Origin of the sequence: Flavobacterium sp. GSA192 (genome assembly GCF_006386525.1) — a bacterium.
GTDB classification, from domain to species: domain Bacteria; phylum Bacteroidota; class Bacteroidia; order Flavobacteriales; family Flavobacteriaceae; genus Flavobacterium; species Flavobacterium commune.
On the sequence record NZ_VAHC01000004.1, the window covers coordinates 1 to 230,686 of the forward strand.

Consider the following 230,686-nt stretch of genomic DNA (forward strand, 5'->3'; position numbering starts at 1 on the left):
TAGATTTAATGTTTGTCAGTATTTTAAAGAACGTCTGCGCTGTTGCGGGTGCAAAAGTAGAACCTTTATTCGTTTTGACAATAACTTTTCGAAACTATTTTGAAAGTATTTTTTAATCAACTGAAAACGTGGTTTTTATTTTTTAGCGTTTTTAGCGTTTGTAAGATTTTGGAATCTATCAAAAGTTGTTTCGCAGAGATACTCAAAGAAAACACAGAGATTCGCTAAGAGCTTTATCTAACAATTATAGCAACCAATATCATTTTAACCGCACAACCCTAGCCCTGATAGTAGCAGCATCCTCTTGTGGTAGCGACAGCGGACACAAGAGATATAGCGGATAGCAGGAAATAGCTACTAATAAAAAAGACTAAAACAGCAATGCAATACCATTTTAGTCTCTTTATATAATGAGTCGACATTTTACTAATCGAATCGAATTGCCTTTACCGGAGTAATTTTAGTAATAATATAAGACGGAACTAGCAAGACCAGGAAGCAAACCCCAACCGTTAATACATTTAATAGTATAATATAAACAACATTTATATAAACAGGCGCTTGATTTACATAGTAATTCTCTGGATTAAGCTCAACGATTCCGAAATACTTTTGGATTAAGAGAATCGCAATACCTATTAGATTCCCCCAAAACAATCCTTGGAATATTAAATAGGAAGCGTTATACAAAAACATTTTTCGGATTGTCCAGTTGCTAGCACCTATTGCTTTTAAAATCCCTATCATTTGTGTTCGCTCCAAAATCAAAACCAACAATGCTACAACCATATTGATGGTCGCAACTAATATCATTACAATAAGTATAACTACAATATTGAAATCAAACAATTGAAGCCATTCAAAAATATAACTGTATTTCTCAACTATAGTCTGTGAATCCAAAGTTGAACCAGTATGCTCGTAAACCTGTTCTCCGACAGCCTCTATATTATCAAAATCATTTACAAAAACCTCAAAAGCACCAACCTGACCTGCTTTCCATTTATTAATTCGCTGGATATGTCGAATATCACCCAATACGTAAGTTGCATCAAATTCCTGAAAACCTGAATTAAAAATCCCAACGATTTTAAACCTCCTTATATTGGGTAATTTATTTTGCCCTTCTTTCATAAAGAAGGTATTGAATTCATCATCTACTTTAAGCTTTAACCTATTAGCCAAAAATTGAGAAATCAATACTTCCGAATTCAGACTTGCCGATAAATTAGGCAATCTACCCGAAACCAGGTATTCCTTTATATTATCCCATTTGTAATCTGTACCAACACCTTTAAACACAATTCCTTCAAAAGCTTCGGCAGTTCTTATAATTCCCGCCTTGCTAGCTACAGCCTGAACATGACTTACTTCGGGCACTGAACTAAATTTAGGATAAAACTTTTGGTTTTTAGAAACCGGAACCAAAGTAGCATCAGATTGATTATTATCAAAATTAGCAATAATAATATGTCCGTTGAATGCGGAAATTTTTTCGCGAATCTTTTGCTGGAGTCCAATCCCTGTTGCCACCGACACAATCATCATAATCATTCCGATAGCAATAGCCGAAATTGCAATTTTTATAATAGGCGCAGATATGCTACTTTTATTATCTTTAGCAGTAATAAGTCTTTTGGCAATGAAATATTCTAAATTCAAGTGATTTGTTTTCAAAATTGATGTTCAAAAATACAGCTTTATTCTTAGCCATTCGCTAATCTAACCATATTATATACCGAATCCATACGTTAACAACACAAATATTAAAGAGGCATTTTCTTTTTCATTTCCTCTACAATATTATAAGCCGCCGGACAAATTGGTATGTTCTTTAAAGTAATATCGGTTATCTGCTGAAACTTCTTTCTATCGGTATGCGGAAATTCACGACAAGCTTTAGGGCGCACATCATAAATAAAACAAGTATTATCCGAATCCAGAAAAGCACAAGGAACAGTTTGCAGAACATAATCTTTATCTTCATCTATGCGAAGGTATTGATCAATAAACTGCTGTGGTTTTTGCCTTAGATGTTTTGAAATTCGTTCAATATCGGCAGAAGTAAATAATGGTCCAGTCGTTTTACAACAATTAGCACACTCTAAACAATCCGTTTTCTTAAATTCAGCATCGTGTAAATCCTGCATCACATAATCTAAATTCTTAGGCGTTTTCTTTTTAAGCTTATCAAAATACTTTTTGTTTTCAAGTTGCTTATCTTTGGCTAGTTTTCCGAGATCGTTTAAAGAGGGTTTGAGCATTTGCAAATTTGATTTTTCGTTTATTTAAAAACAACGCTCCAAAATTACTCAAATCGACAAACAATTTATCACATTACCCAATAAAACTATTATGAAAGACCTATTTGGAAAAGCCATTCTTGACCACCAAACGAATAATTCTCCAGAAGATTTAATTACTGAAACCACTATTTCGGAAGAAGATGAAATGAGTGTTACTTATTTATTTCGAAATTTCAACGAAATGCCTTCCATCGAACAAAAAGCATTGCAATTAGCCAAAGGAAAAACACTTGATGTTGGTGCCGGCGCCGGAAGCCATAGTTTGTATTTACAAAACGAAAGGAATTTAGACATAACTGCAATTGACATTTCAGCAAATGCTATTAAAACTTGCCAACTTCGCGGTCTCAAAAAAGCTTTGGTTCAAGACATTTTGACTTTAGAAAATGAAAAATACGATACTATTTTGCTACTTATGAATGGCACAGGTATTTTTGGCACTTTAAAAAATACTCCTAAGTTTCTTCAAAAATTAAAATCCTTATTAAATCCCGGAGGACAAATTTTGATTGACAGTTCGGACATCATTTATATGTTTGACGAAGATGAAGACGGCGCATACGAAGTTCCAGCGAATACTTATTATGGTGAATTAGAATTTACCGTTAGCTATAAAGGCGAAAAAGAAGATTCTTTTCCTTGGCTTTATCTTGACTACAATACTTTGCAAAATGCAGCAAATGATAACGGACTGCAATGTGAACTAATTATAGAAGGCGAACATTATGACTATCTGGCCAGACTTTCAATATAAAGACAAAGCCGACAGCTAATAACTGTCGACTTTGTCTTTATTTAAGGAATATTCAAATATTTATGTGTTTGCAACGAAACCCTCCATTTTGGATTATTCATTACATACTCTACAATTAGCGGCGTCATTTCTTCTTTTTTACTCCATTCAGGCTGTAAAAACAAAATAGCCTTATCATTTACTAATTCCGCTTGCTCTTCTGCAAAAATAAAATCATGCTTATTGTGAATTATCACCTTCAATTCGTGAGCCGCATTGTAAACAGTTTCTGTTGGTAATTTATTTTTCTTTGGCGAAAGACAAATCCAATCCCAAGTTCCCGAAAGCGGATAAGCTCCAGAAGTTTCAATGTGTACTTTCAAATTTTTATCTTTCAACCTTGAAGTCAATAAAGACATATCCCAAGTTAAAGGTTCTCCCCCTGTTATAACAACGGTATCAGCATATTTACTGGCATTATCAACTATGTGATCAATACTTGTAGGAGGATGCAATTCGGCATTCCAACTTTCTTTAACATCACACCAATGACAGCCAACATCACACCCACCGATTCTAATAAAATAAGCTGCTGTTCCAGTATGAAATCCTTCTCCCTGAATGGTATAAAATTCCTCCATCAAAGGCAACATAGCACCTTTGTTCACTTCTAATTGAATTTCTTTTGATAGCATTTTGACAATTTAGGGTGCAAAGATAACGAATTTGTAAAGAGATTACTTAATTTATCAATAGGTTAACAAATGTGCATAAAAAAAGCCAGTATTTCTACCGGCTTTCCTATTTTAAAATAAAATTATTGAAGTGTTTTCAATGATTGAGTAGCATATTTATTAGCTGGATCCAAAGCAAGCGTTTTATTAAAATGCTCAATTGCTTTTGGCTTGTCAAAGTTTGCATATCCTGCAGCCATAGTATTATAAGCCTCAATTAATTTAGTTTTTACAGATTGTTTAGCTAATTCCTCAGCTCCTTTAGCAGTAACACGATCTACATACTCTTGGTAATATTTAATCATTGCCTGATCATCTTCTAACAAACTATTTGTTCTTGCACGAGAAATATAAGCATCAACAGTATCAGGAGAAGCTTCTAATACATTTGCGTAAGCTGTATCAGCTTTCTTTAATGCCTCCATGTTTCTTTCAGCTACCGGTTTCCCTGCATTAGCAAAATAAATAGCGTTTCCTAAGTAAAAATTATCAATCAAGAATGACTTGCTTTCTTTGTAAGAAGTTGCAATTTCTAAAATGGTAGCTGCCTCAGCAAACATTTTTTTCTCATAATATTTTTTTCCTAAATCTCCTAAACCATCAGCTACCGAAGGCTCAAGTTCAACTCCTTTTTTAATAAGAGCAATACCATCAGCATACAAAACAGGATCTACAGCAGTTTCATCAGCATTAGTTCCTTTTTTGATTTTAGCCTGACCTAAATATAAATAGTCTAATGAAATAACCTTATTAGCCGGATTATTAATATACTGCTCTAAAGAAGAAATAGCTTCGTCAATATGACCATTTTCATAAGCTGCATATCCTAAGTATCTGAAGATTCTTGGATTTACATTATCCAATTCTTTCATTTTGTTAGCTTCAATCTCTAAAGCTTTGTAATCTTTTGCCAAAATCAAGAAATCTGCATGACGCATACGGGAAGCCAATGAATAATCAGTAAGCGTCATATACTTTTCATAAAAAGTCAAAGCCTGCTTGATGTATTGGTCATAACGACCAGGAACATTAAGTGCCCAATAGTAATAAGTTTGTGCTAACTCTCTGTAAACCGGACCATAATTAGGACTTAAAGCAATTACTTCATTGTAAGCAGCTACAGCTTCCTGATATGCTTTCGCTCCTTTTAACAAAACCCCTAATTGCATTTTAGCTCTAATCAAAGTGTTATCAGCCTGGAAAGCACTACGGTATGATGTAAATGCCTCATTTTGATTTTTATCTCCGTAAAAAGCATCTCCTAAAGCCAATAAAATTTGTGGTTCAGTTGGATTTTTCTCTTTTGCCTGAGCTAAAACAGCTAATGCTGCCTTATAATCAGGATAAGAATTATCCATATATGCCTTAGCGATATAAATATATTCTTCGAAATCTTTTTTACGCATTCCTGCTTTTGCTGCATCAAATTTTGCTTTTGCAGCTGCTAAATCTTTCTTTTCTAAATCAATCTGACCTAATCCAATAGAATTAAAATGAGCATTATCTTTGGCTTTCAAACCTTCATCATAAGTAATCTTTGCAGAATCTATTACACTTTGATTCAAATAAATATTTCCCAAAAGAAAAAAAGCTTTACCCTCAGAAGGATTTGATTTTATAATCGATTTTAAAGATGTTTTTGCTTTTTGAAATTGTTCTGCATCAATCTGTTTTTTCACTTCATTAATATCCTGCGCATGTAACACAGAAGCCGAAGCAAAAAGTGCAACACTTAAAATTGTAAACTTGTTCATTGTGATTATATTTAATTTATTCATTTTCTAATTCTCTCCCTCAATTATTTTATTCTGCTTTTTATCAAAATCTTTCTACCGGGCATTTTCGTTGGTAACATCCCTGATTTCAACACTATTCTTTGTCCAATCTCACCGGCTAAAAATGAGGCAAATCCCATTCCTAAACCTGAATATCCCTGACAATTGATAATAAACAAATCACGTGCCAAAGGATAAGTTCCTTCTGCCAGATTATTTTGGGTTGGTGCAAAATAAGAATTTTTATTTAATCCCTGTACGCTTAAAACGTTAATATTAGTTAAATAATCTTTAATATTTACCGTAGGCTGCAATAACCAGTTCACACCAATTACACCAATCATACCATCATTTTCAGAAACAAACTTAACCACTTCTTCATTAGACTTAAAAGAATAAACTCCTTTATGAGGAACCTCCTTTACTCCTGCAAGAGTGGTCATAAACCTTACCGTACTTGAATTTGGATTATCAAACACCAAACCTTTGATCTTAGTTCCTGCGCTACCTTTCAAAAAAGCAACGACATCTTTCATAGCAATCAAAGTATCCGCATCTTTTTTATTCGAAATCAAAGCAATAGCATCCGTTGCTATTTTTGTTACTCTGGGCTTGATGTTTAGTTGTTCAAAAAACTTAGCTTCATCAACACTTAATTGTCTGGACAAAACTACTATTCGAGATGTATCTTTAAGAAAAGCCTGCATCAATTCTTTTTCTGATTTCGCTTCAAGAATAATTTTTGCCTCATAAGTATTTTCAAAAACCGCTATTTGATCCTCAATTAATGGTTTTATAGTCTCATCAACTAACAAAACTGTTTTCCCTTTAATAATAGTTTCTTTGCTTTTTTTAGCTTCAGATTGCTTGCAAGAAACAAACAAAACAGCTACAAAAAAGAAAAAAGGATACAATAAAAATTTTATTTTCTTCATAGACATTTTTTATTATTGACTAAACACACTAACAATCTTGCTAATATTAACTTACTCTTCCTTATTATCATTAATAATTCTCACACAACGAATAATTGCATAAACAATCAAAAGAAGCCCAAAAGCTATTCTGTAATTCGTTGGCAGACTCAACGGCAGACTCGTCATAAACAAAACCATTAAACCTAAAATCAAATAAATCAGGAAAAACAAAATGGCTATAACGAGAAGAAATCGCTCTTTAAGCGATTTCTTCTTAATATTGGTTATAATATTTCTCAACATTATTCTTGTTGTACAAGTGAAATTGGTAACGAATATTGAACCCTTACCGGTTTTCCGTTTTGAATACCAGGATTCCATTTAGGTGATTTTTGTAAAACTCTTATCGCTTCTTTTCCTGTTCCATAACCAATATCTCTCAATACTTTAATATCAGTTAACGAACCATCTTTTTCAACTACAAAAGAAACATAAACCTTTCCTTTCAAACCATCTTCTTCAGGCATACGATAATTTTTACTAACAAAGCCATAAAATTTCTCCATACCTCCAGGAAAATCTGGTTTTACTTCAATACCAGCTGTACTATAAACCTGATCATCTGATTCTTCAACAACCTGGCTGGTTTTAGGACCAGTACCTGCTGGCGCTACAGTTAATACTGCATCAGGATCTCCTTTGATTGTTTCAGTACCTGTTTTTTTCTCCTTGATTTCTTCAATCTTAGGTGGTTCCTCAACAACTTCATCCGCTTTAGCCACAACAGGTTTAACAAATTTTACCTGATCTACTGCCGGTGGCGGTGGTGGCGGTGGTGGAGCGTTTAATTTTGGCGGTTCCACTTTTTTTGGAGGCAACTTAACATTTGTAAGTTTAATATCCTTGATTGAATTATCTTCTTCATCTGTCGCTTTAGGAATCAAACTAATGATAAGAGGCGCACTAACAGCCAGACTAAAGAAGAAAGCACCTATAAGCAGCGCTTTAGTAGTAGTCTTGCGGTTAGATTTTCTCAAATCATAAGCTCCATAAAGCTTATTACGACCTTCGAAAACAATTTCAACCCATTGGTTTTTTAATATATCTAATTTCATTTTTCTTAATTATTAGGTTATTAAGAAAATAAGATGTCTCTTATTTCCCTTCTAACAATTTTTGTTCCTCAGGTAAAAAATCATTAACGATTGTATAGGTAGGAATCGAAGAAATAGCCATTTCATCTAAAATATCAACTACATTTTTATAGGTTGATTTTTTACCCGGTTTGATAATAACAATCATCCCTTGTTCAGGCTTTCCTTTTGCAGCTGTATAAGCAGCCACTTCTTTTTTCCTTTTCAATAATTCTTTTCGAATTCCATCTTTACCATAAGCAATATCCTTAGGAGCCATAGGAGTGTTGATGATCCCCATGTAATAATACATCTTATCATTATCTCCCAACAACACAGTCATTGTTCGATTCTCATCAACTTTCATATCCTCAACTTTATTCTTCGGATCTTTATCTGGCAAGCCCAAACTCATTGCTTGAGGTTTTGACAACGAAGTAGTAAGCATAAAGAATGTAATAAGTAAGAACGCCAAATCCACCATGGCAGTTAAATCTACCTTCGAGTTTTGCTTTTTACTTCTTACCTTGCCGCCTTTATCACCACCACTGTCGGTATTTAATTCAGCCATTTTAGTATATTTTTTTTAATTAAAAATCTTTTCCTCTCAATCCTGTTACTAAACTAAAAGAATTGATATGCTGATCTTGCAAAATATCCATTACTTTTTTAATAACCGGATACTCCTCTTTAGCATCTCCTTTAATGGCAATTTGTAATTCTTGCTTGCTTCCAATAGAATTATTGTATTCATTATTTGCAATACGAGCATTATAAATCCACTCTTTTAATTGATTATCCAATGAATCCATTGGGATTCCAGGTTGATTCGCTTTTACACGATCAGAAGCCTTCATATCAATTATCTGCTTAAGACTTGTAATTGGCACACCAAAATCAGTCATCAAAGCAAATTTTTCTTTGTCTTCATCAGAAAAAGTCACTCCGAATTTATCTGACATCAACTCTAATGTTCTCTTACGAATATCTTTTCCTTTCAAATCAAAGAACACTTTATCCTTACCGTCAACATTACCAACTGTAATAGTAGCCAAATCAGAATCCGGCAATTTTACTTGTACAGTTGATGCAGGCGTATCAACAGGCATTGCCTCTGGCACTTTAGCTGTAGCTGTCAAAATAAAGAAGGTAAGCAAAAGGAACGCAACATCACACATGGCAGTCATATCTGTCGATGTTGACTTCTTTTTCATTTTTATTTTAGCCATTCTTTTTGTTTTTTATTTTGATATTATAAAATATATCAAAAATGATTATTGTTTCAAACTTCCTCTGAACTTTCTGTAAGTATTTACAATTGTTGTTCCTGCTTCGTCAATTGAATAAGTTAAATCATCAATTTTTGAAGTAAAGAAGTTGTAAGCAACAATAGCCAAGATAGATGTAGAGATACCTGTTGCAGTATTAATAAGTGCCTCAGAGATACCTGTTGCAAGTGCAGCCTGATCCGGAGTACCAGCAGAAGCTAACGCACCAAACGCTTTAATCATCCCCGATACAGTTCCTAATAAACCTCCAAGAGTCCCTAAAGATACTAAAGAAGAAATGATAGTCATGTTTTTCTCTAACATTGGCATTTCAAGAGAAGTAACCTCTTCGATTTCTTTATGGATAGTTTCAGAAGCTTCTTCACTGTTGAATCCTTCTTTCTTAACATCCTGATATTTTACTAATGCTGATTTAATTGCATTTGCAACTGAACCTTGTTGTTTATCACAAGCAGCAATAGCTTCTTCAATATGACCACCTTTGATACTAGATTGTACTTTTGTCATGAAAACATCTAAGTTTCCTTTTCCAGCAGCTTTAGTAATTACAAAGAATCTCTCAATAGAGAATACAATAACCATTAATAACATACCTAACAAAATAGGTACAATAAATCCTCCTTTATAAACTTGTCCTAAAGTATTAATTGGGTGACCTGTTTCTGGATTTCCACCCTCGAAGTTAGCAGGAGACCCCATGATGAATTTCCAAATTACAGCTCCTACCGCCACACATAATAAAATAATGATTCCTGAAATCATTCCTCCTCCTTTTGAACTGCTTTCTTTTTTAACGTTTGCCATTTTTTTTAAATTTTAATAGTTTTAAATAATTTTATTTGAGTTATAATTAACTTGTAGTCCCGCAAATTTATACGTTTCGTTCAAATAAAAAAATTTTTTTTCGTTATATTCAAATTAATCATTTGTAAATTGAACTTTAAAAAATATAATTATTGTTTTATTATCAATTTCGCCATTAAAATTCAAAGATTTTGATAAAATAATTTATTAATTTGCTACTTTACAAGGTAATATTTCAACATCTAATTCTAAAACAGAAAAAACATATTTTTTAAATATTTAACAAAAAAAAAGGCTTAAAATTACAGTAACCACTAAATAAACACAACTTAAAAACATTTACAACATAATTAGAAAATCTAAAAAACAATTCTATTTTCATGGATAAGAGCAAACTATTTAGCGAACAAATCAACCTTGGATACCAATCCAAAGGGCAAAGTATCATACTGGGCGGAGCAATTTTAGAAGGAGAAACCTTAGAAAATGCTCATGTAAAAATCCCTTTAAAAACATTAAACAGACACGGACTCATTGCCGGAGCAACCGGAACCGGTAAAACAAAGACGATTCAAGTTCTGTCTGAGCAATTATCATCTTTTGGAATTCCTGTGTTAATGATGGATATCAAGGGAGATTTTAGCGGTATTGCCAAAGAAGGAGAAGAGAAATCTTTCATCACCGAAAGACATACTAAAATCAATATCCCTTATCAAACCAGCAGTTTCCCCGTAGAACTATTAAGTTTATCCGAACAAAGTGGCGTTCGATTAAGAGCAACTGTATCTGAATTTGGTCCGGTCTTATTTTCGCGAATATTAGATTTAAACGACACTCAAGCCGGAGTAGTTGCCATTATATTCAAATATTGTGATGACAACAAAATGCCATTACTCGATTTAAAAGACTTTAAAAAAGTAATCAATTACATTACCGAAGAAGGCAAAGATGAAATTACCGAAAACTATGGCAAGATATCAACTTCGACCACAGGAATTATTCTGAGAAAAATTATTGAATTAGAACAACAGGGAGGCGAACTGTTTTTTGGAGAAATGTCTTTTGATATTGATGATTTAATGCGCATTGATGAAAACGGCAAAGGATACGTCAACATTCTTCGTTTAACCGACATTCAGGACAAACCGAAACTATTCTCGACTTTCATGTTGAGTTTATTAGCCGAAATCTACCAGCAAATGCCTGAAAAAGGAGATGCCGACCAACCGGAATTAATCATTTTTATTGATGAAGCGCATTTAATTTTCAAAGAAGCCAGCAAAGCACTTTTGGAACAAATTGAAACCATTGTAAAACTAATCCGTTCTAAAGGAATTGGAATTTATTTCATTACCCAAAACCCGATGGATGTTCCTAGCGGAATATTGGCACAATTGGGTTTAAAAATTCAACATGCCTTGAGAGCTTTTACCGCTAATGACAGACAAGCCATAAAACAAACCGCAGATAATTACCCAAGCTCTGAATTCTATAACACCAGCGAACTGTTAACAAGTCTTGGAATTGGAGAAGCTCTGGTAACGGCATTGAGCGAAAAAGGAACTCCTACTCCATTAGCTGCTACGATGCTTCGGGCACCAATGAGCAGAATGGATATCCTGACCGAAAGTGAAATTCAGGAAATCAACAATAAATCGAAGTTGGTAAAAAAATACAGCGAAAACATTGATCGTGAAAGTGCCTACGAAATGCTGAACAAAAAAATTACCGCTATCGAAGACGAAAACACTAAAAAAGAAGAAGTGCAAAACGAAACCAAACAAACCCAAACTTCTAACCAACCAAGCACTTCAGAAGTAGTTGGGAAATCGGTTTTAAAAGTACTTACCAGTGCTACTTTTATTCGTGGTGCTTTTGGAATTCTTTCTAAATTCTTAAAAAAATAAAACAATAGCAATAGCAATGGCAATATCAAAAAATCAATCTCAAATTTGAAATTGCCATTGATATTAATTTTTAAAATTGTTATTGACACAACAATAATTCTAAAATTTTATTTTCGACTTCGGGAAAATTCCAAATATTCTCGATATTATCCATTTTCAAAACTTCTTCCATAATTGCATTTTGAAAATCACCAATTGCCAAAGCTTCCACATAAGGACGATCACTAAAAGTTACTCTACTATATAAAGGTATCCATTTATCAGGGTGCTTTCCTGAAAACCATTTCTCAATTTTCTTTTGCAACAAAAATTTATCATCTGCGGTTTTAGAACTCATTTCCATAAAATTCCGATACGAAAGTTCTGCAATGGCATCGGCATTCGGTTTACGTGATTTTTGATATTCTGAAAAAATAGTTTCCCAATCTTCACCATATTTCAAAATCATCTCATAAAGCACGGTTATATCTTCAAAACCGGCATTCATTCCCTGTCCATAAAAAGGCACAATCGCATGACAAGCATCGCCAATCAAAGCTACCTTATCACTATAAGTCCATGGAAAACATTTCATAGTTACCAAAGTACTAGTAGGATTTTTAAAATAATCTTCTGCCAAATCAGGAATTACCTCAACAGAATCAGGAAAATTCTTTTCAAAAAAAGCTTCCACTTCTTTTCTATCCTTTAATGAACCAAACGAATTTTCACCTTCAAAAGGCATAAATAAAGTACAGGTAAAACTACCATCAAGATTAGGCAAAGCAATTAACATATATTCGCCTCTTGGCCAAATATGGAATGAATTCTTATCTAATTTATGAGAATCATCCTTATTTGCCGGAATATTCAATTCTTTATATCCAATATTTAAAAACTCCTGCGAATAATTAAACATACTCTGACGTTGCATACGATGGCGAATTCTTGAAAAAGCACCATCGGCCCCAAAAACCATATCGTATTTCCTTTCTTTCCACTCGCCTCTTTCGGTTTCACCGATATGTATGGTAGCTTCAGCCAAAGTCACGTCCCAAACTTTATGCTCAAAGAAAAATTCGGCACCAGCTTCTTCGGCAAGATCAATCATTTTCCGATTCAAAGCCCCTCTGGAAATCGAATATATAGATTCTCCTTCCTGACCGTAATTTTGAAATTTAAGAGCATCTACCAAATGAATAGCGCGTTTATCCATTGGAATTGCAATTTGCCGCACAGCTTCGCCCACACCTACTCCATCTAAGGCCTTCCAACCACGAGTTGACATTGCTAAATTAATCGATCGCCCTGAAAATTGTATTTTTCTAATATCCGGGCTCCTATCATAAATATGAACAGTATGTCCTGCTTTTTTTAAATAAATAGCTAATAGTGAACCCACTAAACCAGAACCTACAATCGCTATTTTTTTAGGAGTTTGCATAATTATCCTATAAAGATTTAAACAAAATTACTGATTTATTGTTTGAACCGGATTCAAAATTGCTGATTTGTTGCTTATCAAAATTATGTAAATCACTGATTTTCAAAAACAACATTTTATTTATTTCAACAAAATAGTAGCTAACATCAAAGTACACATGATATTTATCAGTTTTTAAGCCAATGTATTTCACAAACTTTGCACAAATTATAATGAATGTATCAACATGACAGAAAATCCAAAACCATTACATAGCTTCCATATCCCGGTTATGGGATTAGCTTACACTATAGACAGTCCTATTCGTGTGGCTCAATATGGAATTTCTTCGGTGATTTCAATTGCCGATGACGAACTGATTGAGAAAATGAATGCTTTTTATCATCAAAAATTCAATCTTCCCTATCAGGAAATATCACAAAAAGTAGCTGATTACAGAGCTAAAAGAATCACTTCGTACTTAAATTTAGTTGACAAAATTGTTAAAGAAAAATTCGAGAATTTTAAAAACGAATTAGCCGAAAGCAAAGAAGCTTTAGAAAACTACATTGACCTTTTACCAAACAAATCTGAAATTAAAAAAGGTCTACAAAACTTAGTTGAAGAAGGATTTCATTGGAAAGAAAACATCAAAAATTATGTTGAAAAACATTTATCAGCCGGTGCAATTGATGTTAATATCATGACCAAATTAGACAAAGATAATTTTGACAAAAATGAACAGTTGCCTATTATCTATAATGACGCACACGCCGCATTAAGAGGTTTTGCAAATAGTACTGTGAACTCTTCGATTGTTCTTTCGGCTGGAATGAATCCGAGATTATACAGTTATTTTGAAAACTTCGCCGACTTTTATCCTGACGAAAACAACCAGCTAAAAAAGAAAATCACTTTAAAAGTAAGCGACTTCCGATCGGCAATGATTCAGGGAAATTTTTTAGCTAAAAAAGGACTTTGGGTTTCTGAATATAGAATTGAATCAGGACTAAATTGTGGAGGACATGCCTTTGCAACCGACGGTCTTTTATTAGGACCTATCATGGAGGAATTCAAACAAAAGAAAGAACAACTTGTCCAATCGGCTCATGATTTAATGATAAAAGCATTAGAGCAAAAAGGAATGGCAATTCCTCAAACTCCTTTGGATTTAAAAATCACAGTTCAGGGTGGCGTTGGAACTTCGGAAGAGCATGAATTTTTATTGGATTATTACAATGTAGATTCTGTGGGCTGGGGTTCACCTTTTTTATTAGTTCCCGAAGCTACTTCGGTAGATCAGGCAACCCGAAATTTATTGATCAATGCCAAGGAAGAAGATTTGTATTTAAGTCATATTTCGCCATTGGGAGTTCCTTTCAACACTTTAAGAGGAACTACTAACGAAAAATTAAAACAAAAACGAATTCAGGAAAACAAAGCTGGAAGTTCCTGCCCGAAAAAATTCCTGGCACTTAATAAAGATGCTGAAGGCAAAGGAATTTGTACCGCATCCAAAAAATATCAGGATGGAAAACTCGAGGAATTAGAAGAGAAAAGAAATACGATTTCTACTGAAAATTACGAAAAAGTAAAGCAACAAATTACCGAGAAATCTTGTCTTTGCGTAGGATTAGCCAATGCTTCTTATTTAGAAAACAACATTAAAATAAAAGGACAAGACCAAGGCGTAGTGATTTGTCCCGGACCTAATATTGCGTATTTTGATCAGGAAGTTTCTCTAGCAAAAATGATTCAGCATATTTATGGAAATACAACGGTTCTCAGAGATACAACCCGACCGAATTTATTTGTAAAAGAACTAAAAATGTATATTGATTATTTAAAAAATGATATCCAGTCCATTACTGAAGAAATCAATACTGCTAAAACCAAAAAATTAGAATCGTTTAAAAGCAATCTTTTGGAAGGAATTGAATATTATCAAAATTTATTTTCGACCATTCCTAATTTTGAAACTATAAAAAATGAAGTTTTAAATCAGCTTAATAGTTACAAAAACGAATTATTTAGCATTGAAATTCCAAGATTAGAAGTAGCTTAAACTAAAAAATAGCCACGAATTTCACAAATGAACACTAATTTCACCTTCTTAACAATTACACAAATGCATAAACAACAATGAATTTGTGTAATATTTTATTTCATTATCATTTGTGATTATTTGTGAAATTCGTGGCTAAAAAATTATTTCCCTAAAATTCCTCTTTTTAAAATTTGTCCAAAATTGTACATATCTTCAAAAGAGCAATACAACGGAACCGGTGCCAGTCTGATAACATTGGGTTCTCTCCAATCCACAATCACGCCATTTTTCATTAGATAATCAAACAAGCTGCGACCTTCTCCATGCAAAAAAACAGATAACTGACAAGCTCTTTCCGAAGGATTGGAAGGCGTAATAATTTCGAAACTACTACTTACTTCTTTGTCAATTTCACAAAGAATAAATTCTAAATAAGCCGTAATTCTATCTCTTTTTTCTATCAATGCATCCATTCCTATTTCGTCAAACATTTCTACCGAAGCCAGATAAGGAGCTAAAGACAAAACGGGTAAATTACTAATTTGCCAACCATCAGCACCTTGAATAGGATCAAAAGCCGGTTCCATTTTAAATCGGCGTTCTTTGTTATGTCCCCACCATCCTGCAAATCTTGGTAACTCCGGATTATTATGATGTTTTTCGTGCACAAAACAACCAGAAGCATTTCCCGGCCCGGAATTCATGTATTTATAACTGCACCAGGCAGCAAAATCCACATTCCAATCGTGCAGTTCCAATTTTATATTTCCTGCTGCATGAGCCAAATCCCAACCCACATAAGCTCCTGCTTTGTGTCCCGCAGCAGTAATAGTTTTCATATCAAAAACCTGACCTGTGTAATAATTCACTCCGCCTATTAAGACCAAAGCCAACTCATTGCCTACTTCTTTGATTTTTGCCAAAATATCTTCTGTTCGAATATTATGTTCGCCTTCACGTCTTTTGACCTCAACAATTACTTCTTCGGGTTTTAGACCGTGAAAATTGACCTGGCTTTGAAACATATATTGATCTGAAGGAAAGGCTTTTTCTTCGCAAATAATTTTGAACCTTGTTTTTGTAGGCCGGTAAAAAGAAACCATCAATAAATGAAGATTCACCGTAAGCGTATTCATGACAGTAACTTCAAGCGGTTTTGCCCCAACAATCTTACTCAATGGTTTTGCAAAACGCTCTTGGTAATCCCACCAAGGTTTTTCGGCATAAAAATGACCTTCGACAGCCAGATTAGCCCAGTCATTCATGATTTCATCAACATAAGCCTTAGCCCTCTTAGGCTGTAAGCCTAATGAATTTCCGGTAAAATAAATCACCTCTTTACCGTTCACTTTTGGAAAATGAAATTCGTCACGGTATTGATTTAAACTATCCTGAGAATCGAGCTGTTTGGCAAATTCTTTAGTGTTTTCGAAAATCATAAGCTAAATTTTGTTTAGTAAAAATAACTAAAAACCTCAATGTAGTTCTTTACCACTTAGATTTTCTTTTTACCTTATGTCATTCAAAAAAACTACTGACAATCATTTTTATTTAAAAAAGGCTTCGACTAAACATCGTTTCTAACTGCTATTTCTAAACAAAGCATAAAAAAACTCGCCATTGCTGACGAGTTTTCTTAAGTGAATTAACCTTTGATGGTGATTAAAGAATTAACATTGCATCACCGTAAGAATAGAATTTATATTTTTCTTTGATAGCTTCATCATAAGCCTTCTTCATTAAATCGTGTCCACAAAAAGCTGAAATCATCATTAATAAAGTCGATTTTGGTGTATGGAAATTTGTAATCATACAGTTAGCCACACTAAAATCATGTGGAGGAAAGATAAACTTATTAGTCCATCCTTCGTAAGGATTCAATGTATTTGCAGAAGAAACCGAACTTTCAATAGCACGCATAGAAGTAGTTCCTACAGCACAAACACGTTTTCTTTTTCCTTTAGCTTCATTAACAATATCGCAGGCTTCCTGAGTAATTTTTAATTCCTCAGAATCCATTTTATGTTTAGACAAATCTTCTACCTCAACAGGGTTAAAAGTCCCTAAACCTACGTGAAGTGTTACTTCGGCAAAATTTACTCCTTTAATTTCCAGTCTTTTCAATAAATGTTTAGAGAAGTGTAATCCTGCAGTTGGTGCTGCAACAGCTCCTTCTTCTTTAGCATAAATAGTCTGGTAACGCTCGGCATCCTCCGGAGTAACCTCTCTGCTTATGTATTTAGGAATTGGAGTTTCTCCAAGTTCAGTTAATTTATTTCTGAATTCTTCGTAAGAACCATCGTAAAGAAAACGCAAAGTTCTACCACGAGAAGTGGTGTTATCAATTACCTCAGCAACTAACGAATCGTCATCACCGAAATATAATTTATTTCCAATTCTGATTTTACGAGCCGGATCAACAAGTACGTCCCAAAGGCGTTGCTCAGCATTTAATTCTCTAAGCAAAAACACTTCGATTCTGGCTCCTGTTTTTTCCTTGTTACCGTATAAACGAGCAGGAAAAACTTTGGTATTATTCAAAATCATTACATCTCCATCGTCAAAATAATCGATAACATCTTTGAACATTTTATGTTCGATTGTTTGTTTTTTACGATCAATAACCATTAAGCGAGCTTCGTCTCTGTTTTCGGCTGGAAATTCAGCTAAAAGTTCTTTTGGTAAGTCAAAATTAAAATGTGATAATTTCATTCAAAAAAGTTATAAGTTTATGAGTTATAAGTCTTAAGTTTTGATTCTTAATATTATAATCGGTTGCAAATATACGATTGTGAGATAGGCGTTGTCAAGTGTTTTGCCGTTTAATTTAGAATTAAAACAACAAAACCTCAAAGAGTCAATGTTTTAAGGATGTGACTAAAACTTTTAACCTACTAAATCGGAGACTTTATAACCTAATTTTCCCATATCATCCCAAAAATCAGGATAAGATTTAGAAACTACATCGGCATTTTCGATAATAATTGGCACTTTTAATGCTAATGGAGCAAAAGCCATCGCCATTCGGTGGTCATTATACGTTCCGATTTTTACATTCGAATTAATTTCTGAAGTAGCCACAAGAGTCAGGCTATCATTCGTTACAGAAATATTCGCCCCCAGTTTACTTAGTTCAATTCTTAAGGCTTCTAATCTGTCCGTTTCTTTAATTTTTAAAGTATGTAAACCTGTAAGATGACAACCAATTCCTAAACCAAGGCAAGTAACTACGATAGTTTGAGCAATATCAGGTGTGTTATTCAAATCGAAAGTTACATCCTGATAGTTGAATTTCTTAGTTTTAGTTAAGGTAATCGTATCTCCATTAAATTGGGTTTCAACACCCATTTCTTTATAGATAGAAACCAAAGCTGAATCTCCTTGTAAGCTGGATTGTTTGTAACTGGTCAATGAGATATTGGCTTCATCAGACAAAGCTGCCAAACTAAAAAAGTAAGAAGCAGAACTCCAATCAGACTCTACAGTCATTACTTTAGATTCAACATCTTGCTTTGGAAGTACTTTAATTACATTTCCTTCAAAACTGGTTTGGATATCCAAGTCATTCAACAAAGCCAAAGTCATTTTGATATAAGGAATCGAAGTGATTTCTCCTTCCAATGTCAATTCGATACCGTTTTCTAATTTTGGTGCAACCAATAATAAAGCCGAAATATACTGGCTACTTACGTTAGCAGCCATAGTAACTTTAGAATTGGTGATTTTTTGTCCTTTAATTTTAATTGGCGGATATCCTTCTTCTTTCAAGAAAGAAATATCAGCTCCTAACTGACGTAATGCTTCTACTAAAATTTTAACAGGACGCTCTTGCATACGGCTAGAACCGGTTAACACCACTTCGCGACCTTCTTTTACAGCAAAATAAGCAGTAAGAAAACGCATTGCTGTTCCTGCATGATGAATATCTACTACCTCTTCATTTCCGCTCAATGCCATTTGCATTACTTCGCTATCATCAGAATTAGAAGTATTAGCCAAAGTAATATTAGGAAATAACGCTTTTAGCAGCAACAATCTATTCGTTTCACTTTTAGATCCTGTAACTGCTATTTTGGCATTTAAGTTAGAATGTGTTGTTTGTAGTAGTAAATTCATTTTTTTAATTATTAGTTGTGAATTATTAGTTATTGCCTATGAGCTTTAACTTAAATAATTTGAGGGCGCAATTTACCACTCACAATTCACAATTCATAATTCACAACTGATAATTATTTTAATTTTTCGTTGTTTTTATGACGGTCTTTATCACGAACTGATTTTAAATCCATTTTTTTATCAAAAGCGGCTTGTAAATCGATTCCGGTTTGATTAGCCAAACATAAAACCACAAAAACCACATCGGCTAGTTCTTCACCTAAATCTTTGTTTTTATCACTCTCTTTCTCTGATTGCTCTCCATAACGACGTGCAATAATACGAGCCACTTCACCTACTTCTTCAGTAAGCTGAGCCATATTAGTCAATTCATTAAAATAACGAACACCGTGTTCTTTTATCCAGGTATCTACGTCTAATTGAGCGTTTTTTAGATTCATTCTTATATTTTTTTAAGTACAATTTTTTCGTGCTGCTTTTCAATCATTTTTTGATAGAATTCTTTTAAACCATCATAAATATCTGCTGAAGCCATTCCTGTATTTATTTCTTTTGCAACTGAAATTTGGATATTATTACCACTTAGTAAACTATTCACAGAAAACACCAGCATTTTATCATCTGTTGCAATTCTCATCGCTTTAGGAATCGACTCTACCTGATAACCTTCGGGAATTTCAAAATTAAAATTATATTTCTCTTGTCTTGGGTATCCAAAATAAACAGGCATTTTCCTTTTTTCCTGAACAAAAGGATTCTTCTCCATTGTAAAAAACAATAGTGGATTTATAAACATCTTACCACCTATCATCTCGCAATGATTGTTGCTTGCAAAAGTAAATTTTTCAATAACAGCTTTTGATAAATCAGCACTCTTATTTTCAACCGTGTAGTCACTAATTTCAATTCCATTAAATTCATTTTCTTTTTTCTCCAAATAGTTTTCTTTTTTTACATCAGCTTCTCTTTCTCTAAAAATCAGTGCTTCATAATCCGTTTTTTGAACTAAATACTTACCCGAAATATTTCCATTATTAGCAACAACAACACTTAAATTATAAAGCTGTTTAGATGGTTTATTAGGCACTAAATTAATTTCCTCAGATGTTCCATCTTGCCTAACAAGCCTCCCATTCCAATTTAACACATTTAAAGGCAATATATTAGGAGCAGTATGTTTATTAACGGCATCTAACAAAATTCTTTCTCCATTAATTTCGACAGCAACAATAGTATAATTAAAAACGGTTCTATTGGGAAAAACAGGAATTCCATGTTCTCTGGTACTAACTAATACCGGATAAGCCGAAATCCCTGCCAAATTCAACATATTAATCAAGTTAAAATTGACTTCGGCAACATTTCCTGTTTGGTCAAGATAAGCTTGTTTCACTCCTTTTTCGGTATAATAACCATATTCCCCATTCCAATTCATTTTACTTTGGATAAACTTAAAAATAACGTTCAATTTGTCTGAATCTGTTACCGTTTCTCCAAGATTGCTTATGATTTTTTTGAGGTCATCTAAAAGATACAACCGTTCCTGAAGCTCCTTACCAAAATTCTTATCATCATAAATAGTTTTGGCAACTCCATTCCAGGTTTGAGAATAATCTTTTACAGGCTGATTAGGATATCTTGTTGTTTCTAATTCATATTGCAATGAAGACTTATAATTATTGATATTATCAACATAACTTTCTTTAACCAGCTGGGGCACATTATCTGCCACAAACGTAGATTTTATTTGCTGATAAATGATAGAATTTGTTTGTCTGTATTCATTATCATAGTTTTTTGAAGTTTGTTCTAACTTCGAATCTGATTTCACATCAACATACCCGGTAAGCAGCTGTTTATAAATAAAATACTCCGGGATTTCACTACAATACTCCACATGATTTACCGGAACGGAATATTGAATTTGGAATACCGGAAATTTGGTTAAATTCTCTGATTTGATTGTGTATTTTAATTCAATAACCGAACCTACTTTTACGGCAGGCATTGTTACAGTAGCTTTTTTCCAATTTTCATTTACATTTTCTTTAAATGTTCCTTCGCTATTTAATTTCGTTTTTACAATACTTCCATTCTCAATATTATAGGTAATTCCGTCAGAGAAACTAACGGTCTCATCGCTTATATTTTGATAACCTATATAATAAGGAACTTCAAAATTAGCCCAATCCAAACCTTCTTTTTTATAGATTTTAATTCTAATTTGGATTTCATGATTGGCTACAAAACCTTTCTTAAAATCATAATCAAAGTAAGTTCTCCCTTTTTTATACAAAATTGCCGCAGCAACCGATGAATCTTTAGGATGTACTTTTTCTTTTAATTCTTCGATTGACACTTTTCCCAATCGAAATTCCTGTGCATGAGAATTAAAAGCAATCAAAAACAGCATCAATATTGTTATTAAAAACCTATTTTTCATTTGGCTTTTATATTTTAGTTAGAATAATCTTCTCGTTCTGTTTTTCAATCATCTTTTGATAATATGATTTTAAAGCTACATAATCCTCCGAAAGAACTATAGATGAGTTAATTTGATTAGAAATTGAAATCTGAATTGAATTACCATTGGAACTAGTTAAATATCTAAAAACACCTAAATTCCCATTCATTGTTAATGTAATAGATTGAGGTAAATTCTCCACCTTGTATCCTTCGGGAATTTGAATATTTATTGCGTATTTATCCTGAAAAGGAAATCCATAATCTACTGGATACTCTCTATTTTCCTGCTTGAACGGATTTTGCTTTTTAGTGAAAAACAACATAGGATTGACATAAATTTTCCCACCTATCAATTCGCTCAAATTATTCCCTACGAAAGAATAAGTTTCTATTACTGGTAAACTAAAATCTTTCTCATTTTGTAATGAATATTCATTTATTTCAATCTTATTGTTTGCATTTTCCAATTTCTCAAGATAAGTATCTTCTTTAACTCCTTTTATTTCTTCTCTAAAAAGCATAGCATTATGTGCTGTTTTCTGACATCTTAACTTTCCTAAAACTTCGCCTTTATCATTAATAGAATAATTCAAAGCATTTAGTTCTACTGAAGCTTTTTTAGGCATTAAATCTACTGAAGCAGAAGTCCCATCTTTACGCACTAACCTCCCTAACCAATTTAAAGCTCTAAAAGGCAAAACATTAGGCACTGAAAAAGGATCTGAGCCATCTAACAAAATCATATCATCTCCATTTTCAACTGCTGCAATAACGTAATTAAAAGCAGTTCTATTGGGAAAAAATGAAATTCCATTTGACCTTGTACTCACCAAAACCGGATTTGCATTTAAACCTGCGTAACGTAGCATTGCAGTAAGCATCAAATTGATTTCGGCAATATTTCCTGTTTTATCTTTATAGGCTTTTCTTACTCCATCATTACAGGAATAACCGTAGTAATCATTCCATTTTACAGCTGATTTTACAAATTTCAATATGGCATTAATTTTTTCATCCTGGGTATTTAATCCTGCAAGTACAACTTTCAAATCATCTTCAAAATATCCTGTTTTGTTTAATTCAGAACCAAAATCATCATACTCATATATTGTTTTTACTACAGCCTCCCAATTAGTTGAAAACATTTTAGGCATAGCATTAGGATACTTAGTCATCGATAATTCCTGTTCCAAACTTGTTGTATAATTTCTAACATTATTAACAAATGCCTCTTCTTTAATGGCTGGCATATTTTCGGCTAAATAAGTCGTTCTTGTTTCTACATAATTTATATTGTCACTATTAAAATTAGTTGTTGCAACTCCCATTCTTCCAACAACTCGTTCTTTAGAATCTATTACTATCACCTTATTTGCTTTTTCAACCGTTATTTTAGGTCTTATAAATCCTTTTACATTTGTATTAAAAACAAAATATTCCGGAACACAACTAATGTATTCTGAATAATTTACCGGAATATCAGACTGAAAATACCAATCCCTGGGATTTCCTATACTAGGCGAATACAAAGTATATTGATATTCAATAACAGCACCTTCTTTTACATTAGGCATTACTATTTTTTTTTGCCCCCAATACTTATTTACTTCTTCATCAAATTCTCCATCACTCTTTAATTTTGTTTTTTCTATCTTTCCATCAACTAAATTGTAAGTTGCCACTTCGGCAAACGAAACCCTTTCTCTTAAATTACTATCTAAGTAATAACGAACTTTTTTATTAGCCCATTCATAACCTTCTTTCTTATATATTTTAATTCTGGCTCTAACTACTAATTCTGTCTCAAAACCATTGCTCTGACTAAACACCATTTTATTTTCTGCTTTTTCAAAAAGCACTGCCGCAACAGCCGATGAGTCTTTAGGATGCACTTTTTGTTTTAATTCTTCAATCGAAACTTTTCCTAATCTAAAATCTTGCGCGTTAGAATTAAAAACTGTCAAAAACAGTATAGCAGATGTTAATAAAAATTTGGTTTTCATTTGGTTTAAATTTTGGTTAAGATAATTTTAGCATTGTCATTTCTGGAAACCTGCTCCATGAAAAGACGGTATTGATCGTATTCGGTATTAGGATAAAACCCTTTATGGATAAATAAAGTTCTTTTATAAACTAAGTGAGTAGCATCTTTTTTTATAATTTCAGTCTTATATTCTCCAAACTTTGAACTCAATTCAAAATTAGACGGAAGAAATTCAATAGCATAATTCAAAGGCATTGCAACTTCAACCTCATCAACATCTACATACCCACGCTGAATTTCGAATGGATTTTTACGGTTTCTAATTCGCTTCACGGAACCCGTAAATTGATTGTAAGCATTGAGCGTAAAAATCATTTTTGCTCCCGAAACAGCAGCATAATTAACCGCATCTACAACCACATCCTCTACAAATACTATCTTTTCTTTATTATTAGAAAAATTAATTTTATTTAATTTAAGATTATTAATATTACTCCAATATTCCTTATAGTGCGTTTCCTTATCGTTTGGCTGACTATGTTCTAAACTTGCTTTGTTACTGTATTGAGAACCTTCTGAAGCAATAATTATGTTTCCTGATAAATTTCCTTTTTCATCAATGGTATAAGTTCCTTTGCTATTTTGCAGATTAGCTTTATCCTCATAAATTTTAGTATGGACAATTTCTCCCCCAGTTGGTTTTATTACCAATACAGTTCTGTCATCAGTAAATTTACCCTGGTATCCAAAAGGATCATCCTGACTGGTACACTCTAACCACACATAATCATTCTCAACAGGAATTGCTAATATCATGTGATTCCCCTGTATAGAAACAAAATCCGAAACAATATCCTTTTTTTGAGTATCGCCATATAAAATTGTGTTGTAAGACGGTACTCCAACAATATCCAAAAGTGCTCTGGTGTAATTAGTCAATGCTTTACAATCACCATAACCTAATCGATCAACATCATCAGCTAACATTGGTTTCCATCCTCCTATACCTACTTGAATACTAACATATCTTGATTTTTTTTGAACATAATCATAAATCAACTTAGCTTTCTTAACAGGTTCTGTTTCATTTCCAACAAGAGTTTTTATTTTATTGACAGTTTCAGGAGATAATTGAGTGGTCCCTGTCAAAATTTCGTCATAATACCATTTACCAAATTCCTCCCAAGAGGTTGCCGTTCCATCTTCTCCTTCCAGATTAAAGTACTCTAACCCCATCATTAATCTTGGAAAAATAACAGCAGTAGCACAATAAGGTTCTTGTTTTTGAGCTAAAATTCCGGTGGCTTTATAACTCAGCTGTGTATTAGTATCAGTAGTTTTTTGAATATTAAAACCCGAGAAATTAAATTCTTTCTTTTTAAAACCAAGAATACTGGGATAAGTAACATTTAAAACACTCTCTTCCACTCCTACAAGATAATCCTGAACCGGAAACCAACTAGGTATAAAAGCCGTATTTGAGGTCTCTATTTCACTTTCGTAAATTACTGTAAAAGGATATTGTGTAGGCGTATAATCCAGGTAAATATACCTGTTGTCTGAAAAAAGAGTACTGCCACTTATGGCACTTACATCTTTAAATTCCTTTCTCCTTATTTTCTTGATTTCATTACCAAAGACATCAACAACTTTTACTTCAATAGCTTTTACTGAGCTTTTTTTGTCATAATTTTCATAAGCATCTATTGAAGACAAACCACTTTCATTAAAAACAGTGATTACTCTTTTAGTTTTAATATTCATACTTCTTTGCGAAGAAATAACAACATCTATTTGATTTAGTCGAATAACAGCATTCGCATTTTCTTTTAAACTATCAGCAATAAGTAATAGAGGATACTCGCTTTTTTGTGCCTGAAGTTGAAATGCAAAAAACATTGAGATTATTGCAAATTGTATTTTCTTGATTTTCATATAAATTTTGAGAATATAAATAATGATTAAATCGAGGGAAAGACACCTAAATAAAATGCTTTTATTTTTTCTTTCCCAACTATCGATTATCACCAAAAATAAAACAAATCATACAAAATACAATCAATTATTTTTATTTTATTTAACAAGAAATAACCACAGCAGAATTCCTCTCTAAAATACACTAAAAAAATTGTTGTTTATGCTAATTTTCAAAACAAACATTTAAAAATAAACAAATTAGCTTTAAAAACAACTTTGAAATAAATCTATGGAGTAGTAAAAAATATTTTGCAAAAAACTATACGCAGTTACGAAAAGTAAAAATAAATTGCAAATCAACCCAATTACTCATTCCCAATAAGCGCTACAATAACAGCATGCAATTCAGCCGAATCAAAAGGCTTGGAAATATATTGGTTAATCCCTACTGCTTTACAGGCATTAGTAACCGTACTGGTAACTACGGCAGAAAGGGCAACAATTGGGATGTTTTTTTTAGTATGGTTTTTTAAATTTCGGATTGCCGAAGCCGCTTCGTAACCATTCATAACCGGCATCATCAAATCCATTATGATGACATCAAAATCTTCTGCAATAACAGCATCAACGGCTAATTGCCCATTAGCAACTACTACACATTCCATGTTAAATTTTGACAACAGTTTTTGCACTAAAACCTGATTAATGCGATTGTCTTCGGCCAAAAGTACTCTGGTAGTCCGGTCTTTAATATTTGTTTTTTTATCAGACGGTTTTTTGTCTATAAAAGATTTAGACACTGAGAAATAATAATCATTTTTTGAAAAAGGAAGTGTTATAATAAATTTAGTTCCGTTAGCCGGCTGACTCTTTACCTGAATATCGCCTTTCATTAAATAAACAATCTTTCTGACAATGGTTAAACCAAGACCAGAATCAGCATCATCACTCAACTGAACAAAAGGATTAAAAACTTCGGCTAATTTATCCTCGGCTATTCCCTTTCCGGAATCACTAATAACAAACTGAACCACATAAAAATCATCCTCCTCATCCTTAAACTTAATTTTTAATCTGATTTTCCCTTTTTCAGGCGTAAGCTTGATGGAATTATTGATTAAATTAAATAAAATTTGAGTAATTCTAACCGAATCGCCATTTAAAACCGTTGGTAACTCTTCATCGATGGATATTTTAAAATCTATTTGCTTTTGCTGGAACTTTGTCAAAAAAGTTTCCTGCACTACTCTGGTTAATTGACTTATTTGAAATGGTTTATTTGAAAAAACAGTCTGTTTTGCCTCCATTTTAGCTAAATCCAGAATATCATTGATAATTACTAACAAAATATCTCCCGACATCCTGATGTATTCTAATTGACTCTTCTCCTCTGAACCTAATACCGGACTATTTAATAATAAATCGGTAAATCCTAAAATCCCGTTAAGCGGAGTACGTATTTCGTGACTCACATTAGACAAAAATTGATCTCTTGACAATGTTAATTTTTCGATACGCTCTTTTTCTTCAACCAATTTTTCATTTATAGTTTCTACTAATTTTTTAGAAACCATAGCTGCTTTTAGCTCTTCAATATAAGTATTGAACCCCATGCAAAATACATCCAGCTCATCATGCGCATCTGAAATGGGCAAATAATTGAAAAAATCTCCTGCAAAACAATTGGATATTTGCTCAACAATAACAGCAGTTCTTTTCTTTTTGGAATCAATTTTCTCAGCCAAAAACAACAATTCCTCATAAACATCATCTAAACTATCTCCATGAGTTAGTTGCTCCTGAAACTCATCTTGGTTTATGGAGCGCACCAGGGCTAATATTTTTTCCAGTTTAGACATCTAATTCTTTTACATTCAATATTGAATAGGATAACATTTTTTACATTAACGAAAAAGTAAAACTATTATTACGTATTAAAAAATAAATATAAGAAATATCTTTTAAAAAACACAACCAACATTGTTAAATTAAAAAAAATATTACATTATATTATTTAACTCTGTTCTTTAACTTCTAATAACCAAGCTAATGCCTTCTCTTTATTTGTAAAAACTAAAAAGGGCATAATAGGTTTTTTTAATTTGATATAAGTGTTATAAATAAACTTTGTTATATGAGAATTCACTAATACCGCCACAGCATGTAAATAATTTTGACCATACTGATCAGCATAATCTCGAGCTTCTTTAGTAATGTTTTTCACATTGCTTAAATCATATAACCAATATTGATTTTTCCCTTCTGAAATTTCTTCTCTAAGCCTGACAACACCTTTCATCCTCTCAAGATCAACTTCTACTCCTTCACGGAATCTTGAAAACATTATCCCATTCTCTAACCAAAACGCTATATAATCATTTTTAACTGAACTATCTTTCATGATTTTCTACTTATTGAAACCAACTTATGTATTATTATTTATCTATAAAACGCTAAATATATAGTAATTTACACTTTATCCACTATTAGTGTTTCTCTTTCTTTTTTAATTCTTTCAACCAATTGACTGCATCATCTTTTTTAGTAAAACCCTTTAAAGGAACTGTACTATTCTTTAAGAGCATAAAAGTATTAAGAATATATTTGGCAACATGGGAATTCAACACTACTGCACAGGCATAAAGATGATCTTGTCCATATTGATCAGCATAATCACGAGCCTCTTTATTATAGGATTTAATTCCGTTAAAATCATAACACCAATATTGACTCTTTCCATCTGATATTTGATGACGTAAATCAATTATAGCTTTTATCTTTTCAATAGTAACCTCAGTTGGTTTTTTAAATTGAGAATAAAGAATATCTTTTTCTATCCAAAATTTAATAAAATCATTTTCGGCTTCTTTAGTATTCATTATTTACATATTTGAGTAAGAATTAATAATATCAAAATTGTAAGTATCCTGAATTCTAATATAAGCAAAAGTTGGTATACTAACTGCAGCATACTTTTGTTTTTCATAATCAGATGTTATTCCTAAATATGTTTTTGATTTCCCTAAATCATTACCTCTTTTCACCATATAATACATCACTTGTTTGTACAAATGATGAGACTTAACATAATCATAATTCAAACCAACAACAAGAGGACAGGAATGATTTTTACCTACAAAATGCCATATACAACCAATCAATTCTTCAGAATCTTTAATACGGAATTCTATAAATTCCCAGTCTTCATATTGAGATAAAATTTTGGCTATTTTGTTAGGATATGAAAAGAAATTAAACGCATAATTTGCTTTTTTAATATTGGTAAACAATTGATAATGTTTTTCAGCTTCAGCATCTGTCAATGTTTTTTTAATCGAAATATCATATTGATCTTCATATTTAAAAACATAACGTTTTATATTGTTTATACTATTTTTAGAACTCAAAAATGACAACAACTCATCTTTTGTATTCCATTTTGGAAGCGAAACAATATTAGTATTAGGCATACTCACTCTTACATAACCTTCATTTTCAAATACTTTTTGAAATTTAAAATCGGATTGAAAATCTCTCAAAATAACTACTTTAGAATTAGTTTCATTTTTTATTTTTTCAACTTCAACAAAAAAACTGTTTAATGCCTGATTTACCAAAACGTGTTCTGCATCTATATACAAATGTGTCCCTTCGGTAAATAAACATCCCATTGCTAATGTTTGCGAACAAAGATAATAAGGATTATGTTTACGTTCTTCCTCTATCTGTCTGGACACATTAGTATGAGACAACATATCATCCTTATAAATAGCTCCTGTAAAAAAAGTAGCTAATACAACATTTCCATCTTTATCTTTAATGATTACATAATGAAAACTCCAGTTCTCTTCTACTTTATCATTATTTGAAAAAATTTCTTCAATACACTTCAAACCGTTATAAGAATAATTTCCTTTATCACTAAAAAAACGATCCCATAAACAAGGCTCTATTTCACTGATACTTTTATATTTCTCAACAAAAACATTCTTCTCCTCAATAATCTTTTCTATTAGTTTTCCTTTAAAAGGAATATTGAACACTTTATAAATTTTCTCTAAATCCTCATTTTCCTCTTCAACAGCTAAATGAAAATTTTTATTTATTGAAGAAACTAATTGATCAATATCTTTTTTAGTATTATGCCTAGTTAATGTAAAACGCAATCCTGTTTTATCATTGGGTACAACTGGATATGTTGCCGTATTTACATAAAAACCATCAGCCAGAACTTTCTGAATTAAATTATGTGTCACTTTTGCCGAACCTGTACCAATAAAATAAATAGGAGTTTCCTCTGAAGAAGTATTAGTCAAATTAAACTCCGCCAATTTAATATTTAAATACTTAATTAACTCTTTCAACTCATTTTGATACTCATCTATTTCATCCGAAAGTAAGATTTCTGCCGAACCAATAGCAGCCCCAACATTGGCAGGAGATAAAGGATGCGTATATGCCAAAACTCCTCCATATATGTTTATTTTCCGATACATTTCTTTATCATTAAAAATAGCAATACCACCTATACTCCCAAAACCTTTTGCTAAAGTACTAATCAAAACTACTCTTTCATTATACTTAAAACTCCCGAATACTGTACCACATCCTTTATTCCCAGTCCAGCCTACCCCGTGTGCGTCATCAAAATACAAATGTAATTTTGGATATTTTTCTAATAAATAAAGTAATTCTTTCTTATGCGGCAAATCCCCATACATTGAATAAACCCCATCAGCCATATACCAAATTTTATTGTATTGATTATAACCTCGTTTAATGAAATCCTCCAACATTTCCATATTATTATGCCGAATCATCTTTACCATAGTTCCTTGCAATTTTGCAAATTGAGAAGGATATTGAACACTATAATGCACTTGTTGATCCAGAATAATCAAATCATTTGATTCAACTATAGTCCCAATAATAGATTGATGAGCAACAGAAGTTGACGTATAAATAATAACAGGGCGATTATCAAAGATTCTACTAACTAAATTCTCTAATTCTTCAAGATAAGGTGCTTTTATAAAAGTTCTGGAAATTGAAAAATGCGACCCGTATTTATCCAATAATTCATGACTTTTAGCTAATATTTTGGGGTGTTTTTCTAATCCTAAATAACCACAGGTACCAAAATTCACTAATTCACGTCCTTTAATAGTAAATTTTTCACCATTAAAACTTTGCTCTTCAGAATTAATATGCATAATTCCTTTTTCCTTAGCTGCAGTAAAAATATAATCGACTACATCATAAGTGTTAGTGTGTTTAATTTTTGCCAAATCATCAAATATTAAAATAATTAACAAATAATTTCGTATAAATATTTTTTTTCAGGTTACCAAATAGGCATACTGAAAAATTAACACAAAACTATTCGGGGCAAAATAGCATTGATTTACCGTGATTTACACATAAGGTGTACATAATCAAATATAACAAAAAAAGGATAACTCATGAAGGAGTTGAGCTTTAAACCAAGTTTATTCCCTGTTTTTACTATCGATCCATATAGTTACAGGACCATCATTAAGTAGGGCTACTTTCATATCAGCACCAAATTCACCGGTTTGAACTTTTTTACCAATTTCTGATTCTAATTTTCGAACAAAATTTTCATAAAGCGGAATCGCAATTTCAGGTTTGGAAGCTTTTATATAAGAAGGTCTGTTTCCTTTTTTAGTGCCAGCATGAAGTGTAAACTGACTTACCACAATAATATCGCCATCAACATCTTGGACTGATAAATTCATCACATTGTTTTCATCACCAAAAATGCGAATTTTAGCAATTTTAGCAACTAACCAATCAATATCTTCTTGTGTATCGGCATCTTCAATACCAACAAGAACCAATAAACCTTTATTTATTTCAGCAACAATTTTATTATCTATAGTAACCGATGCCGACGAAACTCTTTGAATTACAACTCTCATTAACCTCTGGATTTATCACTATTCTTTCTGTCCTCGTCATAAATATCGGTACGGTAATGTTCGTCATCTCCTTCTAACAATTTAAGATAGCTATTGTAACGCGACCACGAAATTTCTTCTCTTTCTAAGGCTTCTTTTATAGCACATTTAGGTTCTTCCTTGTGAAGGCAATTATTAAACTTACATTTATCTTTCAACTTAAAGAACTCTGGAAAATAACCACTAATTTCTTCTTTTTCCATATCTACCACACCAAAACCACGAATTCCGGGAGTATCAATAATTTTAGCTCCAAAAGAAAGATCAAACATTTCGGCAAAAGTAGTGGTATGCTGTCCTTGCGAATGAGATTCAGATATTTGTTTAGTCTTTAAATTCAAAGTAGGTTCTATAGCATTCACCAAAGTTGATTTTCCAACTCCCGAATGCCCCGAAAACATACTTACCTTATCTTTCATCAAATCAATCAGCTTATCCAGACCTTTACGCTCTTGTGCGGAAACACGCAAACATTGGTAACCGATATTTTCATAAGTATATTGCAGGAACAACTGCTCATCCAAGGCTGCTTCATCAAAAGTATCAATCTTATTAAACACTAAAATAGCTTCGATGCCATAAGCCTCAGCAGTCACCAAAAAACGATCAATAAAACTGGTGGTAGTTGGCGGATTATTAATCGTTACCAACAAGAAAACAATATCAATATTAGAAGCAATGATATGGGTTTGTTTGGAAAGATTAACCGATTTTCTGACAATATAATTTTTCCTGTCCTGAATAGTATTAATCACACCTGTTATCTGGGCATTTGATTCTTCTAATTCAAAATCAACACGGTCGCCTACAGCGATAGGATTAGTACTTTTAATACCTTTCATCCTAAACTTTCCTTTTATTCTACACTCTACAAAATTCCCTTCATCGGATTTTACCGTGTACCAGCTTCCTGTTGATTTATAAACGATTCCTGTCATTTTCAGATTTTAGATATCAGATTCCAGATTTTAAATTAATCTAAAACCTTTGCAAAGATAAATGATTGTTTTTGGTATACTATTGAAAAAAGAGAGGTTTTTATATGCTAAAAAAAATCCCTTCAGCTTTTGTAAAGCCAAAGGGATTTTCATTTTATATTTCAAGTCAATTATCCGTTGATAATTTTCTCTTGGTGCTCAATACTCTCTTGGTGAATTGATTTGAATAATTTAGTGATAAATTCAGCAGACAATCCTTTCTTAGCTCCTTCTGCCACCATTTTCTCCTGAATTTCATTCCAACGAGTATTTTGCAGAACAGCTACATTGTTTTCTTTTTTCACCTGACCAATTTCGTCAGCAACTTTCATTCTTTTTCCTAAAAGCTCTAATAAATTAGCATCTAAAACATCGATATTAGCTCTTAATTTCGTCATTTTTTGTTCGAAATCAGCAGTATCACCGCTCACTTTTCTCACTTTTAAGTCTTTCAGGATTTGTTTTAACGCATCTGGAGTAACTTGTTGAGCAGCATCAGACCAAGCATTATCCGGGTCAATATGTGTTTCGATAATCATACCATCATAGTTCAAATCTAAAGCTTCCTGAGTTACTTCAAGAATCATATTACGGTTTCCTGTAATGTGAGATGGATCGATGATTAATGGTAAATCAGGGAATTTATTTTGCAATTCGATAGCAATTTGCCATTCTGGAATATTTCTGTATTTAGTTTTCTCATAAGTAGAGAAACCTCTGTGGATTACTCCTAAATTCTTGATACCAGCCATGTGTAAACGCTCAACACCACCAAGCCATAAAGCCATATCAGGGTTTACCGGGTTTTTAACCAATACAATTTTATCAGTTCCAGCTAATGTATCAGCAATTTCCTGAACTGCAAATGGATTAGCCGTTGTACGAGCTCCAACCCATAATACATCGATATCATATTCTAAAGCTAATTTACAGTGAGCCGCTGTAGCAACCTCAGTTCCCATCAACAATCCTGTTTCTTCTTTAGCTTTTTTCAACCATTTTAATCCTATTTCTCCAATTCCTTCAAATCCTCCCGGACGAGTTCTTGGTTTCCAAATTCCTGCTCTAAATACGCTTACATCAGAATTTTTCAATTCGTGAGCAATTTTTAATACTTGCTCTTCAGTTTCAGCACTACAAGGTCCTGCTATCACAAATGGATGATTCAATTTGAAAGCATCCAACCAATTTCTCATTTCTTTTGTGTTTTCCATCTTTTTAGTTATTTATTCTTTTAATTATGTGTTGTTATTATTCTTCTATTTTTTACTCTATTTTTTAACGCTTATTCCGTTTAGTATTTCTCTGATTTTATTTACGCTTGCCATTTCTTCATAAATTGCATTGTAATCATCCTGTACTAATAAATCTCTAAACTGAGTCAGATTCGAAATATATTCTTCTAATGATTCTAAAACCTGTGCTTTATTCTGTTCGAAAATTGGCGTCCACATCGCTGGTGAACTTTTAGCTAAACGCACCGTACTTTCAAAACCGGAACCCGCCATATCAAAAATATCCTGCTCGTGTTTTTCTTTATTAATCACTGTTTTTCCTAACATAAAGGAACTAATGTGCGATAAATGCGAAACATAAGCAATGTGTTTATCATGCGATTTTGGATCCATATAACGAATACGCATTCCCATAGCTTTAAACACTTCTAATGCTTTTTCCTGTAATTTGAAAGCCGTTTTTTCTACTTCGCAAATGATATTTGTTTTATCTCTAAACAAATTTCTCAAAGCTGCCGAAGGCCCCGAAAATTCCGTTCCGGCAATAGGATGAGTGGCAATAAAATTTCTTCTTTTAGGATGATTCGCTACCGCTTTACAAATTGGATTCTTAGTCGAACCTACTTCTAAAACAATGGCATTTTCTCCAACTAAATCCAATACTTTAGGCAATAAACTAATGGCAACATTTACAGGAACCGACACAATTACAAAATCTGCTTCCTGCAAATCTTCCATTGTAGCCGCAACATCAATAACTCCTAACTCTAATGCTTGCTGCAAATGTTTTTCGTTATTGTCTATTCCGTAAATAGTAGCTTCCGGATAAAGTGCTTTGATGTCTAAAACCATCGAACCACCTATTAATCCTACACCTATTACAAATACTTTCATTTTGTTAAAATCTATCTATTGCTTCCTGAACTTTCTCTTCTTTCACACATAATGCAAATCGAATATACCCTTCTCCATTAGAACCGAAAATAGTTCCCGGCGCAATAAAAATATATTTTTCATGCAAAATCTGATCGATGAATTTTTCTGCTGATGCTATTCCTTCAGGCAATTTTGCCCAAACAAATAATCCTACTCCTGCTGCATAAACGGTACAACCTAACTTTTCAGCTAATTGCTCTGTTAAAACACGGCGTCTTTTATATATTTCATTCATGGAATCAAACCATGATTGATCACTTTTTAATGCTTCGATAGCTCCTTTTTGGATTCCAAAAAACATTCCGCTATCCATATTACTTTTTACTCTTAAAACAGCATCGATAAGCTCCGCATTTCCTGAAACCATTCCTACTCGCCATCCCGCCATGTTAAAAGTCTTACTCAATGAGTTCAGCTCTAAAGCCACATCTTTAGCTCCTTCTACCTGTAACAAACTCATCGGATTGTCATTCAAAACAAAACTGTATGGATTGTCATTCACTAACAGTATATTATTTTTTTTAGCAAAAGCCACCAATTTTTCAAATAACTCTATACTTCCTCTGGCTCCTGTTGGCATGTGCGGATAACCTATCCACATTAGCTTCACTTTCGATAGATCTAATTTTTCTAAAGCTTCAAAATCAGGTTCCCAATTATTAGCTTCTGCCAAATCATAATAAACCGCTTCTGCTCCTACTAAATTCGTAACCGAAGTATAAGTTGGATATCCCGGATTAGGAATTAAAACCTGATCTCCTTCGTTCAAAAATGCCAACGAAATGTGCATGATTCCTTCTTTCGAACCCATCAATGGCAAAATCTCCGTATTTGGATTTAATTCTACCTGAAAATTATTCTTATAGAAAGCCGCCATACTACTTCTCAATTCCGGCAATCCCTGATAACTTTGATATCCATGTGCATTTTCATCTTGAATAGCCAATGCAACAGCATCAATAACAGCTTTCGACGGTGCCAAATCAGGGCTTCCAATTCCCATATTAATGATAGGTTTTCCCTCTGATGCCAATTGTCTCACTTCTCTCAATTTTGATGAAAAGTAGTATTCTTCAACTGTGTTTAATCTATTTGCTGTTGTAATCATTTTATTCTTTGCTTTTGAACTATTCTCGACTTTGCTCGAATTGACAATCTGCTTATATTTTTTACTCTTTTTTAATCTTCATTTATTAAAGGCTTGGTATTTCTATATTCTCCCAATACTTTAAAATATTCTGCCATAATTGACACTAACGATTTTGCTTTGGCGTAATCTTCATATTTTTCGAAAGTAACATCCACGAAAAAAGAATATTTCCAAGGTGTTTCAATTTTTGGCAATGATTGAATTTTAGTCAAATTCATTTTACAATCGCTCATCACATTCAAAACCGCTGCTAAGCTTCCACGTTTATGATCCAATTCAAATTTTAAAGAAGCTCTGTTTATTTCATTTTCAGGAACAAATGAATTCTCTTTATTAATAATAACAAAACGGGTCATGTTATTTTTAATCGTTTGAATTTTGGGAGCCAAAATCTCTAAACCATACATTTCAGCAGCTACTTTACTGGCAATTGCCGCAACTCCTGTAAGTTGATTTTCCTGAATTCTACGAGCCGTTTCAGCCGTATCCTTATCTTCAACCAATTTGATGTGCGGATATTGCTTCAAGAAATCCATACATTGCAACAATGCCATTGGATGCGAATAAACTTCTTTTATATCGGCAATACTTTGTCCTTTTAATGCCATCAAATTTTGATGAATCCTCAAATAATGCTCCCCGATAATATGTAAATCATTCTTATCAATTAACGCATAGTTTGGAATAATAGGACCTGCAATAGAATTCTCGATAGCCATTACTGCCTGACTTGATTTTCCTGACAAAAGACTATCTACCAATTCATCAAAAGACAAACACTCATCTACAACCACATCTTGATCATAATATTCCTGAGCCACCTGATGATGAAAAGAACCAACTATACCTTGTATCGCAATTTTTGTTTCCATTTATTCAAAAAAAAATCCTGATTTTCATCAGGATTGTATATTAGTTTTATTTGTTTATCTTATATTTTCAAATTACCATAGCACAATCCTTATCTCTCGCTAAAGAAATAAAAAGAAGTACTAAAATAGAAACGGTTATTTGACATTTTGATATAATTTGCTGTAAATATTTTTTTTTACTTTGCAAATGTAGAATTTATTTTTAATTCAGCAAAAAATATTTTGCATTTTGTACAAAAAAAATAAAGCAATACTTTTTCTGTTTATTTTTGCTTCAAATATCAAAGAAACATGTCAATAGAAGTAAAAAATATATCCAAAAGTTATGGTGACCAAAAGGCATTGGACAACATTTCGTTTTCTATACAAAAAGGAGAAATCGTTGGTTTCCTGGGACCAAATGGAGCAGGAAAATCGACCTTAATGAAAATATTGACAACTTACCTTGCTGCCGACGAGGGTACAGCCTTAGTAAACGGACAAGACATCAGCACTAATCCAAAAGCAGTTCAACTTTCTATTGGTTATTTACCGGAACACAATCCATTGTATTTAGATTTGTACGTGAGAGAATATCTCGCTTTTAACGCCGATGTTTACAAAATATCCAAATCAAGAATTGAAGAAGTAATCGAACTCACCGGATTAAACACCGAAAGTCACAAAAAAATAAGCCAACTTTCTAAAGGTTACCGTCAACGTGTAGGACTGGCTAATGCTTTACTTCATAATCCAGACGTATTGATTCTGGACGAACCAACTACAGGGTTAGACCCAAACCAACTTTTAGAAATACGCAACGTAATTAAAAACGCAGGAAAAGACAAAACCGTTTTTCTTTCTACTCACATCATGCAGGAAGTAGAAGCTATTTGCGACCGTGTCATCATTATCAACCAGGGAAAAATTGTCACCGATAAAAAACTAAACAATTTAATCTCTGCAGATAAAGAACAAATTATCGAAGTGGAATTTGATTACCAAATCGAAGAACAAGCTATTGCCAGAATTCCACATTTAAAATCATACAAAAACACTCATGATTTCTCCTGGGAACTCACATTTATAGCCGACAAGGATATGCGTCCTGCGGTTTTTGACTTTGCTCATGACAACGGTCTAAAGACTTTACAACTTAATCAGAAAAATAAAAATCTGGAAGCCGTATTCAGAGAGATTACCAAATAATTAAAAAAAAATCTATACAAAAAGGACACCAACCGCAATATCTCAGCACTGTCCTTTTTTCATAAGGAGGATTTACTCCCCTCCGGTAGTTTTCGCTTCTTCAAGAGTTTTCGTTCCTGCAGCTTTTGTAGACAACAAAGCAGGAACAGGATGCTGAACATTAGTATTTGGTGTAGACTGAACATCTGAAACAGCAGCATTTACAGCCGGCTTAGAATTTAATGGTGTACCTACAGCTATATCACAACGATGCCCTTTTTCCCCATGTGGCGGATTCATTCCTTCAGCAGTTACTACTTTAGGTGTGGACATTTTAGAGGTTATTGTCTGAGTAGCCTGAGGCTGAACATTCGTTTGACTAACAGCAGCAGCACTTTTATTTGAAGGACTATTTAAAGGAGCACCAACAGGGATATCACAACGGTGATTAGGCTGACCATGTGCAGGATTAACAGCTCCTACAACAGATGCAGAGGAAGCCGTAACAACATTATTTTCACGAAACAAATTATGCTGTTCAACTACCGGAGTTTGCGGACTATTAGCTGTAACCGTTTGTTGTGTAAAAGGCACTACAGCCCCATCCATAACTTGGGCTTTTTTACTATCATCATTTTTACAAGATGTAAAAGTTACAACAGTAGCTAAAAAAATATAATAAAAATGTTTCATCTTGAAAAAACTATTACAGTGAACTCAAATATAGCATTTTAACAGCTAAAAATCAAAATATTATCATTTCAATCTATATTACAGTATTAATATTGCCCCCTAATGACTTAGCCAAGTTATTATAAATAAAGAAACACAAAAAAAGCATCGCCTTATTAAAACGATGCTTTTTAAGTTTATGATTAAAAAATTAGAATTTAAAAGCCAGACTAACTAAAAAATTTATAGTTTTTTGCGGCATTCCAGTTGCATTCCAATATTTTTCATTTAAAAGATTATTTCCTTTTAATGCTATTCTATATTTTGGCTGATCATAAAATAATGCTGTATTCAACAAAGTGTATGACGGAAGAACAAATGTATTAGTTGTTTCAAACCAAGAATCACTAACATAATTCCCACCTACTCCAATTCCTAAACCTTTAATTTCCCCCTCTGGAACAGCATAACTTGCCCAAATATTAGCTACATTTTTAGGGCTAGCCGCAAGTGACTTCCCTAATAATGCGGTACTCGCTCTTGTATATTTATTTTCATTATAAGCATATCCGGCTACTATATTCAAACCTGGAATTGGATTAGCTATAAGTTCAACATCAACTCCTTTACTACTTTGGGTTCCGTCCTGAATAGTATAATTTGTTACTGCATCTTTATAATTAGAATTAGTGACTTTTATATCATAGTAACTAATCGATCCGCTGAGTTTATTATCTAAAATATCTACTTTAATACCCGTTTCCCATTGTGTACCATATTGAGAATCTAATTTCAATACACTATTATCGGGCTGAACAACCGGAGCTAAATTTGTAAAACCATTCATATAGTTTGCAAATACAGAAATCTTTCCTTCAACAGGTTGATAGACCAATCCAAATTTTGGCGCTAGAGAAGTTTGTTGATATGCGGTATTAGGTGCGTAAATCCCTGTTGAAACATTATAAGTCCCTTTGGTAGAAAATCTATCTACACGCAAACTTAACATTGCCATTAAAGATGGGGTCAAATTAACAACATCCGAAATATAAAATCCATAAGTCTCAGCTTTTGTATTACTGGCACTAAAACCTTTGGCATATGACAAATCTCTTATTTTTTCTGCATTAAAATCATTTAAAGGCTGATTCACATTGATCACATCATAATTTATACCAACAACTCGATTTAATTCATTATAAGCATTATTATAATCCAACCCAATTAACATTCTATTTCTAAGAGACCCTATTTTAAAATCTCCTATGAAATTCTGTTGTAAATGAATATTCCCAAATGTTTCTGGAGTTTGATTTCTAATAACCCTGGTTGCTGTAGAATCAGTCAAAACATTCAAATTTGTCCAAAGCAAGTGTTTGTAGTATCCCACTGAACTTAAAAATTTTGTTTCGGATTTCCATTGATCTGATATTTTATAATCTATTTGTGCTCCTAAATTATTTACTCCTATTTCTGCATCTACATCATTATTTATATAAGAACGATTATAATCAAATTCCAAATCCTCAAAACTTCTTGCTAAAACATTAGTTAAAGAACCTATTGAAATGGTAGTCATAGTATAAGCGCTTTTTGTAATATCTAAATCAACAGAGAACTTTAATCGATCAGTTACCTGATATGAAAAAGAGGGAGCAAAAACATAGTTTTTAGCATAGCCCTGATCTTGAAAAGAACCTTCAGATTGCCCTGCAACATTTAATCTTAATAAAGCCGTTCTTTCTTTATTTAACGGAGTATTTACATCTGCAGCAACTCTAGTGAAATTAAAACTTCCTGCAACAAAACTAACTTCTCCTCCAAAAACCCCAAAAGGTTTTTTAGTCACATAATTATAAACCCCGCCAAAAGAAGTATTCCTAGTCCCTCCAAACAGAGTACCTGAAGGTCCCTTAATAAACTCAATACTTTCCAAAATTGCTGGATTTAATGGATAAACCGGACTAGTATTCATACCATTGAGCATTCCACTTGTATTCGAAAACCCTCGCATCGTTAATCCCTGAGAACCACCTGCCGAATAATTAGGAACAGCACCCGGAACATTTCTATAAATATCAGTACGTTCTAAAACAATTTGTTCTTTCATCAAATCTTTACCCACTACATTATAAACTTGTGGGTTTTCGAGGTTTTTAAGCGGTAAACGAGCTATAGATTTAGTTTCTTTTTTTGCAAATTTATTTTTATTGCCATAAATACTTACCTCATTCAATTGAGTCAAATCTTCCATCAAAACAATATCATCTATAACGGTAATTCCTTCTGTTTTAACTTGAACATTTTTTTCTATTGTTAAATAACCTAATCTCCTAATCACAAAAACAGTTTGCCCGATTGATACGTTACTCAACTTAAAAACACCATTCTCATCGGTTTGTACTCTTTTATTCGTTTTTTTAAGCACAACTATTACAGCTTCTATTGGTTTACCTGTAACATCTTTTACAACACCAGAAACTACACCATTATTAGTTTGCGAATATCCAATTGACATGAAAAAAATTAGCAAAAAACTAAACCAAATATTATTTTTTCTCGACTTATATACACAAATACAATTCATTCTAATTATTTTTTAATTAATAAGCCGCAAAACTATAAAATAAAAAGAAAGCTACAAAATTATTTTTATTTATTCTAAATTAAAACAAATTAAAAGGGCGTAAAAAAACTCGTGTAATTTTATTCACACGAGTTTTATATTTATTTAAAACAGCTGACTTGCTATTTGATGAATATTATCTGATTTACCCATCGAATAATAATGTACACAAGGCACTCCAAATTCAATCAACTCTTTAGACTGTTGAACCGCAAACTCTACTCCAATCTGACGAACTGCTGCATTGTCTTTAGCGTTTTCAATAGCACTAATCAAACTTTCAGGCATATCCAACCAAAAAACCTGTGGCAATAATTGCAAATGGCGCTTTACAGCTACCGGTTTGATTCCCGGAATAATTGGCACCGTAATACCTATAGCACGGGCAGCTTCAACGAATTTAAAATAACGTTGGTTGTCAAAAAACATTTGCGTCACAATATAATCAGCTCCGGCATCTACTTTTTCTTTCAGTCTTTTCAAATCAGCCTCTAAGCTTGGTGCTTCGATATGTTTTTCGGGATAACCAGCTACACCTACACAAAAATCAGGTGCGTTTTGAATAGGCAATTCACCGTGCAAAAACTTCCCTGCATTCATCGCTTTAATTTGTTTAACCAAATCCACTGCATAATGATTCCCTCCAATAGTTGGTTCGAAATATTTCTCCCCTTTCATAGGATCACCACGAAGTGCAACCAAATTATCAATTCCTAAATATTGGCAATCTACCAATAAATATTCGGTTTCTTCTTTGGTAAAACCACCACACAAAACATGAGGAATAGCGTCAACACCATACTTATGTTGAATAGAAGCACAAATTCCCACCGTTCCCGGACGCATACGCGTAATTCTTCGATCAAAAAGGCCGTCTTTCTCGATATAAACATACTCTTCTCTGGAAGTAGTAACGTCTATAAAAGGCGGATTAAACTCCATCAATGGATCGATGTTTACATACAATTCGTTGATATTACTCCCTTTTTGTGGCGGGACAATTTCAAATGAGAATAAAGGTTTCCCTTTTGCTTTCTCTAAGTGCTCTGTTACTTTCATGTGTATTGTTTGTTGTTTATTGTTTGTTGTTTTCGTTCTGGTCTAAAACCATAAACGACAAACCAACAAACAAAAACGATCTTTTTAATCTGCTATATTAGGACTCAACCATTTCATGGCTTTGTCTGTTGAAATACTTCTTCGTTTAGCGTAATCAATTACCTGATCTTCTTTTATTTTTCCAAGTCCGAAATACCTGCTTTCCGGATTTGCAAAATAATATCCTGAAACCGATGCCGCCGGCCACATAGCCATACTTTCGGTCAAAGTTACTCCAATTTCCTCTTCTACTTTTAACAATTTCCAAATCGTTGGTTTTTCCAAATGGTCAGGACAGGCCGGATATCCTGGAGCGGGACGAATTCCTTTGTAATTTTCTTTGATTAATTCTTCGTTCGACAAAGATTCATCGGCATCATAACCCCAAAATTCTTTACGTACTTTTTCATGTAAATATTCGGCAAAAGCTTCAGCCAAACGATCCCCTAAGGCCTTAACCATAATCGAGTTATAATCGTCTAAATTATCACGATATTCATCAGCCCATTCATCAACACCAAAACCGGTTGTCACACAAAAAGCTCCCATGTAATCAATCACTTCATTGTCTTTTGGCGCAATAAAATCGGCTAATGCAATATTAGGTGCACCTTTAGTTTTTTGTGATTGCTGACGCAAAGTCAGGAATTTTTCTAATTCTTTTCCGCTTTCATCATACAATTGAATATCATCATCATTCACCTGATTGGCAGGAAAAACTCCATAAATCCCTTTAGCTGTGAATTTCTTTTCTTTCAAAATCACTTCCAACATCTCTTGTGCATCTTTAAACACCGAAGAAGCTTGCTCCCCTACCACTTCATCGGTCAGGATAGCCGGATATTTCCCATACAATTCCCATGTTTGAAAAAACGGAGTCCAGTCAATATAAGGAACTAAAACATCCAAATCTACTTCTAAACTTTTTGTCCCGATAAAATTAGGTTTCTTAGGCGTATAATTGGCCCAATCCAACTGTAATTTATTCTTACGGGCATCTTCAATAGACAGGAAATTTTTATCTCTCGAACGATTCAGGAACGATTCTCTAAAAGCATCATACTCTTCTCGAATGCCGTTCATGTAAGATTCTTTATTCTGATCTAATAAATTTCCAGCCACAGTAACCGCTCTCGAAGCATCATTTACGTGAATTGCAGTTGCACGATATTGCGGCGCAATTTTCACGGCGGTATGCGCACGCGAAGTGGTTGCTCCACCAATCATCACAGGAATTGTTAGATTTCTTCTATCCAATTCTTTGGCTAAAAACACCATTTCGTCCAGCGAAGGCGTAATCAATCCGCTCAATCCAATAATATCTACATCGTGTTCCAATGCAGCTGCAATAATTTTTTCTGGCGGAACCATCACCCCAAGGTCGATGATTTCGTAATTATTACAAGCCAATACCACCGAAACAATATTTTTTCCAATATCATGTACATCCCCTTTTACGGTTGCCATCAATATTTTCCCATTTCCTTCCTTATCTCCTGCTTGTTTACTTGCTTCAATAAATGGCAACAAATAAGCAACGGCTTTTTTCATTACACGTGCCGATTTAACTACCTGCGGCAAGAACATTTTTCCGCTTCCGAATAAATCCCCAACCACATTCATACCCGCCATCAAATTGATTTCGATTACTTCGATTGGTTTAGTTGCAGCTAATCTGGCTTCCTCAACATCTTCCTCAATAAATTGGTCAATTCCTTTTACCAAGGCGTGAGTAATACGATCTTGGAAACTACCATTTCGCCATTCCTGCACCGCTTTCTCATTGCTTTTACCTTCACCTTTTACGCTTTCGGCAAAATCCAACAAACGCTCTGTGGCATCGTCTCTTCTATCTAAAATTACATCCTCTACATATTCTAACAAATCCTTTGGAATGTCATCATAAATAGTCAACATCTCCGGATTTACAATTCCCATTGTCATCCCCGCTTTGATAGCATGATACAGAAAAACCGAGTGCATCGCTTCACGCACCACATCATTCCCACGGAAAGAAAAGGATACGTTACTCACCCCACCACTAATATGTGCGTGCGGTAAATTAGCTCTCACCCATTCGGTTCCCCTAAAGAAATCAAGAGCATTCAATCGGTGTTCTTCCATTCCGGTTGCCACTGGAAATATATTCAAATCGAAAATAATATCCTGAGGTGGGAAACCTACTTTATTCACCAAAATATCATACGAACGCTGGCAAATCTCTACTCTACGATCGTAATTATCTGCCTGACCTACTTCGTCAAAAGCCATAACAATCGCCGCAGCACCGTAACGCTTGATCAATTTTGCGTGATGAATAAACTGTTCTTCGCCTTCTTTTAACGAAATCGAGTTTACCACACATTTCCCTTGCACCACTTTCAATCCTGCTTCGATAATGTGCCATTTCGAACTGTCAATCATAATTGGCACACGGGCAATATCCGGTTCGGCAGCAATGAGGTTCAGGAATTTCACCATCGCGTATTCGCCATCAAGCATTCCCTCATCCATATTAATATCGATGATTTGCGCTCCTCCTTCTACCTGCTCTTTAGCAATACTCAACGCTTCGTCGTATTTCTCCTCTTTAATCAATCGAAGAAATTTTCTAGATCCTGTAACATTTGTACGCTCCCCAACGTTTACAAAAACGCTTTCGGGCGTAATAATCAAAGGTTCTAATCCCGATAAAACTAAATTTCTTCTTGGTTCTACTACTGCCATTTTTTTATTTTATTTTTTTCAACGGATTGAAATCCGTTGCTACAAAATTGGTCGTTCCTACGGAACTTTATTTTTTATTCGTCCAAGTCATTGCGAGGTACGAAGCAATCTCATCAAGTTACATTCGTTATGTGATTCCTCCTTCGTCGGAATGACAAAACTAGACTTTTATATTTTTATTCTCTTTGCGGGCACGGATTGCAAATCCGTGCTAGTTAATTAATTCAAATCACGTTGATAATTCCAAATTAAATTATCAAGTTTTTTAGGTGTAATATTAAAGCCATCCTTTTTTAATCGATTTGCGACTTCAACAAGAATAAATTGACAATCATTTAAACTTACTTTTTCACCTGAAATATTCTCTAAAAAGCGAACAATCATTCTGTCGGGTTTAATCAATTCGTCTGAACCTGCAAGCATAAAAAAGTAAGTCAAAGAAATTCCACTATTTTGCCCTGGTATTTTTTTAATTTCAATTTCAAATTGTTCATTAGTAATAATTTTATCAATATCACTTAATTTATCAATTTTAAATTTCTGTAAAATCTCCAAAAACAATATAACCGCCTCTGACTTTAAAATCCCATTTCTCGTAGAAGTTCTTTGTCTATTTTGATAAATATTTTCCGTTAACTCTTTAATAGATTCTTTCTTCATTAATCCCAAAAAATATGATGTTGGAATTTCTTCAGAATCTGAAAACTTATCTATTTTAAAATGATTACAAAAGCGATTTATCGTATTTTGAACAATTTCATATTTTACTCCAATTGAAAATATAGAGTCAATAACACATAATGGTAAGTGACTATAGTAATACTCGGCTGGGAGTTCGTACTCCTTTTTGTCTGCAAAGATCTCATTACAAAATTTTGTCGCTTTTTCTATTATTTCTTTATTCATATTCAATTATAAAGAACTAAACATTTTACAAACTCGCCGTTGAAACTCTCGGCTTATATTTTGCCGCAGCTTCTGCAATCAAACGAATATGATCCGGTGTTGTACCACAACAACCGCCAATGATGTTTACGAGATTATCGTCTAAATATTCTTTGATAAAAGCTTGCATTTGCTCTGGTGTTTCGTCATATTCTCCAAAGGCATTTGGCAATCCGGCATTAGGATGTGCTGAAATATTGAAAGAAGTATTATGTGACAAAGTCTGTAAATACGGTTTCAACAAATCGGCTCCTAAAGCACAATTGAAACCTACACTCAACAATGGGATATGTGATACCGAAATCAAGAACGCCTCTACTGTTTGTCCCGAAAGTGTTCTTCCAGAAGCATCGGTAATTGTCCCTGAAACCATGATTGGAATATCAATATTGCGTTCGTCTTTTACTTCCTCAATAGCAAAAAGTGCTGCTTTAGCATTTAGCGTATCAAAAATAGTTTCCACTAAAAGCAAATCACAACCACCATCCATTAAAGCTTCTACCTGTTGTTTGTAAGCAATACGCAAATCATCAAAAGTTACGGCTCTGTATCCCGGATCATTCACATCAGGAGACATACTTGCTGTTCTGTTTGTTGGCCCGATTGAACCGGCAACAAAACGAGGTTTGTCCGGATTTTTAGCAGTAAACTCATCGGCTACCTGACGGGCAATTTTTGCCGACTCATAGTTCAATTCGTAAACCAAATCCTCCATATGATAATCGGCCATACCGATGGTTGTTCCTGAGAAGGTATTGGTTTCCACAATATCAGCTCCAGCCTCAAAATAAGCGGCATGCACTTCGGCAATGGCTTTAGGTTGGGTCAGTGACAACAAATCGTTATTCCCTTTTAGAGAATGTGGAAAATCCTTGAAACGTTCGCCTCTAAAATCTTCTTCCGAAAAATTATAGCGTTGCAACATGGTTCCCATGGCTCCATCGAGAACGAGTATTCTTTTTTTGATTTCTTCTTGAATGCTTGGCATAACTTATTTTTTTGCCGCTAAGGCACTAAGGCACTAGCTTTTGTTTTTTATTTGTTTCCTTAAAATCACTACTGTAACTCTCTAGCCCCGGCAGTAGCGACATCTTTGTGGGGCGGGCGTTTATGCCCCACAAGATACAGCGAATGGCGGGAACTAATTCCCTTAAAAACACCTAATGCTGTGCTCCTGATATTTTATATTTTAGGAAATGCAAAGTAAAGCAATAGCCTTACCACTTGCAAGTGATAAGGCTATTTATAATTGTAAACAACTGAGTGTTTTAGTTTATCGCTTTTACGACTGCTTTTGGCGCTTCTTTACGGGTTCCGTCAAATCCGTCAACTCCTGATACGGTTGTGTATTTCAACACATAACGTTTTCCAGGATTGATGATTTGGTATGCCGCCTGACACATTAAAGTTGCTTCGTGGAAACCACAAAGAATCAACTTCAATTTCCCTGGGTATGTATTAATATCTCCAATAGCAAAGATTCCAGGAATGTTAGTTTGGTAATCCAAAGCATTGTTTACTTTGATTGCGTTTTTCTCAATTTCTAATCCCCAGTTTCCGATAGGTCCCAATTTTGGAGTCAATCCAAAAAGTGGGATAAAATAATCACAAGGAATATTACGGTGTGCTCCGTTTTCGTCCAAATCAATAGATTCTACGTGCTCCGCTCCGTTGATTCCAACTACCTCAGCAGGAGTAATCATGTGGATTTTCCCGGCATCTTTTAATTCCTGTACTTTTTCTACTGAATCTAAAGCACCACGGAATTCATTACGACGGTGTACCAAAGTCACTTCAGAAGCAACATTAGACAAGAAAATACTCCAGTCTAAAGCTGAATCTCCACCACCTGCTATAACCACACGCTTGTTTCTGAATTCTTCTGGGTTTTTAATAAAGTATTTTACTCCTTTATTCTCGTAAAACTCAATATCCTCGATTAAAGGTTTTCTAGGCTCGAAACTTCCTAATCCTCCAGCAATAGCAATTACTTTAGCATGGAATTCAGTCCCTTCGTTAGAAGTTACAATAAAACTTCCGTCCTCTTGTTTTACAATAGTTTCAGCACGCTCTCCAAGTGTAAAACCTGGCTCGAATTGCTTAATTTGCTCCATTAAGTTATCTACTAAATCTCCTGCCAATACTTCTGGGAATCCAGGGATATCATAGATTGGTTTCTTTGGATACAATTCGGCTAATTGTCCACCCGGCTGAGGCAAAGCATCTAAGATGTGACATTTTAATTTCAATAAACCTGCTTCAAAAACGGCAAATAAACCAGTTGGACCGGCTCCTATTATAAGGATATCTGTTTCTATCATTTTTTATTTATTTATAATCATTCTTAATAATTGCAAAGAAACGAAAAAAATCAAATTTACCACATGATTTCTGTCATTCGTTTTCCGCGAATTACACTTTTATTCTTTATTTTTTAATGATTGAGTAATCTCATTCATTTTTTGAACCTTAGCTTCAAAGTCCCCTTTTAAAGTATTGCGATAATCATTGAGGTTTTGAACCATTTGATTAATATCTTCCGGTATTACTTCCTCAAAAAACTCTCTCAATCGTTTAGCGGTTGTAGGGGATTTTCCATTGGTGGAAATAGCAATTTTGACATTTCCTTTGGTTACAATTCCTCCTAAATAGTAATCACATAAATCAGGTGTGTCGGCAATATTGCATATTAAATATCTTTTTCGGGATAATTCGTATACGCTTTTGTTGACCTTCAAATCATCTGTACAGGCAATTACCATGTTGCGCTTTTTCAGCATTTTTTTCTTGAACTTTTTGTTAGTCAGTTTTACCGTAGGATGACTTTCGGCCAAAGTGACTAATTCATCAATAAAACGCGTTGCAACAACCTCAACTTTTGCATTGGGACTCGATTTGAGCAAAAAAGACAGCTTTTCTAACCCCACATTTCCTCCGCCTACAATAAGCACACTAAGGTTATGCAGCTTTAAAAAAATCGGATACAATTCGTTACGCTCCTGGCTATTTGAATCCTTTCCTGCTATATCTTTAATTTCACTCATCTTTTTTGAATTATGCTTTAGCTAAATCTTGCTCTCTGTAAGCTTCTAATTTTGCGAAAAAAGAAACCGCTTCTTCAATATATTGTTTTGCAAAAGCTTCAGAAGGCTCATTTTTATTGATTTGGTAAACTAATTCTCTGAAAGAAGTTCCTAATTCAATTTTGTTTCCTTCAACAAAAACAGTATCGAAAGAATCGATAATTCCTGCGTGTGTATTTGTTTTTTCTTTCTCAGCCAATAACAATGCTTTAGCACCGTTAACAAATCCTGCGTAAGCTAAGTAAATTGCATCTGACCATTTTTGCTCCTCTAATAATTCCTGAGCAGAAGTTATTTTGTCTTTAGCTTCAAATAACAAAGTAGCAACTAAGTCGATTACTACACCGGCACATTCTCCAACACCTACTGCTTTCACATAGTTATCAGCATTACCCCAGTCAACAAAATCTTCTTCGGTAAGATTAGTTACATCAGCCAACGGTTTTAAGAATTCGTAGAAATACTTCTCTCCGTTAGCATCATAGTAATCCAAGAATTTAGCTCCGTTAGCATTTGCTTCAAAATCATTTAAGATTAAACGCAAAGCCTCAGGTCCACGACGGCTAGGGATTTTGATAACTTTATCGGCAAAACGACCGTTTCCGTTTCCTAAAATTCCACCACCTAATAATACTTGTAATGCCGGAGCAACTAATTTCCCTGAATTGATTGACATTCCCTGGAAACCAATTTCAGCCATATTGTGTTGTCCACAAGCATTCATACAACCACTAATTTTGATTGCAATTTCCTGGTTGTTTGCAAATTGAGGATATTCAGTTTTTAACACTCTTTCTAATTCGTCAGCAATACCTGTACTACTTGCGATACCTAAGTTACAAGTATCAGTACCCGGACAAGCCGTGATATCTCCAATAGTATTGTAACCCAAAGAAACCATATCAAGTTTAGCTAATTCCTGATAGAAGAATGGTAAATTTTCTTCTTTGATATTACGAATCACAATGTTTTGACGTAATGAAAAACGCAATTCATTAGCTCCGTAATTTTTTATCAAATCAGCTAATAATCTGGCTTTATCAGTATAAAAATCTCCTAAAAGAACTTTTACACCAATAGCTACATAACCCGATTGTTTTTGAGCAATAACATTTGCTTTTTTCCAGGCTTCATAAGCAGCAACATCTTCGATAGTAACCGTTGGTACTTCTAATAAAGGCTCAGCGATTGGTCCTTCAAAAGCAGTAGTGTCAATTTCATAACTATGAAAAGGCAATGCTTTTTTCTCTTCGTCAACTAAACGCAAGAATTCGTCACGACCTAAATCTTTGATTAAGAATTTCAAACGCGCTTTTAAACGTTTAGCTCTTTCACCGTAACGGTCAAAAATTCTGATTACTCCTTCTGCGGTTGGAATAATTTGGTCAACCGGTACAAATTCTGAAAGCAATTCGGCGTGAGAAGGTTGAGAACCTAATCCACCACCTAACATTACTTTGAAACCTTTTTGCCCATCTACAATTTTAGGAATAAATCCTAAATCGTGTAAATAACTCAAAGCAGAATCTTTCTCTGATGAAGAGAATGAAATTTTAAATTTACGTCCCATTTCCTGACAGATTGGGTTACGCAACAAATATTGAAACAAACCGTGTGCATAAGGAGTCACATCAAATGGCTCATCAACATCTACACCTGCTAATTCACTTCCGGTAATATTACGAACTGTGTTTCCACAAGCCTCTCTTAAAGTAATATCGTCTTTAGCCAAATCAGCCCAAAGTTCAGGAGTTCTGTCTAAACTCACATAGTGAATTTGGATATCCTGACGTGTTGTAATATGTAAACGTCCTGTTGAATATTTATCTGAAACTTCAGTAATTCTTTTCAATTGCTCGCTGGTCACTTTACCATAAGGTAATTTGATACGAATCATCTGAACACCTTCCTGACGTTGACCGTAAATACCACGCGCTAAACGAAGACTACGAAAACGCTCATCGTCAATTTTTCCACCACGGAATGCGTGTATCTTTTTTTCTAAATCGATAATCTCTTTTTGGACAATCGGATCCTCTATTTCTGTTCTAAAACTTTGCATCTTTTTTTTGCTTTTTGCTATTAGTTATCAGCTAACAGCTTGTAATGGTTATATCTTATTTATTTTGCATAAGGCTAAAAGCCAAAGGCTATCTAATAAACCCTACTCCTGCCGTTGTATTTGTTGAAGCATCAATTAAAATAAACGCTCCGTTTGACTTGTTATCATTGTAAGCATCAAAATACAATGGCTTACTCAATTTGATTGTTACCTCTCCAATTTCATTAATTGCTAATTGAGATGCAGGAGTTGTTCCTGAATAATCAGTTGCAATAACATTTTTGACACTATCTACTTTTGCCAACACTCTGTTAGTATTGTGTTGAATTAAATATTTAGTTCCCGCAACTAATTTCTTGCTATCCATCCAACAAACTGTCGTAGTGATGTCTTTCTCAACTCTAGGCAATTCATTCGATTTTACAATCATATCTCCTCTGGTTACATTGATGTCATTTTCTAACTCAATTGTAATTGAAGACCCAGCAACAGCTTCATCATATTGCTGATCAAAAAAGTGAATATTAGTCACTTTAGATTCTGTTAAAGAAGGTAATACTGTTACAGCATCTCCTACTTTAATATTGTTTCCGTATAATTTTCCGGCATATCCTCTGAAGTCATGATATTCTTCCGTTTTTGGACGAATTACTGTTTGAACCGGGAAACGTGCTTTCCCTGTATCATAAATATCTTTTGACTCTAAGGCTTCTAAATGCTGCAAGATAGTTTGCCCGGTATACCAAGGCATTTTTCCTAATGATTCCACAACATTATCTCCTGTTAAGGCACTCAATGGAATATAACTTACGTTTTGTTCCTTGTATGAACTCTTAGCATTCAATGCCTGGAAATCAGCTTTGATTTTATTGAAAACTTCTTCTGAATAATCAACTAAATCCATTTTGTTAATCGCTACAATCACATCTTTAACTCTCAATAAATTATTGATAAAAAAGTGACGGTATGTTTGCTCAATTACTCCTTTACGGGCATCAATCAAGATGATAGATACCTGAGAAGTCGATGCTCCTGTAACCATGTTACGGGTATATTCTACGTGACCCGGAGTATCGGCGATAATATAACTTTTCTTAGCAGTAGAAAAATAAATATGAGCCACATCAATAGTAATTCCTTGCTCACGCTCAGCAACTAATCCGTCAGTAGCCAAAGAGAAATCTAAATAATCATACCCTTTTTGTTTACTGCTTTTTTCAATTGCTTCTAATTTATCTGTAGTCAATGATTGTGTATCATACAATAATCTACCTATTAATGTACTCTTTCCGTCATCTACACTTCCTGCTGTTGCTATTTTTAAAACTTCCATTCTTGTTTTGTTTATTATTTTGTAGTTGTTTGTTTGTGGTTTATATTATAAACGAAAAACGATCAACTATTAAAAGTATCCTTGTTGTTTTCTTTTCTCCATTGCTGCTTCCGAACGTTTGTCGTCAATACGTGCACCACGCTCAGAAATAGTAGAAGCTCTGATTTCGCCTACTACCTCAGCAATTGTTCCTGCATAAGATTCTACCGCAGCAGTACAACTCATATCTCCAACAGTTCTAAAACGTACAATTCTTTCTTCAACTTCCTCATCTTCATCTTGGTAAACAAAAGGAGAATGTGACCAAATCATACCATCTCTAACAAAAACTTTACGTTTGTGAGAGAAATAAATAGATGGAATTTCAATTTGTTCTTGTTCGATATAACTCCAAACATCTAATTCTGTCCAGTTTGAAATTGGGAACACACGTACGTTTTGACCCATTTCAATTTTTCCATTTAACAAATCGAACAATTCAGGACGTTGATTTTTTTCATCCCATTGACCAAAATCGTCACGAACTGAAAAAATACGTTCCTTAGCTCTTGCTTTTTCCTCATCTCTACGTGCTCCACCAATACAAGCATCAAATTTGAATTCGTCAATAGCATCTAAAAGCGTAGTAGTTTGCAAACTGTTTCTACTAGCATATTTACCTGTTTCTTCAACTACTTTTCCTTCATCAATAGCATCCTGTACATTACGAACGATTAACTCTAAACCTAATTCAGCAACTAATTTATCTCTAAATTCGATAGTCTCAGGAAAGTTATGCCCTGTATCCACGTGCAACAATGGAAAAGGAATCTTAGCAGGAAAAAACGCTTTTTGCGCTAATCTTACCAAAGTAATCGAATCTTTACCACCTGAAAAAAGCAACACAGGCTTATCAAATTGAGAAATTACTTCTCTGAATATGTAAATCGCTTCGCTCTCTAAAGCATTTGTTTTTAAAACTGAACTCATTTTTTTTATTTAAATCTATTGAATTAACTTTTTTTCTTAATTATTTCCCGTGTAAACCACATTCTTTATGGCTTTGTTCCCAATACCATCTTCCTGCTCTAATATCTTCTCCTTCTACAATGGCTCTGGTACAAGGGGCACAACCAATACTTACGAATCCTTTTTTGTGCAAACTGTTTTGTGGCACATTATGATCGTCAATATATTTTTGTACTTCTTCCAATGTCCATCTCAACAACGGATTGAATTTTACGAGGTCAAAATTAGCATCATATTCAAACAAATGCAAATCGCTTCTGTTTTCTGATTGCTCCGCTCTTAAACCTGTTATCCAAAGCTTATTCCCGGCCAAAGCTTTTTTAAGCGGCACTACTTTACGAATAAAACAACATTCTTTTCTGTTTTCAACCGACTCAAAGAAACTATTAGGTCCTTTTTTCTCCAATAATTCCTCCACCGCCTTAGCTTCAGGAAAATACACTTTTATAGGTGTTTTGTATTTCTTTTGTGTCCTATGAAAAACATCATAAGTCTCCTGAAACAAACGTCCTGTATCCAAAGTAAATATGGTTACAGCCGCATTGCTTTTATTAATTAAATCAGTAATCACCTGATCTTCCTGACCAAATGACGTAGAAAAAACTACTTTATCTTTGTATTCATCAGCCAAAAAAACCAGTGTTTCCTCAATCGAAAATCCTGCTGTTTTTTCTAATAAATCTTTTACTATTGCTTCACTCATTATTCTATTTTTAACTCAACTTCCCAAAAAAGAGGAAAGTCTTTATTTTATTATTTTACAAAAACTTCCACAAAGTTTTTAAACTCAATATTATAATTAAAATTCCAACAAAAATCATCATTGGTTTTCGTTGAATCTTATTAACTAAATAGGCAGCAATTGGCGCTGCAATTACACCACCTAAAATCAATCCAATAATCAACTGCCATCCTTCTACCCCTCCAAAAATCATAAAGGTAATTCCGCTGGCAAATGCTACTGCAAATTCAGCTGCATTCACCGACCCAATAGTATAACGGGGATTCCTTCCACGACCTAATAAAGTAGAGGTTACAATAGGCCCCCAACCACCGCCGCCAATAGAATCCATAAAACCGCCAAAGGTAGCTAGAAATCCTAATTTTTTAGTCTTCTTTTTTGTTATATTTTTCTTTAATGCTTTTGCAATAATAACAACCGCTAAAATCATCATATAAACCGAAATATAAGGCTTAATCACATCGCCATCAATCACATCCGATAACAAATAAGCTCCGGTAATTGAACCTATCACACCGGGAATTAAAAGATTTTTCAATAATTTTTTATTAATATTTCCAAATCTATGATGCGAAAGTGCAGAAGCTCCGGTGGTAAACATTTCAGCCACGTGTACTCCGGCACTGCTTATTGCCGGCGGAATCCCATAAGACAACAAAAATGAAGTTGAAGTTGCCCCATATCCCATTCCTAATGTTCCATCCACTAATTGTGCAAAAACACCAATTGCAAAAAACACTAAAAACTCCTGATTAAATCCTCCAATAAATCCATCCCAGGAAAACGCATCGTGATGCTTGTATATCAAAACACAAATAAGTCCAATTAATAATGCAACCGGAACAATAACCCACAATCGATCTTTTAAATCAAATTCTGATTTTGTAACCTCATTATTCTTTTTTGAATCCAAACTCATTTTTATTTTAACATTAAACAATCTTATTCCTTGACAAGAAAAAAAATTAAAATTTTATTCTTTTAAAATCCATTACCCTATCGGTTTAGTAGATTACTCCGCAAAAATACTACTTATTTCTAAATTTCAAAACATATTTTACTGTTTTTATAGTTAAAAGAATCAAAAACAAAACTTTAAAACATTAAAAATCAGTAAAAAGCTACTCAAAAGCATTTTTAAAAAACCTAAAACCATTTCCTGTAAAGCAAATCCATTTTACAAACTTTTAAATTTCAGTATCTTAGCATCTAATTAAGAACAAAATCATTCAAGGCAAAAAACAAATTCTACTATATCCATAGGATTATTGTAAAACAATTGTACTTTTGCAAAAAAATATTTTTATGGATTTTGAAATAGGGCTTATAGTCGCAGGTTTATTTGTTGGTTTTGTAGTAGGTATGACAGGTGTAGGAGGCGGTTCGTTAATGACTCCTATCTTATTATACTTTGGTATTCCGCCAACAAAGGCTGTAGGTACCGATTTATTATATGCTGCATTCACAAAAACCGGGGGAATCCTTGTACATAATAAAAAAAGCAATGTCAATTGGGTTATAACAGGCTGGCTTTCATTAGGCAGTATTCCGGCAGCCCTATTAACTTTATGGATTCTACACAATATAAAAGCTGATGTTACTGCAATTAATGCCGTAATAAAATATAGTTTAGGCTGGGCATTATTATTTACTTCGGTAGCCATTCTATTCAAAAAGAAATTGCTGGACTTTTCTCAAAAACATGCCGGAGATAAATTCCACAGCCAAAGCAAAACTCAAAACATGCTCACTATTGCTATAGGAGTTTTACTGGGAGCTACTGTAACACTTACTTCGATTGGTGCCGGAGCATTGGGTACGGTGACATTATTCTTCCTTTACCCACTTCTGCCAACTCCAAGACTTGTAGGAACCGAAATTGCGCATGCAGTTCCACTAACACTCGTAGCAGGATTAGGACATGCTTCAATGGGAAACTTAGACTTAGCCTTATTGGGTCAATTATTAATGGGATCTCTTCCGGGAATTTATATGGGAAGTATGTTGAGTGGTAAAGTACCTGATTTATTCCTTAGAAATGCAATTGCGGTAATGTTGTTTTTTGTAGGATACAATTTGATCTTCTAAAGACAACAAAATAAAAAATATTAAAAGCCCCTTTCATTGTTCATTCAACGAAAGGGGCTTTTTAAATATGACTGTCAAAAAAATTAGAAAGCAATATCAGCCAAAGAATTATTCTCTAAAACCATCAAGGTATTATCTCTAATCTCAGTCATCAAACGACGCGCTGCACAAGTCTTTTCGTCTTCACAATCATCGCATCTTTCATAAAAATTATGACTCGCACAAGGCAGCAAAGCAATTGGTCCTTCGAGAATACGATACACCTTTGCCATACTAATCTCTTTAGGATCTTTAATCAGATAATAACCGCCGCCTTTTCCTTTTTTAGCACCTAAAAACCCTGAATTGCGAAGTAATAATAAAATACTTTCCAGAAACTTAATCGAAATATTTTCACTTTTGGCAATATCAGCAATAGCAACCGGCGTTTGATCTTCCTGGCGCGCCAAAAAAGTCAATGCTTTAATTCCGTATTTTGTTTTCTTTGAAAGCATTATGATTTTTGATTGATGATTAACGATTGATGATTTTTGATTTATAAAAAACTAAAACACACTTAATAATGACAAAAATATATTATTTGACCTAATAAACATAAAAAAACGATTTTTGATTTACAGAAAATCTGCAATCAAAAATCGTTAATCTTTATTCTGAAATCTTTAAGAAAGTGCCTGCTCTAAATCGGCAATTACATCTTTTACCGTTTCTAAACCAACAGAAACACGCACCAAACCTTCGGTAATCCCAACTGCCAATTTCTCTTCAACAGATAATTTACTATGTGTAGTCGAAGCTGGATGTGTTACAATAGTTTTAGCATCTCCAATATTAGCCGAAAGCGAACATAATTTTATTTTATCCAGGAAAGCACGACCTGAATCAATACCTCCTTTAATTTCAAAAGCAATAATATTACCACCTAAAAGCATTTGCTTTTTAGCTACTTCATATTTAGGATGCGATTTCAGGAAAGGATATTTCACACTATTTACATTAGGGTGACTTTCTAAAAACTCAGCTACTTTCAAGGCATTTTCGCAATGTCTGTCTACACGAAGAGATAAAGTTTCTAAACTCTTAGACAAAACCCAGGCATTAAACGGCGACATTGCCGGCCCTGTATTTCTTGAGAAAAGATAAATCTGACGAATCAAATCGGCTTGACCAACAGCAACTCCCCCTAAAACTCTTCCCTGGCCATCCATCAATTTTGTTGCCGAATGCACTACAATATGAGCACCATATTTTATAGGTTGTTGAATATAAGGCGTTGCAAAACAGTTGTCCACAATCAAAATCAAATTGTGTTTTTTAGCAATATTCCCTAACAATTCTAAATCAATAACATCAACACCTGGATTTGTTGGTGTTTCTACATATAAAATTTTAGAATTTGGCTGAATAAAACTTTCAATTGTTTCCGGTTGATTGATATCAAAATACGAAGTCGTAATATTCCATTTTGGAAAATAAGTCATAAACAACGCATGTGTAGAACCAAAAACACTTCCTGCCGAAACAATATGATCTCCTGAACTCAACAAAGCCGCAAAACTAGAATAAATCGCCGCCATACCGGTAGCAAAAGCATAACCTGCCTGAGCACCTTCCATAGCACAAACCTTATCTACAAACTCAGTTGTATTGGGATTAGAAAAACGACTGTAAATATTACGTTCTTTTTCTTCCGTAAAAGAAGCTCTCATATCTTCAGCATCTTCAAAAACAAAGCTTGAAGACAAGAACAAAGGCGTTGAATGTTCCTGATAATGTGTTCTATCTATATGTGTACGTATGGCTTGGGTTTCAAAACCAAATTCTTGTTCGTCCATTTTTTTATTCTTTTTTTACACGAATTGCACGAATTGCACAAATTCATATTGTTTTAAATTTAACCAAATTAAACTAATATGAAAATCAGTTTAATCTTTATTTTCTATTTTAATTATTTCGCTAATTCTACTCCATTCAAAATCACTTTGTAATGGATGGTAGCTGTAGGTTCTACAGTCTTAGAAACCGAGCAGTATTTTTCGAAAGACAATTGTGCTGCTTTAGCCGCTTTGTCTTCTTTAATATTTCCTTCCAAAGAAAATACTACATAAATATTTTTGAAAGGTTTTGCTTCACCTACCTGCACACGCTCGCCTTCAACCTCAGCTTTGAACGAAGTAATTTCCTGACGTTGTTTTTTCAGAATCGAAATCATATCAATTCCGCTGCATCCAGCTACACCCATCAAGACTAATTCCATTGGGCTTGGCCCCATATCATTTCCTCCAAAATCCGGACGCGCATCTACATTTACAATATGTCCTCTTTCATTTTTTAATTGAAAATGGAAGTTTTCGTTTACTCTGTCTAATGTTATTTTCATAATACTATTTATTTATGGAACGCGGATGAAACGGATTTCAAACGCGGATTTTTGTTTTTTTTATAATCTGAAATCTAATCCCGATAACTATCAGGACTGCAATCTAAAACCAACTATCCTTTATCCGATAATCTCAAAATATCCCCGAAAACGCCTCTCGCAGTCACAGCAGAACCTGCTCCTGCTCCCTGAATAACAATCGGTCGGTCGCCATAAGATTCTGTGTAAATTTCGAAGAAAGAATCAGAACCTTTTAATCCGCCCAAAGCCGTATCCGAAGGAACAGAAACTAATTTTACTTCTAATATTCCTTTGTCATTTTGCAAATCACCAGACAATTCACCTATGTATCGCAATACGTGATTTGGTTTTTGTTCGCTTTTTATTTTATCATAAATTGGGTCGAACTCTTTTAATTTTGTCAGGAAATCAGTGGCACTTCCTTCGCGTAAATGTTCCGGAATTAAATTCTGAATTACAATTTCTTCAAATTCATTTTGCAAATCCAATTCTCTTGCCAAAATCAATAATTTTCTACCTACGTCGTTTCCACATAAATCCTCTCTTGGATCCGGTTCGGTATAACCATTATCAATTGCTTCTTTCAATATGTCACTAAACGGAACATCTTTAGCAGAAAAATTATTGAATAAATAACTCAATGTTCCTGAGAAAACTCCTTTAATCTTAGTGATATTTTCACCCGAAAGATGCAATAATTTTATCGTATCAATTAATGGCAAACCTGCACCAACATTGGTTTCATACAAATAACTCTTTTGATTTTCGGCCAATACACTACGCAATTGTTTGTAAAAACCATAACTCAAAGTATTCGCTACTTTATTCGAAGAAATTAAATCAAAACCATTTTCAACCAAAGGAACATAATTTTCTACAAAAGTAGCACTAGCCGTATTATCCACCGCAATTAAATTCTCTAAATGATGCTCATTGGCGTAAGCAATAATATCATCAATAGTATAAGAGAATCCGTTAGTTTGAATTTCGTTAATCCAATTTGGCGTTACTCCGTCTTTATTCAGTAAAACACTTTTAGAATTTGCAATGGCAAAAACATTCAATTTGATGTCTTTTCTTTTCTCAATAGCAACCGCCGATTCTAAAATTTGATTAATCAAAGTTCCCCCTACTAATCCATGACCAAAAACGGCAATGTTGATTTTTTTAGAAACTCCAAAAATCTCCCCATGAATAACATTTAATGCTTTATTCAGTTCTGATTTCTTAACTACCAAACTCACATTTTTCCCAGTAACCGTATTATTGAAAAGAATAGGAACAATTTTGTTTTTAATCAAAGCCGTGTAAGGCTTATAAAAAGTACTTAAATCTTGTCCAATAATCGAAATTACCGAAACATCATCGGTTACTGAAATTTTATTAACGTCTTTAGAATAGAAATCATTTTCAAATTCTTTTTCTAATTCAATCATAGCTTTTGTAGCCTGAGATGCCGCCACCACTAAGCCAATTCCTCTTTCAGAAGAACCTTGGGAAATAATACTTACACTGATATTATTATCGCCCATAACTTTAAAAATACGGGCATCAACTCCGGTTTTCCCTAGCAAACCTCTACCTTCAAGATTCACTAAAGCTACATCTTCTAAAACTGAAAGTGTTTTAATTCCTGCATTTTTAGAAGTTGCCGTAATTAAAGTTCCTTCGTTTTCATGATTGAAAGTATTCAATATTCGCAATGGAATATTTTTTTCTAACAAAGGAATTATCGTTTTTGCATGCAAAATAGTAGCTCCAAAATTAGCCAACTCATTCGCCTCATTAAAAGTCAAATGGTCTATTTTTTTAGCATCAGCAACTAAATCCGGATTAGCTGTATAAATACCATCCACATGCGTATAATTCTGAAGCTCTTTAGCATTCAAATAATTAGCTAACAAAGAAGCCGTATAATTACTTCCGTTGCGTCCTAAAGTAGTGGTTACATTGTTATTGTTAGAACCAATAAAACCGGTTACAACATTCACTACCGAACCTCCGTTTTCTTTAAAATACTGAATTACATTTTTCTTCGAAATTTGTTCCAATGGCTGTGCATCTCCAAATTTTGAATCTGTTTTTAGAAAAATTCTCGAATCAGCAAAACGGGCATTAACTCCTTTTTCGATTAAAATCGCCGTTAATAATTTAGCGGAAAGCAACTCTCCAATCGAAAGAATTTGGTCTTTAATTTTAGAACTGTAATCGCCTATCAGACTCACACCTTCGAATAATTTATCCAAAACAGCAAATTCCTCAGACAAATCGACTGTTGAATATTCATCTTGCTGGTATTTCTTAAATTCATCGAGTAAGGTTTTATAATCGGCATTTTTAGATGCAACTGCTAATATTTCTTCTAACTCATCGGTAGCATTTCCACGTGCCGAAACAACAATGGCTATTTCTTCTCCTTTATTTACTTTATCTGTAATAATAGAAACAACTTTATTGATTCCTTCACCATTTGATAAAGATTTACCTCCAAATTTTAATATTTTCATGTAATTCTATTTTGTGTTGCTACTAAAAAACAGGAGCAAGCAAGTTGTTTAATTGTTCATATTCTATCAGGAAAGCATCATGTCCGTGAATGGATTCTATTTCGTTATAAGAAACATTTACGTTATGCTTTTTCAACTCCTGATAGGTTTCTTTATTCTCTTTTGCGGTAAAAAACAAATCTGAATTGATACCTATGATGTGTATTATTGCTTCTATTTTTGAAGCAAAAACTTCAAAAGAATCACTATTTCTGGTTACATCAATCGTTTTAAGCAATTGATTCATCATTTTATAAGAAGCCAGCTGAAAGCGTTTTTGCAATTTCTTACCATGATGCAACAACCAACTCTCAATATTAAATATAGCTAATTCTTCATTAATGGTTCTGTCAAATTTCATCTTGAAAGATTCCGGAGTCCTGTAACACAACATCGCATGAATTCGGGCATCTTCTATTGGATTAGACGAATTTTTCAAAATTTGCTCTTGCAAAAAACAATTCGCAATCAGCCAATCAGTCGATTTCCAATCGGTTGCAATAGGAATTAAATGCAACGCCAACTTGGGCTCTAAAGCGATCATTTCCCAGGCAATTCCGCCACCTACAGAGCCTCCAATAACGGCATACAATTGCTGAATTTTAAGTTGCTTAACTCCTTCGATAAAAAGCTTTGCAACATCTCTGGCATTAAAATCCAAATAATTTTCTACAATAGTACCATCAAATCCATTTCCGGGAACATTAAAAGCTAAAATGCTGTATTTATTGGTATCAATAGTTTTATTTTCTCCAATTAAATCATTCCACCATCCCGCTGAACCAATAACCTGAGAATTTCCGGTCAAGGCATGATTAACCAAAACAACAGGTGCTGAATTCAATTCAGGACCAAATGACTGGTAACTTAAATTTAAAACAGGGTATAATACACCACTCTCGGTAGTGAAATTTTGAATTATAATGTGATTGGGTTTATTTTCCAATTTCAAATCTTTAAATAGGATTGATTATGGAAATATTAAAAAGAAAGCTCAAATAAACCAGAAGATTTGCATTGTTATCTTTTCCGCCATGGCGGATAGAATGTAGCACCTTCTTCGACAATCGAAGGGTTGCTAAGGCATCATCGGGTCTAATCCCTCGTCCTTTCTTTATAACATTTCAATATGCTTACGAACTTTAAAGTGGCAAAGTAACCACTATTTTTTCAAACAAACAAATTTTGCTGATTATAGATTCAAACCAGCATAAACATAACAAACAAACGCAAGTCATAACTGAACACAAAATCCAGAAATCACCTGCGTTTGAAACCTATATTTACAAAACTATACTTAGATGAACAGTGTTTCATTTTCTTTAGAATACATCATAAACGTTAATGAATTGGCCGCTTTCTTTTGGTCTTTGAAATTTGGATCCAAATTAATCCCAAATCTGGCATTTGTCAATTCTACTCTATTTTCTTTTTTCTCAATGTTAGTACTCCTTATATTCCTTATAAGTTCTAACGCCCTTGTAATCATACTTTTTGTGCTCATGATGTTTGAATTTAATTAATTTAACTTTATTGTTTGTTGTTATTTTGTTTTACTTTTTTCTATAAAAAAACCCTTTTGGAGTATCTACCAAAAGGGTTTATATTATTATAAACGATACTTTTGGAAATCAACAGACCAGTAACTTTGCGCAAGACATAGAGACTGTTGTAAACTGTTTATTTTTCTTAATATTAATAGTAATCATTGTAATTCTTATTGTAATTGAATCTTATTTTAATTATTTGTTTTCTAACAAAAAAGCCTCCTGATTTCTCGGGAGGCTTTTGCTATATTTTTAATCTTATTTTGAATAAAAAAATTAAGCTATCGCACTCCCGCCGATTTCCTTCGCTTTAACCATCGATTTTTTACAAATAATAAAATTCATTTCTTGTTTTTATTTAGAGTCACAAATATACAAATTAATATTTATGACTCATTAATATTTTGAAAAAAATTCCGCTAATTACATTAATTAACAATTAATTATGCTTTTTAACATCATTTTTTGACTCAGACTAAAAAAACAAATCAAAAAAGAGCCTTTTCTCCAAGATAATTTAAAAAATTAACTCCATTCCGCTCTCCTGATTTGATATGTCAAAGATATAACCGAAAACACAATTAAACATTAACCCTGTTTTAAATTAATGTTACTATAAAGTATCGAAAACAGCTTTCAAATCGGCTTTTAAGTCATTGATATCTTCCAAGCCCACTGACAATCGAATTAAATCTTTAGAAACACCAGAACCCAACTGTTGTTCTTCCGATAATTGTTGGTGTGTAGTACTAGCCGGATGGATAATCAAGGATTTAGTATCACCAATATTAGCCAGCAACGAAAACAATTTTGTTTCATCGGCTACTTTTTTAGCTGCATCAAAACCTCCTTTTAATCCAAAAGTAAGCAATCCACTTTGTCCATTAGAAAGATATTGCTGCGCTAAATCATAATATTTACTTGATTTTAATCCCGGATAATTTACCCAGGCTACCTGATTTTGAGATTCTAACCATTTTGCTAACTCCAAAGCATTTTCGCTGTGTCTTTGAATACGCACTGATAAAGTTTCTAATCCCTGAATAATTTGAAACGCATTAAACGGACTCAAAGCCGATCCGTAATCGCGCAATCCTTCAATTCGAACCTTGGCAATAAAAGCTGCCGCTCCCAAAGCATCGTGATACACTAATCCATGATAACCCGCATTAGGAGTCGTAAATTCAAGGAAACGTCCACTGCTCCAGTCAAATGTTCCCGCATCAATAATAGCTCCACCTAAAGAAGTTCCATTACCTGCAATATATTTAGTCAAAGAATGCACAACAATATTAGCTCCATGTTCTATTGGACGCAATAAAGCAGGCGAAGCAACGGTATTATCAACCACTAAAGGCACTTTTAACGCTTTTGCTTCTGCCGAGATTGCTTTTAAATCCAAGACATCTAATTTTGGATTCCCTAAACTCTCTACAAAAAACAATTTTGTGTTAGCTGTGGCAGCTTTTGCAAAATTAACCGCATCTGAAGGATCTACAAAAGTGGTTGTAATTCCTAATCGTGGTAAAGTTGAATTGAACAAATTAAATGTTCCTCCGTACAAACTACTGGATGCTACAATATGATCACCGGCTTTAAGTATAGCCAATAAAGCTGTAAAAATTGCTGCTGTTCCCGATGCAGTAACCACAGCCGCAATCCCTCCTTCTAAAGCAGCCAAACGCTGTTCTAAAATATCATTGGTAGGATTATTTAAGCGCGTGTAAATATAACCCGCCTCGGCTAAACCAAATAAATTAGCCGCGTGTTCCGAATTATTGAATACATAAGAAGAAGTCTGATAAATAGGAACAGCTCTCGTTCCTGCGTGTTTTGTTACGTCATGTCCAGCATGTAAAGCATTTGTTTCAAATTTTAATGTACTCATGTCTATTTTGTTTATTATTAATTATTTAAAAAAAAGCCTCCCAATTTCTCGGGAGGCTTTGCTAAATTTATATTTTCAAGTTTAAGCAATAGTGTACCCGCAGAATATATTCTGTTTCTTGTTACACATCATCGCTTTTACTGTTTTCATTTTCTAAAAATTTGAAATCAAATTTACGTAAGTATTTTTCTAAATTGCAACTATTTTTAAAATAAATTAACATTTAAAACCAAGCAGTTTTTTAAATTAAAAAATTTAGTTCATATTAATTTACATTTCAAAAATGGTTTCATACCTTTGCACCTCAAAATACAAGAGGAAAAATTTGAACTGATTGCAACCTCTTCATAATGAAAGAACTTCATTATGAATACTGAAAAATTTCAGTAGAAAAAAATGCTAAAGCAGAAACCCTCCTTTAGTCTTTTTTGCAATTCTTTTTCCTCGCTTAATTTTAAACAAATTATATATTATGGCCTATTTATTTACGTCAGAATCTGTGAGCGAAGGACATCCAGACAAAATTGCAGATCAAATTTCAGATGCGTTAATTGATAATTTTCTGGCATTTGATGCTGATTCAAAAGTAGCTTGCGAGACTTTAGTAACTACTGGTCAGGTTATTTTAGCCGGAGAAGTAAAATCGAATACTTATTTAGACGTTCAACAAATTGCTCGTGATGTAATCAAAAAAATTGGATACACTAAGAGTGAATATATGTTTGAAGCTAATTCTTGCGGAATTCTTTCAGCTATTCACGAACAATCAGCCGATATCAATCAGGGTGTTGACAGAAAAAGCCCGGAAGAGCAAGGTGCGGGAGACCAGGGAATGATGTTTGGTTATGCTACTAACGAAACTGAAAACTACATGCCATTGGCGTTGGATTTGTCTCACAAACTTTTAATTGAGCTTGCAATTTTAAGACGTGAAAACAACGAAATCACTTATTTACGTCCGGATGCAAAATCTCAGGTTACCCTTGAATACAGTGACGACAATACACCAATTCGTATTGACGCGATTGTAATTTCTACACAACACGACGATTTTGACGAAGAAGCTACGATGCTTGCTAAAATCAAAAAAGACATTGTTGAAATTTTGATTCCGAGAATTATTGCTAAAAACCCAGAGCACGCTCACTTGTTTAACGATAAAATTAACTACCACATCAACCCAACAGGGAAATTTGTAATTGGCGGACCTCACGGTGATACCGGACTTACTGGTAGAAAAATCATTGTTGATACTTACGGAGGAAAAGGAGCTCACGGTGGTGGTGCTTTCTCAGGAAAAGATCCAAGTAAAGTTGACAGAAGTGCCGCTTATGCTACCCGTCATATTGCTAAAAACTTAGTTGCTGCGGGTGTAGCTGACGAAATTTTAGTTCAGGTTTCTTACGCAATTGGTGTAGCTCAACCAATGGGAATTTTTATCAACACTTATGGTAAAGCAAAAGTAAACCTAACTGATGGTGAAATTGCTAAAAAAGTAGAAGCTATTTTTGATATGCGTCCGTATTTTATCGAACAACGTTTAAAATTAAGAAACCCTATCTATAGCGAAACTGCTGCTTACGGACACATGGGACGTACTCCTGAAGTAGTTACAAAAACTTTCTCAGCTCCGGGAGGTGAAGAAAAAACAGTAACTGTAGAATTGTTTACATGGGAAAAACTAGACTATGTTGACCAAATTAAAACAGCTTTTGGATTGTAATTATCCGTTACCCTCATAAAACTAAAGCCATTCGAATCCGAATGGCTTTTTTTAATGCTTTTAATTTGCAACAACAATAAGGAAACGGCTCTAATCTTGAAAAATGATTTGACAAACCAACACCAAATTAGCAAATAATAAACTCATTCCCGAAACAAGAATAATTCTATTTGCAATTTTTCGAGAAAACATCTCAAAAAAACCTTTAATACCAAATACCACAAAGGTAGTAAAGGAAATGAAAATTAAAATTTCCAAAAATAAATTGAATCCTAAGAACGTATTTTGCGCTTCTTTTAAAGTACCGCCTTTGAACAAAACAGCACCGTCAAAACAAATCACAAGAACAAATGATATTGCCAACGCAAAAAACAACCATCTGAGTTGAACCGTTAATTCCTTATTATCCATTGCAAGTAAATTCATTTGGTAAAATTGAGAAAAATTATCTTACACAACAATACCCACTTTCCGTGATTTTTTGAATTAAAAACTCACAAAAAAACAAAACAATAATAATTGAAAATTAATTTCAGTTTCAACTTAAACACCATTATAGTATATTTGTCAAAATTTAAAAAATGTCAAAAAACATCACCCCTTATAAAGACTCTGAATTAGGAAAAAAAGAACAGGTTGCAAAAATGTTTGATACTATTTCCGGAAACTACGACAATCTGAATCGTGTTATTTCTTTTGGCATTGACGTTAAATGGAGAAAAAAAGTTTTAAAAATAGTTGCTAATACAAATCCTGAAACCATATTAGATATAGCCACAGGAACTGGCGATTTAGCTATTTTAATGGCAAATACCAGCGCTAAAAAAATCACTGGATTAGACATCTCGGCAGGAATGCTGGAAGTAGGAGTAAAAAAAATTGCTCAAAAAAACCTATCCAACACTATCGAAATGATTTTAGGCGACTCTGAAAACATACCTTTTGAAGACAATCATTTTGATGCCATTACCGTTGCTTTTGGGGTTCGAAATTTTGAAAATCTGAAAAAAGGATTAGCCGAAATATTACGTGTATTAAAGCCCGGAGGAACTTTTGTGATCCTGGAAACATCAGTACCGGACAAAACTCCTTACAAACAGGGTTATCATTTTTACAGCAACAATATCCTTCCTATTATAGGTAAATTATTCTCAAAAGATAATGTTGCTTACGGTTATTTATCAGAGTCTGCAGCTGCTTTTCCTTATGGTGAAGCTCTAAACAATATTTTAAGAAAAATTGGGTTTATAGATGTAAAAGCAATGCCGCAAACTTTTGGAGTCGCTACCATTTATGTTGCATCTAAACAATAACCTAAGTTGAATTGAAAATGAGAAAAATCGCCGTCTTTAACTTATTACTCATACTGTGTTTAAACGGATATTCGCAGTCTAAAGGTATGTTTAGTAAAGACCCGATTATCAATTTAGAAAATTTTCAAAAACAACGTTTGTATTTTGGCTACTATTTAGGCTTTAACTCATTCGATTTTAAAATAGATTATAAAACAGTAGCCCCTGACATTCAGGTAGAAAAATCTACCGGATTCAATGTAGGCGTTGTTGCCGATTTAAAACTTCAGGAATACATCAATCTTCGTTTTGAACCCGGCTTATATTATACTAAAAGAACACTACATTATCCTAATTTCACAACAGAACTTGATGCCCTTAGAGAAGTAAACAGCACCTATATTCATTTTCCTTTGTTATTAAAATTTTCAGCATTGCGCACAGGAAACATCCGACCATACCTTGTGGGCGGAGTATCAACCACGCTCAATTTATCTGGAAATTCAAAATCCATAGACGATAATGAACAACAAAAATTTAGAGTAAAACCCTGGAGTACCAATTATGAATTAGGATTTGGCATTGATTTTTTCTCGGAATATTTTATATTCTCACCCTCTATTCGTGGCTGTTTTAGCCTTAAAGACGAACTCATTAGAGACAACAATCCTAATAGTCCGTGGACAGGAAATATCGAATCACTTAAAAGCAGAGCCATCTTTATTAACTTTACTTTTCATTAAAATTGCTAAGCTAAATTTCGTTTAAATTCACTTAAAATAATTGCAGTTGCAGTAGCTACATTCAAACTTTCTGTTTTTTGTAAATCGCCAAAACGAGGAATCGAAAGTCGGTTTTTGATTATTTTTTCAATTTCTTCCGAGATACCATTGGCTTCATTTCCCATAATAATGATTCCTTCCTGAGGCAAAATGTTCTTATAAATATTTTCGCCATCCATAAAAGTACCAAAAACAGGCAATTGGGTTTGAGTAATATATTCGGCTAAATCAACATAACTCACATTTACTCTGGTTATAGACCCCATAGTTGCCTGAACTACTTTAGGATTATAAATATCCACTGTTTCTTTCGAACAAACAACTTGTTTGATTCCAAACCAATCGCACAAACGCAAAATAGTTCCTAAATTGCCCGGGTCTCTTATATCATCTAATGCTATAATTAAGCCCGAATTACTAATTTCTTTTTGCTGAGGGATTTTAAAAACAGCCAAACAACTGTTAGGAGTTGCTAGTGCGCTAATTTTTTTCAAATCATTTTCATGGATTAATGATTTTTTAGCAGCGGGAACTTCTTCAAAATCAAACTGGGTAGTATATAAATGCTCTAATTCAAAATTAGACTGCAAAAGCTCCTGAATTAGTTTTACACCTTCAGCAAAAAATAATTGATTGTTAATTCGATACTTTTTTTGCTGTAAACTAGTTATAAGTTTTATTTGGTTTTTACTAACCATAAAAATATGTACTTTTGAATTAAATATTTTAGACCTCTTGAAAAAAATTTCAACAAAAATATCACTATTTATTCTAATAGGAATAATTATATCTGCCTGTAACGCCGAAAAAAGAGTTCCTGACGGCAAACAACTACTTACGAGCAATCAAATTTTAGTCAACGGCAAAAAAACCAACGACGAAGACGTGTCCAACCAATTGTACCAAAAACCCAATAGTAAGATACTCGGTTATCGTTTGCGTTTGAATTTATATAATTTAGCAAATCTAAATCCTGACTCGACCTATCAGGGAAAGTTTACCAACAATCCGGGAAAATACGAGCGAAAAGCAAAATGGCTTTCGGCAAAACAAGTTGATCGGCTCGGACAATCCTTTTGGCATCACGGAATTCATGATTTTTTAAAAAAAACCGGAGAAGCTCCTGTAATTATTGATTCTGTCAAAACACAAAAATCGCTTTCGAGACTTCAATATTATTATTTTAACAATGGTTTTTTTAATGTCGAAGCAAATTTCGAACAGGATACCCTGAGCTTAAAAAGAGGAAGAATAAAATACAATATTACCACTAACAAAGCCTATATTTTAGATTCGATAAAAACCAATATCAGTTCGCCCGACCTGGACTCTTTGTACAATAACAGTAAGCAAAACGCACTTATTAAATCTGGGAATCAATACAAGACAATCGATTTTTCGAATGAAAAAAATCGTATTGCCAGCTATTTTAGAAATCACGGAGCTTATTATTTTCAACCCACAGCTGTTGTTTTTGACATTGATACTATTGGTAAAAAAAACAAAGCCGATGTAACTATAAACATCAGCGACTACAGCTATCAGGACAAAGATTCAACAAAAACAGAATCTTTTAAATTATACAAAATAAGCAGTGTTGACATCTACACCGATTATTTACCTAACACCAGTAAACAAAACATTACCGACAGTATTTCCCATCAAAACTTTAATATTTACAGCCGAGGGAAACTACGCTACAAACCGCACGCCATAACAGATGCTATTTTTATCACTAAAGGAACTTCTTTTGCCGATTACAAAACAGTACTAACATCCAGATACCTTAATAATCTTAAAGTTTTCAATGCTCCGAGCATACAATATGAAGTAGATAAAAAAGACACACTTCACAATTCGCTTATTGCAAAAATTTATTTAACACCCAGAAAAAAATATAGCTTTGGATCATCTGTAGATATCATGCACTCAAACATTCAGGACATAGGAATCTCATTTAGTCCATCATTAACTATTAGAAATATTTTTAACGGTGCCGAAACATTAGAAGTCTCAGTCCGTGCCAATATTGGTTCCTCAAGAGATTTAGCTAATCCTAATAACCAATTCTTCAACGTGTCAGAATATGGAGTCGATTTCAAACTAAATTTTCCAAGAATATTTTTGCCTTTTCCTACCGAGAAAATTATCCCAAAAAGCATGATTCCGTCTACCTTAATAGGTCTTGGTTATGCTACCCAAAGGAATATTGGATTAGACAAAGAGAATTTCACAGGAACTTTTTCATACAATTGGAATCCGAAGAGAAATAACACAGCCCGTTTTGATCTTTTCAATATTCAGTATGTCCGTAACTTAAATTCTCCAAATTACTTTAATGTCTATGGTTCGTCTTATGATGCACTAAATGAAATTGGAAAAACATACAACACCAACCCTGAGTATGTTGACAACAACAATAACTTAAAAATTGAATCGGGAACTAATGGTTTTATCAACGATGTTTTAACAGGAGTAACAAATTTACCTACAAATGATTTTAATGAAGTAAAAAGCATCGAAGAAAGAAGAGTGCGATTAACCGAAAACGATTTTATTCTTGCAACCAACTTTAGTTTTAGCAAAACAACAAAAACAGATTTAGCCGACAACAATTTTTATCTTTTTAAAACTAAAATCGAATCGGCAGGTTCTTTATTATCCTTAATTGGAAATGCTACAAACCTAAAGAGAAATCAAAACGGAAACCGCGAATTATTCAATCTGGAATATTCTGAATACATCAAAACCGAATTTGACTACATCAAACACTGGGACTTAAATCATGAACGAGTTATAGCAGTACGAAGCTTCTTTGGTATTGCAATCCCATTTGGAAATTCTGATTATATTCCGTTTTCCCGAAGTTATTTCTCAGGAGGTTCTAATGACAATAGAGCCTGGCAACCTTATAGTCTCGGCCCAGGAAGTAGTGGCGCAACAAATGATTTTAACGAAGCCAACATGAAAATTGCCATAAGTGCCGAATATAGATTTAAAATTCTGGGCGATTTAAAAGGAGCTTTATTTGCCGATGCCGGAAACATCTGGAATGTTTTTGACAATGTAACTGATGAAAAATCAACTTTTAAGAATTTTTCAAGTTTAAAAGACATCGCATTGGGCTCAGGATTCGGTCTTAGATATGATTTAAACTTCTTTGTCGTTCGCTTTGATTTTGGTTTTAAAACCTATAACCCAGCCGAAGAAACTGCAAAAAAATGGTTTAGAGATTACAACTTTGCCCACTCCGTTTTAAATTTTGGAATAAATTATCCGTTCTAATCCTAATAAATTCTTATTTTTGCGGTCTTAATCTAAAAACAAAAAATCTAACTAAAAACAAAAAACAAAATGGGACACAACATTAAGCCTGGTGTAGCAACTGGTGACCAAGTACAAGAAATATTTAATTATGCCAAAGAAAAAGGATTTGCACTTCCTGCTGTAAACGTTACAGGATCTAACACAATTAATGGTGTACTTGAAACTGCTGCAAAATTAAACGCACCAGTTATCATCCAATTCTCAAACGGAGGAGCACAATTTAATGCGGGAAAAGGACTTTCTAATGCGGGAGAAAAAGCAGCTATCGCCGGAGCAATTGCCGGAGCAAAAAGCATCCACACATTAGCAGAAGCTTACGGAGCAACTGTAATTTTACATACTGACCACTGCGCAAAAAAATTATTACCTTGGATTGACGGTTTATTAGACGCTTCAGAAGAACATTTTGCTGCAACTGGAAAATCATTATTCAGTTCGCACATGATTGATTTATCTGAAGAGCCAATCGAAGAAAACATCGAAATTTGCAAAACTTACTTAGAAAGAATGAGCAAAATCGGGATGACATTAGAAATCGAACTTGGAATTACAGGTGGTGAAGAAGATGGTGTTGACAACTCTGATGTTGACAGTTCAAAATTATACACTCAACCGGAAGAAGTAGCTTATGCTTACGAAGAATTATCTAAAGTAAGTCCAAAATTCACTATCGCTGCTGCTTTTGGAAACGTTCACGGTGTTTACAAACCAGGAAACGTAAAATTAACTCCAAAAATCTTAAAAAATTCTCAGGATTTCGTTCAGTCAAAATTCAACACAGGACATAACCCGGTTGATTTTGTTTTCCACGGTGGATCAGGTTCTACTCTTGAAGAAATCAGAGAAGGAATTAGCTACGGAGTTATCAAAATGAACATTGATACTGATTTACAATTTGCTTTCACTGAAGGAATTCGTGATTTTATGGTAAACAATATTGATTACTTAAAAACTCAAATCGGTAACCCAACAGGTGCTGATGCTCCAAACAAAAAATATTACGACCCAAGAAAATGGTTGCGTGAAGGAGAAGTAACTTTCAACGCAAGACTAGAGCAGGCTTTTGCTGACTTGAACAACGTTAACACACTATAAGTTGGAAGTTAGAAGTTAGAAGTTGGGAGTAATCTTCCAGCTTCCAACTCCTAGCTTCAAACCAAAATTAAAAAATTATGGCTTGGTTTAAAAGACACGAAAAAGGAATTACAACTCCTACCGAACAGAAAATGGACGTTCCAAAGGGACTTTGGTACAAATCTCCAACAGGAAAGATTATTGATGCCGAAGAACTGGAACGTAACTTATTTGTAAGCCCTGAAGATGGTTTTCACGTAAGAATAAGTAGTGCTACTTATTTCGAAATCTTATTCGACAACAATGAGTTTACTGAATTAGACCCAAACATTACTTCTAAAGATCCTTTGAACTTTGTGGATACAAAGAAATATGCAGATCGTTTGAAAGATGTAATGGAAAAAACCAAACTGAAAGACGCTGTGCGTACCGGAGTTGGTAAATCCAAAGGGAAAGATGTAGTAATCTGTTGTATGGATTTTGCCTTTATCGGAGGATCTATGGGAGCTGTAGTAGGTGAAAAAATTGCCAGAGGAATTGATTATGCTATCAAACACAAATTACCTTTTGTGATGATATCAAAATCAGGAGGAGCCAGAATGATGGAAGCTGCTTATTCATTAATGCAATTGGCTAAAACATCGGTAAAATTGGCTCAGCTTTCTGAAGCAAAATTACCTTACATTTCTTTGTGTACTGATCCAACTACAGGAGGAACAACGGCTTCTTACGCTATGTTAGGAGACATTAACATTGCTGAACCTGGTGCCTTAATTGGATTTGCCGGACCTCGTGTTGTTAAAGATACCACAGGTAAAGATTTACCGGAAGGTTTCCAAACTGCTGAATTCCTTTTAGAACACGGTTTCCTTGACTTTATCACGCCAAGAAAAGAATTAAAAGACAAGATTAACTTGTATATTGATTTGATTCAAAACAACGAAATTAGATAATTTTCGAATTGCTATAAATACAAAATCCCATCCCGATTGCTATCGGGATGGGATTTTTTTTATCTTTAATTCAAATCTTCGAATATGAAAAGAATAATTATAGGCTTTATGATTTGTTTGCTTTTTTGGAATTGCAATAAAAAGAAAGAGAATAAAGAAGTAAACATACTTTATATAATTTCTGAAAAAGACAAAAAGTTTTTGACTCATTTACAAAAACAAAATATACCTCCACCCTTACCTGAATTTTATTTTCATAATCAAATAATTATAGATAAAAATGGCGATTTCTATTTTTATCAAAAAGAAGCTATCCCGTGGCATTGCATCGAATCAGAAACAGACACAATTCCTGACTTTATTAATCTCAAACCCATTGAAATCATCAAAATACCTAATAATAGCTGCGTAGACTTTATTAAACTAAACATTTCCAACAAGGCGGAACGTCAAAGACAAATTATTATCGCATCTGAAAAAGACACTATTAACAATATGAATTTCAATAAAATATTAACATTTTTAAACAATTCCCTATCAAGTAAAATAGACGCTTTTAAAATAAGGAGAACGACACAAGAAGAAGATACTGTTCTAAAATACAAGAAAAACAATGAATATTATTTTTCAGATAGCATCAAATGGGATAAAACTAAAATCAAATTTTATAAATAAAAAACACCCCATACCAACATACAAATCTCTCGAAATAGGACGAAATTAAATCATGAGATTGCTTCGTTCCTCGCAATGACTATGCGGAAAAATCTAAAATCTAAAATCTGCATTCTACAATCTAAAATCACATCCCCGTCCTAATGGCCTCCACAGGATCTAGCCTTGAAGCTGAAATAGCTGGTAAAATCCCGGAAATCAATCCAATAATCCCCGCTAAACCAGCACCTAAAAGAATATTATCCAATCCTAATACAAATTCGAAATCCAAAGCTTTAGTCAAACCAAAGGCGATTCCCCAAACCATTAACAAACCTATCAAACCACCGATAACCGATAAAATTATGGCTTCAAACAAAAACTGAAACAGGATAAATCGATTTTTAGCTCCTAATGATTTCTGAATCCCTATTAAATGGGTACGCTCTTTTACCGAAACAAACATAATATTGGCAATCCCGAAACCACCTACCAAAAGTGAAAAACCGCTTATCACCCAGCCTCCTAATTTCATACTACCAATAATCCCATCAATAAAATCAGTAAACCCGGAAAAAACATTGATGAAAAAATTGTCAATTTCGCCGGCTTTAATTCCGCGATAAGCACGTAGTTTTTGCGATATTTCCGCCTTATATTCCTCCATATCTACCCCATCTACCGGTTTGAAAATGATAACATTAGTTAGCGAAGTATTATTATCTCCAAATTTTTGTCGAACAAAATTAACCGGAATAAACACCGCCGAATCATTACTATCTCCAAAAAGTCCTGCTCCTTTTTTCTTCAAAACCCCAATTACTGTAAAACGCTGACCATAAAGCCGTACATCTTTCCCAATAGGATTAGCATCTTCAAACAAAGAAGTTGCAATTTCGTTTCCTAAAACAATAACCTTAGCTCCCGAATTAGCCTCCGATTCAGTATAAAATCGACCATCCTGAAACTCAAGTCCCTGAATATCTATAAATTCATGAGAAACCGGAACAATATTTACGTCGCTCACCAGCTTAGAATCGTATTTTATAGTCTCCCCTTTAGTAAAGATCTGGTATCCCAATTCAGCGGTATTGTTCATTGCTCCTTTCAAATAAATATATTCATCGTATTTTACATTCGGAAATTGCTCCCTCTTCCAATTTGGAATATCTGTAGGTCCAAAAGAAAATTTCATCAGGTAAATCGTATTCTTATCCAAACCACTTAAATCATTGCTAATTTTTCTATCCAAAGAATCTACAGCGGCCAAAACAGCTATGATGGAAAAAATTCCAATAGTTACTCCAAGCAAAGAAAGAAGTGTTCTTAACTTATTATTTCGCAGTGCATTTAACGCAAAAGCAAAACTTTCTTTCAATAATCGAAGATATAACAACATAAAATCTATTTTTAATAAGGTAAAATTCTGTAAATAATATTCAAAATCCTAATATAAATTTCTTTTAACACAATAAAATCCAGCTATTTCGCCATCTTCTTAAAAAAGCACAATTAAATACAAATTATCTCATTTTAAGATAGCTTAATTTTCACATTAAAAAACTATTTTTGCACTTTATAATTAAAACTATACATGAGCACATCTAAAACAATTCAGTCTGCATTAATTTCGGTTTTTTCGAAAGAAGGTCTTGAGCCTATTGTTAAATTATTACACAGTCAAAATGTTACTCTTTATTCAACAGGAGGAACTGAAGACTTTATAAAAAATTTAGGCATTCCTGTAGTTGCTGTTGAAGACATTACTGCTTTTCCTGAAATTTTAGGTGGACGTGTAAAAACGCTACATCCAAAAATTTTTGGAGGAATTTTGAACCGTCAAGACAATGAGAGTGATGTTCAACAAATGAAGGAATTCAATATCCCTCAGATTGACTTAGTAATTGTAGATTTATATCCATTCGAAAAAACGGTAGCTTCTGGAGCTAGCGAACAAGATATTATTGAAAAAATTGACATTGGCGGAATTTCTTTGATTCGTGCCGCTGCTAAAAACTTCAAAGATACCGTTATCGTTCCATCTATGAACGAATATGCTTTGTTCTTAGATATGATTACTAAACAAAACGGAGCAACAACTCTTGAAGACAGAAAATTATTGGCTACTAAAGCATTCCATGTATCTTCTCATTACGACGGAGCTATTTTTAGCTACTTCAATACTGACGAAACTATCTACAAAGCAAGTATTGCTAATGGCCAGGTATTGCGCTACGGAGAAAATCCACACCAAAAAGGATTCTTCTTTGGAGATTTTGACGCAATGTTCAAAAAATTACACGGAAAAGAATTATCATACAACAATTTATTAGATGTTGATGCTGCAGTGAATTTAATTAACGAATTCAAAACTGACGGCCCTACATTTGCTATCTTAAAACACAACAATGCTTGCGGATTAGCTTCAAGAAAAACCATTAGCGAAGCTTACTTAGCTGCTTTAGCTTGCGATCCTACATCAGCTTTTGGAGGTGTTTTAATTTCGAATACTACAATTGATGTAGCAACAGCTATAGAAATCAACCAATTATTCTGTGAAGTAGTAATTGCTCCAGCTTATGATGCTGAGGCTGTAACTATTTTACAGGAAAAGAAAAACAGAATTATTTTAGTTCAAAATGATGTTGAATTACCACAAAAACAAGTTCGTACTTGTCTTAACGGATTGTTAATTCAAGACAGAAACAACATCACAGACAATAAAAAAGATTTAACTACCGTTACCATTACAAGTCCAACGGAGCAAGAAATTGAAGATTTAATTTTTGCTTCTAAAATTTGTAAAAACACCAAATCAAACACAATTGTTTTTGCTAAAAACGGAACTTTAATCTCATCAGGAACAGGTCAGACTTCAAGAGTAGATGCATTACAACAAGCTGTTGAAAAAGCAAAACACTTTGGATTTGATTTAACAGGGGCTTCCATGGCAAGCGATGCTTTCTTCCCTTTCCCTGACTGTGTAGCTCTTGCAAAAGAAGCCGGAATTACAGCCGTTATCCAACCAGGAGGATCGATTAAAGACCAATTAAGCATTGACTATTGCAACGAAAATAATTTGGCAATGGTATTTACCGGGACACGTCATTTCAAACATTAATTTGACTAACTTTGTACGCTCCTAATTTTTAACTTATAAACCCTTAAAAAACTTATGGGATTTTTTGATTTCATGACCGAGGATATTGCGATAGACCTTGGTACCGCAAACACACTAATCATTCACAATGACAAGGTAGTTATTGATAGCCCGTCAATTGTTGCCCGTGATAGAATTTCCGGCAAAATCATTGCAGTTGGTAAAGAAGCCAACTTAATGCAAGGTAAAACACATGAAAACATTAAAACGATAAGACCTTTGAAGGACGGTGTAATCGCTGATTTTGATGCTTCTGAAAAGATGATTAGTATGTTTATCAAAAGCATACCTGCATTGAAAAAAAGAATGTTTACTCCGGCTTTAAGAATGGTGGTTTGTATTCCATCCGGAATTACTGAAGTAGAAATGAGAGCCGTAAAAGAGTCTTGTGAGCGTGTAAACGGAAAAGAAGTTTATTTAATTCACGAACCAATGGCAGCAGCAATCGGTATCGGTATTGACATTATGCAACCAAAGGGAAACATGATTGTGGATATTGGAGGTGGTACAACTGAAATTGCTGTAATTGCTCTAGGTGGAATTGTATGCGACAAATCGGTTAAAATTGCCGGTGACGTTTTCACAAATGATATTGTTTATTATATGCGTACCCAACACAACTTATTTGTTGGAGAAAGTACAGCTGAAAAAATAAAAATACAAATTGGTGCTTCTATCGAAGATTTAGAAACTCCTCCCGAAGACATGTCTGTTCAAGGTAGAGATTTGCTAACCGGAAAGCCTAAACAAGTAGATGTTTCTTATAGAGAAATTGCCAAAGCTTTAGACAAATCAATCCAACGAATTGAAGATGCCGTAATGGAAACCCTGTCTCAAACTCCCCCTGAATTAGCTGCCGACATCTACAACACAGGAATTTACCTTGCAGGTGGAGGTTCTATGCTTAGAGGATTAGACAAACGTATTTCTCAAAAAACAGATTTACCGGTTTACATTGCTGAAGACCCATTAAGAGCCGTAGTTAGAGGAACAGGAATGGCCTTGAAAAATATTGGAAAATTCAAAAGTATTTTAATAAAATAAAAGTGCTAAAGTGCTGTAGTCTATAAGTTATAGCACTTTACAAATTGAAATACATTATTCGCATATCCTGAAATTAATAATCAAACTAGAGAATGCAGCAAATATTTAATTTTATATTCAAAAACAGTACTAGAATACTGTTTTTGCTGTTATTAAGCATTTCGTTTTTACTTACGATACAGTCTCATTCTTACCATAAAAGCAGAATTATTAGTTCGGCTAATTTTTTCACAGGAGGTGTTTATGAAGAAATCAACAACATTACCGAATACTTAAATCTGAAAACCGAAAATGAGGCACTGGCACTTGAAAACGCCAGACTTAAAAGCATCCTTTTCAATACTAAAGACACCACAACTATAAAAAAACCCGAAAACCTTAAAAATGTAGGGCCAAATGATATTATAGTTTCAAAAGTAATTCATAATACTTACAACTCTCACGAAAACTTCCTGACCTTAAATTCAGGAGCAAACGACGGTGTAAAAGCCGATATGGGGGTTATTAACAGCTTAGGAATTGTAGGTATCGTTGACAGAACTTCACCCAGATATGCTACTGTAGTGAGTATTTTAAATACAAAATCGCAGATTAATGCTAAAATCAAAAAATCCAATCATTTTGGTTCATTAACCTGGGATGGAAAAAACACTGGTTTTGTACAATTAATTGACGTTCCAAGATTAGCCTCAGTTAGAAAAGGAGACACTATTGTTACCGGAGGACAATCGGTAATTTTCCCAGAAAACATCAACATTGGAACAATTGACAAAGTTTATATACAGGAAGAAACTAATTATTACGTTTTAAACATAAAATTATTTAATGACATGACCAATTTAGGTCATGTGTATATCATCAAAAGCAGAGATAAAGAGGAAGTTACTAATTTAGAAAAAGGAAACAAAAAAGATGAATAGCAGTTTGTTAGTCAATATTTTAAGGTTTATTTTATTATTAGCCCTTCAAATTCTCATATTCAACAATATGACGTTTTTAGGTTTTATAATGCCACTACCTTATATCCTATTCATTATATTATATCCTGTAAACGCTAACAGATCAGCTTTAATACTTAGTAGTTTTGCACTTGGAATCATTATGGATTTATTTTCAAATTCAGGTGGAATTCATACAGCTGCTTGCTTAATTTTGGCTTATTACAGACCTTATTTATTTAAATTTGCATTTGGGGTTAGTTACGAATACCAAACCATAAAATTAAACGAATCCTTAACTCCGGAACGATTTTCATTCATACTTTTAGCCGTGGTACTACACCATTTAACGCTATTTATATTAGAAGCCTTTCAGGTCAGTTTTATTTTAGATATTTTAATTCGATCCCTGCTCAGTACCATATTTACAATCATTAGTTGTATTATAATAATATATCTTATTAAGCCTAACAAACGATGAGAAAACTTCTGCTGCCTTCTATCATTATTGTCGCAGCATCTTTGCTACTAATTCGGATTTTTTATTTGCAGGTAATCAATGATACTTTCAAATTAAAATCAGAAAACAACGCTATTAAAATACAATACGAATATCCTGAACGAGGCTATATTTACGACCGAAACGGGAAACTTTTAGTTGCCAATCAGGCTTCTTATGATATCATGGTAATTCCAAGGGAAATTAAAAATATTGATACTTTGGAATTCTGCCAACTCTTAGATATTACCAAAGAAGATTTCATCAAAAAAATAGAAAAGGCTAAAGTTTACAGTCCTAGATTGCCTTCTGTTTTCCTACCTCAATTAAACAAAAGTGAATATGCCGCTTTTCAGGAAAAAATTAGAAAATTTGAAGGTTTTTATGTTCAAAAGCGATCACTTCGAGACTATGAAGTTGATTTTGGAGCCAATATATTTGGTTCTATAGTTCAGGTAAATGACCAAGTCATCAAAAAAAATCCATACTATAAAAGTGGTGACTTAATAGGAAAACAGGGAGTTGAAGAATACTACGAAGAAATTCTAAGAGGAATAAAAGGAGTTAAATATTTTCAAAAAGACAAATACAATCGCCTAATTGGCTCTTATAAAAACGGAAAATACGATACCATAGCTGTACAAGGAGAAGACATCAACCTGACCATTGACGCCGAAATCCAACGTTATGGGGAACAACTGATGGTTAATAAAAGAGGTGGAATTGTAGCTATAGAACCTAAAACTGGTGAAATATTAGCATTGGTTACAGCTCCTTCTTACGACCCTTCAATTCTAGTGGGTCGCCAACGTTCTAAAAACTATACCCTTTTGTATCATGATTCTATTGCAAAACCATTATACGACAGAGGTCTATTGGCCGAATACCCACCCGGATCGCCATTTAAAATTTTAACGGGACTCGTGGCACTTCAGGAAGGAGTTATTGACGAACAATTTACGGTTTTTTGCCGACATGGTTTTAGTTATGCCAGAGGACGTTTTATGAGATGTCACTGTCATGGAGGCGCATTACAACTGCATCGCGGAATCTACGAATCCTGTAATGCTTATTTTGGAACAGCCTATATGAAAACTATTAACAAATATGTAAAACCTTCTTACGCCGTTGACGTTTGGAGTAATCACGTTAAAAGTTTTGGACTAGGACAATTCATGGGCTATGACTTACCAACTGGAAGAAGAGGAAACATTCCTTCTTCTAAAACCTACAAACGTATTTATCCTAACGGAGGCTGGAGAAGCACCGCTATCGTTTCTAATGCGATTGGACAAGGTGAAGTATTAATGACTCCTATTCAACTGGCCAATATGATGGCAACCGTTGCAAACCAGGGTTATTACTACACCCCTCATATCATTAAGAAAATTAAGGGCGAAAATATTGATCCTAAATTCAAGGTTAAGCACGAAACCACTATTAACAAAGAATATTACACCCCTATAATAAATGGATTATTCGATGTTTATAACTTAGGAACAGCCAGAGGACTTAGAGTAGACGGAATTGATATTTGCGGAAAAACAGGAACCGCAGAAAATTTTGCAAAAATAGACGGTAAAAGAGTCAAACTTGAAGACCACTCTATATTTGTGGCCTTTGCTCCAAAAGACAATCCAAAAATTGCCATTGCGGTTATGGTTGAAAACGGAGGGTACGGAGCCACTATTGCAGGGCCAATCGCGAGTTTGATGATTGAAAAATATTTGAGAAAAAAAATCACCCGAACTGATTTAGAAAAAAGAATTCTGGAAAGAAGTTTGAGAGACCGATATGCCATTTTAGGAGGAATGAAAGAAGCCAATGCTATTGAAAGTACCCCTAAAGATACAATCCAAAAATACAAGGAAGCAAAAACAAACACGGCAACTGATACAACCAAAAAAATTAATTAAGCCATTCATTTACTGATGAAAAATCAAAGTGTTAAGAAAAATATTGACTGGATATGCGTTATTATCTATAGTGCATTAGTAATTTTAGGATGGCTAAATATCTATTCTTCATCGCTGTCGTCTATTGAAGATACCTACCAAAAACAATTAATTTTTATCTCTTTAACCATTCCTTTGATTTTTATGATTCTTGCCGTAGATGGTAAATTCTACGAAAAATATGCAACTATCATTTTTGGGATTTCATTATTATCTTTAATGGGATTATTTGTCTTTGGAAAAACCATTGCTGGACAACGCTGTTGGTATGCCATAGGAAGTTTTACACTACAACCCTCTGAATTTGCAAAAGCCGCAACTTCATTGGCTTTAGCCAAATATCTTAGTGATTCCCAAATTAATTTAAAAGACATTAACCGACAAGTACAAGCTTTAGCTATTGTATTTTTCCCTGTATTGCTTATTTTACCTCAACCTGACCCGGGAAGTGCACTTATCTATAGTATTTTCTTAATTGTCTTGTATCGTGAGGGCTTACCGGCATGGTATATCTGGACAGGCTTCATAGCTATCGTTTTATTTGTTTTCACCTTAATTTTCGAGCCACAATATGTCATCTTAATGGCTTTAATAACCATACTAATCGTTTATTGGAAATCACGATTAGCCGATAGAAACATTGTGGCAAGTAGTATTGTTTTTGTACTTATTTCGGGTTTTGTATTCTCAGTAAATTATGTTTTCGAAAATGTTTTTAAACAACACCACAGAGACCGTTTTAATATCTTACTTGGAAAAACAGTCGATTTAAAAGGAATTGGATACAATACCAACCAATCCGAAATTGCCATTGGATCAGGCGGTTTGTTTGGAAAAGGTTTTCTCGAAGGAACACAAACCAAAGGTGGTTTTGTACCCGAACAACACACTGATTACATCTTTACTACAGTAGGTGAAGAATGGGGGTTTATTGGTTCATTGGTAGTAATTGGCTTATTTGCGACCTTATTTTTAAGAATCATTTATCTTGCCGAAAGACAAAAAACTAAATTCAGCAGAGTCTATGGTTACTGCTGCGCAGGGATTTTATTTATCCACTTTTTTGTAAATATCGCCATGGTGATTGGGATTTTTCCAACTATTGGAGTTCCGCTGCCTTTCTTTTCTTATGGAGGTTCCGGTTTATGGGGATTTACTATTTTACTTTTTATCTTCCTTAAAATGGATGCTAATAAGGTTAATGAATGGTAGGCTAAACAAATCTATTTGGCAAGCCATAGATTCAAATCAACATTTTTTTCCAAATTATTTTCTAACTCATCATCCAGTTTAGGAAAGAAATCTATACCTGTAACTGATTCCAGTTTGTCAATAGAAACCACATAATTGTATATTGATTGACTGCTTTTTTCATTGGGAACTAAAAAAGCAAGCACCTTATATTTCCCTTTTGAATTACACAACAAAATCTTGTAAAAATAATTAGGAACAAATACCTTTTCTTTACCTATTGCTTTTAAATTCCCTTTCAAAACTCCTCCGGTAATAACAAAAAGACCATCATTCTTTACAGCCCAAAAACGTACTTTCTGTTCTAACCGGTTCCAAATTCCTGAATTAAAAGCATGATTTTGAGGACTAATATTGGATGTAAAAAAAGTATCATTATAGGCAATTATATCAAATTCCATATCGGCAGCAGGACACAAATGCCCTTTATCATAACCTGATTTTTTATAATTTCTCCAATCAGCTGATTGTGTTTTCACCTTAGGATCTTCAATAAAAAAAGGGCGTTTAAAATCGCTTTTCTTAATCTGATTTTTCTTTAATTCATAAGCAACCCATTCAGCTTGTTCTGCTTTTTCACTATACGATAATGTATAATATTGATGCTTTACAATTTGTGAAGTTGTTGATTTTGGCAAATAGAAATTCAAATCGCCGGATTTAGACAATGCTGTCTTTTGTTGAATACCATATTGCTGAGAAGTCCAAAATACACCAGCAAACAAAATGATTCCGTAAAAAAACCTAAAATTCATACCGCTTATTTTAAATAAAAAAGCTCTGAAAATCAAACTAATTTCCAGAGCAAATTCTTTTTTAATATTACTAAATTAATACGTTTTAGCTAATTTTTGCTTCTTCATAGTATTAGTAGTAGCAGGGGCTATAGATTTTTTCAAATTCACTTTCGTTTGCAAATCATCTAAAACATTTAATGCTTCTTCTACATAAATATCTTTAGCCAAACTTTCATGCCAACGATCTCTCTTTTCTTTTAAAATATTGTCTTTACCCATTTGTTCCGTTTCATAAGGCAAAGAAGTAAATTTTAAATTGTTTTTATAATCAGAAATAGGCTTGAATTTCTTCGCCTTTTCCTCGATAGCCGTTTGCGCTTTTCTGAATTTATCAATATTCAGACTGTATTCATTTTCGTCACTACGAGTATCAATCCATTTTGCATTTTCCTCAATTAACTTAAATTGTGGATTAGCTGCAATACGTTCTTTACTGTGCAAAATAGCTTTAGCAAAATTACTGTTGTTATTCCAAACAGTATAATCAGCGGCATCAATTTTATCCCAAGGCATAGCATTTTCAACATCGCGCTCACCCATTTTTAAATAAGAATAACGATCCGGCATTACAATATCGCTACTTACACCTTCTAATTGTGTAGAACCTCCATTGATTCTGTAAAATTTTTGAGTAGTGGTTTTAAGCGCACCTAAATCACCTAACTCATTACTGCGCACAAACTGATTCAAATCAATCACATTTTGAACCGTTCCTTTTCCGTAAGTTTGCTTACTGCCTATAATAACGCCACGTTTGTAATCCTGAATAGCGGCTGCTAAAATCTCAGAAGCTGAAGCCGAGAAGCTATTCACCATAATTACCAATGGTCCATCCCACTCTATTTTTTTGTCTTTATCATACAAAACTTCTTTCTTTCTACCAGCCGATTTTATTTGAACAATTGGTCCTTGCTCAATAAATAATCCGGCAATATCCACAACGGTAGATAAAGAACCACCACCATCATCACGAACATCTAAAACAATACCATCAACCTTAGCTTCTTTTAATCGAGCTACTTCCTGAGCAATATCTTTTCCTGCATCTCTTCCGTCTTTATTTTCGAAATTGATATAGAATTTAGGCAAATAAATCACCCCATATTTCAATCCGTTTTTGTTAACGATACTTGATTTAGCATAGGTTTCTTCGATTTCAACAATATCTCTAATAATCGAAATTACCTTAATAGTTCCATCTACTTTTTTGATAGTCAAACGTACTTCGGTACCTTTTGGCCCTTTAATTTTCTTCACCACATCATCCAGACGCATCCCTACCACATCTACCGGCTGACCTTCGCCTTGCGCAACTTTCATCACAATATCACCTGCTTCTAATTGTTTTCCTCTCCAGGCTGGTCCTCCCGAAATCAATTCAGAAATTTCAGTGTATTCATTTTTCTTTTGCAAACGCGCACCAATACCTTCTAATGTTCCACTGATACTAACATCAAAACGTTCTTTTTCTTCCGGAGCAAAATAATTAGTATGCGGATCAAAACGAGCGGTAATAGAATTAATATAAACCGAAAACCAATCGTTACGGTCTAAATCTTTCATAAATCCAAAATATTCATCCAAAGATTTTGAAGTACTTTCTCTGGTTTCTTTTTCCAATTCTTCAAAAGATTTTGGTTTACTATCAGCTGGCAAAACTTCTTTTTTTACTTCCTGAACAACATCCTCCGGATTTTCCAAAGGGTTAGAAAGAATAGCCGCTTCTTCTTTAGAAAGCTTTCCTTTGTTTTCCTGCATTTTTAAACGATCGGTCAATGACGAAAGCGTAGTTAACTTTAACTGTTTTCTCCAACGTTCTTTTAATTCAGCATCCGTTTTAGCATAAGGTGCTTTCTCGTAATCCGTATTGAAACTCTCATCTATCGTATAATCGAAAGGATTCTTCAAGATTTCCTTGTAAAACCCCTGACTTTCCTTCATTCTTTGCATCAAACGATCGTAAGTTAATGTAAAAAAAGTTAAATCTTTATTCATCAATTCATCGTCAAGTTCTAATTCGTACTTAGAAAACTCTTCAATATCTGATTGTAAAAAGAACCTTTTTGATGGATCTAATGCCTGAATATAATCTTTATAAACTCCTTTAGAAAAAGTATCATCTATAGCCGATGGACTATAATGTCCTTTCTCAATAACAAAAGTCAGTAATTCTAAAAGTAATTTATCTTTATCAGGATTGGTTTCAGAAGCCGAATTTATTTTAAAAGCAAACAATGTTACTGATAAAAAAGCAACGACAAGAAGTATTTTATAATTTCTCTTCATAAGACTAATAATAGTATTCATCTAATTTTTTAAACTAAGTTACAGGAAAAACCAAGCCAACAATGATAAGGCTTCCATAATTTTTTGTTAAAGATATAAAATTGTTTTTTTCTTAATAACAATAATCATGCAACTAAATAAAATTTGTTTACTTTGTTGAAAAAAGTAGTATTTTATTCTTTTTTAAAGTCCAAAAAAATCAGCTAATCAACTTCCAATGAACAACAACAAACCCTTAATTCTAGTTACTAATGACGATGGTGTTTCGGCTCCCGGAATCAAAGCCTTAATTGAAGTGATGTCCGAAATTGGAGAAATTGTAGTGGTAGCTCCGGACAAACCACAAAGCGGAATGGGACACGCCATCACCACTAATGAAACTTTATATCTCAATAAAATTTCAACCGAAAATGATGCTATTAGCATTTACAGTTGCTCAGGAACTCCTGCCGACTGTGTTAAAATTGCCACTAATGAAGTTCTGAAAAGAAAACCTGACTTATGCGTTTCGGGTGTGAATCACGGTTCGAATTCTTCGATAAACGTGATATATTCCGGAACGATGAGTGCGGCTATTGAAGCCGGAATCGAGGGAATTCCTGCCATTGGATTTTCACTTTTAGACTTTGACTGGAATGCTGATTTTGAAGCTATCAAACCTTTTATTCGAAAAATAACCGCCGAAACTTTAAAAAAGAAATTACCACAGGACGTGGTTTTAAATGTTAATTTTCCAAAATTAAAGCAAGAAGAAATCAGAGGAATTAAAATTTGCCGTCAGGCAAAAGCACTTTGGATGGAAAAATTTCATAAAAGAAAAACGCCTCAAGGTCGCGATTATTACTGGTTATCGGGCGAATTTGTAAACCAGGATCAAGGCGAAGATACAGACGAATGGGCATTAAATAACGGATATATTTCTATCGTTCCTGTGCAATTTGATTTGACTGCTTATCACGCCACACAGCAACTCAATACCTGGAATTGGAACGAATAATTTAAAAGAACAGCTTTATTTGATTCCTCAGGATGGAATAGTTAATTTTGATTTCCGTTTTAAAAAGAAACTGCATACAATGAAATACTACATTATAGCCGGAGAGGCATCAGGTGATTTACATGGTTCTAATTTGATGAAATCACTTTTGGAGCAAGATTCTAATGCTGAAATTCGTTTTTGGGGAGGCGATTTAATGCAGGCTGTAGGTGGAACTTTGGTCAAACATTACCGCGATTTGGCTTTCATGGGTTTTGTAGAAGTACTTTTTAATTTGAAAACCATTTTAAACAATATCAAAATCTGCAAAGAGGATATTAGTCAGTTTCAACCTGATGTGATTATTTTTATAGATTATCCCGGTTTTAATATGCGCATTGCCAAATGGGCTAAGGAAATTGGAATTAAAACACATTATTACATTTCGCCACAAATTTGGGCCTGGAAAGAAAGCCGAATCAAAGCTATCAAAAGAGATGTCGATAAAATGTATGTGATATTGCCTTTCGAGAAAAACTTTTACGAAGACAAACATCATTTTCCGGTAGAATTTGTGGGACATCCATTGATTGATGCTATTCAAAATCAAAAACCAATTGATGCAGCCGATTTTAAAACCGAAAATAATTTAGATGAAAAACCTATTATTGCCTTACTTCCGGGAAGCAGAAAACAGGAAATTACCAAAATGCTTTCGGTAATGCTTAGCGTGGTGGATGATTTTCCGGATTATCAGTTTGTAATTGCTGGAGCACCGAGTCAGGAATTTGCTTTTTACGAGACTTTTATCAGCAATAAAAACATTAAATTCATTTCTAACAAAACCTATGATTTATTAAAAATTGCTCACGCTGCCTTAGTCACTTCGGGAACTGCCACCTTAGAAACGGCACTTTTTAAAGTCCCGGAAGTAGTTTGCTACAAAGGGAATTCCATTTCGTACCAAATTGCAAAACGCATTATTACTTTAAAATACATCTCATTAGTTAATTTAATTATGGATAAAGAAGTGGTAACCGAATTAATTCAGGACGATTGCAATACTAAAAACATCAAAAAAGAGTTAACTAAAATACTGGATCCGGAATACCGCAAGAATTTGTTAGCTCAATACGATGCTTTAGAACAAAAACTGGGCGGAAATGGTGCCAGTAAAAAAACAGCTCAATTAATTATTGCCGATTTGAATGCGTGAAACAACTCTTTTAAAACCGTACTTTTTTCTAATCCTGATTGCAATTTTTTTTACTTCTTGTAAATCGACATCAGGAACAACCAGTAAATCATCTGCTAATCTGGCTCAAAAAATAATCAATACAGCATCCGAAAATTTGGGTGTGCCTTATAAATATGCCGGAACAACAAAATCCGGTTTTGATTGTTCGGGATTGGTTTTTTCGACCTTTAATCAATACGATATCAAACTGCCTCGAAGTTCAGCCGAGCAATCTAAAGTGGGAATTGATTTAGGAAAAAATATTTCGAAAGCACAAAAAGGGGATTTAATCTTTTTTAAAACCAATAATCGAAACCAAATCAACCATGTGGGTATTGTAACCAATGCCAAAGACGACGAACTGGAATTTATTCATTCCTCTACTTCCAGAGGTGTTATAATTTCCTCAACCAAAGAATCTTACTACGACAAAACTTTTGCCCAACTGAATAGAATTTTGCCATAAAAAAACACAATACAATAGAAAATTCGTACTTTAGAATAATGAAAGTATTCGAATTTCCTTTGGCAAAAATCACACTAGCTTTCCTGCTGGGAATTCTGATTGCATTCTATTTTCCTCTAAATCCGAAATGGATTTTCGGACTTCTTGTTGTATTCCTACTCTTGCTATCTGTTTTGTTTTATCAAACAAAAACCAACCAAAGCACAAAGAATTATTTCTCTATCCTTAGCTACTTTATTTCCCTTTTAATCGGAATGAGCAGTTTGATTGTACAAACGGATTCTTTCCGGGAGAACAACTACAGTAATCACAACACTGTTTTTGAAAAAGAGCATAGCATTACACTAATTCTGAGAGAAAAATTAAAAAATACAAAATACAACCAACGTTACATTGCATTAGTTCAAAAAATCGACAATAAAAATTACAGCGGAAGAATTTTATTAAACATTCCAAAAAATATATCTAACACATTTGAAATTGGGACAATACTCAATATCAAAGGGCATTTACAGCAAAACAAAAAGCCCGACAACCCTAATCAATTTGACTACGGCAACTATCTCAATAACAAACAAATTTATGCCCAACTCTATGCGATTCCGGCCAATATCAAAGTGAGTACTGAAGTCAAAAAAGACATTTGGTTTTATGTTGCTCGACTCAATTCCCGAATTAGCCATAATTTAGAAGAATCGCATTTTGACAAAACTGCTTTAGCCGTCGCTTCTGCATTGATTTTAGGTCAAAGGCAAGACATTGCTCCCGAAATTATTCAGGATTATCAATATGCAGGAGCGGTACATATTTTATCGGTTTCGGGTTTACATGTGGGGTTTATTTTTCTGTTAATCAAATTCCTGTTAAGCCCAATTCCTAATACCCGAAAAGGGTCTTTTATAAAATTAACAACAACTTTACTAAGCTTATTTCTCTTTGCGTTAATTGCCGGTTTGTCCCCTTCCATTATACGTTCGGTTGTTATGTTTTCCTTTGTTGCCATTGGATTACACCTTCGAAGAAACGTGAATATCTATCACACTTTGTTAGTATCCATGTTGCTAATATTGCTTTTTCAGGCTTATTTTTTATTTGATGTTGGTTTTCAACTCAGTTATTTGGCTGTGTTTTTCATAGTTTGGTTTCAGCCCATTCTATCCAAAATTTGGCAACCCAAAAACAGAATATTAAAATACAGCTGGGATATTATCACGGTTTCATTTGCGGCACAAATAGGCACTTTACCATTAAGTTTGTATTATTTCCATCAATTCCCCGGATTGTTTTTTATTACTAATTTGGCAGTGATTCCATTGGTTAGTATCATTATGTTTTGGGGAGTTGTTGTCATGTCTTTTGCTGCAATAGGACTTACCGCATTTTGGCTGACAAAACCTTTGGAATGGAGTATTATTTTACTCAACAAAATCATCAATACTATTGCTTCTTTCGAACAATTCATCATCAAAGACATTCCCTTTAACTTTGTATTACTTACAACTTCTTATCTTTTCATTTTAGCAATAATCATTTGGCTAAAAAAACCGAATTTTAACAAACTTATATTTGTTTTATGTGCAATTATCGGCTTGCAATCAGCCTATTTATTCAATCAATGGAAGATTCAAAATCAGGAAGAATGGATTGTTTTTAATCAAAAAAAGAAAACACTAATTGTACAACGTCAAGGAAATGACGTTCATCTATATTCGAATGATAGCGCTTCCGCAAAAAACAAAATGCTACACTCTTACTTTCTTGGTAATTTTAGCCAGATAAAAAAACAAAAAACACTAAGTCACCTGACTTATTTTAAGGGAAATAAAATCTTGCTTTTGGACAGCATGGGTATTTTTCCAAAAAACATAAAACCGGATATTGTATTACTTACTCAATCCCCTAAAATTAACTTAGACCGAATGCTTTTATCCTTAAAACCTAAAATAGTTATTGCCGATGGCTCAAATTACAAAAGCTTTTTAAAACAATGGGAAGCGAGTTGTGAAAAACAAAAAATCCCTTTTCACGCTACTGCCGAAAAGGGATTCTTCCAATTAAACTAAGTTGTATTTTTATTTCTGATTCAAAATTCCGTTAGCTACTTCCAGCCAGGCCACCGGACCACCAGCTACATAACCTGTTTTTCCTAAACCACCAAAACTTGGTTTCCCATCTTTAAACTGAGGTGTAGCAAACCAAACCGTTGGATATCCTTGTACTCCGAAAGCATTTTGTAATCCGTAGTTTTGCTGTTTGAGCTCTTGTGTTTGTGGTACAGATCTAGGATAATCTAATTCTACTAATATTACTTTTTCTTTTGCCCATTTAGTAAACTCCGCGGTTTTCAGTACTTCTTTTTGCAAACGAATACACCAACCGCACCAGTCGCTTCCTGTAAAAAACAACAACAAAGGTTTTTTTTCTTTAATTCCAATTGCCATAGCTTCTTTAACATCAGTATGCCATTTAAGCTCCTGAGCTTGCATTGAAACCAGACCTAAACAGAAAATGGCAATTAAATATATTTTTCTCATTTTTATTTTTTATCGAATTCACAACAAATATAATACCTAAATTTTATTTCACACCGTGCATTAACTTTTTCATAAGAGGATTTAATGCTATCACTATTAGTCCTGCAACAGAAGGCACTACAGTAAATATTAAAAAGAAAGTTGACAACGAATAAGTATTAGTAATATTCTCGATTTGTCCTCCCAAAACTGCTGCCAATTTACTACCTATTGCAATGGCCAAATACCACATACCAAACATAAAAGCAACCATACGGGCAGGAACTAATTTAGAAACATACGACAATCCTACAGGAGATAAAAACAATTCCCCAATAGTATGAAATAAATAAGCCAACACCAACCAAATCATCGACACTTTTACGCCCGTACTTATCCCATAAGATCCATAAGCCAACAATCCAAATCCAATAGCCATAATAATTAATCCCAAACCATACTTAGCCGAAGCTGGCGGATTGTACTTACTATCCCAAAGTTTAGAAACGGTAGATGCCAAAGCAATAATAAAAAAGGAATTCAAAATCGAGAACCAACTCGGGTCAATCTCAGAAGCTTCTTTGCTAAATTCATTATTCAGCATCCAAATCGAAATACCCCAAACCATTAAAAAAGTAATCGCTAATACAATGTTAGATATGGTTATCTTTTTCCAGGTTTGCTTAGCCAATAAAAATAGAACCACCGAAATAATAATTAACGGAACTACAGTTAACAAAGTATTGATGGAATTAAAAACCGTCAAAGAAGTTCCTTCTAAACTTCTATCCACATTGTCTCTTGCAAAAAGCACTAAAGAAGATGCTGCCTGTTCAAAAGACATCCAGAAAAAGATAGTAAAGAATGCAAAAACAATCACGGCAATCATTCGATCTCTAACAACTGTGGTATAGCGCAACAAACGCGAGATAACTAAATATAAAAACAATAATAAGCCAACAAGAATTACAAAAATAGAACCATCAAGTCCATTCACTGTAAAAGGAAACAAATTGATTCCACCAATTTTAGAAAGCGGATCATTAAAAGCATACAACAAACCAATTACAGTAGAAAATACTATCAAAGCATAATCTATAGTTGTAAAAGGATTTGGTTTGTCATCAGGATCATTCAAAAGTCTTGATTTTGCCACAGCTGCTTCTCTTTTTTCTTTCGAAGGAACATCACCAATACCTCCAAATAATGGCTTTGCCATCCAAAACTGTAAAGTTCCTAAAAGCATAAAAACACCCGCTAAACCAAATCCCCAGCGCCAACCTAAATTAGAAGCCAAATAACCACAAAGCATCATTCCAAAAAAAGCTCCTGCATTAACTCCCATATAAAAAATAGTATAAGCACCATCTTTTTTCTCTGGAAAAGCTTTATACATTTCGGATAATATCGAAGTCATATTGGGTTTAAAAAAACCGGTTCCAATTACTAACAATCCCAAACCTAAATACAACATAAAAGGAGTATCCAGAAACATAGCAACATGTCCTAAAGTCATGATAATAGAACCCACAACAACAGCCCAACTGTAACCAATGTATCTATCAGCTATAATTCCTCCAAAAATAGGAGTGATATATAAAAGCAAAGCGTAAGTTCCGTATAAAGCTCCTGCGTTTTCGGCATTCCATCCCCAACCCGGATTTACTCCTGAAACAGAAGCTGTCAAAAACAAAATCAACAATACCCGCATTCCGTAGAATGAAAACCGTTCCCACATTTCAGTAAAAAACAATACAAATAATCCCGCAGGATGTCCTAAAACGGTGCTTTTAAAAAAATTATCTTGAGTATCCTGATTCATAAATGAGATGTTAGTGGGTTGGTATTTCTAATGGTAATTTTGGGGAATTAAAAATTCTAATCCAAATATACTTCTAAAATTCTAACTTCTTAATTTGAATTATAGATTTTCCTTTATAAAATTAGTCATCTTATTAAACAATTGAATTCGGGTCATTCCACCGTAAATCCCGTGATTGCAATCGGGATAAATTTGGGAATCAAATTGTTTATTGGACTTAATCAAGGCATTCATCATTTCCATCGAATTTTGAACATGCACATTATCATCGGCACTACCATGAATCAAAAGGTATTTTCCCTTTAAGCGATTTGCAAAATTAATTGGCGAATTATCATCATAACCACTAGCATTTTCCTGTGGAGTGTGCATATATCTTTCGGTATAAACCGAATCATAAAAGCGCCAATTGGTAACCGGAGCTACGGCAATTGCCATTTTAAAAATGTCATTTCCTTTCAAAATACAATTCGAAGCCATAAATCCGCCATAAGACCAACCAAAAATTCCAATTCTGGATTTGTCAACATAAGGATAATTCCCAATAACTTTTGCCGCATCAATCTGATCTTCCACTTCGTATTTCCCTAGTTGTAATTGCGTTACTTTCTTAAATTCGGCACCTTTATAACCGGTTCCTCTACCGTCCACACAAACGATGATGTACCCCTCTTGCGAAAGCATTAAACACCAATAATCATCCAGAGAATTCCATTTATTAGCCACTTGTTGTGAACCCGGCCCGGAATATTGCGTCATAAAAACAGGATACTTTCTAGAAGCGTCAAAATCTTTCGGCTTGATAATCCAGGCATTCAATTCGTTGCCTTTGTCTGTTTTTAGAACAAAAAACTCTTTTGTTGGTAAATTAAATCCTTTTAAAGAATTGGATAAAGCAGCATTATTTTCAATTACTTTTAATTCTTTTGCTGATTTTACTTCGTTTAAAGTGTAAGTTGTAGGCTGACTCGCACTGGAAAAAGTCCGAATATAGTAATCAAAATTTGGACTGAAAGTCGCTTCATTAGTTCCTAATTGATTAGACAATGCCACTTTTTTATTGCCTTTCAATCCTATTTTATAAACACCTCGGTTAATTGAACCATTTTCGGTTGATTGATAAAAAATAGTATTGGTTTTTTCGTCCAAACCATAAAAAGCAGTCACTTCCCAATTCCCTTTGGTTACTTGATTTTTTAATTTCCCCGTTTTATCATAATAGTAAATATGATTGAATCCATCTTTTTCACTAGTCCAGATAAAACTGTTGTCTTTTAGAAAAGTAAGGTTATTAGTTATGCCAACATAAGCTTTGTCTTTTTCATTCAAAACCACTTTTTTAGCAGCTGAATTTCCATCAATAAAAAGTAAGTCTAAATTATCCTGATGACGATTTAAAATCTGAGCTGACAACACATTGGCATCATTAGTCCATCGCATTCGGGCAATATAAAAATCGGAATAATTGCTCAAATCCACCGTTTTAGAATCTTTCGAAACTACATCAAAAATATGCAAAGACACTTCCGAATTTTTCTCTCCTGCTTTTGGATATTTAAAAGTCTGATTAACAGGATACAATTGTTGACCAAAAATATTCATTGAAAATTCAGGCACTTGTGATTCGTCAAATCGAATGTAAGCTATCTTTTTGCTGTCAGCAGACCAATCAAAAGCGCGTACAAATTCAAATTCTTCCTCATAAACCCAATCACAAATTCCGTTAATAATGACATTTTTCTTCCCATCAGTCGTAATCTGGCTTGTTGTTTTTGATGCTATATCATATACATATAAATTATTTTCTCGGACAAAAGCAATCTTCGCTCCATCAGGTGAAAAAGTAGCTTCCTGAATTTGGAAGTCGAATAATAGTGTCAATTCTTTTTTCGAAATATCATACAAATAATAATCAGCAGTTGAGGAACGACGGTAAATAGGGGAAGAATTGCAAGCCAATAAAAGCATTTTTTCATTCGAGTCAAAAGTATAACTGTCAATCGTTGGCATGTCTTTATGATCTTTAGTATCGATAATGGTGGCTGTTTTTTGCAAAGTAGCAAAATCAAACAAATCAATATGTGTGGACTGTGCCGCCTGATTGTAATTCAAAACCGTATATTGATTGGTTTTTTTTAACGAATGCAACTCATCCATATCCTGAGTTCGAAACATTCCGCGATAAATAGATTCAACTGTTATTTTTTGTTGTCCAGAAACACTCAGTGTCAACAAAAACAAAACCAAAGGCAGCAACTTATAATTCATAATTCAAAGACTAAATTAAACACATTCAATGTTAATAAAAAAATCACAATTATCTCACATTTAATTCATCTAAATGCAGTTGGTAAATTAACAATATATCTTATTATTGACACTAAATTAATGGCAAATAAAAAGCTGAAAACGTATCTTTGCGCCTCATTACACTATAATCCACTGAAAATGAACAAAGCCGTAGCAGGATTCTCTAAATTATCGAAAGAAGAAAAAATAAACTGGATAGTCTCAGCCTATTTTTCAAATCCGGAAAATGCCATCCAATTATTAAAAAAATACTGGAACAGCGACGAAAAACTCCAAAAACTACACGATGAATTTATAGAAAACACTATTAGTAATTTCTATATTCCACTGGGTGTTGCTCCTAATTTCCTTATCAACGGAAAATACCATACGATTCCAATGGCTATCGAAGAAAGCTCTGTTGTTGCTGCTGCTTCTAAATCGGCTAAATTTTGGGCAAGCAGAGGCGGTTTTAGAACTACGGTAATCAATACCGAAAAAATCGGTCAGGTACATTTTATGTACAAAGGAGATGTTTCTAAACTGGAATTATTTTTTGTTCAAACCAAAGCTAAATTTTTCTCAGAAACAGAACATTTGACCAAAAATATGCAACAACGTGGTGGTGGAATTCTAAACATTACACTGGAAGACAAAACCGCTTTATTGTCCAATTATTTCCAACTTCATGCTACTTTTGAAACTAAAGACAGCATGGGAGCTAATTTTATCAACTCCTGCTTAGAGCAGTTTGCCAATATCTTAAAATCAGAAGCTCAGGCATACGAAATCTTTACCGAGGAAGAGAAAAATATCGAAGTAGTGATGAGTATTCTTTCGAACTATGTTCCAAATTGTATCGTGAGAGCCGAAGTTTCTTGTCCAATAGAAGACTTAGCCGAAAAACACATCGATAATCCACAAGCTTTTGCAGAACGTTTTGTTCAGGCAGTTCAAATTGCCGAAGTCGAACCTTTTCGCGCTGTAACACACAACAAAGGCATCATGAACGGTATTGATGCCGTAATCTTAGCCACCGGAAATGATTTTAGAGCCGTAGAAGCCGGAGTTCATGCTTATGCTGCCAAAGCCGGTCAATACAGCAGTTTGTCTCACGCCAAAATAGAAAACGGAATTTTTAGTTTTTGGCTCGAAGTCCCTTTAGCATTAGGAACTGTAGGAGGATTAACGAGTTTGCATCCTTTGGTTAAACTTTCATTGGAAATGCTCGAAAATCCATCTGCCGGAGAATTAATGGAAATTGTTGCTGTTGCAGGATTGGCACAAAATTTTGCTGCATTACGTTCGTTAACTACAACAGGAATTCAGGATGGACATATGAAAATGCATCTGAATAATATTTTGAACCAATTTGAAGCCACCGCCGAAGAACGTCATTTGGTACAAAAACACTTTAAAAATCATGTGGTATCGCACAGCGGAGTCGTCAATTTTATTGAAAGTATCAGAAAACAATAGCACAGCGATTTTAATTCAATTCGAAAATGGATACAAAAAAAACATTTTACAGCAACGGAAAATTATTAATTACCGCTGAATATTTAGTATTAGACGGCGCTAAAGCATTAGCATTACCAACTAAATTTGGACAAAATTTAATTATTGAAGAAGGCGACTATCAGGAAATAAAATGGACCAGTTATGATGCAGATGGAAGCATTTGGTTTGAAGAAGAAATTCTTTTTTCAGAAATAAAAGAGCCAAAAAATATCGAAATTGAATCTATAAAAAACACTTTAATCCAGATTCTACACCAGGCGTATCTTTTAAATCCTGTGTTTCTAAATCAGGAAAAAGGATATAAAATAAGTACCGAATTAACTTTTCCAAAAAAATGGGGGTTAGGTACTTCTTCTACCCTTATCAACAATATGGCGCAATGGCTCAAAATTGATGCTTTCGAATTATTGAATAATAGTTTTGGAGGAAGCGGTTATGACATTGCCTGTGCACAAAATAACAGCCCAATTACATACCAATTAAAACACGGCAAACCAAAGGTGGAAACCATCAGTTTTAACCCCAATTTTAAGGACAATATTTACTTTGTGTATTTGAACAAAAAACAAAGCAGCAAAACGGCTATAGCCAAATACCAAAACAACAAGTCTAGTGACATCGAAAAAGATGTTGCTAAAATAGACAAACTAACTCATGAAATCATTCATGCTAAGACCGAAACGGCATTGGCTCATGCTATGGCTAAACATGAAGCTACAATGAGTCACATTTTAGAAACGGTAACTGTCAAAGAAAATCTCTTTTCTGATTTTATGGGCGAAATAAAAAGCTTAGGTGCCTGGGGCGGTGATTTTATCATGGTAGTTTCTGAAGTAAGTCCTGTTACTTATTTTACATCTAAAGGCTTTAGCACGATTATTCCGTATAAAGACATGATATTAGAATAACACAACATTGGCGGAAAGCATCAAAAACAATTTCAGTCAACGAATCATTAAAACAGCCATCAAAGTTACCATTTCATATCCGATATAATCCAAGATACTTTTTTAATAAAGTATAAGAATAGCTATCTTTGAGCCCGAAAAAAAAATAATTACACAAAAAGACATAGCATGAGAAGTGATGAAGTAAAAAAAGGACATCAAAGAACCCCGCATAGATCATTATTTAGAGCAACAGGATTAGTTGACGAGGATTTTGACAAACCATTTATTGGTGTTGCCAATTCTTATATCGAAATTATTCCGGGACACTTTTTTTTGGACAGAGTTTCCAGAGTGATCAAAGAAGAAATCAAAGCCAATGGTTGTGTACCATTTGAATTCAATACAATTGGTGTAGATGACGGTATTGCAATGGGTCACGATGGAATGCTTTTTTCTTTGCCTTCAAGAGAAATCATTGCAAACTCTATCGAAACAGTAATGAATGCGCATAAGTTAGACGCTATGATTGCTATTCCTAACTGTGATAAAATTGTTCCCGGAATGATTATGGGAGCTTTGAGAGTAGATGTTCCAACCATTTTTGTAAGTGGTGGACCAATGAAAAAAGGACATACTAAAGATGGTGTGCCTATCGATTTGGCTACAGCTTTTGAAGCAGTTGGAAAACACGAATTAGGAGAAATAACCGATGAGGAATTAAAAGACATCGAGTGCAATGCCTGTCCTAGTGGAGGAAGTTGTTCCGGAATGTTTACAGCAAACTCCATGAATACCTTAATGGAAGCTATGGGAATTGCACTTCCAGGAAACGGAACGATCCTAGCTTTGACTAAAGAACGTGAAGAATTGTACAGACAAGCGGCTAGAAGAATCTGCGAAATTGCAAAAGACAGCGCTAAAACTGAAAAATTCAAACTGAGAAATATCCTTAACGAAAATGCCGTAAGAAATGCTTTTGCTGTAGATATGGCAATGGGAGGAAGTTCGAATACGGTTTTACACATGCTTGCTATTGCTAAAGAAGCTGATGTTGATTTTAACTTGGAAGACATCAATAAAATTTCCAAAAGAGTTTCTCACATAGCTAAAATTTCTCCGAGTTTATCAACTGTTCATATGGAAGATATTAATACTGCCGGTGGTGTAAATGCAGTGATGAAAGAAATGACTAAAAGAGGTGATGATATTTTGTTAGACAACCTTACCATTACAGGAGAAACCATCTTAGAAAAAATCAAAGACGCTTATATCAAAGACACTAATATTATCCACACAATTGACAATCCATATTCTCAAGTAGGTGGTTTAGCTGTTTTATATGGTAATTTAGCCGAGCAAGGTGCAGTTATTAAAACGGCTGGAATTACAGGAGACCGAGTATTTACTGGTAAGGCAGTTTGTTTTGACGGACAGCCGGAAGCTATAGAAGGAATTCTGGGCGGAAAAGTAAAAGCAGGTAATGTAGTTGTTATACGTTACGAAGGTCCAAAAGGAGGCCCGGGAATGCAGGAAATGCTGGCACCAACTTCATTAATTATGGGAATGGGACTAGGGAATTCAGTAGCATTAATTACTGACGGTCGTTTTAGTGGTGCTACCAGAGGAGCATCTATCGGTCACGTATCTCCTGAAGCTGCCGAAGGTGGAATGATTGGTTTACTAAAAGACGGAGACGAAATCCATATCGACGTAGATCAATACATCTTATCTGTAAATTTAACAGACGAAGAAATCGCAAAAAGAAAAGCAGAATTTGTTCCGCTAAAAAAAGAATTAAATTCAAAATGGTTAGGACAATACCGTTCCTTAGTTACTAATGCCAGTAATGGCGCTGTTTTGAAATATGATTTATAATATTCTAAAAAAAGATTGAAATCTTAAAACCTCAATCTTTTAAAATAACAAACCTCGTTTTTCTCATTATGAGTAGAAACGAGGTTTTTTTATGCTCTAAGGTTTCAAATAAAAACAAAAACTTTTCCTACTCTAAAATAACTATTTTATTATATTTGAAAACCCTAGCTGTAGTTCTTTTAAACCAATTCAAACAAAATAATCTTTTAACATGAAAAAAATAATTATTTTAGGAATGTTTGCGTTAATAGGATGCACAACAAAAAAACAGCTAAACACAGTAGATACAGATAAAGGTATTGGAGACACCCGAACAAAAACAGTCGAATACATCAATGATGATACCTATTTATTAACCGAAACAGCTGTTGACAAAACATACGGATATGACAAATCAAACCCCATAAAAGTGGGTGGTGCACGGGAAAACAGCGGCCCCAGAAACGAAAGAAGATTTTTAAACGCCTTATTTGGCCCAAATGATAAAAAGATGACCTACTACAGAGCTGGGAGTTGTTGTGCATTTAAAACACCAAATGGCTTTAGCAATATCGGCATGCTTGACAGGTACAGAATAACTGAAATTGGTAGTAAAGACACACTCGACATATATATCAATATGTATGATACAGGTGATTTAAAAATCCCTGTTGGACTAAAAGCGAAAGAAAAACCAAAAAAAAACTAAAAAATAAATTTTCAAATAAATTAACAACTAAAAAATATCATGGGATTATTTTCAGCATTACTTGGAAACGCCGGAACGGTTAGCCAGGAAGATTTACAAAAAGATTACGGAAAGCTATTGATTAATGGCGAAGAAATTGAATTAGGTTTTAAACTAATTAGAGATACGTTTATTTTTACCAATAAAAGGCTTATTCTGGTTGACAAACAGGGGCTGACAGGCAATAAAATTGAGTACCAATCTATTTCGTATAAAAACATTTCCCGATTTAGCATAGAAACTGCCGGAACTTTTGATTTGGAAGCCGAATTGAAAATCTGGATTTCCAGCGAACAACATCCCAGCATTAAAAAACAATTCAACAAATCGGTTAATGTATATGATGTCCACAATGTTTTAGCTACTCATGTACTAAAATAAAAAGATTGCTAAAAAACTAAAAAGGGCTGTCCTGAGTTTAATTCAAGACAGCCCTTTTATAATGATTTTAGCTTAAAAATTATCTGGAATAATTTGGTGCTTCTTTAGTTATCGTAACATTATGAGGATGACTTTCAGAAATTCCACTTGAAGTCAAACGTACAAAACGTCCTGTTTCCTGCAAAGTAGCAATATCTTTAGCACCACAGTATCCCATTCCGGCACGAAGTCCGCCAACAAATTGTAACATACTTTCGTTTAACTCTCCTTTGTAAGGCACACGACCAACGATTCCTTCCGGAACTAATTTCTTTACATCATCTTCTACATCTTGGAAATAACGATCTTTAGAACCTGTTTGCATTGCTTCAACAGAACCCATTCCTCTGTATGATTTGAATTTTCTTCCTTCGAAAATGATAGTTTCTCCGGGAGATTCTTTAGTTCCTGCTAAAAGAGATCCTAACATCACACAATCAGCACCTGCAGCAATCGCTTTAGGAATATCTCCTGTGTAACGAATTCCACCATCGGCAATTACAGGAACACCTGAACCTTTGATAGCAGCAGCCACTTCTAAAACCGCTGAAAACTGTGGGAATCCAACACCAGCCACAATACGGGTAGTACAAATAGAACCAGGTCCGATTCCTACTTTTACTCCGTCAGCTCCATTTTGAACTAAATATTGAGCTGCTTCAGGAGTTGCAATATTTCCAACAATTACATCTAAGTCAGGAAATTGTGCCTTAACTAATTTTAAAACATCAACTACTCCTTTGGTATGTCCATGAGCAGTATCAATAATTACAGCGTCAACACCTGCATTTACTAAAGCCGTAGCTCTTTCAACTGCATCGGCAGTAACTCCTAAGGCAGCAGCTACGCGCAAACGCCCGTATTTATCTTTGTTAGCATTTGGTTTTTGATTCAATTTAGTAATATCTCTAAATGTAATCAAACCTACTAATTTATTGTCTTTATCAATTACAGGAAGTTTTTCGATTTTATGACCTTGCAACACCACTTCAGCCTGCTCTAAGGAAGTACCTTCGGCAACAGTAACTAAGTTGTCCTTAGTCATTACTTCAATGATAGGTCTTGTAGTATTTTTTTCAAAACGCAAATCACGGTTAGTAACAATTCCTTTCAAGGTTTGATTTTCATCAACAACCGGAATTCCGCCAATACCAAATTCTTTCATTGCCGCTTTTGCATCAGCAACAGTCGCATTAAGAGGCAAAGTAACCGGATCGATAATCATACCTGATTCGGCACGTTTTACTTTTCTTACTTTAGCAGCTTGCTGCTCAATAGTCATATTTTTATGTAAAACACCAATTCCACCTTCTTGCGCCATAGCAATTGCCATAGAACTTTCGGTAACTGTATCCATAGCAGCAGATACAATAGGAACGTTAAGTGTAATGTTTCTTGAGAATTTTGTTTTGATACTCACTTCGCGAGGAAGCACCTGCGAGTAGTTAGGAACTAATAATACATCATCGTAAGTTAAACCTTCGCCGATAATCTTGGAGTTGTGTGCTATCATGTTGCAATTTCTAGTTGAATTGCGTGCAAATATAGCAAATTATTTTGAATTTGCTATAATTCGGAATCCAATTAATTTAAAGCTCAATAATGCGGCTCATTGCTATCTGCGAAAATAAAATTAAATCCAAACTGAAACGAAAGACTATTGGCTTTAGAAACATCGCGGTATTCCAATAAATTATCAGCCATAAAATACATATTGAACTTCCCGAGATTTGCCGATAATCCCAATCCTATATTAGTATAAGAATAAGAATCCAATGTATAGGTTGCCTTTAGTTGCAATTTATCCGAAACATTTCTTTGATAAAAACCCGTCAAAGCTGTTATGGGAAGTCTTGGTGTACTCATCATAAAAAACTGTGCTCCTACAGCATTTTTATAACGTTTTTCGGTTGCTGTACACACACAATCTTCATCGGTAGAAGTTCCAAACGAATATTGATAGGAAGCATTTAATTTTACAGGTCGCCAGGTAGTGTATTTGTTATACAAAGTATCTAACGGAATGGCTTCTCTAAAATCATCATAAACACCATCAGGATCATCTGTTCCTGAAAAATTTGGATTGGTTCCTTCGTATTTATAATAACCTTTCCAGGTAAAATTCTCTACATCTTTAGCATGATTTATAAAACCAACATCTAAAATACTCCCTGTAATCTGGATATTTTTTTTAGGATAATAAGTAAATCCAATGTCAAACCCCAAACCCATATCGCCTCCCAGCAACAGTTGTTTTCTAACATCAGTCGCTACATCTCCATTATAATTTTCGTCGATATATTTAGAAATCCCCGAAGTATTTAAGGATAAATTGGAATTAATTTCCTGATTATAAACAGTGGTATTGGAATTGGTAGTAATTATCGAACCTGAATTATTTGTAGAAGTAGCATTAAATCCACTGAAATAAATTTTTCCTCTGGCTCCTACTATCAGCTTTTCGGAAATATTTTTGTGATAGCCCAGATGCAAAACCGAAACCAATTCGGATTTCATACTCAAATCGCCTAAGTTAAAAGACTTACCTATGTAATTTTGATTTCCATCTAAGGCTAAAATCGCCAAATCTCTTGGCATATAAGCAAACAAATCAAACTCCTGATACATTCCGAATGAAAGATACCCTTTGTCTTCAAGCCAATCGCCCAGTTTAATTCCGCCATTAAAGATCTCGATTTGCTCATTTATAGCTCCATGATCGTTTCGGCTTGTAGAATAAACCACATTTCGCAACTTCTGATTGAAATCGACTCCGTCATTTGCAAACAAATCATAAACTGAAAATCCGGTCGAACCTACTTTAAAGGACATTCCGGAAAGCAAAGGAACACCAAAATAATATTTGTACTTAAAATCGGCTCCGGGATTCAGCATTAAAGACTGAGGCACAGAAGTTAAATTATACAGAATTTGCTTGTTTTGAGAAAAACAACCAACAGAGATAAAAACCAACAAAAATAAAAGCCTTTTTCTCATTATATTTCCAAATAAACAGTAGCACTCGAACGCAACACTAAGTTTCCTGTACTATTTTGGTTTGAAGCTGTTCCGGACTTCATTACAACTAAAAATCTCATTTTTCTGGCTCTTTTAAGCAAATCCAGTCTGACATTTTCAAATACTTCAGTTCGTGTAACCACATTATTAGCTGAAGCTGAATAAGCCGGAATATCAAAAGCTATAGTTGTCAACGCATTACTATTATCATCTAACAAAACAATACTCAACAAAAAAGCTCGGCTAATTGTATTGGTAATCTCAAAATGGAAATCTGCTTTTTGCAAATAACTATTAAAATACTTGTCTCTAAAAACATCAAAGTTTTGATCATCAGAATCCCAATGATAGGCTGAACCATCATCGGCTACAAAAGCTGTTGCGGGAACATCAAAATAACTTAAATTTCCCTCAATAACCGGAGTTAATTTCAAATCGTTGGCCTGATCAAAATTCAAATCACTGGAACAGGAGAAAGAGCACATTAAAAAAAGTGCCAGACTCAATACTCTTATAAAATGATATTTTCTCATCTTTTTTTGATCACAAATTTCAATTTAAGCAAACGAATAATAATAAACATTTATTACAATTACAACAACTAATAAAAAGTTCCAAATAACTTAGAAGCTTCATTGTAAGCACTTTCAAAACTCAACGGATTTAAGCCTATATTCTCTTTGTTTGCCGTGAAGTAAGACAAGAGCTTTTCGGTAGGCATATTTCCTGTCAACTCGTCTTTTGCCATTGGGCAACCACCAAATCCCTGAATGGCACCATCATATCGACGGCAACCCGCCTGATGGGCTGCTTCTATTTTTTCGAACCATTTATCATAAGTAGTATGCAAATGTGCTCCAAACTCAATCTGAGGATATTTTGGAATCAAATTCGAAAATAAGTATTGAATCACTTCCGGCGTAGAACTCCCGATAGTATCCGAAAGCGAAAGTATTTTCACTCCCATTGCCGCTAATTTTTCAGTCCACTCGCCCACAATATCCACATTCCACGGATCTCCATAAGGATTACCAAAGCCCATAGACAAATAAGCTACAACTTCTTTATTATTTTTATCGGCAATTTCCAAAATTTCCTCCAAACTAATAATCGATTCTGCAATGGTTTTATGGGTATTTCGCATTTGAAAATTTTCAGAAATTGAAAAAGGAAAACCCAAATACTGAATGGGCTCGAATTCAGAAGCTGTTTTCGCTCCCTGAGTATTAGCAATAATAGCTAATAATTTACTTGTGGTTTTAGATAAATCCAATTGGTCTAGAACAGCAGCTGTATCTTGCATTTGCGGAACTGCTCTTGGCGAAACAAAACTGCCAAAATCGATAGTATCAAATCCTACCCGCAATAAAGATTGAATGTATGCCACTTTCCTTTCGGTAGGAATAAATGTTTTAATGCCTTGCATGGCATCGCGCGGACATTCTATAATCTTTATTGGTTCCATAGATTTCAAAGATACTAAAACTTGCAAAGTGGCAAAATTTAGAACCAACAAAAAAGCGCAACTCTGTTGAAGAATTACGCATTTATATTTTATTACGCTATTACACAAAGATCCACAAAGAAAACACAGAGCTACACAAAGAAATTTAAAAAGTTTAACCCCAAAAGTTTGGAAAAAGTTTTCGCAAAGCGCACAGAGTTAAAAACAAACCGTTTTTAAGTAAAAAAACTTAGCGAATCTTAGTCCCTTCTTTGTGAACCTTTGCGAAATATTACATACGACTTAAAATCTTTTTATTGATGGCTTTTACTAAGGCTGGACCTTCATAAATAAAACCGGTGTACAATTGTACCAAACTAGCTCCCGCTTCTAATTTTTCGATAGCATCATCGGCAGAATGAATTCCTCCTACCCCTATAATCGGGAAAGCCTTATTGCTTTTTTGTGAAAGAAAACGAATCACCTCAGTAGAACGTTTCGTCAACGGTTTTCCTGATAATCCGCCCATTTCAGTTTTATTTGCCGATTGTAAACCTTCACGTGAAATGGTAGTATTAGTAGCAATTACACCTGCAATTTTGGTTTCATTCACAATATCGATAATATCTAACAATTGCTCGTCAGTCAAATCAGGAGCAATTTTTAACAGAATTGGTTTTTGTTTTGGCTTAGCCAAATTTTTATTCTGCAAAGTTTGCAACAACTGCGTCAACGGCTCTTTATCCTGTAGTTCACGAAGATTTGGTGTGTTTGGCGAACTCACATTCACCACAAAATAATCCACATAATCGTATAGAGCATCAAAACAAATTTCGTAATCCGAAGTTGCTTCCTCGTTAGGAGTCACTTTATTTTTACCTATATTTCCTCCAATTAAAACTCCGGGATTCGATTTCAGTCTTTCAACAGCTTCCATCACACCACCATTATTAAATCCCATTCGATTAATAATTGCCGAATCCTCTCTAAGACGAAACAAACGTGTTTTAGGATTTCCTTCCTGCCCTTTTGGTGTTAAAGTCCCTATTTCGATAAAACCAAAACCAAAATTAGACAATTCCTTGTATAATTTGGCATCCTTATCAAAACCCGCAGCTAAACCAACAGGATTTTTAAATTTCAACCCAAAAACTTCCGTTTCTAATCTTTTGTCATTTACCAAATAAAGCGTTCTGTAAAGAACTGAAAAACCAGGTATTTTAGAAGTAACGCGAACTAACGAAAACGTAAAATGATGTATTTTTTCAGGATCAAAACAAAAAAATAGCGGTCGGATAAACTGTTTATACATAGGATTTTAATTTGTCTGCAAAAATAGAATTATCTAATGGATAAAAAAATTATAACACAAGAATTGAGTTCGCATACTGAAAGAACCTACAAATGAGCTAAACATTAGTTAAACAAAGCACAAAAACAAATCATAAACAACTAAAAAACAGCCATTTACTCCAAAAAACAATTCATTAACTTATATAAAATCCAAAAAACATGGCTTTTCGAAAAGATTTTTCTTATATTGTATTAGAGAAATTAATAATTATGACTCATTTTTATTATTAACTTAAAACACATTATCATGAAACTACAATTTATTTTTACCGCTGTATTACTTGCTAGTTTTCAAGTTTTCTTAGCACAGGAAATCACAAACGACACTATAAAATCCGTAAAAAAAACGACTATAACTACAGTCACCACCGTTAAAGACACCATTATAAAAGTAGTTCCCGAAGCAGCTGCAACTATCCCGGACAAAGAGGCATTAAAAAAAGAAGAAAAAATGCTTCAGGCCAAAATGAAGGAAGAAAAAAAGGCATTAAAAGAGGCTAAAAAATTAGAACAAGAGCAAAAAGATTTTGAAAAAGAACAAAAAGCTTTTGAAAAACAGCAAAACAAAATTTTGTCAGGCGAAAAATCAATCAATAAGTTAAAAACTAAAATTGCTAATGAAGAAAAAAGTTTGACCCGAAACAAAGAAAAATTAGATAGTAAAAAATCAAAAGGCAAACTAAGTTCTACTGATATAGAAAAAGAAAATATCAAAATCAGCAAACAACAAATTAAGATAAACAAACTCAACGCAGATCTTGTCAAAGAAGAAGAAAAATTAAGCAAATTGAGAAATTAAATAATCCTAAAATTAACTGCAAATTCAGCAATTGTTGAATTTGCAGTTTTTTTTATAAACATTCTTTACTTTTAAATAAAAAACACCGCATATGAATATCAATAAAAACTGGCATCAGCAACATTATGATAGCCTGGCATTCGGGAGCCGTATTGCCGATTCAGTAGCCAAAGGAATGGGTTCTTGGCGATTTATAATCATTCAGACAGTATTTGTAATCATTTGGATGGGATTGAATCTTATTGCTTATTTTAAGCATTGGGATGCCTATCCTTTTATCTTGCTCAACCTTTTATTTTCTACTCAGGCGGCTTATGCTGCACCTATAATCATGATGTCACAAAACCGTCAAAACGAAAGGGATCGCATCCAGGCTCAGGAAGATTATGACACCAATAAAGAAGCAAAACTTGAAATCGAAGCTTTGGCAACAAAACTCAACTCTATTGATGTAGAAAAATTAGATAAAATAATCCAAATGCTGGAAAATATGAAATAAAGTTGGATTTACTATGCTGCAAATTAATCTTATCTTTGGACTCCAATAAAAAATTATTTTATGCAAAATATTATTGATCGTTTTATCAGTTACGTAACTATTGATACCGAATCCAATCCTGATTCAAAAACAACTCCAAGCACCGAAAAACAATGGGTTTTAGCCAATAAATTAGTCGAAGAACTAAAAGCTATTGGAATGCAAGACGTTACTATAAACGACAAAGCTTACATCATGGCAACTTTGCCAAGTAATGTTGAGCACGAAGTACCTACAGTAGGATTTGTATCACATTTTGACACCTCGCCTGATTTTTGCGGAGCTAATGTAAAACCACAAATTGTAACTGATTATGATGGAAAAGACATTGTTTTGAATGCGAAACAAAACATTATTTTATCACCAGACTATTTCAAAGATTTATTGCAATACAAAGGTCAAACCTTAATTACCACTGACGGAACAACTCTATTAGGTGCAGATGACAAAGCCGGAATTACCGAAATTGTTACCGCCATGGAATTCCTCATTAAAAACCCGGAAATCAAACACGGAAAAATAAGAATTGGATTCACCCCTGATGAAGAAATTGGTCGTGGGGCACACTTTTTTGACGTGGAAAAATTTGGCGCTCAATGGGCTTACACCATGGACGGAAGTCAGATAGGCGAATTAGAATATGAAAATTTTAATGCGGCTTCCGCCAAAATAACTTTCAAAGGAAAAAGCGTCCATCCGGGCTACGCCAAAGGAAAAATGATTAACTCCATGTTAATTTCAAATGCTTTCATCAACGAATTACCTGCTGATGAAGTTCCTGAAAAGACGAAAGGCTATCAGGGTTTTTATCATGTACATCACCTCAACGGAAACATCGAAGAAACGATTGTTGAATTGATTATCAGAGACCACAACCTGAAAAAATTTGAAAAGAGAAAAGAAAAAATCCAAAAAATAGCGCGCAAAATCAACAGGAAATTTGCTAATCAATTTGGAGAAGATATTGTTATTGCCGAGATTAAAGATCAATATTACAATATGAAAGAAAAAGTACTTCCTGTAAAACATATTGTGGATATTGCCGAAAAAGCAATGAGAGAACTGAATATCAAACCAATCATCAAACCCATTCGTGGCGGAACTGACGGTTCGCAATTATCGTACATGGGATTACCCTGTCCAAACATTTTTGCCGGCGGACATAATTTTCATGGAAAATACGAATATGTTCCTGTAGAAAGTATGCAAAAAGCTGTAGAAGTAATTGTAAAAATTGCCGAATTGACTGCCTTACCTGATTTTGGCTTTGAGCAAACAAAAAAGACCAAAAAGAAGAAATAGTTCGCTAATAACGTCATTTCGAACTAATTTTTTTTACCAAAAAAGCAATCTAAATCACGTTTCAATTGTCTAGGCGTTGTCATAAAAAACACTGCAATTTACAACCGAAAAGACACAAAAAAAACCGATGTAAGTTTGAATTACATCGGTTTTTTTTTATGTGAAATTAAAATTAATCTAACCAGATAAAACTAGTAATTAAACAGTTTTCTGTTGTCTTTAATATCAGCAATATCTTTAAGAGCAGGCAACACTCTGTTTACATCTCCTGCTGATTGCGCTTTTACTTTTACAACATAAGGAGAAATATCTTTTACTGCCGGAGCTTTAACAATACTTGTAGTTTTCACTACATAAACTCCTGTGTTACCTTCAATAGGAGCTGATATTTTGTTGGCTGCTAAAGCAAATGCGTTTCCTACTACTCTTGGCTCCTGACCAACACCACCGTTCAATACTGGGTTATCCAAGGTTACATTAACCGCTTGCTCTACTTTGCTACCTGTAGCCTTAGCAATAGCTTCAAGTGAACTTCCATTCATTTTAGCTTTTAACAATTCGGCTTTTTTAGCATTCTTTAATTTAGTTTCAACAAATGGTCTTACCTGATCAATTGGTGCAAATCCGGAATCATCAATATTTTTAACTGTTGCAATTACGTTACCTAAATTAGCAACTTCAAAACGTTTTACTGAACCCACTTTAGTACCGTCTTCAAAAGCCCATCTAATAATATTTCTTTGGTTTCCTAAAGAACCAAAAGTCTCATCCATTGCTTTTACAGAAACCGCAGGAGCTACCTTAAGTTTCATATCTTTTGCCAATTTATTAAAATCTTTATCAGCTGCATCCATTTCGAATTGAGTAGCTTTTGCAAAGATTTCATCTGAAGTAGCCTCAGAAGCTTCTAATTTTTGAGCTACAGTAGCCAAACGAATTCCGTCTTGCTTATCAGTAACTTTTATAATATGGAATCCAAAATTAGTTTCTACTAAACCGATTTTACCAATACTGCTACTGAATACAAAATCATTAAAAGGTTTCACCATTTGGTTAGGCCCAAAATACCCCAAATCACCACCTTGTTGTGCAGATGAATCATCAGAATACTGGAAAGCTAACATCATAAAACTTTCCGGATTAGCATTAACCTGAGCTAAAACCTCTTCAGCTTTAGCTTTTGCCTCTTCTTTAGTTCTCTTTTCTCTTTGATTAGGAACCTGCGCTCCTTCGTAACTAATTAAGATATGACTTGCCTTAGCATTAACACCTAATTTTTTACCCAAAGATTTTGAAATACAATAATAATCTCCATAAACATAAGGTCCGTAAACTTCGCCCGGAGCTAAATTAAATAATCTGTCAGCATCTACAGCCGGCAAATCTTTTTTAGCAACATAAGTCGAATCATAAGGGATATCCGAATTTGAGTTTACAAATTCAATAACATTTGCAGCTGTTCTAAATCCGGCTAAAGTATCATTCTTAGCAGTAGCCTGATTGTAAACCACACTTCCTGTCAACAAAGCATTAACTCTGGCTTTTACCTCAGCCACATCTGCTGCAGATGGTTTGTCTTCTATCAAAACATATTCTACTGAACGGGATTCTTCTGCTTTGTATCTTTTTTCGTTTTTCTTCATGTACTCTAAGATCTCAGCATCAGTTACTTTTACTTCACTGTCTTTGATTGACGAAAATAAAGCTCCAACATAAGAGAAATTAGCCTTATCAGCTTCCATTCTATATTTCAATTTTCCTTCAGCCTTAGTTGTATAAGAAGCAGATTGTACCAAAGTGCTGTAAATTTGGTATTTTGCATTAAGTACAGCATCTTTTTCTCTTTGTTTCAAATATTCTGCCTGTGCAGGATTTGCTTTAAAGTAATCCTTAAATTTAGCCAAATCAAACATACCCGCAGCATTCTGGAACATTGGATTTTGACCGATATTCTGGTCAGCTTTTAAAATTTCGATGATGTGTTTTTCACCCACTCTCAATCCTAATTTATCAAATTCAGAAGTTAGCAAAGCCACAGAAACTTCTTGTTCCCAAACTCTGTTAGCTGCAGCTGTAGGAGTGATTCCCTGACCACTTTTTTCAACCTCACTAACTTTAAGTCTAAAATCCTCAAATGAAATATCTTTTCCATTGATGCTTCCTACATCTTTTGAAGTACTGCTAAATGTACCACTCTGAAACAAATCACCTATTAGAAATGCAAATAAAGCCAGTGCAATTACTGCAATCATTAAAGCGGATCGTTGTCTAATTTTTGATAAAACTGCCATTTTTATTGTTGTTAATTTTATATTCAGTTTGCGAAAATACAATTATCTCGCTAATAACAATACAAGTAACGTTTTATTTTAAAAGATTTTTCACTTTTCTAAAAAAATTACTCTTTTACCGTCATTTTTACTAATTCAATTTTTTTATTTGTTGCCTCTTCAATCACAAAATGATAGTTCTCAATGGCAATAACATCGCCTTTTTGAGGAATTTCTTTTGTAAAATCGACAATAAATCCACCCAAAGTTCCGTAGGAATCACTCTCAGGAATCTGAAATTTATAGGTCTGATTTAAATATTCTACATCAAATCGGGTCGAAAAAAGATAAACACCTTCTTCTAATTCTTTTTCAATTAATTCTTCGTCTAAATCATGTTCGTCTTCAATTTCGCCAAAAAGTTCTTCGACAATATCTTCCACCGTAATAATACCTGAAGTCCCTCCGTATTCGTCCAAAACCACGGCCACACTTTTTCGCTTTTTAGTAAGCAAATCCATGACATCTTTAATATAAATGGTTTCAGGAACATATTCGACAGCAATAACCACTGATTTGATATGTTTGGGTTTTTTAAACAAATCAAACGAATGCACATAACCTACAATTTCGTCTAATGAATTCTCATAAACCACAATTTTAGAATAACCGGTTTGCACAAATAAATCTTTGAGTTCAGCCACCGAATCATACAAATCTACAGCCACAATTTCGGTTCTTGGCGTCATAATATCACGCGCTTTTACTCCCGAAAATTCCAGTGCATTTTGAAAAATCTGAATCTCCGAATCCACTTCTTCGTCATCTTTCACCGTACTCATTTGCTCAGTGATATAATTCCCTAATTCTACTTTCGAAAAATACAATTGAACCTGATCTCCTTCGGTTCGAAAGAATTTCTTCAAAATAAAATCGGAAACCCAAATTAAAAATGTCGAAATAAAATAGAAAAGCAAATAGAAACCATAAGCCGGAACGGCAAAAAACTTGATTAAACTATTAGAATAAATTTGAAAAAAAACCTTTGGTAAAAACTCGGCTGTAATCAAAACAATCACCGTAGAAATCACTATTTGAATAAACAAACTCAGAAAATCTGAAAAATAATAACTAAAAGAAGTTACCCATTCCATAATGAGATCTCCCATAAAAAAACCATAAACTACTAATGCTATGTTGTTCCCAATAAGCATTGCAGCTATAAACTTAGATGGTTTTTCAGTAAGTTTAGTGAGAATTTTGGAGATAAAACCGTCTTGTTTTTTCTCAAGTTCAAGATAAATTTTATTGGAAGAGATGAACGCAATTTCCATCCCTGAAAAAAATGCAGATAGTATTAGACATAGAATTATAATACTAATTTCCATAAACTATGATTTACCGTTACGGTCTTGCATTTTTTTTGCAAATCTTCTTCTAAAGAAAAACATAAAAATCCCTAAGCCCGCCATTAAAAGACTCAACACAGGCGTTGCATCGGCTACATTCCATTTTTCGATAGCATCATAAATAAAGAAAGCTGCCAGGATAAGATAAACATAAGGAGTATATTTAAAAAAACTCATAGTATAAAAATTTAATGATTATTCGGCTGTTAAAACTTCGCCTGTTATTCTTTGTGAATTAATTACTTTAAAATCTTTGCTAAAATCAATTCCCTGACCGTTTGAAGCGCCTTTTAAATCAGTAAATTTAAACTTTTTCTCGGTAAAAAACCATTCGTTTTTTTGATCATAATACAATTGTTCGGTCTCTAACATTTGTCCGTCCTGGGAAACAATTTTTACTTTTCCCTGCAAATCAATAATATTGGTTTGCTTGTATGAAACTGCATAATTAGATGTTACCCGGGTTTTTTTTGCTTTTTTATCATACAAAGTAACATCAACTCCTTTAGGAAATTCGGTAAAAGGAAAATCCACAGTAGCATAATCCAGCATTTTTGAACTAAGCAAAACTGCTTTTATCAAACCCGAATCGGTGTATTTTAGATGAACATTGTCGGCGTCACCTGAGGGAGTAAATTCGGTAAAATTAATTTTTTGTACTTTTTTAAAATTACTTTCGCACCCAAAAAACAGAGTCACAGCTAAGGCCGTGACTACCATAAACATTTTATTTTTTTTAAATAAAAACATAGTTTTAAACAAGCAAAGTGAAACTAAGCAAAATTTCCTTAAAGCAATTATTAATCAAACTTTCTCTTTACAAACCATCTGTCATTGAACGAAAGTCCAACACTAAGTTTAACATAGTTTTCCTGAATTAAAGATGCAGAAGTAGTGCCTCTTTTCCCAAATTCAAAACCTAAGTTTATATTAGAAAAACTTCCTGTAATAGGCAAACCTACACCTAAACTAAGCCCCTGATCTTTGATTGATTGCGAATTAACAACCAAACCTGTCTCTTCATATCTAATCCCTGCTCGGTAAACAATTCTTTTAGCATAGTTTGAAAAAGAACTATAGTTAGGAATAAAATAACCTCCTAAACTATATTTCATTGCTTTTTCGTAAGACACATTAGGCAAATTATTATAAGTATTTGCTAAATCTCCCTGACTTGCCGAAATAATTTGCGCCCCAATTAACCATTTTTTAGATTCTCCTATTCCAAGACCAATTCTTAATTCACTTGGCAAAGTCAGGTTTTCTGAATCTTTTTCCTCATCCAATGCTTCTACTGAAGTCACATCAAAATCAGATGTCAGACTCACAACATCTCTGTTTCGGGTATTATCAGAAGCCAATTTGCTTTCTAATCTATAACTCAAACTGCTGTACAAACTCAGTTTCTTAGTCAATTTTGACTGATACAAAGCTCCAAAATTGAAGTTTACACCTGATAAATCAGCTCTGTTCAATTCCCTGCTTCCTAAAACAACTCCATTAATATATTGCAAATTAGTTGTTTCAATTCGTCCAAAATTATAATCCACATTAGCACCTATACTAAAATTAGGAAGTATTTTATAAGAAGCAGCAAAAAAAGCTTTATTTACTCCACCCGTTCCAAAATCACGAGTATTTTGTCCATCTGCCACATCTGAAGTATTCGTAATTTTAAAACCCACAGAAGAATAAGGTATCAAACCAAATCCCACACCTAATTTCCCCATAGGCAATCCTACTGCCAAATAATCAAAAGTAGTTCTCTTAGCCTGTTCAGAAGCAGTAGTATTTTTCAACGTTGTTTGGTTATAAGTTCCACCCACCGTAAAAGTGGTCAATTTTAGATTAGAATAACTCGCCGGATTATCTAAATTGATGTGAATACTATCCTGTTCCACCTGCACTCCAGCCATCGAACGACTTTCAATAGTTCCTTTAAATCGTACATCTCCAATTCCGTAAAAAGAATAAGGTGAAGAAGTCCCCTCCTGAGCAAAAGACAGCAGTGATAAAAGCAAGCAAAAGCTTGTTATAATTTTTCTAATCATTTTTGATTTTGTATTGAAATGTTTGGTTCAAACTTTCCAAAAGGAAATTTGAATTGGCAAATATGGTATTTTTTAATCGTTTAGCCAAAAAATCTGCATCACCACCCGTTAAAATTATGATAATTTTTGTACAAGCTGCCTTATATTCATCTACGAAACCGTCAATCTCATAGACCAATCCGTTAACCACACCCGAATGTATGGATTCAGCTGTTGATTTTCCGATATAGCTTTCCGGACTTTGCAAAGTCAACAACGGAAGTTTTGCCGTAAACTGATTCAAAGATTCATATCGCAACCGCAATCCCGGCGCAATGGCACCGCCCTGATATACATTATTTTCATCGACAAAATCATAGGTAACACAGGTTCCTGCATCGATTATCAATCTGTTTTGATTGGGATATAACAAAGTAGCTCCCGCAGCAAGTACCATACGGTCAATTCCTAAAGTTTTTGGAGTCCCATAATTATTGAAAAACGGAAAAGAATCTTCATTTGAAACAAAATGAACCTTAACCTTGTCTTCGAATGCTAAAAAAGATTGTTTTTCGACATCTGCTACCGAAGAAACCACCAAATGAGCTATTGTTTCAAATTTTTCTAAAATTTTTTCTATCTTTTTCTCAAGAGCTTTTTTATCAAAAACAAAACGCTCCAAAATGGTATCACCCTCAAAAACAGCCGCTTTAATTTGGGTATTCCCCACATCAACAGTTAATATCATATTTTGATTTTTGGTTTAGCGAATGTACGAATAGATTTTTTCATAAAAATGTTTTGGATATATTAAAAATGGTTCTATATTTGCACCCGCAACAAGCACGGTACCTTAGCTCAGATGGTAGAGCAATGGACTGAAAATCCATGTGTCCCTGGTTCGATCCCTGGAGGTACCACAAAACCCGAATTCTTAGAGTTCGGGTTTTTTGTTTTTGTAACAATTTGGAACACGGATGACACTGATTCAGCAAATAAAAACGGATTTTTTAGGTTATTCGCTTTTATCTTTTAGAAAAAGAACAAGCAAACTATCCCCAAAAAATTACAGCAACGCCAACAAATACCCCATTAAAGAACCTCCCAAAACAACAAACGCACTATTTAGTTTTTTGTAACCAAAACTTACTCCAATACTCAAAACCGCAATTAAAATAGTACGCCAGTCTGTGATGGTTTCTTTGGTCATTAGCACACAAACAGCAACAATAATTGCCACCGAAGCCACATTTACGGCATCTAAAAATACAGCAAAGCTATTTGAATTCCGCATTTTCTTAACCAATGGATTCAGTAAGGCAACAAAAACAAAAGACGGCAGAAAAACCCCAATAGTAGCAACAACAGCTCCGGATAGTCCATTAATTTGATAACCAATAAATGTTACCGAAGAAAAAACCGGTCCCGGTGTAAATTGCCCAACAGCGATAGCGTCAATAAGTTGAGCTCTTGACAAAAATCCCGTTGCGACCAGCTCAGTATCTAAAAAAGCAAACAATACATAACCACTTCCATAAAGTATGGCACCTATTTTTAAAAAAATCAAAAATAGATTTGAGTTGGTTACCGAAAGAAAAGCGGTGTTGGTAATCGGCAAAAAAGCTAAAGGAAAAACACTATTGGTATTTCTCAAGGATTTATTTCGAATAGAATCCAAAAACAAAGCAAGAAATCCTGCTCCAAACATCAGGTAAATTTCATTAATACCCAGCAAAGAACAACTTAAAACCAGAAGACCAACGATGAGCAATTCGAATGATTTTAATGATTTTTTTGCCAATGGAAAAATAGCCCCCAGAATCACAGCAATTATTGCAGGTTTTATTCCGTAAACAAAAGGCTGCACCTGAGGAAGCTGCCCGAATTGCTTGTAAAGCCAGGCAAAAATTCCTGTTATAAAAACCGCAGGTAAAATAAAACAAAGTCCCGCAATCAATAAACCTTTCCAACCTGCTTTTTCATGTCCAACATGAATAGCCATTTCGGTGCTATTAGGCCCCGGAATCAAATTGGTCGCACCTATTAAATCTAAAAAATGTTGCTCCGTTAACCACTTTCGCCTTACAACTACTTCTTCCCGCATCATTGCAATATGAGCCGCAGGACCACCAAAACCAATTATACCGAGTTTTAAAAAAAGCTTTGCTAAATCTTTTAATTCTGCTTTATCTACCATTCCTTATTATCATTTTGTCAAATGAGTAACCGCCACTACCTTCAATTAATAAAAAGAAACTCCCTAAAAGCATTGCCCAATCAGTTCTGCTTTCGTGGAGCAATTCCCATAATCCTTCCTCTAAATAAACTTCTGATTTTGTTATTGCCAATGCCACAAGCATAATTACAATCAAAGGAATACTTGCCAACCTTGAAAACAACCCGATTAAGAGCAACAAACCGCAAATAATTTCAAACGCACCAACAAAACTGCCTAAGAATTCAGGCGATGGCAAACCTATTTTTTCAAACCTTCCTGCTCCCCGAAGTGCCGGAAATAAAAACTTTTGAATACCTTCTGATAAAAATACTGCCCCCACAATTAAACGAATGAGTATTCTGGTTTTAGAATTGTTTGTACTGATTATTTTTGCTAACATATTTTCTTGTTAAGATTTTCTGTCTGTTACAATTGTGGCACTAAATTAGAAAACCTTTTGTTTCCAAAAGGTTTTCTAATTATTATTTTTGAGTCTATTTCATCAAGCGTACTTCGTAAATACCTGTAATAGACGAATTCGGTTTGGCTTGAAATTTCACTTCCAGCAACTTTGCATTTGATTTTAAAATTTCGGCCGGAATTTCAATTATTTTATCAATAAACTGATTGCCTTCTTTTCCATCCATCGCAATCGAAGCAACTAAAACGGAGTTCAGATAAACATCAAAATTTCTGTTTTTATCCGAACCAAAATAAGTGATTCTCAACTTACGTGCTTCCGCTTTTGGGTTTTTCAAATCATAACTAAAGAATCCCGTTCCGTTTCTATAATGACGTTCTTTATAAATTCCGGTATCAGTTTTTTCACCTTTAAAATTATGATCATTTTCAGGTTGCTGCTCTCCAGCCGTAACTAAATCTACTGTTAGTGCTTCCAATTTCATTTTCGCATCTTCTCTTTCTTTCATTGCAGCCTGCAATTCAGGTAATTTTTCCTTTGTGGTATAAGGCCAATACAACATGTATCTCGCATCGTGGATTTGGAAAAAAGGCACCAGTTGTAAGTTCTTAAATTGATCCTGATAAATAATATCCGAAGCAGAATACGTAAAGGGTTTGTTTTTTATTTCTTTTAAAGATTGTGCCAAATCATTTGAATTAGAAACCAACATTGGCGCTTCTTCAATTGGATAAATTGGTCCGTTTGCAATATGCCCCATTCGGCTTCCATCGGCTCTTAAGCCTATTAAATCAGTCTCACCTGTAACAGCAGCCAGAACTATTGGTCCATGCACAAATGAAACCCAAGCCGATTTGTCCGGAAGTTGTTCTGCGCTATTGTGCATTGGCAGCACTATTGAAATAACATCTCCTGATTTCCATTTTCGATTAATTGAAACATAAGAATTCGCATCTTTTTCAATCGCTACTTCTTTGCCATTTACCTTAATTTTCATTTCTCCGTTCGTTATCCAGGAAGGATATCTGAACTTAACCGCAAACTTTTGCGCTTTTTTCAAATCCAATGTAAAGACTGATTGCTCTTCGAAAGGGAACTTCGTATTTTGTGTCAGCCTCAATCCTTTTTCTTTCCATTCTAAAGTGGAAGGAATAAAAAGATTCACATACAAATTGGTAGCATCATGAGCGTAAATCATTTCGCCATATTTTCCGTGATTTTCTATACCAGAACCCACACAACACCAAAAAGATTCCTGTGACTCCGAATACACACGGTAATGACGCGGACGAATAGGCGTAAAATAAACAAATCCTCCTTCAGGATGCTGCGATGATAAAATATGATTGTAAGTGGTACGCTCGTAATAATCCATGTATTTAGCCTCAGGATGTGCCAGAAACAAATGCTTACTCAATTTAAGCATGTTGTAACTGTTGCAGGTTTCAGGACCTTCTCTGGATTCAAGCATGGACGAAAAATCATTCGAAGGATTAAAATGTTCTCTCACACTATTTCCTCCTATGGAAATGGTTCTATTTTCGACTACTGTTTTCCAAAAAAAGTTAGCCGCATCAGCCCATTTTGTATCACCACCTACTTCGGCTACACGCATAAAACCGATTACTTTTGGAATTTGTGTATTGGCATGAATACCATTCAGCTTGTCTTCATCTTTTAACAAAGGATTCAAAATGGTCTTGTGCGAAAATTTTTCAGCCAAAACTAAATATTTTTTATCTCCTGTAATTGCGGCAACATCCGCAAAAACTTCGTTCATACCGCCATGCTCGCTTTTTAGCATTAATTGGATTTGCTCATCCGAAAGATTAGCCACTAATTTCAAACACCAATCGGACAATTGAATTAGCATCTTTTTAGCTTTTTCATTCCCCGTTAGTTTGTAAGCATCCACAAGACCCGCGTAAACCTTATGAACATTATACCAAGGCACCCATTTTCCGTTTAACGAAAAACCACCCGCATCAATCTTGCCTTTAGCAATATCAGCCCACAATGCCTTACTTCCAGGAACACCGCCTATATAACCGTCTCCATTTTTTAATTGGCATTTTTCCAGCCAATCCAGCACATAATCTAAACGTTCTTTTATTTGCTGATTTCCAGTTGCGGCATACATCTCCGATAAAGCCGAAAGATAATGTCCACCAATGTGACCATCCAATCCTGTATTTTCCCAATTGCCATAATTATCCTTTAGAGGCGTGATTCCGGCTTCTTTTAAATAAGGTGCCAGCAGCCTATCGGCATCGAGTTCTAAAATATATTTCATATCGGTTTGCTGCGCCTTTTGAAAAGGACTTTCTAACAAACGAACAGAAGTTAACGGAAAAGACTGCAATTGTGCTGACTGACTATAAGCAGTAGCACTCAGCGTAATCAAAACAACCGACCATAGATTGTTTTTTACATTTTTTAATATCATAATTTTGGTTTTAGTTGGATTATAGAAAATAAATTCCTCCTTGATTTATTTCTAAATTATTTTTTGGTTTTTATTCGAATAAGCGAAAATGAATACGCTGGCAGTTCACTTGAAAACTCCTCGTTTACTGCAATAGTATCTGTTTTTGGCAAAGCCGTTTTACTATCTGGTGCTCCAGTTAACAACGTACGACTTGCATTGGAAGCCACTACTCCAAGATTTTTCAAATTCAATTGTGTATTTACCGAAACCGGAAGCATGTTAACCAATTTTACAATTAAATCATTGCTTTTACTATCGCGCACAACCGAAACTCCAATGCGTTTTCGAACTGATTCACTGGTATCAGAAATACTGATATCATTTGAAAAATAAGTATCTCCTGCATTGTTTCCGTACATTTTTTGAACCTGATAACCCACTGTTGGTTTCACTTCCGAATTATTGAAATAAATAATATCCGGATTCCATTGTGTGTGACCTTCTTTGGCTAGCATTGGCGCAATAGAAGCCATACTTACCACATCGCCATTGCGTTCAATTGATGTTAAATATAGGGCTTCCGCCAAAGCAGTTTCGATATTATTGGGACGTCCCGGTAAAAAAGCAGCATATTCCCCAAGATATACTTTTGATTTCGAACGATCATACTTATCATAAAAATCCTGATTATTAATAAACCAACCCACCGATTCGTAATAATGTTCGTCCACCATTGGAATATTCAATTTATCGGCAAGAGCCCAACCTTCGTTATAATCCGTTCCTTCATAAAAAGGTCCAACCGTACCAATAACGGTAATTTCGGGATATTTTGCTTTTACAGCATTAAAAATCATCGTAAAACGCTCTTCAAAAATATCCGTAATCAAATCTTCATTTCCTATTCCAACATATTTAAGATTAAATGGTTTTGGATGTCCTGCTTCGGCTCTTTTCTTTCCCCATTTGGTATTCACATCTCCATTGGCATATTCAATTAAATCCAACACATCCTGAACATATTCATCCATATCACTCATCGGAATGCCGCCTTGTTGTCCTGCTCCGCCTACTCCTGAATTCTGGCAAGGAACTCCCGCCGAAACTACAGGTAAAGGAGCTGCTCCCATATCTTCACAAAACTGAAAATACTCGAAATAACCCAATCCCATCGATTGATGATAGCCCCAAAGATTGCGTTGTGGCTTTCTGGATTCCAGTGGACCAATGGTATTTTTCCAATGGTAAATATTTCCCAATCCATCGCCATGAGCCACGCATCCACCTGGAAAACGCATAAATTTTGGCTGAATATCAGCAATAGTTTGAGCTAAATCGGCACGGAGACCGTTTTTACGTCCTTTGAATGTTTTTTGTGGAAACAGCGAAATCATATCTAAAGCAATACTTCCGATATTTTGAGGAACAATCTCTAATTTTGCATCGGCTACTGTTTTATTGGAGATCAAAACAGTGCTGTATTTTTTCCAATTTACACTATTCGAATTAATCGTAGTTTCGGCATATTTTTCTCCATTTTTACCAACTAAACGAACAAGTAACTTCGTATTAGCTCCAGCCAAATTTCGACTAAACAATGAAAAATCATATTTCTCACCTGCTTTTAAAGCAATGCCATCAAAACCTTCATTACTGAAACCTTTACCAACCTCAACCGTTTTCAAAATAGCATAATGCTTATTGTTTTCGTGAATTGGCGAAAGCGAATCAATAGTAAATGTATTTTGATTTCCTTCAATAGACCAGGATTTAGAACTATTCCATGATTTATCACGACCTTCCTTATCACTCAATGCATATTCAAAATCACGATTCTGAATCAACTCAGCATACAATCCACCGTCGGCAGCATAATTAATATCTTCAAAAAACACCCCTGTAAGCATGTTACTTATTTTTTTACTTTGAGAAGCTTCTACAGTAATGGTCGCATTTAGTGTTTTAAGTGAAGCAAAACGACTAGCATCGGTTTTTGAAGTTTCCCCATTCAATTGATTTTTATAAGCTACTAGTTGTTCAGCCTTAATTAAATCATTCACCACATCCCAGGAAACTTTGTTTACGGTTCCGTTTTGAACAATCCCAGCAATGGCAACAGCTTCCCTTAAATCGACACGCTCTGATTCCTGAATTGTTTTTGTAGCAGCATATTTTACAAAATCCGTTGTAGTTACAGCAAATAATCCATTTGTGGCATTAGCCGAACTCTTCCATGATATCGTAAAAATTCCGTTATTTTGAGAAACTATCGGTTTCAGGCAATTATTATCTTTCATGACCACAGGATACGACTGACGTCCCCAGCTAATCAAATCTTTAGAAGCCGCATGCGCAAAATTTCCATCTTTATCATTCAAACTCCACACACAATGCCACATTCCGTCAACAGCCTTAAAAAGATAAGGCGCTATCATCTTTTTTTGAGAACCCCATCTTCCATAATCGGAATATAAAAAATTATAATTCTGCCCTACCGAATACCAATTTTTTCTGTCGACACTCCAGGCAAACTGTAATCCTGTTCTACCCGATAAATTTTCCGGAGTATAGGCAAATAAATATACTGAACCCGGATGGGCTAACTTTATATTGTTGTTTGCAAAGGCTGGTAAGACCATTACAAAACTCATTATAAATACAACAATACTCAGTTTCATTTTATTTTTCATTGGTTTTATTCTTTATAAAATTAACTTGTCCTGTTTTTTTTAACAAGAAGCCCGAATTAACAAATGTAAAAAAAACATTTATTAATTCAAGCTTAAATAATTATAAAAAAATACCCCCAAAAAGTAAAATACAATTTGAGGGTAATTTGAAGGACAAAAAAAATCTTAGTTTGTTATGTATCCTGGGTTTTGCCAAGCTCTTGCCTGTGCTTCAGTTAAATTAGAACCATCATCATTTCGTAAGCCATCTATAAAAGATTGCGGTATAGGACGTAATTCATGTTTGTTAGCAGTAATATTAGGAGCTGCTTCTGTGTTAAACGCTTTAGCACGGGTGATTAAGGTTCCAGTACGCGATAAAGTTTCCCAACGTTGCCATTCTCCTAATAATTCACGAGTACGCTCGTTTAATATAAAGTGTAAGGCACGCTGGTAATTAGAACTTGCTCCAACCTTAGTCATTACAGCTTCATCTTCAGCAGGTAAATTAGCCGGAAATGAAGTTAATTGTAAATTAGACGCAGCTGTAGTGACAGCAAGAGTAGGATTAGACAAATAATACGTATTCATATTCAAATTAGAATTGATATAATTGGTTGCATTTGTCCCTGTATTTAATCCATTCGTTTCAAACGCTTGTGAACCATCTCTATAATATGATCTATTTTCTCCATTTTTCCATTGGGCTCGGGCACGAATGATATTAATATCTCCCATTGCTTCAGCATATTGTCCTAAACGTGCATAACATTCAGCTCTAACAAGATAAGTCTCTCCCAAACGTGCCATAGTTACATCACGTCGTGAATCTCCTCTTTCTGCCTGGCGAGATCCATCTTCGGTTTTGTTGATACCTGCAAAGAAGTTACTGAAACTAGTACCTGTCCCGAATGTTGGAGCTACATAAGTTCCATTTTTATACAATACTAATGAGTTCGGAGAATAGTGTCCTACTTTGGTAGTTAAAGATCCGGAAGTAGCTGTTTGACGAGAACCAACAGTCCAGGCTGGCAATCTACTATTATCATCTCTCCATGTTGGATTTTGGTTGGTTGACCCAAAAGTATAGCCATTATAAGTAGCATCGTCTTTTGTATTTAAAATCATTACAATAGCAGGATCGCCAAGTTGAACTCCGTTTGGATTTGCTCCTACAATAGTATTGGCACCATAAACGGTTTTAAATGTTTTCCACATACGGGAGTCATTGACGTGATCATAAACGGCATAACTGTACTCAGTAGGACGACAACGTTGAAAATCCATACTTCCAATCCATACCCCACGGCGAACCCAACCTCCTGCAAAATTTGAGAATTGAGGAGCGAAATAATTGTAGGTACGGTTTCCAAAACGTCCTGCTGTAATTGGGTCTGCATTGTGTCCTGCTGCCATAAGAATTTCGTTTTGTTGCTCAGCAGCCGAATCCACTCCAGTCCAGTTTCCGAACAAATCTCTATAGTTGCTCGTTAATGGACCTCGAGCATTAATAGCATAAGTACAAGCATCAATAGCTTCATTCAAATCTGCATCTTTGTAAGCGCTGTTCCAGGCATCATTTCGTTCTGAAGAACGGAATAATAAGGCTTTTGCTAGGAAATGTGCAGCTGTAGCCTTTGTCCATGTAATTCCTTTACCATAAGTAAAAATTTCTCCTTCAAACAAATTGTAAGCATTACGGAAATCAGAAATTACTTGCTCCCAACATTGTTCGTCAGTAGAACGGGTAAAGTTACGTACAATTCCAACTACAGGTTTAGTCTGTAATACTACACCTCCATATTGAGCAGTAAGACGATAATAATTGTATCCGCGAAGGAAATAAGCATGTGCTAAACAACGGTTCCTAACTGTTAGGTCTGAAATTTTATTGGCATTGGCAATGATTCTATTGGCTGACGCAATACCAAAATACATCTGATCCCAAAGTGCTTCCGGTCCTGTTGCGTTATTATTTGCAGCTCCTAAAGCAGGAGTTGCTCTAAAAGGTGCTAAACGGTTATCATAATTATTCCACATTTGATTGGTTAAGTCATTCGCATTGGTAAACTCATCCGTTCCGTAAAGTGTAATTCCATAAGCCCATTCAAACCCAAAATGCCATCTGATGTTACCGTAAAGTGATAGGGTTAAAGCTTCAAGTCCTTCTGCTGTCTCAAAATAATCTGTTGAATAGCGATTTGTTTGCTCTTCATCCAGAAAGTCTTTGGAGCAAGAGCTGAAAGACAGTCCCGTTAATAGCAGCAGACCGATTCCTATATTTTTAAATTTATTCATTTTACTATATTTTAATATTATTACTTTGTTAGATTCGTTATAACGTATTTTACTAAAATCCAACTTCAATTCCCATAACAAAACTACGATTGAAGATAGTTGAATTAGTGTCAAAATCATACCAGTCAACTGATTGATAAATACTACCAGGATTCACTGCCTGAGCATAGATTTTTAAATTAGCTAATCCAATTGCTGAAGTGTATTCTTTAGGGAAATTATACCCTAGAGAAATATTACGGATTTTTACAAAAGAAGCTTTTGTAAACCCAAGAAGTCCTGAATAAGGATCTCTTGATCCGGCAGATGCTTGTCCTAACAATGGTTTTTGGAATTCAGCATTTGGATTATCAGGAGTCCAGTAATCTACTTGGCGTTGGTTGCTTGTTCCTGTCAACGCTTCTCCACCTAAGGAGGCTGTATAACCCATACGTCCGTACAATAGTGCTGATAACTCAAAGCCTTTGTAATTGAAAGTATTACTCCATCCCATAGTCCAATTTGGATCACTATTACCTATGATTGTTCTGTCTTCAATAGTCATGTCGTAGTCCCCGTTTTGATCTTTTGGACGTACATTACCTGGTGTAAAATTATAGCCGTTAGCTTTCCATAATGCCATTTCGGCTTGGTCTTCAGGGGTGTCTTGCCATAAACCTAAGTTGTCAAAACCATATCGAACACTGATTTGTTGGCCGATGAAGCGTGTATCCTGCACCATGTCGTTTTTACCATAAGCCAATCCTTCAATTTTATCTTTTTGCCAGGCTGCATTTAAACTACTTTCCCATGTAAATCCACTTTCTGTTTGTATAGGAGTGAAATTTAAAGTAACTTCAACTCCTTTATTACTGGTTTTTCCTATGTTAGCAATAGTTCTGTCGTAACCTGTCAATGTTGGTAAAGCTGTGTTCAATATTAAATCATTTGTAAAGGATCTATAAAATTCTATACTACCGCTAATTCTATTTTTAAGAAAACCAAAATCAACCCCAAGATTGTATTGCGTCGTCTTTTCCCAACCCAGTGCAGGGTTTGCCATTGGTGTTAAATCGCCTGTGTAATAAGGTTCATTGGTAGTATAACCTACTTGATTACTTATTCCATTGAATGGGAGATTTAAGTTTCTGATATTTCCTTTAGTGTCATAAGGGTCTATAGCAGAGTTCCCAACAGTACCAAATCCCAAACGAAGTTTAAGGTTGTTAATCCAGTCAGTGTTTTTAATAAATTCCTCTTGATCCAAACGCCAGGCTAAGGCTGCTGAAGGGAAGAAATCCCATTTGTATCCCTCAGACAATTGAGATACCGCATCATAACGTCCTGAAACGGTTAATAAATAACGGTCATCAAATCCATAATTAAAACGACCTAAATACGAATAAATTTGACGTTGTATAATACCAGAACTCATGCTTGCACCATTATTAGCATTTGTTAAATCGATATCGCCTAAAGCATTCCATAAGAAAGAAGGTTTAGCAATGTTACTTGCTGCTAAAGAAGAGAATTCTTCATCCCAAGAAGATGCACTTTGTACTATAGTAGCTCCCACCTTGTGTTTACTAAAAGTGCGATCATAGACAATCATGTTATCCAAAGTCCAAGAGAAATCACGTTCGTTTCTCAATCGGGCAAAGTTTCTTCCAGGAGTACCATTTGAATTAATTCTGTGTGAAGAAGTACCGTCAATATAAACCCCTTCTCTCCAATGACGAAAATCGGGGCCAAAATTAAATTTGTAACTCAATCCTTTTAGAGGTTCCCAAATTTTTCCTATTTCAATAGTGGCAGAAATATTACCTAAAGCACGCATAGTTTGTGACAATTGAGTGCTTTTTTTCCATTCGTCCATTATGGTATAGATTCCATTTTCTCCACCTGGATTAATTATTAAGTTGCCATCCGCATCATAAGGAACAGCCATATTAAAAATAGATTTAGCTGCTCCGTAAATTGCATTAGGTACAGATCCACTACGTCCTCCTAAAGTGGACATACCGAAATCTTGTTCGCTCCATGAAATATTCAATGAAGCATTCAATTTAAACCAATCTACAGGTGTAATGTTGGTTGTCAATTTTGTAGTATAACGAGAGTAGTCTTGCCCTCTTTGTGTTCCTTTGTTGCTTAAGTAACCAAAAGAAACGTAACTATTTACTTTTTCAGATCCACCACTACCACTGATTACGTGTTCATTCATGATACCTGTACGGGTTACAAAGTCAGTCCAATTGGTGTTAGTTACCTTTGAGGGATCCCATGTTCCACTTTCCCAACCTTTCAATACATTATCTCGTGTAGCGTTAGCGTCTAAACCACTAGCAAATAGTTGTGTGTCACTTGCTAAAGTAGGAGAATTTGGGTGTGCATATTGGAATGAGTTTGGATCTAGCATACTTGAGTTATATGCCGCCCAACGTTTGAATTGAATAAAATCAGCTGCACTCATTGATGGGGAACGATCTACAATGTTAGTAGTTGTTAATGTAGCTGAGTAATTCAAATTGAATCTTCCGGATTTCCCTTGTTTTGTTGTAACAATTATAACTCCGTTTGCACCACGAGAACCATAAATAGCCGTAGCAGAGGCATCTTTAAGAACATCAATAGATTCAATATCTCTAGGATTCAAAGTTTCAATAGCTGAAGAAGATAACAATGGTACTCCATCAACTACATAAAGAGGATCGCTGGTAGCATCTAATGAACGTCGTCCACGAATACGAACCGTTCCAAGTGTCCCTGGGCGTTCACTGGTAGTAATATCCACACCGGCTGCCTTCCCTTGTAAAGCCTCCATAGCATTGCTTACTGGTCGATCATTTAATTCTTCTGCACTAACTCTAGTAACAGCTCCCGTTAAATCTGATTTTTTAACGGTACCATACCCAATAACAACAACTTCTTCTAAACTCTGTGATGATTCTTTCAAAGTAATTTTAAAATCGGTTTTATTTACTACCGGAATTTCAACGGTATCAAAACCAATAAAAGAAATCACTAATATTTTAGCTGCATCATCCACACGAATAGAAAACTTTCCATCCATATCAGTTGAAGTACTGTTAGTGGTTCCTTTTACAAGAACACTTGCACCCGGCAACGAAAGTCCATTGGCATCTACAACTACCCCTGTAAGTACTTTTTGTTGTTGCTCAACTGCAGAAACACCAGGTGCTTCGTTTGATTTTGCTTTTTGCAAAACAATTTGATTACTAACAAGAGTGTAAGTAATGTTAAGCGGCTTTAGCACTCTTGAAAGCACTGTTGATAAGACTTCATTAGTCGCTTCAACACTCACTTTTTGATCAAAAGCAACCATTCTGGAATTATAAGAAAACTTAACATCGGCTGATTTTCCTAATTCAGATAATGCTTTATTTAAGTTCATATCAGATATAGAAATAGTTACTTTGGTATCTAATTTTCCTTGTCCCAGGCTATTTGCCATAGTCACAGTTGAGAAAACCAGCGCTAATACAAATTGGTATAAAGTCATCTTCATGAGTCGGATTAGTAATCGTTGTTTTACTACGGTTTTTTTCATAATTTTGGTTTGTTTATTAATTAATACTATTTGTGGGTATTCTAAGAAACATTTCAACCCCACTTTGCAGAGTGAGGGTGAAGCTTTAGGCGTCGATTATGTTGCAGCATATCGACGCTGTTTTTTATATTTTATTTCGCTGTTTTTTTCATCTAATTACATCCTTTAGAAACAATAGTTATTTGATTTCCGTTCATGGTATAACTGGAATTCTCACCAATACTCTTGCATATAATCTTTAGTTTTTCAGGCAATGGCTGATCACTCAAAGAAGTCGTTAAATGGCATTTTTCTAATTGCTGTTTTGGGTAATCAATCTCCACAGAATAAGCCTGCTCTATCGTTTTAAAAATTTGAGCTACAGGAATATCACTAAACTCGAAACTCAATTGTTCTATACTTTTTACCGAACTACTGATGGATTTATCCAAAGTGATATCAGTAATTTTATCAAAAGTTTTGTTTTTTCTCTCAAATCGTAATGCCTCATTAGGCAACAGCACAATTTCTTCCTGAGATGAATTTCGAATTAATTTCTCAGCATTTACTTTTACCTTTCCTGTTCGTACTACAACCTCCACATCCGATTGGTCAGCATAAGCTTTGATTCTAAAACTGGTTCCTACAACTTTGGTAACAATCTCATTGGCATGAACAAAAAATGGTTTTTTGGGATTTTTGCTAATTTCAAAAAAAGCTTCTCCTGATAAATATACATTTCGCTCATTGCCTTCAAATAGCTTTGGATAACTTAACTTACTCTTTGGTTGCAACAATACTGAACTCCCGTCAGACAAGGTCAAAATTTGAGGTTTATTTGAATTATTAATTTGCTCAATCAAGCCGTCTTCATCCAGATTACTTACTATTTGTTCGTAATTAGCAGCATATCTTTCAGTACTGAAATAATTATCATAAGCATAAAACGACAGCAAACCAACTACCAGAATGGCAGCAATTTTTCTAAACCATGAAGTATTCCACAACTGGATTAGCTTGAGTTCCATTTTACTTTCCTGTTCTGCTTTTTCAATTTTCATCCAGGTATTTTGCAAAGCAGCATCTAGCTGTTCCTGCGACACATTATCCTCCGGAACTTCCATAGCTAACAACCACAAACGGGCTTCTTCTACCAGTTTTGCCCGCTTAGGATTTTCCAAAGTCCATTCTTCCCAACCGTTCGAATCTTCTTTTGACCGCATCCACAATCGGAATGACTCATCTGCCAAAAAATCTTCTATTTCACTATATTGATTACGATTCTTCATTTAAAAAACTATATTATTCTGTCTTAATAAGGACAGCATCCAACTTTCATACTCACTAACTTCTAACTTTAATTTATATCCAATTAGCCCAAAAAACTAATATCAAAATTAAATTCCCCTTCCACTCCTTACGAATATTTACCAAGGCACGATGCAGTAAATTATTAGCCGACTGGTAATTAACATTCAAAATCCCGGCAACTTCTTCCACATTCAAACCATGATGATACCTTAAATACAAGGCCTCTTTTTGTCTGGCCGGTAAAACATTTAATAACTTATTCAAATACGCCACTTTCCCGGCAGTCAATTCATCCGAAATCAACTGATGCTCTACCGAAAAATCCAGTAAAAAAGCAACTGCATCCACCGATGTTGTTTTGCTGAAAATTTTATCACGCTGCTGTAAACGCACAATACGTTTACGAACACTCGACAGCAAGTAGGCTTTTACCACTACTGTATCACTCAAACTATTTCTATATACCCAGATATCAGTAAAAACATCCTGAACACAATCCTGAATTTTTTCAGAAAAGGACGAGAATGAATTCCCGTACTGAATCAAATAACTATAGTACCTCTTAAAAAGTGTCGAAAAAGCTTTCTCATCCCCGGCTTTCATCTCCAACCATAGTTCGTTATCATCAAGAACTGTGTTATGTAAAATTTGCTTTTTCAAATTCAAAAGTTTATTACTTAAATTACTATTTTGTTATTCCTGAAAACTTATTTATTATCTTAAAAAGAGTTACCAATAAAACAGCAACTCTTTTTACCAACTATATGACTAACCAAAATCACATTCAAAAAAGTTCTTTCCTATATAAAGGACATCTTTTTTATTATATACTCATTAAATTATAACTTTTTTTTAATTTCACACAAAAAAAACCTAAAACCCTTATTCCCAATCACAGTAAGACGCTCATTTTTTTGCAAAATTCATTAGTATAAAATAACAAATAACGTTTTATTGAAACATATTTGCTAATTTAGTATATTTATGCAAATTTTATATACATGGAAGATATCAGTTGCCCAAAATGCCAGGAAAATAAAATAGTAAAAAGTGGTGTTATTAACCAAAAGCAAAGGTATTTATGCAAAAAATGCAACTATTTTTTCACTGTGAGCAAATTGGGAAAAAAAATAGACGATTACTATGTTACCAAAGCCTTACAACTTTATCTCGAAGGATTGAGTTACAGAGAAATCGAACGCATTATTGGCGTTTCGCATGTAAGCATAAGCAATTGGATAAAATCTTTCAATATAAAAAAACCGGTAAACACTAACTACCATCCCACATACAAAATACTAAACCACTTAGAACTAGTAGAATATATAAAAAACAAAGAAACCATCTCAGGTGCAGGAATGATTATCACCGAACTGGGTGATAAATTCATGCTTATCAAATGGGAACGATTTAAAAAATAACTATACTCTTTACAATTATATATATATTATTTTTTTATACAAACAAAAAAACTGAATTTGCTATCCTATTTAACCCAAAACAACCTTAAAATTTTAAACCAATTATGGAACAAGTACTAAAAGACACTACTGCCAATCCAGCTCCACTGGGACTCTTCGGCTTCGGAATGACAACTATTTTATTAAACATCCACAATGCAGGATTCTTTGATCTCAATGCGATGATTATGGGAATGGGAATATTTTTTGGCGGAACACAACAGGTTATTGCCGGAATTATGGAATGGAAAAAAGGAAACGGTTTTGCCATGGCAGCCTTTACTTCTTATGGTTTCTTTTGGTTATCATTGGTTGCTTTATGGCTGCTGCCTTTAATAGGTGTCAACAAACCTGATGGCGCTTCAATGGGATGCTACTTAGGGATGTGGGGATTATTTACATTCGCTTTTTTTATAGGAACTCTAAATGGTAATACCGTTGGAAAATTGATTTTTGGCTCACTGGTAATTTTATTTGCGCTATTAGCAGCAGCTAGTTTTACAGGAAGTGAACAAATTCATACCATTGCAGGTTACGAAGGAATTTTATGCGGATTTTTTGCTTTTTACGAAGCAGCCGCAATTGTAATTAATGAAAAATTAGGTAAACAGCTTTTACCTTTATAAAAAATAACATGCAATAGCCTTATTCATTTAAGGCTATTGTATTTTTTAGTTCAATGAAAAAAAGACATGAACAAAAATTAATTATCCTTTCAATGCTGATGATTTTAGCATTGAACATTCCGCTTATTCTATTATTTGATAGTTCGAAACCCTTATTTGGTTTCCCTATTACTTATATCTACATCTTTTCGGCCTGCTTATTTTCAATTGGCACCACCTACCTAATTGTAAAAAAATATTATGAGTAGTCTGGGGCTGTTGTTAATCTTAGCCATCTATGTAGTAATGCTTTTTTACATTGCACATTGGTCTGAAAAAAGAAGCCATTCTAAATGGACTAACAACCCTTATGTTTATTCATTTTCACTGGCGGTTTATTGTACTGCCTGGACCTATTACGGTAGTATTGGTTTAGCAGCACAAACCGGTTTGGATTATTTACCCATTTATTTAGGCCCAATAATCATTATTCCCACCTGGATTATCATCCTTAAAAGAATTATCCGAATTTCGAGAGTCAACAAAATAACCAGTATTGCCGATTTTATTTCGTTGCGTTACGGCAACAGTCGATCACTGGGAGCCTTAGTTACTTTAATTTCTATTTTCGGAATTGTACCCTACATTGCCTTACAGCTAAAAGCCATATCCGATACTTTTCACGTTGTTACCAAGACACAGGCGAGTTCCAATATTTTTACAGACAACACTACTTATATTTGCATTGCCTTAGCACTATTTGCTTCTTATTACGGTAACAAATACGTTGATGCTTCCGAAAAAAGACGCGGAATTGTAACCGCCATAGCCATTGAATCGATTTTAAAATTAGTCTTCTTTTTGATTATCGGCATCTATGTAACTTATTTTGTTTTCGATGGTTTTGACGATATTTATACCAAAGCATCCGTCTTAGAAAACTTTGACAAAAAAAACACCATCGGCAATTTGACTAACGGACTCAACTGGTTTTTCCTGTGTCTGATTTCTATGTTTGCCATTTTTATTTTACCAAGACAATTTCACACCGCAATTGTCGAAAACAACCAGGAAAAACACATTCGAACTGCCATTTGGTTGCTTCCGCTTTACTTATTACTTTTTAATGTTTTTGTATTTCCAATAGCCTGGGGAGGCAACATTCTTTTTGGAACTCAGGGTTTGAATTCCGATACTTATTCATTACTAATTCCGCAATATTTCAATAATAATTTCTTAACCGTTTTAGTATTTCTGGGAGGATTTTCAGCAGCCATTTCGATGATTATTGTTTCTTCGATTACACTTGCTACTATGCTTAGTAACAACCTTTTAATCCCTTATGGTTTTATTGGTTCATTAGAAAATGTTTCTCAAGAAAAAAACACCAAAAGAATCGTTCTTAGTCGAAAAATCGGAATCTTTTCGCTCATCATTCTAGGCTATATTATCTATCGTGTTTTCATTTTAGATTACACTTTAGTTTCCATCGGATTAGTTTCTTTTGTTATCATTGCCCAATTAGCTCCTGCATTTTTCGGAGGTTTATTTTGGAGAAGAGGCTCTAAAAAAGGGGCTATAACCGGCATTATCCTTGGCTTTTTAGTTTGTTTTTACACCTTATTAATTCCATACGCACTTGGAACAACAAACTCAGCGAGCACCTTTGTACAGAAAGGCCCTTGGGGAATCGCATTATTAAAACCTTTTCAGCTTTTTGGTCTGGATTATTTAGAACCCATTCCACAGGCAGTTTTCTGGAGTTTATTAGTCAATTTTCTAAGCTATATGGCGGTTTCGGTAAGTTTTAGCGGTAATTATCGCGAACGCAATTATGCTGAAATGTTTGTTGATATTGACCGATACATCACCAATCACGAGAATGCTTATGTATGGAAAGGAACAGCCAATATTTCGGATGTTCAAAAAATATTAGAGCGTTTTTTAGGTATCGAAAGAACCCAACGCGCCATGACTATTTTTAACCTGAAATACAATATTGACAAAGACAATAAGATTGCCGATGCACGTTTTATCAAATTTGCCGAAAATTTACTCACAGGTCATATAGGTACGGCTTCCGCCAAAATAGTCATTTCCAGTGTAGCCAAAGAAGACAAAATAAGTCTGCCTGAGGTTTTGCGAATTCTGGAAGAATCCAAAGAAAACATCATCATCAACAAAAAACTAACCGAGAGTTCGAATGAGCTAAAAATATTATCAGAGCAACTTCAAATTGCCAATAAAGAACTCATTAACAAAGACATTCAAAAAGATGAATTTCTGGACACGGTAACCCACGAATTAAGAACGCCCATAACAGCAATACGTGCCGCTACCGAAATCCTGCATGACGACGAAAATATTCCTGCTGAAGTACGCCAAAAATTTCTGCAAAATATCATCTCCGAATCCGACAGACTCAATCGTTTGATTGACAAAATTTTGGATTTAGAAAAATTTGAAACCGGGAAACAAAAAATTTATCTTTCTAAAAACAATATCTGCCAAACCATCAACAACACCCTTGAATCGCTACAACAATTAATAGCCAACAAAAATATATATGTTGACTTTAAAGACCAATCCCGGGAAGTAAAAGCCTTTTATGACGAAGAGCGCATCATTCAGGTATTGCATAATCTATTTTCGAATGCGATTAAATTCTGCGAAAGCATAGCCGGGAAAATCACCATTAAACTAATCGAAAATCCTGATTTTGTATCCGTTAGTATCCACAACAATGGAAAAGAAATAAAACCCGAAGATTTTGAAGCCATTTTTGATAAATTTTATCAATCCAGAAATCAAAACCTAAAAAAACCCATAGGAAGCGGTTTAGGATTAGCTATTTGCAAAAAAATTATTGAACATCATAAAGGAAAAATATGGGTGGAGAGCTCAACCGGAAAAGGAACAAGCATTATTTTTACATTACCCAATTACAATACTACTGAAAAATGAAGAAAATATTAATTGTAGATGACGAACCTAATATTGTAATGTCACTGGAATACACTTTTAAAAAAAATAATTTTGAGGTATTCATAGCCCGCGACGGACAAGAGGCATTGGATATTTTAAAGAACCAATTGCCGGACATCATTATTCTCGACGTGATGATGCCTATGGTTGACGGTTACAGTACATTGGAACAAATCAAACAAGATGCCCGATTGGATCATTGCAAAGTGATTTTTATTTCGGCAAAAAACAAAGAAAAAGACATTGAAAAAGGACTCGCATTAGGAGCTAATTTATACGTAACCAAACCTTTTTCTCTGAAAAAACTCGTTGAACAAGCCCAGGAATTAATAAACTAACAAAACTAAATACAAACAAAAATCATGAGTCGTTACAAGATTAGTAATTTCGAAGAATACTTTAAAGAGTACAAAAAATCAATCAAAGACCCGAAGAAATTTTGGGACAAAATTGCCTCTGAAAACTTTACCTGGTACCAGGAATGGGACAAAGTAGTTGATTTCAACATGGCAGAAGCCGAAATAAAATGGTTTGTAGATGCTAAGGTAAATATCACCAAAAACTGTATCGATCGCCATTTAGCTAAAAAAGGAGACAAAACAGCTATCATTTTTGAACCTAATAATCCTGACGAAGCGACACAATCATTTACTTATAATGAATTGCACCAACGTGTAAGCAAAATGGCGAATGTTTTATTGAGTCAGGGAATTCAAAAAGGAGATCGTGTTTGCATTTATTTACCAATGATTCCTGAGTTAGCCATTACTACATTAGCTTGCGCCCGTATTGGAGCCATTCACTCAGTAGTTTTTGCCGGATTTTCAGCATCGGCTGTTGCTGCCCGAATTAACGATAGCGAATGTAAAATGGTGATTACTTCTGACGGTGGTTATCGTGGAAATAAAACCATTGACCTAAAAGGAATTGTTGACGAAGCATTAGTGAACTGTCCATCGGTAGAAACGGTTTTAGTTGCTCAAAGAACCAATACGGATATCCAAATGAAAGAAGGACGTGACTTATGGTTAGCTCCTCTTGTAGAAAAAGCATCAGACAATAATGCTGCCGAAATCATGGATGCCGAAGATCCGTTGTTTATCCTTTATACTTCGGGTTCTACCGGAAAACCAAAAGGAATGGTACATACAACAGCAGGTTATATGGTCTATACTGCTTATACTTTCCAAAATGTTTTTAACTACGAAGAGAATGATGTTTTCTGGTGTACTGCCGACATTGGCTGGATTACCGGACATTCTTATATTTTATACGGTCCGCTATTAAACGGAGCTACCACTGTTATTTTTGAAGGCGTTCCTTCTTACCCTGATTTCAGTCGTTTTTGGGAAGTAATCGAAAAACATAAAGTAAACCAATTCTATACGGCACCAACAGCCATCAGAGCTTTGGCCAAAGAAAGTTTAGATTATGTACAAAAATATCCTTTGAGTTCGTTAAAAGTAATTGGTTCAGTTGGAGAACCTATCAACGAAGAGGCTTGGCACTGGTACAATGACCACGTGGGCGGAAAACGTTGTCCTGTTGTGGATACCTGGTGGCAAACTGAAACCGGAGGAATTTTGATTTCACCAATTCCTTTCATTACACCAACAAAACCAACGTATGCCACTCTCCCTCTTCCGGGAATCCAGGCTGTTTTGATGGACGAAAAACGCAACGAGATTGAAGACAATCAGGTAGTAGGAAGTTTGTGTATTAAGTACCCTTGGCCTGGAATTGCAAGAACCATTTGGGGTGATCACAAACGTTATAAAGAAACGTATTTCTCTACTTTCCCGGGAAAATATTTCAGTGGTGACGGTGCTTTACGTGATGAAGTGGGCTATTACAGAATCACAGGTCGTGTGGATGATGTAATTATTGTTTCAGGACACAATTTAGGAACTGCTCCTATTGAAGATGCCATCAACGAACATCCGGCAGTTGCCGAAAGTGCTATTGTAGGTTTCCCTCATGACATCAAAGGAAATGCTTTGTACGGTTTTGTAATTCTAAAAGAAACAGGAGAAAAACGCGACAAAGCTAATTTGGCTAAAGAAATCAACCAACATATCGCAGATCATATTGGTCCTATAGCGAAATTAGACAAAATTCAATTTGTTTCCGGATTGCCAAAAACCCGATCCGGGAAAATCATGCGACGCATTCTTCGTAAGATTGCCGAAGGGGATTTTTCAAACTTTGGAGACACCACAACTTTATTAAATCCGGAAATTGTGGAAGAAATCAAAAATGGAAAACTATAAGTTTCAACCTTATTTTTATATAAAACCAAAAGCTACTCAATAAACCGGGTAGCTTTTGGTTTTTCTAAAAGTAATTATTCAATTTAAATTCATATCAAAACGCTATATTTTTACTACATTCGTTAACTAAGAGTAAGCATAACGTTTTTGTTTTTTACCGCTATGCTTTAATTTCTCTATTTTATGAGTACTGCGTTAAACAAACAAATACAAAGAATCGAACCACCATTTTGGTTTTCCGGAATGCACAATCCTGAACTTCAAATTCTTTTTTACGGAACCAATATCAGTCAATGCCAAATTACAATTGAAAACAGCAATGCTATTACCAATGTAAAACGCACTGAAAATCCCAATTTTATTTTTGTAACCATCAACACGCAAAAGATAAACACTACCGAAATTGATTTTGTCTTCAAACGTAAAGACAAATCGGGTTTTATTCAAAAATATGAATTAAGAAAACGAACGAAAAACTCCGCTACTCGTAAAAGTTTTGATTCCTCAGACAGTATTTATCTTTTAATGCCCGATCGTTTTGCTAACGGAAACAAGAACAATCAAAACGACACTAAGACTACCGAAAAATACAATAGGGAATTGCCGGGAGGACGACATGGCGGCGATATCGAAGGGATAATTCAAAATCTGGATTACATACAATCACTGGGAATTACCACTATTTGGTGTACGCCACTTTGTGAAGACAATGAAGCTGAATACTCTTATCATGGCTATGCCCAATCAGATGTTTACAAAATTGATCCTCGTTTTGGTACTAACGAAGACTATGTGCGTTTAGCCAAAGAAATCCATAACAGAAACATGAAACTAGTTATGGATTATGTAACAAATCATTGGGGATTAGCCCACTGGATGCTCAAAGATTCGCCTGCAAAAAACTGGATTCATCAATTTGAAAATTATACCGAAACCAATCACAAAAGAAGTACGATAAGCGACATTAATGCGTCAAAAATTGACCGTAATATTTGTTTGAGCGGCTGGTTTGTTCCCTCAATGCCCGACTTGAATATCACCAATCCCCTAGTTTTCAATTATCTTTGTCAAAATGCCATTTGGTGGATTGAATACGCTAATTTGGACGGTTTTAGAGTCGATACTTACAATTATTCAGAACCCGAATACATCTCAAAATGGACTAAAGCCATTTCCGATGAATACCCCAATTTTAATTTGGTAGGCGAAATCACCATGCGCAATCAGGGTTTACTTTCTTATTGGCAAAAAGACAGTCCCATTGCTAAAATCCAAAACTTTAATTCACATTTACCCAGCGTAATGGATTTTGCCTTATCCGATGCTTTACAAAGTGTTTTCAACGAAGATGATGACAGCTGGGATCAGGGAATCACCAGAATTTATGACATCCTTTCGAAAGATTTTTTGTTCCCAAATGTGAATAATTTATTGATTTTTGGTGAAAATCACGATACCAGACGACTGAATCACATTTATAATAACGACATTCGAAAATACAAAATGGCAATGTGTATGCTCGCTACTTTGCGCGGAATTCCTCAGTTGTATTATGGTTCCGAAATTGGGATGGCCGGTGATCAAAACCTAGGCGATGCCGATATTCGAAAAGATTTTCCCGGCGGTTGGGAAAATGATGAAAACAATGCTTTCCTTCCCGAAACTCGTTCCGAATGTCAAAAAGCCTATTTTGATTTCACTTCCAAATTATTCCATTGGCGAAAAACGAATGCTGCCGTACATTTTGGAAAAACAACACATTATATACCAGAAAATAATGTGTACGTTTATTTTAGATACAATACTAATCAAACGGTAATGGTATTGATTAACAACAATCCCGAAAATCAGGAAATCATGACCAAACGATTCGAGGAAAACATTAAAAATCATATCACTGGAAAAGAAATCTTAACTGATTTATTTTTTGACTTATCTCAAGCAATTCCTATCGAAGGCAAATCGGCTTTGATTTTGGAATTAGAATAAATTCATTACCGCAAAGCTCGCTATACTTTTTTAAAACTTAGTGTTTCTCCGAGTTACTTTGCGAATATTTGTGATAAAACTGAAAAAACTTTGCGAACTTTGTAATTAAAAAAATACTATGCTTAAAATAGGTCATCGCGGTGCCAAAGCTTACGAAGCCGAAAACACCTTAGCCAGTTTTCAAAAAGCAATTGACTTACAAGTTGATGCTATTGAACTCGATGTGCATTTAAGCGTCGATAACGAACTCATGGTTATTCACGATGAAACCATTGACAGAACAACCAATGGAAAAGGCAAAGTCAATCAATTTACCAAAGCCGAATTGCAAGATTTTTGTATTGAAAACCAACATAAAATTCCAACTCTCCAAGAAGTTTTTGACTTAGTACGCCGTCGTTGTTTTATCAATGTCGAATTGAAAACTTTTGAAACCGCTGCCAAAGTAGTCGATTTAATCGAAAAAAACATTCGGGAGAAAAACTGGGAATACAGTGATTTTTTAGTTTCCAGCTTCGATTGGGATGCCTTAGAAGAGGTTAATTTTGTCAATTCCAAAATCCCAATTGCGGTACTTACCGAAACGGATTTAGATAAAGCTCTGGCTTTCGCCAAAATAATTCAGGCAAAAGCTATCAACCCTGATTTTCAATTATTAAACATTGAAAACACAAGAAAACTACAGGAAAACGGCTTTGAAGTATATCCCTGGACAGTCAACGAAACAGCCGACATCAAAAAAATGCAATCCTTTAGCGTAAACGGAATCATCTCCGATTTTCCAGACAGGATTTATTTTAAACCATAAGAGCATTATAGTATTTTAAAAGAAAAAATCACTCAATATTTCTTAATTCTCTTAATGGTTTAAAAACACAAAACAACTTAATATTTCTTAACTCCCTTAATGGTTTAAAAATGAATTCAAATTTTGACATCATAATTGTTGGCGGTGGCGCAGCAGGATTTTTCACAGCCATAAATATTGTCGAAAAAAAACCAAAATTAAAAGTAGCTATTCTGGAGCGCGGTAATGAAGTTTTGCAAAAAGTCCGCATTTCTGGCGGTGGTCGTTGCAATGTAACCCATGCCTGTTTTGAACCTAATGAATTAGTAAAATTTTATCCTCGTGGTGAAAAAGAATTACGCGGTCCTTTTCATCAATTTTGTTCTGGTGATACCATAGAATGGTTTGAAAAACATGGAGTAGCGTTAAAAATCGAAGAGGACGGCAGAATGTTTCCTGTTTCTAATTCGTCCCAAACCATTATTGATTGTTTTCTGAAGGCAACCCAAAAACTAGGAATTACAGTCCTGACCGGACAAAGCGTACAATCGATTTTCAGTCCCGAAGTCTCGGGAGAATCGGTCTGGAAAATAGACACTCAAAACCAACAATTTATTTGCGAAAAATTAGTAATGGCAACAGGCAGTAATCCTAAGATTTGGGAAATGCTGCAACAAAAAGGTCATGCCGTTGTGAGTCCTGTACCTTCCCTATTTACTTTTAATATCAAAGATTCCCGAATTAAGGAATTACCCGGTGTTTCGGCACAGGTTTCTGTAAAAGTAAAAGACACTAAACTTAATTCAACCGGTCCTTTGTTAATCACTCATTGGGGTATGAGCGGACCGGCTATATTAAAATTATCGGCTTGGGGTGCACGCATTTTACACGATAAAAATTATCAATTCACGATTTTTGTGAATTGGCTCAACGACATTGAAACCAGCGAAGCTGAAAAAATCCTGAAAGACCTAAAACAGGAACATGCTAAAAAAACGGTTTCAAAAAAATCTCCTTTTGAAATTACTAATCGACTATGGGAAAGCTTAGTTCTTGCTTCCGGTATTTCCACCGAAACCAAGTGGGCCGATTTATCGAAAACTCAATTACAAAATCTGGCCAAACAATTAACCAATGCTACTTTTCAAGTCAATGGAAAAAGTACTTTTAAAGAAGAATTTGTAACTGCAGGTGGAATTGATTTAAAAGAAATCAATTTCAAAACCATGGAAAGCAAATTACATGAAAATCTTTATTTTGCTGGTGAAATCGTTAATATTGATGCTATTACAGGTGGATTTAATTTCCAGAATGCCTGGACCAGTGGGTTTATTTTGGCGAATGGAATTTCTTAAATATAACTAATCCCTTTTAAAATGGAAGAAGTAGAAGAATATATTAACACATTTCCCATTGAAATTCAAAAAATAGCACAAGAAATAAGAAACATTATTAAAAATGAAGCTCCGGATTGTGTTGAAAGTATTTCTTATGGAATGCCGGCTTACAAAACATTCGGAAAGCCATTAGTCTATTTTGCTGCCTACAAAAATCACATTGGTTTATATGCAACTCCTTCAGGACATACACAATTTTCTGAAGCATTATCAAAATACAAGCAAGGCAAAGGTTCTGTTCAATTTCCTCTTGATGCGCCTATCCCTTATGAACTAATCAAACAAATAGTTGCATTTCGTGTAAAAGAAAATATGGAAAAATTCAAGAAATAAAGTCTTATAACCAACATCAAATAATGGAAAAACCTTTAATCAGTAAAGAATCTCTTTTAGAAAAATTCCCGGGAAAAGGAGGTTGGACATACGCAGCAATTCCAGAAATACTACAAGATAAAAAAACTCCTTTTGGTTGGGTAAAAGTTCGTGGAAGTATTGACGATTACGAATTAAAAAATTACAAACTCATGCCCATGGGAAACGGAAAATTATTTCTTCCGCTAAAAGCTGCAATTCGAAAAAAAATAGGAAAACAAGCCGGAGATTATGTAAAAGTGATTTTATACAAAGACGAAAATCCTTTGGAAATTCCAAATGAACTAGAACTCTGCCTCAAAGATGAACCATTGGCTTATGAAACTTTTATCAACTTAAAAGAAGGTGAACAAAAAGCATTTATTGATTGGATTTATTCGGCAAAAAAGGATGAAACTAAAGTAGAACGAATAGCAAATACTATAAACAAAGTGATAAAAGGAGAAAAATTACACCCCTAATACTTTTTAAAAATCAGATTTTAAACCATCATAATTAACAAGTATTTACATAATTTTTAACTTTTTAAGACCAATAACTTTACTACTTTTACCTCAAAGTAGTATTTGTATGAAAAAACTAGCTGTCATTTTATTGATTACGATTGTTCAATTTAGTTTTTCACAATCCAGAAAAGTAATCAATGGTAGTGTTTTCTCTCAAAATCTACTCATCCCAGACGCTGAAATCATCAACCTTTCTACAGAACGAAGCACAACTACCAATGCTAATGGTGAATTCTCAATTGCTGCAAAAATCAACGATAGCATCCTGATTTTCCATAAAGATTATGAATTGAAAGGGATCAAAATAAGCTCCGATGATCTTAACACAACCAAAATTAAAATAGAAATTACACGAAAAGCAGAAGAACTTAAAGAAGTGGTGGTTCATCAGGTTAATATTGATTGGAAATTGGATAAAAAATGGGAGAAAGAAAAAAATCATGAAATTGCCATGGAAAAAAAAGCCAAAGCTTTAAAAAATTCGGGCGTATATAATGGAACGATTGAAAACGGAATGGATTTTGTCAAAATAGGAAAAATGATTTTTGGTGACCTATTCAAAGGAAAAAAAGAAAAAGCCGAGAATCCTGAAGCATTCAAAGAAATTGCTGCCGCTAACTTTGACCAAAAATTCTATACCGAAACTTTACAATTAAAAAAAGAAGAAATGGAAGCCTTCCTTACTTTTTGCAATTTTGATCCCGAATCCAAAAAAATGTTATCTAAAAATTCGAACAATCTTGAATTAATGGATTTTTTATACAAAAAAAGCGTTGAATTCAAGAAAATCAACGCTCCGGAATAAATCTTTTTATTGTTTTTTTGACATTAAACTATTGCAATTATTATTTAGTTATTGTCATTGATTTTTGCAATTGCAATTACCTATCTGTTCAACCACCAAATACTGGCATTCAACACAGCAGCAAAACTCACCCAAGCCAAATATGGAATCAACAAATAAGCAGCTATTTTATTGATTTTAGCAAATTGAATATAGGTTTCATAAATTAGCAACCACAAAAGAATAATTTCAATCCCGGCTAACATAGGGTTGTGCAATCCAAAAAACAGGTAGGACCACAAAGCATTCAATCCCAACTGGATGATAAAAAACAACAAAGCTTTCTGAACAATTTCACTTTCGTAAGCAATTCGGTCCCAAACCAGTCCAGCAGCCACTCCCATCATCACGTATAGCAGAGACCAAACAGGAGCAAAAACCCAATTAGGCGGATTAAAACTTGGTTTCACTAATGTTGGATACCAATCTAAAATTGCCGAACTCGTAACAATACTGGAAGAATATCCTACGCCTAGACAAATAGCAACTGCAACAATTATTTTAGTAATCTTATTCATTATTCTATTTTTTTCCAAAAATACTAAACTTTCCACCGATTGAACAAATAATACAATCAACGTATATTCCTAGGCAATAGCACTTATTTTTTTTGCCACAAATTACACAAATAAACACAAATTATACCTCATTTTAATTACACGAATCATTAAAGCAGATTGAAATTTGTGTCATTCGACTTTAATCATTTGATTAGAATTAGTGACAATTGGTGTAATTGCTTAGCCAATTCGCTATCTCTCGGGTCTTGTCCAACTTTTTTTAAAAGCGAACACCTTGCATATAATTCAAAAAAGTATCTTTGCGCAAATTTTATCATTCATGTTTACAGCAAACGATTTTATTCCAACTTCCTATTCAGAATCTATAGAAAGTGGTAATTTTCAATGGAGCGCACCCAGCAATATCGCTTTGGTGAAATATTGGGGAAAAAAAGCGAATCAAATTCCAGCTAATCCTTCGGTGAGTTTTACGTTGAACAACTGTAAAACGATTACCAAATTGGCTTTCGCCAAAAAACAGAATACGGATAATTTCTCTTTTGATTTGTTTTTTGAAGGAAAACCAAAAGAAGATTTCAAGCCAAAAATCCAAAAATTCTTTGAAAGAATCGAAATTTATTTGCCGTTTTTGAAAAATTATCATTTTACAATAGATACTCAAAACACCTTTCCGCACAGTTCAGGAATTGCTTCTTCAGCATCAGGTATGGCAGCTTTAGCGATGAACTTAATGAGTCTGGAAAAAGCTTTGAACCCTGCAATGACTGAAGATTATTTTTATCAAAAAGCATCGCTATTAGCACGATTGGGTTCAGGAAGTGCCTGCCGAAGCGTAAAAGGTCAAGTGGTAACTTGGGGACAGCAAACAAATATTGAAAGGAGTTCGGATTTATATGGCGTTGAATTTCCATATAACATTCACGAAAATTTCAAAAACTATCAAGATACTATTTTGCTGGTTGACAAAGGAGAAAAACAAGTTTCGAGTACCGTAGGTCACGACCTGATGCACAATCATCCTTTTGCCGAAAGACGATTTGCACAGGCACATGAAAATCTGGACAAATTAATTGTAATTTTTGAAAATGGTAATCTGGACGAATTCATTAAAATAGTCGAAAGTGAAGCCCTGACTTTACACGCCATGATGATGACATCAATGCCTTATTTTATTTTAATGAAACCAAATACGTTGCAGATTATCAATAAAATTTGGAAATTCAGAAATGAGACCCAAATACCGGTTTGTTTTACTCTTGATGCCGGTGCTAATGTGCATGTTTTATACCCAAATAAAGATAAAGAAAGCGTTTTGCAATTTATTAAGGACGAATTAGTTGGCTATTGTCAAAATGGGCAGTACCTTTGTGACGAAATTGGAACAGGTGCTATGCAATTGTAATTTTTGTATCTTTAGTAAAATTTTAGATGATGAATATTCAATTAGAAAAATTAGAATTGATAAAATTATTGGCTGAAACCAATGATGAGTCTATTATTGCATCCATTAAAAACATTTTTAATTCAAAGAAAAAAGATTTTTGGGATGATTTGACTGAAGAGCAACAAAATACAATAAACGAATCTTTAGAAGAATATAAAAAAGGTGATTTTTCTTCTTTTGATGATTTTATAAAACTACATCTTTAGAGATGAAAAGGGAGGTTGTAATTACTCCTAGAGCTAAAATGGAAGTTGAAGAAATTTTTAACTACTTGGAAGCAAAATGGAATAATGAAGTAAAAAAAATTCAAATAAGATTAATTCCACAATACAATTAATTGTTGAAAATCCAGAATTATTTCCAATTTCGAGCATAAATAAAAAAATTAGAAAAGTTGTTATTAGTAAACAAACCAGTTTGTTTTATCATTACAACATCAAACATATTGTTATTGTTTTTGTTTTTGACACCAGACAAAACCCAAATAAATTGAAAGACTTAAAATAAAAATATGAAAGGACCTTTATTTTACTCAAAAATATTACTCTTTGGAGAATATGGAATTATTCGTGATTCTAAAGGATTGTCTATTCCTTATAATTTTTATAATGGTGCATTGAAAAAAGAAGAGAATCCTTCTGCCGAAGCCATTGCTTCTAACGCCAGTTTAAAACGTTTTGCTAATTATTTAGAAACCTTAGAAAACGAACAAACAAATTTAGTTTCTTTTGATTTAAAGTCTTTAAAAAATGATATTGATACTGGAATGTATTTTGATTCCAGTATTCCGCAAGGTTATGGTGTAGGAAGTAGCGGAGCGTTAGTTGCTGCTATTTACGATAAATATGCCAATAATAAAATCACTATTCTGGAAAATTTAACCCGTGAAAAATTATTGCAGTTAAAAAATATATTTTCTCAAATGGAGAGTTTTTTCCATGGAAAAAGCTCCGGATTAGATCCTTTAAACAGCTATTTGAGTATCCCGATTTTGATTAATTCAAAAGATCATATTGAAGCAACCGGAATCCCAAATCAAAGTTTTGACGGTAAAGGTGCGGTGTTCTTATTAGATTCAGGAATTATAGGCGAAACTGCTCCTATGATCAATATTTTCATGGAAAACTTAAAAGACAAAGGTTTCCGTGCGATGCTGAAAAATCAGTTTGTAAAATATACCGATGCCTGTGTGGAAAACTTTTTACACGGTGATATGAAATCCTTATTTACCAACACCAAAAAATTATCTAAAGTAGTTTTAAACCATTTTAAACCTATGATTCCGGAGCAATTTCATGAAATTTGGCAAAAAGGAATTGAAACAAATGATTACTATTTAAAACTTTGCGGTTCTGGCGGTGGCGGTTATATTCTTGGTTTTACTGAAGATATAGAACGTGCTAAAGCTTCATTGAAAGATTACAAATTAGAAGTGGTTTATCAATTCTAATTCCTTCTTACTTTATTCTTTTACTTGAAAAGTACTGGTTTTACTTATTCTATAGCGTTTTTATTTCAGTAAACAACTTGACCAATTCCTACTTTTTGATAAGAAAAAACAGCGTATCTTTAAACTCCGTTTTCTATTTATCAACTAAATAAGAACAATATGCTTAAAAATACTCTTCTCAAAAAACTTAGATTAGACAATGTTTTTATTCCATTGCTGGTAGTAGCTCTGTCATGTACCCTTTTAATAGCAAGCAATTATCTAACTATAAAAATTTTATCGGCATCGAGAGCGTACATCAATGGTGAATCTCATTATTCAAAAGGACAAAAAGATGCAACCCGTCATTTAACGACCTATCTTTTAACCAGTGACAGTAACGAATGGCAGTCATTTCAAAGAGAATTAAGTGTTCCTAAAGGAGATAAAATTGCTCGTTTAGGTTTGATTAACAATGCTCCTATTGAAACAATCGAAGCCGGACTTAGAGCCGGAAGAAATAACTCCGAGGATTTTGATGATTTAATATGGCTTTTTAAGAACTTTAGATCCGTTTCTTTTTTTGCAGAAGCAATAAAAGAATGGGAAAATGCCGATCTATCAATTGAGAAATTAGCCATTCTGGGACAAAATGTAAATCAGAAAATAACAGCTAAAAGTCTAACTAGTTCCGACAAAGAAAATATCCTAAAAAAAATCAACACATTAAGTATAGAGCTCAACCAAAACGAAAAAGCATTTTCTGAAAAATTGAGCTCGGGATTGCGTTCGATTAAAAATCTTCTTTTACTGATTAATATTTTCTTTTCATTAATTATCATAGGAAGTGTCAGTATTTATTATTGGGTAATCGTCACTAAACTGAAACGATCTAAGACAGAAACCGAAGAAACCAACAAGAGTTTAACGATAGTCAACAAAGAATTAGACCAATTTGTTTACAGTGCGTCTCATGATTTAAGATCACCTATTTCTTCTTTAAAAGGATTAATTGAAATCATGAACACCGAAAATAACGTGACCCAATTAAGGGCTTATTTGGCACTAATGAATCAAAATCTGGATAAACAAGATCAATTTATAAAAGACATTATTGAGTATTCCAGAAATAAAAAAACAAAACTTGCTATCAAAAAAGTGAGCCTGATTCAAACAATAGAAGAAGCAATCAATCAAAACCAATTCAGACAGGAAACCAAAAAAATCAGCATTAACAAAAATCTGAATATTGACAGTATTGACAGTGATGAATTAAAACTAAAAATCATCATCAATAATTTACTGACCAATGCCATCAAATATTCGGATTCGGGAAAAGAAAATTGCTACATTACCATCAATACCTATGCAGACGATCAGGGGAATAAAATTGTCATTTCGGATAATGGTATTGGTATAAAACCGGAATATCAAAACAAAATATTCGATATGTTTTTTGTAACCAATAACAACAACAAAGGCACCGGTTTAGGTCTTTATTTGGTAAAAGATGCTATTAAAACACTAAACGGAACCATCGAAATTACATCAAAAATCAACATTGGAACAAAATTTACCATCAATTTACCCAAAAAATACGACCAATTAATCTCCTGATTGCGATACTAAAGTGCTTAATTTTTTAGTTATTTTAATTCAAATAAGCTTGTTTTAAAAAACAAACCCTTAAATTTGAATAAAGAACTTAAAAACTGACCGAAAACAAAAAATGCTTAGTAGAAAAAACAAACTTTTAGCGTTAAAAATCATTAGTTTGTTCTCTGTGGTTAGAGGCTACAACATTCCCATCATTATCTTGGCACAATATTTATCTGCCATATTTATCTTGGCTCCTGAGATAAGAGCATTAGATGTTTTGTTGGATTTTAGTTTATTTCTCATTGTTTTTGCCTCCACAGTAACTATTGCTTCGGGTTATATTATCAATAATTTTTATGATAGTAGAAAAGATTTAATTAACCGTCCTACTAAGTCAATGCTCGATCGATTAGTGAGTCAAAGCACCAAACTTAAAGTATATTTTTCACTTAACTTTATAGCAGCATTAGTAGCAGCCTATCTATCATGGCGGGCTTTTTTATTTTTTTCAGCTTATATTTTCCTAATTTGGTTTTACTCTCACAAAATCAAAAAAATAGCTCTTATAGGCAATCTTATGGCATCCATCCTAGCAGTAATGCCTTTTTTTGCTATATTATTATATTATTACACTAAACTTCCTTTTTATGAAATAGAAACATACAAAATTCAATTTGTGGTGATTTCAGCTCATGCTACATTTTTATTTTTATTATTACTTATCAGGGAAATGATTAAGGATTTAGAGAACATCAAAGGCGATTTAGTCGATAACTACCATACCATCCCGGTTTTATATGGTGAAGCAACTTCAAAAAAAATTATCAGCTTCCTGAGTCTTCTAACCTTATTCCCTGTTTATATTTTAATCGAAATTTACGATGTAGGCTACATGGATATTTATTTCTATTCCTGTCTCATTATCTTGCTGTTTTTCTTGAAATATTTATGGAAATCGAATACTAAAGCTCAATTCTTATTACTGCACAACGTACTTAAATTCCTGATTGTTTCAGGAGTTTTCTGTATTATTCTAATCAATCCAAGTGTTTTATGGCACGGAAAAAAGCTGTTGCTTTCTTTTTGATTACAATTCTAATCAGAAGAAACAACTTATCAACGAGTTAGTTAATGTTTTATAATCAGCATTTATCAATTAGCTATTATATAAATACTATCTTTGCACACTCGAGGCCATTAAAGGCCGAACAGACGAAGTAAATTATAGAATATTATGAATAATAAGGAAGGCAACAATAAAAGAGGAGGTTCCAGACCTAATAGCTCCAGACCAAGTTCTAACAAGCCAACCCGAGGCGGAGCCGAGCGGAGCGGAGCTAAACCTGCAATGCCAAAAAGAGCGCAAGGCCCTAAAAAAGTAAAACCGAATACAAAAGCTGCTGAAGCTCCTGCAAATAAAGTTGAGAAAAAGCCAAATCCGACGGCTAAAAGACCAAAAGCAAAAGACGAAATTCGTTTGAATAAATACATTTCAAATTCAGGTGTCTGTTCTCGTCGTGATGCAGATATTTACATTCAATCAGGAAATGTAAAAGTAAACGGCGTTCCGGTTACCGAAATGGGTTATCTGGTAAAGCCCGGTGATGATGTAAATTTTGACGGAGTAAAATTAACCCCGGAGAAAAAAGTGTACATTTTGCTTAACAAACCTAAAAACTTTACTACAGCTCTTGACGAAGGTCAGGAATACAGAAATGTATTGGAACTGGTAAAAGGCTCTACAACAGCTAAAATTGCAGCTGTAGGACGCATGGATAAAAACACTACCGGATTATTATTGTTTACCAATGATACCGATATGATTAGAAAATTTACCTTACCTAATCAAAAATCATCAAAAATATACCAGGTTTCTCTTGACAAAAACTTAAAATTTGAAGATTTAGAAAAAATCAACAAAGGATTAGTTCTGGACGGACACCGTGTTTTTGTTGAAGAAGTAAGCTACATTGAAGGAGAAGCAAAAAGCGAAATTGGATTGAAGTTAAAAACTTCAAACGTAAAAGTAGTCCGCGCTATTTTTGAACACTTCGATTATGATGTATTGCGTATTGACCGTGTAGCTTTTGCCGGTTTAACTAAAAAGAACCTGCCTAGAGGAAACTGGAGATTACTTACTGAGCAAGAGATTATCAACTTGAAAAACACCTAGTTTTCATTTTTTTTAACAAAAAACCGCCTCAAATTAAGTTTTGAGGCGGTTTTTTTGGTACCAAATCCCAATCTTACCGAATAAAAAAGCCGCTTCAAAATTTTGAAACGGCTTTTTTTACTACAAATTATTCAATCTATATTACCAGTTAAATGGTAAATACCAGTTATTAGGATTCATCAACTTTGTTCTAACATTAGCCGCTTCAGCATTACCTTCTTTATTTAATTTCTCATAGATTTTATCAGCCAGGAAAGAAGGATCGTTTCTACGTCTGGCAATACGCACTAAATCTTCCCAACGGTTTCCTTCGTAAGCCAGTTCTAAAGCAGCTTCATTGATAATATTATTTTCGGTTGTAATAACATCATCTCCAATTGCTCCGACAGAGGTTAAATACGCACGACCTCTAATTCCTACATTACGATGCCAATTACCTCTAAAACGCGGAGCTTCACCGTTACGAGCATCAAAATCATAAGGAAAAGGCTCTTTAGTTTGCATAACATTAGTTACATCATCTGAACCTGTAAGTCCCTCTCTGTAAGCTTCATATATACCAACATTCAATAGTGCATAAGCGATTTTCTGTTGGTTGTCTCTATTTGCAGCTTCGGCATAACGCAAATGCAATTTGGCTGCACGATATAAAAACCAATCCCCTTCTCTTTTAAACGGATCATTAGCAGCTTGAAATTTATAAAGATATTTCATAATTACAGGATCGTCACCTACCATATTATAAGTAAACTTTGAACCACGTGCATCATAAGGGAAAGAATTAAATTGAGTTTGGGAATTCCAAAGATCTATAGCATATTGAGATGGTTTAGCTAAATAATCACCTGAATTCTTAGAAAAAATAGCAATAAACGGATTTTCTGGAGCAAAATCACTATCAAAGGGTAGCGACCAAATCCATTCGATATTCCATAGTACATCTCTTTCTCTAGCAAACATTGATCTCCAACCCTGTGTATTATTATTAATTAAAGATCTAGCATCCTGTTCAGAGAATCTAATATAACCAACAGCTAAATCATTATTAGTTGAAACATCTGCTCCTTTAAGACGATATACATCAAACAATTCATTAATATTTGAACTATTTGAGGATGTCTCTAATACATTTTTATAATGCGAAGCTGCAGCCAAATAATTTCCTTTCCACAATTGTAAATCTCCCAATAAACATTCTTTGTTAATAAAGAACTTTGCAGTATTATAATTATCAACATCAGTAATTATATCAATTCCATTTGGATATTGTTTTTTATAAGTAAGTCCCTCAGTAAAAGTGACTAACCTGTCAATAAGTTGATCAAATGAAATTCTTGGATACTTCGAAATATTTTTTACTTCATCTAAAGTTTCAATAGGTTCAGTAATGTAAGGCACATTTCCATAATGTATTCCCAATTGTAAATATACCCAAGAACGAATACACCCCACATCAGCATAACGTTGCTCGTATTGCGACTGTGTGAACTTCTTATCCACCAGCATGATGTCAAAATTTTTCAATGCGTCATTACAATTTTGAATTACCTCATAAAACTGCCTAGGGCTAATGTATGCGTTTTCTGTCGTAACATTATGCTCCGAAAGTTGTTTCAAAAAGGGATTAGAATTTCTAGTAGTGGTCATTAAATCGGCACGCATTTCATTTAAAATCACATGCTTTTCCGCAAGATTCATAAATTTACCGTATATACCTATTACAGCAGCATCAGCATCAAATACATTACGATATACTTGATCGCCTGAAAGTTTATCTTCAGGTTGCACATCCAGATAGTCCTGACATGAGCCTAAGCTAAGTAGCAATACCATACCCAACACTGGAGATAATATGCTTTTTGTTATTTTTGTTTTGATTGTTGTTATCATCTGTATGTTTCTTTCTATAGTGTAAAAATTAAAGTCCTAAACGCAATCCCAATTGAAATGTTCTGAACTGTGGAGCTAAACCAATATCTGTTCCCTGACCAAATATAGAAGAAGTAGCGCTAAATTCAGGGTCGTAGCCTAAGTATTTAGTAAAAGTCAACAAGTTGTTAGCTGTAGCATAAAGTTTGATATATTTAATATAATCCATATTATTTACTTTAAAATCATAGCCTAAAACTAAAGTTTTCAATCTTAAATAAGATCCATCTTCAATCCATCTACTAGAAAATTCGGAGTTCCCCATTGGGTCTCCCCATGTGGCTTTTGGCATATCAGTTTGTTGCCCTTCAGCCACCCAGCGATAAGTTGTAGCAACACTTTGATTTTCATATCCACTCATTTTCTCTAAATTATAACGCAAACCATTGTAGATATCGTTACCAATAGAAAAATTAAACAATGCCTGAAGACTAAAACGTTTGTAAGCAATATTAGTTGAAAAACTACCTAATAAATCAGCATTCGGGTTACCGATAACCATACGGTCATTATTATCAATTATATCATCATTATTTTTATCTACAAATTGCATATCCCCCGCGGCAAATGGAACTAATTCTCCATTTGACAAACGTCTGCTCAAACCAGCGGTATTTGCTTCAACTGTAGTGCTGTAAACTCCAACCGTTTTTAAACCGTAAAATAAGTTAGCATCTTTCCCAACAGATGTTAAATAAGTAGCCCCAGCAAATTGAGTCAAAATATCTCCATTAGGCAAGCCTTGAACTTCGTTTTTATAACGGCTTACATTCACTCCTAAATCCAACGTAAAATCGGCCGCATTAACAAGACGCGTTTTTAATGCCAATTCTGCTCCCATAGTACGCATAGCTGCCGCATTAGAAACAGCGTAATCAAAACCACTAGCATTACTAACAGTTTCATATACAATCATATTTCTTGTTCTGTTAGTAAAGAAATCAAATGAAGCATTCACTCTTTCATTGAAGATACCTAAGTCAGCCCCAACATTGAATTTCTTAACTGTCTCCCATTGCAAGTTAGGATTCCCAATATTTCCTCTTACTAAACCTTGAACTCCTAATAAATTTTGAGAAATATAGTATTTTTGAGCTGTAAAATTTCCTATATCATCATTCCCACTATACCCATAACTAGCTCTCAATTTTAAATAATCAATAGCTCTGAAATTTTTCATAAAACCTTCAGAAGAAACTAACCAAGCAGAAGATAAAGATGTCATTAAAGCATATTTTTCTTTTCCATTCATCTTATCCCCAAATCTACTTGAACCATCAACAGCATAACTAGTTGCTAAGAAATATTTATTACGGTAATTATAATCAGCACCAGCATAAATATTTAACCATTTCCATTCTCCGAGAGCTCCTCCTACCTGACGTAGTAAGTTAGACCCTGCACCAACCAAAGTAAAGTCATCTGTAGAAGAATTGAAGCCTAGACCTAAATCTCGCTCAGATCTATTACTCTGTGTTCTAAGACCAAAATTAGCCTCAATATTATGATCATTATTGATTTTTTTTAGATAATGAGCATAAGTATCTGTAAAAAGACTATTATACTGTTGAATATCACTTCCTGAACGATTAGTACCTATAGCGGTAGGTAACACAACATCTGCAACTCCTTGGTCAGGGATAAAGAAAGATTCTCTCTCTTTGTTTAATGTTAAACCTAAGATATTATTGATATCCCATGATTTACTCAAGGCATACTTAAATTTAAGATTTCCAAAGAAACGATAATTGTTGTTCTTCCCAAAACCATTAGTCATTATAGCATTAGGATTCCCCACATTAAAATAATCTACATCTGCTAAATTAGGAGAAACTTCTCCTGCGCCATTAATTTCATTAGTTGCTAAAAAAGGAGCCTTAGTCAATGCCAGATACAAAGGACTGGTTTTATAAGCAAATCCCTGATCCCATTGTTCTTGTGTATTATTTACAAAAGAAAGATTAGCATCTACACTAAGTTTATTAGTTAAACGCAAAGCAGCGTTTAAACGCATATTATATCTTTTTGTATTGGTTTGATCTATTATCCCTTTACTATCCAAATAACCAACAGACAAACCAAACTTAGCTATCTCATCTCCTCCACGAACCTTAAGAAAATAGTTTTGGTTAACACTTGGCTTCAAAACTTCTTTTTGCCAATTGGTATTATTATGATAAGTGTAATAAGCTGACGAACCAATATCATCGTTCATATAAGGCAAAGCTGCAATTTGTTGTTGAGATAATCCACGGCTAGCTTCAAGCTGTGAAAGATGAGTACGAAAGGCATCTGAACCAAGTAAAGGCATTTGATCTGGAGCCTGATTAACCCCACCATACATAGAAAAATCTATTTTTGTAGTTAATTCTGTTGGGCGAATAGTCGTAATCTTAATCACTCCATTAGCTCCTTTGGTTCCGTAAAGAGATGATCCATCTTTAATAATAGTAACATCTTCAATATCTTTAACATCGATATTTGATAAAGGAGAAGACACGTTATTTTGTAAAATTCCTGAACCATAATCTTCGTCGTCATAAATCATTCCATCAACTATAATCAATGGTTTATTTGTAGCGTACAAGGATGTAAATCCGCGCAAAGACAAATAAGTTCCTGCTCCTGGAGTTCCTGAATTTCTAACGGTATTTAAACCAGCTACTTTTCCTTGTAAAAAACCTCCAACAGATTCATTAACTGCATTAGACCATTGATCTTTGCTAAAATCAACAACACTAGCCGCATTAACGTTTTCGTATTGCAGTTTATCTCCCGAAGCAGTATTAGCAATCTCATAAGCAGCAGCATAGTTAGACTCACTTAAGAATATTGCTATACCTGAATTTTGATTTCTTAAAGCATATACTTTAGATTGATAATCCTGACCACTAACTTTAATTATAGTTTGTAAATTAGGAACTTTAATTTCAAATCTACCGTCATCATTAGTGATAACGGCGGAAAATCCATCGACACTAACATTTATTCCTGATAAACCGGCTTTGGTTTTGGCACTTTTCACAACACCTTTTACCAAAATTCCTTTAACATTTTTATTTATGGTTGAAGTTGCTGTAGAATCCTGTGTTTGCTGTGCATACATTGGTAAGTATAGTCCACCGGCAAAAAAAAGACCTGCTAAGCAGCTTAGTTTTATATTTTTTAGCATAACTAATTTTTTATAGATATTATTTAAGTACAGGAATAAATTTCAAATAATCCAATGTCAGCGAGTTATTTCCGTTAGTTGATGTATTGGCACCTACTAATGAAATAAAATCGATATCTCGAGCTTCATTTAACGTAAATTCTCCAATAAATACCTCATCATAATTATCAAGTTCTACATTCATGTACGGAAATAAAACAATTGTTTCTGAAAAAAATGTCGCATCATTAATAATTTCAGACTTTCCATAGATCATTAAACGCTGTTGAAAAACATTTGTCTGAATGTCATTTATAGCTCGCCAATATACCTTATAAGTAGTACTGTAAAAATCTTTTGCACTATAAGTTATCCAAGGCTGGGGAGAACCTGGATTTTGTACATATATATCTTGGAAGAACAATCCGGAAAGATCAGTACGGTCTCGATAAAACATTCTTGAGCGAATAAAGTTAAAATATTGTCCATTGTTCTCTCCTTCAATTTTGGTAGTCAATAAACGTTTAGCTAAAGGAACATCTACCCTTTTCATAATATAAACAATACCATTACTTAAATGAATAGGCTCTCCTACAATTTGTGTTTTATCGATAGGAACCTCTACTCCAAATCTTGACACTAAAGTTGAAGGCAATTCATCTAACTCATATTTCCCATGAAAAGCCATATCTCTTAAAGTAAAATATTGGGAATAAATACCAGTAGAGTCTATTTCAGCATCATCTGAAGGTTTTATCAAATAAGGCTTCATCTTATCCACTTCTTCATTATATCCATCATCTTCCATTAAAAATAAGGTATATGAATTTTTCTCGTTATTCAAATTATAGACATTCTTCAAATAAGAATTGGTCAAAGAATCGGCAAGATAACCTGCACCATTTTCTTCAGACAACACTTTTGCAATACTATCTGACTTGTAAATATTAAAGTCTTTTAAACTTAATAAATAATCACTAGTTGCTGAAGTACCCTCTTGTGATTTGATATACTGCCAAATATTTAATTTTGGAGTCAAAGCTTTATCTATAATATGAAACACTCCATTTTTAGCATATTGATTGGCTGTTACTATAGTTGCATCATCAATCTGAGTACTCCCTTTAAATGTTAAGTATTTAGTACTAAACATTTTTATTTGTGTTTCTTCCTCGTTTCTTTCCGAAGAATAAGCTGTTAAAGCGATATGATTACCTACAAATTCTTTTAAGGCCTCTGGATCACCTAATATTTCATCACCAATCTGATCTATGGCTGCATTAGTTGGAACAAAAACCGTATAAGTTTTTGAAGCTGCTAAAATTGTATCGTAACCAGTTTCTACCAATAACCGTGCAAACTCAGATGTTTCGGCTTTATTTGTTATTGCCTGAGTTAAATTGAAATTCAAATTGACATGGCCATTATTTTCACGATCGTCCCAAGGGTTAGAACAGGAGATTATTGCTAGTGTTAAAACACTAGCAAATAATCTTGCATATTTATATTTTAATAAAATCATTTGTACTTGATTAAGTTTGTATTAAATTGTTTTTACTTAAACTTTTATTGAGGAACTAAACCATCTCCTCCCGACTGAAGTCTTGGATACAACTGATCCATCTCAACAGGGCGAAACTCCACTACATCAATCCAAGTTTGACCATTACTACTATCTAATATTCTTTCAAATTTCAATTTATGTCTTCCTGTAGTAGGAATTTCTACAATACCAACAAGTCTACAACAATAATTTCTATCTACTGGAGATAAATTTGTCTTATATCCTTGAGATTCATAAACACGTTCAGGAATAGTAGAATTGTAATATTCTCTAAAATTAATAAGTCTAGACATTGGCATATCGTTTACTAACACCCTTACAGATGCTGATGACCTTGTATTAGTTCTATAAGAAACCCATACTTTATATCGTCCTTTAATAATTACTGGCGTATCAAATGTTATAGAGGTAAAAAAACTTGAATTTAAGCGAAGTAATTCAATAACATCTCCGCGCCATGCAGTAGTATTTCCAGCCGTATAAGTTACAGTTGTAGCTTTTCCTTCCCAAGTTATACCTGACAATTGATCCTTAGAATAACTAGCCCATTTACCAGGTACACGATATACAGCTGTATTTTGTTTAAATTCAGGTTGATCACAAAGATCAAAATATACAGGCGCAGGAAGTCTCTTTTTAATATTAAAGTTAGACTCTACATAATGTAAAACACCGTTTGAAGCAGTAACATCACTTATATTTCTAACTATGGCAACACCTTTTTCACGAATACCGTTAAAAACATCATCATTCAACAATATAGTGTCATTACTCAATCTAGCACTAATAACCTCAAGAGGGGCTTTAGTTTCAAACGAGGGTTTTGTTGCTAAATCTGCCATGTAATTTAAACCTGGTAAAATTCGATATTGTACAAACAAATTCAAACTATCTTTTAAGTTTTTAGGATCTGCTTGAGTAGCACCATCAACTGGCTTACTATATCGCAACTTTAAGTTTTCTATAGTATTTAATGTAATTTCTTCATTATTGTTTTCAGGATTCTTCCATTTAGTATTATTAAATACTTCATTAGTTTGAGCCAATACAGTCAAATAACTTCCTACATTATTATCATCATAAGTAATAGGATTATTCAATTTATCAAACCATCCTGTCTCTTTTAATAATTCTGTAAATAAAGAAAGATTAGGGTCTTCTTCTATAGTTTGCGCTAAAGTTTTATCTGCAACACGTAATACCTTATCTAAAACATGAACTACTCCGTTTCCTAAGATTATATTTGGAGTTACAATTCTTGCTGTTTTGTTAACCGTAATACTGGAACCATTCTCTGCATTAGCTGCACCAGTTATTAGAAACTGACCATACAAACTTGGAGTAGCAATTTTACCATCATTAAAAGAATTAGTATTAACAACTTTGTCTAAAATATGTAGCATAGCTATATTTTTTAAATCATTCAAGGGAACCTCACTTAATGAAGCAGCACCTAAGTCATTCAAATACTGTTGTACAGCCTCATTATTTGGAACAAAAATGGTATAAGTACCATACGTATTCATAAATGAAGCATAATTAGTTAAATCAAGAATCTCTAAAAACATAGAATAATCCGGATTATCTCTTAAATATTCGGTAATATTTAAAGTTTCGTCTGTACTCTCTTTGATTTTTTGTTCAGAACAATTTTGAAACACTAAAGCTATCAAAAAAACTAAAGTAAGTCTCAACAGGCTAGGCAATCTTAATAATCTTTTCATGACTTAATTTTTTTATTTATAAAATGGATTTTGCACAAGTGCTTTATTACTGAATAGTTCATTAGCGTTTATAGGTAAATAGTGACTGTTATAATCTCTAAGTTTTGCTAATATAGTTTGTTGTTGTACAGGAGGAGCAGTAGCAATTGCGTTGTCTATCAACAAATCTATACGTTCATAATTATTAGCACGAGCCATACGCAATAAATCATACCAACGTTTTCCCTCAAAAGCAAATTCTCTAGCACGCTCAGCCAAAATATAATCTAGAATTCCACTTGTATTATCTGGAAAAACTGTCATTTCAGTTAATTCAATTGCTTCTCTTTTTAAGCGTATTTCTGAAATAATATCAAGTGCAGCTTGTCCTTGTTCTGGGTTTTGATTTATTCCTCCTAATCTAGCCAAAGCTTCTGCTTGCATTAGCATCACATCAGCATAACGATATACAAACCAATGCGTATCAGAATCTTGTAATGCTTTACGTTCAGAATTATTTAATCCTGTAAATTTGTATATCTCATTTGTACCTGCTACTAACGAAGCACGTACTCCTCGTATATCTGCTTTTTCAGGATTAACAAAATCAATTCCAAAGACTTGTTCTAAAACAATTGAGCCTGCAATAAACTGAGGTCTTTGCAAGAAGATACCGTAAAAAGGGCCTAAATTTCCTGTCGTGTATTGAAATTCAAAAATACTTTCTGAAGAATTACCTCTTGCATATAAAGTATTAAACCAACTGTTAGATGGTTCAATTAAAGAATATTTTCCTGAATTAATCACCTTATTTGTTTCAACAAGGGCATTCTCATAATCTTCTTTCCATAAATATACATCAGCCAACATAGCGTTAATAGCATACACAGTAATACGTCCTTTATTTGAAGGAACATCACCATAATCCTCAACAGCATATTCCTCGGCTAATTTCAAATCTTTGATCACCTGATCAAATACTTCCGATTGCGTACTTGTTGGAATTTGAAAATTATCTTTATCACTAAGTGTAGCCTTCAATTTTAAAGGCACATCTCTATAGGTACGAGCTAATGTAAAATACAAATAAGCCCTAATAGCCAAAGCCTCTGAAAGAAAATGATTTAACTGTGTTTGAGTTAAAGTTGGATCCTCTGCTCTAACTGCTGGTGCCAGATCAATAACGGTATTACAATAATTAATCGTTCTGTAAAATGCTGCCCAATCAGTCAAACCATTAGAAGAAAGCACATTAGTATTCATAATATCTCTTTGATCGTCAGTAACATTAGGTCCTTCAGCTACCATTCCTCCTCTTAATTCACCGTGCATGAATAAATATTGAGTTAGTGTTAAATCATTAACCCCTGGAGGAGAATTTAACATCGAAGAATAAATCCCTATTACTGCCGCCTGTATATCTTCTTTTGTTTTCCAAAATTCATCACGTATAATTCCATCTTGTGGACGTAAATCTAAATAGTTGTCACAGGAACTAACTGAGACAAAAAGTATAAAGATTGCTAATATTGTTTTTATTTTAGTTTGCATATATCAATTTTTTTCGTTTAGAAACGAGTTGTTAAACCAAATGAGAAACGTTTTGTAGGAGGTGTTGCTGCATTATCAATCGCCATACCAAAAGCGCCTGGCCCCATACTTACTTCAGGATCCTGACCTCTGTATTTTGTAAAAGTATATAAGTTATCTGCTGTTACATACATCCTTACATCATCTAAATTCAATTTCTTCAAAAGATTTTTACCCCAGTTATAACTAAGAGTTACCGAACGAAGACGAACGAAAGAAGCATCTTCAACATAACGATCTGAACCTAACCAGTTGTATCCAGCTCCGAAAACTGCTCTAGGAATATTAGTCACATCTCCCGGATTACGCCATCTGGCTAATACCGCTGTACTTTGATTACTCCATCCATACATGTTTGTAGTATTCATATCAGTACCATTAACAATATCAAAATCAAAACGATAAGTAAAGAAAAGATTTAATTTCCATTGGTTGTTAAAACTAACATTTGGACCAAAACCACCCGCTAATTTAGGATTACTGTTTCCTAAATACACTACGTCACGACTATCGATATTTCCGTCCTTATTAATATCTTCATAAATTGCATCTCCTGGCTGGAAAGTATAATCTGTATTCGGATAATTAAAACGCATGAACACATCCTGCCCATTAGGTCCTGTAATTATATTACCTCTGGCATCTCTGGCTTTAGTTGCTTCAAGATCAGTATATACACCTTTAAATTTATAACCATAAAACGAACCAAAAGGATTATCGACCTGTAGAAAACGCTTGAATTGACCATTCCTATCTGTATTCCCACTTTCAGTGGCAACAAATTCAGAAATTTCAGTAATCATGTTTTGATTATTAGAAATATTGAAATTAAAATCTACTTTCCATTTTCCAGCTTTATATGGAGTTGCATTAATTCCTATCTCCCAACCCCTATTCTCTAAAGTTCCCACATTTTGATCAGAAATAGTATTATAACCCGAAACAGAACTTACATCAAGATTTGGAAATAACATATCCTTAGTGGTAGTTTGATATATCTCAGCATCAATAGTCAAACGCTTGTTAAACATTTGAAGATTGAAACCTAAGTTTGTACCAATTTTAGTTTCCCATCTTAAATTAGTCAACTCCATATTTCCTGGAACTACTCCATTAATTCCTAAATACTGTGCTTCATAATTGTTGTAAACATTAAAAAAACGATAATCTCCACGAGGCGCCCCCCCAGAGTGTCCATAACTCAATCGCATACTTAAATCATCAATTTTTTCAAAATTTTTCATAAATGGCTCACCAGAAATTCTCCAACGAGTAGATACAGAAGGAAAATAACCATATCTGTTTTTTCCAGTCAATTTTGAGTTTCCATCAGCTCTTAAACCTACATTTATCAAGTAACGATCTAACAAACCGTACTGAGCAGTAAATACTGCTCCTACGTTTCTTGACTGAAAAATACCCGTAGACAATTGCAATTCTGAGTTTTGTGTTCTGGATGGATTAGATGGATCTGTCAATAAAGAAGATGCCGTATTAGAAGTCAATGCCTGATGTGCATTATAACGAAAATCATTAGACTGTAATGATACTATAGCTTGGAAAGTTTGTTTCTCTCCTATACTTGGAGTATAAATAAAATTAGTCTTTGTAACAATATTAGCTTGATCAGAATCGGCATCTCCGGCTCTATTTACTACTGTTTCTGTAAAAGGACGACCTGTTGCATTTTGAGGTAAAAAAGATTTTGCTTTTCTTGACATATAATCAAATTGTAAATCAAAAGTTGACATAAAAACCTTAGGAACAATGCTTACACTCAAATTAAAGTGAGGAACAATACGGTCTTCAACTTGATCATTAATAGCTAACTCAGCCATAGCAAGCGGATTGTATGTGCCTGCATAAGTACCCTGAACATTGGCAGCAGGTGAAAAATAATTCGGAGTCAAATTGCCCAGTTCATCATACTCATAAATACTCATATTAGGCATCTTAGTATAAGCAACTCCTCTTAGACGGTCTCCATTACTTGTTCCATTCACATAATTACGTTGGGTATCTGTATGAGTATAAGACAAATCGGTTTTAAATTTAATACGATCTGACACCACATAATCTAAGTTTAACCTGGCATTCAATCTCTCTAGTCCAGTACCAATAGTTACCCCTCTAGCTTTATAATAACCTACTGAGGTAAAGTATCTTGCTCTTTGCCCTCCTCCTTGCAAAGAAAGATTATGATCACCCGTTATACTTGACTGAGTAATTGCATCTATCCAATCCGTATTTTGGCTGTAATTATTAAAATAATATACATCCTGTGGATCGTATTGAAATTCCTTTACGTTTAAAGTATTCAATGGAACACCATTTCTATTCATAAACTCCTCAGGAATTAATTGCGAATATTGATCTCCACTCAACATAGGAATTGTAGGAGGCAACTTCGAATAAGTACCTCTGTAGGTATAAGTAATTTTTGGCGTACCTACTGATCCACGTTTAGTAGTAATCAACAAAACACCACTAGCAGCACGAGCTCCCCAAATAGCAGTAGCCGCTGCATCTTTTAAAATAGTAATGGTTTCAATATCAGATGGCGCAATATTAATTAAGGCAGCATAACCTTGCTCATCAGCAGAGCCAAAGTTAAAATCTTCTGGAACTGAAGTTTCATAAGGCATACCATCTACCACAATCAATGGATCTGAAGAACCTGTAATAGAAGAAGTTCCACGAATACGGATTTGCATTCCGGCTCCAGGATCTCCACTAGTAGCCACAATATCTACTCCAGACAAACGTCCTTGTAAGGCTTCATCTATAGAGGCTGCCTGAGTATTTTCTAAATCAGCTGCATTAATACTAACCGAACTGGTAGTACGATCACGATCAGCTATTCGCATCAAACCATTATCGGATGATTTTGAAGCAGTAAGAACAATCTCTTTCAATGTTTCCACACTAGAAACCATTTTAACTTTAATGGATTGTCTCCCATTGATAGTGATTGTCTGTGATTTATATCCAATAGTAGAAACTACTATTTTATTATTTGGATTTTTAATTCTTAAAGCGAAATTTCCATCAAAATCGGTTACCGTAGATCCTACGGTACGATTTTCAGCATCCTGCTCAATAACGGTTGCACCGGGAATCGTTAAATTATCACCCGCATCAAATACCTGACCACGTAACATAGTAGCCAAAGCAGGCTGTTGCGCTAATGCAGGTATAGCTGCCAGAATGAATAAGGCGAAAGTAAAACTACGTAATATATTTATAATTTGTTTTCTCATTTTATTGCTGAATTTTAGGAAGTGTAAGATAGTTATCCACTAAATGAATTAAGGATCTATCTGCTAAATTATTACTACTTGCCGGAATAAAATTAGCCGCAGGATTTTCTCCACCAATGCTATTATCTGTTGTTTCATCTTTAAATGATAAACTTCCAGCATTACTAATTACACCAACATAAGTTGGATCACCAATTTGATCTTTTCTTAAAGTTTCATATTGACCAGTAACAAGACCATCATTCGAAGCCGTCTTATTTACTATAATGTGATAACGAATAAAATCCGCTATCAAATCCCTTTCTCCTTGTACACCAGTAGTAGGACTAGAAGGTAGATCTCCAGCTAAAACTGCTCTAGCAATAGCTGCATTATCTGGAATCACAAAAGTATATGACGTTCCTAATTCTACACCTTCAATTTTTCCAGTAGTAAAATTATAAATTGATGAATTTCTCAAATATTGATAAAAACTATTAAAATTAGGATTAGAAGCTGCTAAGCGTGCTATTACCAGACCTTGAAATTCTTCAGAATATCTTGGCACATTGTCAACATAATAAGTAATCCCGTTTTGTTGTACTTCACTTCCTATAATATTGACATATGTTTGAACGCCACCTGTTTGATTTCCTGCGGCATATATTCTATTATGATCCCATTTTATATACTCACCAGGTAGCTCATTATCACCTGTACGAATCATACCAGAAGTAGTAGCAATATTATCTAACTCTCCTTCAGGAGTAAGTACTATACAATTATACAAAAGTCTTATCAATCTATTTCTAGCATTAATAGCTGAATCAGCTGCACCATTCAGTGGAGAAATATATACCCAAGATTGGAATCTAGTATCAAAATCAAACCCAAGACTTCTCAATACCGCATCTGAAGGTAAAAAAATTGTAAACCTCTGATTTATATTACTAATCATTTCTTTAAATCCAGTGGCATCATTGTATATTCTTGTAGCAAAAGTATATCTAGGATCTAAATAAGCTGAAGTATAAACGCTATAAAACAAATTTGATTTTTGAACTTTATTTGCTCCATAAAAAAAGCCGTTACTCAATATTTTTTTATCTGTAATATCAGTATTAAAATCAAATCGTATGTCTTCCCCCAATCCATTAGTATAACTTCCCGGAGTGGACGGCCAAACTGCACGTTGAACCATATGAGCGTTAAAAAAATCTTGAAAGATATATTGAGGCAATGCAGTAAGAGAGGAATAATTTTTAAGTAAAATAGTTTCAATAAATTCATTCAATGGTGCATTCTCAGGTACAATCATTGTATAAGCATCAAATTGTCCATCATTATCTTCCGATTTTATAAAATTCTCATTATTAGGTGCAAAAACTAAAGCAGGATCATATGTTTTAACAAAAACATCATTTGAATTGCCTGTAAAATTTCGATAAGTTGTTGTTGCAGACTGATTGAAATAATAATTGACTAAATTATCCTCTAAAATTTCACGAAACTTGCTATAATTCGAATTTGACTCTAAGTACTGATCGATATTCATTAATGGAAGATTTACTTTATCTACCTCATGAATAATTCCATTCTCAGCAATAATATCTGCCTCAGTTACTTTGGAATCAAAAAGATTAAATCCTGTATATTCTTTACCAGGATAGAAATAATTAAAATCAGTTTCACTCAATCCAGATGCAGTAAAATATTCTTCAGTAAAATAAGTAATATATTTATTATTATTATCTCCAGCAACGTAACTATTAGCACCATTACGATTAGAACCCACAATTACTTTAGGTTGACCATCAATCGTCTTAGTTACAAAACCATCATAATAGGCAGTTCTTCTTCTAAAGGAATTATCCTTAACCCAACCTTGTGCACTTTGATAATCAGAAAGCTGATCTTCTCTAAAAGCATTATAAACCAAAGCATATCTAACAATTTTAGCTGCAGTTGCTTCATCAATCTGACTTACATTTGAAATTCCTTTTTCCTGAAAATACGTTGCAAAAGCTGCATCATTAGGTGCAAACATTGTCCAATACCCTGACTTACTCAAGATGTCCTTGTAGCCTGCTTTTTCAATTAAGGCTGTGAAATTTTTAAAATTACCTAGTTCTTCCAATCTTTGATAAATAGGATCTTCAAGATAATCCGGACGTCCATAGTATTCATCAAATACGTCACGACTACAACTAGCAAACAATGCCAGAAGGGGTAGGATTAATAAATAATAGTTAATTTTTCTCTTCATTATTGGTTAGCTTATAAAGTGGTGAATAAATTAATTGTGTTTTTTTTAACTGTTTTTTGTTAGTATTTAACTTTTCAAAGTTATAGGTTCAACTTATTACATCTATCCTGCTGTATCCTGTTTTTTATATATATTTAAAAAAACACATTATTAAATATACATATCGCATTCTATTTACTAATATTTTAGCAATAGAAAAACCATTGTATTTATTGGTCTTCAACATCTATTTTCCCTGTTCTTGAAATGTAAAAAACACATGTATATTAAATTAACATAAATTTTACATTTAAAAACAATAACAAACTCTGTCTCCAAATTTTAAAACTTACTCTCTTAGCTAACCTAAATCAAAAAAAATTGTTAAAAAAACACTTCAAACCTCAAAAAACAGCAACAAATAGAAAATCAACAACTTACATCATAAATAAAAGAGTTTTATAAAGATACAAAAAACAACAAACAACTGAATAACAAATAATTATACTCAAAAACCAACAGAGAATTTAAAAATAAATCTCAATCCCTTTAAAATTTAAAAAATAAATCTATATTTGCATACCGGAACAGAACAGCATAGTTATGAAAAAGAAATTTAGCTTCAACATCAATCACGAAAGTGATATTCCTAAATATCAGCAATTAGTCAATTCCATTAACAATGCTATTGCGGAAAACATTTTAGGCAAAGGAGAACAACTGCCTTCTGTTAATAGCATCTGTCAAAAAAACCAATTATCTAGAGATACTGTTTTTAAAGCCTATTCTATTTTAAAGGAGCAAAAACTAATTGACTCTGTTCCTAACAAAGGTTATTTTGTAGCCGGAGAAACCCGAAAGGTCCTTTTAGTTCTGGATACTTTTAAAGCCTATAAGGAAGTACTCTACCATTCTTTCATAGACAATCTTCCCGAAAACATTATTGTCGATGTACAATTCCATCATTACAATATTGACAATTTCAAAACCATTATCAATAACAGCATTGGAAAATATTACAAATATGTGGTAATGAACTTTGACGACAAAGAAGTCACATCGGCATTAGCATCGATATCCAACGAAAAATTACTACTGATCGACTGGAACATCCATTCCGATTCTAAAAACAATTATGTTTTTCAGGATTTTGGCAAAGCTTTTTATGAAGCTCTGGAACAAGGAGTGGATTTATTTAAAAAATATAAAGAAATTGTCTTTATCTATCCGCCATTTACCTACCACCCTAAAGAGGCTTTGGATTATTTCAAAAAATTCTGTTCTGATTTCGATTTAAATCATAAAGTAATTAGTAATCCAAAAGATTTTTTCATTCAAAAAGACATTGCCTACATCAGTGTAAGCGATCGAATTTTAGGAATATTTCTAGAACAATGCCGAGAGAAAGATTTAGAGCCAGGAAAAGACGTTGGATTTTTATCTTATAATGAAACTCCCATGAAAAAATTCATATACAAAGGAATTTCAGTTGTCACTACTGATTTCAATGAATTAGGAATCAAGGCTGCCGAATTTGTAACCAAAGACGAGCCTATGCAATATTACGTACCAACAAAACTAACCATTAGAGAATCATTATAAATTATGTATTATATAGGATATGATATAGGCAGCTCTTCTGTCAAAGTTGCCTTAGTTGAAGCTGCAACCGGAAAAAAAATCATCACGCTGCATGAACCAGCCGATGAAATGGCAATTACAGCTTATCACAAAGACTGGGCGGAACAAGATCCCGAAATGTGGTGGGAATACTGCTGTGTAGCTAGCAAAAGAGCCATCAAAGAAGCTAATATTGATGCTTCAAAAATAACCGGCGTTGGTATCTCTTACCAAATGCACGGATTAGTTGTAGTCGATAAAGATGGGAAATCGTTACGAAATTCCATTATCTGGTGCGATAGCCGTGCGGTAGAAATTGGAGACAAAGCATTTGAAGACTTAGGCGAAGAGCAATGTGCTACTCACCTACTGAATTCACCGGGAAATTTCACGGCATCCAAATTAACCTGGGTAAAAGAAAACGAACCTGAAATTTACGAGCAAATTTACAAATACATGTTGCCTGGTGATTTTATAGCTTATAAATTAACAGGCGAAATAAACACTACCAAAAATGGTCTTTCCGAAGGAATGCTTTGGGATTACAAAGAAAATGAAGTCGCTGATTGGTTATTAAAATATTACGGAATAGACGCATCATTAACACCCGCAATTGTAGACAATTTCACAAACCAAAGTTTCCTTAACGAAAAAGGCGCTCAAGAATCAGGACTTCCAGTAGGAATTCCTGTTGTGTACAGAGCGGGTGACCAACCTAATAATGCTTTATCGCTAAATATTTTAAAACCAGGTGAAGTTGCTGCAACAGGAGGGACATCTGGAGTTATTTATGCTGTAACTGATCAGTTAAAATCGAAAGAAACTTCCAGAATCAACAGTTTTGTACATGTTAATTATGCCAACGAAAAACCTACGGTAGGTAAATTATTGTGTATTAATGGCGCTGGAATTCAGTACCGCTGGTTACGCAATCATTGCGGAATGGATTCTTATGAAAACATGAATGTAAAAGCCGAAGAGGTTTCGGTAGGTTCTGACGGCGTGGTTGTGATTCCTTTTGGAAACGGAGCTGAAAGAATGTTTAACAATAAAAACATTGGTAGTCATTTCTTGAATCTAAACCTCAACAAACATGGACACGGGCATTTGTACCGTGCCACTCTGGAAGGAATTGCCTTTGCTTTTGTGTATGGAATGGAAATCATGAAAGCTGATAATGCACAAATAAATGTTATTCGAGCAGGAAATGACAACTTGTTTCGCTCCGAAATTTTTTCGAATACCGTTGCCACATTAATTGGTCACGAAATAGAAATTTACAACACTACAGGAGCTGTTGGAGCTGCAAGAGCAGTCGGTTTAATTGATGGTGATTATGAGACTTTTGGTGATAATATTATCAAAAACGACCACGTAATGACATTTATGCCTTTACAAAATAGCACACCTTATTTAATCGCATATCAAAATTGGAAAAAAGAACTAGAACTTATTATAAACAAATAAACTAAAAACAAAAAAATGGCAATAATAGGAAGTAAAGAATACTTTAAGGGTATTGGCGAAATCAAATTTGAAGGAAAAGAATCTGACAATCCGTTAGCATTCAAATATTACAATCCAGACCAGATTGTAGCTGGAAAAACAATGCGTGAGCATTTTAAATTTTCTATTGCTTACTGGCACACCTTCTGCGGACAAGGTTCAGATCCATTTGGACCTGGAACTCAAAACTTTGCCTGGGATCAGTCAAACGACCCAATCCAGGCAGCTAAAGACAAAGCCGATGCCGCTTTTGAATTCATTAGCAAAATGGGATTTGATTATTTCTGTTTTCACGATTACGATTTAGTTCAGGAAGGAGCAACATTTGCAGAATCAGAAAGCAGATTAGCTACTATCACTGAATACCTAAAACAAAAGAAAGCCGAATCAGGAATTAAATTACTTTGGGGAACTGCAAACTGTTTCTCAAATCCACGTTACATGAATGGAGCTTCTACTAATCCTGATTTTAATGTAGTAGCCAGAGCAGGTGGACAGGTAAAATTAGCCTTAGATGCGACTATTGCTTTAGATGGCGAAAACTATGTTTTCTGGGGTGGACGTGAAGGCTATATGTCTTTATTAAATACTGATATGGGACGTGAACTAGACCACATGGGACAATTTTTAGTAAAAGCCAGAGATTATGCACGTGCACAAGGATTCAAAGGAAACTTCTTTATCGAACCAAAACCAATGGAACCAATGAAACATCAATATGATTTTGATTCGGCTACAGCTATTGGATTTTTAAATAAATATGGTTTACAGGACGATTTCAAAATCAATATCGAAGTAAATCACGCAACATTAGCACAACACACTTTCCAACACGAAATTGAAGTAGCTGCTAATGCTGGAATGCTTGGAAGTTTAGATGCTAACCGTGGAGATTATCAAAACGGATGGGATACAGACCAATTCCCTAACAATATCCAGGAAACTACCGAAGCGATGTTAGTTTTCTTAAAAGCAGGTGGATTACAAGGTGGTGGAGTTAATTTTGATGCTAAAATCAGAAGAAACTCAACGGATATGGAAGATGTATTCTTAGCTCACATTGGTGGTGCAGATACTTTTGCAAGAGCCTTACTAACTGCTGATAAAATCATCTCTTCTTCTCCTTATGAAAAATTAAGAACCGAAAGATACAGCTCTTTTGATTCCGGAAAAGGAAAAGATTTCGAAAACGGAAAATTAGGTTTAGAGGATTTGTATAAAATCGCTTTAGAAAACGGTGAATTGGATTTAAAAAGCGGAAAACAAGAACTTTTCGAAAACATCATCAACCAATACATCTAAAAAAGAGTCTTTTTTTAATAAAAAAAGTTCCCCATTTAAAACAGCCAACAGTACACTTTTTAGTACAGTTGGCTGTTTTTTTTTATCACCAACCGACTTATCCTTTAAAAAACAGGACAGTACAGGACTCTAATATCAAATTTAAACTCTAATATTGATGTATTAATAAGAACAAAATTAATTCGGTTTATTTTTTTTGTTTTATAAAAAAGTAGTACCTGTTTTTCACAATACCAGAGCAATTCAATCCATTATGGATAACCATAATTTAGTTTTTAGTTTAGTTTCAGAGTGAGTTTTTAGTTTTGAGCCCTAACTTTTGTTGGGGCTTTTTTAACTTAGCAAATTCTGAACCAAAAACCTTAAAGAAATATCCAATGCTTTTTAGAATCAAATCCTTTTTCAATTTTAAAATAAAAGCAAAACACGGCTTTTTTTTAGCATTACTGCTGCTATTCATTGGCATCCAAACCAATGCTCAGGACAATAAAAGTTTTCAGGTTTTTCAATTTCCTGCCAATAAAATACCAACAATTGATGGAAATAGCGAAGATTGGCAAATTGTCCCTAAAAACTACGTGGTAGGAATGGATCAATTATGGGACGACAGCGGAAAACAACCCAAATCCGACCCAAAAAACCTGGACGTTAGCGTAAAAGTAGGTTGGGTAAAAGGACTCAATCGTTTGTATTTTCTTTATGAAGCTTATGATGATTATTGGGATTTTTCGCTTCCGGGATTACATAACGATACTTTCGAACTCATAGTCGATGCGGATCAATCTGGCGGACCGTTTATTGATCGTTTTCATCCCAATCCAACTCTGACAAACACAATGGACGCCTATTTTTCCTATCATGGAGTTCATGCGCAAAACTATCATATTTTCACTCCTGCCGTAGAAAAGGACTGGACTATGGTTTGGGGCAGTCAGCCTTGGATTAAAAACCTACCTTATGCCAATACTTCTTATCATTATGATTTTAAACCGGGACAAGGCGGAAAATTAACCCTGGAATTCTGGATAACTCCTTTTGATTATGCAGGAAATGATCCATCGAGAGCGGTAGAATCCATATTGACAGAAAACAAAAACATAGGTCTTTGCTGGGCAATAATCGATTATGATGATGTTAATAAAACAGAAAACAACGGCTTTTGGAATCTTTCAAAAGAACACAAAATGTATGGAAATGCTTCTTACAGTCTGCCTTTTAAACTAATGCCTTTGGAAAAGCAATTCAAAAAAGACATCGAAGCCAAATGGTCTTTTAAAGTTGTCAATATGGACAAAAGAGAAGTCGCCTTTGTCGATGAATCTGAAGGCGAAATCCAATTCTGGAATTGGGATTTTGGAGACAAAACGACCTCAACTGAACAAAATCCAATTCATCAATATAAAGAAGCCGGCAAATATGTTGTAATTTTAAAAATTCAAGGGCCAAAAGGGACTTCCCAATTGTCAAAAGTCTGGGATGTGGCCGTAAAATGATAGCTATTAAAAATCTAACTAACCACCAAAATTTTAGTAAAATGAGAACCAAAGCATTCACCACTGGAATTAAAATAGGCGTTGCGGCAGCAATAATGGCAATTCCAACGCTTGCAAATGCGCAGCAACCCGCTAACGATGTTACAGCACCGTTACATCTTTTACAACCGGATTATCCAACTCCTTATGGAGCAAAAACTACGCAGGAAATCAAAGCGACTATAGATAAAATATACGCTTTTTTAGAAAAAACAACTCCTGCCAGCCTGATAGACAGCAAAACAAAACAGGAAGTAACTGACCTGAAAAAACTGAATGAAAACACGGTATTTGCTCCCGGAACTTTTAGATTGACCAGCTACGAATGGGGAGTAACTTATGCCGGAATGTTATTAGCTACAGAAGCTACAGGTGATCCAAAATATGCCGATTATACTAACAAACGATTAAAATTAATAGCAGACATTTCTCCTTATTACAAAAAAGAGTTAGCTAAAAACAGTAAATTCCCTTCTCCAGTTCACGGCTTTTTAATGCCACATGCCTTGGATGATGGCGGTGCTGTTACTGCCTCGATGATTAAAGCACAAAGAGCTGGCTTAAAAACTGATTTGAGACCATTAATTGACCATTTCATGGACTATATCAGCAGCAAAGAATTTCGTTTAACTGACGGGACACTGGCCAGAAACAGACCCCAACCCAACACTTTATGGCTGGACGATTTATTTATGGCTGTCCCTGCTTTGGCACAAATGGGTAAATTAACAGGCGATGTTAAATATTATGATGATGCCGTTAAACAAGTAAAGCAATTCTCAGAGCGAATGTTTAACAGCCAGAAAAACTTATACATGCACGGCTGGGTACAATCAATGGAAGAACATCCACAATTTCATTGGGCTCGTGCCAATGGCTGGGCTGTAATGACTATGGTCGAATTATTAGAAGTTTTGCCAAAAGATCACCCTGGATACAATGCTGTTTTAAATCAGTTAAGAGCGCATATCAAAGGTTTGGTTGCTTATCAGGATGGCACCGGTTTCTGGCATCAATTGATTGACCGCAATGACACTTACTTAGAAACATCGGCAACTGCCATTTATGCTTATTCAATCACCCGCGCTATCAACAGAGGTTATATTGACAAGGCAGCTTATGCTCCTGCGGCTTTATTAGCCTGGAATGCCGTTGCTACAAAAGTAAACGACAAAGGAGAAGTGGAAGGAACTTGTGTAGGAACCGGAATGGGATTTGACCCTGCTTTTTACTACTATCGCCCAATTAATGTTTTTGCAGCTCATGGTTATGGACCGGTTATTTTAGCTGGATCTGAAATTATTCTGATGCTTAAAAACAACGAATTCGAAATCAACGATAGCTCTTTACAATTAAAAACCCGTAAATAATTTTAAAATACAATTCATGAACAGACTCGTCATCAGCAGTATAACAACATTATTTTTATGGGGTTCAACTTTTGGCCAGGCAACTGAAAAGAAAGCCGCAGCTCCTGTTACACCTAATTTTGTAGTTATTGTTGCTGATGATGCAGGCTGGAATGATGTAGGTTATAATGGTTCGGAAATTCACACCCCGAATATTGATTGGCTTGCCAAAAACGGAGCACAATTAAACCGCATGTACGCTGCCCCTACCTGCTCTCCATCCAGAGCCAGCTTTTTTACAGGAAGACCTTCTAGCCGTATGGGAATTGTAGCGCCTATAAGCGACAAAAGCAATTTAAGTCTTCCAAGTGATGTTACCACCTTACCGCAAGCCTTACACCAACAAAACTATCAAACAGCTTTGTTTGGCAAATGGCATTTGGGCTTAAATCCGTCCAGTGGTCCTAAAGTCTATGGATTTGATTATTCCTATGGTTTTTTACATGGGCAAATTGACCAATACAGTCACGAATACAAAAACGGAGATCCAAGTTGGCACAGAAACGGTCAGTTTATTACCGAAAAAGGACACGTTACTGATTTGGTCGAAAACGAAGCCATAACCTGGCTTAAAACCAAAAGAGATCCTTCTAAAAATTTCTACATTCAGCTGAGTTATAGCGCTCCGCACTTTCCTTTACAGGAAGAAGACAAATGGAAAAAGCCTTATTTAAAAACCATTAAAAACAACTCCCGAAGAGATTATGCCGCTGCCATGTCGCATTTAGATTACAGCATCGGCCAGATATTAAAAACTTTAAAACAACAGCATTTAGACAAAAATACCGTTGTTATTTTCATGAGCGACAATGGCGCTATGGACAAATGGATTCCAGGAAACCAATACCAGGGAAGGCATGCTGCAAATGACGTCTTAGGTAGCAATTATCCATTACGAGACTGGAAAACCACCAATTATGAAGGAGCCGTAAGAATACCGGCAATTATCTATTGGAAAAACAAAATTAACAGCTCTTTAAATCAAAATTACATCTCGGTAACCGATTTAATGCCTACTATTCTATCATTGGCCGGAGCCAAATCACTTCCTAAAACTATAGAAGGGAAAAATATTTGGAATTCTATTGTTTCTAATGATTCTATTCCTAATCAATCCATCTACATTCGTGGTCATTTACAGGAAAGTATTACTGAAAAACCTTGGAAATTAATTCGAACAAGACATAAAAATGCTCCCGCCGTTTTTGAACTTTTCAATATCGAAAAAGATCCTGAAGAAAAAGAAAATCTAGTGTTAACACATTCCAGCATTACGGATAAACTAAAACAAGATTTAGAAGTTGAATTTGCCAAGGATTCCAAAGAAGTAAATTCAGCTGGAGAATAAATTAATATGACAATCCGTTACTTGTACCTATTTTGAAAATGGTACACGGATGACAAGGATTTAAACTAATAAAAACAGATTTTTATAATCAGCGAAAATCTGTCTAATCTGTATCATCCATGTGCCATTATTGAATTTTTAGTCCGCCTAGCGGACAGTCATATAAATTAAAACAGCTCTAACTTATTCGAAAATCAAAACATAAATTATCCAAAACTATCCCATTTTTATCAATTTGCTAAATTTCGATTTAAAATCAGGCAAGTACAGGATGCTTTTTTAATCTGAAATAATGATTTTCGGGAATAAAATTAATTATAATGAAACAATACCACATCATTTTAAGTTCCTTATGCTTTTTGCTTTTTTCATGCAAAGAAACAGCTCAGGTAACATCTCATTCGGCTAATTTTGAACCTGAATGGATCAACAAAGTGGGTGCTAAAGAAAATAAATTCAAATCCAAAATTTATTACGCAAACGATTATGGAGCAATAAATGATGGTAAAACACTTTCGACTAAAAACATCCAAAAAGCCATAGACGAATGCAGTAAAAATGGTGGTGGAACACTTACTTTCAAACCCGGAAATTACTTAACTGGTTCGTTATTTATCAAAGAAGGTGTGCATTTTAATGTTCCCAAAGGAGTAACTATTTTAGGTAGCGAAAATATTGCCGACTACCCGGAAATCGATACCCGTGTGGCCGGAATCGAAATGAAATGGCCAGCAGCTTTAGTCAATGTTTTAGATCAAAAAAATGTAACTCTTGATGGAGAAGGAACTATCGATGGTCAGGGAAAAGTCCATTGGGATTACTATTGGAATTTGCGAAAAGAATACGAAGCCAAAGATTTACGATGGATTGTAGATTATGATGCCAAACGTCCGAGAACAATCTTAATCACGAATTCCAAAAATGTATTTCTTAAAGATTTAAACATCCAAAGAGCGGGATTTTGGACGGTTCAGGTATTGTATTCGGAATACATTACCGTTGATGGTATCAAAATAAGAAACAACATTGGCGGACATGGTCCAAGTACCGATGGAGTGGATATTGATTCATCGAGATGGATTCTGGTTCAAAACTGCGATATTGATTGCAATGATGATAATTTCTGTCTAAAAGCAGGGCGTGACTGGGATGGATTAAGAGTCAACCGCCCTACCGAATATGTAGTCGTACGCAATTGCATTGCCCGTCAGGGTGCCGGTTTATTCACTTTAGGCAGCGAAACTTCGGGAAGTATACGTCATGTATACGCTTCTAACATCCAGGGATACGGCACTAAAAACGGACTCAACATAAAATCGGCCACTAACCGAGGCGGAACTGTAGAAGACATTTACATGGAAAATATAAAAATGGAAAGTGTCGGTACTTTTATCACCGTTTCGATGAATTGGAATCCTGCTTACAGCTATTCCAAACTTCCTGCCGGTTATACCGAAGAAACTTTGCCTCCACATTGGAAAAAAATGTTGACCAAGGTAGAACCTGAATCCAGAGGAATTCCTATTTTCAGAAATATTTATTTAAAAAACATCGATATCAAAGGTGCTAAAAAAGCCATTTCGGTAGCGGGATTAAAGGAATCCATTGTTGAAAACGTAAACCTGAAAAACGTACACATTACAGCCGAAACTGCGGGAAACATTGCCTATAGCAGCAATTGGATTTTAGACAATGTAACTATAAATGCTTTAGACCATTCGACCCTGAAAATTGAAAACTCAAAGAATGTAGATTTTTCAAAATCAAGTAGCAAATAATATAAAAACAAAGCCACGAATTCACTAATTAAAAAATAAACTACCTCGGGGCAGAGTCCACGAAATATTGGTAAAACAAAACACAAATTCCACAAGTTTACACACAAAAAATCTGTGAAAATCTGTGAAATCTGCGGCCAAAAAAGCAAATCGAAGCAGCGCTTCGAAAATTAAAGAGAAAATTCGTGAATTCGTGGCAAAAAAACATTCTATAAATGAAATTTAAAATTTCCATTTCCCTGATCTGCTTGTCTTTTGCTGTGCCAAATATAACGGCGCAAAGTCAAAAGCTATGGCATGGAGAAACACGAAAAATCCATTATGCACCCGAAGGCAAAAGTTTTGTTTTAAAAAATGGAACCCGAAAATTCAATCGTGCCTTATATGGAACCAACACCGCTTTTAGGGTCGAAGCAGGTGATTTACCAGAATTTGCGATGTACATGCCTGGAATGGGCGGTAATTTCAAACTGGGATTAATCAACGGAAAAAACAGCAAATGGCTTACCGAAGCCGATAAAATAAATACAAAATACACACCCGGAACGGTTGAATACCAAATAAAAGATGCTTTACTTTCGAATGCTACTTTGACTATTCAAATTGTAGCCTTGGCAGACAGCGATGGTTTCATTCTAAAAGTTATTGGCAACAATGTTCCAAAAAACACTTCGCTTATTTGGGCTTATGGTGGTGCCAGTGGAAAGAAATTTTCCCGAAATGGAGACATCGGTGGCGATCCGGAATCGGTGTTTTATTTACAACCTGACTATTGCATCAACAATCAATACCAAATCAACAAAAACAATTTAAGTGTTTCCTATGGTTCTGCAAGCAGTAAAAAAGCAACGGAGAATAATCAAATAATTAGTGGCATTTTTCCAGATTCGAACACCCATTTGGCCAGTGCCAATTTCTTAAAAACACCTTTAGAAAACTATACTTCAAAAGCAGATTCTGTTCCAATGATTATTGGGCAATTGAATCAACTTTCGAAAGAAGGAAATTATTGGTTGTTTGAAAACACAGCCAAAATTAACAATACAACTCAAAAATCAATAGCCGAAAAATTTAAAAAAGCCCTTGCTCAAAGCGAACTTCTGGCTAACCGAATCAAGGTAAACACACCCGATCCTTACATCAACACTTTGGGTGGTGCATTGGCGATGGCTGCCGATGCTATTTGGGAAAATCCAGCTTATTTACATGGAGCTGTTGCCTGGAGAATGTACTTGAACGCCTGGCGTGGCGCCTATGTTGCCGACCCGTTAGGTTGGCATGACAGAGCCAAAACGCATTTTGAAAGCTATGGAAATTCACAGGTTACAGAGCCGGAATCAGGCCCGGTTGTTCCTGATACAACAAGAAATTATGCTCGCCAACTGGAGAAAATGGGAACTTCAATGTTCAGTAGCGGTTACATTAGCCGCAATCCTAACAACAACAAAGTTGCCCATCATTACGACATGAATTTGGTTTTTATCGACCAGCTGATTCGTCATTTTAAATGGACGGGAGATATTGCTTTTCTAAAAAAAATGTGGCCGGTTATCCAACGACATTTGGCTTGGGAAAAAAGAAATTACGATGTAGATGGCGATGGTTTGTACGATGCCTATGCTGCCATCTGGGCAAGTGATGCGCTGCAATATAGTGGCGGAAGTGTTACCCATACTTCCGCTTATAATTATTTTGCCAATAAAATGGCGGGAGAATTAGCGCAAATTGTAGGCGAAGACGGCACTCCTTACACCAAAGAAGCGGCTCAGATTTACCAGGCCATTCAGGAAAAATTATGGAAAAGCAATAAAGGAACTTTTGCCGAATACAAAGATCTTTTGGGCAACCAACTCACACATGATACGCCTGCAATCTGGACTATTTATCACGCCTTGGATAGCGAAATTGCTAATCCTTTTCAGGCCTATCAAGCCCTGCGATATGTAGATACTGAAATTCCACATATCCCGGTTGCTGCCGAAGGTTTAGACAAAAATAATCTGGAAATAATTTCAACCACCAACTGGCAGCCTTACGACTGGTCGCTAAACAATGTGGCTTTGGCTGAGATTTTGCATACTTCTTTGGCTTATTGGCAAGGTGGACAATCGGAAAAAGCATACCAACTTTGGGAAAGTGGTTTAATCGAAAGCATGTATCTGGGGGCTTCTCCGGGTGGATTTGAACAATTGTTATTTCAGGATGCGATTCGTGGCGAATTGTATCGCGATTTTGCCGATCCAGTTGGAATGGCTGGACGAACTTTAGTAGAAGGACTTTTCGGAATTCAACCTGATGCGCTTAAAAACACTTTAAGCATTCAACCGGGCTTACCTAAATCCTGGAACAATGCTTCTCTTGAAATTCCTGATGTAACTTTTGCTTTCGAAAGAACAAAAAACACCGATATTTACCAAATTACACCTCATTTTTCAACAAAAATGAACTTGAAATTAGTAGTCAATGCTACTCATGAAAACATTAGCAAAGTGATTGTTAATGAAAAAGAAGTGCAATGGAAAATGATTGACGGAACTATTGGAAGTCCAAAAATAAGTATCGAAAGCCCTTATGCTGATGCGTACAAAATAGAGATTGTCTGGAGTAACGAAACCTTAGAACAACCAACTGTAGTTTCCTCTATTTGCGAAGGCGAAAACATTCGTATTGCAACAAACAAAGCGACTATTTTAGAAATAAAAGACACCCAAAACGCATTGGCAAAAACTGTTTTAAGCAATAATGAAATCAATGCGGTGGCAAATAGTCTTGGCAACAAATCGTTCTTTGTCAAATTGAAACAAAAAGAGATGATTTGGTGGCAAGCGATTGACCTCAAAATCACTCCTAAATTTGAAATTATTTCGAATGCGATAAAAGGAGAAAATGCAATTGTGACTATCAAAAACAACTTATCTAAAACAGTAAATGGTTTCCTTATTTCGAATCAAAAAACAAATAAAACAAAATTTAGTTTGCAAGCCAATTCAGAAAACAGCATCGAAATTCCTTCAGACCAATTGGTTTCGGGAACGAATCAGGTGGAAATGAATTTTGAAGATGGAACTCAAACAAAATTGAGTTTTACCAACTGGGATATTGCGAGCAATGCTACAACAAAATGGGAAACTTTAAAACTGGATGGATTTTTCAATGATAAAATCACGAATATTTTTGAAAACAAATATCTCAGCCCAAGAGCACAATCACCAAGCCTTCAGCTTCCAACACAGGGAATTGGAAACTGGTGTTATCCTTTTATAAAACCCATAATTGATGATTCGGGATTAAGAGCAAAAGCAGGAACGAACAACCAAATTATCAGTCCCGAAGGCATTCCGTTTACAACTCCGTCCACTGCCGGTAAAAATATTGCTTTTGTTTCCCAATGGGATAATTTCCCTGAATCACTTGCAATTCCCCTTTCGGGAAAAGCATCTCATGCTTATTTGATGATGGCAGGAACGACTAATCCAATGCAAAGCCGTTTTACCAATGGTGAAATTATAGTAACTTACAGCGACGGAAGCAACGAAAAATTGGAACTGAAAAATCCTGAAAACTGGTGGCCTATCGAACAGGATTATTACACCGATGGTTATGCTTTTACAACCGATGCGCAAAAACCACCAAGGGTATATTTAAAAACAGGAACGATTAGCAGGGATTTTAAAGATTTTAAATCGATAAAAGGTTTCAGTGATTTTGGTATCGAAGGTGGAGCCGGAACAATTATTGACATACCGTTGGACAAAAACAAAAACCTAAAAAATATAGAAATCAAAGCCATTGCCAATGAAGTAATTATTGGAATTATGAGTTTAACATTAAACCGGAATTAACATGAAAAAAGTATTCATCGCAGTCTCCTTGTGTTTGCTGATAACCACAGCAAAAGCACAGGAAAAAATTGACCGAAAAGCATTAGTAAGCAGGCACAATGTTAATATCACAAAAATTGACACCTTGGGTTCTTTGTCTGTTGGAAACGGAACTTTTGCCTTTACCGTTGACGCTACCGGTTTACAAACTTTCCCCGATTATTATCAGGCAGGTGTTCCATTGGGAACGCAATCTGAATGGGGATGGAACGCTGTTCCCAATACTGAAAATTATAAATTTGAAGAAACCTTGAGGGATTTCGACCAAAATGGGAGAAAAGTTTCCTATTCTGTACAGCAAAAAACACCGGATCATGCTGCAAAAGCCGTGGAATATTTTCGTGCCAATGCACATCGTTTGCAGTTAGGGAATTTAGGATTTGAATTGTACAAAAAAGATGGTGCTTTAGCCAATCCATCGGATATTAAAAACATCAAACAAACGCTGAATGTCTGGACAGGAGAAATTGTAAGTACGTTTACTTTTGAAGGAACTCCGGTAAAAGTATGGACGGCTTCGCATCAGCAAAAAGATGCAATTGGAGTTAAAGTCTCTTCTGATTTGATGAAAAAAGGGCAATTGAAAATCCGCCTTCGCATTCCTTACCCGACAATGAAATGGGGCGACAACGGAAATTTGTGGAAAGCCGATTTGGCTTATACCAGTACACTTTCGAATAAAGGAAAAAACGAAGCCATCATCACGCATAAAATGGATTCGATTACTTACAACATCGGTCTGAAATGGAACGGAAATGCAGCTATTGCCCAAAAAGAAGCGCATTATTATATCCTGACTCCATCAAAGAATAGTGAATTTGCTTTCAGCTGTGAATTTGCGCCGGCACATAAAGGAAAATTAAACATTCCTGATGTAGCTGCAATACAAACCAGCAGTATTTCCGGCTGGGAAAAATTCTGGAAAAGCGGGGCTGCCGTTGATTTTTCACAATGTACTGATGAACGCGCTTTTGAATTAGAGCGAAGAATTATTCTTTCTCAATACTTGACTAAATTACAATGCGCAGGAAACGAACCTCCTCAGGAAACAGGATTAACATACAATAGTTGGTATGGAAAACCGCATTTAGAAATGCACTGGTGGCATGGTGTTCATTATCCGCTATGGGGAAGAGCTAATTTACTAGAAAAAAGCCTGCCTTGGTACAACAAAGTTTATGATAACGCTAAAAAAATTGCCGAAAGACAAGGTTTTGACGGAGTAAGATGGCAAAAAATGACAGATCCTGATGGCAACGAAGCGCCTTCTTCTATTGGCGCCTTATTAATTTGGCAACAGCCTCATTTTATCACTTTTGCCGAATTAATGTATCGCGATCATAAAGACAAAGCCACTTTAGATTTATACAAAAAACGTGTTTTTGCTACTGCCGATTTCATGGCTTCGTTTGCTTATTATGACCAAGAGAAAAAAAGATACATTCTGGGTCCGGGGGTAATTCCGGCGCAGGAGCGTTTTAAAGCCTCAGAAACCTTTAACCCAACTTACGAATTAGCTTATTGGAATTGGGCTTTAAATACGGCCTTAGAATGGAAAAAACGCGTTGGAGAACCGGAAGTAGCCAAATGGAAAGACGTTGTTGCTCAATTATCAAAACTGCCTGTTCAGGAAAATGTATATTTAGCTACTGAAAGTGCTACCGATTCTTATACCAATCCGGAATACAAAACTGACCATCCATCTGTTTTTGGAACATACGGAATGTTACCGGAAACCACTTTATTGGATAAAAGTATCATGAAGAACACCTTCGATTTGATTTGGAAAACCTGGTCCTGGAAAGAAACCTGGGGTTGGGATTTCCCAATGACGGCTATGACTGCGGCTCGTTTACAAATGCCTGATAAAGCTGTAGATGCCTTGTTTATGAATGTACAAACCAATACTTATTTGGTCAACGGACACAATTATCAGGAAGGTCGTTTGCCTATTTACCTGCCCGGAAATGGAGGACTGCTTACGGCAGTAGCCATGATGTGTGCGGGCTGGGATGGCACTACCGAAAGTAATCCAGGTTTCCCTAAAGATGGTAAATGGAATGTACGCTGGGAAGGTCTTGAAAAAATGTTTTAATAAGTTAAATCCTGAGAGTTTTTAATTCTCAGGATTTTTTTTCACATCTGTTTTATTACAATTATTGTGAGGTTTAAGCGTCCTTAGCATCCGCAGTCGAGCGTCAAATGTTTGAAGAATGCGTAAAAAGAAAAGCTGTTTGAGCGTAGCGAGTTCTTTTCTTTTAGCATTCGAAAACTAATTTGACCGACGAGGGTGCAAAGACTTGATTTTTTTGTTTCTTTTTTGATCAAGCAAAAAAGAAAATTATAAGTATTAAAACCAAAACTTATCAGTCTAAACAGAATATCATTGATAAAGCATTTAAAAAAATTTAACAAAAAAGCTACCATCCCATTAAACATATTTCCTTTTCTGTAGTCATATGGTATAGAAATTGATAAATACAGCTTTTTCTATAACCAAACCAACAAAAAAACATGAAAAACACCTGGAATAAAAACCTAATAATAGCACTGGTCTTCCAACTATCCAGTTCATTATTATTCAGCCAAAAACAAATGGAGTCCCTCGACAGGGGATTGATTGCTGTAAAAGAAAACGGTCATTTTTATATAGGCTGGAGAGTTTTAGGAACTGATGCCGATAATTTGACTTTCAATTTGTATCGAAAAAGCGGAACAAACGCAGCAGTTCGTGTAAACGACCAACCCATTACTGGCGCAACCAATCTGATTGATGACAAAGCCAATCCAGCCGAAGACAATAGCTGGTTTGTAAAAACGGTTAGCAACGGAGTCGAAAAAGAAGCCAAAGGAAGTTTCACTATTCCAGCCAATAGTCCCGATAAAAACTATTTATCCATTCCCCTAAAAGCAAAACAAGGCTACACTCCAAATGATATGTCGGTGGGGGATTTAGACGGAGACGGGCGTTATGATTTAATTGTTCACATGACAGGTATAGGAAAAGACAATTCTTTCACTGGATTAACTGACCCTCCTATTTTTCAGGCCTACACTCTCGAAGGAAAATTTTTATGGGAAATTAATTTAGGCAAAAACATTCGCGAAGGCGCGCATTATACTCAATTCATGGTTTATGATTTAGACGGAGACGGCATAGCCGAATTTGTTTGTAAAACTGCAGACGGAACTACTGATAGTGCTAATAATGTAGTGGGAGACGCCTCAAAAGACTGGAGAGATACCGATCAAAAATCGGCTACTTTTGGTAAAATACTACAAGGACCTGAATACCTGACTGTTTTTGATGGTAAAACGGGAAAAATAATCAATACAGTTCCTTACATTCCTGAAAGAGGGGATATTGGAAAATGGGGAGGAAAAGGCGGAAACGGGAAAAATGACCGAACCGGAAACAGAGTGGATCGTTTTACGGCTTGCATTGCCTACCTTGACGGCGTACATCCATCTGTGGTAATGTGCAGAGGTTATTATGGACGAATTGTTATGGCTGCCTGGGATTTTAAAGACCGAAAACTAAGCTCAAAATGGGTTTTTGATTCTAAAGACGGGAACAATCCGTTCTCCGGAATGGGGAATCACGGACTCTCAGTTGCCGATGTGGATAATGACGGAAAAGACGAAATTGTATATGGCTCTATGGTTGTTGACAACGATGGAAAAGGATTATACTCCACAGGTTTTAGACATGGAGATGCATTACATGTAAGCGATTTAGATCCTGAAATTCCCGGTCAGGAAGTTTTTGGTGTACACGAAATTGAAGAAGGGACAAAAGGTCCGGGAGTAGTTTTATTTTCGGCTGCCAATGGAAAAGTATTATTTACCGCCATGGACGACCAGGACGTAGGAAGAGGGGTTGCTGATAACATTGACCCGACAAAAGTTGGCGCCCAAATGTGGTGGTCAGGTTCTAAAGGTTTATACGACATCAAAGGAAATAAAATTGGCGAAGCACCTCGTTCTACCAACTTCTTAATTTACTGGGATGGCGACGCTTCCAGAGAAATTTTAAATTCGAATTATATTGACAAATACGGAAAAGGCAGAATTTTCACTGCCGAAGGAGCGCGTTCTAACAATGGGACTAAATCCACTCCTGCCCTTTCAGCTGATATTTTAGGAGATTGGAGAGAAGAATTAATTTTAAGAAGTGAGGACAACAGCGAATTGCGTATTTATTCCACTACAATTCCAACGACAATCAGACAATATACCTTAATGCACGATTCCCAATATCGTTTAGCGATTGCCTGGCAAAATGTAGGCTACAACCAGCCGCCACATACCAGTTTTTATATGGGAACCGGCATGAAAGCCGCTCCAAAACCAAATATAAAATTGGTTCCTTAAATTAAATTTTAAAAAACTCTTTATATAAAAACAAAATTCCACAAAGTCAGAGACGATGTGGAATTTTATTTTTTAAATAACTCTTTTAAAAGACAAGAATATTTGATTTATCTTTCATCAAAACAAACGTTATCTAATTATAAATCCGTTCCTGTATATGAGTTTTCAACTAAAGAGGCTGTATTAAACATCTCTTTCTCTATATCTAAGTTTTCTCTTAAAAAACTAAAGATCTTTACAAATTCGTTTATCGAATTATATAATACGTCAAGAGTGAAAAAATCAATATGTTTATTTTTTTCAAATTTAAATGTTCCAATTGACAATTTAAATTCATAGTTTTTCATTGGTCTACTATTAGTATGTAATGAGTTTCTAAGAATATTAAAAAATTGAAGGAAATCTCTAATTTCTTTTACCTTCTTTTTTTGGTTTTTATCCAACGTGAGAAAATTTAAAATATAATTATATTTATTATTGATACCTATGTAGTCAGATTTCAATTTTTCTTGAATACTTTGAATATCTTCATCAATAAGTTTTCCTTCAATAATTTTTTTAATTCTATTGAATGTTCCATTTTTATATTTTTCAATTTCACTTTCTGTAGCAATATTTTGATAAATAATATCAATTGAATCTTCAAAAACAATCCACAAAGAAAAAACTAAACCTACCTTTTTCATATCATGCCACGTTTTTAAATACGAAAAACTACAAAGAAAGCCTAAATTAGAAAACAATTCGTTTTCAATAGCACAAGGCAAATATTGAGCAATTGTTCCATTTCCAAGAGGGTCTTTTATTCTATTCATAAAAAAAGGGCCAATCATACCTAAATAGTAATCATTTATAACATTCATTACTTGTCTATAGTAAGTATTACGAACATCATCATGACTATATTTCTTATCTTCAGACAAAGGTCTACAACTTTCTTTAAGACTTATTATACTTTGTAAATGATTTAAAAATCTTAAATAATCTTCTTGGTCAATCATATTTATTGTTCTATATTTTTTAAATAGTAAATTAGTTAAAAATATTACAGCAAAGTTACTTAAATACTATCTGCTCGAAGTCTATTTAAAACGGAAATAAAAGATTAACAGATTGTTGTGAAAATGTCGGTCAAAACCAGCTCCCAGCTCCGCAAAGTTTGCAACTTTGCGGTAGTGATTATCGGTTTACAACCGATATTATGTCTGTCAGAGACAGATTAACGCATCCTCAAAGTCACAGACTTTGCGGAGCTAAAATTCATCGAATCGTTTTCCAAAAATCATCCTTAGGAAAGATATTTTTCAAGGTATATTTTGCAGCTTCTTTTTTAGTCAATTGATGCGACCAAGCCACTCTTTTATCAGTTTTTGCACCTTTTCCTTTGTTGTTGTATTCGGCGTAAAAAGCGGTTTTAGTCTTATCGGCAAATCGCTCATCTTTCCATGGATTCCATCCTTCAGCCAAAATATGGCTTCCTAAATTACAATTCATAAACACCGTTTTAGCATAAGGACGCCAGGGACGGCCTAAGAAAACCTTTGTCACATTGGCATCGGCAATCAGTACGCAATTCAGAAAAACATAACCAAATTGTTGATTTTCGGGAGTGGATGCCGCCGTTACATAAGAATCTTTTTTACTATTAATAATACAATTTTCAAAAACGGCTATTGCTGGACCAAAAATAAAATCAGTTGTCCCATCGATATAGCAATTTTCATAATATTGATAATAACCATCACCGTCAGTAAGCAAAGTATCCTGACAACCTAAAATTTTAGAATTTCTTATTATAAAACGATTACCTTTTGCACATAAAGAAACAGCCTGTCCTTTCTCACACCATGTATTTTCTATCGTTAAATTTTCTATTCGAACATCATCGGCACGAACCAAAAGGGTATATGAATCGGAAGTTCCTATATTTCGCTTCGAATTTGGATTCACCTTCCCCGAATAATCATCATAGGTAATAATCGTATTGTCTTTATTTTCTCCTACCAATTTCAATCCTGCTTTTGAAGATGGAATGACTAATTTTTCTTTGTAAATTCCTTTTTTGATATAAATCAAAACGGATTCCTTTTCAGTATTGGCAGCATCAATTGCCGCTTGAACGGTTTTGAAATCGCCACTTCCATCCTGAGTAACCGTTATCTTTTTATCCAAATCTTTTTTTAACTGCGCATCAATAGAAGCAACTGAAAAAACACAAAAAAACAATACTAAAATATACTTCATCATCTAAAAAAATTAATTATTCATCCTTTAAACCAAAAGGAATCGAAACCCAAAAATAAAGAAAAAAAACCCAGCTTTTAGTAATCGATTACATATTGTAAAAAATCACGAAATCACTTCATTATTAGGCGTTATTATCTTATTTTAGACGGCTATTAAATACCCTAACAAAACCAATCAAAACAAGCATTTAATGAAAAACAAAATTCAATATTCCTCTTTACTAATACTCTTTTTTACAAGCCATTTTTTTTGGGGTCAGGAAAACAAAAGCAGCTTTCTTATTGCTGATAAAAATAAAGTCAGCACTATTTACATCGATCAAAATGCTGATCAACTGGTGGTTTGGGCTGTCAATGAATTGGCAAACGACATTCAGGAAATCACAGGGCAAAAACCTAAAATTATAGCTTCTAAAAAAGCAACGAATGAAAAAGGAATTTACATTGGCCAAATCAATGAAACTGTCTTTAAAAATTATACGAAATCTAACTTAAAAGGGGCCTGGGAAAAATTTTCGATTGACCAGGACAAAAACAATTTGTACATTGTAGGGAGCGATGTGCGCGGAACGGTTTACGGGATTTTTGAAACTGCCGAAAGACTGGGGATTTCCCCTTGGAAATGGTGGGCTGATGTCAACAATATTAAAAAAGAAACATTAGTCCTAAACCTTCCTGCCGGAGGAATTACCGAAAGTCCTTCGGTGCAATTTCGAGGCATATTCTTAAATGATGAAGACTGGGGATTACAACCCTGGGCGGCTAAAACTTTCGAAAAAGAAACAAAAGATATTGGCCCTAAAACCTACGAAAAGATATTCCAATTATTATTGCGCCTGAAAGCCAATACCATTTGGCCGGCCATGCACGAATCGACCAAAGCTTTTTTTAAAATCGAAGGCAATAAAGAAATGGCTCAGAAATACCATATTCTATTGGGAACTTCACACGCCGAACCGATGTTGAGAAACAATGTGGACGAGTGGAAAAAAGAAACCATGGGTGCTTTTAATTATTTTACAAATAGCGAAAAAATAAACGATTACTGGCAAGGACGCTTAAATGAAGTTCGCGACAGCAAAGCAGAAGCAGTCTTCACACTGGGAATGCGTGGCGTTCATGACAGCCAAATGGAAGGTGCAAAAAATGCAGAAGAAGCCAAAAATATGGTTGAAAAAATCATCGTCAAACAACGCGAAATGCTGGCTTCGACATTTAAAAAACCTATTACTTCGATTCCTCAAGTTATGATTCCGTATAAAGAAGTTTTAGAACAATACAATAAAGGACTAAAAGTTCCTGAAGATATTACCCTGATGTGGACCGATGACAACTATGGCTACATCAGACGAATTAGCGACGAAAAAGAACAAAAAAGAATTGGCGGTGGCGGTATTTATTACCATTTAAGTTACTGGGGAAGACCTCATGATTATCTATGGTTATCGTCTATGCAGCCGGGTTTAATTTGGTCAGAAATGTCTAAGGCTTACGCCAACGGAGACAAAAAAATGTGGATTGTGAATGTCGGCGACATCAAACCTACCGAATACGATTTGGAATTCTTCATGGACTTGGCTTGGGATATCAACTCCATAAAACCAGATGGAATTAACCAACATCTGAAAAACTGGGCAGCAAGAGAATTTAATGATGCCGTTGCCAATGATATTAGCAACGTCATGAGTGAATATTATAGATTAGCGATGTTGAGAAAACCGGAATTCATGGGCTGGAGCCAAACAGAACCAACAACCCAAATTAAACCTTCTGAATTTACGACTGCTGAAGCCAAACGAAGAATCCAGCTTTATGATCAATTAGTTGAAAAAGTAAATAGTTTATCTGCATCTATTCCTCAAGAACGAAAAGATGCCTGGTTTCAGTTGGTTGTTTATCCAGTAAAATCGGCAGCTTACATCAATCATAAATTTTTATATTGGCAATTATCATTAGAAACAAAAGATCCAGCAGAAAAAGAAAAATTCGAAAACTTATCGAAAGAAGGTTACCGTCAAATTGAAAAATTGACTCATTATTACAATAACGAAATGAGCAATGGAAAATGGAACAATATGATGAGTATGGCTCCACGAAAACTGCCTGTTTTTGATGCTATAAAATACGATAACCCAGTAAAAATTGAAGAAAAGAAAGAAGCAACAACTACTGAATTAATCGCGATTCAGGCAAACCATTTTTCGGCAAGTCAAGGGGTTAAAAATTACCAATGGAAAGCGATAGAAGGTTTTGGATACAGCAATGCTGCTATCACTCTTTTCCCTTTAAAAACAAGCTCTTTTGAATCCGAAAAACCTTCGGTAACTTATACTTTCGAAAGCAATAATACAGGTGAATATGAGATTGAAGTGCGTTTCATCCCAACACATGCTAATGATTCTAATCATCAAGCAACAGTTACATTCGATTCAAATACTAACAAAACATTCAAGTTGAACAGCTATGACAGAGACGCAACTTGGAAGGCAAATGTGTTGCGGAATGCAGCTATTATTAGCCTTCCTGTAAAAATAGAAAACACAGGAAAACACAGTATTAAAATCGAGGTAAATCAAACCGGAATTGTAATTGACCAATTAGCGATTTATCCTAAAGGACAAAAAAAATATGAGATACCATTTAAATAACGGTATCTCATATCTATAAAAAAGTCCGCAAGCGGACTAGTTAGCACACAGATAACACAGATTCAACTGACAAAAACGGATTTCTCTTAACTAAGAAAAATTCAATCTGTGATAATCTGCTAAAATCCGTTTCATCTGTGTGCCAATTTTTATCCTGATAGAAACTAATTTATTTATTCAACTGAACAGGAGGCAAATCATCTACCTCTTTTTTAGTTAAAACCAAATCTCTAATCTTACTTCCTTTTAAACTTCTCAACTCTTCAGCAGCGGTTTCAGCAACCGTATTAGCGCCTGCTCTACCGGTATGTGTATGATCTTTTGGATAAAATTCTTTTACTTTTTCCTGTCCTAAAGCTTCATATTTCTGAGCCACTTTTTGGCTTAAATTGATATAATCTACTTTTTCAGCCTCAGCCACTTGTTGTGACCATTTAATATAGGTTTGATCTCTTTGCTCTACTTTTCCATTTGGCCATTCGTTTCTTGGCGTTAAGCTCATCACAATTGGAGTTGCTCCTTTTTCTTTGGTTTCGCGAATGAATTTCTTCAAATACCAACCATAAGTATGAACCGTTTCCGTCAAACTATCTGCTCGATTTACTACTTGAGTTTCGTCACCAATTCCATTGATAGAACCTCTGAATTTTTCCCCATCAATTTTACCGGCATCATTATGTCCAAATTGAATAATAACAAAATCATTGGGCTGGATTTCTTGCTTTGTTTTATCCCAAAGTCCTTCAAAATCAAAAGTACGTGAACTTCTTCCTCCTCTTGCTTTGTTAACGATATTTACTCGGGTAGTGTCAAAATAACGTGGAGCCATTACTCCCCATCCTACTGCATTTTCATTGTTATTGTTCGCCATAGTCGAATCGCCAATCAGGAAAACATTAATTTTTCTAGGCAATTTGATTACTGGATTTTCTAAAATGTAATTCTTCAAAGGACTCGCAGATGCCTTTAATCCTTCGATTACTGAAGTGGCAGCCATCACAGCTCCTTTAGCCGATGGATGTGTATGGTCTTTTTTATAAAAATAAGTTCCTGTTACTTTGGCTTCGCCAAATTGCTCTAATTTCTTAGCCATTCTATCATTCAAATCGATGAAAACTACCTTCTCCTGATCCGCAATTTGTTTCGCCCATAATCCGTAAGAAGTATTATTTCTAGGCAATTTTCCATCTTTCCAGGTATTTCTTGGAATTGGCGACATCACAATAGGAATAGCTCCTTTTTCTTTAGCCTCTTTCACTACTTTACGGATGTACCAACCGTAAGTATGCACAATTTCGTGCTTTTTGGTAATCAAATTATCAATTTCCTCTGTCTTATCAGAAATTCCTTTTATGGTTCCTCTGGCTCTAATGGTATCATTAAGCGGGCCATCGTCATTATGCCCCCATTGGATTAAAACATAATCGCCTTTTTTCAGTTTTTTATAAACCGCATCCCATAATCCTAGGTTTTGATACGATCTGGAACTTGTTCCTCCCAGAGCATGATTCTCAACTGTAATTTTGTTAGAATCTAAAAACTGCCCGATGTAATCGCCCCAGCCCCAAAGACCACCAGCTCCATCGCCACGACCATTTTTAACTGTAGAATCGCCTACTGTGTACACTGTTATTTTTTGCTGTGCCTCAGCCTTAAATTGTGCTAAAAAAAGTGCTAATAAGGCAAATAGCATTAATTTATTAATCTTCATTTTTTATTATTTGTTGTTATATTTATTCTCTATTTTTTTAGCCACGAATGCACTAATTATTCCTTATAACTCTCTGTATGTTCAATTTTCAAAAACACATTTCGACTTTGTCGAAATTAATTAGTGTAATCTAAAATAAATACTTTAAAAATTCATTCGAGCATTCGTGGCAAAATAAATTATTATCTTATCTAAAATCGAACCATAAATTCATCTGAATTCCTTCGTCGCCACTTTTAATTCTAATACTCGCAGGCTGACTGTGTGGTCCATGGTGCTCAATAGGTTTAAAATCACGCATTGCCGGAATTTCATACATAAACGAAATATTTCCTTCAGGGAAAGCCGGTTGCGGATAAGCACCTTCAAAAGCATTTTTAGGTAAATCCGGTGTAAATAATCTTAAAAATACTTTCTCGGAAGCAGCAAACATTTTGAAACTATTATTTCCTTTGGCTTTCAAAGCTCCTGCGTAAAAATCAGCATGATAACCTTTAAACTCTGGCAAAATCATATTTTCAAAACTTTCTCCAGGAATAGTTTGGTTGTATTCTTTTTCCCAAATTCCATAAGTTGTTCCTTGAATTCTGTTTTTCCAAACATGATAAGGCCCTTTTCCAAACCATTTCATGCTCTCGACTCCTTCTTCAGGGAAATCAAAAGTGATACCAAAAGCATCTACTTTATCTTGGAAAAAAGCACCATCAAAACCATTGTTAGCTCCTGCATCTTTAAGTGCTAACATTTCCATTTTCAAACGACCATCGGCAGTCATTGTCCACTTGATTTTTTTGATTCCTCCAATATAATTCACCACACAAACGGCTGCATTATTTTCGATAGTAGTTTCAATACTTTTTACTTCAGCTATCATCCCAATTGGTGTTGGTCCATTAGTCAAAGGAACAATTCCGTTTTTGTTTTTAACCTCGGTAATTTTCCCGGTTTTTTTATCGAATGAAACCTGAACATCTTTACTAATCAATGAAACTGAAGCTGCCTCGTCTTTAATACTCACTTTTGCCTTGGTTTCTTTTTTCAACAAAAATTTCTCAGCAAAATAATCTCCTTTGTGAATGGTCCAGGTCCAGGTATAGATTTCTCTTCCGTGTTGGTCACGAGCAATAATTTCTACCCAGTCGCCTTCGAAAAAGTTAGCCCCAACAGGAATTTTTATTTTAGAAGTTTCCCCTGGTTCAATACTTGGAATTTCAATTTTTCCTTTATCTAAAATCGAATTTTCATTCTTAGCATATAAAGCGTCTTTATTAGCCTTAACCACTCGGTATTCCATTGTACAAGTATTCAGATTACTAAAAATATAATCATTACTTATAAAAAATGTACCATCAAACTTAGAAGTGATACTCAAAGGAGCAAATTGAATTGGTGCCCAAATTTCCTTAATCGCATAAAAACTTCCTTCTTTTTCACGGTGAGGCCCAAGAATTCCATCGGCAGCCAAAGAACCTTTCGAGTCAAATTGCTCTTTTCCTTTCCAATCAGATCTTTTCACTGCTTCGTCACAAAAAACCCAGATAAATCCACCGGCAAACAACGGACTTTCCTTAAAGTGATTCCAAAAATCTTCCAGTCCTGCTCCTCCTCCATTGTCATAAGTGGCGTGCATAAATTCTGTTGGAAAGAAAACATTTTCTCCCTTTACGAATCGGTGAATTCCGGTTTGATACGCTGGATAATGATGCGCATCCCAACCATCAAAATCTGACCAAGGGTGAATAACAATACGTTTTTGAGGATCTAAATCTCTAAAAACCTTGTCTACATTATAATTCCATCCGCCTTCGTTTCCATTATCCCAAATAATAACCGATGCATGATTGACATCTCGCGTTACCATTTCTGTTACTAATTTAGTTCCTGTCTCAGTATCATAAGAATTTTGCCAACCTGCTAATTCATCCAAAACAAAAATCCCTAATGAATCGCAAACTTGTAGAAAATGACTGTCCGCAGGATAATGGCCACGCACAGCATTCATATTCATATCTTTTAGCAAATTCACATCCATGATGCTCAAACGCTTGCTGGTACTTCTTCCAGACTCTGGCCAAATTTCATGTCGGTTAACTCCTTTCATGATAATCTTCTTTCCATTCACATAGATTCCGTCTTTTTTGATGAATTCTAAGGTTCTAAAACCAATACGTTCAGTAATTTCGTGAATGGTTTTCCCGTTTTGTTTCAATTCTAATTTTAGATTGTACAAATTAGGCGTTTCCGGACTCCACGGCTTGATATTTGGAAACTGCATGTTAATGACTTTTTTAGCTTCTTTAGCATTAACATCAAAAGTATGTGTTCCAATGATTTTATTATTTCCATCAGCCGAAATAGAAGCCGTAATCGAGCCTTTTTGAGAAATATTCTGAAGATCTAAATGTGCATTCAACGTTCCATCCATTTTAGCATCTACAGCAACATGAGCTATATTTTCTTTTGCCATGATTTCTAGCCAAACCGGGCGATAAATTCCTCCAAAAAGCCACCAATCGGCCTTTCTTTCAGCAGCATTTACTGAATTGTTAGCCGAATGTTTAGAAACATGTGCTTCTAAAACATTGTTTCCTCCATAATTCAACAAAGACGAAATATCATATTTGAATTCGTAAAAACCACCCTGATGAATGGGTCCTGCTGATTTTCCGTTAATTTTAACTTCTGTATCAGTCATGGCTGCGCCAAAAACAATATAAATGGTTTTGCCTTTATCTGAAGCCGAAATTTGGAATTCATGTTTATAGAAACCTTCTTCTTTACTTGGTTCCTTTTGGTTTAATTCTTTGTACCAACGGCCATAAGTATATTCGCCAAAACCTTCCAGTTCCCAGTTTGACGGCACATTAATTTTAGACCATTGCTTGCTGTTATTTCCAGCGGTACACATAAAATCCCATTTTACAGGATGTTCAAAATCTGTCCCTGAGAGGAACACTTTTTTAGTTTCTTGAGCATTTGCAGTTATTACACATAAAAACGGTAGAAATAATGCAAAGGCAGCTTGTAATGATTTTTTAAAAAACATAAAATTTGATTATAGAATTAGTTTCCGTCTGGTTTTACAATTTCAAAACGATTACTCATAGGCAGCGTCCATTTTGCGAAAGCATTCGGCTGATTAGGATTATATTGAGGCACTTCTTTTAAGAAATATTGAGCCAAAGGGCTGTTTAAATCACGAAGTCCTTTCATCACACAAAGTGCAATTTCATTGGCTCCAAAAGAATTGAAATGGGTGTTATCTTCTAATTTTTCTTTTTGCCCCGGAAAAGTATTCGCTGGATATTGAACAAATGCTTTTCTGGATGGTTCATCTCCCCAGCTTTCATAAAGTGTTGTAGTTAATTTTGTAATATCTACTAAAGGAACATTCATTTCCTGAGCTACTTTTCGCATGGCATCAGGATAATCCCCATGTGTTGGTTTTAAAGTTCCGTCGGCATTAAAAGCACGACGTTGAACCGGAGTTATCAAAATTGGAATTGCACCTTTGTCTCTGGCTGCTTGAACATATTCACGAATGGAAGCTGAATAGGAATCCCAAGGACCAATGCCCTCGCCTTTTTCTTTTTCATCATTATGAGCAAATTCAACAATTAAATAATCTCCCGGTTTGATAATAGACAAGACTTTTTTCAAACGCAAACTTGCCTTAAAAGAACGCAATGTAGCTCCGGAAACCGCATAATTTGCCACCACCACATTTTGGTCAAAATAATTGGTAATGAATTGCCCCCATGATGCCCAGGGCTCTAAATCCTGATCGGTTACTGTAGAATCTCCAGCCAGATAAACTGTTTTAACATTGGTTATTGGAGTAATACTAATACTTTTAATTTCAACTGTTCCCAGAAATTCCAAAGTCAATTTTTCATCCCAATTTAATTGTCCCAAATCCCTGTCTTTTAGTTGAATTTGCGATTTTTCATCAATTTTGGAAGTTCTCACATTTACATTAAAAACTTTAGTAGTCGTTTCTCCTTTTTTAAGTACTTGCTGGTCTAAAAACAATCTTCTGGATTCAGCTTTAATAGTAGTTGTAGTACTTTTAGTTTTACTGCCAAAAGTTACCGTAACCTGATAATTGCCTTCAGGAACTTTTACCGAAAAATAAGTAGGCGCTTCAATATTAAATGATTTTGAGTTCAGTTTAACGTTGCTCTCCGAATTAAAATCAAACCCATAACCTAAAGAAGCATCATAATTCATTACTTTATTAACAACGATAGCTTTTTTATCTTTTTTAATTTTCTTTCCAAAGTAAAAAACCTGCTTCCCGTCTATTTTCGAAATTGCTTTATTGTCTTCTATATCAATTGATTTAGCCAAAACAATGTTTGCATTTGAAACATTGAAACTACAAATCAATAACAACAAAACAATTTTATTTTTTAAAATCATAAAATTCGAGTTTTTATTAATAGCCGACTAAAGTATTATTTTCAATACAAATTAGTATCCTGCTCTGTTGGGGTATTAACAAAATCCTGTTTTTTTTTATTTGTAAAAAGGCTATTTACAAATAAAAAGCCTTGTAAATCTTAAAATTTACAAGGCTTTTTTTACTATTTCCTATCAAAATTTAAATTGAATTTCGATCTATAAAATTAAATGGATTTTTAATTTTCCCGGATTCTTTATTCAAAATCATACTGGCAGCAGTGGCTCCCATCATTTTAAAATCGGTTGAAATTACGGTAATTCCAAGCAACTCTTTCAACGGTGTGTCGTTATATGAAATAACACCAATCTCCCTTCCTAATTCAAAATCCTTATCTCTGATTTGTTTTACTAAACTCACCAAATCAGATTCCTCTATGGTAATAAACAAATCACCTTTTTTCAATACAATATCATCATAAACTTCTCTAAGAACTTCATACTCCAATCCTGAATCGACACAAAAACGTTTAAAACCGTTTAAAATTCGTCTTGGATAAGGATAAACAGAACTTTCGGGATAAATTAAAATTAGTTTATTGTATCTTGAAATTTTTGCTAAACCTTGTTTCAAAGCACCATAAATATCATTTTCATAATCCTGACAAACTTCGATTACTGAGTCTTCTATACCTTTGTTATTGTCTAAAATAACTAATTTCTCTTTCGGAATTTTATTGATTGCCTGTAGCACCCCTTCACCCGAACTAAAATGAGTTAAATCATCTGATTTAAAATGAGGCATAATTACATAATAATCATAACCCCCAAGGTATTTATCAATAAGATTTAAAAACAGCGTCTGATCACAATGATAAATATGTAAATCGGTTTGAGAATTCCCTCCAATACTATTAATAAAGGAATTATAAATTCTCATTTTATAGGAACTCAATTTATTAATCAGGAAAAGAACATTAACTTTTGCAATTAATTTGGTACGGGTAACATAATAGCCTTTTCCTCTGATGGGAGTAATAATTTTTCTTTTCTTTAAAATATTATAGGCTTTTTCAACTGTATCTCTGGAAAGATAAAATTCCTCACTCAGCATATTGATAGAAGGTAACTTTTGATCCATCTGCAATTTGCCTGTAGAAATATTATTAATTATCGAATCTACAATTTGTTTGTATTTTGGGATTCTCGAATTTTCACTTAAACTTATTGTAAAGGAAACTCCTTCATCAACCATTTCTTTTGTCAAAAACTTTTCCATTTTACTTCTAAATTATATTTCTATTTCTTTACAACACCTAAAAATCCTTTGCATTATTCTTTGCTAAAAAAAAGCAATAATCCCAAATAAAAACTTGTAATCGATTACCAAATATAAAAAATTATTTCACTATAAAAATAAAAAGACTCGAAATAAAACAAAAAACACTAAATTATGAAAGAAAACATATCATATATGCAAAAACCCGACTGATTTAGCACAAACTAATCAATCGGGTTTATGGTATAAGATTAAAGTAAAAACTCCTTATAACAATCACTTTTAAGGAACTTCATCTCGTAAAAATTCTTTCTATTCTTTCATCAACTGCTTAAGCATTGATTTTGGTACTTCGAAAACACTTCCATGACGAATTCCTGATGGAAAAACCATCTTATCCGAAACATCTTCCCAGCCATTATCGGTTTGTTTCAGAGCACCATATTTATGATCTCGGTATTTATCAAAATACACCAACCATTTCCCTTCAATTTTAATAGCTGTTGGCCCTTCTGCCCAATAATTCCCCGTAATTGGAGTACTTGCTTTTGAATAAGGCCCAGTCAATTTATCGCTATAAGCTACTTTAAGATTTTTTTGCACAGGAACTTTTGTTTCGTCTTTCAAAAACATTATATAGCCTTTACCATCTTTTAAAATCGATGAATCAATCACATTAAAACCTGGCTCATACAGCAATTTTGTTGGACTATAAGTTTTAAAATCCTTTGTGGTTGTATAATAAATTCGGTGATTGTAACCGCTATCTTCAGTAGATTGTGTCTCAGGAAATTTCCCCACGATGGTACTTGCCCAATAAATCATGTACTCTTTATTCACCTCATCATAAGTAATTTCGGGAGCCCAGGTGTTACGAGTTCCGTTTTCATGAGCCATGACAGGCAAGAATTCCTGTTTTGACCAGTGAATCAAATCTTTTGAAGAAGCATATCCAATTCCTTTATCGGTCCAACTTACCGTCCAAACCATGTGATACAAACCGTCGCCTCCTTTAATAACACAAGGATCTCTCATTAACTTGTCTTTTCCAACTTCGGGAGTTAAAAAAGAAGCGTCATTTTTAAGCGATTGCCATTTATAACCATCTTCACTGTAAGCTAAATGCAAGCCATCTTCGCCATTTCCTTTAAAATAAGAAAAAATATAAGCTGATTTTTCAGCGATAATCTTATTAGTAATTAACCAATGTTTTAAAGAAGCTGACCAATCTGTATTTGTTCCTTTGTTACCTAATCCAAAACCATGACCTCCATTTTCATAAATATGCATTTCGGCAGGTACTTTATTTTTCTTTAAAGCCAAATAATAATTGATACTATTTTCTACAGGAACCGCACGATCATCAGTAGCATGAATCAAGAATGTTGGCGGCGTATTTTCGTTCACTTGTTTTTCATTCGAATATTTAGCAATCAAATCAGCCGAAGCAGTTTTTCCTAGCAAACTTACTTTCGAACCATTGTGCGTAATTCCATCTTCCATTGAAATTACAGGATAAATCAATACCGAAAAATCAGGACGTGCACTGATATCTCCTTTCGAATCATATACTTTATCTAAAAAATGTGTAGATGCTGTTGAAGCCAAATGCCCTCCGGCAGAAAAACCTATAATTCCGATTTTTGTTTCATCCAAATTCCATTTTGCAGCATTCTTGCGTAATACCCTGATAGCTTCTTGCGCATCTTGCAATGGACCAACATTTTTATCTTTCATAATTTCGTCTGATGGCAAACGATATTTAAGAACGAAAGCCGAAACCCCAATAGAATTAAACCATTTTGCTACTTTAATTCCTTCTTTATCGATAGCTAAATGACTGTATCCGCCTCCGGGACAAACCACCACAGCAGCATTTTTCTTATTATTATTCGAAACCAAAAAAGGAGTTAAAGTTGGAATCGAAACCTTATCAACTCCTGTCACGTTCCCATTAGCATCTAATCGGGAATTTTCAACATGTTTTTCATTTTTAATAGCTCCCGGAATTTTATCCCACAAAAGAAATGCTGTACTTTCCTGAGAAAAGCTTTTGATGGAAATACTTAAAAAAAGTACCAGTCCAAATAATAATGTCTTTTTATTTTTATTCATCTTTTTAATGTAAAATTCTATTTTTATGGTTTTTAGTTAATTATTTTTTTATTTTAAACGAATGCAATTTAAACAAAAATATCAAATTTGATTATTTTCATTTTTGTTCAAAACATCCTAAATCGGGAGCTATACCTTTAAATGGAAATCCGATATCAGTTCCCGCATTTATAAGTTTACTGGCAGGATTCAATTTCAAAAAATTAGTTTCCGGAAGACTTCCATTAGCTTGTCTTGGTGCCATTAATAAACTTTCGTCAAGACTTAAAAAATCAGCAGCAGTAACTGTACTATTTTTTAAATCAAAATAATTGTTTTTCAAAATACATCTTGACTTATCAATATCTGTCAATTCAGCCACGGTTGCAGCAAAACCTAAATTATTAGCCATTTCGTGATTCCATCCCGGCCCATCAGTACCAAAATCTGTTGGATTCAAAGCTACACAATTGAGCATATTGTAATTCCTTTTATTCAGATACGCCGTATTGTTTTGCCAATAATTGCCTTCTAAATGATGATTAGCATAAAATCCGCTTTGTTTATTTTTTACGGCTAAACAAAATCGGATTGTATTTTTAGGTATCGGAGCATAGTTTTCTATGAGATCATTATAAGGTCTCTTTCCTGCTCCATATCCTCCAATTTTAAAACCGTTTCCATCAGCACGCCCAATAAAACCGGTAGAATAGCCATTATAAAAAGCCCAGCAATTTTCAATTATTACCGGCTCAGCATTACTAATCAAATCAAAACCATCATCACTATTAAACCAAGCCCGGCAACCTCTAAAAACATTATTTATGCTTCCTTTTTCAAGATGACATCCAAAACCATCGGTATTTCCACCTTTTCCGCCTTCGGAAACCGAGTCCCAATTATTATAAGCATCGCAATTTAAAACTAAATTATTAGAACCACTAAGCATGTAAACTCCAATAGCCATATTGTCGTGCATACTTAATTGTTCCAGCGTATTGTTGCTTCCACGAACTTCAAAACATTCGGATTGTGTGTGTTTTTTAAGTGTTACCTGAACGCCTACTACTTCAATTCCTTTTATATGAATATTATTCCCATCGACTAAAAAAGCAATAATACGCTTTCCAGCAGGTTTAATATTTTTATAATCAAAAACAGGTTTTTCATTTTGATAAGCTAAATACGAAATTCCGTCTTTATCTAATTTGGTAACAAAAGCCCAAATACTTTTTTGTTGCGCAATTTGGTCTTCCCGCATGGTATAAACTCCGCCTCTTATAAAAACGGTATCACCTGAACTGGCTAATTCCTGTGCTCTTTTGATTGTTTCAACCGGAGTTTTAATTGCTCCGTCATTAGTATCATTTCCTGAAGGAGCGACGTAGAATTCTTTTGCTAAACAAAAGAAACTATTCAAAAAAACTACTGCAATTAGAATCTTAAATTTCATTAAAAATCAATTAAATTAGGCGTTTTAGCAATTAATATCCATTAAAAAGGGAAGTTAATTAACTTCCCTTTTTTTATTACAAACTTTTTCAAACTTATTTAAAATAGGTTTTTATATTACTTCATTTTATAAATTTCAGAACCCGCTAACAGGAAACAACCTAATCCATAATCTTCAAAATCAGGAATTTTATCATAGCTTAATGGCATACCATCTTTTGGTTCTTTTCCTGTAGATTGTAAATATCCTAAGAATCCATTTTTATGTAAACTTTCCGTTGTTAATGCTTTCCAGGCTTTTTCAACTACAGGTAAATAGGTTTTCTTATCTAGAATTCCATTGTTAATTCCGTACGCAATTCCGTAAACAAACAACGCAGTTCCCGAAGCTTCTTTTTCTCCATAATTATTTGGATCATGCAAACTTGCATTCCAGAAACCATCGGCTCTTTGAATAGGCACTAAGGCTTTAGCCATCGCTTTTAAATCTTTTACATATTGCTCTCTGTGTGGTGCATCCTCTGGAATAATTGTCAATACTTTTGCTAATGCGCCAATTACCCACCCGTTTCCACGACTCCAGTAACAATCTTCTCCATTTGGTTCTTTGTAAGGAGGATCAAAATCGGCATCACGCCACCATAATCCGTCTTTTGGGTTATACAATCCGTTGTCTCCATGATTATTTCTGGAATACATGTACATTTCATACATTTTCTCATAATAACGATTGTCTTTTTCCAAAACACCCATTTTTGCAAAAACCGGCATCCCCATTTGGATAGCATCAATCCAGGACCAATCGTCATTTTGAGGTGTATTCAACAACATATTGATATTTGCCTTGGTATTTTTCAACTTCTTAGCATCCGGTTCTAAATTGTACAAATCAATATAGGTTTGAGCAGCACAATAATTATCGGCATTACGAGTGGTGTTACCTCCGTTAAATCCCCATTTGTGTGATTCGGCCCAATCGTAAGCATATTTATAATATACCTCTTTAGGATAGATTTCGTGCAAAGCCATTAATCCTTCATAATAAACCCCACGAGTCCAAATATTACTTGGACGCTCTTTATTTGTAATGATGGTTTTACCTGTATCAGGCCATTTGTCCATAAAATATTTATTAGCCAATTCCATCTGTGCCAAAACTGCTTTTTTATCTAAAGTTTGCTGAGCAACCGAAGCCGAATTGTATAACAAAAAGGATGTAAAGATGAAAACCAATTTCTTCATTTGTCTTTTGTTTTTTTTGAATTAATAATGAATTTTAGAGCTTAATAATTTTAATATAAAAATTAATCTGGTAAAAATAGTTTAGAAATCCCTATTTCCTGTCCTGTAGCATCCTGCTAAATTAAAATTAATAATTAGTTTTGCTATGAAATTTTACTTCTTTAAAGAAGAATCACACTAATTTTAAGAAAATCCCCTCCATGAAATTACAAACAACAATATTCCTGACATTATTAGCAGCAATAGTATTTGCTTGTAGCACTAAAAAACAACTCGACAATCCAACTGCAACCATAAACATTCCAACAGAAAACGAAGTGGGTGTCAAAATACTTTCCGCTGAAATTGCGCCTGTAAAAGCTCCTTTTAAAACCATCCAATTTACAAAACCAACTTTCCCATCAGAAAAAGTTACACTAACACTTTCTACAACTGAAATAAATACTACTACAATTCAAAAAGCAATTGATCAATTAAGTGCCAAAGGCGGAGGAACAATTGTTGTCCCAAATGGAAAATGGCTCACCGGAAGAATTCAACTGAAAGACAATATTAATTTTCATTTAGACAATGAAGCTCAGTTAGTTTTTAGTGGCGAAATAAAAGATTTCCTTCCTGTAGTTTTTACCCGAATTGAAGGAATTGAAGTCATGTCACTCGGCGCTTGTATTTATGCCAATGGTGCTACAAATATTGCCGTAACTGGAAAAGGAAAATTAGTAGGCCCTCAAAAAGGTTCTATTCGCAACCGAATTTTAACAAAAGATGTAATCGATAACGTTATTAATCCAAATACTCCAGTAACGGAACGTATTGTTGACGGAATGAAACAAGACTGGATTTTTCCACCTATGTTTATTTCTCCTATCAATTGCAAAAAGGTTTATATTGAAGGAGTTTCTCTGGAAAATTCTGCTTTTTGGAATATTGTTCCTGTTTACTGTGACAATGTAATTATTCGTGGTGTAACCGTAAATTCGGTAAATACTCCTCGTGGTGATGGAATTGACATTGAATCCAGCAAAAATGTATTAATCGAATATTGTAATCTAAGCACTGGCGACGACTGTTTTACCATGAAAGCAGGTCGCGGTGAAGATGGTATTAGAGTAAATAAATCCACCGAAAATGTAGTGGTGCGTTATTGTCTTGCCTTGCAAGGACATGGCGGAATTACCTGCGGAAGTGAAACAGCCGGAATGATAAGAAATCTATACGTTCACGATTGTGTTTTTAAAAATTCGGGAGTGGGGATTTTATTCAAAACCCGAAGATCTCGTGGTGGTGGTGGCGAAAATCTAACTTACGAACGCATTCGAATGAATCTTGACCTAACAGCCATCAAATGGGATATGTTAGGCACTTCGGGCAGTGTTGGTGATCTCGCCGATCGTTTACCGGCAAGAGCAATTAATAAACTTACTCCAAAATACCGCAATATCGTTATTAAAGATATTATTGTCGAAAACTGCTCCACTTTTATAAAGGTTTTTGGCATTCCTGAATCGCCAGTAACCAATTTGACTATTAAAAATGCTAAAGTAAATTGTCAAGAATTATTTAATGCTCACGACCTTCGAGATGCCACTTTTAAGAACCTATCAATTACAACAAAAGATTCAACATTGTTTTTATTAGATTCTAGAAATATTGTTTTTAATCAAATTGATTTTAAAACACCTAAAGCAGCAAAACTCGATATCAAGGGAGAACTTTCTGATTCGATTATTGTTCGTTCTAGCTCAAATACGCAGAATACAAAATGGTTTAAAAAAAATTAATATTACTGTCCGATTAGCAGACTAAATAATAAAACAGGCCACAGACCTGTCTGCCGACAGGCAGGTGACACTGATTGAACAGATAAAAACGGATTTTCATAGCTCTTTGTAAATCACAATCTGCGATAATCCGTTAAAATCAGTTTTACCTGTATGCCATTTCAATAATTGGTACAAGAAACAGATATTCATTAAAATTATCTTAAAAATAAAAACTTCCTAAATACTCTATAAACCGGAGCACTTAGGAAGTTTTTTTATTACTAAGAATTAAAGTAAAATCTAATTCTTTAAAGGAGTTATGGTAACTGGCCCTAATAACCCAGAAGGCATTGGAGCCCATTTAGTCGCATCAAATTTGTTATAATCTTTATCTACCATATTGATTTCGTAGAAAATTTTCCATTCTTTTCCTTTCTTTTCCATATCAATCACTCTATTCGCAGAAAGATTAGTAACCTGAACTTTCAATTCGTTTTTGCCTTTCTTCAATTTCCCTAAATTGATAGTAAATGGCACTGACCAGGTATCACCGATATATTCTCCATTCAACCAAACTTTAGCACTTTCTCTCACATCACCTAAATTTAATTGCCAGTTATCGGCAGCTACTTTTGGAGCATCAAATTGTAAAGTATATAATGCTGTTCCTGAGAAAGCTTCCGTTTCCGGGCTAATTTTAGTCCATGATTCTAAAGTACTTACTTTTGCAGGAGCGGGTAAAGCTGGCCCACCTTTTTCAAAAGTCAATTTCCAATCTCCTTTCAAAGCAATTGGCTCAGCTGCGGCTTCGTAATATTTCCAAGGTTTTTCAGAAGCTGTATTTTCTGTTTTCAGAATAAATGATTTTCCTGATTCGATGCACAATTTTACCAAAGTAATTTGTCCTTCCTTTTTAACAATCGCATTACCAACATTTCTATTCAATGGATCTAAGATTAGCACCTCTTTATTGGCTACAGCCAAAGGAATAAAACCTTCAATTGTTTTAGGTGTATGATTCACTAAATAATAGATTTTCTCTCCATCTAAATCTCTTCTGATGAATTTCAAACCTGTTTTAACCAAATCTTCCGATTGAATATTAGCTTGTTGTAATGCTTGAAACAAATCGCTAACCGGAGTCACAATCGATTTATTATCTGAAAGTAATGAAGTTAACTTTGTATTTTGAGCTTCATAATCTTTCAATCCCGGAACTGATTCCGGCAATCCTTCAAAAATAATCGAAGCACCCGCTTTTTTCAATTCGATTAATTTTTCTAAAGTTGCCAATGGCATTTTATCACAATTTGGTACTACTAATGATTTATAACTACCTCCAGGCAATACAAGTATTCCGTTTTCAACTTTGGCCTGAGCAATAAAACTATCCGAAATAAAATCAACTCCATATCCATTCCCCATTAATTTTTTAGTCGTATCATAAAATGATGTTCCGTGCAACCATTCTTTTAAAGAATGAATCTTGAACTGGAAAAATAAATTCCCTTCTAAATTTTTTCCCCAAGTATCATAAACTGGATAATACAACAAGGTTTCATTATCTGGTTTTCCAACCTGCAACATCGATTGGCAATTAGCAATATAATTGAACAATCCCGGAGCATCTTCCCAAATGGTGTTGGTAGCATTAAAATTTACCGAAGCATAAAATTTCCATCCCGGCCAGGCTGCTTCTTTAGGCGAATAAGTGGAACCATGAAGAAAGATATGATTGATTCCGTTCAGCAATAAATCCTCGGCTTCCGGCTTACATTGTGACAAAGCCGTTTTAAAGTGATCTCTTAACCAGGTAAAAGTTTCCGAAGAAGTCAATGGTTTTCCGGCAATATGTGCCGCCGAAGAAGAAAATTTCAACATTACCGGATCGGCATCACCTTCTCTAATATCTTCTTTTTCACGTCTGAATCCCGGAATATCATACGGCATCGAACCAAAGGTTTCACACTCCGGAATATCTGCCGATGCATATAAATCAATTAAATTACCCGGAGAACCATGCGCCTGTAATTTAGTTTTAAACTGTTTAGCATTTGCCCAATTCGTCCAAGGCAAATCAAATTTATGCAACAATAAATCCGAAATGGTTTCACGATAATCACTTTTTACTCTGTTTCCAATTTCAGAATCTTCTTTACTCAACAACTGAGGCAAATATTTCTTCAAATCATAACCTCTAAGTTTCTCAAATTCTTGCAAAAATTGAGGCGTAAAATCGGTACCATATACTTCATAACTATCATTAAAAATAGCTCTCAATTTCCCTTCAAACCCTACTAATGCTTTGTCAAAAGGAACTACATAAGCATTCAACGCTTCTTCTGAATAATGATCTAAAGTATAGCCTTTTCCTCCGGGCGCAGCACGTTTTACCTGCTGACCCGTTTTTCCGGCAAAAACAGCATACAGCGTGTAATCTGTTTTTTTAGCTTTCCAATTTAACTGATTTCCTTTTAATTGGCTTGTCAAATCAAGATAAGAACCGTCAGTACCATAAGCCGAAACCGCCAATAATTGGGCTGGTACTTTTTCCTTTGTTGGATCTACTTTTATTTCTTTATTGAATTGTTCGTTTTTCTTAACCTCATATTTCTCAACTACTAATTTTGTAGCTGCATGTGGAAGCGTAACCTGAGAACCTCCGTAAGGCCAACCCGTCCCAAGAACCATATCGACCTGCAATCCTAAACTATCGGCAATTTTTACCGTGTAGCCCAGCATTTCCATATATTTTGGAGACAAATAATCGATAAAATTATTCTCCACACCTTTCACTCCATAAATAGGAGTGATTTCAACTCCTCCAATTCCCACTTTTTGAAAATCAACCAAACTGGATTTCAAATTAGGTTTATCTACTGCACTTCCCATCCACCACCAGCGAGCCCATGGTTTGTTGACGTTTTTAGTTTCTGGCCAAGGATTTGTTTGAGCCACAGCATTTAAAGAAAATAGAATCCCGGCAAAAAACGGAATGTAATTGAGTTTCTTTTTCATTTATTTTATATTAATACATTTAATTTATTTATAAATCATTAAGAGGAACTAAATGATTCTAATTCTATTTGGGGAAATTATAAAACATCGGCTTCTAAAGCATCCTGTCCCGTCCTGTTAACGCTGCACGATTTCTTTTCTTAAAAACAAATCCTGATTCCACAACAATAATGCCATAGACACAAAATGAAACTCACAAAAAACCCGTCTCATTCTATAAAACAAGACGGGTTTTTATAACTATCTCAATGGATCAATTCAACTTAAAATTGACCTGCATTTTCTCTAATTCCTGTAATAATTCGGTCGAAATTTTAATTTTCAACTTTCTGCTGGCCATACTCAACTTAGTTACTACCTTTACTTCTTCTACTTCGGTAACCTGAACCGCCTTGGTTATCGGTACATCAGAAGCTTCAGAATCGTCATTTTCGTCTTCGAAAACTACTTCTTCATTATCCTCCATAACCGGAACTGTTTCGACCAGTTTCTTAATTTTTTCTATCTCCATCACTTCAAAAGTCACCTGATTATCTCCTTTATTTTCATTAAAAAGATGACTCAACTTATGAATAAATTCTGGATATAAATCCCTAATATTTAGCAAAACAACCAGCCTTTTTGCAAAAGTTTCTAAAACATCCTGCAATTGTTTTATTTCTACAAACTGTAATCTTGGTTCTGCTCTTTTACCAGTTTCCTGATTCACCCAACCTTCTTTTACCGTTAATTTCATATAGGTAAAATTGTTCTGTATCAGAAAATGACGGAATTTTAAATACTCTTCTCCAAAAATCCGAAATTCATAACTCTCATCATATCCTTCCAGTGTAAACATCCCCCAGCCTTTACCATTCTTAGCCACACGATGTTGTACATCATTGATAATTCCTCCAAAAGTCAATGCTTTACCCACATAAGCTTCGAGATTCTTGAGTGCTTCCAACTTAGCGTTACAGAAATATTTCATTTCAAATCTAAAGTCATCCAGCGGATGCCCTGAAATATAAATACCAACAACTTCTTTCTCTTTGGCTAATTTTTCCATCGTACTCCAATCCTCACAAGGCGGCACTACAGGCTCGGCAATTTGCACTTCACTGGCTTCCCCAAAAAGACTCACCTGAGACGAATTTTCATTCTCCTGAAATTTCGAACCATAACGCATGGCTTTTTCATAAAAGGTAATTCCGTCACCTTCATCATGAAAATATTGCGCACGGTGAGTATCCGCAAAACAATCAAATCCTCCAGCTAAAGCTAAATTCTCAAAAGCTTTTTTATTAGCGGCACGCAAATCAATTCGCTTAGCCAAATCAAAAATTGATTTGTATAATCCGTTTTTTCTATTTTCTACAATGGTTTCCACTGCTCCGGCTCCCACTCCTTTGATAGCTCCCATTCCAAAACGAACGGCATAATCATCGTTTACCGTAAATTTATAGTAGGATTCATTAACAGAAGGACCTAAAACCTGTAAGCCCATTCGCTTACATTCCTCCATAAAAAACGAAACCTGTTTAATATCATTCATGTTATTCGAAAGTACCGCCGCCATATATTCAGCCGGATAATGAGCTTTCAAATAAGCCGTTTGGTAGGCAATCCAGGCATAACAGGTCGAGTGCGATTTATTGAAGGCATAACTCGCAAAAGCTTCCCAGTCTTTCCATATTTTCTCCAAAACTTTTGGATCATGTCCTTTAGTAGCTGCTTGTTCTACGAATTTGGGTTTCATTTTATCCAGTACGTCCTTCTGCTTCTTACCCATCGCCTTACGCAAAACGTCGGCCTCACCTTTAGTAAAACCGGCTAAGGATTGGGACAAAAGCATTACCTGCTCCTGATAAACTGTAATCCCGTATGTTTCCCCAAGATATTCTTCGCAGGCGTCCAAATCATAAACGATAGGCTCTTCTCCATTTTTTCTTCGAACGAAAGAAGGAATGTATTCCAAAGGTCCCGGACGATACAAAGCATTCATAGCAATTAAATCCCCAAAAACCGTCGGCTTCAAATCCTTCATGTATTTTTGCATCCCGGGTGACTCGTATTGAAAAATCCCTACTGTTTCTCCTCTTTGGAACAACTCATAGGTTTTAACATCATCAATTGGAAAAGTATCGGGATCCAATTGAATTCCTGTTCGGTATTTTACCAGTTTAACCGTATCTTTTATTAAAGTCAGGGTCTTCAACCCCAGGAAGTCCATCTTCAACAATCCTGCACTTTCAGCCACCGAGTTATCAAACTGAGTCACATATAAATCAGAATCTTTTGCGGTGGTTACCGGCACATAATTGGTAATATCCGAAGGCGTGATAATTACTCCACAGGCGTGAATACCTGTATTTCGCATCGAACCTTCTAATATTTTGGCTTGTTGAATGGTTTCTCCTGCTAAATCATCTTCATTAGCAATTCCAATTAGTTCTTTTACCTTATCAAATTCTTCCGAAGATTTCAATGACTTTTTTACATCTTCTTCGCTTTCAGAAATAAAACGCGCCAAATTCCACTTAGATGGCATCATAGCCGGAATTAATTTCGCAATTCTATCGGCTTCAAATAAAGGTAAATCCAGTACACGCGCCGTATCACGAATTGCCGACTTGGTCGCCATTTTACCATAAGTGATGATCTGTGCTACCTGATTGGCTCCATATTTATTGATAACATAATCCATTACACGACCACGCCCCTCATCATCAAAATCGATATCAATATCGGGCATGGACACACGATCCGGATTCAGGAAACGCTCAAAAAGCAAATCGTACTTAATCGGGTCAATATTGGTAATTCCTAAACAATAAGCCACCGCCGAACCTGCCGCCGATCCACGTCCTGGTCCGACAGAAACATCCATTTTCCTCGCTTCGGCAATGAAATCCTGCACAATCAAAAAGTAACCCGGATAACCAGAGTTTGAAATGGTCAGTAACTCAAAATCCAAACGTTCCTGAATATCGGGGGTTATTTCTTCGTAACGTCTTTTAGCTCCTTCCATGGTAAGGTAACGCAAATAGGCATTTTCACCACGAACACCATTGTCTTTTTCATCTTCAGGATCAACAAATTCCTGAGGGATATCATATTTTGGAAGCAGTACATCACGATAAAGCGAGTAAATTTCGACCTTATCAACTATTTCTTGTATATTGATAATGGCATCAGGCAAATCGGCAAAGAGATTTTTCATTTCCTCTCCCGACTTATAATAATACTCCTGATTGGGTAATCCATAACGATAGCCACGACCACGACCTATAGGCGTTGCCTGTTTTTCACCATCTTTTACACACAATAAAATATCGTGCGCATTGGCATCTTGTTTATTTAAATAATAGGTATTATTCGTTGCAATTAACTTAACATTATGCTTTTGCGAAAACTCAATCAAAGTTTTGTTTACACGATTTTCATCTTCCTGATTATGGCGCATGATTTCGAGATAAAAATCATCTCCAAATTGTGCTTTCCACCAAAGTAAAGCTTCTTCGGCTTGGTTTTCGCCAATATTCAAAATTTTGCTCGGAATTTCTCCGTATAAATTCCCCGACAAAACCATGATGTCTTCCTTGTATTTTTCTACAACTTTTCTATCAATTCTTGGTACATAATAAAAACCATCTACATAGGCAATCGAAGCCATTTTGGCCAAATTGTGATAGCCTTTTTTATTTTTTGCCAATAAAACGACCTGGTAACCATTGTCTTTTTTGGTTTTATCCAAATGGTTTTCGCAAATATTGAATTCGCAACCTACAATCGGTTTGATTTCGGTTTCTGTTGGCTCTTCGCCAGCTTCTACTAAAGCTTTATTTTTAGCGGAAGCCCCTTTATTGTGATTCATTACCGCACTCACAAAATGGAAAGCACCCATCATGTTTCCAGTGTCGGTCATGGCAACAGCAGGAAAGCCATTTTTAGCCGTAACCGAAACCAACGGTCCAATCCCAATAGTCGATTGCAGAACTGAAAACTGGGTATGGTTATGCAAATGCGCAAACTTTGCCGCAGCAAAACCTTCTTTATCGGCTGCTGAAATCGTGGTTTGCGAAACATTCGGTTCCGCTTTTTGCAGCTGCTCCCTGATTTTATCCGAAGCCGCTTTTAAATTGATATGTTTTAATCCGATGAGTTGAATTTCTCTCGGATTTTTAGCCTGAAATTCCTGAAAATAAGAAGCTGGAACATCCAGTTCTTCCTTAGTAAAAACCTCTCTTTTAATTAATTCTAAGAAACAACGCGTGGTTGCCTCAACGTCGGCAGTTGCATTGTGCGCTTCGGCAAAAGGAACGTTGAATAAATAACTATGTAATTCCGTTAAAGTTGGCAGTTTAAATTTTCCTCCACGACCTCCGGGTAATTTCAACAAAGAAGCTGTTACTTCGGTACAGGTATCCAATACCGGCATCGAAGCCATAGGCGAATCGACTCCCATTCGATGAAACTCACAGCCCATAATATTGACATCAAAACCTAAATTCTGACCCACAATAAATTTGGCTTTGCCTAAAGCAACATTAAATTTTTCTAAGACTTCAGACAACGAAATTCCATCAGCCTGAGCCAACTCGGTCGAAATCCCGTGAATTCGTTCGGCATCATAGGGAATATTAAAACCTTCCGGTTTTACCAGATAATCCTGATGCTCGATGAGTTGTCCCATATCGTCATGCAACTGCCATGCAATTTGAATACATCGCGGCCAGTTAGCCGTATCGGTTATAGGCGCATCCCAACGCTTAGGTAATCCGGTAGTTTCGGTATCGAATATTAAATACATAATTTTAAAAAAAAGCCAAATTAAAAAGTTCCAAATTCCACCTATAAACCATTGATTTCATGAAATATAAAAAAATGATAAACAGAAAACAGAAGAAGTTCAAATTTAGTCTTTTTTTAAGGCCTTGAAAAGGGAAGTTATTAACAAAAGACAATATTAAAAAAAGACAAACTTTCAAACAATTAACGAATAAAAAACATAAAAAACACCTATTAAATTCAACTTTCTTATTTTTTTGGTTGTCGTAATATTTCATCAAAATAAAATCATCTTAAAAAAACAGCTCACTGTAGTTTATTTTTAAACAAAAAAAGATTTTAACAAACACAACCCAAAAACAAAACCTTGTTGATTTTTTTATTTTCAATCAGACATTCAATGATTTATTAAACAAAACAACGAAATTCATCAAAAACCCTTAAAAATTCACAAAACCCAAAGCAACTACCAACTGTTACAAACGCAACTTTATAATTCTCAAACAGAAATAAAAAAACTAACTCTCTAAAACACAAGCAAGCAAAATAAAAGCATACAATCTTATTAATATAGTTTGGGTATCGTATATAATCGATAATATTAATTGAATACATGATTTCATTTTTATACTTTTGCGTCCTTGTTATTACTCTGTTAGAAAACCGGGTAGTGCAAAACACAGAAATACACTAAAAAAAATTAAAAAATGAGCAAGACATTATTTGACAAAGTATGGGATTCGCATGTTGTGCGTAAAATTGAAGACGGACCAGATGTGTTTTTTATTGATCGTCACTTCATTCACGAGGTTACAAGTCCAGTAGCTTTCTTGGGTCTAAAATCAAGAGGCGTATCAGTATTATATCCAGAGCGCACATTCGCAACTGCCGATCACAATACACCAACTATAAACCAACACTTACCTGTTGCCGATGCTTTATCTGCTAATCAATTAAAAGCATTAGAAACTAACGCGGCTGAATACGGTATTTCTCACTGGGGATTAGGTCATCAAAAAAATGGAATTGTACACGTAGTAGGGCCTGAAAACGGGATTACTTTACCTGGTGCTACAATTGTATGTGGAGATTCACATACTTCTACTCATGGTGCTTTTGGTGCTATTGCTTTTGGAATTGGTACTTCTGAAGTAGAAATGGTTCTTTCTACTCAATGTATCATGCAACCAAAACCTAAAAAAATGCGTATTAACGTAAACGGAAAATTAAGCAAAGGAGTTACTCCTAAAGACGTTGCGTTATACATCATTGCTAAATTGACTACTTCCGGAGGTACAGGATATTTCGCAGAATACGCAGGAAATGTATTCGAAGAAATGACTATGGAAGGTCGTATGACTGTTTGTAACTTAAGTATCGAAATGGGTGCTCGTGGAGGTATGATTGCTCCTGACCAAACTACTTTTGATTTCTTAGAAGGCAGATTGTATGCTCCTAAAGGTGAAGCTTGGACTAAAGCAGTAGAATATTGGAAAACTTTAAAAACTGATGCTGATGCAGTATTTGATGCTGAATTAAACATCAACGCAGAAGATATCGAACCAATGATTACTTATGGTACAAATCCTGGAATGGGAATTGGTATCACTAAACATATCCCAGCTGCCAACCAAGTTGAAGGTGGTGAGGAAACTTACAAAAAATCATTAGCTTACATGGGCTTCGAAGAAGACGATGTAATGATTGGAAAACAAATTGATTATGTTTTCTTAGGAAGTTGTACTAATGGTCGTATCGAAGACTTTAGAGCTTTTGCTGAAATTGTAAAAGGTCGTAAAAAAGCAGATAATGTTACAGCTTGGTTAGTTCCAGGTTCTCACGTTGTTGAAGCTCAAATTAAAGAAGAAGGAATTTTAGATATTCTTACTGAAGCTGGTTTTGTATTGCGTCAGCCAGGTTGTTCAGCTTGTTTAGCTATGAACGATGACAAAGTACCTGCTGGGAAATATGCAGTAAGTACTTCAAACAGAAACTTCGAAGGTCGTCAAGGTCCAGGTTCAAGAACTTTGTTAGCTTCTCCAATTATGGCAGCAGCTGCGGCAGTTACTGGAAAATTAACTGACCCAAGAGATTTGTTGTAATTGAATTTCAACAGCAATAACAATTTCAAAAAAGAATAAAAATAAAAAGATTTTAAATATTCATGGTTTATTTCCCTTAATGGAAAATCTAAAATCTGAATTCTGAAATCTAAAATCTAAAATAAAAATGGCATACGATAAATTTAATATACTTACTAGTAGTGCAGTGCCACTACCGATAGAAAACGTAGATACTGATCAAATTATCCCGGCTCGTTTCCTGAAAGCTACAAAACGTGAAGGTTTTGGAGACAACCTTTTCAGAGACTGGAGATACAATGGAGATAACACTCCTAAAGCTGATTTCGTTTTAAACAACCCAACTTACAGCGGAAAAATCCTTGTAGGTGGAAAAAACTTCGGTTCAGGTTCTTCTCGTGAGCACGCTGCATGGGCAGTTTACGATTACGGATTCCGTGCTGTAGTTTCTTCTTTCTTTGCTGATATCTTCAAAGGAAACTGTTTAAATATCGGAGTTTTACCAGTACAAGTTTCTCCTGAATTCTCTGATAAAATCTTTGCTGCAATCGAAGCTGATCCTAAAACAGAATTAGAAATCAACTTACCGGAGCAAACAATTACTTTGAAAGCTACAGGTGAAAAAGAATCTTTTGACATCAACGGATACAAAAAGAATAATATGATCAATGGTTTTGATGATATTGACTATTTACAAAGTGTGAAAGAAGAAATCGTAAGTTTTGCCAGCAAGCTTCCTTACTAAATAACACAATCATACAAAAATGCAGCTGCTAAAACATTCCACACGGAATTATCTGGCAGCTGCTTTTACCGTTTTATAAAACACACAAAATAATGATTTCAAAGTCATGAAATCAGAACCTTTTTTAGCATCAAATTTATAATGGGAAAAAGAAAAATTGAAATAATGGATACGACGCTTCGTGATGGTGAACAAACCTCAGGAGTATCATTTTCTGCTGCAGAAAAACTAACCATTGCCCAATTATTATTAGAAGAGTTACAAGTTGACCGCATCGAAATAGCTTCGGCTCGTGTAAGCGAAGGAGAATTTGAAGGTGTAAAAGGAATTATGACTTGGGCAGAAACAAAAGGATATGCCGATAAAATCGAAGTATTGACTTTTGTTGACAAAGGACTCTCTATTGAATGGATGAAAAAATCGGGTGCAAAAGTTCAAAATCTTTTAACCAAGGGTTCACTCAACCATCTTACACATCAATTAAAAAAAACACCTGAACAGCATTTCGCCGAAATCGCCGAAAGTATTGCTTTAGCTACTGAAAATGGGATTTTAACCAATGTTTATTTAGAAGACTGGAGTAATGGTATGCGTAATTCACCTGAATACGTTTACCAATATTTAGATTTCATCAGCACCCAACCCGTAAAAAGAATATTGCTTCCGGATACTTTGGGCGTACTTATTCCTTCGGAAACTTTCGAATATATTTCAGAAATCACTCAAAGATACCCTGGAATTCATTTTGATTTCCACGCACACAACGACTACGATTTAAGCGTTGCTAACGTAATGGAAGCCTTAAAAGCAGGTATTCACGGATTGCACGTGACCGTAAACGGAATGGGAGAACGCGCCGGAAATGCGCCACTGGCCAGTACGATTGCAGTAATCAATGATTTCATGCCCGAAATCGAAATTGGTGTAAAAGAAACTTCTTTATACTCAGTTAGTAAATTAGTCGAAACCTTTACCGGTTACCGAATCCCAGCCAACAAGCCAATTGTAGGCGACAATGTTTTTACTCAAACAGCCGGAATTCACGCTGATGGAGACAACAAAAACAATTTATATTTCAACGATTTACTTCCGGAACGCTTTGGAAGAAAAAGAAAATACGCTTTAGGAAAAACTTCCGGAAAAGCTAATATTGAAAAAAATCTTCAGGAATTAGGTTTGCAATTAAATCAGGAAGATTTAAAATTGGTCACCCAAAGAATTATTGAATTGGGAGACAAAAAAGAAACAGTTACCAAAGAAGATCTGCCTTACATCATCTCTGACGTATTAGACAGTCATACGTATCAGGAAAAAGTTACCGTAGAATCCTATTTGTTATCTCACGCCAAAGGAATGAGACCGTCAACTACTATTTGCTTAAAAATAGACGGACAAATCATCGAGGAACACGCACAAGGAGATGGTCAATTTGATGCTTTTATGAATGCTTTGACAAAAATTTATAAAACCAAGAAAATGACTTTACCTAAACTTACTGATTACGCGGTAAGAATCCCTCCTGGAAGTAGTTCGGATGCTTTATGTGAAACCATTATCACCTGGGTAAACGACGGAAAAGAATTCAAAACAAGAGGATTGGATTCTGACCAAACCGTAGCTGCAATCATTGCAACTCAAAAAATGCTCAACGTAATAGCAGTTTAAATTAGAACAAAAACAATAAATTAATATAAATATAAAATAATGAAGTTAAATATCGCACTTTTAGCAGGGGACGGAATCGGACCGGAAGTAATTGATCAGGCAGTAAAAGTATCAGATGCAATTGCACAAAAATTTGGACATGAAATTACTTGGAAACCAGCTTTAACCGGTGCTGCTGCGATTGATGCAGTAGGAGAACCATATCCAGATGCAACACATGAAGTTTGTAAAAATGCTGATGCAGTTTTATTTGGAGCAATTGGTCACCCTAAATATGATAACGATCCTTCTGCACCTGTAAGACCAGAACAAGGTTTATTAAAAATGCGTAAAGCGTTGGGTTTATTTGCTAACGTTAGACCAACGTTTACATTCCCGTCTTTATTAGATAAATCTCCATTAAAAAGAGAAAGAATTGAAGGAACTGACTTAGTTTTCTTAAGAGAATTAACTGGTGGTATTTACTTTGGTGAAAAAGGAAGAAGAGACAACGGAGATACTGCTTTTGACAACTGTGTTTACACTAGAGCTGAAGTACAACGTTTGGCTAAAAAAGGTTTCGAATTAGCAATGACTCGTTCTAAGAAATTATGTTGTGTGGATAAAGCTAACGTTTTAGAAACATCTCGTTTGTGGAGAGAAACAGTTCAGGCAATGGAAAAAGATTATCCGGAAGTTGAAGTAAGCTACGAATTTGTTGATGCTGTTGCTATGCGTTTGGTACAATGGCCAAATTCTTATGACGTATTAATTACTGAAAACTTATTCGGTGATATCTTAACTGACGAAGCTTCTGTAATCTCAGGTTCTATGGGATTAATGCCATCAGCATCTATGGGAGCTGAAGTATCTTTATTTGAGCCTATTCACGGTTCTTATCCACAAGCAACTGGTTTAAACATTGCTAACCCAATGGCTACTGTTTTATCGGCTGCTATGATGTTTGAAAACTTCGGATTAATGGAAGAAGGAAAAGCAATGAGAGACGCTGTAAACAAAGCTTTAGAAGCCGGAGTTGTTACTGAAGATTTAGCCGATGGTGGTAAAGCATACGGAACTAAAGAAGTTGGAGATTGGTTAGCTGCCAATATCTAATTAGTATCTTTTTATAAAATCAAAAAAAGCTGTCAATTTTGGCAGCTTTTTTTATGGCTAATTTTGTCAAGAATTACTTTTCCGAGAGTTTCCAATAAAACTAAGACGTTATAGAAATAGGCAAACTATAAAGACATCTTACTTTTTGACCATTTTTCTCTCCTGGAATCCAATTAGGGCATATTAACAAAACTCTTATTGCTTCTTCCCCAGTTCCATGACCAATATCTCGTAGCACTTTAATATTTGAAAGACTACCGTCTTTTTCAATTATAAAAGTTACATAGACTTTACCTTTTACAGATTTAGATGGGGTTTTATAATTTTTGGCAATAAATTTATAAAAAGCCGTAACCCCTTCTGGAAACTCAGGTTTTTTTTCTAGCCCAGCAGTACTATATATGGGATCATTTGAATCAGTTGTCGTTTCTTGAGCAGAAACGAGTTCTATTGTAAAAAAAGCAATTGCGATGAATAGAATTTTTTTCATAAAGTAAATAATCAATGGTTAGTAATCACAAATATAATAGTTGTTTGGGATTATTTCTTACGCAGCCAAAATAATTAATAAAGAATTTTCTTCTTTTCAATACCGTATTGTTTCGGACTTGGGTAACGGTTGCTAAACCTCTTTCCTTTCACTAACAATTTTAAGATTTAACGACAAACTATAATCTTGTTGACTTACTTTTAATTTGTTTTTTTCTTCATAACGATTGTTTTCCGGATCGCTTCAGGGCGAAACATTTGCATAACAAAAAAGGGGACAATTTACATTGTCCCCTTTTTTTATATAAAGAAAAAATATTAATATCCTCCTCTGTTTCCACGGTCACCACCACGGTTGTTACTGTAACCTCCGCGAGAATCACCTCCACGGTTGTTGTTGTAACTTCTTCTTTCACCTTCTGGTTTTGGCTCTGATTTATTTACTACAATTGTACGCCCCTGAACAGTAGCTCCGTTCAATTCATCAATTGCTTTTTGAGCTTCAGCATCAACTGGCATCTCAACAAAACCAAATCCTTTACTTCTTCCAGTAAATTTATCAGTAATAATTTTAACAGAGTCAACTGCTCCATAAGCCTCAAAAGACTCTCTTAAATCTGCTTCCTCAATACTGAATGGAAGGCTTCCAACAAAAATATTCATATATACTTATTTATAATAATAGTCACAAATGTAATCTTATTTTTCTATAACCAACTATAAATAAGCTTATTTATATTGCAAATGAAAATATTCAACAAAAGCACTCAATAATAAATTATTGAAAATTCTAACAAATCACCAAACAATCTAACTTCCCACTATTGAACAGTAACGGGAATCTTATAAAAAACGCCATATTGAAAATTCAAAGTAGGCCCTGCTAAAGGATTATCAAAAGTATTTACAATATTAAACTTAAACGTACCAGAGATAGTCTTAGCTACCGCATCATATTCTGTAATAACAATTTGACCATCACCCACATTAAAACCCGAAGAAAAATCAATTGTTTCTTTAGTCAAAGGATCCGTAAAAACATAAGAAGCAGTATTCATTGGAGTTGTTCCAATAGAATAAGTTCCGGCTAAGGCTGAATTTGTTTTTAAAGTAACAACTTCAGTTGCAGTATATGCCTCTATCACCAATGAACCTCCTGAATTAACCGTAGCAATGGACTGAACAGCTCTCCAGAATTCATTATCCTTCGTACCCTGAAAAGAAGGATTATTAAATCTCACGTCTTCCTGACAGGAAAACAAAGAGAACAGCACAATCAAAAACAGAAAATATTTTTTCATAAATAGAAAGTTTTACAAACAAAAATAAACTTTTAATACTAAAATCATCTAATTAATCACCAAAAAAAGCCTCAAAAAACCCCACTAAACAATTACATATCAAAATACTAAATTAACTCTTGTCATATAAAAAAATAATGTATCTTTGCAGCCTTAATTAATCGGGGTCGAGTACCTCAAAATTTAATCATATAGATTATGTCAGTAAAAATTAGATTACAAAGACACGGTAAAAAAGGAAAACCTTTTTACTGGGTAGTAGCTGCAGATGCACGCTCAAAAAGAGATGGTAGATACTTAGAGAAAATCGGTACTTACAACCCTAATACTAACCCAGCAACTATCGACTTAAACCTTGATAGCGCAGTTAAATGGTTACACAATGGTGCTCAACCAACTGATACTGCTAAAGCAATTCTTTCTTACAAAGGAGCTTTATTGAAACACCACCTAGATGGAGGAGTTCGTAAAGGAGCCTTAACTCAAGAACAAGCTGATGCAAAATTAGCTGCTTGGTTAGAAGCTAAAGCTGGTAAAGTTGACGCTAAAAAAGATGGTTTATCAAAAGCGCAAGCTGATGCTAAAGCTAAAGCATTCAAAGCTGAACAAGAAGTAAACGCTAAACGTATCGCTGCTGCTGCTCAAGCTGAAGCTGATGCAATTGCTGCTGCTCAAGCTGAAGAAGCTACAACTGAAACTGAAGAAGAAGCTCCAGTTGCAGAAGAAAACAACGAAGAAACTCAAGCATAATTTTAACAGCGAAGATGCGTAAAGAAGATTGTTTCTATTTAGGCAAAATCGCCAAAAAATTTAGTTTTAAAGGGGAAGTTCTTATCTACTTAGATACGGATGAACCTGAGTTATACGAAAATTTGGAATCAGTGTTTGTTGAACAAAACAAACACTTGATTCCTTTTTTTATTGAAAACAGCTCATTACACAAAAACGACTTTCTAAGAGTCCTTTTTGAAGACATCAATACCGAAGCTGATGCTGACAATCTTATAGGTAGCGACATTTATCTTCCTTTAAAAATGCTACCAAAACTTAGCGGAAACAAATTCTATTTCCATGAAGTAATTGGTTTTGAAATCGAAGATAAAAGATTGGGATACGTTGGAGAAATTCAATCTATTAACGACACTACAGCACAGCCTCTTTTTGAAGTAACAAAAGACGGAGCCGAAATCCTAATTCCAATGATTGATCATTTCTTAGTTAAAGTTGACAGAGAAAACAAAAAAATCATCATGGATCTACCAGAAGGATTGATTGAGATGTATCTTTAAAAGGTTTAATTGGTTATTTGTTTATTCGGTTATTTGAAAAAATCTGAAATCAAAAATCGTTAATCTACAATCTGAAATCTTCATGTCTATATTCCAATTCAAAAAATTCTCAATAGACCAAGACCGATGCGCCATGAAAGTAGGCACAGATAGTGTTTTACTAGGTGCTTGGACTCTTCTTGAAAACAATCCGTTTAGCATTTTGGATATTGGCACTGGAACCGGAATCATTGCATTGATGTTAGCCCAAAGAAGTCATGCCGAACAAATTGACGCTTTAGAAATTGATGAAGACGCTTACGAGCAAGCCACAGATAATTTTGAAAATTCCCCTTGGAATGACCGCTTGTTTTGTTTTCACGCTGGTTTAGATGAATTTGTCGAAGAACCGGAAGACGAGTATGATTTAATTGTTTCCAACCCTCCTTTTTATAGTGAAGATTACAAATCCAGTAACGACCAACGTGACTTGGCGCGTTTTCAGGACGCTATGCCTTTTGAAGATTTAATTGAAGCCGCTGCTTTATTACTTTCTGAAAACGGAATCTTCTCCGTTATTATTCCTTTCAAAGAAGAAGAAAAATTCTTGGCTTTAGCCAATGAACATGAATTATACCCTTTAAAAATTACCCACGTAAAAGGAACACCTACTTCTGAAATCAAACGCAGTCTTTTGGCTTTTTCAAGAACAGAAACAAACAATTTCCCAATTGATGAATTAATCATCGAAACCGCAAGACATATCTATACTCCAGAATATATTGCTTTGACGAAAGATTTTTATTTGAAGATGTAATTGAGAAAAAAATCAATTTATCAAAAATTAACTCTATTTTTCATACACGGTTAAATTGCTTTATGTAAATTTATAGATACTTAATAACATTAGATGCTTATTAGATTTCATAAAAGCCGTAATCATGAAACCAGACTTATTTCAAGCCCCGGATTATTACAACCTTGACGAACTATTGACAGATGAACATAAATTGGTACGTGATGCCGCACGAGAATGGGTCAAACGTGAAGTTTCCCCTATTATCGAAGAATATGCTCAAAAAGCAGAATTTCCCAATCAAATCATCAAAGGATTAGCCGAAATAGGCGCTTTTGGCCCGTACATTCCCACCGAATATGGTGGTGCCGGATTAGACCAAATTTCATACGGTTTGATTATGCAGGAAATAGAACGAGGCGACTCTGGCGTCCGTTCAACTGCTTCCGTTCAGTCTTCGTTGGTGATGTATCCCATTTGGAAATATGGCAGCGAAGAGCAAAAATTAAAATTCTTACCCAAATTAGCCACTGGGGAATTAATGGGTTGCTTTGGACTAACAGAACCTAATCATGGCTCAGATCCCGGAAGTATGACCACCAACTTCAAAGACATGGGTGATTATTATTTACTAAACGGAGCTAAAATGTGGATTTCTAACGCTCCATTTGCTAACATTGCGATAGTATGGGCAAAAAACGAAGAAGGAAGAATACACGGACTGATTGTTGAACGCGGTATGGGAGGTTTTTCTACTCCTGAAACCCACAACAAATGGTCGCTTCGCGCATCGGCAACAGGAGAATTGATTTTTAATAATGTAAAAGTTCCAAAATCAAATCTTCTACCTAATAAATCAGGATTGAGTGCACCGCTGGGCTGCTTGGATTCGGCGCGTTATGGAATTGCCTGGGGAGCCATTGGCGCAGCCATGGATTGCTACGATACCGCTTTGCGTTATGCCAAAGAGAGAATCCAATTTGACAAACCCATTGCAGGAATGCAATTGCAACAGAAAAAATTAGCCGAAATGATTACCGAAATCACCAAAGCACAATTATTAACCTGGCGATTGGGAGTTTTAAAAAATGAAAATAAGGCAACTACAGCCCAAATTTCGATGGCAAAAAGAAACAATGTAAACATGGCTCTTAGCATCGCCCGTGAAGCGCGTCAGATTTTAGGAGCTATGGGAATTACAGGCGACTATTCGATTATGCGCCACATGATGAATCTCGAATCAGTAATTACTTACGAAGGAACTCATGATATTCATTTATTGATTACCGGAATGGATATCACCGGAATTTCGGCCTTTAAATAATAGCTTTTAAAACCTTTATTCAAAAAAATTCGTAAATACCATAAAAGGAATTTAGACATCGAATAAAATAAACACTTATTAAAGTATTGATAAAATTGATAACTAATTCTTTTGAAAAATAGCATCTTTTTTATCTTTACGTCAAATTATTTCACAATGAACATTCAGCATATCAACAACAGCATTAAAACCCAAAAAAGTGCATTATTAGAGCATTCACTTTACAACAAGGTAAAAACTATAGAAGATCTTCACATTTTCTTAGAAAACCATGTTTATGCCGTTTGGGATTTCATGTCTTTATTAAAAGCCTTACAAGCCCGATTAACCTGCACCACTACCCCTTGGTTTGCCACTAGCAACCCTGAAACAAGATATTTGATAAACGAAATTGTTCTGGCTGAAGAAACTGATTTAACACTGGACGGCAGACATCAAAGTCACTACGAAATGTACCTTGAAGCCATGGAAGCCTGTGGTGCCGACACTAACAAAATCAACACTTTTCTGTCCGAAATACAATCTTTACAAAACATATTTGTCGCTATTAAAAAAAGTGACTTACACCCCAATATCAAAGCGTTTCTGGACTTTACTTTTAGAGTTATAGAAGAAGGAAAACCCCATGAAATTGCCGCGGCATTCACTTTTGGAAGAGAAGATTTGATTCCGAGTATGTTTCATGCTATATTGAAAAATTTTCAGGAGCAATTCCCGGAAACCGATTTGAGCAAATTGATTTATTATTTCGAAAGACATATCGAATTAGATGCTGACGAACATGGGCCTATGGCTATGCAAATGATTACAGAGCTTTGCGAAAAAGACGCTCAAAAATGGGAAGAAGTTAAAGAAGTTTCCATTTTAGCACTCGAAAAAAGAATCGAGCTCTGGAATGCCATCGAAGAAATCATCACCATGAAAGTGGAAATGGCTTAAAAAAGCAATCCGGAATTAGATAAAAAACGTAACTACTATTAAAACTCAATTTCATACTCATGAGAACGACATTAAAAATAATAGTTACGTTTTTTACTTTTGTTATAAACACAAGCTGTAGCAATGAAAACTCAATTATGGAATCTGAAATAACACCACCGAAAACCGATTCTTCTCTACAACTCCCTACTCGACCGGAAACGATAAACTACTTAGCTCTTGGCGACAGTTACACCATTGGCCAAAGTGTATGTGAAACCTGCCGATTTCCTGAACAACTCAAACAGTCTTTAAAAAACAGTAATCTGCAAAACAATTTTTCTCTGGAAATAATTGCTCAGACAGGCTGGACAACAACTAATTTAATTTCGGCAATTGAGAACAAAAAACCAGATGCCAAATTTGATTTGGTTACCCTATTGATAGGTGTAAACAATCAATACCAAGGAGTAAATTTTAGCGTTTACGAAAAGGAATTCCCAGAATTAGTTGCTAAAGCCATTAGTCTTGTCAAAGGAAACAAAGCAAAACTGATAGTAGTTTCAATACCTGATTATGCTTATACTCCTTTTGGGCAAAGCTATGGAAACCCAACTATTATTTCAACAGAAATCGACAGTTACAACGCTTTTGCAAAATCCTATTGCGAAACCAATTCGATACTCTTCATCAACATCACCGATATTACTCGCCAAGGATTAAGCAACAGTAATTTAGTTGCCAGTGATGGTCTGCATCCATCAACCGATGCCTATACCTTATTTGTACAACGCCTGCTCCCGAAAGCAATTGCGATATTACAAAACTAAAAGCGAGAAATTAACCCTCTGGAGATGAGACTTCAAAATTTTAGCAATTACTAAATTAATTTTTCTATTTTGATTTCCATATAAACCCATCTAAAATATAGTGTGTAAACTGAGGTACCGTTAGTAACGGAACCAGCAAAAATTGCCAATTTGAAAAATCAAAATCATACCCTGAAAATTGTTCATTCCAAACAAAAATCTCCCAAACATATTCTTCAAAAAAAGCAATTGCGAACAAAAAAGCAATAAAAAAAAGTATTCCCTTAAGTCCTTTCACAGCATTTAAAACTCCTAAATCAACTTGTTGTTTTTTATTTATTTCATTAAGATAAATCAATGCAATATAGGGTATCCCGTGTGAAACAACGTTAAGTAATGTAAAAACCAAATCATTATTAAAATACACTATCCCAAAATACCACGACAGAAATGTCCCTATGATAATTGCATTTTTAGGAATATTAAAATAATGGGAGTTAATACTTTTATACGCCGTTCTTACAATATAAAAAACTACTATTATCCCATAAATCCAACCCAGAATCTCCAGCAACAATTGATTCTCAAAGCGAATAAAATCTTTCTCCGTGAACCAGTTAAATGCCCTAGGTGAAGATAAAAACCAATACAACATTGGATATCCTGTTGCAGTGTAAATAATTAAATTATCAATAGCTATGCTCCAATTTGTTTTCACTTCTTTCCGAGAATATAGACGCATAAAACCATATTGTTGTCGTATGAAGTGAAAAACTGCTATGTATGCCAAAACTGACCAAAAAAAGACATTTCCAAAACTGAATAGAATGATTCCAATAACAAAACAAACTATAGGCAGAGTAATTAATAATTTTCTTCTTTTTTTAAACTCTTCGGCAACGAAATAAGTTTTAAATAATGTGGCATAAACATGGGCAACATCAATAAAAACAATTAAAAAAAGCCAAGTATAAAAAGAATAATTAGCTTCAATATCTTTCAACGTTTCATGAAATAAAAAAACAATAGCCACCACAACAAATGAAGGTGCTAGAATAAAAAAACCATCTGTTTGAGGTTTATCAATCCAAGGTTGAACCATCTATAATTTGATTTACAATATTAATTCCCTGATGAAAAGCTTCTTCAAAAATTGAAATCCCGGACAAATCGGAATGTGCAAAGAAAATTTTGTTCTCGATATTTTGTGCGGCTTGTTTTTTAGCTTCACCAAAGATAAAACCAACCACAGGGCTAATCATTCCATGCCCTAAAAGATGAATATTTATTTCCTCGGTAACTTTTTCAATATCAGGATGGGCTATTTTCAAATCATCAAAAACTAATTGTTTCCAATACGTACTTTTTTTAGAATATAAATCCTTTCTACTTTTCCTTACATCTGCAGAAGAAAAACTATGGTAATAGGTAATTACTTTTTTAGACTGCACTTGTTGCAAAGATTGATGTTGGTCATAAACATAACCTAACCCCTTTGATCCATAAATAACATTATCCCAACACAAAGGAAAACTTTCATTATCTCTTAAATCAGAAACAACCAAAGTTGCCAAAAGCCACGGAGCATAATGAAAATTTTGCGCTAACGTTTTTCTACCCTTAATTATATATTGATTTACAAATTGTGGTGTAGCCATAATTACTTTATCGGCAATTATCTCTATTGTTCTCTTTTCTTCTGCATCAAAAACAGTAGTAACAACTTTCCCATCAGTAGTTTTCACTTCATAAACCAAATGATTTTTTAGCGTTTTATTTTCTGCATATTTTTGCAAATGATGGGCTAATCTGGCATTTCCTTCTGGCCAGGTAAGAACATTATCTTTAGCATCTTCTGTCGCGTCTTGCTTTCTTGCTGCGAAATAATGAATACCAGCCCAAGCAGACACATACTTAATTCCTAACCCAAAATCATCTCTACAACAATAATCTATATAATCAAATAATGGTTTAGAATTAAATCCCTCTTTCTCAAACCACTGTTCCATTGTAATAGTATCTAAAACTCGAATCGATTCTTCATTCGAAGACAATGCTAATGGAATATCAAAAAAATATTTCCCGTCAATTCCTTTTCCCGCACGAAAAGCATCCATTTTTAAAAAGAACTTTTTAAACTGGATATCATCCTCTAAAGAATTTCCTGTTTTAGGAACCAATCCTTCCTGCCAATTGTTCCTATAAAACAACCGTTCATCAGGTGCAAAAGTGAGCTGTAGTTCATCAAATTCAGGAAAGCCTTTTGAATCATAACCCAAAATTATTTTCTCTTCTTCAAGAAATTGAAGCAAAGTTACATCCTGCTTATTAGGCAACGGTAAATAATGCGCTCCCAATGGAAATTTAGAATATTTATTCTCCCCATTGGAAGAATTTCCTCCGAGATGATTTTCTAATTCTATCAACAAAAAATCATCAATTCCTTTTTTAGAAAATTGACGTGCAGCGCTCAAACCTGAAATTCCTCCACCTACAATTAAATAAGGAATATGAATTTGACTTGTCGGTTTTGGAAAATTTTTAACCCGTAACCGATGTCCTAAAATATGATTAGTTCCCGACAAACGAATAAGCAAAGTGATTACTTTTTCCTGACACGCTTGAAAAAATGGAATCACGAGTAAGGAAGCTGCAATACTTTTCAGAAAGAAACGTCTTGAATGCTTATAATTTTCCCCACTCTTCATCGAAATAACGTACTAGAATTTGATTGTCCAAACGATTAATTTCAATGTTTTTTGAAATCATATCCTTAGAAAAATAATTGAATTTATCAAACTGATAATTATAAAAACGTAACCCTTGAACTTCTCTGTTTACTTTATTAAAATTAGTTTCAAAACCATTCATAGCAATAGAGAAACCCCATTCTCCGAAAGATGGAACATAGGCGTGATAAGCATCGACTTGAGGAAAAATTTCCATTAAAGTTTTGTTGATACACCAAAAAGATTTTGGTGCAAAATAAGGAGAAGTAGTCTGTACTACCACCACTGCATCTGGAGTAAGAAGTTGTTTTAAAGTATTATAAAAACTCAAAGAATATAATTTCCCTAAACTATAATTAGATGGATCAGGAAAATCGACAATTACTACATCAAACTTGATTTCAGTGTTTTTTGCCCAAACAAAAGCATCCTTATTATAAACTTTCACTTTAGGATTATTGAGTGAATTACGATTAAAATCAGTTAAAATGGTATTCGTTTTAAACAACTGCGTCATTCCTTCATCCAAATCCACAAGAATAACATTTTTCACATCATTGTATTTTAATATCTCCCGAACAGCTAAACCATCTCCTCCACCAAGAACTAATACATTATCGACTTTCTTTGCCATTGACATTGCAGGATGCACTAACGCTTCGTGATAACGATATTCATCCAAAGAACTGAATTGAAGGTTATTATTCAGATACAACCGATAATCACTTTTATTGTGTGTTAAAACAATTCTTTGGTATGGAGTAGAATTGGAATAAATAACATTCTCGCCATACAACTTCCCTTCCGAATACGACAAAATAGTATTCGAAAATATAAAAACAACAAACAATAAAAGAAAAGCTGCAATTGCTTTAGTACGGAGCAAATAGACCTTCTTTAGCTCTGATTTTAACAAAAAGCATAGCACGATGGCTATACTTATATTAATCATACCAAAAAACAATGAAGTTCCCATAATCCCTAATTGAGGAACTAAAACCAAAGGAAACAATATAGAGGCCAATAAAGCCCCTATATAATCAAAGGTAAATACATTAGAAACCAAATCCCTAAACTGTACTTTATCTTTAAGAATATTCATTAATAACGGGATTTCCAATCCTACCAAACAGCCCGTTACAAAAACCAACAAGTAAAGAATAAACTGAAAAGAATACACACTTTCAAACAACAGAAAAAGCACTACTGAACTCAGCCCTCCAATCAAACCTACCAAAACTTCAATTTCAACAAAAGTGTTGAGCATATTCTTTGTCAGAAATTTTGAAAAATAAGACCCCACTCCCATCGAAAAAAGATACACTCCAATGATGAATGAAAATTGTTTTACGGAATCCCCAAGAAGATAACTGGCTAAAGTACCTGCTACCAATTCATAAACTAATCCACATGTTGCAATAGTAAATACCGCAAAAAGAAGTAAATATTCAAATCTTAAAAACTTCTTACCCATGTATAGCTGCACTAATAATCATTGAAATCCCAATAATAAAGGCAGCAAAAACAATGGCTACAGCAATATTATTCTTTTGAGTCACTTCTTTCCATGTATTTTCAGGAGTAAGTTTTTCAATGATAAAATAAGCAACTAATAAAATAATGATTCCCAAAAAAGAGAAAATAAGCGAATTTAAAATTGGTTTTGACGCGATAAAATCCATGTTATGTAAGTTTATATTATTTATTTATGATAAAAATGATTCACACCTCCGCGATAAGACCCAGTCGGTCTATAACTTTCGGTAGTTTCGCAGTCACACAACTGACTCCCTGATGTATTGTAATACAAGAACAAAACATAAAACAACAAACCTACTCCAAGAGAAAGATAATTGTTTTTAAAAAAATCTATTAGTTTATCCATAATCTATTCGTTATTATATGGTGAATAACTACTATCACTCCATCTTTTTATTTCAAAATTTTTCTCAAAATAGTAAACCACTATTAAAAAACCGATCATAATTATAGAAATTAGCCAAACATTCCTTGATGATGGAGCACTCCAAGTGGCTTTAACCTGAACAAAACTACTCGATCTGTCTTCTACTGCTTTAGATGGCGTTATGGTTAAATGGTATTTACCTGCAGGCACTCCACATAAATTAAAGTTTTCGGAATTAGAACCTTCTGCCCAATTTTCTCCATCTGTGTAACCGTGATAATATTCAATATCCTTGCTCGCATATATTTCTTCTCCATTATTTTCATTAACCAAAGCCACTTGAACATTTGCCCAGGAATTATCAACTGGCGAGTATAATGAAATCGAAAGCGGAGCAGCACTGCCCTTTAAAACGAAACTTGGACTCACAAAATCTTTAACCCCATAATGATCAAAAGGTATTTGTGTATCCAGGACATCGGTCTTTATTCGGTCTTTATTTAAATACCAATTTGAAATTAAAATCAGTAATGCAACAGTACATAAAATAATGGCTAAATCCCTTAAATTAAACAAAAATGGCTGTACCAAACCAACACCTCTTTTTGTTGGTAAAATGCTCGTTTGAAAAGCTTTCTTAATAGCTCTTTTAGAAATATGTTTTCCTAAAAAAACAGTTTGTTGCTTGCCTAATTTTTCAAAAGAAAGTAATAGTGGAGGATTTATATACTCTATCAGCTCGGATTTTTCAAAAATATCAAAATCAAAAAAACCTCTGGCGGCTAATAATTTAGGATAACAATAATCATAACAGTCGAAGGTAATATCATTGTATTCAACAGTTGCCGGATGATTGCCAACATTTTCAGCTAACGTTATTTCTTCTAAAACAATCCAATGTCCATCTGCCTCAGACAAATACAAATAATCCTCTTTGCTTTGCAAAATGTATTCTGTCCATTCAAAACCTTGATTGTCTTTTACAAGAATTCCGGTTATTATGTAGTTTTTATCATTAAAAACACCTTCTTGCCCTACCTCTAATTTTTCATCAAAAGAATAGGGTCTGAATTGATCTTTGACCTTAAACCCATCTTGGTTTTTATAAACAAAAACACAATTGGTACAAGCATAAGTATTTACTTCAAAATTTAAATCAATTTGAGTAGTATGTTTGCAATTAATACAGCTAACTTCCATAAACATTACCTGTTAATTTCAAAATCTTTCAAAACAGTTCCTTCAAAATAGGATATATACTGCTCTGTAACATCTTTTACTTTTTGAGTATTATCCTGAAGATAATTACACAAATAAACATCCAAAGTTAACTGATTGAATTCTGGCCAAGTGTGAATACAAATATGTGATTCTTTTAAACAAACTGAAATAGTAAAGCTACTATTATCAAAATCATGCACAATAACACCTACTTGTTCTAATCCGTATCTATTCAAAATTTTATTTGTAACAGCTATATATCCTTTGCTGTCGGTAAGTTTTTGAATATTATCAACCTGAAGAGTAACTAGCTTATGTAAACCTGGGGAATACGAATTTGAATTCATTTAAAAACATCAATTGATTTACTTAAAAGGTTACGAATGTATGGCATTTATATTACAAAAAAAAATGTCCCAATTATTTGGGACATTTTTTTTATATAAGAATCATTTATTAACTCTCAGGAGCTAATTCTAACTCAAGACCTTCTAAGTCAACTGTGATTGGAATTTGGCAACCCAAACGACTATTTGACTTCACATAGAAAGCTTCAGAAAGCATTGCTTCTTCATCTTCTCCCATTTCAGGCAAACTTACATCATTTAAAACATAACACTGACAAGAAGCACACATGGCCATTCCTCCACAGGTTCCCTCTACAGGCAATTCATAAGCCTTACAAAGTTCCATGATATTCATAGCCATATCCGTAGGAGCCTGTAATTCGTGAACAACTCCTTCTCTATCTTTAATTTTTATTAATACATCCATTTTTCACTATTTGGAATTGATTGATTTTAAGAATATAACAGTTTAAGCAAATAATCCAAGACTAAATTAGCCTTACAAGATATTTACAACAGTTTCTATTTGCGGAGCAAACTTTTTAATAGTAGTCTCAACACCCGCTTTAAGCGTCATTTGATTCACACTACAATTAGTACAAGCACCTTCAAGACGCACTTTTACATGCTTATCTTCTTCAATAGAGATAAGGGTAATATTACCACCATCTGACTCTAAAAAAGGTCTGATTTC

The 230,686-nt window shown here is 34.4% G+C and carries 177 protein-coding genes, 1 tRNA gene and 1 riboswitch (1 of these 179 cut by a window edge); of the genes, 72 read left to right on the forward strand and 106 right to left on the reverse strand.

Features of this window, described 5'->3' with window-relative positions; genetic code table 11:
* Positions 1–426: 426 nt before the first annotated feature.
* Positions 427–1,662 (reverse strand): ABC transporter permease, encoded by a 1,236-nt coding sequence (locus FDM27_RS09070; RefSeq protein WP_140486428.1) that lies wholly within the window; start codon positions 1,660–1,662, stop codon positions 427–429.
* Positions 1,663–1,766: 104 nt separating this feature from the next.
* A complete protein-coding gene (locus FDM27_RS09075) occupies positions 1,767–2,264 on the reverse strand; it encodes a YkgJ family cysteine cluster protein (protein ID WP_071183902.1) in 498 nt (165 codons plus the stop codon).
* A 91-nt stretch (positions 2,265–2,355) separates the two neighbouring features.
* On the opposite strand from FDM27_RS09075, the gene FDM27_RS09080 reads away from it, so the two are divergent.
* Positions 2,356–3,060 (forward strand): class I SAM-dependent methyltransferase, encoded by a 705-nt coding sequence (locus FDM27_RS09080; protein WP_140486019.1) that lies wholly within the window; start codon positions 2,356–2,358, stop codon positions 3,058–3,060.
* A 41-nt stretch (positions 3,061–3,101) separates the two neighbouring features.
* Here FDM27_RS09080 and FDM27_RS09085 read toward each other — a convergent pair whose 3' ends face one another.
* From FDM27_RS09085 to FDM27_RS09120, 8 genes are all read right to left on the reverse strand, one after another.
* Positions 3,102–3,734, reverse strand: coding sequence for a 7-carboxy-7-deazaguanine synthase QueE (locus tag FDM27_RS09085; protein WP_140486020.1), 633 nt, complete (start codon positions 3,732–3,734; stop codon positions 3,102–3,104).
* 122 nt (positions 3,735–3,856) lie between these two features.
* Positions 3,857–5,527 carry a tetratricopeptide repeat protein gene (locus FDM27_RS09090; protein ID WP_071186117.1) on the reverse strand — a complete coding sequence of 557 codons (1,671 nt, stop codon included), beginning with the start codon at positions 5,525–5,527 and terminating at the stop codon, positions 3,857–3,859.
* Between the two features lie 44 nt (positions 5,528–5,571).
* Positions 5,572–6,483, reverse strand: coding sequence for a PstS family phosphate ABC transporter substrate-binding protein (locus FDM27_RS09095; RefSeq protein ID WP_140486021.1), 912 nt, complete (start codon positions 6,481–6,483; stop codon positions 5,572–5,574).
* A 51-nt stretch (positions 6,484–6,534) separates the two neighbouring features.
* Positions 6,535–6,768: a hypothetical protein gene (locus FDM27_RS09100; protein ID WP_083382043.1), complete on the reverse strand. Its 234-nt coding sequence runs from the start codon at positions 6,766–6,768 to the stop codon at positions 6,535–6,537.
* Positions 6,768–7,580 carry an energy transducer TonB gene (locus FDM27_RS09105; protein ID WP_071183906.1) on the reverse strand — a complete coding sequence of 271 codons (813 nt, stop codon included), beginning with the start codon at positions 7,578–7,580 and terminating at the stop codon, positions 6,768–6,770. Before FDM27_RS09105 ends, FDM27_RS09100 begins: the two co-directional genes overlap by 1 nt.
* Positions 7,581–7,620: 40 nt before the next feature.
* Positions 7,621–8,169, reverse strand: a complete 549-nt coding sequence (locus tag FDM27_RS09110) for an ExbD/TolR family protein (RefSeq protein ID WP_071183907.1) — start codon at positions 8,167–8,169, stop codon at positions 7,621–7,623.
* Between the two features lie 19 nt (positions 8,170–8,188).
* Complete coding sequence (locus FDM27_RS09115) at positions 8,189–8,827, reverse strand: ExbD/TolR family protein (protein WP_071183908.1); 639 nt, start codon at positions 8,825–8,827, stop codon at positions 8,189–8,191.
* Between the two features lie 45 nt (positions 8,828–8,872).
* A complete protein-coding gene (locus tag FDM27_RS09120; RefSeq protein ID WP_071183909.1) occupies positions 8,873–9,691 on the reverse strand; it encodes a MotA/TolQ/ExbB proton channel family protein in 819 nt (272 codons plus the stop codon).
* A gap of 380 nt (positions 9,692–10,071) precedes the next feature.
* On the opposite strand from FDM27_RS09120, the gene FDM27_RS09125 reads away from it, so the two are divergent.
* Positions 10,072–11,598: a helicase HerA-like domain-containing protein gene (locus FDM27_RS09125; RefSeq protein WP_140486022.1), complete on the forward strand. Its 1,527-nt coding sequence runs from the start codon at positions 10,072–10,074 to the stop codon at positions 11,596–11,598.
* A 79-nt stretch (positions 11,599–11,677) separates the two neighbouring features.
* Here the strand turns inward: FDM27_RS09125 and FDM27_RS09130 are convergent, their stop codons facing one another.
* Complete coding sequence (locus FDM27_RS09130; protein WP_140486023.1) at positions 11,678–13,021, reverse strand: FAD-dependent oxidoreductase; 1,344 nt, start codon at positions 13,019–13,021, stop codon at positions 11,678–11,680.
* A 226-nt stretch (positions 13,022–13,247) separates the two neighbouring features.
* On the opposite strand from FDM27_RS09130, the gene FDM27_RS09135 reads away from it, so the two are divergent.
* Complete coding sequence (locus FDM27_RS09135; protein WP_140486024.1) at positions 13,248–15,065, forward strand: hypothetical protein; 1,818 nt, start codon at positions 13,248–13,250, stop codon at positions 15,063–15,065.
* Positions 15,066–15,208: 143 nt separating this feature from the next.
* Here the strand turns inward: FDM27_RS09135 and kynU are convergent, their stop codons facing one another.
* The 17 genes from kynU to FDM27_RS09220 form a co-directional block, all read right to left on the reverse strand.
* Positions 15,209–16,486 (reverse strand): kynureninase, encoded by a 1,278-nt coding sequence (kynU, locus tag FDM27_RS09140; RefSeq protein ID WP_140486025.1) that lies wholly within the window; start codon positions 16,484–16,486, stop codon positions 15,209–15,211.
* Positions 16,487–16,709: 223 nt separating this feature from the next.
* Positions 16,710–17,759, reverse strand: coding sequence for a tRNA preQ1(34) S-adenosylmethionine ribosyltransferase-isomerase QueA (gene queA / locus FDM27_RS09145; protein ID WP_140486026.1), 1,050 nt, complete (start codon positions 17,757–17,759; stop codon positions 16,710–16,712).
* 174 nt (positions 17,760–17,933) lie between these two features.
* Positions 17,934–19,163: a 3-phosphoshikimate 1-carboxyvinyltransferase gene (gene aroA / locus FDM27_RS09150; RefSeq protein WP_140486027.1), complete on the reverse strand. Its 1,230-nt coding sequence runs from the start codon at positions 19,161–19,163 to the stop codon at positions 17,934–17,936.
* Positions 19,164–19,276: 113 nt separating this feature from the next.
* Positions 19,277–19,603, reverse strand: a complete 327-nt coding sequence (locus FDM27_RS09155; RefSeq protein ID WP_035661076.1) for a nucleotide pyrophosphohydrolase — start codon at positions 19,601–19,603, stop codon at positions 19,277–19,279.
* A 2-nt stretch (positions 19,604–19,605) separates the two neighbouring features.
* Positions 19,606–21,606, reverse strand: a complete 2,001-nt coding sequence (locus FDM27_RS09160; RefSeq protein ID WP_140486028.1) for a DUF3857 domain-containing protein — start codon at positions 21,604–21,606, stop codon at positions 19,606–19,608.
* Between the two features lie 7 nt (positions 21,607–21,613).
* Complete coding sequence (locus tag FDM27_RS09165) at positions 21,614–23,632, reverse strand: DUF3857 domain-containing protein (RefSeq protein ID WP_140486029.1); 2,019 nt, start codon at positions 23,630–23,632, stop codon at positions 21,614–21,616.
* A 5-nt stretch (positions 23,633–23,637) separates the two neighbouring features.
* Complete coding sequence (locus FDM27_RS09170) at positions 23,638–25,548, reverse strand: DUF3857 domain-containing protein (protein WP_071183919.1); 1,911 nt, start codon at positions 25,546–25,548, stop codon at positions 23,638–23,640.
* Positions 25,549–25,895: 347 nt separating this feature from the next.
* On the reverse strand, positions 25,896–27,389 hold the full coding sequence (locus FDM27_RS09175) for a hybrid sensor histidine kinase/response regulator (RefSeq protein WP_140486030.1): 1,494 nt from the start codon (positions 27,387–27,389) through the stop codon (positions 25,896–25,898).
* Positions 27,390–27,544: 155 nt separating this feature from the next.
* Positions 27,545–27,931 carry an STAS/SEC14 domain-containing protein gene (locus FDM27_RS09180; protein ID WP_140486031.1) on the reverse strand — a complete coding sequence of 129 codons (387 nt, stop codon included), beginning with the start codon at positions 27,929–27,931 and terminating at the stop codon, positions 27,545–27,547.
* Positions 27,932–28,016: 85 nt separating this feature from the next.
* The gene (locus tag FDM27_RS09185; RefSeq protein ID WP_140486032.1) at positions 28,017–28,409 is read right to left on the reverse strand and encodes an STAS/SEC14 domain-containing protein; all 393 of its coding nucleotides are present in this window, start codon (positions 28,407–28,409) and stop codon (positions 28,017–28,019) included.
* A 3-nt stretch (positions 28,410–28,412) separates the two neighbouring features.
* Positions 28,413–30,818, reverse strand: coding sequence for an aminotransferase class I/II-fold pyridoxal phosphate-dependent enzyme (locus FDM27_RS09190; protein ID WP_140486033.1), 2,406 nt, complete (start codon positions 30,816–30,818; stop codon positions 28,413–28,415).
* Between the two features lie 201 nt (positions 30,819–31,019).
* On the reverse strand, positions 31,020–31,472 hold the full coding sequence (gene dtd / locus FDM27_RS09195; protein ID WP_140486034.1) for a D-aminoacyl-tRNA deacylase: 453 nt from the start codon (positions 31,470–31,472) through the stop codon (positions 31,020–31,022).
* Positions 31,472–32,449, reverse strand: coding sequence for a ribosome small subunit-dependent GTPase A (gene rsgA, locus FDM27_RS09200; protein WP_140486035.1), 978 nt, complete (start codon positions 32,447–32,449; stop codon positions 31,472–31,474). Before rsgA ends, dtd begins: the two co-directional genes overlap by 1 nt.
* 170 nt (positions 32,450–32,619) lie before the next feature.
* Positions 32,620–33,702: a bifunctional 3-deoxy-7-phosphoheptulonate synthase/chorismate mutase type II gene (locus FDM27_RS09205; RefSeq protein WP_071183927.1), complete on the reverse strand. Its 1,083-nt coding sequence runs from the start codon at positions 33,700–33,702 to the stop codon at positions 32,620–32,622.
* 57 nt (positions 33,703–33,759) lie between these two features.
* Positions 33,760–34,617 (reverse strand): prephenate dehydrogenase, encoded by an 858-nt coding sequence (locus FDM27_RS09210; protein WP_140486036.1) that lies wholly within the window; start codon positions 34,615–34,617, stop codon positions 33,760–33,762.
* A gap of 4 nt (positions 34,618–34,621) precedes the next feature.
* A complete protein-coding gene (locus FDM27_RS09215) occupies positions 34,622–35,767 on the reverse strand; it encodes a pyridoxal phosphate-dependent aminotransferase (protein WP_140486037.1) in 1,146 nt (381 codons plus the stop codon).
* 71 nt (positions 35,768–35,838) lie between these two features.
* Positions 35,839–36,681: a prephenate dehydratase gene (locus FDM27_RS09220; protein WP_140486038.1), complete on the reverse strand. Its 843-nt coding sequence runs from the start codon at positions 36,679–36,681 to the stop codon at positions 35,839–35,841.
* A 291-nt stretch (positions 36,682–36,972) separates the two neighbouring features.
* Here FDM27_RS09220 and gldA point away from each other — a divergent pair, with 291 nt between their 5' ends.
* Complete coding sequence (gene gldA / locus FDM27_RS09225) at positions 36,973–37,869, forward strand: gliding motility-associated ABC transporter ATP-binding subunit GldA (RefSeq protein WP_071183931.1); 897 nt, start codon at positions 36,973–36,975, stop codon at positions 37,867–37,869.
* Between the two features lie 72 nt (positions 37,870–37,941).
* Here gldA and FDM27_RS09230 read toward each other — a convergent pair whose 3' ends face one another.
* The 13 genes from FDM27_RS09230 to FDM27_RS09290 all read right to left on the reverse strand — a co-directional run bounded on the left by FDM27_RS09230 (position 37,942) and on the right by FDM27_RS09290 (position 55,063).
* Positions 37,942–38,541 carry a hypothetical protein gene (locus FDM27_RS09230; protein ID WP_140486039.1) on the reverse strand — a complete coding sequence of 200 codons (600 nt, stop codon included), beginning with the start codon at positions 38,539–38,541 and terminating at the stop codon, positions 37,942–37,944.
* A gap of 190 nt (positions 38,542–38,731) precedes the next feature.
* On the reverse strand, positions 38,732–41,038 hold the full coding sequence (locus tag FDM27_RS09235) for a TonB-dependent siderophore receptor (protein WP_181161654.1): 2,307 nt from the start codon (positions 41,036–41,038) through the stop codon (positions 38,732–38,734).
* Between the two features lie 213 nt (positions 41,039–41,251).
* Positions 41,252–42,205 (reverse strand): methylenetetrahydrofolate reductase [NAD(P)H], encoded by a 954-nt coding sequence (metF, locus tag FDM27_RS09240; protein ID WP_140486041.1) that lies wholly within the window; start codon positions 42,203–42,205, stop codon positions 41,252–41,254.
* Positions 42,206–42,289: 84 nt separating this feature from the next.
* On the reverse strand, positions 42,290–44,971 hold the full coding sequence (gene metH, locus FDM27_RS09245) for a methionine synthase (RefSeq protein WP_140486042.1): 2,682 nt from the start codon (positions 44,969–44,971) through the stop codon (positions 42,290–42,292).
* Positions 44,972–45,190: 219 nt separating this feature from the next.
* Complete coding sequence (locus FDM27_RS09250) at positions 45,191–45,877, reverse strand: hypothetical protein (RefSeq protein ID WP_140486043.1); 687 nt, start codon at positions 45,875–45,877, stop codon at positions 45,191–45,193.
* Between the two features lie 25 nt (positions 45,878–45,902).
* Positions 45,903–46,904, reverse strand: a complete 1,002-nt coding sequence (locus FDM27_RS09255; RefSeq protein WP_140486044.1) for a homocysteine S-methyltransferase family protein — start codon at positions 46,902–46,904, stop codon at positions 45,903–45,905.
* A gap of 280 nt (positions 46,905–47,184) precedes the next feature.
* On the reverse strand, positions 47,185–48,237 hold the full coding sequence (locus FDM27_RS09260) for an NAD(P)/FAD-dependent oxidoreductase (protein ID WP_071183937.1): 1,053 nt from the start codon (positions 48,235–48,237) through the stop codon (positions 47,185–47,187).
* Positions 48,238–48,336: 99 nt separating this feature from the next.
* On the reverse strand, positions 48,337–48,960 hold the full coding sequence (locus tag FDM27_RS09265) for a bifunctional precorrin-2 dehydrogenase/sirohydrochlorin ferrochelatase (RefSeq protein WP_140486045.1): 624 nt from the start codon (positions 48,958–48,960) through the stop codon (positions 48,337–48,339).
* A 10-nt stretch (positions 48,961–48,970) separates the two neighbouring features.
* A complete protein-coding gene (locus FDM27_RS09270; RefSeq protein WP_140486046.1) occupies positions 48,971–51,061 on the reverse strand; it encodes a HEPN domain-containing protein in 2,091 nt (696 codons plus the stop codon).
* Positions 51,062–51,149: 88 nt separating this feature from the next.
* Entirely contained in the window at positions 51,150–52,394 is a 1,245-nt protein-coding gene (locus tag FDM27_RS09275) for a sulfate adenylyltransferase subunit 1 (RefSeq protein WP_140486047.1), read from the reverse strand.
* Positions 52,395–52,463: 69 nt separating this feature from the next.
* Positions 52,464–53,363, reverse strand: coding sequence for a sulfate adenylyltransferase subunit CysD (gene cysD, locus FDM27_RS09280; protein WP_071183941.1), 900 nt, complete (start codon positions 53,361–53,363; stop codon positions 52,464–52,466).
* Positions 53,364–53,403: 40 nt separating this feature from the next.
* Entirely contained in the window at positions 53,404–54,105 is a 702-nt protein-coding gene (locus tag FDM27_RS09285; RefSeq protein ID WP_140486048.1) for a phosphoadenylyl-sulfate reductase, read from the reverse strand.
* 55 nt (positions 54,106–54,160) lie between these two features.
* The gene (locus tag FDM27_RS09290) at positions 54,161–55,063 is read right to left on the reverse strand and encodes a sulfite exporter TauE/SafE family protein (protein ID WP_071183943.1); all 903 of its coding nucleotides are present in this window, start codon (positions 55,061–55,063) and stop codon (positions 54,161–54,163) included.
* A 386-nt stretch (positions 55,064–55,449) separates the two neighbouring features.
* On the opposite strand from FDM27_RS09290, the gene FDM27_RS09295 reads away from it, so the two are divergent.
* Entirely contained in the window at positions 55,450–56,232 is a 783-nt protein-coding gene (locus tag FDM27_RS09295; protein WP_071183944.1) for a sulfite exporter TauE/SafE family protein, read from the forward strand.
* Between the two features lie 83 nt (positions 56,233–56,315).
* Here FDM27_RS09295 and FDM27_RS09300 read toward each other — a convergent pair whose 3' ends face one another.
* The 7 genes from FDM27_RS09300 to FDM27_RS09330 form a co-directional block, all read right to left on the reverse strand.
* Entirely contained in the window at positions 56,316–56,726 is a 411-nt protein-coding gene (locus FDM27_RS09300) for an RrF2 family transcriptional regulator (RefSeq protein ID WP_071183945.1), read from the reverse strand.
* A gap of 168 nt (positions 56,727–56,894) precedes the next feature.
* Positions 56,895–58,067 carry a trans-sulfuration enzyme family protein gene (locus tag FDM27_RS09305; protein ID WP_140486049.1) on the reverse strand — a complete coding sequence of 391 codons (1,173 nt, stop codon included), beginning with the start codon at positions 58,065–58,067 and terminating at the stop codon, positions 56,895–56,897.
* Positions 58,068–58,180: 113 nt separating this feature from the next.
* Positions 58,181–58,612 carry an OsmC family protein gene (locus tag FDM27_RS09310; protein ID WP_055094582.1) on the reverse strand — a complete coding sequence of 144 codons (432 nt, stop codon included), beginning with the start codon at positions 58,610–58,612 and terminating at the stop codon, positions 58,181–58,183.
* 113 nt (positions 58,613–58,725) lie between these two features.
* Positions 58,726–61,140, reverse strand: a complete 2,415-nt coding sequence (thrA, locus tag FDM27_RS09315) for a bifunctional aspartate kinase/homoserine dehydrogenase I (RefSeq protein WP_140486050.1) — start codon at positions 61,138–61,140, stop codon at positions 58,726–58,728.
* A 22-nt stretch (positions 61,141–61,162) separates the two neighbouring features.
* Complete coding sequence (locus FDM27_RS09320; RefSeq protein ID WP_255510508.1) at positions 61,163–62,125, reverse strand: alpha/beta fold hydrolase; 963 nt, start codon at positions 62,123–62,125, stop codon at positions 61,163–61,165.
* Positions 62,126–62,196: 71 nt separating this feature from the next.
* Positions 62,197–62,302: riboswitch (SAM riboswitch) on the reverse strand.
* A 174-nt stretch (positions 62,303–62,476) separates the two neighbouring features.
* Entirely contained in the window at positions 62,477–62,683 is a 207-nt protein-coding gene (locus FDM27_RS09325) for a hypothetical protein (protein WP_140486052.1), read from the reverse strand.
* Positions 62,684–63,339: 656 nt separating this feature from the next.
* Positions 63,340–64,614: an O-acetylhomoserine aminocarboxypropyltransferase/cysteine synthase family protein gene (locus tag FDM27_RS09330; RefSeq protein WP_140486053.1), complete on the reverse strand. Its 1,275-nt coding sequence runs from the start codon at positions 64,612–64,614 to the stop codon at positions 63,340–63,342.
* Between the two features lie 472 nt (positions 64,615–65,086).
* Between FDM27_RS09330 and metK the strand changes: the two genes are divergently transcribed.
* On the forward strand, positions 65,087–66,337 hold the full coding sequence (metK, locus tag FDM27_RS09335) for a methionine adenosyltransferase (protein WP_140486054.1): 1,251 nt from the start codon (positions 65,087–65,089) through the stop codon (positions 66,335–66,337).
* 90 nt (positions 66,338–66,427) lie between these two features.
* Here metK and FDM27_RS09340 read toward each other — a convergent pair whose 3' ends face one another.
* Entirely contained in the window at positions 66,428–66,763 is a 336-nt protein-coding gene (locus tag FDM27_RS09340) for a hypothetical protein (protein WP_255510509.1), read from the reverse strand.
* Positions 66,764–66,918: 155 nt separating this feature from the next.
* Here FDM27_RS09340 and ubiE point away from each other — a divergent pair, with 155 nt between their 5' ends.
* Both ubiE and FDM27_RS09350 read left to right on the forward strand, forming a co-directional pair.
* A complete protein-coding gene (gene ubiE, locus FDM27_RS09345) occupies positions 66,919–67,650 on the forward strand; it encodes a bifunctional demethylmenaquinone methyltransferase/2-methoxy-6-polyprenyl-1,4-benzoquinol methylase UbiE (protein WP_140486055.1) in 732 nt (243 codons plus the stop codon).
* Between the two features lie 17 nt (positions 67,651–67,667).
* The gene (locus FDM27_RS09350; RefSeq protein WP_071183954.1) at positions 67,668–68,372 is read left to right on the forward strand and encodes a porin family protein; all 705 of its coding nucleotides are present in this window, start codon (positions 67,668–67,670) and stop codon (positions 68,370–68,372) included.
* 5 nt (positions 68,373–68,377) lie between these two features.
* Here FDM27_RS09350 and FDM27_RS09355 read toward each other — a convergent pair whose 3' ends face one another.
* On the reverse strand, positions 68,378–69,109 hold the full coding sequence (locus FDM27_RS09355) for a TrmH family RNA methyltransferase (protein WP_140486056.1): 732 nt from the start codon (positions 69,107–69,109) through the stop codon (positions 68,378–68,380).
* A gap of 37 nt (positions 69,110–69,146) precedes the next feature.
* On the opposite strand from FDM27_RS09355, the gene FDM27_RS09360 reads away from it, so the two are divergent.
* The 4 genes from FDM27_RS09360 to FDM27_RS09375 all read left to right on the forward strand — a co-directional run bounded on the left by FDM27_RS09360 (position 69,147) and on the right by FDM27_RS09375 (position 74,440).
* On the forward strand, positions 69,147–71,696 hold the full coding sequence (locus FDM27_RS09360) for a BamA/TamA family outer membrane protein (protein ID WP_140486057.1): 2,550 nt from the start codon (positions 69,147–69,149) through the stop codon (positions 71,694–71,696).
* Between the two features lie 69 nt (positions 71,697–71,765).
* The gene (gene fbaA, locus FDM27_RS09365) at positions 71,766–72,833 is read left to right on the forward strand and encodes a class II fructose-bisphosphate aldolase (protein ID WP_071183957.1); all 1,068 of its coding nucleotides are present in this window, start codon (positions 71,766–71,768) and stop codon (positions 72,831–72,833) included.
* 77 nt (positions 72,834–72,910) lie between these two features.
* Entirely contained in the window at positions 72,911–73,765 is an 855-nt protein-coding gene (gene accD / locus FDM27_RS09370; RefSeq protein WP_071183958.1) for an acetyl-CoA carboxylase, carboxyltransferase subunit beta, read from the forward strand.
* 84 nt (positions 73,766–73,849) lie between these two features.
* Positions 73,850–74,440, forward strand: coding sequence for a hypothetical protein (locus FDM27_RS09375; protein ID WP_071183959.1), 591 nt, complete (start codon positions 73,850–73,852; stop codon positions 74,438–74,440).
* Between the two features lie 127 nt (positions 74,441–74,567).
* Here the strand turns inward: FDM27_RS09375 and FDM27_RS09380 are convergent, their stop codons facing one another.
* Entirely contained in the window at positions 74,568–75,818 is a 1,251-nt protein-coding gene (locus tag FDM27_RS09380; RefSeq protein WP_140486058.1) for an ABC transporter permease, read from the reverse strand.
* Positions 75,819–76,013: 195 nt separating this feature from the next.
* Between FDM27_RS09380 and purH the strand changes: the two genes are divergently transcribed.
* From purH to rodA, 6 genes are all read left to right on the forward strand, one after another.
* Positions 76,014–77,540 (forward strand): bifunctional phosphoribosylaminoimidazolecarboxamide formyltransferase/IMP cyclohydrolase, encoded by a 1,527-nt coding sequence (gene purH, locus FDM27_RS09385; RefSeq protein ID WP_140486059.1) that lies wholly within the window; start codon positions 76,014–76,016, stop codon positions 77,538–77,540.
* Positions 77,541–77,594: 54 nt separating this feature from the next.
* Positions 77,595–78,623, forward strand: a complete 1,029-nt coding sequence (locus FDM27_RS09390) for a rod shape-determining protein (protein WP_071183962.1) — start codon at positions 77,595–77,597, stop codon at positions 78,621–78,623.
* 92 nt (positions 78,624–78,715) lie between these two features.
* Complete coding sequence (gene mreC / locus FDM27_RS09395; RefSeq protein WP_140486060.1) at positions 78,716–79,543, forward strand: rod shape-determining protein MreC; 828 nt, start codon at positions 78,716–78,718, stop codon at positions 79,541–79,543.
* Positions 79,536–80,042, forward strand: a complete 507-nt coding sequence (locus FDM27_RS09400) for a rod shape-determining protein MreD (RefSeq protein WP_071183964.1) — start codon at positions 79,536–79,538, stop codon at positions 80,040–80,042. The genes mreC and FDM27_RS09400 overlap by 8 nt, the downstream gene beginning before the upstream one ends.
* Positions 80,039–81,976: a penicillin-binding protein 2 gene (mrdA, locus tag FDM27_RS09405; RefSeq protein WP_071183965.1), complete on the forward strand. Its 1,938-nt coding sequence runs from the start codon at positions 80,039–80,041 to the stop codon at positions 81,974–81,976. The genes FDM27_RS09400 and mrdA overlap by 4 nt, the downstream gene beginning before the upstream one ends.
* Before the next feature lie 15 nt (positions 81,977–81,991).
* Positions 81,992–83,227: a rod shape-determining protein RodA gene (gene rodA / locus FDM27_RS09410; protein ID WP_140486061.1), complete on the forward strand. Its 1,236-nt coding sequence runs from the start codon at positions 81,992–81,994 to the stop codon at positions 83,225–83,227.
* An 11-nt stretch (positions 83,228–83,238) separates the two neighbouring features.
* On the opposite strand, the gene FDM27_RS09415 is transcribed toward rodA, so the two are convergent.
* Positions 83,239–84,021 (reverse strand): DNA/RNA non-specific endonuclease, encoded by a 783-nt coding sequence (locus tag FDM27_RS09415; RefSeq protein WP_140486062.1) that lies wholly within the window; start codon positions 84,019–84,021, stop codon positions 83,239–83,241.
* Positions 84,022–84,096: 75 nt separating this feature from the next.
* Positions 84,097–86,370 carry a carboxy terminal-processing peptidase gene (locus FDM27_RS09420; protein WP_140486063.1) on the reverse strand — a complete coding sequence of 758 codons (2,274 nt, stop codon included), beginning with the start codon at positions 86,368–86,370 and terminating at the stop codon, positions 84,097–84,099.
* Positions 86,371–86,566: 196 nt separating this feature from the next.
* On the opposite strand from FDM27_RS09420, the gene surE reads away from it, so the two are divergent.
* The 4 genes from surE to FDM27_RS09440 all read left to right on the forward strand — a co-directional run bounded on the left by surE (position 86,567) and on the right by FDM27_RS09440 (position 91,091).
* Positions 86,567–87,346, forward strand: a complete 780-nt coding sequence (surE, locus tag FDM27_RS09425; protein ID WP_140486064.1) for a 5'/3'-nucleotidase SurE — start codon at positions 86,567–86,569, stop codon at positions 87,344–87,346.
* A gap of 79 nt (positions 87,347–87,425) precedes the next feature.
* On the forward strand, positions 87,426–88,541 hold the full coding sequence (gene lpxB, locus FDM27_RS09430; protein ID WP_071186121.1) for a lipid-A-disaccharide synthase: 1,116 nt from the start codon (positions 87,426–87,428) through the stop codon (positions 88,539–88,541).
* Positions 88,534–89,028 carry a C40 family peptidase gene (locus tag FDM27_RS09435; protein WP_071183970.1) on the forward strand — a complete coding sequence of 165 codons (495 nt, stop codon included), beginning with the start codon at positions 88,534–88,536 and terminating at the stop codon, positions 89,026–89,028. The genes lpxB and FDM27_RS09435 overlap by 8 nt, the downstream gene beginning before the upstream one ends.
* A 38-nt stretch (positions 89,029–89,066) precedes the next feature.
* Positions 89,067–91,091, forward strand: a complete 2,025-nt coding sequence (locus FDM27_RS09440) for a ComEC/Rec2 family competence protein (protein WP_140486065.1) — start codon at positions 89,067–89,069, stop codon at positions 91,089–91,091.
* Between the two features lie 9 nt (positions 91,092–91,100).
* Here FDM27_RS09440 and FDM27_RS09445 read toward each other — a convergent pair whose 3' ends face one another.
* From FDM27_RS09445 to FDM27_RS09455, 3 genes are all read right to left on the reverse strand, one after another.
* Positions 91,101–91,562: a thioredoxin family protein gene (locus tag FDM27_RS09445; protein WP_071183972.1), complete on the reverse strand. Its 462-nt coding sequence runs from the start codon at positions 91,560–91,562 to the stop codon at positions 91,101–91,103.
* A 43-nt stretch (positions 91,563–91,605) separates the two neighbouring features.
* Complete coding sequence (locus FDM27_RS09450; RefSeq protein WP_140486066.1) at positions 91,606–93,363, reverse strand: peptide MFS transporter; 1,758 nt, start codon at positions 93,361–93,363, stop codon at positions 91,606–91,608.
* Between the two features lie 99 nt (positions 93,364–93,462).
* A complete protein-coding gene (locus FDM27_RS09455; RefSeq protein ID WP_140486067.1) occupies positions 93,463–95,631 on the reverse strand; it encodes a S9 family peptidase in 2,169 nt (722 codons plus the stop codon).
* A gap of 180 nt (positions 95,632–95,811) precedes the next feature.
* Between FDM27_RS09455 and FDM27_RS09460 the strand changes: the two genes are divergently transcribed.
* The 5 genes from FDM27_RS09460 (at position 95,812) to FDM27_RS09480 (ending at position 101,046) form a co-directional block, all read left to right on the forward strand.
* Positions 95,812–97,131 (forward strand): hydroxymethylglutaryl-CoA reductase, degradative, encoded by a 1,320-nt coding sequence (locus FDM27_RS09460; protein ID WP_140486068.1) that lies wholly within the window; start codon positions 95,812–95,814, stop codon positions 97,129–97,131.
* Positions 97,132–97,157: 26 nt separating this feature from the next.
* The gene (locus FDM27_RS09465; protein ID WP_071183976.1) at positions 97,158–98,081 is read left to right on the forward strand and encodes a GYDIA family GHMP kinase; all 924 of its coding nucleotides are present in this window, start codon (positions 97,158–97,160) and stop codon (positions 98,079–98,081) included.
* A gap of 168 nt (positions 98,082–98,249) precedes the next feature.
* Complete coding sequence (gene ilvD, locus FDM27_RS09470; RefSeq protein WP_140486069.1) at positions 98,250–99,938, forward strand: dihydroxy-acid dehydratase; 1,689 nt, start codon at positions 98,250–98,252, stop codon at positions 99,936–99,938.
* Between the two features lie 211 nt (positions 99,939–100,149).
* Positions 100,150–100,626 (forward strand): hypothetical protein, encoded by a 477-nt coding sequence (locus FDM27_RS09475; protein WP_071183978.1) that lies wholly within the window; start codon positions 100,150–100,152, stop codon positions 100,624–100,626.
* 39 nt (positions 100,627–100,665) lie between these two features.
* On the forward strand, positions 100,666–101,046 hold the full coding sequence (locus tag FDM27_RS09480) for a PH domain-containing protein (protein ID WP_071183979.1): 381 nt from the start codon (positions 100,666–100,668) through the stop codon (positions 101,044–101,046).
* 79 nt (positions 101,047–101,125) lie between these two features.
* On the opposite strand, the gene guaB is transcribed toward FDM27_RS09480, so the two are convergent.
* From guaB to FDM27_RS09505, 5 genes are all read right to left on the reverse strand, one after another.
* Positions 101,126–102,598, reverse strand: a complete 1,473-nt coding sequence (guaB, locus tag FDM27_RS09485; protein ID WP_071183981.1) for an IMP dehydrogenase — start codon at positions 102,596–102,598, stop codon at positions 101,126–101,128.
* Between the two features lie 83 nt (positions 102,599–102,681).
* Entirely contained in the window at positions 102,682–104,082 is a 1,401-nt protein-coding gene (locus FDM27_RS09490) for a DUF5723 family protein (RefSeq protein ID WP_140486070.1), read from the reverse strand.
* Complete coding sequence (locus FDM27_RS09495) at positions 104,082–104,636, reverse strand: hypothetical protein (protein ID WP_140486071.1); 555 nt, start codon at positions 104,634–104,636, stop codon at positions 104,082–104,084. Before FDM27_RS09495 ends, FDM27_RS09490 begins: the two co-directional genes overlap by 1 nt.
* Positions 104,637–104,704: 68 nt before the next feature.
* Positions 104,705–105,568 carry a hydroxymethylglutaryl-CoA lyase gene (locus FDM27_RS09500; protein ID WP_140486072.1) on the reverse strand — a complete coding sequence of 288 codons (864 nt, stop codon included), beginning with the start codon at positions 105,566–105,568 and terminating at the stop codon, positions 104,705–104,707.
* A 271-nt stretch (positions 105,569–105,839) separates the two neighbouring features.
* Positions 105,840–106,859, reverse strand: a complete 1,020-nt coding sequence (locus tag FDM27_RS09505; protein WP_140486073.1) for a quinone-dependent dihydroorotate dehydrogenase — start codon at positions 106,857–106,859, stop codon at positions 105,840–105,842.
* Positions 106,860–107,147: 288 nt separating this feature from the next.
* On the opposite strand from FDM27_RS09505, the gene FDM27_RS09510 reads away from it, so the two are divergent.
* The 3 genes from FDM27_RS09510 to pepT all read left to right on the forward strand — a co-directional run bounded on the left by FDM27_RS09510 (position 107,148) and on the right by pepT (position 109,539).
* A complete protein-coding gene (locus FDM27_RS09510; protein WP_140486074.1) occupies positions 107,148–107,699 on the forward strand; it encodes a hypothetical protein in 552 nt (183 codons plus the stop codon).
* Positions 107,700–107,790: 91 nt separating this feature from the next.
* Positions 107,791–108,198: a DUF1003 domain-containing protein gene (locus FDM27_RS09515; protein ID WP_140486075.1), complete on the forward strand. Its 408-nt coding sequence runs from the start codon at positions 107,791–107,793 to the stop codon at positions 108,196–108,198.
* A 60-nt stretch (positions 108,199–108,258) separates the two neighbouring features.
* Positions 108,259–109,539, forward strand: a complete 1,281-nt coding sequence (gene pepT, locus FDM27_RS09520; RefSeq protein ID WP_140486076.1) for a peptidase T — start codon at positions 108,259–108,261, stop codon at positions 109,537–109,539.
* A 191-nt stretch (positions 109,540–109,730) separates the two neighbouring features.
* Here the strand turns inward: pepT and FDM27_RS09525 are convergent, their stop codons facing one another.
* The 6 genes from FDM27_RS09525 to FDM27_RS09550 form a co-directional block, all read right to left on the reverse strand.
* Entirely contained in the window at positions 109,731–111,830 is a 2,100-nt protein-coding gene (locus FDM27_RS09525) for a peptidylprolyl isomerase (RefSeq protein ID WP_140486077.1), read from the reverse strand.
* 107 nt (positions 111,831–111,937) lie between these two features.
* Positions 111,938–113,197 (reverse strand): hemolysin family protein, encoded by a 1,260-nt coding sequence (locus FDM27_RS09530; RefSeq protein ID WP_140486078.1) that lies wholly within the window; start codon positions 113,195–113,197, stop codon positions 111,938–111,940.
* Between the two features lie 3 nt (positions 113,198–113,200).
* Positions 113,201–113,395, reverse strand: coding sequence for a DUF6526 family protein (locus FDM27_RS09535; RefSeq protein WP_140486079.1), 195 nt, complete (start codon positions 113,393–113,395; stop codon positions 113,201–113,203).
* 18 nt (positions 113,396–113,413) lie between these two features.
* Positions 113,414–113,938 carry an LPS export ABC transporter periplasmic protein LptC gene (lptC, locus tag FDM27_RS09540; protein WP_255510510.1) on the reverse strand — a complete coding sequence of 175 codons (525 nt, stop codon included), beginning with the start codon at positions 113,936–113,938 and terminating at the stop codon, positions 113,414–113,416.
* A gap of 80 nt (positions 113,939–114,018) precedes the next feature.
* Entirely contained in the window at positions 114,019–115,269 is a 1,251-nt protein-coding gene (locus FDM27_RS09545; protein ID WP_140486080.1) for a hypothetical protein, read from the reverse strand.
* Entirely contained in the window at positions 115,262–115,996 is a 735-nt protein-coding gene (locus tag FDM27_RS09550; RefSeq protein ID WP_140486081.1) for a type III pantothenate kinase, read from the reverse strand. Before FDM27_RS09550 ends, FDM27_RS09545 begins: the two co-directional genes overlap by 8 nt.
* 99 nt (positions 115,997–116,095) lie before the next feature.
* Here FDM27_RS09550 and FDM27_RS09555 point away from each other — a divergent pair.
* A tRNA-Phe gene (locus FDM27_RS09555) sits at positions 116,096–116,168 on the forward strand.
* 146 nt (positions 116,169–116,314) lie between these two features.
* Here FDM27_RS09555 and chrA read toward each other — a convergent pair.
* The 8 genes from chrA to FDM27_RS09595 all read right to left on the reverse strand — a co-directional run bounded on the left by chrA (position 116,315) and on the right by FDM27_RS09595 (position 130,782).
* Entirely contained in the window at positions 116,315–117,445 is a 1,131-nt protein-coding gene (gene chrA, locus FDM27_RS09560) for a chromate efflux transporter (protein WP_140486082.1), read from the reverse strand.
* Positions 117,435–117,866, reverse strand: a complete 432-nt coding sequence (locus FDM27_RS09565) for a DoxX family protein (protein WP_140486083.1) — start codon at positions 117,864–117,866, stop codon at positions 117,435–117,437. The genes chrA and FDM27_RS09565 overlap by 11 nt, the downstream gene beginning before the upstream one ends.
* A gap of 94 nt (positions 117,867–117,960) precedes the next feature.
* Positions 117,961–120,333, reverse strand: coding sequence for a glycoside hydrolase family 127 protein (locus FDM27_RS09570; RefSeq protein WP_140486084.1), 2,373 nt, complete (start codon positions 120,331–120,333; stop codon positions 117,961–117,963).
* 56 nt (positions 120,334–120,389) lie between these two features.
* Positions 120,390–123,005, reverse strand: coding sequence for an alpha-L-arabinofuranosidase C-terminal domain-containing protein (locus FDM27_RS09575; RefSeq protein WP_255510511.1), 2,616 nt, complete (start codon positions 123,003–123,005; stop codon positions 120,390–120,392).
* Positions 123,006–123,170: 165 nt separating this feature from the next.
* On the reverse strand, positions 123,171–125,282 hold the full coding sequence (locus FDM27_RS09580) for a RagB/SusD family nutrient uptake outer membrane protein (protein WP_071186125.1): 2,112 nt from the start codon (positions 125,280–125,282) through the stop codon (positions 123,171–123,173).
* 52 nt (positions 125,283–125,334) lie between these two features.
* A complete protein-coding gene (locus tag FDM27_RS09585) occupies positions 125,335–128,832 on the reverse strand; it encodes a TonB-dependent receptor (RefSeq protein WP_255510512.1) in 3,498 nt (1,165 codons plus the stop codon).
* A gap of 152 nt (positions 128,833–128,984) precedes the next feature.
* Positions 128,985–130,100, reverse strand: a complete 1,116-nt coding sequence (locus tag FDM27_RS09590; protein ID WP_140486085.1) for a FecR family protein — start codon at positions 130,098–130,100, stop codon at positions 128,985–128,987.
* Between the two features lie 73 nt (positions 130,101–130,173).
* A complete protein-coding gene (locus tag FDM27_RS09595; RefSeq protein ID WP_255510513.1) occupies positions 130,174–130,782 on the reverse strand; it encodes an RNA polymerase sigma factor in 609 nt (202 codons plus the stop codon).
* Between the two features lie 458 nt (positions 130,783–131,240).
* On the opposite strand from FDM27_RS09595, the gene FDM27_RS09600 reads away from it, so the two are divergent.
* The 12 genes from FDM27_RS09600 (at position 131,241) to FDM27_RS09655 (ending at position 143,298) form a co-directional block, all read left to right on the forward strand.
* On the forward strand, positions 131,241–131,543 hold the full coding sequence (locus FDM27_RS09600) for a helix-turn-helix domain-containing protein (protein ID WP_140486086.1): 303 nt from the start codon (positions 131,241–131,243) through the stop codon (positions 131,541–131,543).
* Between the two features lie 104 nt (positions 131,544–131,647).
* On the forward strand, positions 131,648–132,208 hold the full coding sequence (locus FDM27_RS09605) for an acetate uptake transporter (protein WP_071184000.1): 561 nt from the start codon (positions 131,648–131,650) through the stop codon (positions 132,206–132,208).
* Positions 132,209–132,261: 53 nt separating this feature from the next.
* Complete coding sequence (locus FDM27_RS09610) at positions 132,262–132,456, forward strand: hypothetical protein (RefSeq protein WP_071184001.1); 195 nt, start codon at positions 132,262–132,264, stop codon at positions 132,454–132,456.
* The gene (locus tag FDM27_RS09615; protein ID WP_071184002.1) at positions 132,449–135,151 is read left to right on the forward strand and encodes an ATP-binding protein; all 2,703 of its coding nucleotides are present in this window, start codon (positions 132,449–132,451) and stop codon (positions 135,149–135,151) included. Before FDM27_RS09610 ends, FDM27_RS09615 begins: the two co-directional genes overlap by 8 nt.
* Entirely contained in the window at positions 135,148–135,510 is a 363-nt protein-coding gene (locus tag FDM27_RS09620; RefSeq protein ID WP_071184003.1) for a response regulator transcription factor, read from the forward strand. Before FDM27_RS09615 ends, FDM27_RS09620 begins: the two co-directional genes overlap by 4 nt.
* Before the next feature lie 24 nt (positions 135,511–135,534).
* Positions 135,535–137,442, forward strand: coding sequence for an acetate--CoA ligase (gene acs / locus FDM27_RS09625; RefSeq protein WP_140486087.1), 1,908 nt, complete (start codon positions 135,535–135,537; stop codon positions 137,440–137,442).
* Between the two features lie 183 nt (positions 137,443–137,625).
* Positions 137,626–139,431, forward strand: coding sequence for a glycoside hydrolase family 13 protein (locus FDM27_RS09630; RefSeq protein ID WP_140486088.1), 1,806 nt, complete (start codon positions 137,626–137,628; stop codon positions 139,429–139,431).
* 118 nt (positions 139,432–139,549) lie between these two features.
* Positions 139,550–140,239 (forward strand): glycerophosphodiester phosphodiesterase, encoded by a 690-nt coding sequence (locus FDM27_RS09635; RefSeq protein WP_140486089.1) that lies wholly within the window; start codon positions 139,550–139,552, stop codon positions 140,237–140,239.
* Between the two features lie 110 nt (positions 140,240–140,349).
* Positions 140,350–141,573: an NAD(P)/FAD-dependent oxidoreductase gene (locus tag FDM27_RS09640; protein ID WP_140486090.1), complete on the forward strand. Its 1,224-nt coding sequence runs from the start codon at positions 140,350–140,352 to the stop codon at positions 141,571–141,573.
* A gap of 21 nt (positions 141,574–141,594) precedes the next feature.
* Positions 141,595–141,948 carry an iron chaperone gene (locus FDM27_RS09645; RefSeq protein ID WP_140486091.1) on the forward strand — a complete coding sequence of 118 codons (354 nt, stop codon included), beginning with the start codon at positions 141,595–141,597 and terminating at the stop codon, positions 141,946–141,948.
* 23 nt (positions 141,949–141,971) lie between these two features.
* Positions 141,972–142,448 carry a YdeI/OmpD-associated family protein gene (locus FDM27_RS09650; RefSeq protein WP_140486092.1) on the forward strand — a complete coding sequence of 159 codons (477 nt, stop codon included), beginning with the start codon at positions 141,972–141,974 and terminating at the stop codon, positions 142,446–142,448.
* Positions 142,449–142,557: 109 nt separating this feature from the next.
* Positions 142,558–143,298, forward strand: a complete 741-nt coding sequence (locus FDM27_RS09655; protein WP_071184010.1) for a carboxypeptidase-like regulatory domain-containing protein — start codon at positions 142,558–142,560, stop codon at positions 143,296–143,298.
* 80 nt (positions 143,299–143,378) lie between these two features.
* On the opposite strand, the gene FDM27_RS09660 is transcribed toward FDM27_RS09655, so the two are convergent.
* On the reverse strand, positions 143,379–143,855 hold the full coding sequence (locus tag FDM27_RS09660; protein ID WP_071184011.1) for a TspO/MBR family protein: 477 nt from the start codon (positions 143,853–143,855) through the stop codon (positions 143,379–143,381).
* Between the two features lie 322 nt (positions 143,856–144,177).
* On the opposite strand from FDM27_RS09660, the gene FDM27_RS09665 reads away from it, so the two are divergent.
* From FDM27_RS09665 to FDM27_RS09690, 7 genes are all read left to right on the forward strand, one after another.
* Positions 144,178–145,260 (forward strand): diphosphomevalonate/mevalonate 3,5-bisphosphate decarboxylase family protein, encoded by a 1,083-nt coding sequence (locus FDM27_RS09665; RefSeq protein ID WP_140486093.1) that lies wholly within the window; start codon positions 144,178–144,180, stop codon positions 145,258–145,260.
* Between the two features lie 26 nt (positions 145,261–145,286).
* Positions 145,287–145,508, forward strand: coding sequence for a hypothetical protein (locus FDM27_RS09670; RefSeq protein ID WP_232227140.1), 222 nt, complete (start codon positions 145,287–145,289; stop codon positions 145,506–145,508).
* A gap of 2 nt (positions 145,509–145,510) precedes the next feature.
* Complete coding sequence (locus FDM27_RS16200; RefSeq protein ID WP_255510514.1) at positions 145,511–145,639, forward strand: hypothetical protein; 129 nt, start codon at positions 145,511–145,513, stop codon at positions 145,637–145,639.
* A gap of 174 nt (positions 145,640–145,813) precedes the next feature.
* Positions 145,814–146,752 carry a mevalonate kinase gene (locus FDM27_RS09675; protein ID WP_071184015.1) on the forward strand — a complete coding sequence of 313 codons (939 nt, stop codon included), beginning with the start codon at positions 145,814–145,816 and terminating at the stop codon, positions 146,750–146,752.
* Between the two features lie 159 nt (positions 146,753–146,911).
* Positions 146,912–148,348, forward strand: coding sequence for a sensor histidine kinase (locus tag FDM27_RS09680; RefSeq protein ID WP_140486094.1), 1,437 nt, complete (start codon positions 146,912–146,914; stop codon positions 148,346–148,348).
* Between the two features lie 112 nt (positions 148,349–148,460).
* Positions 148,461–149,417, forward strand: a complete 957-nt coding sequence (locus tag FDM27_RS09685) for a geranylgeranylglycerol-phosphate geranylgeranyltransferase (protein ID WP_140486095.1) — start codon at positions 148,461–148,463, stop codon at positions 149,415–149,417.
* Between the two features lie 147 nt (positions 149,418–149,564).
* The gene (locus FDM27_RS09690) at positions 149,565–150,503 is read left to right on the forward strand and encodes a pseudouridine synthase (RefSeq protein WP_140486096.1); all 939 of its coding nucleotides are present in this window, start codon (positions 149,565–149,567) and stop codon (positions 150,501–150,503) included.
* A gap of 141 nt (positions 150,504–150,644) precedes the next feature.
* Here FDM27_RS09690 and FDM27_RS09695 read toward each other — a convergent pair whose 3' ends face one another.
* The 7 genes from FDM27_RS09695 to FDM27_RS09725 are packed head-to-tail and all read right to left on the reverse strand — an operon-like array spanning position 150,645 to position 165,945.
* Positions 150,645–152,393 (reverse strand): RagB/SusD family nutrient uptake outer membrane protein, encoded by a 1,749-nt coding sequence (locus FDM27_RS09695; protein WP_181161655.1) that lies wholly within the window; start codon positions 152,391–152,393, stop codon positions 150,645–150,647.
* A 28-nt stretch (positions 152,394–152,421) separates the two neighbouring features.
* The gene (locus tag FDM27_RS09700) at positions 152,422–155,604 is read right to left on the reverse strand and encodes a SusC/RagA family TonB-linked outer membrane protein (RefSeq protein WP_140486097.1); all 3,183 of its coding nucleotides are present in this window, start codon (positions 155,602–155,604) and stop codon (positions 152,422–152,424) included.
* A gap of 19 nt (positions 155,605–155,623) precedes the next feature.
* A complete protein-coding gene (locus FDM27_RS09705) occupies positions 155,624–157,105 on the reverse strand; it encodes a fasciclin domain-containing protein (protein WP_140486098.1) in 1,482 nt (493 codons plus the stop codon).
* A gap of 44 nt (positions 157,106–157,149) precedes the next feature.
* Positions 157,150–158,871 carry a fasciclin domain-containing protein gene (locus FDM27_RS09710; protein WP_140486099.1) on the reverse strand — a complete coding sequence of 574 codons (1,722 nt, stop codon included), beginning with the start codon at positions 158,869–158,871 and terminating at the stop codon, positions 157,150–157,152.
* Between the two features lie 12 nt (positions 158,872–158,883).
* Positions 158,884–160,401 carry a RagB/SusD family nutrient uptake outer membrane protein gene (locus FDM27_RS09715; RefSeq protein WP_140486100.1) on the reverse strand — a complete coding sequence of 506 codons (1,518 nt, stop codon included), beginning with the start codon at positions 160,399–160,401 and terminating at the stop codon, positions 158,884–158,886.
* A 17-nt stretch (positions 160,402–160,418) separates the two neighbouring features.
* Positions 160,419–163,700, reverse strand: coding sequence for a SusC/RagA family TonB-linked outer membrane protein (locus tag FDM27_RS09720; protein ID WP_140486101.1), 3,282 nt, complete (start codon positions 163,698–163,700; stop codon positions 160,419–160,421).
* Position 163,701: 1 nt separating this feature from the next.
* A complete protein-coding gene (locus tag FDM27_RS09725) occupies positions 163,702–165,945 on the reverse strand; it encodes a fasciclin domain-containing protein (protein WP_140486102.1) in 2,244 nt (747 codons plus the stop codon).
* Between the two features lie 582 nt (positions 165,946–166,527).
* Here FDM27_RS09725 and FDM27_RS09730 point away from each other — a divergent pair.
* The 10 genes from FDM27_RS09730 (at position 166,528) to FDM27_RS09770 (ending at position 184,674) form a co-directional block, all read left to right on the forward strand.
* On the forward strand, positions 166,528–167,526 hold the full coding sequence (locus tag FDM27_RS09730) for a GntR family transcriptional regulator (protein WP_140486103.1): 999 nt from the start codon (positions 166,528–166,530) through the stop codon (positions 167,524–167,526).
* Positions 167,527–167,529: 3 nt separating this feature from the next.
* The gene (locus tag FDM27_RS09735) at positions 167,530–169,011 is read left to right on the forward strand and encodes a xylulokinase (RefSeq protein ID WP_140486104.1); all 1,482 of its coding nucleotides are present in this window, start codon (positions 167,530–167,532) and stop codon (positions 169,009–169,011) included.
* A 15-nt stretch (positions 169,012–169,026) separates the two neighbouring features.
* A complete protein-coding gene (xylA, locus tag FDM27_RS09740; protein ID WP_140486105.1) occupies positions 169,027–170,352 on the forward strand; it encodes a xylose isomerase in 1,326 nt (441 codons plus the stop codon).
* 377 nt (positions 170,353–170,729) lie between these two features.
* On the forward strand, positions 170,730–171,845 hold the full coding sequence (locus FDM27_RS09745; protein ID WP_140486106.1) for a PKD domain-containing protein: 1,116 nt from the start codon (positions 170,730–170,732) through the stop codon (positions 171,843–171,845).
* 41 nt (positions 171,846–171,886) lie between these two features.
* Positions 171,887–173,254, forward strand: coding sequence for a glycoside hydrolase family 105 protein (locus FDM27_RS09750; protein ID WP_219846410.1), 1,368 nt, complete (start codon positions 171,887–171,889; stop codon positions 173,252–173,254).
* A 16-nt stretch (positions 173,255–173,270) separates the two neighbouring features.
* Complete coding sequence (locus FDM27_RS09755) at positions 173,271–174,641, forward strand: sulfatase-like hydrolase/transferase (protein ID WP_140486107.1); 1,371 nt, start codon at positions 173,271–173,273, stop codon at positions 174,639–174,641.
* A 320-nt stretch (positions 174,642–174,961) separates the two neighbouring features.
* Entirely contained in the window at positions 174,962–176,419 is a 1,458-nt protein-coding gene (locus FDM27_RS09760; RefSeq protein ID WP_140486108.1) for a glycoside hydrolase family 28 protein, read from the forward strand.
* 215 nt (positions 176,420–176,634) lie between these two features.
* Positions 176,635–180,261: a DUF4450 domain-containing protein gene (locus tag FDM27_RS16065; RefSeq protein WP_181161656.1), complete on the forward strand. Its 3,627-nt coding sequence runs from the start codon at positions 176,635–176,637 to the stop codon at positions 180,259–180,261.
* A 1-nt stretch (position 180,262) separates the two neighbouring features.
* On the forward strand, positions 180,263–182,395 hold the full coding sequence (locus FDM27_RS16070; protein WP_181161657.1) for a hypothetical protein: 2,133 nt from the start codon (positions 180,263–180,265) through the stop codon (positions 182,393–182,395).
* 500 nt (positions 182,396–182,895) lie between these two features.
* Positions 182,896–184,674, forward strand: coding sequence for a rhamnogalacturonan lyase (locus FDM27_RS09770; RefSeq protein WP_219846411.1), 1,779 nt, complete (start codon positions 182,896–182,898; stop codon positions 184,672–184,674).
* Between the two features lie 137 nt (positions 184,675–184,811).
* On the opposite strand, the gene FDM27_RS09775 is transcribed toward FDM27_RS09770, so the two are convergent.
* Together FDM27_RS09775 and FDM27_RS09780 are read right to left on the reverse strand one after the other, a co-directional pair.
* The gene (locus FDM27_RS09775; protein WP_140486110.1) at positions 184,812–185,675 is read right to left on the reverse strand and encodes a hypothetical protein; all 864 of its coding nucleotides are present in this window, start codon (positions 185,673–185,675) and stop codon (positions 184,812–184,814) included.
* Between the two features lie 259 nt (positions 185,676–185,934).
* A complete protein-coding gene (locus FDM27_RS09780) occupies positions 185,935–186,921 on the reverse strand; it encodes a pectinesterase family protein (protein ID WP_255510515.1) in 987 nt (328 codons plus the stop codon).
* A 190-nt stretch (positions 186,922–187,111) separates the two neighbouring features.
* Here FDM27_RS09780 and FDM27_RS09785 point away from each other — a divergent pair, with 190 nt between their 5' ends.
* Positions 187,112–189,568 carry a glycosyl hydrolase 115 family protein gene (locus tag FDM27_RS09785; protein WP_140486111.1) on the forward strand — a complete coding sequence of 819 codons (2,457 nt, stop codon included), beginning with the start codon at positions 187,112–187,114 and terminating at the stop codon, positions 189,566–189,568.
* 169 nt (positions 189,569–189,737) lie between these two features.
* On the opposite strand, the gene FDM27_RS09790 is transcribed toward FDM27_RS09785, so the two are convergent.
* The 7 genes from FDM27_RS09790 to FDM27_RS09820 form a co-directional block, all read right to left on the reverse strand.
* Entirely contained in the window at positions 189,738–191,279 is a 1,542-nt protein-coding gene (locus FDM27_RS09790) for a rhamnogalacturonan acetylesterase (protein WP_140486112.1), read from the reverse strand.
* 187 nt (positions 191,280–191,466) lie between these two features.
* Complete coding sequence (locus FDM27_RS09795) at positions 191,467–194,325, reverse strand: glycoside hydrolase family 2 TIM barrel-domain containing protein (RefSeq protein WP_140486113.1); 2,859 nt, start codon at positions 194,323–194,325, stop codon at positions 191,467–191,469.
* Positions 194,326–194,342: 17 nt separating this feature from the next.
* Positions 194,343–195,701, reverse strand: coding sequence for a rhamnogalacturonan acetylesterase (locus FDM27_RS09800; RefSeq protein ID WP_140486114.1), 1,359 nt, complete (start codon positions 195,699–195,701; stop codon positions 194,343–194,345).
* 181 nt (positions 195,702–195,882) lie between these two features.
* Entirely contained in the window at positions 195,883–196,959 is a 1,077-nt protein-coding gene (locus FDM27_RS09805) for a GntR family transcriptional regulator (protein WP_394332095.1), read from the reverse strand.
* Positions 196,960–197,271: 312 nt separating this feature from the next.
* Positions 197,272–199,074 carry a prolyl oligopeptidase family serine peptidase gene (locus FDM27_RS09810; protein ID WP_140486115.1) on the reverse strand — a complete coding sequence of 601 codons (1,803 nt, stop codon included), beginning with the start codon at positions 199,072–199,074 and terminating at the stop codon, positions 197,272–197,274.
* A gap of 97 nt (positions 199,075–199,171) precedes the next feature.
* Positions 199,172–200,506: a right-handed parallel beta-helix repeat-containing protein gene (locus tag FDM27_RS09815; protein ID WP_140486116.1), complete on the reverse strand. Its 1,335-nt coding sequence runs from the start codon at positions 200,504–200,506 to the stop codon at positions 199,172–199,174.
* Positions 200,507–200,622: 116 nt separating this feature from the next.
* The gene (locus tag FDM27_RS09820) at positions 200,623–201,747 is read right to left on the reverse strand and encodes a glycoside hydrolase family 88 protein (RefSeq protein ID WP_071184040.1); all 1,125 of its coding nucleotides are present in this window, start codon (positions 201,745–201,747) and stop codon (positions 200,623–200,625) included.
* A gap of 200 nt (positions 201,748–201,947) precedes the next feature.
* On the opposite strand from FDM27_RS09820, the gene FDM27_RS09825 reads away from it, so the two are divergent.
* Positions 201,948–203,528 carry a glycoside hydrolase family 28 protein gene (locus FDM27_RS09825; protein ID WP_140486117.1) on the forward strand — a complete coding sequence of 527 codons (1,581 nt, stop codon included), beginning with the start codon at positions 201,948–201,950 and terminating at the stop codon, positions 203,526–203,528.
* 282 nt (positions 203,529–203,810) lie between these two features.
* Here the strand turns inward: FDM27_RS09825 and FDM27_RS09830 are convergent, their stop codons facing one another.
* A complete protein-coding gene (locus FDM27_RS09830; protein ID WP_140486118.1) occupies positions 203,811–206,528 on the reverse strand; it encodes a glycosyl hydrolase in 2,718 nt (905 codons plus the stop codon).
* Between the two features lie 253 nt (positions 206,529–206,781).
* Positions 206,782–211,320 (reverse strand): DNA polymerase III subunit alpha, encoded by a 4,539-nt coding sequence (dnaE, locus tag FDM27_RS09835; RefSeq protein ID WP_140486119.1) that lies wholly within the window; start codon positions 211,318–211,320, stop codon positions 206,782–206,784.
* A 685-nt stretch (positions 211,321–212,005) separates the two neighbouring features.
* Between dnaE and leuC the strand changes: the two genes are divergently transcribed.
* The 4 genes from leuC (at position 212,006) to leuB (ending at position 216,884) form a co-directional block, all read left to right on the forward strand.
* On the forward strand, positions 212,006–213,400 hold the full coding sequence (gene leuC, locus FDM27_RS09840; protein ID WP_071184044.1) for a 3-isopropylmalate dehydratase large subunit: 1,395 nt from the start codon (positions 212,006–212,008) through the stop codon (positions 213,398–213,400).
* A 127-nt stretch (positions 213,401–213,527) separates the two neighbouring features.
* The gene (gene leuD, locus FDM27_RS09845) at positions 213,528–214,124 is read left to right on the forward strand and encodes a 3-isopropylmalate dehydratase small subunit (protein WP_140486120.1); all 597 of its coding nucleotides are present in this window, start codon (positions 213,528–213,530) and stop codon (positions 214,122–214,124) included.
* A gap of 141 nt (positions 214,125–214,265) precedes the next feature.
* Positions 214,266–215,789, forward strand: coding sequence for an alpha-isopropylmalate synthase regulatory domain-containing protein (locus FDM27_RS09850; RefSeq protein WP_140486121.1), 1,524 nt, complete (start codon positions 214,266–214,268; stop codon positions 215,787–215,789).
* A gap of 39 nt (positions 215,790–215,828) precedes the next feature.
* On the forward strand, positions 215,829–216,884 hold the full coding sequence (leuB, locus tag FDM27_RS09855) for a 3-isopropylmalate dehydrogenase (RefSeq protein WP_140486122.1): 1,056 nt from the start codon (positions 215,829–215,831) through the stop codon (positions 216,882–216,884).
* A 100-nt stretch (positions 216,885–216,984) separates the two neighbouring features.
* On the opposite strand, the gene FDM27_RS09860 is transcribed toward leuB, so the two are convergent.
* The 3 genes from FDM27_RS09860 to FDM27_RS09870 all read right to left on the reverse strand — a co-directional run bounded on the left by FDM27_RS09860 (position 216,985) and on the right by FDM27_RS09870 (position 218,674).
* The gene (locus tag FDM27_RS09860) at positions 216,985–217,374 is read right to left on the reverse strand and encodes an energy transducer TonB (RefSeq protein ID WP_140486124.1); all 390 of its coding nucleotides are present in this window, start codon (positions 217,372–217,374) and stop codon (positions 216,985–216,987) included.
* Positions 217,375–217,691: 317 nt separating this feature from the next.
* Positions 217,692–218,036, reverse strand: a complete 345-nt coding sequence (locus FDM27_RS09865) for an RNA recognition motif domain-containing protein (RefSeq protein ID WP_071184049.1) — start codon at positions 218,034–218,036, stop codon at positions 217,692–217,694.
* A gap of 158 nt (positions 218,037–218,194) precedes the next feature.
* Positions 218,195–218,674, reverse strand: a complete 480-nt coding sequence (locus FDM27_RS09870; RefSeq protein WP_071184050.1) for a DUF6252 family protein — start codon at positions 218,672–218,674, stop codon at positions 218,195–218,197.
* A 198-nt stretch (positions 218,675–218,872) separates the two neighbouring features.
* Here FDM27_RS09870 and FDM27_RS09875 point away from each other — a divergent pair, with 198 nt between their 5' ends.
* The 6 genes from FDM27_RS09875 (at position 218,873) to FDM27_RS09900 (ending at position 223,810) form a co-directional block, all read left to right on the forward strand.
* Positions 218,873–219,424 (forward strand): 30S ribosomal protein S16, encoded by a 552-nt coding sequence (locus FDM27_RS09875; RefSeq protein WP_140486126.1) that lies wholly within the window; start codon positions 218,873–218,875, stop codon positions 219,422–219,424.
* A gap of 14 nt (positions 219,425–219,438) precedes the next feature.
* Positions 219,439–219,963: a ribosome maturation factor RimM gene (gene rimM, locus FDM27_RS09880; protein ID WP_140486128.1), complete on the forward strand. Its 525-nt coding sequence runs from the start codon at positions 219,439–219,441 to the stop codon at positions 219,961–219,963.
* A gap of 133 nt (positions 219,964–220,096) precedes the next feature.
* Positions 220,097–220,759: a tRNA1(Val) (adenine(37)-N6)-methyltransferase gene (locus FDM27_RS09885; RefSeq protein ID WP_255510516.1), complete on the forward strand. Its 663-nt coding sequence runs from the start codon at positions 220,097–220,099 to the stop codon at positions 220,757–220,759.
* A gap of 124 nt (positions 220,760–220,883) precedes the next feature.
* The gene (locus FDM27_RS09890) at positions 220,884–222,062 is read left to right on the forward strand and encodes an acyl-CoA dehydrogenase family protein (protein WP_140486130.1); all 1,179 of its coding nucleotides are present in this window, start codon (positions 220,884–220,886) and stop codon (positions 222,060–222,062) included.
* 156 nt (positions 222,063–222,218) lie between these two features.
* Positions 222,219–223,001, forward strand: a complete 783-nt coding sequence (locus FDM27_RS09895) for a DUF3050 domain-containing protein (protein ID WP_140486132.1) — start codon at positions 222,219–222,221, stop codon at positions 222,999–223,001.
* A 137-nt stretch (positions 223,002–223,138) separates the two neighbouring features.
* On the forward strand, positions 223,139–223,810 hold the full coding sequence (locus FDM27_RS09900; RefSeq protein ID WP_255510517.1) for an SGNH/GDSL hydrolase family protein: 672 nt from the start codon (positions 223,139–223,141) through the stop codon (positions 223,808–223,810).
* Positions 223,811–223,874: 64 nt separating this feature from the next.
* On the opposite strand, the gene FDM27_RS09905 is transcribed toward FDM27_RS09900, so the two are convergent.
* The 9 genes from FDM27_RS09905 to FDM27_RS09945 all read right to left on the reverse strand — a co-directional run.
* Entirely contained in the window at positions 223,875–224,792 is a 918-nt protein-coding gene (locus FDM27_RS09905) for a hypothetical protein (protein ID WP_232227152.1), read from the reverse strand.
* A 79-nt stretch (positions 224,793–224,871) separates the two neighbouring features.
* On the reverse strand, positions 224,872–226,497 hold the full coding sequence (locus FDM27_RS09910) for an NAD(P)-binding protein (RefSeq protein WP_140486137.1): 1,626 nt from the start codon (positions 226,495–226,497) through the stop codon (positions 224,872–224,874).
* A complete protein-coding gene (locus FDM27_RS09915) occupies positions 226,475–227,992 on the reverse strand; it encodes a polyamine aminopropyltransferase (protein WP_071184057.1) in 1,518 nt (505 codons plus the stop codon). Before FDM27_RS09915 ends, FDM27_RS09910 begins: the two co-directional genes overlap by 23 nt.
* On the reverse strand, positions 227,985–228,200 hold the full coding sequence (locus FDM27_RS09920) for a DUF350 domain-containing protein (RefSeq protein ID WP_071184058.1): 216 nt from the start codon (positions 228,198–228,200) through the stop codon (positions 227,985–227,987). The genes FDM27_RS09915 and FDM27_RS09920 overlap by 8 nt, the downstream gene beginning before the upstream one ends.
* 20 nt (positions 228,201–228,220) lie before the next feature.
* A complete protein-coding gene (locus tag FDM27_RS09925; RefSeq protein ID WP_140486139.1) occupies positions 228,221–228,403 on the reverse strand; it encodes a hypothetical protein in 183 nt (60 codons plus the stop codon).
* Between the two features lie 3 nt (positions 228,404–228,406).
* Positions 228,407–229,624, reverse strand: coding sequence for a DUF4178 domain-containing protein (locus tag FDM27_RS09930; protein WP_181161659.1), 1,218 nt, complete (start codon positions 229,622–229,624; stop codon positions 228,407–228,409).
* Between the two features lie 5 nt (positions 229,625–229,629).
* The gene (locus tag FDM27_RS09935) at positions 229,630–229,992 is read right to left on the reverse strand and encodes an S-adenosylmethionine decarboxylase family protein (RefSeq protein WP_140486143.1); all 363 of its coding nucleotides are present in this window, start codon (positions 229,990–229,992) and stop codon (positions 229,630–229,632) included.
* A 109-nt stretch (positions 229,993–230,101) separates the two neighbouring features.
* Positions 230,102–230,419, reverse strand: a complete 318-nt coding sequence (locus FDM27_RS09940) for a 2Fe-2S iron-sulfur cluster-binding protein (RefSeq protein WP_071184061.1) — start codon at positions 230,417–230,419, stop codon at positions 230,102–230,104.
* Positions 230,420–230,491: 72 nt separating this feature from the next.
* Positions 230,492–230,686, reverse strand: the 3' portion of a protein-coding gene (locus FDM27_RS09945) for a NifU family protein (protein ID WP_026712465.1). 45 nt of this gene lie beyond the right edge of the window; 195 of the gene's 240 nt are visible here — the last part of the coding sequence; the start codon falls outside the window, past its right edge — the gene reads right to left on this strand; it ends in the stop codon at positions 230,492–230,494.

Coding starts and splice junctions, on each gene's coding strand:
- FDM27_RS09075 (WP_071183902.1), bottom strand. CDS start 2,264: ATGCTCAAACCCTCTTTAAACGATCTCGGAAAACTAGCCAAAGATAAG.
- FDM27_RS09080 (WP_140486019.1), top strand. CDS start 2,356: ATGAAAGACCTATTTGGAAAAGCCATTCTTGACCACCAAACGAATAAT.
- FDM27_RS09085 (WP_140486020.1), bottom strand. CDS start 3,734: ATGCTATCAAAAGAAATTCAATTAGAAGTGAACAAAGGTGCTATGTTG.
- FDM27_RS09090 (WP_071186117.1), bottom strand. CDS start 5,527: ATGAACAAGTTTACAATTTTAAGTGTTGCACTTTTTGCTTCGGCTTCT.
- FDM27_RS09095 (WP_140486021.1), bottom strand. CDS start 6,483: ATGAAGAAAATAAAATTTTTATTGTATCCTTTTTTCTTTTTTGTAGCT.
- FDM27_RS09100 (WP_083382043.1), bottom strand. CDS start 6,768: ATGTTGAGAAATATTATAACCAATATTAAGAAGAAATCGCTTAAAGAG.
- FDM27_RS09105 (WP_071183906.1), bottom strand. CDS start 7,580: ATGAAATTAGATATATTAAAAAACCAATGGGTTGAAATTGTTTTCGAA.
- FDM27_RS09110 (WP_071183907.1), bottom strand. CDS start 8,169: ATGGCTGAATTAAATACCGACAGTGGTGGTGATAAAGGCGGCAAGGTA.
- FDM27_RS09115 (WP_071183908.1), bottom strand. CDS start 8,827: ATGGCTAAAATAAAAATGAAAAAGAAGTCAACATCGACAGATATGACT.
- FDM27_RS09120 (WP_071183909.1), bottom strand. CDS start 9,691: ATGGCAAACGTTAAAAAAGAAAGCAGTTCAAAAGGAGGAGGAATGATT.
- FDM27_RS09125 (WP_140486022.1), top strand. CDS start 10,072: ATGGATAAGAGCAAACTATTTAGCGAACAAATCAACCTTGGATACCAA.
- FDM27_RS09130 (WP_140486023.1), bottom strand. CDS start 13,021: ATGCAAACTCCTAAAAAAATAGCGATTGTAGGTTCTGGTTTAGTGGGT.
- FDM27_RS09135 (WP_140486024.1), top strand. CDS start 13,248: ATGACAGAAAATCCAAAACCATTACATAGCTTCCATATCCCGGTTATG.
- kynU (WP_140486025.1), bottom strand. CDS start 16,486: ATGATTTTCGAAAACACTAAAGAATTTGCCAAACAGCTCGATTCTCAG.
- queA (WP_140486026.1), bottom strand. CDS start 17,759: ATGAAATTATCACATTTTAATTTTGACTTACCAAAAGAACTTTTAGCT.
- aroA (WP_140486027.1), bottom strand. CDS start 19,163: ATGAATTTACTACTACAAACAACACATTCTAACTTAAATGCCAAAATA.
- FDM27_RS09155 (WP_035661076.1), bottom strand. CDS start 19,603: ATGAATCTAAAAAACGCTCAATTAGACGTAGATACCTGGATAAAAGAA.
- FDM27_RS09160 (WP_140486028.1), bottom strand. CDS start 21,606: ATGAAAAATAGGTTTTTAATAACAATATTGATGCTGTTTTTGATTGCT.
- FDM27_RS09165 (WP_140486029.1), bottom strand. CDS start 23,632: ATGAAAACCAAATTTTTATTAACATCTGCTATACTGTTTTTGACAGTT.
- FDM27_RS09170 (WP_071183919.1), bottom strand. CDS start 25,548: ATGAAAATCAAGAAAATACAATTTGCAATAATCTCAATGTTTTTTGCA.
- FDM27_RS09175 (WP_140486030.1), bottom strand. CDS start 27,389: ATGTCTAAACTGGAAAAAATATTAGCCCTGGTGCGCTCCATAAACCAA.
- FDM27_RS09180 (WP_140486031.1), bottom strand. CDS start 27,931: ATGAAAGATAGTTCAGTTAAAAATGATTATATAGCGTTTTGGTTAGAG.
- FDM27_RS09185 (WP_140486032.1), bottom strand. CDS start 28,409: ATGAATACTAAAGAAGCCGAAAATGATTTTATTAAATTTTGGATAGAA.
- dtd (WP_140486034.1), bottom strand. CDS start 31,472: ATGAGAGTTGTAATTCAAAGAGTTTCGTCGGCATCGGTTACTATAGAT.
- rsgA (WP_140486035.1), bottom strand. CDS start 32,449: ATGACAGGAATCGTTTATAAATCAACAGGAAGCTGGTACACGGTAAAA.
- FDM27_RS09205 (WP_071183927.1), bottom strand. CDS start 33,702: ATGGAAAACACAAAAGAAATGAGAAATTGGTTGGATGCTTTCAAATTG.
- FDM27_RS09210 (WP_140486036.1), bottom strand. CDS start 34,617: ATGAAAGTATTTGTAATAGGTGTAGGATTAATAGGTGGTTCGATGGTT.
- FDM27_RS09215 (WP_140486037.1), bottom strand. CDS start 35,767: ATGATTACAACAGCAAATAGATTAAACACAGTTGAAGAATACTACTTT.
- FDM27_RS09220 (WP_140486038.1), bottom strand. CDS start 36,681: ATGGAAACAAAAATTGCGATACAAGGTATAGTTGGTTCTTTTCATCAT.
- gldA (WP_071183931.1), top strand. CDS start 36,973: ATGTCAATAGAAGTAAAAAATATATCCAAAAGTTATGGTGACCAAAAG.
- FDM27_RS09230 (WP_140486039.1), bottom strand. CDS start 38,541: ATGAAACATTTTTATTATATTTTTTTAGCTACTGTTGTAACTTTTACA.
- FDM27_RS09235 (WP_181161654.1), bottom strand. CDS start 41,038: ATGTCAATTGGATATTCGCAAACTAATAATGGTGTAGTTTCTGGTGTT.
- metF (WP_140486041.1), bottom strand. CDS start 42,205: ATGAAAGTAACAGAGCACTTAGAGAAAGCAAAAGGGAAACCTTTATTC.
- metH (WP_140486042.1), bottom strand. CDS start 44,971: ATGGCAGTAGTAGAACCAAGAAGAAATTTAGTTTTATCGGGATTAGAA.
- FDM27_RS09250 (WP_140486043.1), bottom strand. CDS start 45,877: ATGAATAAAGAAATAATAGAAAAAGCGACAAAATTTTGTAATGAGATC.
- FDM27_RS09255 (WP_140486044.1), bottom strand. CDS start 46,904: ATGCCAAGCATTCAAGAAGAAATCAAAAAAAGAATACTCGTTCTCGAT.
- FDM27_RS09260 (WP_071183937.1), bottom strand. CDS start 48,237: ATGATAGAAACAGATATCCTTATAATAGGAGCCGGTCCAACTGGTTTA.
- FDM27_RS09265 (WP_140486045.1), bottom strand. CDS start 48,960: ATGAGTGAAATTAAAGATATAGCAGGAAAGGATTCAAATAGCCAGGAG.
- FDM27_RS09270 (WP_140486046.1), bottom strand. CDS start 51,061: ATGCAAAGTTTTAGAACAGAAATAGAGGATCCGATTGTCCAAAAAGAG.
- FDM27_RS09275 (WP_140486047.1), bottom strand. CDS start 52,394: ATGGAAGTTTTAAAAATAGCAACAGCAGGAAGTGTAGATGACGGAAAG.
- cysD (WP_071183941.1), bottom strand. CDS start 53,363: ATGAGTTCAGTTTTAAAAACAAATGCTTTAGAGAGCGAAGCGATTTAC.
- FDM27_RS09285 (WP_140486048.1), bottom strand. CDS start 54,105: ATGAGTGAAGCAATAGTAAAAGATTTATTAGAAAAAACAGCAGGATTT.
- FDM27_RS09290 (WP_071183943.1), bottom strand. CDS start 55,063: ATGAGTTTGGATTCAAAAAAGAATAATGAGGTTACAAAATCAGAATTT.
- FDM27_RS09295 (WP_071183944.1), top strand. CDS start 55,450: ATGGATTTTGAAATAGGGCTTATAGTCGCAGGTTTATTTGTTGGTTTT.
- FDM27_RS09300 (WP_071183945.1), bottom strand. CDS start 56,726: ATGCTTTCAAAGAAAACAAAATACGGAATTAAAGCATTGACTTTTTTG.
- FDM27_RS09305 (WP_140486049.1), bottom strand. CDS start 58,067: ATGGACGAACAAGAATTTGGTTTTGAAACCCAAGCCATACGTACACAT.
- FDM27_RS09310 (WP_055094582.1), bottom strand. CDS start 58,612: ATGAAAATAACATTAGACAGAGTAAACGAAAACTTCCATTTTCAATTA.
- thrA (WP_140486050.1), bottom strand. CDS start 61,140: ATGAAAATATTAAAATTTGGAGGTAAATCTTTATCAAATGGTGAAGGA.
- FDM27_RS09325 (WP_140486052.1), bottom strand. CDS start 62,683: ATGAGCACAAAAAGTATGATTACAAGGGCGTTAGAACTTATAAGGAAT.
- FDM27_RS09330 (WP_140486053.1), bottom strand. CDS start 64,614: ATGAGTACATTAAAATTTGAAACAAATGCTTTACATGCTGGACATGAC.
- metK (WP_140486054.1), top strand. CDS start 65,087: ATGGCCTATTTATTTACGTCAGAATCTGTGAGCGAAGGACATCCAGAC.
- FDM27_RS09340 (WP_255510509.1), bottom strand. CDS start 66,763: ATGAATTTACTTGCAATGGATAATAAGGAATTAACGGTTCAACTCAGA.
- ubiE (WP_140486055.1), top strand. CDS start 66,919: ATGTCAAAAAACATCACCCCTTATAAAGACTCTGAATTAGGAAAAAAA.
- FDM27_RS09350 (WP_071183954.1), top strand. CDS start 67,668: ATGAGAAAAATCGCCGTCTTTAACTTATTACTCATACTGTGTTTAAAC.
- FDM27_RS09355 (WP_140486056.1), bottom strand. CDS start 69,109: ATGGTTAGTAAAAACCAAATAAAACTTATAACTAGTTTACAGCAAAAA.
- fbaA (WP_071183957.1), top strand. CDS start 71,766: ATGGGACACAACATTAAGCCTGGTGTAGCAACTGGTGACCAAGTACAA.
- accD (WP_071183958.1), top strand. CDS start 72,911: ATGGCTTGGTTTAAAAGACACGAAAAAGGAATTACAACTCCTACCGAA.
- FDM27_RS09375 (WP_071183959.1), top strand. CDS start 73,850: ATGAAAAGAATAATTATAGGCTTTATGATTTGTTTGCTTTTTTGGAAT.
- FDM27_RS09380 (WP_140486058.1), bottom strand. CDS start 75,818: ATGTTGTTATATCTTCGATTATTGAAAGAAAGTTTTGCTTTTGCGTTA.
- purH (WP_140486059.1), top strand. CDS start 76,014: ATGAGCACATCTAAAACAATTCAGTCTGCATTAATTTCGGTTTTTTCG.
- FDM27_RS09390 (WP_071183962.1), top strand. CDS start 77,595: ATGGGATTTTTTGATTTCATGACCGAGGATATTGCGATAGACCTTGGT.
- mreC (WP_140486060.1), top strand. CDS start 78,716: ATGCAGCAAATATTTAATTTTATATTCAAAAACAGTACTAGAATACTG.
- FDM27_RS09400 (WP_071183964.1), top strand. CDS start 79,536: ATGAATAGCAGTTTGTTAGTCAATATTTTAAGGTTTATTTTATTATTA.
- mrdA (WP_071183965.1), top strand. CDS start 80,039: ATGAGAAAACTTCTGCTGCCTTCTATCATTATTGTCGCAGCATCTTTG.
- rodA (WP_140486061.1), top strand. CDS start 81,992: ATGAAAAATCAAAGTGTTAAGAAAAATATTGACTGGATATGCGTTATT.
- FDM27_RS09415 (WP_140486062.1), bottom strand. CDS start 84,021: ATGAATTTTAGGTTTTTTTACGGAATCATTTTGTTTGCTGGTGTATTT.
- FDM27_RS09420 (WP_140486063.1), bottom strand. CDS start 86,370: ATGAATACTATTATTAGTCTTATGAAGAGAAATTATAAAATACTTCTT.
- surE (WP_140486064.1), top strand. CDS start 86,567: ATGAACAACAACAAACCCTTAATTCTAGTTACTAATGACGATGGTGTT.
- lpxB (WP_071186121.1), top strand. CDS start 87,426: ATGAAATACTACATTATAGCCGGAGAGGCATCAGGTGATTTACATGGT.
- FDM27_RS09435 (WP_071183970.1), top strand. CDS start 88,534: ATGCGTGAAACAACTCTTTTAAAACCGTACTTTTTTCTAATCCTGATT.
- FDM27_RS09440 (WP_140486065.1), top strand. CDS start 89,067: ATGAAAGTATTCGAATTTCCTTTGGCAAAAATCACACTAGCTTTCCTG.
- FDM27_RS09445 (WP_071183972.1), bottom strand. CDS start 91,562: ATGAGAAAAATATATTTAATTGCCATTTTCTGTTTAGGTCTGGTTTCA.
- FDM27_RS09450 (WP_140486066.1), bottom strand. CDS start 93,363: ATGAATCAGGATACTCAAGATAATTTTTTTAAAAGCACCGTTTTAGGA.
- FDM27_RS09455 (WP_140486067.1), bottom strand. CDS start 95,631: ATGAATTATAAGTTGCTGCCTTTGGTTTTGTTTTTGTTGACACTGAGT.
- FDM27_RS09460 (WP_140486068.1), top strand. CDS start 95,812: ATGAACAAAGCCGTAGCAGGATTCTCTAAATTATCGAAAGAAGAAAAA.
- FDM27_RS09465 (WP_071183976.1), top strand. CDS start 97,158: ATGGATACAAAAAAAACATTTTACAGCAACGGAAAATTATTAATTACC.
- ilvD (WP_140486069.1), top strand. CDS start 98,250: ATGAGAAGTGATGAAGTAAAAAAAGGACATCAAAGAACCCCGCATAGA.
- FDM27_RS09475 (WP_071183978.1), top strand. CDS start 100,150: ATGAAAAAAATAATTATTTTAGGAATGTTTGCGTTAATAGGATGCACA.
- FDM27_RS09480 (WP_071183979.1), top strand. CDS start 100,666: ATGGGATTATTTTCAGCATTACTTGGAAACGCCGGAACGGTTAGCCAG.
- guaB (WP_071183981.1), bottom strand. CDS start 102,598: ATGATAGCACACAACTCCAAGATTATCGGCGAAGGTTTAACTTACGAT.
- FDM27_RS09490 (WP_140486070.1), bottom strand. CDS start 104,082: ATGAGAAAAAGGCTTTTATTTTTGTTGGTTTTTATCTCTGTTGGTTGT.
- FDM27_RS09495 (WP_140486071.1), bottom strand. CDS start 104,636: ATGAGAAAATATCATTTTATAAGAGTATTGAGTCTGGCACTTTTTTTA.
- FDM27_RS09500 (WP_140486072.1), bottom strand. CDS start 105,568: ATGGAACCAATAAAGATTATAGAATGTCCGCGCGATGCCATGCAAGGC.
- FDM27_RS09505 (WP_140486073.1), bottom strand. CDS start 106,859: ATGTATAAACAGTTTATCCGACCGCTATTTTTTTGTTTTGATCCTGAA.
- FDM27_RS09510 (WP_140486074.1), top strand. CDS start 107,148: ATGAAACTACAATTTATTTTTACCGCTGTATTACTTGCTAGTTTTCAA.
- FDM27_RS09515 (WP_140486075.1), top strand. CDS start 107,791: ATGAATATCAATAAAAACTGGCATCAGCAACATTATGATAGCCTGGCA.
- pepT (WP_140486076.1), top strand. CDS start 108,259: ATGCAAAATATTATTGATCGTTTTATCAGTTACGTAACTATTGATACC.
- FDM27_RS09525 (WP_140486077.1), bottom strand. CDS start 111,830: ATGGCAGTTTTATCAAAAATTAGACAACGATCCGCTTTAATGATTGCA.
- FDM27_RS09530 (WP_140486078.1), bottom strand. CDS start 113,197: ATGGAAATTAGTATTATAATTCTATGTCTAATACTATCTGCATTTTTT.
- FDM27_RS09535 (WP_140486079.1), bottom strand. CDS start 113,395: ATGAGTTTTTTTAAATATACTCCTTATGTTTATCTTATCCTGGCAGCT.
- lptC (WP_255510510.1), bottom strand. CDS start 113,938: ATGGTAGTCACGGCCTTAGCTGTGACTCTGTTTTTTGGGTGCGAAAGT.
- FDM27_RS09545 (WP_140486080.1), bottom strand. CDS start 115,269: ATGATTAGAAAAATTATAACAAGCTTTTGCTTGCTTTTATCACTGCTG.
- FDM27_RS09550 (WP_140486081.1), bottom strand. CDS start 115,996: ATGATATTAACTGTTGATGTGGGGAATACCCAAATTAAAGCGGCTGTT.
- chrA (WP_140486082.1), bottom strand. CDS start 117,445: ATGGTAGATAAAGCAGAATTAAAAGATTTAGCAAAGCTTTTTTTAAAA.
- FDM27_RS09565 (WP_140486083.1), bottom strand. CDS start 117,866: ATGTTAGCAAAAATAATCAGTACAAACAATTCTAAAACCAGAATACTC.
- FDM27_RS09570 (WP_140486084.1), bottom strand. CDS start 120,333: ATGATATTAAAAAATGTAAAAAACAATCTATGGTCGGTTGTTTTGATT.
- FDM27_RS09575 (WP_255510511.1), bottom strand. CDS start 123,005: ATGAAAAATAAAATGAAACTGAGTATTGTTGTATTTATAATGAGTTTT.
- FDM27_RS09580 (WP_071186125.1), bottom strand. CDS start 125,282: ATGAATAAATTTAAAAATATAGGAATCGGTCTGCTGCTATTAACGGGA.
- FDM27_RS09585 (WP_255510512.1), bottom strand. CDS start 128,832: ATGAAAAAAACCGTAGTAAAACAACGATTACTAATCCGACTCATGAAG.
- FDM27_RS09590 (WP_140486085.1), bottom strand. CDS start 130,100: ATGAAGAATCGTAATCAATATAGTGAAATAGAAGATTTTTTGGCAGAT.
- FDM27_RS09605 (WP_071184000.1), top strand. CDS start 131,648: ATGGAACAAGTACTAAAAGACACTACTGCCAATCCAGCTCCACTGGGA.
- FDM27_RS09610 (WP_071184001.1), top strand. CDS start 132,262: ATGAAAAAAAGACATGAACAAAAATTAATTATCCTTTCAATGCTGATG.
- FDM27_RS09615 (WP_071184002.1), top strand. CDS start 132,449: ATGAGTAGTCTGGGGCTGTTGTTAATCTTAGCCATCTATGTAGTAATG.
- FDM27_RS09620 (WP_071184003.1), top strand. CDS start 135,148: ATGAAGAAAATATTAATTGTAGATGACGAACCTAATATTGTAATGTCA.
- acs (WP_140486087.1), top strand. CDS start 135,535: ATGAGTCGTTACAAGATTAGTAATTTCGAAGAATACTTTAAAGAGTAC.
- FDM27_RS09630 (WP_140486088.1), top strand. CDS start 137,626: ATGAGTACTGCGTTAAACAAACAAATACAAAGAATCGAACCACCATTT.
- FDM27_RS09635 (WP_140486089.1), top strand. CDS start 139,550: ATGCTTAAAATAGGTCATCGCGGTGCCAAAGCTTACGAAGCCGAAAAC.
- FDM27_RS09640 (WP_140486090.1), top strand. CDS start 140,350: ATGAATTCAAATTTTGACATCATAATTGTTGGCGGTGGCGCAGCAGGA.
- FDM27_RS09645 (WP_140486091.1), top strand. CDS start 141,595: ATGGAAGAAGTAGAAGAATATATTAACACATTTCCCATTGAAATTCAA.
- FDM27_RS09650 (WP_140486092.1), top strand. CDS start 141,972: ATGGAAAAACCTTTAATCAGTAAAGAATCTCTTTTAGAAAAATTCCCG.
- FDM27_RS09655 (WP_071184010.1), top strand. CDS start 142,558: ATGAAAAAACTAGCTGTCATTTTATTGATTACGATTGTTCAATTTAGT.
- FDM27_RS09660 (WP_071184011.1), bottom strand. CDS start 143,855: ATGAATAAGATTACTAAAATAATTGTTGCAGTTGCTATTTGTCTAGGC.
- FDM27_RS09665 (WP_140486093.1), top strand. CDS start 144,178: ATGTTTACAGCAAACGATTTTATTCCAACTTCCTATTCAGAATCTATA.
- FDM27_RS09670 (WP_232227140.1), top strand. CDS start 145,287: ATGATGAATATTCAATTAGAAAAATTAGAATTGATAAAATTATTGGCT.
- FDM27_RS16200 (WP_255510514.1), top strand. CDS start 145,511: ATGAAAAGGGAGGTTGTAATTACTCCTAGAGCTAAAATGGAAGTTGAA.
- FDM27_RS09675 (WP_071184015.1), top strand. CDS start 145,814: ATGAAAGGACCTTTATTTTACTCAAAAATATTACTCTTTGGAGAATAT.
- FDM27_RS09680 (WP_140486094.1), top strand. CDS start 146,912: ATGCTTAAAAATACTCTTCTCAAAAAACTTAGATTAGACAATGTTTTT.
- FDM27_RS09685 (WP_140486095.1), top strand. CDS start 148,461: ATGCTTAGTAGAAAAAACAAACTTTTAGCGTTAAAAATCATTAGTTTG.
- FDM27_RS09690 (WP_140486096.1), top strand. CDS start 149,565: ATGAATAATAAGGAAGGCAACAATAAAAGAGGAGGTTCCAGACCTAAT.
- FDM27_RS09695 (WP_181161655.1), bottom strand. CDS start 152,393: ATGATAACAACAATCAAAACAAAAATAACAAAAAGCATATTATCTCCA.
- FDM27_RS09700 (WP_140486097.1), bottom strand. CDS start 155,604: ATGCTAAAAAATATAAAACTAAGCTGCTTAGCAGGTCTTTTTTTTGCC.
- FDM27_RS09705 (WP_140486098.1), bottom strand. CDS start 157,105: ATGATTTTATTAAAATATAAATATGCAAGATTATTTGCTAGTGTTTTA.
- FDM27_RS09710 (WP_140486099.1), bottom strand. CDS start 158,871: ATGAAAAGATTATTAAGATTGCCTAGCCTGTTGAGACTTACTTTAGTT.
- FDM27_RS09715 (WP_140486100.1), bottom strand. CDS start 160,401: ATGCAAACTAAAATAAAAACAATATTAGCAATCTTTATACTTTTTGTC.
- FDM27_RS09720 (WP_140486101.1), bottom strand. CDS start 163,700: ATGAGAAAACAAATTATAAATATATTACGTAGTTTTACTTTCGCCTTA.
- FDM27_RS09725 (WP_140486102.1), bottom strand. CDS start 165,945: ATGAAGAGAAAAATTAACTATTATTTATTAATCCTACCCCTTCTGGCA.
- FDM27_RS09730 (WP_140486103.1), top strand. CDS start 166,528: ATGAAAAAGAAATTTAGCTTCAACATCAATCACGAAAGTGATATTCCT.
- FDM27_RS09735 (WP_140486104.1), top strand. CDS start 167,530: ATGTATTATATAGGATATGATATAGGCAGCTCTTCTGTCAAAGTTGCC.
- xylA (WP_140486105.1), top strand. CDS start 169,027: ATGGCAATAATAGGAAGTAAAGAATACTTTAAGGGTATTGGCGAAATC.
- FDM27_RS09745 (WP_140486106.1), top strand. CDS start 170,730: ATGCTTTTTAGAATCAAATCCTTTTTCAATTTTAAAATAAAAGCAAAA.
- FDM27_RS09750 (WP_219846410.1), top strand. CDS start 171,887: ATGAGAACCAAAGCATTCACCACTGGAATTAAAATAGGCGTTGCGGCA.
- FDM27_RS09755 (WP_140486107.1), top strand. CDS start 173,271: ATGAACAGACTCGTCATCAGCAGTATAACAACATTATTTTTATGGGGT.
- FDM27_RS09760 (WP_140486108.1), top strand. CDS start 174,962: ATGAAACAATACCACATCATTTTAAGTTCCTTATGCTTTTTGCTTTTT.
- FDM27_RS16065 (WP_181161656.1), top strand. CDS start 176,635: ATGAAATTTAAAATTTCCATTTCCCTGATCTGCTTGTCTTTTGCTGTG.
- FDM27_RS16070 (WP_181161657.1), top strand. CDS start 180,263: ATGAAAAAAGTATTCATCGCAGTCTCCTTGTGTTTGCTGATAACCACA.
- FDM27_RS09770 (WP_219846411.1), top strand. CDS start 182,896: ATGGAGTCCCTCGACAGGGGATTGATTGCTGTAAAAGAAAACGGTCAT.
- FDM27_RS09775 (WP_140486110.1), bottom strand. CDS start 185,675: ATGATTGACCAAGAAGATTATTTAAGATTTTTAAATCATTTACAAAGT.
- FDM27_RS09780 (WP_255510515.1), bottom strand. CDS start 186,921: ATGATGAAGTATATTTTAGTATTGTTTTTTTGTGTTTTTTCAGTTGCT.
- FDM27_RS09785 (WP_140486111.1), top strand. CDS start 187,112: ATGAAAAACAAAATTCAATATTCCTCTTTACTAATACTCTTTTTTACA.
- FDM27_RS09790 (WP_140486112.1), bottom strand. CDS start 191,279: ATGAAGATTAATAAATTAATGCTATTTGCCTTATTAGCACTTTTTTTA.
- FDM27_RS09795 (WP_140486113.1), bottom strand. CDS start 194,325: ATGTTTTTTAAAAAATCATTACAAGCTGCCTTTGCATTATTTCTACCG.
- FDM27_RS09800 (WP_140486114.1), bottom strand. CDS start 195,701: ATGATTTTAAAAAATAAAATTGTTTTGTTGTTATTGATTTGTAGTTTC.
- FDM27_RS09805 (WP_394332095.1), bottom strand. CDS start 196,959: ATGGAAAAGTTTTTGACAAAAGAAATGGTTGATGAAGGAGTTTCCTTT.
- FDM27_RS09810 (WP_140486115.1), bottom strand. CDS start 199,074: ATGAATAAAAATAAAAAGACATTATTATTTGGACTGGTACTTTTTTTA.
- FDM27_RS09815 (WP_140486116.1), bottom strand. CDS start 200,506: ATGAAATTTAAGATTCTAATTGCAGTAGTTTTTTTGAATAGTTTCTTT.
- FDM27_RS09820 (WP_071184040.1), bottom strand. CDS start 201,747: ATGAAGAAATTGGTTTTCATCTTTACATCCTTTTTGTTATACAATTCG.
- FDM27_RS09825 (WP_140486117.1), top strand. CDS start 201,948: ATGAAATTACAAACAACAATATTCCTGACATTATTAGCAGCAATAGTA.
- FDM27_RS09830 (WP_140486118.1), bottom strand. CDS start 206,528: ATGAAAAAGAAACTCAATTACATTCCGTTTTTTGCCGGGATTCTATTT.
- dnaE (WP_140486119.1), bottom strand. CDS start 211,320: ATGTATTTAATATTCGATACCGAAACTACCGGATTACCTAAGCGTTGG.
- leuC (WP_071184044.1), top strand. CDS start 212,006: ATGAGCAAGACATTATTTGACAAAGTATGGGATTCGCATGTTGTGCGT.
- leuD (WP_140486120.1), top strand. CDS start 213,528: ATGGCATACGATAAATTTAATATACTTACTAGTAGTGCAGTGCCACTA.
- FDM27_RS09850 (WP_140486121.1), top strand. CDS start 214,266: ATGGGAAAAAGAAAAATTGAAATAATGGATACGACGCTTCGTGATGGT.
- leuB (WP_140486122.1), top strand. CDS start 215,829: ATGAAGTTAAATATCGCACTTTTAGCAGGGGACGGAATCGGACCGGAA.
- FDM27_RS09860 (WP_140486124.1), bottom strand. CDS start 217,374: ATGAAAAAAATTCTATTCATCGCAATTGCTTTTTTTACAATAGAACTC.
- FDM27_RS09865 (WP_071184049.1), bottom strand. CDS start 218,036: ATGAATATTTTTGTTGGAAGCCTTCCATTCAGTATTGAGGAAGCAGAT.
- FDM27_RS09870 (WP_071184050.1), bottom strand. CDS start 218,674: ATGAAAAAATATTTTCTGTTTTTGATTGTGCTGTTCTCTTTGTTTTCC.
- FDM27_RS09875 (WP_140486126.1), top strand. CDS start 218,873: ATGTCAGTAAAAATTAGATTACAAAGACACGGTAAAAAAGGAAAACCT.
- rimM (WP_140486128.1), top strand. CDS start 219,439: ATGCGTAAAGAAGATTGTTTCTATTTAGGCAAAATCGCCAAAAAATTT.
- FDM27_RS09885 (WP_255510516.1), top strand. CDS start 220,097: ATGAAAGTAGGCACAGATAGTGTTTTACTAGGTGCTTGGACTCTTCTT.
- FDM27_RS09890 (WP_140486130.1), top strand. CDS start 220,884: ATGAAACCAGACTTATTTCAAGCCCCGGATTATTACAACCTTGACGAA.
- FDM27_RS09895 (WP_140486132.1), top strand. CDS start 222,219: ATGAACATTCAGCATATCAACAACAGCATTAAAACCCAAAAAAGTGCA.
- FDM27_RS09900 (WP_255510517.1), top strand. CDS start 223,139: ATGGAATCTGAAATAACACCACCGAAAACCGATTCTTCTCTACAACTC.
- FDM27_RS09910 (WP_140486137.1), bottom strand. CDS start 226,497: ATGAAGAGTGGGGAAAATTATAAGCATTCAAGACGTTTCTTTCTGAAA.
- FDM27_RS09915 (WP_071184057.1), bottom strand. CDS start 227,992: ATGGGTAAGAAGTTTTTAAGATTTGAATATTTACTTCTTTTTGCGGTA.
- FDM27_RS09920 (WP_071184058.1), bottom strand. CDS start 228,200: ATGGATTTTATCGCGTCAAAACCAATTTTAAATTCGCTTATTTTCTCT.
- FDM27_RS09925 (WP_140486139.1), bottom strand. CDS start 228,403: ATGGATAAACTAATAGATTTTTTTAAAAACAATTATCTTTCTCTTGGA.
- FDM27_RS09930 (WP_181161659.1), bottom strand. CDS start 229,624: ATGGAAGTTAGCTGTATTAATTGCAAACATACTACTCAAATTGATTTA.
- FDM27_RS09935 (WP_140486143.1), bottom strand. CDS start 229,992: ATGAATTCAAATTCGTATTCCCCAGGTTTACATAAGCTAGTTACTCTT.
- FDM27_RS09940 (WP_071184061.1), bottom strand. CDS start 230,419: ATGGATGTATTAATAAAAATTAAAGATAGAGAAGGAGTTGTTCACGAA.